This window comes from Chryseobacterium defluvii (assembly GCF_003634775.1).
Lineage (GTDB): Bacteria > Bacteroidota > Bacteroidia > Flavobacteriales > Weeksellaceae > Chryseobacterium > Chryseobacterium defluvii.
On the sequence record NZ_RBXB01000002.1, the window covers coordinates 922,742 to 1,111,720 of the forward strand.

At 37.1% G+C, this 188,979-nt stretch carries 187 protein-coding genes, 1 tRNA gene and 2 pseudogenes (1 of these 190 running past the window's edge); 110 read left to right on the forward strand and 80 right to left on the reverse strand.

From position 1 onward, the window contains the following. The 13 genes from ccsA to BCF58_RS11060 all read left to right on the forward strand — a co-directional run. Positions 1 to 1,546, forward strand: partial view of a cytochrome c biogenesis protein CcsA gene (gene ccsA / locus BCF58_RS10995; protein ID WP_121461823.1) — the end only. The gene continues 1,721 nt to the left of window position 1, outside the view; only the last 1,546 of its 3,267 coding nucleotides appear in the window; its start codon lies beyond the left edge, outside the window; its stop codon occupies positions 1,544 to 1,546. Between the two features lie 204 nt (positions 1,547 to 1,750). Continuing rightward, positions 1,751 to 2,617 (forward strand): SPFH domain-containing protein, encoded by an 867-nt coding sequence (locus BCF58_RS11000; RefSeq protein WP_121461824.1) that lies wholly within the window; start codon positions 1,751 to 1,753, stop codon positions 2,615 to 2,617. Positions 2,618 to 2,692: 75 nt separating this feature from the next. Further along, positions 2,693 to 2,887 (forward strand): Arc family DNA binding domain-containing protein, encoded by a 195-nt coding sequence (locus BCF58_RS11005; RefSeq protein ID WP_121461825.1) that lies wholly within the window; start codon positions 2,693 to 2,695, stop codon positions 2,885 to 2,887. Between the two features lie 359 nt (positions 2,888 to 3,246). Continuing rightward, entirely contained in the window at positions 3,247 to 4,797 is a 1,551-nt protein-coding gene (amaB, locus tag BCF58_RS11015; RefSeq protein WP_121461827.1) for an L-piperidine-6-carboxylate dehydrogenase, read from the forward strand. 82 nt (positions 4,798 to 4,879) lie between these two features. Further along, complete coding sequence (gene lat, locus BCF58_RS11020; RefSeq protein ID WP_121461828.1) at positions 4,880 to 6,205, forward strand: L-lysine 6-transaminase; 1,326 nt, start codon at positions 4,880 to 4,882, stop codon at positions 6,203 to 6,205. Positions 6,206 to 6,267: 62 nt separating this feature from the next. Next, complete coding sequence (locus tag BCF58_RS11025; protein ID WP_121461829.1) at positions 6,268 to 6,498, forward strand: DUF2007 domain-containing protein; 231 nt, start codon at positions 6,268 to 6,270, stop codon at positions 6,496 to 6,498. A gap of 181 nt (positions 6,499 to 6,679) precedes the next feature. Further along, the gene (locus BCF58_RS11030) at positions 6,680 to 7,192 is read left to right on the forward strand and encodes a GNAT family N-acetyltransferase (RefSeq protein ID WP_121461830.1); all 513 of its coding nucleotides are present in this window, start codon (positions 6,680 to 6,682) and stop codon (positions 7,190 to 7,192) included. Between the two features lie 122 nt (positions 7,193 to 7,314). Next, entirely contained in the window at positions 7,315 to 7,770 is a 456-nt protein-coding gene (locus BCF58_RS11035) for a transcriptional regulator (RefSeq protein ID WP_121461831.1), read from the forward strand. Between the two features lie 2 nt (positions 7,771 to 7,772). After that, positions 7,773 to 8,957: an efflux RND transporter periplasmic adaptor subunit gene (locus BCF58_RS11040; RefSeq protein ID WP_121461832.1), complete on the forward strand. Its 1,185-nt coding sequence runs from the start codon at positions 7,773 to 7,775 to the stop codon at positions 8,955 to 8,957. Then, complete coding sequence (locus tag BCF58_RS11045) at positions 8,957 to 12,103, forward strand: efflux RND transporter permease subunit (RefSeq protein ID WP_121461833.1); 3,147 nt, start codon at positions 8,957 to 8,959, stop codon at positions 12,101 to 12,103. Before BCF58_RS11040 ends, BCF58_RS11045 begins: the two co-directional genes overlap by 1 nt. A gap of 95 nt (positions 12,104 to 12,198) precedes the next feature. After that, positions 12,199 to 13,614, forward strand: coding sequence for an efflux transporter outer membrane subunit (locus BCF58_RS11050; protein WP_121461834.1), 1,416 nt, complete (start codon positions 12,199 to 12,201; stop codon positions 13,612 to 13,614). A gap of 162 nt (positions 13,615 to 13,776) precedes the next feature. Beyond that, complete coding sequence (locus BCF58_RS11055; protein ID WP_121461835.1) at positions 13,777 to 14,265, forward strand: GNAT family N-acetyltransferase; 489 nt, start codon at positions 13,777 to 13,779, stop codon at positions 14,263 to 14,265. Positions 14,266 to 14,271: 6 nt separating this feature from the next. Next, the gene (locus tag BCF58_RS11060; RefSeq protein ID WP_121461836.1) at positions 14,272 to 14,754 is read left to right on the forward strand and encodes a MarR family winged helix-turn-helix transcriptional regulator; all 483 of its coding nucleotides are present in this window, start codon (positions 14,272 to 14,274) and stop codon (positions 14,752 to 14,754) included. A gap of 68 nt (positions 14,755 to 14,822) precedes the next feature. Here the strand turns inward: BCF58_RS11060 and BCF58_RS11065 are convergent, their stop codons facing one another. From BCF58_RS11065 to BCF58_RS11075, 3 genes are all read right to left on the reverse strand, one after another. Continuing rightward, positions 14,823 to 15,200 (reverse strand): hypothetical protein, encoded by a 378-nt coding sequence (locus BCF58_RS11065; protein ID WP_121461837.1) that lies wholly within the window; start codon positions 15,198 to 15,200, stop codon positions 14,823 to 14,825. Positions 15,201 to 15,244: 44 nt separating this feature from the next. Next, positions 15,245 to 15,318 (reverse strand) — tRNA-Ala (locus BCF58_RS11070). A 164-nt stretch (positions 15,319 to 15,482) separates the two neighbouring features. After that, positions 15,483 to 16,127, reverse strand: a complete 645-nt coding sequence (locus tag BCF58_RS11075) for a hypothetical protein (RefSeq protein ID WP_121461838.1) — start codon at positions 16,125 to 16,127, stop codon at positions 15,483 to 15,485. A gap of 151 nt (positions 16,128 to 16,278) precedes the next feature. On the opposite strand from BCF58_RS11075, the gene BCF58_RS11080 reads away from it, so the two are divergent. From BCF58_RS11080 to BCF58_RS11165, 18 genes are all read left to right on the forward strand, one after another. After that, positions 16,279 to 16,851 (forward strand): C40 family peptidase, encoded by a 573-nt coding sequence (locus tag BCF58_RS11080; protein WP_185144836.1) that lies wholly within the window; start codon positions 16,279 to 16,281, stop codon positions 16,849 to 16,851. 144 nt (positions 16,852 to 16,995) lie between these two features. Further along, complete coding sequence (locus tag BCF58_RS11085; RefSeq protein WP_121461839.1) at positions 16,996 to 17,808, forward strand: 2,3,4,5-tetrahydropyridine-2,6-dicarboxylate N-succinyltransferase; 813 nt, start codon at positions 16,996 to 16,998, stop codon at positions 17,806 to 17,808. A gap of 29 nt (positions 17,809 to 17,837) precedes the next feature. Then, positions 17,838 to 19,007: a glycosyltransferase family 87 protein gene (locus BCF58_RS11090; RefSeq protein WP_121461840.1), complete on the forward strand. Its 1,170-nt coding sequence runs from the start codon at positions 17,838 to 17,840 to the stop codon at positions 19,005 to 19,007. 3 nt (positions 19,008 to 19,010) lie between these two features. Continuing rightward, the gene (locus tag BCF58_RS11095) at positions 19,011 to 19,940 is read left to right on the forward strand and encodes a glycosyltransferase family 2 protein (protein WP_121461841.1); all 930 of its coding nucleotides are present in this window, start codon (positions 19,011 to 19,013) and stop codon (positions 19,938 to 19,940) included. Position 19,941: 1 nt separating this feature from the next. Next, entirely contained in the window at positions 19,942 to 20,718 is a 777-nt protein-coding gene (locus BCF58_RS11100; protein WP_121461842.1) for a polysaccharide deacetylase family protein, read from the forward strand. Next, entirely contained in the window at positions 20,715 to 21,812 is a 1,098-nt protein-coding gene (locus tag BCF58_RS11105) for a glycosyltransferase family 4 protein (RefSeq protein ID WP_121461843.1), read from the forward strand. The genes BCF58_RS11100 and BCF58_RS11105 overlap by 4 nt, the downstream gene beginning before the upstream one ends. A gap of 251 nt (positions 21,813 to 22,063) precedes the next feature. Next, entirely contained in the window at positions 22,064 to 22,921 is an 858-nt protein-coding gene (gene hisG, locus BCF58_RS11110; RefSeq protein WP_121461844.1) for an ATP phosphoribosyltransferase, read from the forward strand. A 1-nt stretch (position 22,922) separates the two neighbouring features. Beyond that, positions 22,923 to 24,218 carry a histidinol dehydrogenase gene (gene hisD, locus BCF58_RS11115; protein WP_121461845.1) on the forward strand — a complete coding sequence of 432 codons (1,296 nt, stop codon included), beginning with the start codon at positions 22,923 to 22,925 and terminating at the stop codon, positions 24,216 to 24,218. Beyond that, entirely contained in the window at positions 24,205 to 25,236 is a 1,032-nt protein-coding gene (hisC, locus tag BCF58_RS11120) for a histidinol-phosphate transaminase (protein WP_121461846.1), read from the forward strand. The genes hisD and hisC overlap by 14 nt, the downstream gene beginning before the upstream one ends. Beyond that, positions 25,233 to 26,324 carry a bifunctional histidinol-phosphatase/imidazoleglycerol-phosphate dehydratase HisB gene (hisB, locus tag BCF58_RS11125; protein WP_121461847.1) on the forward strand — a complete coding sequence of 364 codons (1,092 nt, stop codon included), beginning with the start codon at positions 25,233 to 25,235 and terminating at the stop codon, positions 26,322 to 26,324. Before hisC ends, hisB begins: the two co-directional genes overlap by 4 nt. A gap of 8 nt (positions 26,325 to 26,332) precedes the next feature. After that, complete coding sequence (hisH, locus tag BCF58_RS11130; protein ID WP_121461848.1) at positions 26,333 to 26,908, forward strand: imidazole glycerol phosphate synthase subunit HisH; 576 nt, start codon at positions 26,333 to 26,335, stop codon at positions 26,906 to 26,908. Between the two features lie 4 nt (positions 26,909 to 26,912). Beyond that, positions 26,913 to 27,632 carry a 1-(5-phosphoribosyl)-5-[(5-phosphoribosylamino)methylideneamino]imidazole-4-carboxamide isomerase gene (gene hisA, locus BCF58_RS11135; RefSeq protein ID WP_121461849.1) on the forward strand — a complete coding sequence of 240 codons (720 nt, stop codon included), beginning with the start codon at positions 26,913 to 26,915 and terminating at the stop codon, positions 27,630 to 27,632. After that, positions 27,625 to 28,377 (forward strand): imidazole glycerol phosphate synthase subunit HisF, encoded by a 753-nt coding sequence (hisF, locus tag BCF58_RS11140; RefSeq protein ID WP_121461850.1) that lies wholly within the window; start codon positions 27,625 to 27,627, stop codon positions 28,375 to 28,377. Before hisA ends, hisF begins: the two co-directional genes overlap by 8 nt. Then, entirely contained in the window at positions 28,374 to 28,964 is a 591-nt protein-coding gene (gene hisIE / locus BCF58_RS11145; protein WP_121461851.1) for a bifunctional phosphoribosyl-AMP cyclohydrolase/phosphoribosyl-ATP diphosphatase HisIE, read from the forward strand. The genes hisF and hisIE overlap by 4 nt, the downstream gene beginning before the upstream one ends. 228 nt (positions 28,965 to 29,192) lie before the next feature. Continuing rightward, positions 29,193 to 30,818 carry a T9SS type A sorting domain-containing protein gene (locus BCF58_RS11150; protein ID WP_121461852.1) on the forward strand — a complete coding sequence of 542 codons (1,626 nt, stop codon included), beginning with the start codon at positions 29,193 to 29,195 and terminating at the stop codon, positions 30,816 to 30,818. Positions 30,819 to 30,824: 6 nt separating this feature from the next. Then, a complete protein-coding gene (locus tag BCF58_RS11155; RefSeq protein WP_121461853.1) occupies positions 30,825 to 34,109 on the forward strand; it encodes a hypothetical protein in 3,285 nt (1,094 codons plus the stop codon). 8 nt (positions 34,110 to 34,117) lie between these two features. Continuing rightward, the gene (locus BCF58_RS11160; RefSeq protein ID WP_121461854.1) at positions 34,118 to 37,579 is read left to right on the forward strand and encodes a DUF6443 domain-containing protein; all 3,462 of its coding nucleotides are present in this window, start codon (positions 34,118 to 34,120) and stop codon (positions 37,577 to 37,579) included. A 6-nt stretch (positions 37,580 to 37,585) separates the two neighbouring features. After that, positions 37,586 to 38,074 (forward strand): hypothetical protein, encoded by a 489-nt coding sequence (locus tag BCF58_RS11165; RefSeq protein ID WP_121461855.1) that lies wholly within the window; start codon positions 37,586 to 37,588, stop codon positions 38,072 to 38,074. A gap of 66 nt (positions 38,075 to 38,140) precedes the next feature. Here the strand turns inward: BCF58_RS11165 and BCF58_RS11170 are convergent, their stop codons facing one another. The 8 genes from BCF58_RS11170 to BCF58_RS11205 form a co-directional block, all read right to left on the reverse strand. Further along, positions 38,141 to 39,316, reverse strand: coding sequence for a M28 family peptidase (locus tag BCF58_RS11170; RefSeq protein WP_121461856.1), 1,176 nt, complete (start codon positions 39,314 to 39,316; stop codon positions 38,141 to 38,143). A gap of 116 nt (positions 39,317 to 39,432) precedes the next feature. Next, positions 39,433 to 39,777: a 50S ribosomal protein L20 gene (rplT, locus tag BCF58_RS11175; RefSeq protein ID WP_002979659.1), complete on the reverse strand. Its 345-nt coding sequence runs from the start codon at positions 39,775 to 39,777 to the stop codon at positions 39,433 to 39,435. A gap of 122 nt (positions 39,778 to 39,899) precedes the next feature. Then, positions 39,900 to 40,097 carry a 50S ribosomal protein L35 gene (gene rpmI / locus BCF58_RS11180; protein ID WP_121462052.1) on the reverse strand — a complete coding sequence of 66 codons (198 nt, stop codon included), beginning with the start codon at positions 40,095 to 40,097 and terminating at the stop codon, positions 39,900 to 39,902. Positions 40,098 to 40,283: 186 nt separating this feature from the next. Beyond that, positions 40,284 to 40,850, reverse strand: a complete 567-nt coding sequence (locus BCF58_RS11185) for a hypothetical protein (RefSeq protein WP_121461857.1) — start codon at positions 40,848 to 40,850, stop codon at positions 40,284 to 40,286. Positions 40,851 to 41,036: 186 nt separating this feature from the next. Beyond that, on the reverse strand, positions 41,037 to 41,858 hold the full coding sequence (locus BCF58_RS11190; RefSeq protein ID WP_121461858.1) for an alpha/beta fold hydrolase: 822 nt from the start codon (positions 41,856 to 41,858) through the stop codon (positions 41,037 to 41,039). A 162-nt stretch (positions 41,859 to 42,020) separates the two neighbouring features. Continuing rightward, positions 42,021 to 42,521: a translation initiation factor IF-3 gene (infC, locus tag BCF58_RS11195; protein ID WP_185144837.1), complete on the reverse strand. Its 501-nt coding sequence runs from the start codon at positions 42,519 to 42,521 to the stop codon at positions 42,021 to 42,023. 176 nt (positions 42,522 to 42,697) lie between these two features. Further along, positions 42,698 to 44,617, reverse strand: coding sequence for a threonine--tRNA ligase (gene thrS / locus BCF58_RS11200; RefSeq protein ID WP_121461860.1), 1,920 nt, complete (start codon positions 44,615 to 44,617; stop codon positions 42,698 to 42,700). A 122-nt stretch (positions 44,618 to 44,739) separates the two neighbouring features. Further along, the gene (locus BCF58_RS11205; RefSeq protein WP_121461861.1) at positions 44,740 to 46,284 is read right to left on the reverse strand and encodes a hypothetical protein; all 1,545 of its coding nucleotides are present in this window, start codon (positions 46,282 to 46,284) and stop codon (positions 44,740 to 44,742) included. A 147-nt stretch (positions 46,285 to 46,431) separates the two neighbouring features. On the opposite strand from BCF58_RS11205, the gene BCF58_RS11210 reads away from it, so the two are divergent. The 4 genes from BCF58_RS11210 (at position 46,432) to leuB (ending at position 50,812) form a co-directional block, all read left to right on the forward strand. Further along, positions 46,432 to 47,595 (forward strand): 2-isopropylmalate synthase, encoded by a 1,164-nt coding sequence (locus BCF58_RS11210; protein ID WP_121461862.1) that lies wholly within the window; start codon positions 46,432 to 46,434, stop codon positions 47,593 to 47,595. Between the two features lie 17 nt (positions 47,596 to 47,612). Continuing rightward, positions 47,613 to 48,995, forward strand: a complete 1,383-nt coding sequence (gene leuC, locus BCF58_RS11215; RefSeq protein WP_121461863.1) for a 3-isopropylmalate dehydratase large subunit — start codon at positions 47,613 to 47,615, stop codon at positions 48,993 to 48,995. Positions 48,996 to 49,098: 103 nt separating this feature from the next. Beyond that, positions 49,099 to 49,707, forward strand: coding sequence for a 3-isopropylmalate dehydratase small subunit (gene leuD / locus BCF58_RS11220; protein WP_121461864.1), 609 nt, complete (start codon positions 49,099 to 49,101; stop codon positions 49,705 to 49,707). Continuing rightward, positions 49,688 to 50,812, forward strand: a complete 1,125-nt coding sequence (gene leuB, locus BCF58_RS11225; protein ID WP_121461865.1) for a 3-isopropylmalate dehydrogenase — start codon at positions 49,688 to 49,690, stop codon at positions 50,810 to 50,812. The genes leuD and leuB overlap by 20 nt, the downstream gene beginning before the upstream one ends. 396 nt (positions 50,813 to 51,208) lie before the next feature. Here the strand turns inward: leuB and BCF58_RS11230 are convergent, their stop codons facing one another. From BCF58_RS11230 to BCF58_RS11260, 7 genes are all read right to left on the reverse strand, one after another. Continuing rightward, positions 51,209 to 51,394, reverse strand: a complete 186-nt coding sequence (locus tag BCF58_RS11230) for a hypothetical protein (RefSeq protein WP_121461866.1) — start codon at positions 51,392 to 51,394, stop codon at positions 51,209 to 51,211. Between the two features lie 13 nt (positions 51,395 to 51,407). Next, complete coding sequence (locus tag BCF58_RS11235; protein ID WP_121461867.1) at positions 51,408 to 52,013, reverse strand: DUF4230 domain-containing protein; 606 nt, start codon at positions 52,011 to 52,013, stop codon at positions 51,408 to 51,410. A 2-nt stretch (positions 52,014 to 52,015) separates the two neighbouring features. Further along, positions 52,016 to 52,582, reverse strand: a complete 567-nt coding sequence (locus BCF58_RS11240; protein ID WP_121461868.1) for a TlpA family protein disulfide reductase — start codon at positions 52,580 to 52,582, stop codon at positions 52,016 to 52,018. 1 nt (position 52,583) lies between these two features. Continuing rightward, complete coding sequence (locus BCF58_RS11245; RefSeq protein ID WP_121461869.1) at positions 52,584 to 53,051, reverse strand: pyrophosphohydrolase domain-containing protein; 468 nt, start codon at positions 53,049 to 53,051, stop codon at positions 52,584 to 52,586. A 188-nt stretch (positions 53,052 to 53,239) separates the two neighbouring features. Beyond that, complete coding sequence (locus tag BCF58_RS11250; protein ID WP_121461870.1) at positions 53,240 to 56,170, reverse strand: reprolysin-like metallopeptidase; 2,931 nt, start codon at positions 56,168 to 56,170, stop codon at positions 53,240 to 53,242. A 204-nt stretch (positions 56,171 to 56,374) separates the two neighbouring features. Further along, positions 56,375 to 56,872, reverse strand: coding sequence for a DinB family protein (locus BCF58_RS11255; RefSeq protein ID WP_121461871.1), 498 nt, complete (start codon positions 56,870 to 56,872; stop codon positions 56,375 to 56,377). A gap of 24 nt (positions 56,873 to 56,896) precedes the next feature. Further along, complete coding sequence (locus tag BCF58_RS11260; RefSeq protein WP_121462053.1) at positions 56,897 to 58,036, reverse strand: acyl-CoA dehydrogenase family protein; 1,140 nt, start codon at positions 58,034 to 58,036, stop codon at positions 56,897 to 56,899. A gap of 189 nt (positions 58,037 to 58,225) precedes the next feature. On the opposite strand from BCF58_RS11260, the gene BCF58_RS11265 reads away from it, so the two are divergent. The 6 genes from BCF58_RS11265 (at position 58,226) to BCF58_RS11290 (ending at position 64,981) form a co-directional block, all read left to right on the forward strand. Then, positions 58,226 to 60,091 carry an endonuclease gene (locus BCF58_RS11265; RefSeq protein WP_121461872.1) on the forward strand — a complete coding sequence of 622 codons (1,866 nt, stop codon included), beginning with the start codon at positions 58,226 to 58,228 and terminating at the stop codon, positions 60,089 to 60,091. Between the two features lie 128 nt (positions 60,092 to 60,219). Beyond that, positions 60,220 to 60,825, forward strand: a complete 606-nt coding sequence (locus tag BCF58_RS11270) for a SatD family protein (RefSeq protein WP_121461873.1) — start codon at positions 60,220 to 60,222, stop codon at positions 60,823 to 60,825. Positions 60,826 to 60,827: 2 nt separating this feature from the next. Further along, complete coding sequence (locus tag BCF58_RS11275) at positions 60,828 to 61,523, forward strand: DUF3307 domain-containing protein (protein ID WP_121461874.1); 696 nt, start codon at positions 60,828 to 60,830, stop codon at positions 61,521 to 61,523. Positions 61,524 to 61,559: 36 nt separating this feature from the next. Then, positions 61,560 to 62,282 carry a phosphoribosylaminoimidazolesuccinocarboxamide synthase gene (gene purC / locus BCF58_RS11280; protein WP_121461875.1) on the forward strand — a complete coding sequence of 241 codons (723 nt, stop codon included), beginning with the start codon at positions 61,560 to 61,562 and terminating at the stop codon, positions 62,280 to 62,282. A gap of 97 nt (positions 62,283 to 62,379) precedes the next feature. After that, positions 62,380 to 63,879, forward strand: a complete 1,500-nt coding sequence (gene purF, locus BCF58_RS11285; RefSeq protein ID WP_121461876.1) for an amidophosphoribosyltransferase — start codon at positions 62,380 to 62,382, stop codon at positions 63,877 to 63,879. Positions 63,880 to 64,033: 154 nt separating this feature from the next. Next, on the forward strand, positions 64,034 to 64,981 hold the full coding sequence (locus BCF58_RS11290; RefSeq protein WP_121461877.1) for a glycerophosphodiester phosphodiesterase family protein: 948 nt from the start codon (positions 64,034 to 64,036) through the stop codon (positions 64,979 to 64,981). A gap of 87 nt (positions 64,982 to 65,068) precedes the next feature. Here the strand turns inward: BCF58_RS11290 and BCF58_RS11295 are convergent, their stop codons facing one another. The 4 genes from BCF58_RS11295 to aroB all read right to left on the reverse strand — a co-directional run bounded on the left by BCF58_RS11295 (position 65,069) and on the right by aroB (position 68,714). Further along, positions 65,069 to 65,791, reverse strand: coding sequence for a porin family protein (locus tag BCF58_RS11295; protein ID WP_121461878.1), 723 nt, complete (start codon positions 65,789 to 65,791; stop codon positions 65,069 to 65,071). A 244-nt stretch (positions 65,792 to 66,035) separates the two neighbouring features. Continuing rightward, positions 66,036 to 66,617, reverse strand: coding sequence for a porin family protein (locus BCF58_RS11300; RefSeq protein WP_121461879.1), 582 nt, complete (start codon positions 66,615 to 66,617; stop codon positions 66,036 to 66,038). A gap of 150 nt (positions 66,618 to 66,767) precedes the next feature. Further along, positions 66,768 to 67,397: a porin family protein gene (locus BCF58_RS11305; RefSeq protein ID WP_121461880.1), complete on the reverse strand. Its 630-nt coding sequence runs from the start codon at positions 67,395 to 67,397 to the stop codon at positions 66,768 to 66,770. Positions 67,398 to 67,667: 270 nt separating this feature from the next. After that, complete coding sequence (aroB, locus tag BCF58_RS11310; RefSeq protein ID WP_121461881.1) at positions 67,668 to 68,714, reverse strand: 3-dehydroquinate synthase; 1,047 nt, start codon at positions 68,712 to 68,714, stop codon at positions 67,668 to 67,670. Positions 68,715 to 68,816: 102 nt separating this feature from the next. On the opposite strand from aroB, the gene BCF58_RS11315 reads away from it, so the two are divergent. Continuing rightward, entirely contained in the window at positions 68,817 to 69,932 is a 1,116-nt protein-coding gene (locus tag BCF58_RS11315) for a pseudouridine synthase (RefSeq protein WP_185144838.1), read from the forward strand. A gap of 136 nt (positions 69,933 to 70,068) precedes the next feature. Here BCF58_RS11315 and BCF58_RS11320 read toward each other — a convergent pair whose 3' ends face one another. Both BCF58_RS11320 and pncA read right to left on the reverse strand, forming a co-directional pair. Continuing rightward, positions 70,069 to 70,755 (reverse strand): hypothetical protein, encoded by a 687-nt coding sequence (locus BCF58_RS11320; protein ID WP_121461882.1) that lies wholly within the window; start codon positions 70,753 to 70,755, stop codon positions 70,069 to 70,071. Next, positions 70,755 to 71,360, reverse strand: coding sequence for a bifunctional nicotinamidase/pyrazinamidase (gene pncA / locus BCF58_RS11325; RefSeq protein WP_121461883.1), 606 nt, complete (start codon positions 71,358 to 71,360; stop codon positions 70,755 to 70,757). The genes BCF58_RS11320 and pncA overlap by 1 nt, the downstream gene beginning before the upstream one ends. A gap of 109 nt (positions 71,361 to 71,469) precedes the next feature. Here pncA and BCF58_RS11330 point away from each other — a divergent pair, with 109 nt between their 5' ends. Genes BCF58_RS11330 through BCF58_RS11345 form a run of 4 tightly spaced genes read left to right on the forward strand, consistent with a single transcriptional unit; the run spans position 71,470 to position 73,425 of the window. Further along, the gene (locus BCF58_RS11330; protein ID WP_121461884.1) at positions 71,470 to 72,006 is read left to right on the forward strand and encodes a YfiT family bacillithiol transferase; all 537 of its coding nucleotides are present in this window, start codon (positions 71,470 to 71,472) and stop codon (positions 72,004 to 72,006) included. Next, positions 72,000 to 72,461 carry a DUF1569 domain-containing protein gene (locus BCF58_RS11335; protein ID WP_228434782.1) on the forward strand — a complete coding sequence of 154 codons (462 nt, stop codon included), beginning with the start codon at positions 72,000 to 72,002 and terminating at the stop codon, positions 72,459 to 72,461. Before BCF58_RS11330 ends, BCF58_RS11335 begins: the two co-directional genes overlap by 7 nt. After that, the gene (gene ytxJ / locus BCF58_RS11340; RefSeq protein ID WP_121461885.1) at positions 72,458 to 72,832 is read left to right on the forward strand and encodes a bacillithiol system redox-active protein YtxJ; all 375 of its coding nucleotides are present in this window, start codon (positions 72,458 to 72,460) and stop codon (positions 72,830 to 72,832) included. The genes BCF58_RS11335 and ytxJ overlap by 4 nt, the downstream gene beginning before the upstream one ends. After that, positions 72,832 to 73,425 carry a Crp/Fnr family transcriptional regulator gene (locus BCF58_RS11345; RefSeq protein WP_121461886.1) on the forward strand — a complete coding sequence of 198 codons (594 nt, stop codon included), beginning with the start codon at positions 72,832 to 72,834 and terminating at the stop codon, positions 73,423 to 73,425. The genes ytxJ and BCF58_RS11345 overlap by 1 nt, the downstream gene beginning before the upstream one ends. 1 nt (position 73,426) lies before the next feature. On the opposite strand, the gene BCF58_RS11350 is transcribed toward BCF58_RS11345, so the two are convergent. After that, positions 73,427 to 74,839 (reverse strand): aminotransferase-like domain-containing protein, encoded by a 1,413-nt coding sequence (locus tag BCF58_RS11350; protein ID WP_121461887.1) that lies wholly within the window; start codon positions 74,837 to 74,839, stop codon positions 73,427 to 73,429. An 88-nt stretch (positions 74,840 to 74,927) separates the two neighbouring features. On the opposite strand from BCF58_RS11350, the gene BCF58_RS11355 reads away from it, so the two are divergent. After that, positions 74,928 to 75,812: a DMT family transporter gene (locus BCF58_RS11355; protein WP_121461888.1), complete on the forward strand. Its 885-nt coding sequence runs from the start codon at positions 74,928 to 74,930 to the stop codon at positions 75,810 to 75,812. 63 nt (positions 75,813 to 75,875) lie between these two features. Here the strand turns inward: BCF58_RS11355 and BCF58_RS17595 are convergent, their stop codons facing one another. Further along, positions 75,876 to 76,181 (reverse strand): hypothetical protein, encoded by a 306-nt coding sequence (locus BCF58_RS17595; protein WP_228434783.1) that lies wholly within the window; start codon positions 76,179 to 76,181, stop codon positions 75,876 to 75,878. A 486-nt stretch (positions 76,182 to 76,667) separates the two neighbouring features. On the opposite strand from BCF58_RS17595, the gene BCF58_RS11365 reads away from it, so the two are divergent. From BCF58_RS11365 to BCF58_RS11425, 14 genes are all read left to right on the forward strand, one after another. After that, positions 76,668 to 77,264, forward strand: coding sequence for a Crp/Fnr family transcriptional regulator (locus tag BCF58_RS11365; RefSeq protein ID WP_121461890.1), 597 nt, complete (start codon positions 76,668 to 76,670; stop codon positions 77,262 to 77,264). A gap of 56 nt (positions 77,265 to 77,320) precedes the next feature. Continuing rightward, complete coding sequence (locus BCF58_RS11370) at positions 77,321 to 77,935, forward strand: Crp/Fnr family transcriptional regulator (protein WP_228434784.1); 615 nt, start codon at positions 77,321 to 77,323, stop codon at positions 77,933 to 77,935. 222 nt (positions 77,936 to 78,157) lie between these two features. Continuing rightward, entirely contained in the window at positions 78,158 to 78,826 is a 669-nt protein-coding gene (locus BCF58_RS11375) for a KGG domain-containing protein (RefSeq protein WP_121461891.1), read from the forward strand. Between the two features lie 74 nt (positions 78,827 to 78,900). Beyond that, positions 78,901 to 79,488 carry a ferritin-like domain-containing protein gene (locus BCF58_RS11380; protein WP_228434785.1) on the forward strand — a complete coding sequence of 196 codons (588 nt, stop codon included), beginning with the start codon at positions 78,901 to 78,903 and terminating at the stop codon, positions 79,486 to 79,488. 71 nt (positions 79,489 to 79,559) lie between these two features. Continuing rightward, entirely contained in the window at positions 79,560 to 79,862 is a 303-nt protein-coding gene (locus tag BCF58_RS11385; RefSeq protein WP_121461892.1) for a hypothetical protein, read from the forward strand. 15 nt (positions 79,863 to 79,877) lie between these two features. Further along, a complete protein-coding gene (locus BCF58_RS11390; RefSeq protein WP_121461893.1) occupies positions 79,878 to 80,264 on the forward strand; it encodes a hypothetical protein in 387 nt (128 codons plus the stop codon). 68 nt (positions 80,265 to 80,332) lie between these two features. After that, on the forward strand, positions 80,333 to 82,471 hold the full coding sequence (locus tag BCF58_RS11395; RefSeq protein WP_121461894.1) for a catalase: 2,139 nt from the start codon (positions 80,333 to 80,335) through the stop codon (positions 82,469 to 82,471). 267 nt (positions 82,472 to 82,738) lie between these two features. Continuing rightward, the gene (locus BCF58_RS11400; protein WP_121461895.1) at positions 82,739 to 83,239 is read left to right on the forward strand and encodes a CinA family protein; all 501 of its coding nucleotides are present in this window, start codon (positions 82,739 to 82,741) and stop codon (positions 83,237 to 83,239) included. Between the two features lie 3 nt (positions 83,240 to 83,242). Further along, positions 83,243 to 84,043 (forward strand): SDR family NAD(P)-dependent oxidoreductase, encoded by an 801-nt coding sequence (locus BCF58_RS11405; protein ID WP_228434786.1) that lies wholly within the window; start codon positions 83,243 to 83,245, stop codon positions 84,041 to 84,043. A gap of 7 nt (positions 84,044 to 84,050) precedes the next feature. Continuing rightward, positions 84,051 to 84,803: an SDR family oxidoreductase gene (locus BCF58_RS11410; protein ID WP_121461896.1), complete on the forward strand. Its 753-nt coding sequence runs from the start codon at positions 84,051 to 84,053 to the stop codon at positions 84,801 to 84,803. A gap of 4 nt (positions 84,804 to 84,807) precedes the next feature. Then, a complete protein-coding gene (locus tag BCF58_RS11415; RefSeq protein ID WP_121462059.1) occupies positions 84,808 to 86,277 on the forward strand; it encodes an alpha-amylase in 1,470 nt (489 codons plus the stop codon). Positions 86,278 to 86,365: 88 nt separating this feature from the next. Further along, the gene (locus BCF58_RS17405) at positions 86,366 to 86,542 is read left to right on the forward strand and encodes a hypothetical protein (RefSeq protein ID WP_170149005.1); all 177 of its coding nucleotides are present in this window, start codon (positions 86,366 to 86,368) and stop codon (positions 86,540 to 86,542) included. Between the two features lie 58 nt (positions 86,543 to 86,600). Continuing rightward, positions 86,601 to 88,124, forward strand: a complete 1,524-nt coding sequence (locus BCF58_RS11420; protein WP_121461897.1) for an FAD-dependent oxidoreductase — start codon at positions 86,601 to 86,603, stop codon at positions 88,122 to 88,124. A gap of 17 nt (positions 88,125 to 88,141) precedes the next feature. Continuing rightward, positions 88,142 to 88,798, forward strand: a complete 657-nt coding sequence (locus BCF58_RS11425; RefSeq protein WP_121461898.1) for a DUF6766 family protein — start codon at positions 88,142 to 88,144, stop codon at positions 88,796 to 88,798. Positions 88,799 to 88,914: 116 nt separating this feature from the next. Here the strand turns inward: BCF58_RS11425 and BCF58_RS11430 are convergent, their stop codons facing one another. Beyond that, on the reverse strand, positions 88,915 to 89,421 hold the full coding sequence (locus tag BCF58_RS11430) for a pyridoxamine 5'-phosphate oxidase family protein (RefSeq protein ID WP_121461899.1): 507 nt from the start codon (positions 89,419 to 89,421) through the stop codon (positions 88,915 to 88,917). Between the two features lie 151 nt (positions 89,422 to 89,572). Beyond that, entirely contained in the window at positions 89,573 to 90,727 is a 1,155-nt protein-coding gene (locus BCF58_RS11435; protein ID WP_121461900.1) for a helix-turn-helix domain-containing protein, read from the reverse strand. Between the two features lie 257 nt (positions 90,728 to 90,984). Between BCF58_RS11435 and BCF58_RS11440 the strand changes: the two genes are divergently transcribed. Together BCF58_RS11440 and BCF58_RS11445 are read left to right on the forward strand one after the other, a co-directional pair. After that, on the forward strand, positions 90,985 to 93,897 hold the full coding sequence (locus BCF58_RS11440) for a TonB-dependent receptor (protein WP_121461901.1): 2,913 nt from the start codon (positions 90,985 to 90,987) through the stop codon (positions 93,895 to 93,897). Positions 93,898 to 93,908: 11 nt separating this feature from the next. Beyond that, entirely contained in the window at positions 93,909 to 94,733 is an 825-nt protein-coding gene (locus tag BCF58_RS11445; protein ID WP_121461902.1) for a tyrosine-protein phosphatase, read from the forward strand. Positions 94,734 to 94,854: 121 nt separating this feature from the next. Here BCF58_RS11445 and BCF58_RS11450 read toward each other — a convergent pair whose 3' ends face one another. After that, a complete protein-coding gene (locus BCF58_RS11450) occupies positions 94,855 to 96,360 on the reverse strand; it encodes an aminotransferase-like domain-containing protein (RefSeq protein WP_121461903.1) in 1,506 nt (501 codons plus the stop codon). Between the two features lie 65 nt (positions 96,361 to 96,425). On the opposite strand from BCF58_RS11450, the gene BCF58_RS11455 reads away from it, so the two are divergent. From BCF58_RS11455 to bioA, 5 genes are read left to right on the forward strand one after another with little or no spacing between them, the layout of a single operon-like run. Continuing rightward, on the forward strand, positions 96,426 to 97,031 hold the full coding sequence (locus BCF58_RS11455; RefSeq protein WP_121461904.1) for a hypothetical protein: 606 nt from the start codon (positions 96,426 to 96,428) through the stop codon (positions 97,029 to 97,031). An 8-nt stretch (positions 97,032 to 97,039) separates the two neighbouring features. Continuing rightward, entirely contained in the window at positions 97,040 to 98,146 is a 1,107-nt protein-coding gene (locus BCF58_RS11460; RefSeq protein ID WP_121461905.1) for an aminotransferase class I/II-fold pyridoxal phosphate-dependent enzyme, read from the forward strand. Further along, a complete protein-coding gene (bioD, locus tag BCF58_RS11465) occupies positions 98,146 to 98,763 on the forward strand; it encodes a dethiobiotin synthase (protein WP_121461906.1) in 618 nt (205 codons plus the stop codon). Before BCF58_RS11460 ends, bioD begins: the two co-directional genes overlap by 1 nt. Then, positions 98,760 to 99,758 carry a biotin synthase BioB gene (gene bioB, locus BCF58_RS11470; protein ID WP_121461907.1) on the forward strand — a complete coding sequence of 333 codons (999 nt, stop codon included), beginning with the start codon at positions 98,760 to 98,762 and terminating at the stop codon, positions 99,756 to 99,758. The genes bioD and bioB overlap by 4 nt, the downstream gene beginning before the upstream one ends. Further along, the gene (gene bioA, locus BCF58_RS11475) at positions 99,743 to 101,035 is read left to right on the forward strand and encodes an adenosylmethionine--8-amino-7-oxononanoate transaminase (protein ID WP_121461908.1); all 1,293 of its coding nucleotides are present in this window, start codon (positions 99,743 to 99,745) and stop codon (positions 101,033 to 101,035) included. Before bioB ends, bioA begins: the two co-directional genes overlap by 16 nt. Here the strand turns inward: bioA and BCF58_RS11480 are convergent. After that, entirely contained in the window at positions 100,998 to 101,441 is a 444-nt protein-coding gene (locus tag BCF58_RS11480; RefSeq protein WP_121461909.1) for a PCC domain-containing protein, read from the reverse strand. The two genes, bioA and BCF58_RS11480, sit on opposite strands and share 38 nt — an antisense overlap. A gap of 17 nt (positions 101,442 to 101,458) precedes the next feature. Beyond that, a complete protein-coding gene (locus tag BCF58_RS11485) occupies positions 101,459 to 102,052 on the reverse strand; it encodes a Crp/Fnr family transcriptional regulator (protein WP_121461910.1) in 594 nt (197 codons plus the stop codon). Positions 102,053 to 102,620: 568 nt separating this feature from the next. Between BCF58_RS11485 and BCF58_RS11490 the strand changes: the two genes are divergently transcribed. Continuing rightward, complete coding sequence (locus BCF58_RS11490) at positions 102,621 to 102,962, forward strand: helix-turn-helix transcriptional regulator (protein ID WP_147462055.1); 342 nt, start codon at positions 102,621 to 102,623, stop codon at positions 102,960 to 102,962. Here the strand turns inward: BCF58_RS11490 and BCF58_RS11495 are convergent. From BCF58_RS11495 to BCF58_RS11515, 5 genes are all read right to left on the reverse strand, one after another. Continuing rightward, a complete protein-coding gene (locus BCF58_RS11495; RefSeq protein ID WP_121461912.1) occupies positions 102,938 to 103,459 on the reverse strand; it encodes an MBL fold metallo-hydrolase in 522 nt (173 codons plus the stop codon). The genes BCF58_RS11490 and BCF58_RS11495 overlap by 25 nt on opposite strands. A 70-nt stretch (positions 103,460 to 103,529) precedes the next feature. Then, positions 103,530 to 104,174, reverse strand: a complete 645-nt coding sequence (gene pdeM, locus BCF58_RS11500; RefSeq protein ID WP_121461913.1) for a ligase-associated DNA damage response endonuclease PdeM — start codon at positions 104,172 to 104,174, stop codon at positions 103,530 to 103,532. Between the two features lie 60 nt (positions 104,175 to 104,234). After that, complete coding sequence (locus tag BCF58_RS11505) at positions 104,235 to 106,628, reverse strand: ligase-associated DNA damage response DEXH box helicase (protein ID WP_170149017.1); 2,394 nt, start codon at positions 106,626 to 106,628, stop codon at positions 104,235 to 104,237. 49 nt (positions 106,629 to 106,677) lie between these two features. Continuing rightward, entirely contained in the window at positions 106,678 to 108,258 is a 1,581-nt protein-coding gene (locus BCF58_RS11510) for an ATP-dependent DNA ligase (protein WP_121461915.1), read from the reverse strand. Positions 108,259 to 108,336: 78 nt separating this feature from the next. Continuing rightward, positions 108,337 to 109,359, reverse strand: coding sequence for a ligase-associated DNA damage response exonuclease (locus BCF58_RS11515; RefSeq protein ID WP_121461916.1), 1,023 nt, complete (start codon positions 109,357 to 109,359; stop codon positions 108,337 to 108,339). 253 nt (positions 109,360 to 109,612) lie between these two features. Between BCF58_RS11515 and BCF58_RS11520 the strand changes: the two genes are divergently transcribed. The 4 genes from BCF58_RS11520 (at position 109,613) to BCF58_RS11535 (ending at position 112,469) form a co-directional block, all read left to right on the forward strand. Beyond that, positions 109,613 to 110,311: a DsbA family oxidoreductase gene (locus BCF58_RS11520; RefSeq protein ID WP_121461917.1), complete on the forward strand. Its 699-nt coding sequence runs from the start codon at positions 109,613 to 109,615 to the stop codon at positions 110,309 to 110,311. Between the two features lie 11 nt (positions 110,312 to 110,322). After that, complete coding sequence (locus tag BCF58_RS11525) at positions 110,323 to 110,904, forward strand: 5'-methylthioadenosine/S-adenosylhomocysteine nucleosidase family protein (protein WP_121461918.1); 582 nt, start codon at positions 110,323 to 110,325, stop codon at positions 110,902 to 110,904. Between the two features lie 13 nt (positions 110,905 to 110,917). Then, entirely contained in the window at positions 110,918 to 111,436 is a 519-nt protein-coding gene (locus tag BCF58_RS11530; RefSeq protein ID WP_121461919.1) for a GNAT family N-acetyltransferase, read from the forward strand. A gap of 421 nt (positions 111,437 to 111,857) precedes the next feature. Next, complete coding sequence (locus tag BCF58_RS11535) at positions 111,858 to 112,469, forward strand: hypothetical protein (RefSeq protein WP_121461920.1); 612 nt, start codon at positions 111,858 to 111,860, stop codon at positions 112,467 to 112,469. Positions 112,470 to 112,486: 17 nt separating this feature from the next. Here the strand turns inward: BCF58_RS11535 and BCF58_RS11540 are convergent, their stop codons facing one another. After that, positions 112,487 to 113,755 (reverse strand): NAD(P)/FAD-dependent oxidoreductase, encoded by a 1,269-nt coding sequence (locus BCF58_RS11540; protein ID WP_121461921.1) that lies wholly within the window; start codon positions 113,753 to 113,755, stop codon positions 112,487 to 112,489. A 118-nt stretch (positions 113,756 to 113,873) separates the two neighbouring features. Here BCF58_RS11540 and BCF58_RS11545 point away from each other — a divergent pair, with 118 nt between their 5' ends. Beyond that, positions 113,874 to 114,863, forward strand: coding sequence for an aldo/keto reductase (locus BCF58_RS11545; protein ID WP_121462060.1), 990 nt, complete (start codon positions 113,874 to 113,876; stop codon positions 114,861 to 114,863). Positions 114,864 to 114,919: 56 nt separating this feature from the next. On the opposite strand, the gene BCF58_RS11550 is transcribed toward BCF58_RS11545, so the two are convergent. Beyond that, entirely contained in the window at positions 114,920 to 115,489 is a 570-nt protein-coding gene (locus BCF58_RS11550; RefSeq protein ID WP_121461922.1) for a YciE/YciF ferroxidase family protein, read from the reverse strand. A 168-nt stretch (positions 115,490 to 115,657) separates the two neighbouring features. Here BCF58_RS11550 and BCF58_RS11555 point away from each other — a divergent pair, with 168 nt between their 5' ends. The 11 genes from BCF58_RS11555 to BCF58_RS11605 all read left to right on the forward strand — a co-directional run bounded on the left by BCF58_RS11555 (position 115,658) and on the right by BCF58_RS11605 (position 129,701). Beyond that, entirely contained in the window at positions 115,658 to 116,074 is a 417-nt protein-coding gene (locus BCF58_RS11555) for an RrF2 family transcriptional regulator (protein ID WP_121461923.1), read from the forward strand. A gap of 84 nt (positions 116,075 to 116,158) precedes the next feature. Next, positions 116,159 to 116,872, forward strand: a complete 714-nt coding sequence (locus BCF58_RS11560; RefSeq protein ID WP_121461924.1) for a phosphoadenylyl-sulfate reductase — start codon at positions 116,159 to 116,161, stop codon at positions 116,870 to 116,872. A gap of 14 nt (positions 116,873 to 116,886) precedes the next feature. After that, on the forward strand, positions 116,887 to 117,795 hold the full coding sequence (gene cysD / locus BCF58_RS11565; RefSeq protein ID WP_121461925.1) for a sulfate adenylyltransferase subunit CysD: 909 nt from the start codon (positions 116,887 to 116,889) through the stop codon (positions 117,793 to 117,795). 95 nt (positions 117,796 to 117,890) lie between these two features. After that, positions 117,891 to 119,129, forward strand: a complete 1,239-nt coding sequence (locus BCF58_RS11570) for a sulfate adenylyltransferase subunit 1 (protein ID WP_121461926.1) — start codon at positions 117,891 to 117,893, stop codon at positions 119,127 to 119,129. 3 nt (positions 119,130 to 119,132) lie between these two features. Beyond that, a complete protein-coding gene (gene epsC, locus BCF58_RS11575; RefSeq protein WP_121461927.1) occupies positions 119,133 to 119,963 on the forward strand; it encodes a serine O-acetyltransferase EpsC in 831 nt (276 codons plus the stop codon). A 28-nt stretch (positions 119,964 to 119,991) separates the two neighbouring features. Next, entirely contained in the window at positions 119,992 to 120,903 is a 912-nt protein-coding gene (gene cysK, locus BCF58_RS11580; protein WP_121461928.1) for a cysteine synthase A, read from the forward strand. Between the two features lie 21 nt (positions 120,904 to 120,924). Continuing rightward, a complete protein-coding gene (gene cobA, locus BCF58_RS11585; RefSeq protein WP_121461929.1) occupies positions 120,925 to 121,767 on the forward strand; it encodes a uroporphyrinogen-III C-methyltransferase in 843 nt (280 codons plus the stop codon). Beyond that, a complete protein-coding gene (locus BCF58_RS11590; protein ID WP_228434787.1) occupies positions 121,718 to 123,460 on the forward strand; it encodes a diflavin oxidoreductase in 1,743 nt (580 codons plus the stop codon). Before cobA ends, BCF58_RS11590 begins: the two co-directional genes overlap by 50 nt. 30 nt (positions 123,461 to 123,490) lie before the next feature. Continuing rightward, complete coding sequence (gene cysI, locus BCF58_RS11595; protein WP_121461931.1) at positions 123,491 to 125,164, forward strand: assimilatory sulfite reductase (NADPH) hemoprotein subunit; 1,674 nt, start codon at positions 123,491 to 123,493, stop codon at positions 125,162 to 125,164. 135 nt (positions 125,165 to 125,299) lie between these two features. Beyond that, complete coding sequence (locus BCF58_RS11600) at positions 125,300 to 128,176, forward strand: TonB-dependent receptor (RefSeq protein WP_121461932.1); 2,877 nt, start codon at positions 125,300 to 125,302, stop codon at positions 128,174 to 128,176. Between the two features lie 7 nt (positions 128,177 to 128,183). Further along, a complete protein-coding gene (locus BCF58_RS11605) occupies positions 128,184 to 129,701 on the forward strand; it encodes a TSUP family transporter (RefSeq protein ID WP_121461933.1) in 1,518 nt (505 codons plus the stop codon). Positions 129,702 to 129,794: 93 nt separating this feature from the next. Here BCF58_RS11605 and BCF58_RS11610 read toward each other — a convergent pair whose 3' ends face one another. Together BCF58_RS11610 and BCF58_RS11615 are read right to left on the reverse strand one after the other, a co-directional pair. Beyond that, positions 129,795 to 130,505, reverse strand: a complete 711-nt coding sequence (locus BCF58_RS11610) for a LytR/AlgR family response regulator transcription factor (protein ID WP_121461934.1) — start codon at positions 130,503 to 130,505, stop codon at positions 129,795 to 129,797. After that, positions 130,480 to 131,568, reverse strand: coding sequence for a sensor histidine kinase (locus BCF58_RS11615; RefSeq protein ID WP_121461935.1), 1,089 nt, complete (start codon positions 131,566 to 131,568; stop codon positions 130,480 to 130,482). Before BCF58_RS11615 ends, BCF58_RS11610 begins: the two co-directional genes overlap by 26 nt. 203 nt (positions 131,569 to 131,771) lie before the next feature. Here BCF58_RS11615 and BCF58_RS11620 point away from each other — a divergent pair, with 203 nt between their 5' ends. Both BCF58_RS11620 and BCF58_RS17410 read left to right on the forward strand, forming a co-directional pair. After that, positions 131,772 to 134,138, forward strand: a complete 2,367-nt coding sequence (locus BCF58_RS11620) for a TonB-dependent receptor domain-containing protein (protein WP_170149006.1) — start codon at positions 131,772 to 131,774, stop codon at positions 134,136 to 134,138. A gap of 317 nt (positions 134,139 to 134,455) precedes the next feature. Next, the gene (locus BCF58_RS17410; protein ID WP_449384893.1) at positions 134,456 to 134,740 is read left to right on the forward strand and encodes a bacteriocin-like protein; all 285 of its coding nucleotides are present in this window, start codon (positions 134,456 to 134,458) and stop codon (positions 134,738 to 134,740) included. 140 nt (positions 134,741 to 134,880) lie between these two features. On the opposite strand, the gene BCF58_RS11630 is transcribed toward BCF58_RS17410, so the two are convergent. Both BCF58_RS11630 and BCF58_RS11635 read right to left on the reverse strand, forming a co-directional pair. Beyond that, positions 134,881 to 135,204: a nuclear transport factor 2 family protein gene (locus BCF58_RS11630; RefSeq protein WP_121461938.1), complete on the reverse strand. Its 324-nt coding sequence runs from the start codon at positions 135,202 to 135,204 to the stop codon at positions 134,881 to 134,883. Between the two features lie 21 nt (positions 135,205 to 135,225). Next, positions 135,226 to 136,017: an SDR family oxidoreductase gene (locus tag BCF58_RS11635; RefSeq protein WP_121461939.1), complete on the reverse strand. Its 792-nt coding sequence runs from the start codon at positions 136,015 to 136,017 to the stop codon at positions 135,226 to 135,228. A gap of 185 nt (positions 136,018 to 136,202) precedes the next feature. On the opposite strand from BCF58_RS11635, the gene BCF58_RS11640 reads away from it, so the two are divergent. The 9 genes and pseudogenes from BCF58_RS11640 to BCF58_RS11670 all read left to right on the forward strand — a co-directional run bounded on the left by BCF58_RS11640 (position 136,203) and on the right by BCF58_RS11670 (position 140,864). After that, complete coding sequence (locus BCF58_RS11640; protein ID WP_228434788.1) at positions 136,203 to 136,529, forward strand: winged helix-turn-helix transcriptional regulator; 327 nt, start codon at positions 136,203 to 136,205, stop codon at positions 136,527 to 136,529. Beyond that, positions 136,522 to 136,593, forward strand: a pseudogene (locus BCF58_RS17695) (hypothetical protein); the annotation flags it as partial. The gene BCF58_RS11640 and the pseudogene BCF58_RS17695, both read left to right, overlap by 8 nt. Before the next feature lie 2 nt (positions 136,594 to 136,595). Continuing rightward, the gene (locus BCF58_RS11645) at positions 136,596 to 136,775 is read left to right on the forward strand and encodes a hypothetical protein (protein WP_228434789.1); all 180 of its coding nucleotides are present in this window, start codon (positions 136,596 to 136,598) and stop codon (positions 136,773 to 136,775) included. A 280-nt stretch (positions 136,776 to 137,055) separates the two neighbouring features. Next, complete coding sequence (locus tag BCF58_RS17600) at positions 137,056 to 137,256, forward strand: recombinase family protein (protein ID WP_449384894.1); 201 nt, start codon at positions 137,056 to 137,058, stop codon at positions 137,254 to 137,256. A 44-nt stretch (positions 137,257 to 137,300) separates the two neighbouring features. Next, positions 137,301 to 137,483: a hypothetical protein gene (locus tag BCF58_RS17605; RefSeq protein ID WP_228434790.1), complete on the forward strand. Its 183-nt coding sequence runs from the start codon at positions 137,301 to 137,303 to the stop codon at positions 137,481 to 137,483. Between the two features lie 52 nt (positions 137,484 to 137,535). Beyond that, positions 137,536 to 138,465, forward strand: a complete 930-nt coding sequence (locus BCF58_RS11655; RefSeq protein WP_121461941.1) for an ABC-three component system protein — start codon at positions 137,536 to 137,538, stop codon at positions 138,463 to 138,465. After that, on the forward strand, positions 138,458 to 138,694 hold the full coding sequence (locus BCF58_RS11660; protein ID WP_076596667.1) for an ABC-three component system middle component 8: 237 nt from the start codon (positions 138,458 to 138,460) through the stop codon (positions 138,692 to 138,694). Before BCF58_RS11655 ends, BCF58_RS11660 begins: the two co-directional genes overlap by 8 nt. After that, positions 138,694 to 140,451: a DUF2326 domain-containing protein gene (locus BCF58_RS11665; RefSeq protein ID WP_121461942.1), complete on the forward strand. Its 1,758-nt coding sequence runs from the start codon at positions 138,694 to 138,696 to the stop codon at positions 140,449 to 140,451. Before BCF58_RS11660 ends, BCF58_RS11665 begins: the two co-directional genes overlap by 1 nt. 41 nt (positions 140,452 to 140,492) lie before the next feature. Then, the gene (locus tag BCF58_RS11670) at positions 140,493 to 140,864 is read left to right on the forward strand and encodes a hypothetical protein (RefSeq protein ID WP_121461943.1); all 372 of its coding nucleotides are present in this window, start codon (positions 140,493 to 140,495) and stop codon (positions 140,862 to 140,864) included. Positions 140,865 to 141,490: 626 nt separating this feature from the next. Here the strand turns inward: BCF58_RS11670 and BCF58_RS11675 are convergent. Genes BCF58_RS11675 through BCF58_RS11690 form a run of 6 tightly spaced genes read right to left on the reverse strand, consistent with a single transcriptional unit; the run spans position 141,491 to position 144,556 of the window. After that, positions 141,491 to 141,745, reverse strand: coding sequence for a hypothetical protein (locus BCF58_RS11675; protein WP_121461944.1), 255 nt, complete (start codon positions 141,743 to 141,745; stop codon positions 141,491 to 141,493). A 5-nt stretch (positions 141,746 to 141,750) separates the two neighbouring features. Further along, entirely contained in the window at positions 141,751 to 143,322 is a 1,572-nt protein-coding gene (locus BCF58_RS11680) for a hypothetical protein (RefSeq protein WP_121461945.1), read from the reverse strand. Between the two features lie 5 nt (positions 143,323 to 143,327). Continuing rightward, entirely contained in the window at positions 143,328 to 143,765 is a 438-nt protein-coding gene (locus tag BCF58_RS11685; protein WP_121461946.1) for a type 1 periplasmic-binding domain-containing protein, read from the reverse strand. After that, on the reverse strand, positions 143,752 to 143,889 hold the full coding sequence (locus tag BCF58_RS17415; RefSeq protein ID WP_170149008.1) for a hypothetical protein: 138 nt from the start codon (positions 143,887 to 143,889) through the stop codon (positions 143,752 to 143,754). The genes BCF58_RS11685 and BCF58_RS17415 overlap by 14 nt, the downstream gene beginning before the upstream one ends. Positions 143,890 to 143,891: 2 nt before the next feature. After that, positions 143,892 to 144,032, reverse strand: a complete 141-nt coding sequence (locus BCF58_RS17420; RefSeq protein WP_170149009.1) for a hypothetical protein — start codon at positions 144,030 to 144,032, stop codon at positions 143,892 to 143,894. Between the two features lie 2 nt (positions 144,033 to 144,034). Beyond that, a complete protein-coding gene (locus BCF58_RS11690) occupies positions 144,035 to 144,556 on the reverse strand; it encodes a hypothetical protein (protein ID WP_121461947.1) in 522 nt (173 codons plus the stop codon). 54 nt (positions 144,557 to 144,610) lie between these two features. Between BCF58_RS11690 and BCF58_RS11695 the strand changes: the two genes are divergently transcribed. Beyond that, positions 144,611 to 144,970 carry a hypothetical protein gene (locus BCF58_RS11695; protein WP_121461948.1) on the forward strand — a complete coding sequence of 120 codons (360 nt, stop codon included), beginning with the start codon at positions 144,611 to 144,613 and terminating at the stop codon, positions 144,968 to 144,970. Here BCF58_RS11695 and BCF58_RS11700 read toward each other — a convergent pair. The 12 genes from BCF58_RS11700 to BCF58_RS11750 form a co-directional block, all read right to left on the reverse strand. Next, on the reverse strand, positions 144,957 to 145,640 hold the full coding sequence (locus tag BCF58_RS11700; protein WP_121461949.1) for a hypothetical protein: 684 nt from the start codon (positions 145,638 to 145,640) through the stop codon (positions 144,957 to 144,959). The two genes, BCF58_RS11695 and BCF58_RS11700, sit on opposite strands and share 14 nt — an antisense overlap. 88 nt (positions 145,641 to 145,728) lie before the next feature. Then, positions 145,729 to 145,866, reverse strand: a complete 138-nt coding sequence (locus tag BCF58_RS17425) for a hypothetical protein (RefSeq protein WP_170149010.1) — start codon at positions 145,864 to 145,866, stop codon at positions 145,729 to 145,731. A 22-nt stretch (positions 145,867 to 145,888) separates the two neighbouring features. Continuing rightward, the gene (locus BCF58_RS11705; RefSeq protein ID WP_121461950.1) at positions 145,889 to 146,347 is read right to left on the reverse strand and encodes a hypothetical protein; all 459 of its coding nucleotides are present in this window, start codon (positions 146,345 to 146,347) and stop codon (positions 145,889 to 145,891) included. An 11-nt stretch (positions 146,348 to 146,358) separates the two neighbouring features. Continuing rightward, the gene (locus BCF58_RS17430) at positions 146,359 to 146,514 is read right to left on the reverse strand and encodes a hypothetical protein (protein ID WP_170149011.1); all 156 of its coding nucleotides are present in this window, start codon (positions 146,512 to 146,514) and stop codon (positions 146,359 to 146,361) included. A 17-nt stretch (positions 146,515 to 146,531) separates the two neighbouring features. Further along, on the reverse strand, positions 146,532 to 147,380 hold the full coding sequence (locus BCF58_RS11710; RefSeq protein WP_121461951.1) for a hypothetical protein: 849 nt from the start codon (positions 147,378 to 147,380) through the stop codon (positions 146,532 to 146,534). A 15-nt stretch (positions 147,381 to 147,395) separates the two neighbouring features. After that, positions 147,396 to 148,064 (reverse strand): hypothetical protein, encoded by a 669-nt coding sequence (locus tag BCF58_RS11715; RefSeq protein WP_121461952.1) that lies wholly within the window; start codon positions 148,062 to 148,064, stop codon positions 147,396 to 147,398. Positions 148,065 to 148,393: 329 nt separating this feature from the next. Continuing rightward, a complete protein-coding gene (locus BCF58_RS11720) occupies positions 148,394 to 148,939 on the reverse strand; it encodes a hypothetical protein (RefSeq protein ID WP_121461953.1) in 546 nt (181 codons plus the stop codon). Positions 148,940 to 149,195: 256 nt separating this feature from the next. Then, positions 149,196 to 149,426, reverse strand: coding sequence for a hypothetical protein (locus BCF58_RS11730; RefSeq protein WP_121461955.1), 231 nt, complete (start codon positions 149,424 to 149,426; stop codon positions 149,196 to 149,198). Continuing rightward, the gene (locus BCF58_RS17720) at positions 149,401 to 150,564 is read right to left on the reverse strand and encodes a rolling circle replication-associated protein (protein ID WP_121461956.1); all 1,164 of its coding nucleotides are present in this window, start codon (positions 150,562 to 150,564) and stop codon (positions 149,401 to 149,403) included. The genes BCF58_RS11730 and BCF58_RS17720 overlap by 26 nt, the downstream gene beginning before the upstream one ends. A 275-nt stretch (positions 150,565 to 150,839) precedes the next feature. Next, on the reverse strand, positions 150,840 to 151,115 hold the full coding sequence (locus tag BCF58_RS11740; RefSeq protein WP_121461957.1) for a hypothetical protein: 276 nt from the start codon (positions 151,113 to 151,115) through the stop codon (positions 150,840 to 150,842). Next, positions 151,102 to 151,380, reverse strand: coding sequence for a hypothetical protein (locus BCF58_RS11745; RefSeq protein ID WP_147462058.1), 279 nt, complete (start codon positions 151,378 to 151,380; stop codon positions 151,102 to 151,104). Before BCF58_RS11745 ends, BCF58_RS11740 begins: the two co-directional genes overlap by 14 nt. Positions 151,381 to 151,596: 216 nt before the next feature. Continuing rightward, a complete protein-coding gene (locus BCF58_RS11750; protein ID WP_121461959.1) occupies positions 151,597 to 152,139 on the reverse strand; it encodes a hypothetical protein in 543 nt (180 codons plus the stop codon). 251 nt (positions 152,140 to 152,390) lie between these two features. On the opposite strand from BCF58_RS11750, the gene BCF58_RS11755 reads away from it, so the two are divergent. From BCF58_RS11755 to BCF58_RS11785, 7 genes are all read left to right on the forward strand, one after another. Then, entirely contained in the window at positions 152,391 to 154,091 is a 1,701-nt protein-coding gene (locus BCF58_RS11755) for an endo-beta-N-acetylglucosaminidase (RefSeq protein ID WP_121461960.1), read from the forward strand. A 71-nt stretch (positions 154,092 to 154,162) separates the two neighbouring features. Continuing rightward, positions 154,163 to 154,486 (forward strand): ArsR/SmtB family transcription factor, encoded by a 324-nt coding sequence (locus BCF58_RS11760; RefSeq protein WP_121461961.1) that lies wholly within the window; start codon positions 154,163 to 154,165, stop codon positions 154,484 to 154,486. 5 nt (positions 154,487 to 154,491) lie between these two features. Beyond that, complete coding sequence (locus tag BCF58_RS11765; protein WP_121461962.1) at positions 154,492 to 154,959, forward strand: SRPBCC family protein; 468 nt, start codon at positions 154,492 to 154,494, stop codon at positions 154,957 to 154,959. 5 nt (positions 154,960 to 154,964) lie between these two features. After that, positions 154,965 to 155,543: a YdeI/OmpD-associated family protein gene (locus tag BCF58_RS11770; protein ID WP_121461963.1), complete on the forward strand. Its 579-nt coding sequence runs from the start codon at positions 154,965 to 154,967 to the stop codon at positions 155,541 to 155,543. Between the two features lie 19 nt (positions 155,544 to 155,562). After that, a complete protein-coding gene (locus BCF58_RS11775) occupies positions 155,563 to 155,952 on the forward strand; it encodes a DoxX family protein (protein ID WP_121461964.1) in 390 nt (129 codons plus the stop codon). 54 nt (positions 155,953 to 156,006) lie between these two features. Continuing rightward, positions 156,007 to 156,564, forward strand: a complete 558-nt coding sequence (locus BCF58_RS11780; protein WP_121461965.1) for a DUF4256 domain-containing protein — start codon at positions 156,007 to 156,009, stop codon at positions 156,562 to 156,564. Between the two features lie 67 nt (positions 156,565 to 156,631). Next, positions 156,632 to 157,132 carry a hypothetical protein gene (locus tag BCF58_RS11785; RefSeq protein ID WP_121461966.1) on the forward strand — a complete coding sequence of 167 codons (501 nt, stop codon included), beginning with the start codon at positions 156,632 to 156,634 and terminating at the stop codon, positions 157,130 to 157,132. A 60-nt stretch (positions 157,133 to 157,192) separates the two neighbouring features. Here the strand turns inward: BCF58_RS11785 and chrA are convergent, their stop codons facing one another. Together chrA and BCF58_RS11795 are read right to left on the reverse strand one after the other, a co-directional pair. Beyond that, a complete protein-coding gene (gene chrA / locus BCF58_RS11790) occupies positions 157,193 to 158,314 on the reverse strand; it encodes a chromate efflux transporter (protein WP_121461967.1) in 1,122 nt (373 codons plus the stop codon). 54 nt (positions 158,315 to 158,368) lie between these two features. After that, entirely contained in the window at positions 158,369 to 159,412 is a 1,044-nt protein-coding gene (locus tag BCF58_RS11795; RefSeq protein WP_121461968.1) for a threonine aldolase family protein, read from the reverse strand. A gap of 85 nt (positions 159,413 to 159,497) precedes the next feature. On the opposite strand from BCF58_RS11795, the gene BCF58_RS11800 reads away from it, so the two are divergent. Next, positions 159,498 to 160,151, forward strand: coding sequence for a metal-dependent transcriptional regulator (locus BCF58_RS11800; protein WP_121461969.1), 654 nt, complete (start codon positions 159,498 to 159,500; stop codon positions 160,149 to 160,151). 53 nt (positions 160,152 to 160,204) lie between these two features. On the opposite strand, the gene BCF58_RS11805 is transcribed toward BCF58_RS11800, so the two are convergent. From BCF58_RS11805 to BCF58_RS11815, 3 genes are read right to left on the reverse strand one after another with little or no spacing between them, the layout of a single operon-like run. Beyond that, positions 160,205 to 161,344, reverse strand: coding sequence for a hypothetical protein (locus BCF58_RS11805; protein ID WP_121461970.1), 1,140 nt, complete (start codon positions 161,342 to 161,344; stop codon positions 160,205 to 160,207). 24 nt (positions 161,345 to 161,368) lie between these two features. Beyond that, on the reverse strand, positions 161,369 to 162,271 hold the full coding sequence (locus BCF58_RS11810) for a TssN family type VI secretion system protein (RefSeq protein WP_121461971.1): 903 nt from the start codon (positions 162,269 to 162,271) through the stop codon (positions 161,369 to 161,371). A gap of 54 nt (positions 162,272 to 162,325) precedes the next feature. Next, positions 162,326 to 163,267 (reverse strand): type VI secretion system baseplate subunit TssG, encoded by a 942-nt coding sequence (locus BCF58_RS11815; RefSeq protein ID WP_121461972.1) that lies wholly within the window; start codon positions 163,265 to 163,267, stop codon positions 162,326 to 162,328. 257 nt (positions 163,268 to 163,524) lie between these two features. Between BCF58_RS11815 and BCF58_RS11820 the strand changes: the two genes are divergently transcribed. The 3 genes from BCF58_RS11820 (at position 163,525) to BCF58_RS11830 (ending at position 166,110) form a co-directional block, all read left to right on the forward strand. Next, a complete protein-coding gene (locus tag BCF58_RS11820; protein ID WP_121461973.1) occupies positions 163,525 to 164,316 on the forward strand; it encodes a S1/P1 nuclease in 792 nt (263 codons plus the stop codon). A 184-nt stretch (positions 164,317 to 164,500) separates the two neighbouring features. Further along, positions 164,501 to 165,367, forward strand: a complete 867-nt coding sequence (locus tag BCF58_RS11825) for a sigma-70 family RNA polymerase sigma factor (protein ID WP_002979276.1) — start codon at positions 164,501 to 164,503, stop codon at positions 165,365 to 165,367. 146 nt (positions 165,368 to 165,513) lie between these two features. Continuing rightward, positions 165,514 to 166,110, forward strand: coding sequence for a hypothetical protein (locus BCF58_RS11830; RefSeq protein WP_121462061.1), 597 nt, complete (start codon positions 165,514 to 165,516; stop codon positions 166,108 to 166,110). Between the two features lie 29 nt (positions 166,111 to 166,139). On the opposite strand, the gene BCF58_RS11835 is transcribed toward BCF58_RS11830, so the two are convergent. From BCF58_RS11835 to BCF58_RS11880, 10 genes are all read right to left on the reverse strand, one after another. Beyond that, positions 166,140 to 168,932 (reverse strand): multicopper oxidase domain-containing protein, encoded by a 2,793-nt coding sequence (locus BCF58_RS11835; protein ID WP_228434791.1) that lies wholly within the window; start codon positions 168,930 to 168,932, stop codon positions 166,140 to 166,142. A 100-nt stretch (positions 168,933 to 169,032) separates the two neighbouring features. Next, positions 169,033 to 169,506 (reverse strand): DUF3347 domain-containing protein, encoded by a 474-nt coding sequence (locus BCF58_RS11840; protein WP_121461974.1) that lies wholly within the window; start codon positions 169,504 to 169,506, stop codon positions 169,033 to 169,035. Between the two features lie 110 nt (positions 169,507 to 169,616). Further along, positions 169,617 to 169,994, reverse strand: a complete 378-nt coding sequence (locus tag BCF58_RS11845) for an HYC_CC_PP family protein (protein WP_121461975.1) — start codon at positions 169,992 to 169,994, stop codon at positions 169,617 to 169,619. Positions 169,995 to 170,089: 95 nt separating this feature from the next. Next, positions 170,090 to 170,674 carry a hypothetical protein gene (locus BCF58_RS11850; protein ID WP_121461976.1) on the reverse strand — a complete coding sequence of 195 codons (585 nt, stop codon included), beginning with the start codon at positions 170,672 to 170,674 and terminating at the stop codon, positions 170,090 to 170,092. 132 nt (positions 170,675 to 170,806) lie between these two features. Continuing rightward, positions 170,807 to 173,014: a TonB-dependent receptor plug domain-containing protein gene (locus BCF58_RS11855; RefSeq protein WP_121461977.1), complete on the reverse strand. Its 2,208-nt coding sequence runs from the start codon at positions 173,012 to 173,014 to the stop codon at positions 170,807 to 170,809. A gap of 45 nt (positions 173,015 to 173,059) precedes the next feature. After that, entirely contained in the window at positions 173,060 to 173,869 is an 810-nt protein-coding gene (kdsA, locus tag BCF58_RS11860; protein ID WP_121461978.1) for a 3-deoxy-8-phosphooctulonate synthase, read from the reverse strand. Then, a complete protein-coding gene (locus BCF58_RS11865; protein ID WP_121461979.1) occupies positions 173,869 to 174,729 on the reverse strand; it encodes a hypothetical protein in 861 nt (286 codons plus the stop codon). Before BCF58_RS11865 ends, kdsA begins: the two co-directional genes overlap by 1 nt. After that, positions 174,726 to 175,256, reverse strand: coding sequence for a DUF1697 domain-containing protein (locus BCF58_RS11870; protein WP_121461980.1), 531 nt, complete (start codon positions 175,254 to 175,256; stop codon positions 174,726 to 174,728). Before BCF58_RS11870 ends, BCF58_RS11865 begins: the two co-directional genes overlap by 4 nt. 137 nt (positions 175,257 to 175,393) lie before the next feature. Then, positions 175,394 to 176,884, reverse strand: a complete 1,491-nt coding sequence (locus BCF58_RS11875; RefSeq protein ID WP_121461981.1) for a hypothetical protein — start codon at positions 176,882 to 176,884, stop codon at positions 175,394 to 175,396. 90 nt (positions 176,885 to 176,974) lie between these two features. Then, on the reverse strand, positions 176,975 to 180,460 hold the full coding sequence (locus tag BCF58_RS11880) for a glycosyltransferase family 117 protein (RefSeq protein WP_121461982.1): 3,486 nt from the start codon (positions 180,458 to 180,460) through the stop codon (positions 176,975 to 176,977). A 223-nt stretch (positions 180,461 to 180,683) separates the two neighbouring features. Between BCF58_RS11880 and BCF58_RS11885 the strand changes: the two genes are divergently transcribed. Continuing rightward, entirely contained in the window at positions 180,684 to 181,721 is a 1,038-nt protein-coding gene (locus tag BCF58_RS11885; protein ID WP_121461983.1) for a PLP-dependent cysteine synthase family protein, read from the forward strand. Positions 181,722 to 181,799: 78 nt separating this feature from the next. Next, complete coding sequence (locus BCF58_RS11890; RefSeq protein ID WP_185144842.1) at positions 181,800 to 183,071, forward strand: aminotransferase class I/II-fold pyridoxal phosphate-dependent enzyme; 1,272 nt, start codon at positions 181,800 to 181,802, stop codon at positions 183,069 to 183,071. A 135-nt stretch (positions 183,072 to 183,206) separates the two neighbouring features. Here BCF58_RS11890 and BCF58_RS11895 read toward each other — a convergent pair whose 3' ends face one another. The 5 genes and pseudogenes from BCF58_RS11895 to BCF58_RS17435 all read right to left on the reverse strand — a co-directional run. Beyond that, entirely contained in the window at positions 183,207 to 183,518 is a 312-nt protein-coding gene (locus BCF58_RS11895) for a helix-turn-helix domain-containing protein (protein ID WP_121461985.1), read from the reverse strand. An 11-nt stretch (positions 183,519 to 183,529) separates the two neighbouring features. Continuing rightward, entirely contained in the window at positions 183,530 to 183,961 is a 432-nt protein-coding gene (locus BCF58_RS11900) for a transposase (protein WP_228434792.1), read from the reverse strand. Between the two features lie 59 nt (positions 183,962 to 184,020). Next, positions 184,021 to 184,542 (reverse strand): hypothetical protein, encoded by a 522-nt coding sequence (locus BCF58_RS11905; protein ID WP_121461986.1) that lies wholly within the window; start codon positions 184,540 to 184,542, stop codon positions 184,021 to 184,023. A gap of 27 nt (positions 184,543 to 184,569) precedes the next feature. After that, entirely contained in the window at positions 184,570 to 187,908 is a 3,339-nt protein-coding gene (locus tag BCF58_RS11910) for a glycosyl hydrolase family 2 protein (RefSeq protein ID WP_121461987.1), read from the reverse strand. A gap of 39 nt (positions 187,909 to 187,947) precedes the next feature. Next, positions 187,948 to 188,979, reverse strand: a pseudogene (locus BCF58_RS17435) (hypothetical protein); the annotation flags it as partial.

The following is a 188,979-nucleotide window of genomic DNA, read 5'->3' on the forward strand; positions in this document are numbered from 1 at the left end:
AAAACTATACAAGAAAGACGAATTTAAAGGAACCGACGGGAAATCCCTTACGGCTAACCAATGGTTCCTTTCCATTAATACCGATACGCCAAGTTGGACGATGGTTCCTATCATTAAAGTGGGAACTAAAGGCGGCGATGAATTAAAAAACAAAACAAAGGCTAATGATGAAGGATACACTTCATTAATGAATCTTTTCCCGGCAGATGCGAATGGAAATCTTACTTATATTCTGGAACACGATTATAATATCGCTTTCCGTAAAAAACCGGCGGAACAGACGAATTATGATAAGGAAGTTATTTCCGTGAACGAGAGGGTTCAGATTTTCAATGAATTTTTCAGCGGGCAGTTTATGAGAATTGTTCCGGTGAAGAATGATGCGAATCATACTTGGCACTCATGGCTGGATCAGAAATTCGAGCCGGATATGGAATCTCAGCAGGTCATGGGACCTTACTTCGCCGAAGTTTTAGCAGCACAGCAGTCCGGGAACTGGAGTAAGGCCGATACGGAATTGTCAAAGCTTTCAGATTATCAACAGAAATGGGGAAAAGCTGTAGTTCCTGCCAAATCCAAGGTGGATCTGGAAGTATTCATGAATAAAGTAAACATCAATTTCAAATTATTGATTTTCTATACTTTAATCGGGGGATTATTGCTTATCTTAGGATTTGTTGAATTATTCAAACCTAATAAAATTTTAAATAAGGTTATTAAGGGAATCATTGCGTTAGGTTTACTGGGCTACCTGTTACATTTCCTGGGACTGGTTGCAAGATGGTATATTTCCGGGCATGCGCCTTGGAGTAACGGATATGAAGCCATTATCTTCATTTCATGGGTGGGGATTACTGCAGGATTATTGTTATACAGAAATTCAAATGCCCTGATTCCGGCAGCCGGGTTTATGGTAGCGGTAATTATGATGGGGTTTGCACACGGAGGCTCAGCGCTTGATCCTCAGATTACGCCTCTTGTACCTGTTTTAAAGTCTTACTGGTTAATTGTTCACGTGGCTATTATTACGTCGAGTTACGGTTTCTTTGCCCTTTCTATGATTATTGCTGTAATTTCCCTGGTATTCTATATTATTTCAAATAAGAGTACATATAAATTACATCACGATACGACGTTAAAAGAATTAGCCATTGTTTCTGAAATGTCATTAACAATTGGTCTTTTTGCTCTTACCGTAGGGAACTTTTTAGGAGGAATATGGGCCAATGAATCCTGGGGAAGATACTGGAGCTGGGATCCTAAGGAAACCTGGGCATTCATTTCCATTATGGTATATGCTTTTGTATTGCACATGAGATTGGTTCCCGGATTAAGAAGCAGATGGGCTTTCCATGTAGCGGCAATGTTCGCATTCTGCTCAATGGTAATGACGTATTTTGGAGTTAATTATTACTTAAGCGGGCTTCACTCTTATGCTGCGGGAGATCCTGTTCCGGTGCCGGCCTGGGTGTATATAGGGGTATCAACGATGATTCTTTTATCTGCAGTATCTTACTTTAAATTTAAAGTACTGACCAAAAAATAAATGATTTAAAATATAATATAAATCCCGGAAGTAATTCCGGGATTTTTTTATTCAAATTTTAAGATTGACATCAGACCAAATACTTTGTCATCTTCGTATCGCAAGACCCCGGATCCGGACCCTCAAAAAAAACATCATTTATAACTCATAATTCAAAACTTATATATATCTTTATGATATCAAAATAATATCAAAATTAAAATCATGGAAAAAATTTTAAAACCCATGTCGGGTTACTTAACATTGGTTATTTGCCTAGTGCTGTTGATCGCTTCTGTTTACTTATTTATTAAGGGTGTGGATGAGAATATTACTTATGTTATCATAGCATTATTATGTTTTATCCTTTCATGCTTTTTCCTGAAAGGCTTAATGATCATTCAGCCCAACCATTCGAGAGTTTTGAATTTCTTTGGAAAATATGTAGGAACAGTAAAAGATAACGGATTGTTTTTCATTAATCCTTTATACTCATCTCAGAAAATAAGTCTTCGTTCTGAAAACTTACAGGGGCAAACTTTGAAGGTAAATGATAAAATGGGGAACCCGATCGAAATTGCCGTTGTGATTGTGTGGAAAGTAGGAGATACTTATAAAGCGGCTTTTGATGTGGAGCGTTATTCAGACTTTGTAAAAATGCAGAGTGAAGCTGCGGTACGTCATTTAGCCATGAGCTTTCCGTATGATAATTTGGAAGATGATCATGCACCTATTACTTTGAGGGAAGGGGGTGACAAGATCAATTCTATTTTGGAACAGGAACTTACTGACCGGCTTTCCAAGGCGGGTATTACAATCCAGGAAGCGAGAATCTCACATTTAGCTTATGCTTCAGAAATTGCCGGAGCTATGCTTCAGAGACAACAGGCAACCGCTATTGTTGCCGCCAGAACCAAGATCGTAGAAGGAGCTGTAGGGATGGTAGATTTGGCATTGAAAAAGCTATCGGAGGAAAACATTGTTGAACTTGATGATGAAAGAAAAGCTGCTATGGTAAGCAATTTAATGGTAGTTCTTTGTGGTGAAAAAGCCGCACAACCTATCTTAAACGCCGGGACATTATATAACTAATTGATTATTAGGATCAAGACTAAAGAATATACTAAGTAAACTTAATATTCTTGTATTTAAAAAATAGAAAGAAAAATGAAACCCCAAAAAGCTCAAAACTCTTCCGAAAGCACTCAGAAAGGTAAAAAGTCTTTTGTGATCAGGATAGATGAGTCTACTTATAAGCTCCTGGAAAAATGGGCCAACGATGAATTCAGAAGCGTAAACGGACAGATTGAGTATTTGCTTCATCAAAGTCTGATCAGTTCGGGACGAAAGAAGAAAGAATAATTAAGACCGGGTAACAACAAAAATCATTCAATTTAACCGATAAACAAAAGAAAAGCAGAGAAATTTCTCTGCTTTTTTATTTCATGCAACTCTGAAGCGTGTCCGCCCCAAAGTAGAATATTACAAGCCATATTAAACCTTTAATGGTAAAAAAAGCAAATCCTGCCCATCCCACACGTTTAAACCATTTTTTGAACTTTGAATTATTTTCCTGCGGATTTTCCATTGATATTAAGAGTATTACTTTACAAAGATAAACATGTTTAGAATTATTCCAAATAACAAAGCTGTTAAAAAAAATAAAATTTTGCGTTTCGTATAATATTTTTATCTTTAGAGGAAACGAAAAGTATCATTGTATGTCTAAAAAAGTCAAAGATTTCGGGATAGAAAAAACTCTCAAAAATCTAGGTATTAAAGAAGAAAATAAAGGAACATCAGTAGGCGGAAAATATTTTGCATCAGGAAAAACAATAGAAAGTTTTTCTCCGGTTGATGGCAAATTAATTGCTAAAATAAAGACTTCAGGTGAGAGCGATTATGACAAAGTAATTGAATCTGCTCAAAAAGCATTTCAAGAATTCAGAATGATCCCTGCCCCTAAAAGAGGAGAAATTGTAAGACAATTAGGACAAAAACTAAGAGAATATAAGGACGACCTTGGAAAACTCGTTTCTTATGAGATGGGTAAATCTCTACAGGAAGGGCTGGGAGAAGTACAGGAAATGATTGATATCTGCGATTTTGCAGTTGGGGTTTCAAGGCAGCTTCACGGCTACACCATGCACTCTGAAAGACCCGGACACAGAATGTATGAGCAATACCATCCGCTGGGAATTGTTGGAATTATCACGGCTTTTAATTTTCCGGTTGCGGTTTGGTCCTGGAACACTGCTTTGGCGTGGATCTGTGGAAATGTCACCATTTGGAAACCTTCTGAAAAAACACCGCTTTGTGCACTTGCATGCCAGAATATTATGTCAGAAGTTCTGAAGGAAAATAATCTTCCCGAAGGAATTTCAAGTGTATTGGTGGCAGATCACGAGATCGGTCAGAAACTGGTGGATGACAAACGTGTTTCTTTGATTTCTTTTACAGGTTCTACAAGGGTAGGAAGAATGGTTTCTTCCAGAGTAGCCGAAAGATTCGGAAAATCAATCCTTGAATTGGGCGGAAATAATGCCATTATTATCTCAAAAGAGGCAGACCTTGATATGGCAATTATCGGAGCCGTTTTCGGAGCCGTAGGAACAGCAGGACAGAGATGTACCTCTACGAGAAGACTGATCATTCATGAAAGCGTTTATGATGATATGAAGAAAAGACTGGTAAAAGCTTATGGTCAGCTTAAAATAGGAAATCCGTTAGATGAAACTAATCACGTAGGACCGTTAATTGACACAGATGCGGTAAACCAATACGAAGAATCCATCAAAAAGTGTAAAAAAGAAGGTGGTAAATTCATTGTAGAAGGTGAAGTTTTAAAAGGAAAAGGATATGAATCCGGCTGCTACGTAAAGCCGTGTATCGCTGAAGTGAAGAACTCTTATGAGATTGTTCAGCACGAAACGTTTGCACCGATTCTGTATTTAATCAAATATAAAACATTAGAAGAAGCTATTGCTATTCAGAATGATGTTCCTCAAGGCTTATCTTCGTCTATCATGACCCAGAATCTTAGAGAAGCAGAATTATTCCTTTCCCATTCCGGATCTGATTGCGGAATTGCTAACGTGAATATTGGAACCTCCGGTGCTGAAATTGGCGGTGCTTTCGGTGGTGAAAAAGAAACCGGAGGTGGAAGAGAATCAGGATCAGACGTATGGAAATACTACATGAGAAGACAGACCAATACCATCAATTATACCACACAGCTTCCTTTAGCACAAGGAATTAAATTCGATTTATAAAAGTTAAAATTAAATAATGAAAAGACTGGACATCATGTGCCCCTAACACACGTTCCAAGTCTTCCTCCCTAATCACAAAAGTATGGACCAAACAATTGAAGTAAAAGTAAACAGAGTAAAAGAAACAGTAGGTAAGCATGTTCTGGCAGATGGATTTGATCTGGTGATGGATCTCGAAAGATCTCATGGGTCATGGTTATACGACAAACTTTCAGATAGAGAATATCTGGATATGTTTTCTATGTTTGCTTCGGCATCTATAGGATACAATCATCCTTATCTTGTTGAAAAATCAGCCTGGCTGGGAAAAATGGCCGTAAACAAGCCCACGTTGGCAGACGTTTATTCTGAGGAATATGCTCATTTTTTAGAAGTTTTCGAAAGAGTAGTGCTTCCTGAAGAACTACAATATGCCTTCTTTATCGAAGGTGGAACTTTAGGTGTTGAAAATGCTATGAAGGCATGTTTCGACTGGAAAACACGCAAAAATTTTGAGAAAGGTCTTCAAACCGAAGCCGGAATTTGTATCCATTTCAGGCAGGCATTCCACGGTAGAAGTGGATATACGTTAAGTCTGACCAATACCTCTGACCCAAGAAAATATCAGTATTTCCCGATGTTTGACTGGCCAAGAATCCTTAATCCAAAATTAACTTTTCCTATTACAGAAGAAAATTTAGAGGAAACAATCAAAAATGAAAGACTGGCACTCCTGCATATTGAAGAAGCGATTCTTTCCAACCCGGATAAAGTAGCCTGTGTAATCATTGAGCCTATTCAGGCAGAAGGCGGAGACAATCACTTCAGAGATGAATTCTTTGTAGAATTAAGAAAGCTTTGTGATGAAAATGAAGTGTTGCTGATCTTCGATGAAGTACAGACTGGTATCGGAATTACTGGCAAAATGTGGGCTTTCCAGCATTTTACTGCTAAACCGGATATTATTTCTTTCGGTAAAAAAGCGCAGGTTTGTGGAGTATTGGCCAATAAAGAAAAATTTGATGAAATTCCGAACAATGTTTTCAGAGAAAGTTCAAGAATCAATTCTACTTTCGGTGGAAATTTTATAGATATGCTGCGCTTCCAATTAGTAATGGAGGTGATCGAAAAAGAAAACCTTGTAGAAAACGCAAGAGTCGTTGGGGAATACCTGCTAGAAGGATTGCAAGCCCTGGCTCAGAAATATCCGGACAAAATTTCAAATGCCAGAGGAAGAGGACTGATGTGCGCCATCGATCTACCGACTCATGAACAAAGAAACGTTTTAAGAGACGAACTTTTCAATGATGGACTGATCATTTTGGCATGCGGTGATCAATCCCTTCGTTTCAGGCCACATTTAAATGTTTCCAAGGAAGAAATTCAATTGGCATTGGATAAAATTGAAAATAATATTAACAAAATTTAAAACCAAAGATTTGTAATTCTGAAAAAAAGATTGTACATTTAAATACTCAAATGGAATAAAATATGGAAAGAAGTACGAGAGTATCAGTTTTTGAAAGTGACAATTCTTCAGAAATTCAGTTAATAAAATCTAAATTAGATGACGCGCAAATCGCCAATGCTGTAGAAAATAATTATTTGACTTTTACCACCACACCAACAGCAACTTCACTTAAGGTTATGGTGGATCTGGAAGATGAAAAGAAAGCATTCGAAATTATAGATGCATTTCTTCAGCAAAGCGAAAATCAATAAAAACAATTTCATAATTTTAAATTTTACTACTTCGAACCGAAAATTAATCTTAATTAGTTTTCGGTTTTTTCTTTCGCTCTTTAGTGAAACTCAATTATAAATTTTACTAAACTTGAGCGTAATGAGAATTAAAACATATAATCATAAATCAATTGGCCTGGCCCAACTTTAGAAATAATATATGACAACAGAAATTGCATTAAGAAAAGCGGAAATAGAAGACAGGAACATTATCTGGGAAATCTTGCAACAGGCTATTGAGAGGAGGAGAAAGGATGGGAGCACCCAATGGCAGAATGGTTATCCTAACCTCGGGACTGTTGAAAGCGATATTGCAAAAGGTTTCGGATATGTTCTTACAGTGGATGGAAATATAGCAGTATATGCAGCCTTGATATTGAATGATGAGCCGGCTTACAGCACTATCGACGGAGCCTGGTTAAGTAATGGTGAATTCGTAGTGGTTCATAGGGTGGCAGTTGATGAAAAATTTGCCGGACAAGGTCTTGTTAAACAACTTTTCGACCATATTGAAGATTTTGCCAGGTCTCATGATATTCAAAGTATAAAAGTAGATACGAACTTCGATAATTTGGCAATGCTTAAAATTCTGGAAAACAAAGGTTACTCTTATTGTGGTGAAGTATACCTGAGTGGGGGCATCAGAAAAGCCTTTGAAAAGATAGTGATTTAAAAAAAGAGCAAAAGTTAAATCAACTTTCATTGAATTTTTAAAAAACTATGTATCGAGAAACTCTATTGAGTTTGTTCGTTTAGTTCTGAACTAATTTCTACTTTTGTTCAAATTTTTATATTATGCAACAAAGTATAGAAATTGATGAAAAAATTTTCCAGGATGCCGTGAAATTCTATGGCACCGTGTTCAACATACCCCCATTGGCTTCAAAAATTTATGCTTACCTTAATTTCGATTTCGATAAGGTAGGAATTACTTTTGATGAATTTGTAGAAGTATTTTCAGCAAGTAAAAGTTCGGTTTCTACAAGCATTTCATTGTTATTAAATGCCCAACTTATTGTGGATCACAACAAAATGGATGTCAGGAAACGATATTTTTTCATCAATGATGAATACAGGAAGATAAGATTTGAAAAAATAGTTCAGAAAATGCAGGACGAATTGAGATTAATAGATGATTTAAGCAAATTCAAAAAAGGAAAGGAAAATGATTACGATGAAAAAATGGAGGTTTACATATCTCTTCTAAACAAGAGCATTACAAATATTCAGGAATCACTTAATAAACTATAAAAATGACGAACAAACTAATTATATTTTCTATTGCGGCATTCTCTTTAACTGCCTGCAAAAAGGAAGCTCCCAAGCAGGATGGCCCGAAACCTTATCCTGTGGTCTCTGTAGAAGTTAAAAATGTGGTGGGATACCAGACGTTTCCGGCTACGATTCAGGGGAGGATCAATAATGATGTACGGGCTAAAATCCAGGGATATATCACCCAGGTTTTGGTAGATGAGGGACAGTATGTTACAAAAGGACAACCGTTATTCCGTCTTGAAACGAATATTCTTAATGAAAATGCTGCCGCTGCGCAAGCAGGAATCGGTGCTGCGGAATCTAATATTGCTGCCGCACAGGCTGCCGTTAATGCGGCTCAGGTGGAGGTAAACAAGTTGAAGCCACTGGTTGCTAAAAATATTATCAGCAATGTCCAGCTTCAGACCGCACAGGCAGATCTGGCAAAAGCACAGGCACAGCTTCAGCAGGCCGTTGCTTCCAAACGACAGGCAACAGCAAACTATAAAGGGGTAGAAGCCAATATCGAGTATTCCGTTATTCGTGCGCCTATTTCAGGAGTAGTAGGAAAACTTCCATTGAAAGCGGGAAGCTTGGTAGGCCCTACAGATCAGACTCCATTAACGACTATTTCCGATACCTCAGAGATCTATGCCTACTTTTCAATGAATGAAAAAGAATATTTCGATTTTCTTGAAAAATCCGTAGGAGCCAGCGTACCTGAAAAAATTAAAAATCTTCCGATGGTAGAATTACAGCTAGCCAACGGAAGTCTTTATCCTGAAAAAGGAAGAATTGAAGCTATTACAGGGCAAATTGACCCTACAACAGGAACGATTCAGTTTAGAGTACAATTTCCTAATGCCCAGAAATTATTGAGTAACGGAAACAGTGGTACCATCAGATTCCCTCAAAGATATGATAATGTACTGGTGGTTCCGGAAAGTGCTACTTATGAGCAACAGGGTATCGTATATGTATACAAAGTAGAAAAAGATACCGCCAAAAATGTGGTAATAGATGTGATAGAAAGAATTGATAATATGGCTTTGATCAAATCAGGTGTTAACAAAGGAGAAACCGTAATTGCAGCAGGTATCGGAGGCTTAAAGCCCGGAACAGCAGTTATCAAGAAGCCTGTGAAAATGGATAGCCTTGTTCAATCTATAAAACCGAAATTCTAATGATAAAGAACTTTATTAACAGGCCGGTTTTATCTACGGTTATATCAATCCTGATTGTTATACTCGGTGTGTTAGGGCTTATCTCCCTACCAGTTACGCAATATCCCGATATTGCGCCGCCTACAGTAAGTGTTTCCGCCAATTATACGGGTGCCAATGCGGAAACCGTAATGAAAAGTGTAGTGGTTCCGCTGGAAGAACAAATCAACGGGGTGGAAGGAATGGATTACATTACTTCTTCTGCAGGAAATGACGGTTCTGCCAATATCCAGATTTTCTTTAAACAAGGAATAGATCCGGATATTGCGGCTGTAAACGTTCAGAACCGTGTAACAAGAGCTACGCCTTTGCTTCCGAGCGAGGTAACACGTTCAGGGGTGGTAACGCAGAAACAGCAGACAAGTGCCTTGATGTATATGTCTTTCTATTCTGAAAATAAAGACCTGGACGACGTATATCTTCAAAACTTCCTGAATATTAATGTTATTCCAAACCTGAAAAGAATTAACGGGGTAGGTGATGCCAACGTTTTCGGGGGTAAGAACTACTCCATGAGAATCTGGTTGGATCCTGCTAAAATGGCAGCCTATGGTATAACGCCTACAGATGTTACCAATGCCATCAATGAGCAGAGTAGAGAAGCGGCAGCCGGTTCTATCGGACAAAACAGCGGCAGTTCTTTTGAATACATCATCAAATATGTAGGTAAATTCAATGATAAAGAACAGTATGATAATATCATCATCAAATCCCTTAGCGATGGCCAAAGCCTGATGTTGAAAGATGTAGCCAAAGTAGAATTGGCCGGACAGTCTTACTCGGGAATAGGTGAGAATGGGAACTATCCTTCCATCAGTATGGGGATTTTCCAGACACCGGGCTCCAATGCTCAGGAGATCATTCAAAATATTAAAACCTATTTAAAATCAGCTGAAGGAAGCTTTCCTGAAGGAATAAAATATACTTTTAACTTTGACACCAATGAATTCCTTGAGGCATCCATTGAAAAAGTGGTTCATACGCTTATTGAGGCGTTTATCCTGGTGTTCATTGTCGTATATATTTTCTTGCAGGATTTCAGATCCACTCTGATTCCGGCCATTGCGGTTCCGGTATCTATTGTAGGAGCCTTTTTCTTCCTGAATTTATTTGGGTACTCTCTCAACCTTTTAACTTTATTCGCTTTGGTTCTTGCGATCGGTATTGTGGTAGATGACGCCATTGTCGTTGTCGAGGCCGTACATGCCAAGATGGAGCACGGTATTACAGATGCAAAAAAAGCTACCGTAGAAGCTATGGACGAAATTACAGGGGCTATCATTTCAATTACTTTGGTAATGGCGTCTGTATTTATTCCGGTAACCTTCATTACAGGTCCTACAGGAGTGTTCTATCAGCAGTTTGGTATTACTCTGATCGTAGCTATCATTATTTCAGCGATAAACGCATTGACATTGAGTCCCGTTCTATGTTCATTGTTCTTAAAACCTCATGCGGAACACCATGAAAAATATCAAAGCTTAAACTTTATTCAGAAGTTTTTCTATAAGTTTAATATTGCCTTTAAAACGGCTACAGAGCGCTATGGAAGAGGATTTGTATTCCTGCTGAGACATAAATGGGTTACTTTAGTCATTTTTGCGGTTACAGGTGGAATTTTATTCTGGGCAAGCTCATCCATGAAAAAAGGGTTCGTACCTACGGAAGACAGAGGGATTATCTTTACCGATGTTCAGCTTCCTCCGGGATCTTCTATGGAAAGGACATATAACGCTCTGAAAACGCTTCAGAAAAATGCATTGCAGGTTCCGGGAGTACAAAACGTTACCATATCAACGGGAAGAGGTTTTTTATCCGGAAACGGGAGCAACAATGGTTTGGCATTTGTGAAGCTGAAACCATTTGAAGAAAGAAAAAAAGACGGATTAACCTCTGAAGATATTACTAAAAAACTATTCGGGATCTCCGGTAAGGTTCCGGATGCCAAAATAGTGTTTTTCCAGCCGCCAAGTGTTCCGGGATTCGGAAGTAGTGCCGGTTTTGAAATGGTACTGCTGGACAAGTCAGGTGGCGAATATGCCGATCTTGATGTTAAAACCAATGAATTCCTCGGTAAATTAATGGACAGACCTGAAATTGAATTTGCCCAGACTTCATTTAATACAAAATATCCTCAGTATCAGATGGAAATCAATGTTCCGCTGGCCAAACAAATGGGAGTTTCAGTGAATGACATTCTGAGTACCATGCAGGGGTATATCGGTGGAGTGTATACGGCTGACTTTACGAAATACGGGAAACAATTCAGGGTAATGGTTCAGGCTCTTCCTGAGAACAGAAAAAGCATTGATAACCTGAATGAGCTATATGTAAGAACAGGTTCAGGAGTAATGTCGCCCATCTCACAGTTTGTGACTTTATCAAAAGCATACGGACCTCAATCTGTTAGCCGGTATAATTTGTTTACCTCGGTAAAAATTACGGGAGCCAACTCTCAGGGATTCAGTACCGGTGATGCTATTGGTGCGGTACAGCAGGTTGCAAAAGAATCTTTAGGCCCCAATTACGATGTTGAATTTACCGGATTATCAAGGGAAGAATTAGCTTCAGGTTCACAAACCTTATTGATTTTCGCTTTGAGTTTGATTTTTGTTTATTTCATCCTTTCTGCCCAATATGAAAGTTATATTCTTCCTCTAGTGGTAGTGATCTCACTCCCTTTGGGGGTAATGGGAGCTTATTTCGGACAAAAAATCATGGGCCTGGAAAACAATATTTATTTCCAGATCGCCCTGATCATGTTGGTAGGATTGCTGGCTAAAAATGCCATTTTGATTGTAGAATTTGCCGTTCAGAGAAGACATCATGGAGAAACCATTGTAATGTCTGCAATCAATGCGGCTAAGGCAAGATTAAGACCTATCCTGATGACCTCATTTGCATTTATCTTCGGACTTTTACCGTTGGTTTTGGCCAGTGGAATCGGTGCGGTAGGAAACAGGTCCATTGCAACAGGAGCTGCGATCGGATTGCTAATTGGTACTATTTTAGGCCTTTTTGTAATCCCTGTTTTATATGTGATCTTTGAAACATTGCAGGAGAAAATCAAACCTCTCAAAAAAGAAGAAATCAATTTAGCTGAATAAAAATAATTAGAGAAGTCAGATAATAAGGATTGGTAATTATTCTAAATCTGAAATCTGGCTTTTAATCTCTGGTTACTAACTTCTAATTTTTTATAATGAAGAGTTTATTAAATATCATAAAAGGAATCACGTTTTCAGCAGTCATTTTGGGTGCCATTTCCTCTTGTGCGGTAAGAAAAGAATATGAAAGACCTAAAAGTGTAGTAGATGAAAAGCTTTTCCGTACAGATATGCTTCCTAAAGACAGTGCTAATATTGCCAATGTTTCCTGGAAAGAAATTTTCACGGATCCGATTCTTCAGGGACATATTTCTAAGGCCCTGGATAACAATCTGGACATAAGGATAGCCCTGCAGAGCATTTCATCTGCTGAAGCGTATTTAAAACAAAGTAAAGCCGCCTATCAGCCAACCCTGTCCGTAGGTCCGAATTATACATTTCAAACCCAGTCATTAAATACCCAGTTCGGGCAAATTATCGGGGAAAGAAGATATGTCAACCAGTTTGATATCACGGCAAGTTTAGGATGGGAAGCTGATCTTTGGGGTAAATTAAAATCCCAGGAGAAAGCACAATTAGCAACCTATTTAGGAACTGTTGCAGCCCATAAAGCGGTGAAGAGTGATCTTGTTGCTTCTATTGCTTCAGCGTACTATCAATTATTGACTTTAGATTCTCAAAAAAGAATCATTCAGGAGACCATTGGAGTTCGTGAAAAAAATCTGGAAACAACCAAAGCGCTAAAGGAAGCCGGAACCGTTACGGAAGTTGCCGTTCAGCAAAGTGAGGCACTTGTTTATAACGCTAAATCTTTATTGATTGACATCGATACCCAGATTCAATTACTGGAAAATACAATAAGTCTGCTGATGGGCGAGCCTTCTCATACAATTGAAAGAACAACCTTAGAGAGCCAGAAACTGCCTTTAAATGTGGATTTAGGATATCCGGCCCAACTACTGGCAAATCGCCCGGATGTGATGAGAGCGGAATATAATCTGATGAATGCTTTTGAATTGACCAATGCGGCAAAAGCACAGTTTTATCCAACGCTGAAAATTACTGGAAGTGGAGGAGTTCAATCTGTGGATATTGATCACTTATTCAGTGTAAATTCATTGTTTGCAAGCGTTGTCGGCGGATTGGCACAGCCTATCCTGAACAGAAGACAGATCAAAACAAATTATGAAGTGAGTTTAGCCAATCAGGAAACGGCTTATCTGAATTTCAGAAAAACTGTTCTTACAGCCGGAAAAGAGGTTTCTGATGCCATACGGGTATTTTCCGTTCAGGATTCTTTCATTGAATTGAAAAGAAAAGAGTTGGAATCATATAAAAAATCAGTGAACTACTCTCAGGAACTGGTTAACTATGGTATGGCCAATTATCTCGAAGTATTGAATGCAAGCGTAAATTCTTTAAATGCGGAACTGAATATTTCAAATGCTGAATATAATAAAATGAAAGCTGCCGTTGAGCTGTATCAGGCTTTAGGGGGTGGCTGGAAATAATCTTGTTATATGTTATATTAATCTTGTAAGTGTGTATTAAATATTTTAATGCACACTTTTTAATTTTATTTTACTGTATTTTAGTGTTTTATATATTTTAAAATAAAAATAATTTGTATTTATGTATTTAACTACGTAGTTTTGTACTTAAAATAAATTCAGATGGAATTACAAATTAAAAATATCAGCAGCGAGTATGCGGAACAGGTGATCGATTTGATTCTGACTATTCAGCAAAAGGAATTCAATATTCCTATAACCATTAATGATCAGCCAGACCTTCAGCAGATCGAAGATTTTTACATCAAAGCAGGAGGGAATTTCTGGGGAGCTTTTAAGAATGATGAGCTTGTGGGAACTATCGCCCTGGTAAAGTTTGATGAGAGTCATGGAGCCATAAGAAAAATGTTTGTGAAAAAAGAATTCAGGGGAAAAGAGCTGGGGATCGCCCAGAAACTTTTGGAAGTCCTCATTTCTTATTGTTGCACCAGCGGAATAAAAGAAATATTTTTAGGCACTGTATCAGTACTGGAAGCTGCTCAAAGATTTTATGAACGAAATGGTTTCAGAAAAATTGAAAAAGAAAAACTGCCAGCCACATTTCCTTTAATGAGCGCTGATAATATTTTCTATGCTCTGGATTTAAAATAATACACTATGAATATAATTAATGAATCAGGTATTCTCGCACTATCCACAAGACTGCAACGCCTGAGTGAGCAGCTTCGTAAGGACGGAGCATTACTTTATAAAGCATTTGGAATTGATTTTGAGCCCAAATGGTTTCCCGTAATATTCACCTTATACCATAAAAAGAAACTGGGTGTGGTAGAAATAGCCAATGAGATAGGATATACTCATCCGTCTACCATAAGCCTTCTTAAAGAACTGGAAAAACAGCATCTCATCAAATCTGAAAAAGATAAACTGGATGAACGCAAGCGCCTGATTCAGCTAAGCCCAAAAGGAGCGGCACTGGTGGAGCAAATGAAGCCTGTTTGGGAGCTTATATCGAATGTGCTGGGAGAGATTACCGATAATCAAAATAATTTGCTGGCTGCCATTAACGAAGCGGAAGAAAAACTAGCTAACCAGTCTTTTTTACAAAGAGCTTTACAGATGAAAAAGTCGCAGGAATAATAAGCCATCTGCAAAAGAAAAAAGCCTGTAACTCAAGTTTACAGGCTTTATATATTTTTTATAGGAATTTACTCTTTTACACCAGTCCAAGATCCGGATCTGTCAGGAGTAGGTACCGAATTTCTCCAGGTTCCGCTTCCTTTTTCATCATCTTCTTCAACCGTTAAAGTTCCTGTGAATTCTCCATCAGACGGAAGCCCGATAACAGCATTTAAACTTCCTGAAGTATCCAGATGACCTGAAATGTTATAATTTTCATTGGTATCATCAGAATGCATGGTTCCGGTTACCTTACCATCGCTTGCTACCACAATATACCAAGTCCCTTTTTCGCTTCCTTCATATTTCCCAGACCAGGTTCCGATATAGTCATAAATATTTTCGTCTTCTGAGCTGCACCCAATGAACAAAAATGCAGTTAATAAAAGTAAAAAAAGTTTCTTCATAGTTTTATAGTCATTGATGAAATAAATTCTAATAATCAAATTTGTGGAGAATACGGGGATCGAACCCGTCACCTTTAGACTGCCAGTCTAACGCTCTAGCCAGATGAGCTAATTCCCCATTTTTTCGTTCAGCATTTTCCAAAGCGCTACAAAAGTAAGTATTTAAACGAGATGTGCAAACATTTTGTTGAATTTTATTTAATGAGAGGACGAATTGTTTGTATAATAATTACTTTTTTAAGAATACTATATAAGAAATATTAAAGCCGATCCAATCATTATCTAAACAAATCCCATATTTGTTATTTTTCCATCTTTCGTCAAAACTACAAAGTGCAAAAGAAAATCATCATAGGAAAAATGTTGCTCAAAAGCTATTTCCTGCTGATTACCGATAAAGACTTTTTCTTCGAAACTTTCGACCAGATAGTTTTCAAAATCAATTTTTACACTCAGAATACAGGCTTCATGAGCATTGAATTGCTTTCCCAGATGAAGATTTTTATTCCACAATCCTAAAGAAATACTGACATTTTCTACATTAGGCATATTTCCGAACTGAAATTTTTTCAACAACAGTTTCCCATCCTCTGTGGCAAGTCCATTCTGTACCGTTCTTTTTCCTCTTTCTGAAACCATATCCAGATCTTTTATTTCCGTCATGAGTTTAGCGAATTTCTGATAGAGTAATGGATCATTGTTTTGTGTAAGACAGGAACCGAGAGCGTGCCTGATCGTTTTTCCGATTTTAGAACAATGCCCGAATTCCGAACTGTTCTGCCTCACTTTTTCATACGCCGGATTTTTTTTAAAGGCCGTTTTATTGAATCCGCTTTTTTTCCGAACCACATTTTTGCCATTCAGGGTATAAAAAACAAGATCTCCGACAGACCCTTTGAGCTTTATAAGACTTTCGTAAGTTGCCATATTATAAAATAGGAGTCAAATATACTGATAATTAATTACATTCAAAATTTTAACATATATTTATAGTATAGTTGTAGTATAGTCTATATATAATTAAAATATAATGTTTATTTTTGTCAAAATAAATTACTTTATTAAACATCAGATCAATATGAAAGGCTGTTTCTTCCAAAAAGCTATAGGAATACGACAATTATCCGTTGTCCTGATTACTTCATCTATCATCATTTCATGTGGAAGCTCCAAAAGTGTTTCTGCTAAGAAAAGCACGGGAAATAAAACAGTGGCCAAATCTGAGAATCTAAGAAAACTGGATTCCAACTTTGACGGCAAGATTCCGGGCTCTATTAAAGATATTCTTAGAGATGCGGAAAAATATATCGGAACTCCATATAAATTCGGAGGTAACACTTCTTCAGGATTTGATTGTTCCGGTTTTACCCTAAAGGTTTTTGAAGAAAACGATTTAAAGCTGCCCCGCAGATCATCCGATCAGGCAGAAGCAGGTAAAAAGATCGATATCCGTGATGTAAAGCCGGGAGATCTTTTATTTTTTGCTACAGGGGGCGGAAGCCGGGTATCTCATGTGGGAATTGTTCATGATATCGGAAATGATGGAGAGGTGAAATTTATTCATGCCTCTACTTCAAAAGGAGTCATTATTTCTTCCTTAAACGAAAAGTACTGGAATAAAGCCTATCTTCATGCACAGAGAGTGCTGTAATTTTTACTTTACCATTTTCTTGAATCTTAATAATACTTGGTAAAGACTTATTCGATTGCAATTAATATTCTGTGGACATCAAGTTTAAAAAGGTTTTGCTGAAGTTTTTTGTATCTTTGGCGCGTATAATTTTAAACTAGAAACATGTCGTTACAGCAAACTATTGAAAACATTTGGGATAACAGGGATTTATTACAAAATGAAGACAGCCAGAAAGCCATCAGGGAAGTAATTTCTTTACTGGACTCAGGTGAACTTCGTGTAGCTGAGCCTACCGAAAACGGATGGCAGGTGAATGAGTGGGTGAAAAAGGCTGTGGTAATGTATTTCCCTATTCAAAAGATGGAAACTATTGAAGTGGGCCCGTTTGAATTTCATGATAAAATTCCTTTGAAAAGAAATTATGCAGAAAAAGGAGTAAGAGTTGTACCCCATGCGATTGCCAGAGAAGGATCTTTTGTTGCTTCTGGAGTGATCATGATGCCATCATATGTAAATATCGGTGCTTATGTAGATTCAGGAACCATGGTAGATACCTGGGCAACTGTAGGAAGCTGTGCACAGATCGGTAAAAACGTTCACTTAAGTGGCGGTGTTGGAATCGGTGGTGTTTTAGAGCCGTTACAGGCAGCTCCGGTAATTATTGAAGACGATTGTTTTATCGGTTCAAGATGTATCGTTGTGGAAGGGGTACATGTGGAAAAAGAAGCTGTTTTGGGAGCGAATGTGGTATTGACAGCCTCTACAAAAATTATTGATGTTACAGGAAACGAGCCTATTGAGATCAAAGGAAGAGTACCTGCCCGTTCCGTAGTAATCCCCGGAAGTTATACGAAGCAATATCCTGCAGGGGAATATCAGGTTCCATGTGCTTTAATCATTGGTAAAAGAAAGGAATCTACAGACAAGAAAACATCTCTTAACGACGCTTTGAGAGAAAATAATGTAGCTGTTTAAGCTGATATCAAACTAATACCCGTACAGTCTTGAAAGAAAAATTTTTAAAACTGATAGTAAACCCTAAATACATATTTGGGGTTTATCTTATTATATCCGTTGTGACGGCAATATCCAAGTATTTCAGAGGAGATTATGCCATTAATAATTATCTGATCTTTAAAAATGTATTCTTCAATACGATCCATCAGAAGAATTTATTCATCCATTATCCGGATTTATATTTTGACCTGAACCACTACGGGATATTTTTCAGTTCACTGATTGCTTTTTTTGCTCTAATGCCGGATTGGTTAGGTATTTCTCTATGGAATTTATCCAATACTTTTCTTTTCGTATATGCCATTTATAAATTACCCTTTTCCGATAGCAAGAAAGCCCTTTTTGCCTTGTTTTGCCTTCAGGAGTACATTACAGCTGCTTTAAGTTTGCAGTTCAATGTGGCTTTAACCGGGCTTTTACTGTTGTCTGCAGTATACATTTATGAAAGGAAAGAGGTAAAATCAGTTACGGCGATATTGGTGGGGATTTTTGTGAAGATCTATGGAATTGTAGGGCTCTCACAGTTTTTTTTCATTCAGAATAAAAAGAAATTTATTCTTTCAGGAATAGCTATTGCGGTATTATTTTTCATTCTCCCTATGGCATATTCCAGTCCGCAATTTGTTGTACAGAGCTATACAGACTGGTATCATTCGATTATTGAAAAGAATAATGAAAATCAGGTATTGGGAAATATGCAGGATATTTCATTAATGGGCTTTTTCAGAAGGATTTTAGGGGATGCAACCATTTCCAACCTGGTATTTTTAGCGGTGGGATTACCTTTATTCGCATTGCCGTATATCAGGATTAAGCAGTATAAGAATTATGCGTTCCAATTGATGATTCTTGCTTCCACCTTATTGTTTTTAGTATTATTCAGCTCAAGTTCAGAATCTCCAACGTATATTATTGCAGTAGTGGGAGTTATGCTTTGGTTTTTCTTACAGAAAAAAAGAACGCGGTTGAATATCGGATTGTTGGTTTTGGTTATTATTTTCACATGTTTTTCCACCTCGGATCTATTTCCGAAATCAGTAAAACATGATTATATCATTAAATATTCTTTAAAAGCTGTACCTTGCATTATTGTCTGGCTAAGAGTGGTGTATGAACTTTTAACCAAAAATTTTGAAACAGATTACAGTCTGAAATAATATATGAAGAAAATTTCCATCGTCATTCCTGCCCATAACGAAGAAGGAAACGTTGCTTTGGTACATGAAAAAATAAAAGAAGTTTTTTCACGGTTAAACAATTATGATTTTGAAATCATCTTCGTGAACGACGGAAGCAGGGATAATACCCAACAAAAACTGGAAGAACTGTCCCAACAGTTTGATAAAATAAAATATATTGAATTCTCACGGAATTTTGGGCATCAACCTGCAGTAAAAGCAGGGATGGATCATGCTCATGGAAATGCAGTAATCTCTATGGACGGGGACCTGCAGCACCCACCGGAACTCATTCCGGAAATGATACAGAAATGGGAAGAAGGGTACGATGTAGTATATACCATAAGAACTTATCCTAAAGAAATTTCCTATTTCAAAAGAAAAACTTCAGACTTCTTTTATCAATTATTATCAAGTCTTTCCGACGTCAATCTTACGAAAGGGGGCGGTTCCGATTTCAGACTTTTAGATGCCAATGCGGTAGAGGTTATGAGAACCTTTAATGAGGATGATCTTTTTCTGAGAGGATTAACCAGCTGGATGGGTTTCAAGCAAACCGGCATAGAATTTACGGCAGCTGAAAGAATAGCAGGGGAAAGCAGCTATAACCTGAAAAAAATGATCAAATTTGCCTTTACGGGGATAACGGCTTTCAGTGTAAAACCATTGTATATTGCCGCTTATTTAGGGTTTCTATTTTCAGGAATTTCAGTAGTCGGATATGCATTATATGTCATTTATGCCTTTGTTGCCAAAACAGAAATTTCAGGTTGGGCCTCATTAATTATGACCATTGTATTCTTTGGTGGACTGCAGCTGATTATTCTTGGAATTATCGGGATGTATCTGGGTAAAATTTTTAAACAGGTAAAAGAAAGGCCGAATTATATTATTAAAAATAAAAACTTTTAAAATGGTATTACTGAGTTTTGATATTGAAGAATTTGATATGCCATTGGAATATAAAGGAGAAATACCTTTTGATCAACAGATTTCCATTTCACAGCACGGACTGGAAAATATTTTAGATATCTTAAAAAAATACCAGGTAAAAGCTACTTTTTTTTCGACCGTGGTCTTTGCAGAAAATAGTAAATCTTTAATCGAAAGATTACTCAATGAAGGCCATGAATTGGCTTCGCACACCTGGTTTCACTCCGAATTTGAAGTAGGACATTTAAAAGAATCCAGGGAAAAGCTGGAAGAGCTTTTTTCTGCCAAGGTAACGGGATTACGAATGCCTAGAATGATGCCTGTCAACGAAAAAGAAGTCGAAAAAGCGGGATATTCTTATAATTCATCTATCAATCCGACCTTTCTTCCGGGAAGGTATAATAATTTAAAAATTTCAAGAACATATTATAAAGAAGGAAATGTAATGCAGGTTCCGGCTTCGGTATCCCCTAATTTCAGGGTGCCACTGTTTTGGTTAAGCTTTCATAATTTTCCTCTATCTCTATACAAAAAACTGGCTTCTGACGTTTTAAAAAAGGATAATTATCTTAATATATATTTTCATCCGTGGGAGTTTTCCGATATTAAGAATGAAGCATTCAAACTTCCGGGCTTTACAACAAAGAATACAGGCAAAGAAATGGTGGAAAGATTTGATGAGTTTGTCGGCTGGCTTAAAAGTAAAAATCATACCTTCGGAACATTCCAGGAATTTCAAAAACAAATTGAATCATGAAGATTGCTTTTGACGCAAAACGCTTTTTTCACAATGCATCGGGATTAGGCAATTATTCACGGGACCTGGTGAGAATGTTGGCCCGTTATTTTCCGGAAAACGAATACCTGCTTCTGAACAAAAACAAATCTGAAAAAGGGAATGACATACTGGAAAATTCTAATGTTCATTTTATTGAAACTTCAAAAGGAAGGATGTCCCGCCAGTTTAAAATGGGAATAGATGCACAAAAAGAAAAGGCAGATATTTTTCATGGCTTATCTGGGGAATTACCCTTAAAATGGGATACAACGCCCATTAAAAAAGTAGTTACCATTCATGATCTGATTTTTGTAAGGTACCCGCAATATTATTCTTTTTTTGACAGGAAAATACATCTATGGAAGTTTAAAAGAGCCGCCCGGATTGCTGATAATATCATTGCTATCTCAGAGCAGACCAAAGAAGATATCATTCATTTTCTAAACGTTCCTGAAAGCAAGATTGAAGTAATTTACCAGGGATGCCATCATGCTTTTAAAGAACAGCAATCCGAAGAATTGATGCAACAGGTAAAGCAAAAATTCAGTCTTCCGGAAAGATTTATATTAAATGTGGGAACTATAGAAGACCGCAAAAATCTTCTGAATATCGTAAAAGCCGTTAAAGGCACAGATATTCCGTTGGTTGTCATCGGGAAGAAAACCAAATATTATCATAAAGTGGCTGCATTCATCAGTAAAAACAACTTGAAAAAACAGGTTTATTTTCTTGAAGGAGTATCCATGGATGAGCTTGCCGCTATTTATAAATTGGCAGATATTTTTGTTTATCCAAGCTTTTTTGAAGGCTTTGGAATTCCCGTGATTGAAGCTCTATTCTCGAAAACAGTAGTCATTACAAGCAATAGAAGCTGCCTACCTGAAGCGGGAGGAAAAGATTCAGTCTATATCAATCCTGAGAACGATCTTGATATTCAGTCTAAAATCCAATTTCTCTGGGACAATGAGGCGGAAAGGAAACGCCGTTCAGATAAGGGTTTCGAGTTTGCTCAAAAGTTCAGTGACCAGGCTATTGCAACAGATCTTATGAATTTTTATCAAAAAATTCTTTAGAAAATATATTGTTTTTAAAAATAAATCCTACATTTGTACCACAAATTTCAACAATGAAACCGAATTTTTTAACCATGCATCATTACTATCATCATCTCTGCTAAGACGGAATTGATTGATATGTGTATATGTTAAAAATCAAAATAATTAAAAACCGTCTGAGTAAACAGGCGGTTTTTTGTTTCTAAATTTTCCCCGGAATTTATTTTCAATAATCAGTTTTTATTTACTCAGGCCCAAAACAAACCAAAATGAGTAAATTAAAAATTGCGATCCAGAAAAGCGGCCGGCTTTACGAAGATTCATTACAGCTTCTCAAAGACTGCGGCATTTTCATCAATAACGGGAAAGACCAGCTAAAAGTTTCAGTCGACAATTTCCCGATGGAAATTATGTATTTAAGAAACTCCGATATTCCGCAATACCTTGAAGACGGAGTCGTAGATGTAGCGATTGTTGGCAAAAATCTTTTAGTGGAAAAACAGAAAGATATTGATATTATCCAGAAGCTTGGCTTTTCAAAATGCAGAGTTTCCCTTGCCGTTTCCAAAGAAGTGGAAACAGATGACATTAATTATTTTCAAGGCAGAAAAATTGCAACTTCTTATCCGAATACCCTTAAAAAATTTCTTAGCGATCATCATATATCAGCTGAAATCCATATAATTTCAGGATCAGTGGAAATTGCACCGAATATCGGATTAGCAGATGGGATTTGCGATATTGTGAGTTCAGGAAGCACCTTATTCAAAAATGGTTTAAGAGAAACCGTAACATTACTGAAATCCGAAGCCGTCCTTGCTAAAACTTCCAATCTGGATCAGGAAAAAGAAAAAATCCTTGACCGGTTCTTATTCCGCATCAAAGCAGTTTTGAAAGCTAAAAATTCCAAATACATCCTGATGAATGTTCCGGACGAAAAAATATCAGATGTTTCCCGTGTGCTTCCCGTGTTGAAAAGCCCGACCGTACTTCCCCTGGCCCAAAAGGGATGGAGTAGCATTCACTCTGTGATTGATGAAGAGCGATTCTGGGAAGTCATTGATGAGCTTAAAGAAAATGGAGCCCAGGATATTTTAATAATTCCAATCGATAAAATGGTGATTTAATATGAAGATTTATCAATACCCCGCCAAAGAAAAATGGACCGGTTTGATCAAGCGTCCGGTTCTGCAAAAAGACGAAATTTCAGAAACGATAGAGAATATTTTTTCTCTTGTTGAAAAAAACGGTGATAAAGCCCTTGCAGAGTTGAGCAAAAAATTTGATTCTGCAGAAGTAAGTAACCTTTCCATTTCCAATGAAGAAATTGAAGCGGTCTGCAAAACGGTTAGTCCCGACCTGAAGAAAGCCATTCAGCTGGCTAAAGACAATATTTCCAGATTTCATGCTTCACAGAGAGAGGAAATTCAAAAAATTGAAACAACAAAAGAAGTCATCTGCTGGAGAGAAAGTAGAGCCGTTGAAAAAGTGGGCATTTATATTCCGGGAGGAACCGCTCCGTTATTTTCTACGGTTCTCATGCTTGCTGTTCCCGCCCAACTGGCAGGCTGCAAAGAAATCGTCCTTTGTACCCCTCCTGATAAAGATGGAAATATAAATCCGGCCATTGCATATGCTGCCCAACTTTGTGGAGTGACTCAACTTTTTAAAGTAGGCGGGGCACAGGCTATTGCAGCGATGACTTTGGGAACGGAAAGCATCCCTGGAGTCTATAAAATTTTCGGTCCGGGAAACCAATACGTGGTGGCTGCCAAGGAATACGCCCAACAATACGGAGTTTCTATAGATATGCCCGCAGGTCCCAGTGAAGTATTAGTGATTGCCGATGAAAAGGCTGTTCCTGCGTTCTGTGCGGCAGACCTGCTTTCACAGGCGGAGCACGGAAGTGACAGCCAGGTGATCTTTATTTCTACCGATCTTAGTATCCTCAAGCAGACCGTGAAGGAAATTGATGAACAAATTAAGCTTCTTCCAAGAAATGAATTGGCTCAGCAATCGTTGGACAATAGTCATTTTATATTATTGAATACGGTAGAAGAAGCTATTGAATTCAGTAATCTGTATGCACCGGAACACCTCATTTTGGCAGTAGAAAATTTTGAAAAACATATTCCTCAGATTCAAAATGCAGGCTCCGTTTTTCTCGGGAATTATTCCTGCGAAAGTGCCGGAGACTATGCAAGCGGAACCAATCATACCTTGCCTACCAATGGATTTGCCAAAAATTACAGTGGTGTTTCCCTGGATAGCTTTGTGAAGAAAATTACATTCCAGCATATCTCAGAAAAAGGATTAAGGAATCTAGGAAAAACAATAGAAATCATGGCGCAATCGGAGGGATTGGCTGCCCATAAAAATGCCGTTACCATAAGACTTAAAAGAAGAAATAATGAAACAATTTAATATCAATACGTTCGTACGGAACAACATTTTAGAATTACAACCTTATATCAGCTTCAGGGACCACAATGAATTTACAGCACCGGTTTTACTGGACACCAATGAAAATCCGTTCGGAGCGTTTAACCGGTATCCGGATTCCACCCAAAAGAAGCTCAAAAATAAACTTGCGGCCCTTAAAGAGATCGCTCCGGATCAAATAGCTATAGGAAACGGCAGCGATGAATTGATTGATCTGATCATTAAAATTTTCTGCGAACCCAAAAAAGATTCCATTTTAATGATGAACCCTTCTTTTGCAATGTATGGATTTTATGCAGCCATAAATGAAAACAGTGTTGTTAGGCTGGATCTGGATGAGAATTTTGAAATCGTAAAGGATGATTTTATAAAAATCACAGACGAGCTTCAGTTAAAGGTATTCTTCCTTTGTTCACCCAACAATCCTACGGGAAACAGTGTTGAAGATATTGAGTTTTATATCCGGAATTTTAAAGGAATAGTAGTGGTGGATGAAGCTTATATAGAATTTTCAGACCAAAAATCCTGTATAGGGCTCCTTGAAAAATATCCCAACCTCATTGTGTTGCAAACATTCTCCAAGGCATGGGGCATGGCGGGAGCAAGGGTAGGAACAGCCTATGCGTCAAAAGAAATCATTACCCTTATCAATACGGTTAAAGCACCTTATAATATCAATTCTTTAAGCCAGGAGCTTATCATAAAAGCTCTTGATGAACAAGGTGAATTCGATAAAAATGTAAAAGAAATCCTTAATGAAAGAAACAGATTAAAGGAAGAGTTTGAGAAAATTGAATGCATTGTAAAAGTATATTCCACAGATGCGAATTTCTTTTTAGTTGAATTTAATGATGTTGAAAAAGTATATGACAGCCTTTTAAAACAAGAGATTCTAACAAGTAAAAGAGCACCTTCAATTCTCAATTGCATAAGAATCAATATCGGAAATAAGGAAGAAAACAATACACTTATTGCCACATTAAAAAGCATCACCTCATGAAAAAAGTATTATTTATCGATCGTGACGGGACGCTGATCATAGAACCGGCAGATTATCAGATAGACTCTCTGGAGAAATTGGAATTTTATCCGGGAGTATTTCAAAATATTTCAAGAATTGCCAGAGAACTCGATTATGAGCTGGTAATGGTGACCAACCAGGATGGGTTGGGGACAGATAGCTTTCCTTATGAAAATTTCATCGGCCCCCATGAAAAAATGTTAAAGGCATTTGAAAAAGAAGGAATTATTTTCAGTAATATCCTGATTGATAAAAGCTTCGAATATGAAAACCTCCCGACCAGAAAACCGGGAACAGCCTTACTGGAAAAATACATTCATGGGAACTATGACCTGGAAAATTCTTATGTGATCGGCGATCGGGTGACGGATATTCAGCTGGCTCAAAATCTGGGTTCCAAAGCAATTTTCATCAGTGATGTACCCCATGAAAATGCCGTGCTTACTACCAGAAATTGGTCTGAAATTTACCAGTTCTTAAAGAAAATTCCCAGAACAGCCAGAATAGTGAGGAAAACCAATGAAACGGATATTAAATTGGAAATCAATCTGGATGGCAATGGAAATTCTGAAATTTCGACCGGTTTACCCTTTTTTGATCACATGTTAGAACAAATTGCAAAGCACGGAAATATGGATTTGAAAATTAAGGTGAAAGGTGATCTTCAGGTAGATGAACACCACACGGTTGAAGATGTCGGAATTGTTTTGGGAGATGCTGTTCTGAAAGCTTTAGGCCAGAAAAAAGGAATTGAAAGATATGGCTTTCTTCTTCCGATGGATGACAGCCTTGCCTGGTCCGCCATAGATTTTGGGGGAAGGCCATGGCTGGTTTGGGAGGCTGACTTTCGGAGAGAAAAAATAGGTGATGTCCCTACTGAAATGTTTTCCCATTTTTTCAAATCCTTCACAGATTCCTCAAAATCGAATCTGAATATAAGGGCAAAAGGAAATAATGAGCACCATAAGATAGAAGCTATTTTCAAGGCATTTGCCAAATCGATAAAAATGGCCGTGAACCAGTCTGATCAAAATTTCAGTATCCCCTCTACCAAAGGAAGCTTATAATAAAATATATGATTGCAATTATAAAATATAATGGCGGAAATGTAAATTCCGTTCAGAACGCTTTAAACCGACTGAATACAAATTCCATCGTTACCGATGATCCTGAACTTATACGGAAAGCGGACAAAGTAATTTTTCCCGGAGTAGGTGAAGCTTCATCCACCATGAAATCGCTTCAAGAAAAAAGGCTGGACCAACTCATTCCGACATTGCTTCAGCCTGTTTTAGGAATTTGCCTGGGAATGCAGCTCATGTGTAAAAATACAGAAGAAGGGGATACGGATGGCTTAGGAATTTTCGACATTCATGTAAAAAGATTTCCGGCGGGAAATATTGTTCCTCATATGGGCTGGAATACGGTTTCCGGGCTACAATCCGGATTGTTTTCAGAGTTGGTAGAAGATGATTTATATTTTGTACACAGCTATTATTGTGAAATATCAGAATATACGACGTCAGTGTGTGATTATATACTTCCTTTCAGCGCATCCCTGCAAAAAGATAATTTTTTCGCTACACAATTTCACCCGGAAAAATCGGGCAGAGCCGGGAATGATGTATTAAAAAACTTTTTAAAACTTTAAAAAAATGAAGATTATTCCGGCTATTGATATTATCGACGGTAAATGTGTCCGTCTTTCAAAAGGAGATTATGAGACCAAGAAAATATATAATGAAAATCCTGTAGAGGTTGCCAAGGAATTCGAAAGCTATGGAATCCGGTTTCTTCACCTGGTAGATCTGGATGGGGCGAAATCGAAACATATAGTGAATCAAAAAGTGATTGAAAGGATTGCCAAAGAAACTTCATTGCAAATTGACTTTGGAGGAGGGCTTAAAAGTGCAGAAGACATTGAAATAGCCTTTAATTCCGGGGCTGCGCAGATTACCATCGGAAGTATGGCTGTTCAAAATCCCGAATGGTGTTATGACCTGATTAAAAAGTATCATGAAAAGATCATTCTGGGAGCTGATTGTGAAAACAGAAAAATAAAAACATCCGGCTGGCTGAAAGAAAGTAACAAAGATGTTATTGAATTGATTATTGACTATCAGCAGAAAGGCATTCAACAGGTGATCTGTACGGATATCGCAAAGGATGGGATGCTGGAAGGACCTTCCATTGATCTGTATGAGGATATCCTCATCAGGACTTCTGTTCAGCTGGTGGCAAGTGGCGGGATTTCGCGTATGGAAGATGTTTTAAAAATGAAAGAAATCGGGTGTTCAGGGGCTATTATCGGCAAGGCTATTTATGAAGGAAGAATATCGCTGCAACAGCTTAAAAATTTTATAGAAAATGCTTAAAAAAAGAATAATCCCCTGTTTAGATATTAAAGACGGAACAACGGTAAAAGGAATTAATTTCCAAGGGCTTAAAAATGCCGGAAATCCGGTTGAGCTGGCCAAAAAATATGAACAGGAAGGTGCGGATGAACTCGTTTTCCTTGATATTACAGCCACCACTGAAGAGCGGAAAACGTTTGCAGGGCTTGTGAAAAAAATTGCCGTACAATTGAGCATTCCCTTTACGGTAGGGGGCGGAATTTCAACCGTTGAAGATGTAAGAAAACTTCTGGAAGCCGGAGCAGATAAGATAAGCATCAATTCTTCTGCTGTGAAGAACCCTCAATTGATTTCCGATCTGGCTAAAGAATTTGGCAGTCAGTGTGTCGTAGTGGCTATTGATACGAAACATGTTGACCAATCAGATTGGGTACATATTAAAGGAGGAAGGGAAATTACCGGGCTTCAGACTATAGAATGGGCAAAGAAAGCAGAACTTCTGGGTGCCGGAGAAATACTTTTAACATCCATGGACGGCGACGGAACAAAAAAAGGATTTGATATAAGAATTACCCGTTTGGTTTCGGAACATGTTAATATTCCTGTGATTGCTTCAGGAGGAGCCGGAAGGATAGAAGACTTTGAAGATGTATTTCAAAAAACAAAAGCAACCGGAGCATTGGCTGCAAGCGTATTTCATTTCGGGGAAATAGACATCAGAGAATTAAAAAATGAATTAAAAATTAAAAACATACCCATACGATGACAATAGATTTTAATAAATCAGGAGGACTTGTTCCTGTAATTATTCAGGATAACAGGACTCTTCAGGTACTTATGTTAGGATATATGAATGAAGAAGCTCTTGCAAAAACCAAACAAGAAGGGCGGGTGACTTTTTTCAGTCGTTCGAAAAACAGGCTTTGGACAAAAGGAGAGGAGTCTGGGAATTTTCTTATCGTAAAAAGTATTGATCCGGATTGTGATCAAGATACGATTCTTATAAAGGTTGTTCCCCAAAATGTAGTGTGTCATACAGGAAGTTTCAGTTGTTTTGGTAAAAAGTATTCTAAAGGTTTTGTATATGAACTGCAAGAGAAAATATCAAAACGAATTGATGAGAAAACAGAGAATTCCTACACGTATTCGCTTTACCAAAGAGGTATTAATAAGATGGCTCAGAAAGTAGGAGAGGAAGCAGTAGAATTGATAATTGAAGCTAAAGACAATAATGAGGAGTTATTGAAGAATGAAGCGGCGGATCTTCTTTACCATTTTTTGATTTTGCTGAAATCGAAAAGGGTTTTGCTTGAGGATATTGAAGAAGTTTTGAAGAAGAGAGATCAGTTATAAAATTAAAACTAGTCAAATGAAGGAAACATTAGCAACCCAACCATAAAATTGCATCTTAAATTATAATACGACATCATTTGTCGCTTTGTTGAAATAGTTTTGAATGAGAAGAATAAATACGATTTATCATATTTATTCTTTTTAATGTGAATTGGATTGCTAAAATTTGTTAAGTTTACAAATTATTAATAATAAACACTAGTATTAATTTTTAAATACACAAGATAGATGAAAAAAATCTACATGAGTGCATTCTTCTTATGTACTACGACTGTGCTGTATTCTCAAAACGTGTTGTGGCAGAAAGACATCAAATCCAATACCCAGGATTTCCTTTCACAAGTAACCACTACGATTGACGGACAGTATTTGATCACAGGAAGCTCCATTCAAAGCTCTAAGTCTCAGGCTTCAGGCAGTAAGCAAAATAACGGCTACGATTTCCATTTAGTCAAGCTCAACCAGCAAGGCGAAGAAGTCTGGGAAAAATACTTCTCAGGACAGAACCATGATTTCCTGTCTGCCACAGTGAACACCCAGGAAGGAGGCTTTCTTCTCTCTGGAACATCTTATAGTGGGAAATCTTTGGATAAGAAAGAAGATTCCAAAGGAGGCTCAGATTTATGGTTGATTAAAATCAATGAATTCGGGGAAGAGCAGTGGCAGAAAACATTAGGCACAGCTTCTGATGAAGAAGCCAGAGCTGTGATTCAAACCACAGACTTAGGCTATTTTGTGGCAGGAAATGTTCAGAACTCAGCTAAAGGATTTGGTTCTAAAGATATCTGGATCATAAGACTTGATAAAACAGGAAAACAAACTTCAGAACTGATCTTAGGAGGAAAAGGACTCGATGAAGTGGAGAAAATGATTCCGACCAAAGATGGAGGTGTTTTGCTAGGGATCTATTCAAGGAGTTCCGAGGTTCGTGGTACGGGTTCCGTGTCTAGCTCATCCAACTCGAAACCCGAGAACACGCATTCCGTATCCCGCTTCGCGAAAACAACCACTAACGAAGGTGAAGGCGATTACTGGATCATCAAGCTTTCTAAAGACGGAAAAGTGGAATGGGAAAAGAATTATGGCGGAAAGGCAGATGATCATCTGAGAACCCTTGCTTTAACTTCCACGGGATATATCATTGGTGGAGAATCAAGATCAGAAAGATCAGGAAATAAAACCACAGGCATAGAAGAAGGAACCGACTTATGGCTGATTTCCTTAAATGAAAGAGGCGAAGAATTATGGCAGAAATCCTACAACTTTAAGAACAGGGATGTTTTGATGGGAATGAGTGTGATTCAGAGTCAAGATGAAAGAGAAAAGAATAAAGACATTACCAAAGGAATACTATTAGGAGGTTATACCCAGGCAGAAGGAAGAATAGAAAGTGATGATGAAACGTTCTGGATGCTGTATCTGGATCAGGAAGGGAAGGAACAGTGGAGAAAGCATGTGAAGGGAGAATCAAGAAAGAAGGAGGAAAGATTATCAGATATCAGATTAAACAGGGATGGTTCGATCATTTTAGCAGGAACCAGCGCAGAGGAATTAGGAAAAGAGAACTGGAAGATCGTGAAATTAGGTAACGGACAGATCGATCAGCTGATTGAAAAGCAGGACATCAAAGTCTATCCGAATCCTGTATCGGATTATACCTATGTTGAGATCGGATATGAATTTAAGGAAGCGGATATTTTGTTATATGATATGAGTGGTAAGCTTCTGCAACAAACCAAGACTAAGAATAAGGTAACGAAGATCAATACTCAGGCTCTGATCCAGGGAGCTTACCTGATCACAATAAAAACAGATACCAATAAAAACGCAAGTGCGAAAATCATTAAGAAATAAACTAAGATGAAAAAAATATTAATTCCATTGGCATCACTGATGATTGTCAATATTTTTGCTCAGCAACAATCTGATCTTGCTGCACTACCCAATATAATCCCTCCTTCACCTACAGCGTATGCATTGGGGAATTATGGAAATGTTCCTGTGGGATTATTTACAGGATCTCCTAACGTCTCAATTCCCTTATTGACTTATAAAACCAACAACATTACACTACCCATCAGTCTTTTTTATGGATCTAATGGGATTAAAGTAGATGATGTTTCAACCAATGTGGGTTTAGGCTGGAGTTTAAATTTTGGAGGTGTTATTACCAGAACAGTAAGAGACAGAGCAGATGAATCTTCAACCCATATCAGTACTCCTGAAAATGTTTCGGGAGCTTATGCTAATGCTATCACCAATAAATTTCTGTCTACTATAGGAAACGGATCAACATCTTTAGATACTGAAGCTGATTTATATTCATTTAATTTTAATGGTAATTCAGGTAAGTTTTTCTTTGATCAAAATGATGTTCCCCATATCGTAGACCAGCAAGCCATTAAAATTGAGAAAAGCACAGAAGGTTTTGTATTAACCCTTCCCAATGGAGAAAAGCATTATTTTAATGAAACTGAGCAGACTATGTACACTTCAAGTGGCAATGGTCATTCTGTTCCTTCAGGAGCCATTACAGCATGGTATCTCACCAAAATAGTACATCCCAACGGAGATGAAGTTTATTTCACATACAGTACAGCAAATATTACGGAATATGTAGGTTCTCAATCCCAATACTTAAAAATGTCTGTTGGGTACCCTGCACAGCAGGCTTCTTGTCAGGGAGGAAGTGGCTATGTACTCCCTCCAACAATGGGAATGATTGCGGATAACAATATTGAAATTCTTGGAAAAAAAGTAATTTCAATAAGCAGTAATAATCTGAATGCAGGAACCATTACTTTCGAGTATGAAACGGACACCACCACATTGGATGTAGATGGAAACAAAAAAATAAAGGTAATCCGCCAGCTTGACAGAAACGGGAACATTCTTGAGAGTACTACATTCAATTATTTAAATACCAGTAATAAAAGAAACTTTTTAAGTAGTCTTGTTTTTAAAGACCCTTTTAAAAACTATAGTTTTGAATATGAAAGTCCTTCTCTATTTCCTGCAAGATTATCATTCAGTCAGGATCAGTGGGGATATTATAATGGTAAGGCTAACGCTAATCTGATTCCAGCTAACATTTCAGATTATAACCTGAAAAATTTCAACTATAACGGAGCCAATAAAGAACCAGATCCCAACTTTGCTAAAATAGGAATGCTCAAAAGGGTAACCTATCCTACAAAAGGATACACTGATTTAGAGTATGAAGGCAATACCTATTGGGGAGAAAAAACGATTTATCCCGCCATTACCACTCAAAATATTTCGATAAGAAACACCATATCGGTAGATGATTTTGTAAGTACCTCGTACACTTTCACTTCTCCGATCAATCAGACTGTAAAAGTAACAGGAAGTGCTGTCTTTAACACACAATGCACTGATCAGACTCATACCCCAATAGGGATTGTACACGGAGCTAGTTTTTATAAGATAATTCAAGGTGCTCCTACACAAGTTGGCAGTGACTATCAATTCTTAGGTAATGATGAAGTGCTTTTTGAAGCTGTGGCAGGACAAACCTATACTATTACCATTGATGCGGGAAGATGCACCTATACAAGAGCAGGCATCAACTATTATGCAACAGCTCCACAAGTGATCAATACCAATTTAGATACAGGAGGAGTAAGAATAAAATCAACGAAAGATGTGGATGCTCCAACTTCTCAGAACATCTATAAAAGATATTACTATGCCCATAAAGACGATCTCACTCATTCTTCAGGTCAGAAAGGAAATAAGCCATATTATGTTGATGTTGCAAAATGGCAAACTTCCTGTGGTGTAGGGGTGTGCACCTATGTCGAAAACTCTAATGTTATCTTATCATCAAGCAGCATGATTCCTTTATATAATACCGAGACAAGTTCTTGCTTATATCCTTTTGTTACCATTAGTGAAGGGGGAGATCAGTTTGAAAGAGGGGGAGAAATGAAGGAATTTAAAATCCGAAGAGATAATGCAGGAAGCAATATCTGGGGTTCAGGAGGTTTAAGCAGTGCTCCTTGGACTAATAGAGGTTGGGACAATGGTTCTGAATTAAAATCAACGATATTAAGAAAGAATTCATCCACGTTAGAAGTTGTTCAGGAAAAAGAAAATATCTATGAAAAGAATGACAACAATACTTTTGAACTTAAAAGTTTTGCTGGAAGAAAACTATATGATATGATATGTCCTGCCAATTATTCATATACCTGTACAGCTACAGATGTTGCTGCTGCTGGCAATGAATGTTCAGGAAAAGCAGTGGGAACTCAGGTTTATTTAACTAATGTTGATAATATCAGCGTTACAGAATATCGAAATATTTCCTACTTGCATTACTTAAAATCCCAGAAAACAACTGATTTTTTAAATGGGCTTCCTGTAGTAACACAGACCGAATATTTTTACAATAATCCTTCGAATTATCAATTAAGCAAGCAAAAAGTTACCTTCCCTGATGCAATAATGAATGAAACAACTTATAGCTATGCTCATGAAAAAGGAAATCAGCTGATGATTGGGAAAAATATGGTTGGGATTCCTTTGGAAACAGTTTCTACCCAAACCATTGGGAGCACAACCAAAACATTATCAAAAACAGAAACAATATACCCTACTTCAGTTCCAACAACTGAAACGGGAAATTTAGTATTGCCAGTCTCAGTATTAACCCACGATATTCCTAATAACAGTACTACCACCGAAGTAAAATTTGACAAGTATGATGCTAATGGGAATCTGTTGCAGTATACCTCAAAATCAGGTATTCCTGTTGCGATCATCTGGGGCTATAACAATACACAACCAATTGCTAAAGTAGAAGGAGCTACGTATGATCAATTGGTGAATTCAGGACTTATTTCTGCTATTGTTTCAGCATCTGACAATGACGCTTCTGATCCAAATACGGAAGGCACCCTGCGTAATGCCCTGGATAGTTTCAGAAATAATTCCAGCCTGTCCGGATACCAGATTACGACCATCACTTATAATCCTTTGATCGGAGTAACCAGCATGACACCTCCTTCGGGAATCAGGGAAGTATACATCTATGATTCTTTTAACAGGCTAAAAGAAATCAGGGAAAATGATGCAGCAGGAAATATCCTGAAAGAATTTAAATATAACTATAAAAACTAAACACAGATATGAAAAAAATAATCATCCCGATAGGTGCTTTATTGGTAGCTGGCTTAGCTCATGCCCAGACCACTCCAAGCAGTACCGAAAATTATGTATACACGAAAACCTATTTATCAGATCCGACAGCAGGAACTCCAAAAACCTCAGAAACCATCCAATATTTTGACGGATTGGGAAGACCTAAGCAAATAGTGAACGTTAAAGCTTCTCCTCAAGGAAAGGATGTAGTGTCTCATGTTGAATATGACGGATTCGGAAGACAGGTCAAAGACTACCTTCCCGTTCCACAATCAGGAACGCAAAATGGAGCTATTTATACTTCACCACTGGGAAATGCTTCAACAATTTATGGAGGTGAAAAAATCTATGCTGAGAAAATATTGGAAAACTCACCATTAGACAGGCCTTTACAACAGATTCAGGTAGGAAACGAGTGGACTAATAAACCTGTCAATTTTGAGTATGGGACCAATATTGAAAATGATAATATAAAACGGTATGAGACGGTAACCACCTGGAATGCTACGGATAAGGTTTATATTTCCACTATTCAACAATCGGAAAACTTCCCCATAGGACAATTGTATAAAAATAGCATAACAGATGAAGACGGTAATAAAACGATTGAATTTAAAAACGGCGGAGGACAAACACTTTTAGTAAGAAAGGTGATCAGTGCAACAGAGAATGCCGATACGTATTATGTTTACAATGAATATAGCCAGCTAGCCTATGTTATTCCGCCATTAGCTTCTATTGGAACTATTGATCAAACTGTTTTGGATAATTTTTGTTATCGTTATAAATATGATAGTAAAAACCGATTGGTAGAAAAGAAGCTTCCCGGAAAAGGATGGGAATATCTACTGTATGATAAACAAGACCGCCTGGTAGCTACTCAGGATGCAAAACTAAGAGAAAATGGGCTATGGCTATATACCAAATATGATCAATTTGGCAGGGTAGCTATCACGGGTATTTCTATAGGCTCATCAAGAATTTCGGAACAGAATGAAGTAGATGGGCTAGGTTCCAATAATCTGAACAGGATCAATTATGTATTCTTCAACAGACAGGGAATGGATGTGTACTACGACAATCCTGATATTACCTATCCCAATTCTACCAAATGGGTGACTTTATTATCGTTAAATTACTATGACACTTATCCTGCCTACAGCTTCAACCCAAGTTTCCCGGCAACCATTTACGGAAAGCAGACTTTAACGGATAATCCGGCCTCAACAGGAAAAAGCACCAAGAGTCTTCCTGTGATGACTTTTGTAAAGAACATCGAAGATAATAACTGGACCAAGAATTATAATTATTATGATACCAAAGGAAGAACCATTGGAACGCATTCCATTAATTATTTAGGAGGCTATACCAAAACAGAATCTGATTTGGATTTGGCAGGAGCTGTACAGCAAACCAAAACCTACCACAAAAGGTTAAGTACCGATGCTGAAAAAGTCATTACCGAAACATTTGAGTATGACAGCCAAAACAGGCTTAAAAAACATTACCATCAGGTAGACAGCCTGCCTCAGGAATTATTGGCAGATAATACATACAATGAATTGTCTCAACTAATCAATAAACAAGTAGGAAACAATCTTCAGAGTATAGATTATGCTTACAACATCAGAGGCTGGATGACTAAGATCAATGATCCAGGTAATTTAAACGGGGCGTTGTTTGGATATGAAATAAAATATAATAATCCTGAGAATACTTCTCTTGCTTCTCCCAGATATAATGGAAATATTTCAGAGGTAAGCTGGAGGGTTTCTAATACGGATGTTTTTAAACGGTATTCATACAATTACGATTCTTTGAACAGGCTTAAAGAAGCTATCTTTTCAAACCCAGATGCTTCTGTTCCTGAAACTCATTTTAATGATGAGAAAATAGACTATGACCTTAATGGTAATATTGTTCATTTAGAAAGAAAAGCAAAAAGTTTAAACGGGAGTTCCACAGAGCTTATAGATTATCTGAATTATGAGTATCATGCTAATAAACTGAATTTAATAATAGATGAATCTCAGAATCCTACAGGATATGAGGGAGGCGGAAATTTCATAGACTATGATGTTAATGGTAATATGACCAGTATGATGGATAAAAATATTAGTGCTATTGGGTATAATTATCAAAACCTGCCGAATGTTATCACTACTGCTGACAATAATAAAAAAATATATCATACATACAGAGCAGACGGTACTAAGCTTAGAAAGATATACAATATTTCTTATCCGCAGGACGGGACCTATTTTGCCACTGTGACGGAATATTTGGACGGTTTCCATTATCTGACCACTCAGGGAGTGTATAAAAGTGATTTTAATGCGCTGGATTATGCTTATGAGCAGGAAGCTTTTATGAAAGAAATAAATCTCAGCCCGGATACAGAACTACAGTTTGTTCCCACAGCAGAAGGGTTTTATGATTTTGCAAAAAATGAGTATATTTACCAGTATAAGGACCATTTAGGAAATGTGAGGGTAAGTTTTCGTAATAAGGATGGAGATCCTATAATTACAGATCAAAATGATTATTATCCTTTTGGAATGAATATTCCTAGAGAAGAACAAGCGGTTTTTGGAACGGCTAGTTTGTACAACTATAAATATAACGGAAAAGAGCTTCAGGAGACGGGGATGTATGATTATGGAGCGAGGATGTATATGCCAGATATCGGGAGATGGGGAGTGTTAGATCCATTGGCAGAACTACAATCTCGATTTAGTCCTTATCATTATAGTTATAACAATCCTATTTTTTATAATGACCCTACAGGAATGATTGGAGATTGTCCTACTTGTCCAAAAGGTATAACAAACATTAACTTACTTCCTAATGGAGAAAAAGAAATGCAGATAGAAGAGGTATTACTAACTGGAACTAAAAAGTCTTCTTTCAATTATTCGGCGGCTTTTCAATTAATGTTACCAAGCTCTTCTTTAACTGGAGTCTTGCCTGCAGTAAATTCGCCATCTATATTAAGTTATTTTCCTTCTATAACGTGGCCTTCAAATGCAGTAGTTCTAGAAACAGCTACTGCGGCTGAAGCCACCTTATTAGCAGATGATGTAACAGGTGTTGGAGTTGCAGATGATATATTGATTCCTGTAATTTTTGCTGGAAGTGTAATTTATGTAATTATTAATTCTGATCTAGATAAAGGAAATGTTTCTATTGATTCACAAGAATCATTTGATACATATAAACCTGATGATAGTGGAATTGTAAGACCTCTTGACGCAACTATTCCATTGGAAAAGCGAATGGATAACTTTGCAAGGAAAAGAAAAGGATCTCAAAAATGGGGTGAAGAGGCAGAGCATAAAAAAGGAGCAAGACCTAGCAAAAAAGGAACACATCAAAAGGGACAAACTAGGAAAGGCCGAGATAAAGGAGGTGAAAAAGGTGATGACAGAAGACCATATAGAAGAAAATAAATTATTATGGAAATATTAAATATAAAAATTAGTCGTTTTACCGACATAATTAGTGGTGTAAAACTCTATGAAAATGATGATTTGTTAATCATAATTCAAAATCCTGTTGACTATGTGTTAGATGGAGTATGCTTTATTAATAAAAAGTATATTCAAAATATGAAACTAGATGAAGATCATATGATGAAAAAGATATTAGAACATAAAATAAGTAAGTATAATATAAATAATTATTATAGAAATTTTAAAAATATTAAGGATACTATAGATTACTTTAAAGATAATCAGTCTAAGCTAATTGAATTAACTTTAGATAGTCCTACATATTCCATAATAGGTAAAATTCAAAATGTCAATATAAAATCTTTTAAACTTAATATGCTGAGTGTTAAAGCTCAATATCTTAACGAAGAAAAATTTGAATATGATAAAATAAGAATACTTACAATAGATAGTGATTATTTAAACTCTTTAGAATATTTTATGAGTTTATAATCATTCTGGGATAATTAAAAAGCCACTATAAACTATAGTGGCTTTTTAATGAATATTCTAAATTGTTTATTTCTCAATCAAAATTTTTCTCACAGCTTTCTGTTCGCCAGACTTCAAAGTAACCAGATAAGCTCCTCTTGACAATCCGGAAACATTCAGCTTGGTTTCGTTTTCTTTATTTATGATCAGACGGCCATTCATATCCGTTACTTCTACTTTGAAATTTTTCACATCATTAGGAAACTCGATGTGTAATATATCTTTTGCAGGATTTGGATAAACTTTTACAGATTCTATTTTATCCAATGTTTTTTCATCAGTAGCTAAAATAGAAGTAGAAGCCACGGCAAAATGCTGAAGTGCGCCTACAGCTGCTTTTCCTACATTGAATACATATACCGGATCAATATTGGCAAAAGTATCATTAGCAGTATGCTCATTATAGCTTCTTGTATATTCATAGAAACCTGTAATAACTTCTCCTTTATCTTCAAATGGCATATAATCTGAGGCATAAGCAGGGTCAATAGCTGTCTGAAGCGGTGAATATAGCGTAGTACAGGTTGCAAGCTGTTGGGTTACCGCTTGGGAGGCCGCATTATTGCTTGTTGGGCTTCCTTGGTCCTCATCACAATAAATAGTATTGTTAGTATTTCCCAACGCTCCACCAACCTGGTCAATATTAAAAACCAATTTGATGTCCAGCTGACGAACCCCATTGATATATGCTACATTATTTACATAGTGGCTGCTTCCATATAGACCTTGTTCTTCTCCGGAAAAGTGAATAAACTTGATGGAATATTCTGTAGGGATATCCTTTAAAATTCTGGCTGCTTCCAAAAGAATAGCTGTTCCACTTCCGTTATCACTTACTCCAGGTCCGTTAATGGTATCATAATGTCCACAAATAATAACATACTTATCGGGATATACAGTTCCTGTTTTGGTAATGATAAGATTTTTAGAGTTGGTACTGCTCCCGATGGTAAAAGGATCTTCCACCATCTGGCTTGCGGTATAGCCATAAGAAATATATTTATTTTTAAGCCAGTTCAATGCAGCCGTATTATTGGCTGAACCCGTTGTTTTAATCCCCAAATATCCAAACTCCTGCAATAGCGTTGTAATATTCGTCTGAGTTACCTTGTTGGATCTGTTTTGATACGCCTGAATAAAAGTTTGGGCCTGTAAACTATAAGCCCCGAAAGAAAAGAGTAGAAGAGCGGCAATTTTTTTCACTTGATATAATATTTAGTAATTCTTTATGTTTTTGACAATAATTTAGGGCAAATGTAGTAATAAAAAAATCCCGGGCAAAGAAACCCGGGATTATATTGATAACAAAAAATTCTACATTATTTTACTTGATCTACAACTGCTTTGAAAGCTTCAGGGTGATTCATTGCTAAATCTGCTAAAACTTTTCTGTTAAGCTCAATGTTGTTCTTTTTAAGAGCCCCCATAAACTGAGAGTAAGACATTCCGTGCTCTCTGGTTCCCGCGTTGATACGAGTGATCCAAAGTGCTCTGAAGTTTCTCTTTTTCTCTTTTCTACCACGGTAAGCATATTGCATTGCTTTTTCTACCGCGTTTTTAGCTACTGTCCAAACGTTCTTTCTTCTTCCGAAATAACCTTTAGCGTGCTTAAAAATTTTCTTTCTGCGAGCTCTTGAAGCTACGGCATTTACTGATCTTGGCATAATTTAAATTGTTTTTTTGAAATGTGCGGCAAACTGTTTCATTGCACTTAGGTGCTCCATTTCAGGGTTAAAATTTTGAATTTGTTTGAATTCTTATAAACCGAATTATAGATTTATAAAAACTACTTAATGGTTAATTGACGTTGAACACTTTTCTCGTCCACTTTAGCTACGTAAGAAGTAGTAGTAAGATTTCTCTTCTGCTTAGTTTCTTTCTTAGTTAAGATGTGGCTTTTGTAAGCATTTTTTCTTTTGATCTTACCAGATCCGGTAAGAGCAAAACGCTTTTTAGCACCTGATTTCGTTTTTAATTTTGGCATTGTTTTGCTTTTTATTGTTTTGTTATCAATATCTGTCTTGGTTACTCCTAAAGACATTTAGGAATAATAGTGTGCAAAGATACAAAAAAAATCAATCCGAATTTTTATTGTCTGCTATTTTTATTGAATGTATACTATTAAAAAAGCCGCCTCTGGTAAGAGGCGGCTGTATATTAAAAATCTTTTTTATAAGAAGTCTTCAACAATGATATCGTTTCTTTCTTCATTATTTCCACCTAAAATAACTTTAATTCTGAATCCTGTAGGAATAGCTGCACCTGATCTTGAGAAAAGCTGCAGCTTGACATGCGGGTTGGCTACATAATAATTAACAGCAGTATTAGAGCTCCAAAGAGGGTTTCCATCGCTATAGATAACCATATTTCCATCGTTTTGTACAATAAGTGATGGGGTACCTGTGCTTCTGTAGGTATTGGAATGCCACAATACATTCGTAAGTCCCGGTCTTTCTCTGTATAGAACCAGGTTGTTGTCCGCCTGCATGATAAACCGGTAAGTACTTCCGTTGTATTCCATGCTGATTGACTGTCCTGCACTTAATGTCTGAGGGTGATTAGTGGTTTCCTTTAAAAGCGTATAGCGTGTGAGATCTAAAAAACGGGATGTATTATTTCCATCAGCAGTTGTCTGCATTTTTTCATTTTCTACCCTTACATTGTCAAGAGTATCATCCTGAGCACAAGATGCTAGAAGCACCGAAAGACTTAAAAAAGTCAATCTTTTTATTTTCATATTATTTTTTTAACAGCACAAAAATAATAATTATTTACAATAAAATCACTAATATGAGATTTATCAAGTATATAAAAATTCAGTGATAATAGCTTATTAAAGCAAATATTAATACACTGTATGGTGTATTAAAAATACAAAGCCATAGTTTAAACTATGGCTTTAATATGATATTGAAAAATGTATTTATGATTGAAAAAATGCCAAAAGGTCTTTATTGATCGTCTCAGCTTCCGTAGTGGGCATTCCATGTGGGAAACCTGGATAAGAAATTAATTTTCCGTTTTTGAGTAGGGTAGCAGCTACTTTTCCTGTAGTCTCAAACGGGACGATCTGATCATCCTCACCATGCATCACTAATACCGGAATATCTACACTTTTAAGGTCTTCCGTGAAATCTGTTTCAGAGAAAGCTTTGATACAATCATAATGAGCTTTAATAGCACCCATCATGCCCTGTCTCCACCAGTTTCTTCGGATTCCTTCCGACTCTTGGGATCCTTCTCTGTTATATCCGTAAAACGGAATAGTGAAATCTATAAAGTATTGCTGCCTTTGGGTTGCGGTATAATGTCGGATTTCGTCAAAAACAGACATTGGAATACCATCAGGATTGCTATCATTCTTAATCATAATGGGTGTTACGGCACTTACCAGAACAGCTTTAGAAACCCTTCCTTTACCATGTTGGGCAACATATCGGATCACTTCACCTCCTCCTGTAGAATGGCCCACGTGAATAACATCTTTCAAATCTAATGCTTCTACTATTTCAGCAACATCGGAAGCATACGTATCCATATTATGACCTTCTGCTGTTTGGGCAGATCTCCCGTGTCCTCTTCTGTCATGAGCAATCACCCTATACCCCTGTTCTAAAAAGAATACCATCTGGGCATCCCAATCATCACTGGATAAAGGCCATCCGTGATGGAAAAATACAGGTTGTCCTTTTCCCCAGTCTTTGTAATAGATTTCTGTTCCGTCTTTTAATTGTAGTGTACTCATAGCTAATATTTTTAATGATTAATTATATAACAAATGTAGGACTAAACCTTATTCTGAATCTTACCATAGGTTATATTTTAATAATTATTTAATCCTTAACTATAAAATAAAACCTCAAATTACTTTGAGGTTTATATTATAAAGTTTAAATAGAAATTTAAACTATTTTACAGCTTTTTTAGGGCTCATCATCATGATCATTCTTTTACCTTCCAGTTTAGGCAACTGATCCACTTTTCCAACATGCTCCAGCTCCTGAGCCAATTTTAAAAGTAAAATCTCACCTTGATCTTTGAAGATGATTGAACGTCCTTTGAAAAATACGTAGGTTTTCAGTTTTGAACCTTCTTCAAGGAATTTTTCAGCATGCTTCTTTTTAAACTCATAATCGTGATCATCTGTCTGAGGTCCGAAACGGATCTCTTTTACAACCACCTTTACCTGTTTAGCTTTAAGCTCCTTCTGCTTTTTCTTTTGCTCGTATAAGAACTTTTTATAGTCCAATATCCTAGCAATAAACGGTTCAGCCTTGTCGGAAATTACTACAAGATCCAATTCCTGTTCTGTAGCAAGTTGTCTTGCCTTATCAATCGGATAAATTCCCGGCTCTACGTTATCGCCCACTAAACGAAGTTCTCTCACACGAATTTTATCGTTGATCAAGTGTGCGTCCTCTTGTACCGGACGTCTTTGTGGGCCCCTGTTGTTAAATCTTTGTGCTATTGTATTATATTTTATTGGTTAATTCTAATTTATTAAATATTCAAAAATTAAATGATTAAAAGGATTTTTACATGGAGTAATTTTTTAATTTTTTAAATCCTTTAATCTTTTAATAATTAAATGGCTGCCTCTTTCTTGAAATAAGAAACGAAATCCTCCATATTCATTACTCCAAGATCTCCTTCACCACGTCTTCTTACAGAAATCGTACCATCTTTTTCTTCATTTTCTCCTACAACTAACATGAATGGAATCTTATTTAATTCCGCATCACGGATCTTTTTCCCTGTTTTCTCGTTTCTGTCATCAATCTGACCGCTAATATCGTGATTTTCTAAAAATTGTGAAACTTTTTTAGCATAATCTACATATTTTTCACTGATTGGGAGAATGATAAACTGATCAGGGCTCAACCACAATGGGAAATCACCTGCAGTATTCTCCAGCAAAATGGCGATAAAACGCTCCATAGAACCGAATGGTGCTCTGTGAATCATTACCGGTCTGTGCTTCTCATTATCATTTCCGATATAGTGAAGATCAAATCTTTCCGGCAGGTTGTAGTCTACCTGAATGGTTCCAAGCTGCCACTTTCTTCCCAAGGCATCTTTCACCATAAAATCTAACTTAGGACCGTAGAATGCAGCCTCACCATATTCAATAACAGTAGTCAAATTTTTGTTTTTAGCTGCTGTAATGATCGCGTTTTCTGCTTTTTCCCAGTTCTCATCAGAACCGATATATTTTTCCCTGTTATCAGGATCTCTCAATGAAACCTGGGTCACAAAATCTTCAAAACCTAAAGATCTGAAAACGTATAATACAAGATCGATTACCGCTTCAAATTCTCCTAAAAGCTGGTCCGGGGTACAGAATAAATGCGCATCATCCTGAGTAAATCCACGAACTCTTGTTAATCCGTGAAGCTCACCGCTTTGCTCATATCTGTATACAGTTCCGAATTCCGCATATCTTTTTGGTAAATCTCTGTAGCTCCATTGTGACGTTTTATAGATTTCACAGTGGTGAGGACAGTTCATCGGCTTCAGCATGAATTCTTCTCCTTCATTCGGAGTTTTGATCGGCTGGAAGCTGTCTGCTCCATATTTGTCCCAGTGTCCTGAAGTCACATATAGTTCTTTGGCGCCAATATGTGGTGACATGACGAATTCATAACCTCCTTTTTTCTGAGCTGCAGAAAGGAAGTTCTCTAATTTCCTTCTTAAAGCTGTACCTTTTGGTAACCAAAGCGGTAAACCGGCACCTACTTTTTCAGAGAATGCAAAGATTCCTAATTCTTTACCTAGCTTCCTGTGATCTCTTCTTTTGGCTTCTTCCAATCTTTCAAGATATTCAGTAAGGTCTTTCTGTTTAGGGAAAGAAATACCATACACTCTTGTTAATTGCGGATTTTTTTCATTTCCTCTCCAATAGGCTCCGGCTGCATTTAAAATCTTAACAGCTTTTACAATACTGGTGTTCGGAATGTGTCCACCACGACAAAGATCGGTGAAATCATCGTGGGTTACAAAAGTGATTTCTCCGTCATTAAGATTAGAGATCAGCTCAACTTTGTAAGGGTTATCGGCATATACTTTCAATGCTTCTTCTTTAGAAACAGGGTACAGAGAGAAAGTGGAGCCTTTTTTAGCATTTTCCAATACTTTCTTTTCAATTTTCTCGAAGTCCTTTTCAGACAAGCTTTCGTCTCCAAAGTCTACATCATAATAGAATCCGCTTTCAATGGCCGGACCGATTGTCAACTTAGCATTAGGATAAAATTCAAGGATAGCCTGCGCCAACAAGTGGGCAGAAGAATGCCAGAAGGCTTTCTTTCCAAGATCATCATTCCATGTCAACAACTGTACCGTAGAATCCGTGGTTATAGGCGTGGTCGTCTCAACTTGTTTGTCGTTTACAACTGCGGAAATGGTATTTCTAGCCAATCCCTCGCTTATAGATTTTGCCACATCTAGCGGAGTAACTCCTGCTTCGAATTCTCGGACACTACTGTCTGGAAGTGTAATTTTTATCATTGTTTACTAAGAAATTTTAAGAGGCAAAAATACGTATTTTTTAGTTAAAAAACTATATCAATGCGTTGTATAAATAAGATTAATCCTCAAATGTAAATAATTAAGCTGCTTTGAAGAAGATATTACGCCTTCCTTTTGTACTTTACTTTTTCTTTGATGATTTCAATAACGTCTACACTCTTCACCTTAGATTGTACCCAGCCATGAATATCTATATACAATAATGAACGTCTGTAATACTCATTTCCGGAAAAGACCTCCAGCTTTTTATCAAATTCCTTAAATAATTTCATTTGTTTATCCGGGGTCATATCATTCAGCTTTTTGAAAAATGCTATGCTTTCAAAATGGAAGTCATCAGGCTTTTTCATCTTTTTGGCAAACTTCAGGGTGGCTTTGATAAAATCATCATAATCTTCATCAATTCCTGATTCATATTGGGCCATAAGGATCAGAATCCTTGTATGAAAGAGTAAATCTTCCTGCACATTTCCTTTGGATTCTATCACTTTCATGGAATATCTGATAGACTCATGGAATTTTTTACTTCCAAAAAGCATGGCTGCCATTTTCAGGTAAAGAATCATGAAATGGTGTTCATCAATTTTATCCCTGAACCTTTCCATTTTAAGCTCAATTTCAGGAATGAGCTTTGTCCCGGGAAAGAATTCACCTTTTACGAAGTGAATATTCATTAAAGTATTGTAATAGGTCAGAAAAACAAGTGATTGTGCATTCTCATTTTGAGCAAAGCTTGATGCACTGACGGTTTGGTTAAACTTCTCAAAACTCTCCTCCAGAATATCAATATTTCCGTATAGAAAAAGGATTTTCAGCAGATATGTATTGCCTTTAATATACCATACCGGGTGACTGATGATCATATCCGGATTTTTATAGAATAAATCCACCCACTGATAGGCATATTTAAGAGTATATTTATATTCCTGCAAAAGCTGATTTTTCCATACATGTGCTTTAAAATACCACAGCTTTTCCGTAAAATTCAGTTTCTCAAACTGAATGTTTTTGATCTGTGCATTGAAAATACCCATCACTTCCGACCGGTCTTCATTATTTTTTACATAGCCGTGAGTCAGCATTTCACTGTATAATTTCAATGAAAGATTGGAAAGCTCCGTGGCGTAATGATTTTGCTTACTGATTTCCCTGGATTGTTTGATCAGTTCTTCGGCACGTCCTTCAATACTTCTTGTGATAAACTGCGATTCAATCACTTTTTCCAGATTAATGATTTCTGAAGCAATACTTTTTTCGTCTAATTCCAAAGCTGTTTGTTTGGTCTTATCCAAAATTTTCAGTGCTTGTTTGTAAAGTCCTTTCTGATATAGAATATTGGCAAAATCCAGTTGTTCCCTTAATTGAATCCGGTAATTCTGATGAATAGGGTTCAGTCTTAAGCTCACCAGGATCTGTTTGTAAAGGTGGGCTTTAAGATTAGATAACTGCTGTTTGGTTGAAATTTTCTTATCCAGAATAATACTTTCATCGTATTCCTTCATCTTATCCATTTCTGAAAAAAGAAGGAGAAATTTAGCATCCGCATTAATTCCGAGCCGATTTACATAGAGCTTGAATTGCCGCTTTTCGGAAGTCGTTAATGATTTGATCAATACAAATAAAAAATCTTTCTGCAATTCTGCCATTGTAAATTTTTAAAATTTAAAAAACTGATTATCAATTAAATAAAATAAATTCCCAATATATTGAATATTGTAATTTTTAGAGAAAATGAAAATTGAAAAAGAATTCAACTCTCTAGTTTTGAATCAAAATTAAGTAAAAACTTTATTATGAATTCCGAAAAGATTGAAATTTTTGATACTACATTGAGAGATGGAGAGCAGGTCCCGGGTTGTAAGTTGGATACGGAACAAAAACTGATTATTGCTGAAAAACTTGATGAACTGGGTGTAGATGTTATTGAAGCAGGTTTCCCGATTTCAAGTCCGGGAGATTTTCATTCCGTTTCGGAAATTTCAAAATTAATAAGAAATGCTAAAGTTTGTGGTCTGACAAGGGCTAATCAAAAAGATATTGATGTTGCTGCAGAAGCCTTACGATTTGCAAAAAGGCCAAGAATCCATACAGGAATCGGAACTTCTGATTCTCATATTAAATATAAATTCAATTCCAATAGGGAAGACATTATTGAACGGGCTGTTCAGGCGGTAAAATATGCGAAAACTTTTGTAGATGATGTGGAATTTTATGCTGAGGATGCAGGAAGAACCGATAATGATTATCTGGCAAAAGTTTGCGAAGCGGTTATTAAAGCCGGGGCAACAGTTCTAAATATTCCTGATACCACAGGCTATTGCCTTCCTGAAGAATATGGTGAAAAAATCAGTTATTTAAAGGAAAATGTTACCGGGATAGATAAAGCCGTCTTATCATGTCACTGCCATAATGATCTTGGATTAGCTACTGCAAACTCTATTTCCGGTGTGATGAATGGAGCCAGACAAATTGAATGCACGATTAACGGGCTTGGAGAAAGGGCGGGGAACACCGCTTTGGAAGAAGTTGTAATGGTTATCAAACAGCACAATCACTTGCAATTATATACTGATATCAACTCCAAAATGCTCAATTCCATGAGTGTTTTGGTTTCTGATCTCATGGGAATGCCTGTTCAGCCCAATAAAGCCATTGTCGGAGCCAATGCTTTTGCTCATAGTTCGGGAATTCATCAGGATGGAGTAATCAAAAACAGGGAAACTTATGAAATCATAGATCCTGAAGAAGTAGGCGTGAACGCTTCAACTATTGTTCTTACGGCAAGAAGCGGCCGTTCTGCATTGGCCTATAGATTCAAGCATATAGGTTTTGATGTCACCAAAAATGAACTGGACTTTTTGTACCGGGAATTTCTAAAGGTTGCCGATATGAAGAAGGAAGTTAATAATGATGATTTAAGTGCAATCATTGAAAAAGTAACCAGAAAAATAGGATAGATTTAATATACATCTAAATGAGCAACGATAAAAAGACACTTTTTGATAAAGTCTGGGACGCCCATGTTGTGGAGGACATTCCGGACGGCCCGCAAATTATATACATAGATAAACACCTGATCCATGAGGTAACCAGCCCACAAGCTTTTGCCGAACTGGAATCCAGAAATCTTGAAATTTTCAGACCCAAACAGATTGTTGCAACGGCAGATCATAATGTTCCTACTTGGGATCAGGACCAACCTATTCGCGATATATCTTCCAGAAATCAAGTAGAACAGCTAACAGAGAACTGCAGGAAAAACAATATTGAACTTTTCGGATTGGGGCATCAATACCAGGGAATAGTTCATATCATTGCTCCGGAACTAGGATTTACACAACCGGGAATGAGTATAGTTTGCGGAGACAGTCATACTTCCACACATGGTGCTTTCGGAGCCATTGCTTTCGGAATCGGAACAAGTCAGGTAGCACAGGTTTTTGCAAGTCAATGCCTGCTGTTGAATAAGCCAAAATCAATGCGGATTACCGTCAATGGTACTCTGAACAGAAATGTTCAGCCTAAAGATGTCATTCTCTATATCATTTCCAAAATAGGAACAGATGGCGGAACGGGGTATTTCTGTGAATATGCAGGAAATGTTTTCGAAGAAATGTCAATGGAAGGAAGGATGACGGTCTGCAATATGAGCATTGAAATGGGAGCGAGAGGAGGCATGATTGCTCCGGATGAAACCACATTCAATTACGTTAAGGGAAGGGCTTTTGCTCCGAAAGGAAAGGAATGGGAAGAAAAGGTGGAATATTGGAAAACCCTGAGAACTGATGAAGAAGCCGTTTTTGATAAGGAATTTTCTTTTGATGCTTACGAAATTTCCCCAATGATTACCTACGGAACCAATCCCGGGATGGGGATTTCAATTCATGAAAATATTCCGGAGCCACAAAGCGATTCTGAAAAAAAAGCCTTACAATATATGGGATTAAAAGCAGGCCAGGCGCTTTCTGATATCCCTGTCAATTATGTTTTCATAGGAAGTTGTACGAATGCCAGAATTGAAGATTTTCGTTCTGCCGCTCAGTATATTAAAGGAAAAAGCAAATCGGAACATGTCCATGCTTTGATTGTTCCAGGTTCTCAACAGGTAGTAAAGCAGATATATGAAGAGGGCCTGGATAAAATTTTCCATGAAGCGGGCTTCCAGATCAGGCAGCCGGGATGTTCAGCCTGTTTAGCCATGAATGATGATAAAATCCCTGAAGGAGAATATTGCGTCTCCACTTCCAACAGGAATTTTGAAGGGAGACAAGGGCAGGGTGCAAGAACTATTCTGGCTAGTCCTTTAACGGCTGCAAAAGTTGCTATTGAAGGCCGGATTTCAGTTTTTGAAAATTAAAACGATGAATAGTCAATGGTCAAATGTCAATTTTTACAATTCCATAATTCAGCATTGACTTACGAAGTAAAATTCACCATTCACATTAATAATATTCTAAAGAATGCAAAAATTAATCATTATAAAATCCCGAGCCATCCCTTTGCCCGTTGAAAATATAGATACGGACCAAATTATTCCGGCCAGATTTCTAAAAAGTATTGATAAAAAGGGATTTGGAAATAATCTTTTCAGGGATTGGAGATACCATGTCCACACCAATGAGCCTAACCCTGATTTTGTTTTGAATAATCCGAAATACAGCGGTGAAATTCTGGTTGCAGGCAATAACTTCGGATGTGGCAGCAGCCGTGAACATGCGGCATGGTCTTTGACGGATTATGGTTTTAAAGTAGTAGTTTCAAGTTTTTTCGCCGATATATTTAAAGGGAATGCTTTGAATAACGGATTATTGCCGGTAAAAGTTTCTGAAGGATTTTTAAAAGAAATCCTAGAGGGTGTTACCAACAGTCCTGAAAGTGAAATTGTAGTGGATGTGGAACAGCAAAGCATCAGTTTCAATGGAAAATCCGAAAATTTTGAACTCGATTCTTATAAAAAAATATGCCTGATGAATGGATATGATGATATCGATTTTTTAATCAGTAAAAAGCAGGCAATACAAAATTTTGAACTAAAAACACAAAAAGAGTATGAACAAAAATTATTTTAAACTAGCCGTTCTTCCCGGGGATGGAATTGGTCCGGAAGTCATTAATGAAAGCATTAAAATCCTGGATGCCATATCAGAATCTTTTGGATATCAATTCGAGTACAGCTACGGATTGATGGGTGCTGAAGCTATTTATAAAACAGGAAACCCTTTACCCGATGAAACATTGAAGATTTGCAAAGAATCGGATGCGGTGCTTTTTGGAGCCATTGGAGATCCTGCTTTTGATAATAATCCTGATGCCAAAGTAAGGCCTGAGCAGGGATTGTTGAGGCTTCGTAAAGAGCTTGGCCTTTTTGCCAATATCAGACCTCTTAAAACATATCCATCTTTAATTGAAAAAAGTCCATTAAAAAGAGAAATTATTGAAGGAACTGATATCCAGATTTTCAGGGAATTGGTGAGCGGAATATATTTTGGGGAAAAATATACTGATGAAGAAGGGCAATATGCTTATGATAACTGCAAATATAGCAGGGAAGAGATTATCCCCATTGTTCATATGGCATTTCGCGAAGCTCAAAAACGCAGAAAAAAATTAACGTTAGTTGATAAGGCAAACGTTCTTGACACTTCAAGATTATGGAGAAAAATATGTCAGGAAATTTCAGCAGAATACCCGGATGTTACCCTAGATTTTATGTTTGTGGATAATGCAGCGATGCAACTGATCCTTAATCCAAAACAATTTGATGTTATTGTCACTGAAAATATGTTTGGAGACATTATTTCTGATGAAGCAAGTGTAATAGGCGGCTCCATAGGCCTGTTGCCTTCCGCTTCCATTGGTGAAAGCAATGCTTTATTCGAACCCATTCACGGGTCTTACCCTCAGGCAAAAGGGAAGGGAATTGCAAATCCGATTGCTTCTATCCTAAGTACAGCAATGATGCTTGATTATCTTCATTTGGAGCATGCTGCCCATAAATTAAAAGAATCCGTAGAACATGCAATTGAAAATAAATATGTAACGGTTGATCTTAATGCAGACCTGCACTATTCTACAAGTGAAGTAGGTAGTTTTATTGCTGATTATATCAGATATTCTGAAAAGTCGTATTACAATTTTGAAAATGTAAAGCTTGGGAAATCTACAATCGTATAAGAACTAATAATAAGTTTTGTTTCGCAATTCAATGTTAATTTTTAAAGTCCATAAAAATTTACCCGCAAGGCAAAATTCATTTCTGTTAAGTAATATACATTTTATTATATTTTTTAAGGGTTCTGTCTCATCAGAACCTTTTTTTATCTCATCTTTAAAGATTGATCGGGTTAAGACAAAAACATTCAGAACCAGATTATTCGTTCTGCAGAATTATAGTTAACAGAATAAGAAAACTGTTGATTTATAGTCTGCTAAACTTAGATTTAAAATACTAATAACATTAGATGGATTAAATTGAAAATTAAGATCCAACGGAGATGCAAATGCAATATTATTATAGTCGAAATGAATAGTAATTAAAAATTTCCGTTTCATGAAACGGAAATTTATTTTTTACTCTTTAGTATTATCTGTTTTTCCGGATTTGTTTTTGGAAGGTTTCTGAACATCTTCCTTATCAATATCAGGTGGATTTGTCTTTTTGGAGGAAGCAGGAATGTTGGGAAAATCCTGATTTTGTTTTCTGGTTTCTGCGCTATTGGCAGATTCTTTCTTTTTTTGATTTCCTTTTGAGTCCATTGCTTTACAATTTTTAGAGTCCTAAAATACCGAGTTGTCCGGTCTTATCTTCTATGGTATAATTCAAAGCCTTTGCCAAAACGAAAATAGTATTAAGATTTTCCATTAATTGTTTTCGTCCTTCATTTCTCAGCTTATTCTGATCAATGGATTTTATCGCAGTTTCTTTCGCTTTCTGGGTTACGTTTTTGATATCCTTTTCAGAAACTCTGTTGAAAAAAGAATCATCCAGAGACTGGATCTCCACGCTTGGAGTAATTCTTATATCAGCATCAGGAAGCTCTGTAATGATCAGTTTTTTGTTAACGGAATCAACATCCATTTTCATTTTATTAAGATCATAGGAAACCTGCGCATTAGTTTTGGTATAGGTGATGATGCTATTGCTGGTCATTTCACTTCCAAAAAGCTCATAGCTCATTTTTGTCTTCTGCATGCTGGAAATATTTTGCTCCAATACCACCATTTTGTTCATCTTGGAAATCTGATTGGTCAGGATATAATAATCCGATTTCTCTGTTTTCCCTCCAAGATTGAAACATGATTTAAGACCGAAAAACAGGAGCAGCATAACGAGAACCCCTGCTATAAATGATATGATTACCTTATAATTTCTCAAATCTATTTGTTAAATATTTCTTTGATTACAGACTTGTCATCTTTTTTTAAAATTTCAACAAGATCTCTTTCAATATACCCTGTTGTGGGCATTTCAATAATTCTTCCAATTTCTTTACCGTATTTTTCAACGATAATGGTAGGAACTTTCTGGATGTTATAGCGGCCTTCATCACCCGTAGGAGATTCCTTCTTACGGTTAACCGCTATAATGGTTAATTTATTATCCGGATATTTTAATTCTTCCAGGATCTTCATCAGTCTCGGGAAATCCCTGTGGCTGTCTTCACACCAGGTTCCCATGAATACAATAAGATTATAAGAATTGATTTTATTTTTTTTAAGCTGCTCCACGGCTTTTTGGTCTAAAGCATATTCATCATGCTCTTTTACATACCAATCGGCATAGGGTGCTTTTAGAAATTGCTCTTTCAATTGGTGGCCCAACAGCATTTTACCGTCATTTTGGGTTTCAACCTCTCGGTTGACCACCACCTTTTGTGCATTGAATTGCTGAGCCGTTAAAGCCAGCCCGGAAATGATCACAATATTTGTAATAAACTTTTTCATACTATTTTTCAATAATTGCTTTTAGATCAGCAGGAGAGTAGTATTTGTTTTTCAGAACCTTGTGATCGGCCTGTCTGTAAACATTATACTTTTCTCCGGATTTCTCATAAAACGATTCTACTTCTTTTTCTTTATAAAATTCAACCGTTTCTTTTGCCTGTTCCTCATTATCGCAGGCTTTAGACATATTGGAACGCTGAACTTCGTTGAATAGCTCTACAAATTTGTTGCCAAGTCCGAATTCCAGAACCGCACCGCTCAATACATACTGAAGGTCACAAAGAGCATCCGCAATCTCTACAATATCCTTATCTTCGATGGCTTTTTTCAGCTCATTTAATTCTTCCTGCAAAAGTTCTACTCTCAGGTTGCATCTTTCTTGTGAAGGAATTTGTGGAGTTTCTAAAATAGGGGCTTTAAAAGTAGTATGGAATTCTGCTACTTGGTTCAGACTATCAATTTTATCCATGAATATTTTTATTTAAGGCAAATATAATGATTGATCATAAATTTTGTACAATGTAGCAGTAAAATGTACAATGATTTTAAGTTCGGATTGCTGATTGCAATATCATTATTCATTACAGATTATTTATTATTCATAAAAAAGACTGCCTTGTTACAGGCAGCCTTCACATAGTTTGATTTTAAAGATGATTAATTTTTAATGAATCGTTTTGTGCTTTCACCTATTTTGATCATATATACTCCTTTGATAAGGTTGTTTACGTTTACGGAACCTCTTTCCAGTTTTCCAGAGCTGATTAGTTTTCCACCCATATCAAAAATTTTGTATTCTTCAGAAGTTGTATTCGAAATATGAAGAATATCTTTTGCCGGGTTTGGATATACTTTTATATCAGCAATTAAATCTCCGGTATCCGGCATATCTGTTCCTTTTCCTGCTGAAACAATATTCAGTGTATAATCCTCAACCTGGCCATAGGTATAAGTTCCACAAGATGAAGTAGGAGCGCTGCTGTATTTCATCATCACTCTCATTCTTGTTGTACCTACTGTTGCTGTTGCCGGGATCGTAATGCTTCCTGTTGCAGGTGTAGTGGTAGATCCTGCTTTAGTCCAGGCCAATTCTCCGCTGTCGGTAAAGTCTCCGTCTTTGTTATAATCAATATAAACTGAATACGCCTCACTATAAGTAGTAGAAGTCCATACAGGAGTTACGGAAATGGTATAAGCACTTCCTCTTGTCACATTCGTGGAAACTGAAGTAAAGTCTTCATATCCTGCTGTTCCAGTAGAGGTATTATTGATTGTTCCGAATTTCACGTTGCCGATTCTCTCATCGGATGTATTGGTTGCTGCTGCAGAGCAATAAGTAACCGTAGTTCCCGCAAGTGTGGTAACACTCACCGAATTGCTTGCTGCAGAAACATTTCCTGCCGCATCTTTTGCCTTAACAGTGAATGTATACGTGGTTGAAGGAGTCAGGCTCGTTACCGTATAAGAGGTAGAAGCCGTAGAACCGATTAATGAAGCACCTTGGAAAACATCATACCCGGTAACACCTACATTGTCTGTAGCTCCGCTCCATGAAAGATTTGTGCTGGTTGAAGTGGTTCCTGAAGCCGTAAGGGTAGGCGCTGTAGGCGCAACCGTATCTGTACCTGAAGAAGCGTTTACTGTAATATTCGCATTGTTTACATCAAAGAAAATATGATTAGAACCTTTTACCATGATTCTTCCGGTTGTAGTAGAAGCATTTGGAATAGTAACTGTTTGGGTTCCGTCATTAGGTGTTGCGGCAAGGATAGTCGTCCATGTATTTCCGCTGTCTGTAGACCAAAGAATATCTACATTGGCTGCATTCACGCCGTTTGCTGTGGTTCCTGCAACATTCCAGGTAACTGTTTGTGAGCTTCCGCCTGTATAGCTGGTTGCAGAATTTTGTGAACTTACACTGAAAGGTCCTGCTGTTCCGTTTACAGTGATTACCGCATCATCTGAATTGTTTCCGGAACCTCCGGCTCTGTTATCACGAACGGTAAATCTGAAATTTAAAGTTCTGGCAACATTTGATAGGGCTTCCACCGTAATTTCTGATCCTGCTGTTGTTGTAGCCCCTGCTAAAACCGAAGCCATTCTTGGGAAATACCTCGTTGGAGATGTTGTAGGTGTCCATGATCTGAAAGTAGGTCCGGAAGCTTTGGTAGCACTTGCTGCAGAACTGGCTCCTGTTTGAGAAGAGGAAGCATTATCCATTTGTTCCCAAATATAAGTCAAAGAATCCCCGTTGGCGTCTGTTCCTGTGCCCGTCAGCATAAACGGTGTTCCTTTAGGAATCGTATAATCTGATCCTGCATTTGCTGTTGGAATTGAATTCCCTGTAGCTGTATTTACGGAACATGTTTTCGCTTTAATATTATTGGTAATTTGCTGAATACTTACCGCATGGAAAAATGCATCTGAGTGAGGCTGGATATCCTGGCTTGTAATTCCTGCATATCCCATAATTGTTGATCCTGAGCCCGGCTCCATATTAACTCCCGTTCCTTCATTGTTCATGGAGAATGTGTGGTTTCCTCCAAACTGGTGACCCAATTCGTGAGCTACATAGTCTATATCAAAATTATCTCCTGAAGGAATAGCATCTGCTGGTGAAGTGTACCCGCTTCCTTTAGATCCGTTTGTACAGATACATCCGATACATCCGGCGTTTCCTCCGCCTCCTGAAGCTCCGAATAAGTGACCTACATCATAATTAGCTTCTCCAATTACGGAAGTAAGAGTAGATTGAAGCTGAGAATTCCAGTTGCTCATACTAGAAGCTGCAGAATACGGGTCTGTAGAGGCATTGGTATAGATTACAGCATCATTATTGGCAATAAGTACCATTCTGGAAGCAAAATCTTTTTCAAACACACCGTTTACACGGGTCATGGTGTTGTTCATGGCGGCTAATGCCTGTGCTTTGGTACCCCCGAAATAAGTTGCATATTCACCTGTACAGGACAGGGCCAACCTGAAGGTTCTCAGTAAAGCATCATCAGCATTGGGTCTTGCTGTAACATTGCTATTAGCAACTCCTTTTTGGGCTACATCAATAACTGTACACTCAAATTTGTTAAGATTATCTTTTTTGTCAGATTTTTTATACACAACATACGTTGATAAATCTTTAGTATACGGCTCAATAAAAACAGCCGATTTATCTCCATAGATTTCCATGGAAGAAAGCCCTAAAGAAGAAATACTGAAATAGATTGTAGAATTAGGATTTTCCAGACCTTCTCCTACGTAGGATTTGATATCCGGGTATTTGGCAGCAAGTTCAGGCTCGAAGTTGGAATTTTCTCTTACCTTAAAGTTTTCCATTCTTCCTTCTGAATTCGGGAAAGAAATAATAATTTCTGATTTTTCCCCTGCAGCTAACCTTTTTGGGGCTCTGGCCAGAGCATTTTTTAATCCGTTAAAATCCAGTTTGTAGATTTTGGGATCATTGATATTGGTTTTGTTTTCAAAAATTTCTGAAGATGTTTTTTGAGTACCTTCAGACCAAAGACGATCTGTCTGCGCGAATGAAATGCCTGTAATCAACAGCATTCCAATCATAGATAATTGTTTTTTCATATAAATAATGGTTTGATTATGGAATTCCAAATCTAATGAAAATTATATAATGAAAAACAAAATTTTTTAAGAAAAATTTGGAATATTTATCTAAAATATTATGCAATACATTAAATTGTCAACATTTTCTAATGTATCAAAAAAAGAAAATAGCATACGCAAAATACGTATGCTATTATTTATTCAGAAAATAATTCCAATAATTTACATATTGTCATCCGCAGTCGGTCCATAAAGTCCCGGGACTTTATTTCCTGTTGCTCTTAAATAAACAACAAGTTCACCTCTGTGATGATATAAGTGGTTATAGAGAAATCCGCGAACTACTTGGATTCTCGGCATAGGAGGGAATAAAATATTTCCATCCATTTCCATCTTCCATTCATTAAAATAGGTGCTTTCATCTGAGTTTTCCAAAACCTGTTGGGCTTTAGTCACGTTTTCTTCAAATTTGGCAACAATATGATCGATATTGGAAATGTCACCCTTATCGTATTGATAAGCTCCCATATTGAAAACATCCATATTAAAAGTGGCATCATACCAATTGTAAACTTCTGCAATGTGAGAGGCCAATTGGGCAGTAGTCCAGTTTTTTTCAGACGGTCTCCAGTCTAAGGCACTGTTTGGGATTGCTTTTAAAATTTTTCTGGTGTTTTCCGCTTCATGCAGAAATTCACCTAAAAGTCCTTGTTTAATCATTTGTGTTGAATTTTAAAATGTAATTTATTTTGTAATATCTCTTCCGATTACTAATCGCTGGATTTCAGAAGTACCTTCACCAATCGTACAAAGCTTGGAATCTCTATAGTATTTTTCTGCCGGGAAGTCTTTGGTATATCCATATCCCCCGAAGATCTGAACGGCATTATTGGCAATTCTTACACAAGCCTCGGAAGCATATAATTTTGCCATAGCACCTTCTCTTGTCATTTTTTGTTTTGCATTTTTCAAAGTTGCCGCTCTCTGAATAAGAAGCTCAGCTGCATCTATTTCGGTTGCCATATCTGCAAGCATGAAGTTTACTGCCTGGAAATCTGAGATAGGTCTTCCGAACTGTTGTCTTTCCTTGGCATATTTTAAGGCCGCTTTATAAGCGCCTCTTGCTGTACCTAAACTTAATGCCGCGATAGAAATCCTTCCTCCGTCAAGGATTTTCATAGCCTGTTTGAAACCTTCTCCAACTTCACCAAGACGATGAGAATCCGGTATTCTTACATTATCAAAAATCAGCTCAGCGGTCTCAGAGGCACGCATTCCTAATTTATTCTCTTTTTTACCCGAAGTGAAACCAGGCATTCCTTTTTCTAAAACAAAAGCTGTTGAATTATTTTTTGCTCCTTTTTCACCTGTTCTTGTCATTACCACGGCAATATCTCCTGAAATGGCATGTGTAATGAAGTTTTTAGCTCCGCTAATGATCCATTCATCTCCATCTTTCACAGCTGTAGTAGACATTCCTCCTGAATCTGAACCCGTATTATGCTCTGTTAACCCCCAAGCTCCGATTACCTTTCCGGAAGCCAGCTGAGGAAGCCATTTGTTTCTCTGCTCTTCATTCCCGAACTCATAAATGTGATTGGTGCAAAGTGAGTTATGCGCCGCAACAGAAAGCCCGATAGAAGGATCTACCTGTGAAATTTCATCCAGAATAGCAACATATTCATGATACCCAAGACCAGAACCACCATATTCTTCAGGAATAACGATACCCATAAAACCCATTTCTCCTAGCTGATGAAACAAATCTTTAGGAAAGGTCTGGCTTTCGTCCCATTCCATAATATGAGGTCTAATATTCTTCTCGGCAAATTCTCTGGCCGTTTCCGCTATCATTTTAATGTTGTCAATAGTCTCTGTATTCATATAGATATAGTTAATTCCCAAAGATACTCAAATTGCTGAAATGCAAAAAAAATTATTTCAGCCACAAGATATTATTCACAAAAAACTAAATATCAAATTTTTACATAATGAAAATTAATCATTTTTTAATAATTTTTTCAGAACTTTGAGTATATTAATTTACTATTTTAGCCATCCAAATTTTAAGGCATGAAAAAAATTCTATTTCCTATTATTTTATTTTCATTTTACATATCTGCGCAGATTCCTGCGGGATATTATGATGGAACAGCAGGACTCTCCGGATACGCCCTCAAAGCTAAGCTTCATGATATTATTGCGGGGAAAAATATCAGCTGGCATTATAGCGATCTTCCGAACTATTATAATCAGACCGACCTGGATAAATATTATGATCATGATACGACTAATACAACCATTCTCTTAGATATTTATTCTGAAATCCCGACCGGCCCGGATGCATACGAGTATACTTCCGCTAATATACCAACCAGCGCTCCGGCCGAAGGAGCTGGCTACAACAGAGAGCATATGATGCCTCAAAGTACTTTTTACAGCAATTACCCTATGTATTCTGATTTATTTTTTATAGTCCCTACGGACGCATATATAAATCAGCGCAGAAGTAACTATCCTTATGGAATTGTCGGCTCTACAATATATTATACATTTACAAATTCTTCAAAAATTGGAAATTGTGCCATTCCGGGTGTAACGTATACAGGTCGTGTTTATGAGCCTATCAATGAATTCAAAGGAGATGTGGCAAGAAGCTTATTGTACTTTGCCGTACGGTATGAAGGAAAATTAGGTTCTTTTAATTTTAATAATAATGTCAATCCGGTTTCAGATACTAATCCACTGGATGGCACGGAAGAAAGAGCTTTTGATCCGGCCTATATAACTATGCTTCTTCAGTGGCACGCTCAGGACCCGGTATCCCAGAAAGAAATCGACAGAAATAATTCCGTTTATAATCTTCAGAAAAACAGAAATCCATTTATAGACAATCCGGCCTGGGTAAATGTTATTTGGGGGCAGACACCCGATGCGGTTGCGCCACAGGCACCTTCTAATTTAGCTGTAACCCAAACCAGTGCATATTTTACCACTTTAAGTTGGAATCCAAGCACAAGTACGGATTTGATCGGGTATAAAATTTATCAAAATGGAATTCAGGTTGCAACTACCACCAATACTTCCATAAGTATCGATCACCTTATGCCGTCTACTGCTTATAATTTCACTGTGAAAGCTTATGATAACGGCTATTTACTCTCCCCGGACAGTAATACCGTTCCTGTTACGACTTTAGCTTCTGATATATATCCTAAAGATATTATGGTTACTAAATATTTAGAAGGGACTTCTAATAATAAAGCTATTGAAATCACCAACAGGACAGGTCACCCGGTAAACCTTAATGATTACAGATTATCTATTCAGTTCAACAGTGGTTCAGGCTATTACTTCGTAGATCCTTATGAACTGGAAGGAACTATTCAAAACAATGAAACAGCAGTTATATTAAATCCCAATGCTAATTTCTCTTGTTATACAGTTAATCAGGCAAGATTTGTAACGGCTGCGCCTCAGATGACTTTTGGTGGAAGCAATTACCTGGAACTGAGATACAAATCCACTACTGTAGATGCCATAGGTGTAAGCGGCCAAAATAATTCCACGGTTTTAGGAAATGTTTCTTTATACAGGAAAAATACGGTCAATCAGCCCAATACTACATTTACCATTACGGAATGGGATTCCTACACAAGTAATTATTGTCAAAATCTGGGTGTATTGTCGACTTCAGATATTATTTGGGCAGGAAATAAAGAAATTCATGTATTCCCTAATCCCGTTCAGGAAGATCTATTTGTAAAAGGAGAGGTGTCTCACATAAAAACAGCCTGGATATTGGACTTTTCAGGAAGAATAATTTATACTGAGAAAAACCCTTTTATAAACAAGAAAAATATTTCTGTTCAACATTTACAACCCGGAACTTATTTATTGAAGCTGGACGAAAGAACCTATCAGTTTATAAAAAAATAACTTGAATATCAGCTCTATAGGCTGATGTAAGACAATAATCGATATAAGCAGATTCACTAATAATCAATATCTATAAGTGTTTCCGCTTATATCTTTTATTTATAAGGATTTATGCTTATATTTGCAAAATGATAGCGGTTATTACCGGTGATATTATAAATTCACAACATGCGGACACAGAAGTCTGGATTACCAGGCTAAAGAATCTTCTGGAGAATTGGGGAAGCTCACCGCTCGCATGGGAAATCTACAGAGGAGACGAATTTCAGTTGAAATGTACTATTGATGAAGTCTTCTGGCATTTTCTAGCCATAAAATCCCTCATAAAGAGTCAGGAAAATTTAGATGTAAGAATTGCTATTGGAATAGGAGAGGAAAGCTTTTCCTCCGAAAAAATTACAGAGTCTAATGGGACAGCCTACGTTAATTCCGGAAGATTACTGAATGACCTGAAAAATGACGGACACACGGTGGCTATCAAAACAACCAGCGATACCGTAGACAGAGACCTGAACATTCTTTTGAAGTGGTCTTCCAAAGATTTTGATAACTGGACCATGGCTACCGCCGAGATTATTCATGAAATGATCATGAATAAAGACAATACACAGGAAGACCTGGCCAAGAAATTTGCCATTTCACAGTCATCTGTAAGCCAGAGGCTGAAACGGGCAAATTATGACCTTATTGTAGAAACCAATCAATATTTTAAAAAGAAGATTTCAGAACTGTAGGCATGATTTTCATTAAACTCATATTGGCACACTTACTCGGAGATTTCATACTTCAGCCAAATTCATGGGTTGCAGATAAGGAGAATCGTAAGCTGAAAAGCAAATATTTATATTTTCATGTTCTGATTCATACTTTGTTGAGCTTTATTTTGCTTTGGAATATTCAATTGTGGTGGGTTGCTGTTTTGGCAGGCATCACTCATTATATTATTGATGCATTGAAATTAAGCTTTCAAAATATAAAAACTAAAAAAAGATGGTTCTTTATCGATCAGCTTCTGCATATCCTGGTCATTGCAGGAATTTCATTCTATTTTAATGAGTTTAACCTGGATTTTATTGAAGATCAAGGTTTTTTGAAAATTTTCATAGCAGCCTTATTTTTAACGACACCGGCGTCTGTTTTCATTAAGATACTATTATCCTCATGGACACCTGTATCTGAAGAACTTAATAAACTGCAAACCGAATCTTTAACAAGTGCCGGAAAATATATAGGAATTTTAGAACGTTTACTGGTATTCACTTTTATATTGGTGAATCACTGGGAAGGGGTAGGTTTCATGGTGGCTGCCAAATCTGTTTTCAGATTCAGCGACCTTGCACAGGCCAAGCAAAGAAAACTTACGGAATATGTGCTTATTGGTACGCTTCTGAGTTTCGGGATGGCCGTTTTAACAGGGATTTTAATTAAATAATATAAATCTAACTATAAATTTAGAAAAGTAAAAGTTATGAGTCAAAAGAAAGAAATGTTGTACGAAGGTAAAGCGAAACAAGTATTTGCTACCGATAATCCTGATGAAGTAGTAGTACGTTTCAAAGACGATGCTACAGCATTTAATGCTCAGAAAAAGGGCCAGGTAGATCTGAAAGGCGAAATGAACAACGCCATCACTACTCTGATTTTTGAATATTTAAATGAAAAAGGGATTAAAACTCATTTCATCAAGAAATTAGACGAAAGAGAACAACTGGTAAGAAAAGTATCCATTATTCCTTTGGAGATGGTTGTAAGAAACTATTCTGCAGGAAGTATGGCTCAAAGGCTGGGAGTAGAAGAAGGAATCAAATCTCCGGTTACTATATTTGATATCTGCTATAAAAAAGATGAATTGGGAGATCCGCTTATCAATGATCACCATGCTGTTTTCTTAGGAGCAGCTACTTATGAAGAGCTTGATGAAATGTATGAGCTAACCTCTGATATCAATGAAATTCTGATTGATTTATTCGACAAGATCAATATCATCCTGGTAGATTTTAAAATTGAACTAGGAAAAACATCAAATGGGGAGATCATCCTTGCTGATGAAATTTCTCCGGATACTTGCAGACTGTGGGATAAAGATACCATGAAGAAGCTGGATAAAGACCGTTTCCGTAGAGATTTAGGTGAAGTAACTGAGGCTTACGTTGAAATCTACAACCGTCTTAAAACCCTTCTACAGAAATAAAATTTAATTTATTTAAAGATTCAAAAATTTAAAAAGTAAACGATTAGTAATTTTTAATCATTAAATTTTTTAATCTTTTAATTTTAGAAAAATAGAAATGAAAAGTTTAGACATTCATAAAAGTGAATATTTAAAACAGTTTAATAACCAACCGTACGGAAGAAATCTTTTCAGAACCCAGGAAGAAGAAAGACTGGATGCTCCGAATGAGGAGTGTGGAATCTTCGGAATGTACTCTGATAATGATGTGGATACGTTTTCTCTTTCACAGTTCGGTCTTTTCGCTTTACAGCACAGGGGCCAGGAAGCTTGTGGTATTTCCGTTTTAAAAGATGGAAGGATCACCAATATGAAAGATGAGGGATTGGTTTTAGACGTTTATAAGGAGATCCATGATCCCGAAGCTTTTATGGGAAATTCTGCAATCGGGCACACACGCTACACGACTGCAGGAGATAAAAAGAAATATAATTTCCAGCCATTTTTCGCCAAAAACGAATATGACCAGATTATACTTTCCATAGCGCATAATGGTAACCTTACCAATGCAAGAGAATTAAAAGCAGAGTTGGAAGCAGAAGGGGTAGTATTCCGTGCAACTTCCGATTCTGAGGTTATTTTAAGATTAATCCAAAAAAATCTCGATTTAGGACTTCGTGGTGCGATTAAAGCAACAATGGAAAAAATCCAGGGTGCTTATTCTGTGGTGGGAATGACAAGAAATAAATTTTTCGCGTTCAGGGATTTTAACGGCATCCGTCCACTGGTTTTAGGAGCTATTGATGAGAAAACTTATGTGGTAGCTTCCGAATCTGTAGCGTTGGACGCTGTAGGAGCTCAATATGTTCGTGATATTTTACCGGGAGAAATCATTTATACCAATGAGAACGAACCGGGGAAACTGCATTCTTATATGGTAGATGAGGCCAGAGGAAAACAGAGAATCTGTTCTTTTGAATATATTTACTTTGCAAGACCCGACTCTACACTGGAAAATATCAATGTGTATGAAATCAGAGAAAAGTCCGGGGAAAAAATCTGGCATCAGGCCCCTGTAGAAGCAGATGTTGTTATTGGAGTTCCGGATTCAGGAGTTCCGGCTGCCATTGGTTTTTCAAAGGCTTCAGGAATACCTTTCCGTCCGGTTCTGATCAAGAACAGGTATATCGGAAGAAGCTTCATCGTTCCTACGCAGGAAATGAGAGAAAGAGTGGTAAACCTGAAATTAAACCCGATTATTTCTGAGATCAAAGATAAAAGAGTAGTAATCATTGATGATTCTATTGTTCGTGGAACTACCTCAAAAAGGCTTGTAAAAATCTTAAAAGATGCAGGAGTAAAAGAAATTCACTTCAGAAGTGTTTCTCCGCCCATCATTGCCCCTTGCTATTTAGGCATCGATACTCCTTCAAAAGACGATCTTATTTCAGCCAATATGTCTACAGAAGAGCTAAGAAAATATCTTGGTGTAGACTCTCTTGAATTCCTAAGCACAGATAACCTGAAAGAAATTTTAGGATCGTCCAATCACTGCTTCGGATGTTTCACAGAGAAATACCCTGTGGAAAAAGGAGAAGAGATAGAATTATTCAATTAATAATTATATTGATATAAAAAATGAAAGGTCAGACTTATGAGTCTGGCCTTTTCTATTGTGGGTTTCCAACTTATAAATGTATCAAAAGCTTAATATTCCTGTATTATAAAGAACATCTATAAGTTTTAGTTTTGTGAAATTAAAATCCCAAGGTATGAAAAACGTACTTTTTACAAGTCTTCTTGTCATATTATCCCAGCTATATTTTGCTCAGTCTTTCGATAAACAGGCTCACCGCGGAGGAAAATCCTTATATCCTGAAAATACTATTCCGGCTATGAAGAATGCTTTACAAATGAATGTCACCACATTGGAAATGGACTTAGCCATCACCAAGGACAAAAAAGTAATCCTTTCCCATGATGCTTTTCTTTCCCCTGAATTAGTGACAAAGCCTGACGGTACATATATCCCCAAAGATTCCGGTTTTTATTATAAGATTTACGAAATGCCTTATGCAAAGATTCAAACATTTGATGTAGGGTTAAAAACACTGAGCAATTCTCCTGATCAAAAAAAGATGAAGGTTCAGAAACCTCTTTTTTCAGAAGTAATAGATGTTTGTGAAAGTTATGCACGTGAGTTGAAAAGACCGTTACCTTTTTATAATATAGAAACCAAAACACGGCCTTTCTCTGATCATATCCTTCATCCAGAACCTGAGGAATTTGTAGATCTGATGATGAAGATTATTTTGGAAAAAGGAATTCAAGACCGGGTCATTATCCAGTCTTTTGACCCCAGAACACTTGAAATTATTCATAAAGAACACCCAAAAATAATGACAGCATTGCTGGTAGAAAAAGTGGATGACAAAAAAATGGCACAACAACAGGCTCACTTCAAAAATATACCTGTTGAAAAGTTCAGGCTATATCCTAATCATCTTAGCGGGGTGGCAGGAGATATGAAATTTCTAAGCTTCATTCCTACGATTTACAGCCCGGAACATAATCTTGTAACTCCTGAACTTATACAGCAATGTCACGCATTAGGGATGAAAGTAATTCCATGGACCGTCAATACTAAAGAAAGGTTACAGGAACTGAAAAGCATGGGAATAGATGGTATCATCAGCGATGATCCACGAATATTTGAGTAGCTTTTTGCATATTAACTAAAATAAAATGACCGGAATAAATTTTCCGGTCAATAATGCATAAAAATGCATTTCAGTTAAAAATTGGTTTTAAAATTTGTAATTCAATCCTAGTTGGAAAACCCTGTTGGTATTGATATTTTTAGCTTCTTCAGATATCCCTGAATTATTGGCAATATGGGTCAGGCTATTTACATACCTTGCATTAATACCAAAATTCGGAGTAAAATCATATCCTAAACCAAGGCCTAAACCTACATTGAACTTCTTAATGTCATCCTTGTTGATATCTTCCGAATAAGAAGCTGTCTGGGTAGTGGTAACCCCTCCTGTAGTAGTTGCCACAGTACTTTCTCCCTTATTCTTTCCATTGAGAAAATAACTGAATTCCGGCCCAGCTTCAATATAGAAATTTTTAGCAGGTTTCATCTGAAGCATCAACGGGACTGAAATGTAATGTAAAGATGAAGTATATTCATCCTGGGTTTTCACTGTTGTTGAACCCGTTGTTACCTCTGAAAAGGAATTTACGCTTCTCGCTCCCAATTCATTATACAATACTTCGGGTTGAAGGCTGAATTTTTGAGAAAGTGGAATATTAACAAGAACCCCGGCATGAAATCCAATTTTCTGGTTCTTAGTGCTCAATACCTGCTCGCTGAATGAAGCAGCATTACCACCAGCTTTAATCCCGAATTTCACCGGGTCTTTTCCGTTGTTGCTAACCGGAGTAGTGGTTACTGTGTTTTTTGTTTCCTGAGCAAAGGCCATACTGCCAGCGACTATTGCTAGTCCTAGAAATAACTTCTTCATAATTTCGTTTTTTTATTTTACTACTTAAACTTCAAGTCTTATTTTTCAACAAGACTTGAATTATTTTGCAAAATGCTTGCCAAAATTATAATTACCTGATATTCAATTAATTATTATTGATATATATACTTCCCATATGAAAGTAAAAAAGCAAAAACGGAATTAAAAAGCATACCAAACAGCTGTAAAATGAAAAGGTCAGATTTAAAAATAAACCTGACCTTTTCTATTGAAATAAAATTTGTTACTTGAACTTATACGCTAATCCTACCTGGAAAACATTATTTTTTCCTTCAGCCTGGATACCGTTAGTTTCCTTAGCAATATCGGTAACACCAGCTACATATCTTGCTGTAAGACCAATATTAGGAGTGAAATAATATCCTGCACCAATTCCGATTCCAAAATCGAAACCTTTCACAAAATCATTCCCATCTACAGATACGTTCTGATATTTGAATTTAGAATCGATCAGGAAGCTGAACTGAGGCCCTGCTTCCAGATAAAAGTTTGGAAGTGCATTATACTGGAACATTACCGGTACGGAAATATAGCTTAAATTTATTTTTAAATCTTCCATTCCATCCGCTTTTGCTCCCACACCGTTATATAAAACTTCCGGTTGTACACTGAATGAACTAGCAACAGGAATATTAGCGAAAGCACCTCCGTAAAATCCGGCTTTTGCTTTGGAATCATCTCCGGAAATGGTAGAAATGTTTAAACCTGCTTTCAATCCGAAAGATACCGGAGAAGAAGACGATGTGTTTTGTGCAAATGTCAATGAGCCTGCTACTAAGGCTGCCCCTAATAATACTTTTTTCATGGTTAAAAATTTTTATATTATTACTTGAATTATTTAATAACATACACGTCTACGCAAATTTCTTGCCAAACCATTTAAAAAAGGCAAAAAAATAAAGCCGGACTATAAATCCGGCTTTATAATTATTTAATTTACTTTTACTAATTCTTTTTAGAATTTAAATGCTAATCCAACCTGGAATACGTTGTTTTTTACCGCATCTGAACCGCTTGGTCTGTCTTTAGCAATATCTGTAAGACCTGCCACATATCTTGCCGTAAGACCGATGTTCGGAGTGAAATAATATCCTGCTCCTAAACCGATACCAAAGTTAAAAGTATTTAAATCATCTTTGAAATCATCTGTAGTAGATGAATTACCAGTAGATTCATTTTTAACTTTATTTTTTGCACTTAACATGAATCCGAATTCCGGACCAGCCTCTAAATAAAGGTTAGGAAGCGCATTATATTGGAACATTACAGGTACTGTAAGATAATCCAAATTGGTTGAAGACGAATATTTATCTCCTAATACTGTGTACTCAGCTTTGCTACCATATTGAGAATACAATAACTCAGGCTGAACACTGAATGAGCTAGCAACCGGGATATTAGCAAAAACACCACCGTTAAATCCGATTTTTGATTTTTGATCATCTAATCCTTCATCTTTAGATAAAGAAGAAACGTTCATTCCCGCTTTGATACCAAATGCTACCGGAGAAGAAGATGTTGATGTAGTTTGTGCAAATGCTAATGAGCTTGCAGTCACTGCTAATCCTAAAATTAACTTTTTCATAACTTAATTTTTTAATATTTACTATTTCTAATTTTAAATTTTACTACCGTCAATTTTCATTTTGACGAAGACTATATTTCAAATTGTTTGCCAAAGTAGGAATTGACACGAAAAAACAGTAATGATATTTATCAACTCTGAAATAATTAAAAATTTAATTACTTGTAAATCAATGCTTTAAAAATCTATTAAACGTTTGTTTAGAAATACTCTAAATTGACAAATTTGTCAAAATTTAAAAAAATAAGATGAAAAAAATGAGGGTAAGGGTTAGAAATCATTCAATTTTCTATAAAATTCAAGTGATTGCAGTATTTTATTCTGATCGCTTTGATGATCATATACGCATGAACCGATCGCGGAAAGCAATGAAAAATTGATTTTACTATCCGTATTTTTCTTATCATTTAATAATAAAGAGCAGATATCATCATTACTAAAATCAGTTATATCTAAATAAGGATAATATCTTCTGATGTTTTCAGTAATAATTTCTGCATCTTCTTCCGAAAGAATACCTTCGAGATAAGACAAATGAGCTTCACAGATCATTCCTGCCGCAACCGCTTCACCATGCAAAACAGGATTTCCCTGTTCCAAACACAGACTTTCTATGGCATGACCTATTGTATGCCCGAAATTCAGCGTTTTTCTGATATCTTTTTCATGAAAATCCTTTTCCACGACATCCTGCTTAATATCCATAGATGTCTGTATATGAGGAACCACCCCTTCCACATCCAGTTTATAGATCTGAATAAGATTATTCCAGTGTTTCTCATCTGCAATTAGCCCATGCTTCAACATTTCTGCAAAACCGCTTCTCAGTTCTTTGAAAGGCAGTGTCTGCAAGAATTCAGGATATACAAAAATCTGCTCAGGAAACGTAAAAGTTCCCACCATATTCTTATAGTGCATCAGATCAATCCCTGTTTTACCCCCGATGGAGGCGTCACACATAGATAATAAGGTTGTAGGAATATTAATAAACGAAATTCCTCTTTTATAGGTGGAAGCCACAAAACCTCCCATATCTGTAATAACGCCCCCTCCAAGATTGATCATCAACGCTTTTCTGTCCGCTTTCATTTCTGTGAGAATTTCCCATAGCTGATTTGCGGTCTGTATATTTTTCATTTCCTCACCGGCTTCAATCTCCAGAATTTCAAAGTTTAAATCGGTTTCCATATTGCCCAATAGTGTAGGAAGGCAGTATTCATGTGTATTTTCATCAACAAGGATAAAAATTTTGCTGAATGTTCTTTCATGAAGAAAATCGTTTAACTGAGAAAAATTATCGTTTAAGAATGTTATCATTTTTTGAATTTCTATAAGATTAATAGTAAAACTATCATGCAAAGTTATGATTCTTAATTTTTAACTCGTAACTAAATTAGTATCTTTGCAGAAATTTTTAGAATGAGCAGAGATAATAATAATTCAGAGAGACCCAAAAGACCAAGAATTTCAACCAGGAAAAGTTCTGATAATTCTCGTGCCTCTAAATCTGGAAATTCTTCAGAATCAAAATCTTTTAAGAAACCTTTTTCTAAATCCGGCGAAAGAAATTCCGAATATAAAGGAACGAATTCAAAGTTTGAAAAAAAGCCTTTTAAGAGAAGTGAAAATGATGGCGAGGAAAAAAGGCCGTTTGGAAAGCCAGCTTCCAAAAGAGGAGGCAGGGATTTTGACAGCAGGGAAAAATATGAAAAAGGTAATCTTAAGTTTGGTAAAAAACCTTTCAACAGAAACGACAGGGACGATGACAGAGCCAAATCTTTTGTTCAGAAAAGAAGGCTGACCAAGATTGATAAAGATCTTCATAAAGATACCATCCGTCTCAATAAATATATTGCCAATTCCGGAATTTGCAGCAGGAGGGAGGCCGACGAACTGATTACTCAGGGGTTGGTGGAAGTAAACGGAAAAGTAGTAACCGAAATGGGATATCAGGTTCAGAAAACAGACCGTGTTGTATTTGACGGGCAAAATATCACGCCTGAAAAACCGGTGTATGTGCTTCTCAATAAACCTAAAGGTTATATTTCCACCACCAAGGATGATAAAGCCAGAAAAACGGTAATGGACCTGGTGGCCAACGCTTCCCCATACAGGGTTTTTCCTGTAGGAAGACTGGACCGTTCTACAACAGGGGTTATTTTATTAACGAATGACGGTCATATGACAAAGAAGCTAACGCACCCGTCGTTCAACGTTAAGAAAATCTATCATGTAACTTTAGATAGAAAGCTATCTCCTGAAGATATGAAAGCTATTGCTGACGGAGTCCGTCTGGAAGAAGGAGTAGCTGCTGTGGATCAGATCTCTTACATTGAAGGTAAGCCTAAAAATGAAGTGGGTATCGAAATCCATATCGGATGGAACCGGGTGATCAGAAGAATTTTCCAGCGATTAGGATATGAAGTGGAAGCACTGGACAGAGTGATGTTTGCGGGATTAACGAAGAAGAACATTAAGCGAGGTCACTGGAGAATCCTTACAGATTTAGAAGTCAATAACTTAAAAATGCTTTAAGAGCTATAAGTTAAAAATTATAAGTGATAAGCTTGCTTGTCCTTACCTAAAAAGCGCGGTAAATTTACCGCGCTTTGTTTTTTTAACTGTTCTGAAACAGGTTTCAATTTGTTCAGAATGACCATTATAATCAATACTAAAAATACGTTCTGAGAATAAAGAAAAGTATCCAAAAAGCTGTAAATAGCAAACTTAGCTTTAATATTCTTTTCCCGTGGTTTCTGTCTTTTTCATTGAAATAATAGACTCTCTCACCGTTGGGAAGTTGTTTTTTCAGTTTAATAAATACTAAGGCAATGGCGTAGCTCACAAAGATTAATATTCCCCAAAACAGGGAAACCACACATCCGATAATAGCAAAAATATATCCGAAAAGAATATAGTTTTTAACCTGTTCAGGCTTTTCATAATCATTTTTTAAAGACTGAAGACGTTTTTCATTCAGGGAACTCAGTTCCTCATCGGTCAAATCTTTGCCTCTACTTTTTAATATTTTCCTTGCGGCTTCATAGTCGAATTCATTCCATTCATCTTTTTTGAAGAGAATGTCTTTCAGGTCTTCATTGGAATATTCCAGCAGGTAATAGTCTTCCGGAATGCTGATTTCATGAGCATAAAAGTCCGAAATGACTTGACTTGCCATTTCAAAATCATTTCTGGAAACTAAGAGCTGATATTCTATTTTGCCGGGATTAGACACAAAACTGGGATCAAAATCTTTTTCATTATCCACAATCTCATATCCGATGGAATGGTTATCTAAAACAGAAGCAATTTCTTCGATAATGAATTTATTACTGCTTTTTCTGAAAATGCTTTCCATTATCCAAGAATAGTTACTCCTTTCTGAAGCATTTCATAGATGGCGTCTCTTCCGTTATCCGGCTTTACATTCACTGCTCTTGTTCCGTTAAAATGAAGGCAGGTGATATATCCGTTAGCAACCGCGTCGAGACACGTGAATTTTACGCAATAGTCTAAGGCCAGACCTACGATTTCCAGTAACTGGATGTCGTGATATTTTAAGAAGTCATCAAGACCGGTTTTCATAAAATGATTATTGTCCTGAAAGCCGCTGTAGCTGTCTATTTCTGGGTTTTTGCCTTTTTGAACGATATGGGTTACCTTATCCTTGTTCAGGTCTTTATGAAATTCCGCACCGAAGGTTCCCTGTACACAATGATCCGGCCACATAAACTGTGGAACACTATTCAGGATAATACTTTCTCCTACTTTTCTTCCATTGTTGCTGGCAAAGCTTTTATGATTTTCAGGATGCCAATCCTGGGTCAAAACAATCTGATCATATTCATTTTCTTCCATCAGAAGATTGATATACGGGATCACTTCATTGGCTCCCGGAACAGCTAATGCACCTCCTTCACAAAAATCATTCTGTACATCTACTATTATTAACGCTTTTTTCATATTTAGATTTCTCGAATTTTTGATAAATTTACAAAAACTAATACTCAAATATCTGTCCAAACTGAATTATCGGACAAAACGACAATATTTATATTTAATAATTAATGCAATGAGTGATTTAGAACACAAGAAATTTCCGATCGGACCTTTTGAATGGCCGGCTCATATTTCAGATATTGAATTGGACGAACATATTAAAGTGATCAAAAGCTTTCCCGGAAGGCTTAAAAACCTGATCGAAGATTTTAACGATGATCAGCTGGACACCCAATACAGGGAAGGAGGATGGACTGTAAGGCAGCTCATTAACCACATTGCAGATAGCCACATCAACAGTTTTATTCGTTTTAAACTGGCTCTTACGGAAGATAATCCTACTATAAAGCCATATGATGAAGCTAAATGGGCAGAGCTTCAGGACAGCCGTAATATGCCTGTGAAACCGGCTATGAGAATGATAAAAGGGACCCACCAAAGATGGGCGATCCTTCTTAAAAGTCTTACCAATAAACAGTTTGAAAGGACGTTCCATCATCCGGAACAGCAGAAGGATTATGACCTGAGAAATTATCTGGCGTTCTATGTATGGCATTGTCATCATCATTTTGCTCATATTGAAAATCTGAAGAAGGAAAAAGGTTGGTAAAAAAGACGCTTCACCATCGGCTTTATTTTGAAGAGATCCTTGAAAGGATTTCCGGATTGTCTGAAAATTCCCAGGGAAAATGGGGGAAAATGAACGTATCCCAAATGCTGAAGCATTGTGATCTTGTTCTTCAGATTCCGTTGAATAAGATAGAACTTTCTGAAATTAACTTCTTATTGAAATGGATCGGGATCTGTACAAAAAGAGAAATGTATGTTTTTAATAATGGTATTCCCCGCAATATGCCCACTTTTCAAAAACTAATCGTTAATTTTGACTGCGACTTTAATGAAGCCCGGAGCGGCCTTTTACAAACGATGGAGGATTATTGGAGTGCATTTATAAATAAAAGCTTACCGGAACATCACATGTTATTTGGAAAAATGAATGAGAACGACTGGGGCTTTTTAGAATTCAAACATCTTGATCACCATCTCAAACAATTTAATGTATGAGTATTTTTGGAAAACTATTTGGCGAGAATGAAGCGCCGAAACAATCATCCCTTTGGAAAATCATTGCTTCTGAAAAGGACCTTAATGAAGCTGTAGAAAATTCCTATCATCAAAAAACCGTAATCTTCAAGCATTCAACTAGCTGCTTTATCAGCAAAACAGTATTGAAAAATTTTGAAAAAGAAATAGAAGATATAGATCAAAAGATAAGTTTTTATTACTTAGATTTGTTAGCGCATAGATCGGTTTCAAATAAGATCGCCGAAGATTTCGGGATCAGACATGAAAGCCCTCAATTGATAGTATTAGAGGACGGTAAGGCCATTAACAACGCTTCACACCAAGATATATCTATAAGCCAAATTATCTAATGAAGAATATTAACAGTTATTTAGCTCAAGTTTTAAATGTTCCCCTTGAAAAAGTGAACACCTGCAGCCTCCATTATGAAGTGAAAAAGATTCCTAAGAATCAATTTTTATTACAATATGGGGAAATATGCAGACATATATTCTTTGTTGAAAAAGGGCTTTTAAAAATGTATTCTATTGATAAAAACGGCAAGGAGCACATTATCCAGTTTGCTCCTGAAAGCTGGTTGATTTCAGACAGAAGCAGTCTTTATTTCAACGAAAAGTCAGTCTATTATATAGAAGCCGTTGAGGATTCCGAAGTTTTGTTTTTACATCCGGATTTCTTCAATAAGCTTGTTGAGCAATTTCCCAACAGTATCGAAAGAAGTGATTTTTTACTTCAAAAACATATCAGGAGTCTGCAGAACAGGATTAATTCTTTATTAGGCGAAACTGCAGAAGAAAGATATATGAAATTCATCAAAATGTATCCTGATTTACTGTTAAGAGTCCCTCAATGGATGATCGCTTCTTACCTGGGCATTACTCCTGAAAGTTTAAGCCGGGTAAGAAAAGAGCTGGCCAGGAAAAATTTTGTTCCGGACAGGTAATTTACATCATTTTGGCCAGTTTTCCAATCTGTTCCAGTTTGGATCTGGTGTTATCCGACCAGGGAAGCCCAAAACAGAGACGCATACAGTTTTCAAACTGATCCTGGAGAGAGAACATTCTTCCGGGAGCAATGCTGATATTTTGTTTAATGGCCCTGTCATATAATTCTCTTGTCTGAATGGCCTTATCAAATTCCACCCATAAAGAAAGCCCGCCCTGAGGACGGCTGGTTCTTGTTCCTTCAGGAAAAGATGCTGCAATAGTCTGAACATAATTCTGATAATTGCTTTGCAGTGTACGGCGCAATTGGTATAAATGTTTTTCATATCTTCCGCTTTTCAGAAAATTAGCGACTGCCTCATTCACGATGGTAATGGAAGAGGTTGAATGAAGAAGTTTAAGCTTGAGAATTTTATCTTTATATTTTCCCGGAGCAATCCATCCCACCCGATAACCCGGAGCCAGGGTTTTTGAAATGGAACTGCAATACAGAACATTCCCTTCCTTATCAAAAGATTTACAGCATTTAGGACGATGAGAACCAAAGTAAAGATCACCATACACATCATCTTCTATCAGCGGAATATTATGGTCTGACAGCAGCTTTACAATTTCTTTTTTATTTTCATCAGGCATATAGCTCCCCAGTGGTGAATTGAAATTGGGGATGAGTAAGCAGATATCAATTTTGGGAAGGTTTTTTTTCAATGCCTCAATTTCAATTCCGGTAGTGGGATGAGTGGGTAATTCCAGAACTTTCATTCCTAATCCGTTGGCCAGCTGAAGAATCCCCGGATAACACGGGCTTTCAATAGCTACCGTATCTCCTGGTTTTCCTAAAGCCATTAAACAAAAAGATAAAGCCTGCATTCCTCCATTAGTGGTAACCAGGTCGCTTTCGTCAAAGTTTCCGCCCCATAGTCCTGATCTCAGGGCTATCATTCTCCGGAGTTTTAAATTTCCCTGAAGCTCTTCATATTCCGTTCCCCCTCCATTCAATTCCCGGGTTGCGTTGATAATTTCTTTTTTCAGCTTGTTCTGGGGAAGCAGATCGCCGGAGGGAATACCGATGGAAAACAGGGTAATATCTTTCTTTCCTAGGTTTTCATATACTTTACTGATCAGTTCATCGGGCTCTTCATGATCAGCTATTAATGAAGGACGGCTGGTTTGTGCCAGCGGAAGTTTTACATCAAGCAGTTTGCTTACAAAAAAACCGGATTGCGGTTTGGATTCTATAAGCGATTGTGATTCCAGCTCCAGAAAAACACGTTTTGCTGTATTCATGCTGATCCTGTGTTCCTGACATAATGTTCTTACTGAAGGTAATTTATCTCCTGCTTTCAGAATTCCTTTTCTGATTTGGGTTGCTATTCCATTGGAAATCTCCGTGTATAAAAATTCTTTTTGCATATTTCAAACTGTATCCATACAAATATACAAAACTGATACTGTGCTTATCTATTTTTCCTTTATAATTTTGAGGTATACATAAAATCAGATGATAGCAAATCAATTATCAAAGGATCAGACCGTAAGCGGATGGATCAACGGTTTCATAGGAGTTGTTCTTTTCGGAGGGTCACTACCTGCCACTAAACTGGCTGTAATGGAAATGGATCCTATTTTTGTAACTACGGCGCGTGCGACTATTGCAGGTATTCTTGCCCTTTCGGCACTTGTATTATATAAAGAAAAAAGACCGGAGAGAAATCAGGGATTTTCATTAATTATAGTTTCAATAGGCTGTGTAATAGGTTTTCCGTTATTATCTTCCTTAGCGCTGCAATATATAACCTCTGCTCATTCTATTGTTTTTTTAGGTTTGCTTCCTCTTACGACAGCGATATTCGGTGTCATTCGTGGCGGTGAACGTCCCCGTCCTGTATTCTGGCTTTTTTCAGGTATCGGAAGCCTGTTGGTGATCGGTTATGCTATAGCACAAGGTATTTCGGCTTCTCCTATAGGGGATGTTCTTATGCTAATTGGTGTTGTTGTGTGCGGACTTGGTTATGCAGAAGGAGCAAAACTCTCCAAAACATTGGGCGGATGGCAGGTTATTTCCTGGGCCCTTGTATTGTCTTTACCTGTTATGCTGCCTTTATGCATTATTTATTTTCCTTTGTCTGCTATTGATATTCGTGTACAAGCATGGGCTGGGTTAGCCTATATCTCTCTTTTCAGCATGTTCATCGGCTTTATTTTCTGGTACCGGGGATTAGCTCAGGGCGGAATAGCTTCAGTAGGGCAGTTACAGTTATTACAACCCTTTTTCGGGTTAGCCTTAGCTGCTTATCTTTTAAATGAACAAATAAGTATTGGAATGGTGGGAGTTACATTAGGAGTAATTCTTTGCGTTGCCGGTACTAAAAGATTTCAGAAGTAAAATATCCCTTTTTTAAGTCAATCGCTTATGACTCCAGTCATAAGGATTAAGCATACTATTGAATTAATTTTGAAAAATACCCCTCAAAAATTTAATAGTATGAAAAACGAATGTATCAATAATCTTAGGTTCAGGATTACTGGTCCTGAGCTGTAAGAAAGAGCCGCAGGCCCAACCAACCCATCTAGACAGCCTGAATACTGGCGACAGTATGGTCTCCGGAAATGCACAGGTAACTCTTGATTCTTGTGACATTACATTTCCGTTGAAGTACATTGTATGATTAGATTCCATTAAAAACAGCAAATAATTTATTTCAACGGCTAGTACATATTTATTTTGATAAGAAGAGAATTGATATGTGCTCATACATCAATAATCATTCTTTTCAGGAAGGCTTAAACGATCTGTTTAATTCGGAAATTTTTTTAACTTATAAATAGATTTTATGGTTGACTTGGCATTATTTAATGAAACTGGAATCCAGATAAAATAGAAGGACTAAAAACAAGGATGTGACGGATGGTACATTGTCTTAATGATCAATGCCTATGATAAAGGAAATCAAAAAAAATTTCTGATCAACGGGAGTGAAACCTCACAAACAGTACCATTCCGGATTTGGATTATTATAATATTATCTACAGGATGGGCTATTTATTATGAAATCACAATCTATACTATTCACTAATCAAAAATAAAGCACACATAAATAAAAAATAATACAATATTTCAATTTTAACCTTTTTTAACTATGTAAAAAGGGGAAGGGGTGTGATTTTTGCAGTTTTTTGTAAGCTTCCCAATTATATTTTACTAAGCTAGTAAAAGAAAGAACATTAAAAAAAGGTTATTATGGTTATTAAAGAAGATATTTTGTATTCAGCAGGTGCAAGTATCAAAAATTATGAACCTTCAGAATTTATATTCACCGAAGGGGAAATGCCTAATTACTATTATCAGATTGTAACAGGGGAAGTGAAACTGAATAATTATAATGAAGACGGAAAAGAATTCATCCAAAATATTCTGTCGGATGGACAAAGTTGCGGAGAATCCCTCTTATTTATACAGAAACCCTACCCCGTAAATGCTGAAACTCTCACTGAATGTAGTATTCTGAGACTTCTGAAATCAAAGTTTTTGGCATTGCTGGAACAGTCTCCGAGATTGTATCTTGAGATCAGCAGCTTTATGTCCCAGCGCCTGTATTATAAATTTATTATGATGCAGAACATCTCTTCCCAGAATCCTGCCGCAAGACTTAAAGGACTCCTCGATTATCTTAAGAGCTTTCAGGAGGATATCAGACCGTATTCTTTTCTGGTGCCTTTAACAAGACAGCAGATGGCGAGTTTAACCGGTCTTTGTGTAGAGACTGCTATAAGGACTATTAAGGGAATGGAAAGAGATAAAATCGTAAAAATCCAGGATCGTAAAATTCTATATTAAGCATGCTTTAATCTAGAGTTTCACAATTCGTTTTATTAACCACACAAGCACAAATTATGAAAACGGTAAGCTGCATGAACATCAATGAGGCAATTTTGTACTCAGCCGGTGCAGAAAAAAAACAGTATAAGAAAGGTGATATTATTTTCCGCGAAAATGATTATGCACTTTACTATTTTCAGATCGCAGAAGGAAAAGTTAAACTGAATAATTATAACGATGAAGGGAAAGAATTCATCCATAATATATTGGGAAAGTACCAGAGTTTTGGAGATTCCCTGATATTTTTGAATGAACAGTATCCCATGAATGCCATCGCGTTAACCCCCGTTGAAATTATCCGCCTTTCTAAAAATAATTTCATGGAATTGTTGAAGGAACGTCCTGAAATTTCACTGGAAATGAATAAATGCCTTGCGCAGAAATTGTATTATAAGTCATTAATGATCCATAATCTTGCCTCTCAAAATCCTGTTTCCAGGATTAAAGGTTTATTGGATTATTTAAAAAGCTACCACAAGGAGGATGCGCCTTATTCCTATCTTGTGGAAATAACAAGACAACAATTGGCCAATCTTACCGGATTACGGGTAGAAACTGTCATACGTTTCCTGAAAAAGATGGAAAAAGAGGGTATTTTGAAGATAGAAAACAAAAAAATTCTTTATTAATACTTCTGTTTATGACCCAAGTCATAAAAAAGTAAGTTATTCGGTTGTACATTTGATGTATAAAATTTACAAAATATACTTAAGACCTCACATGAGAGGCAACATTTAAAGCTCTTTGGCTTTTCATATTCACGCATTTTAACCACACACATTTGTTGTTGTCCTGATGCTAGTTAGGGGACGACAGTACATCACTTAATATTAATTATAAAAAATTTAGTTATGAACACTAGAAATTCAAGAAATCGTAGCTCAAGAAACAATTCTTCTCACAGTGATTCCCGGTCAACTCTTGAAGAAGTATATCAATTAGGGTATGACCATGGTTATAATGATGCATCGCAGGATGAAGATTATGATGATGACTTCTCAGATTTTGAGGATTATTATGAAGATTATGAAAACGAAAATGATGATGAGTATGATGAAGACCAAGACTACGATGGTGAAGATTACAGTGATGATACCAGAGGAAACCAGCAGAGAGACAACCAGGGAAGATTTACTTCCGGTGTAGGCAGAGGCGGTTCCCGTGGCAGTTTAGGCTCCGGTAGAGACGGAAATGGAGGAAGAGGAAGATCTTCATCAGGAAACGGCACCTCAAGAAGAGGCTTTGCTTCCATGAGTAAAGCCGAACGTACCAGAATTGCACGTATGGGAGGGCAAGCCTCTCATGGCGGCGGAAGAACCAGGGGTTCGAATTCCGGATCAGGAAATAGCAGCGGTTCAGGTCAAGGTTCCAACTCAGGATCACAGGCATCCGGAAGAGGTTTTGCTTCCATGAGTAAAGCCGGACGTACGAGATTTGCTCGTATGGGCGGACAAACATCTCATGGCGGCGGAAGGTCCTCCGGAAGATCCGGATTTGGAGGCAGACGTAACAATTCATAATTCTTTTTCCATGATTGCCTCTTTATGGTAAAGTAAAGAGGTAATCTTTTCAACATTAAACACCACATTACATTATGGCAACTAAAACAGCAGAAAACAACATGATAACAGCTGCAGAGAAAAAAAGCTCGGTAGACAATGCAACTGTGAAATCGAATGAAATGAAAAACTCTCCCCTGCATAAGTTTTTTGTAGATGCCCTCAAAGACATTTACTATGCAGAAAATGCAATCATTGACGCATTGGAAAAAATACACGATGCAGCCACTACGGAAGAATTAAAAGAAGCTTTTGAAGACCATCAGCTTCAGACCAAAAAGCATATAAGCCGTTTGGAAAAAGTCTTCAAGCTGATCGATGAAAAACCTGAGAAAAAAGAATGTGAAGCTATAAAAGGGCTCATAAAAGAAGGCGAAGAAGTTATAAAATCCACTCCGGAAGGTTCTATGACCCGTGATGCAGCCCTGATTATTGCAGCACAGAAAGTAGAACATTATGAAATTGCAACCTATGGCGGACTTGCTCAACTGGCAATTACCATGGGCCATGACAAAGCCGCTGATTTATTGGAAAAGACATTACAGGAAGAAGAAGACACCGATTATAACCTTACTGAAATTGCTGAAACCTTCATCAATTTCGATGCAGAACAGGAAGGTTAATCCTAAAAACATATTGAGCCATGTAGGGTAAAAACTCTATGTGGCTTATTTAACCAAGAATACTCAAATCAATGAACAAACAGAAGATCTTAAAAACACTAAGGACTGAACATTTTATTAAAGTGGCAAATAAAGGGGATTGGTTTGAAGATGGAGCCGTAATCTATGCAAGAGAGATAAGAGAAAATATTTTCCTGCTCTTTGTGATTGTAAAAGATGTAAACATTGAAAATATCCAGGCACTCATTGCCCATTTTGATAGTTTCCAGAGTATCGGAAGAAAGGAGCCCATACAAGTCATGTTTTATCTGTCCATTAAAGAAAAAGAAGACCTCCATTATTTTGAAAAGTATTTGAAAGTCGCTAATAATTAAAAAACTGAGTAAGCTATGATTTTTGAAACCGACGCTTTAAAGTATTCTGATCTGAATAATAAAAACAATGTAATTGAAAACGAATCCTTGTTTCCCAGTGTGATCAATTCTTACGGAGTAACGGCATTCCTGATAAAATCCCTGGAAAAAGTAAAGAACAATGCAAAATGTGAAATTTTAAAAAAGGTTATAGACACTTACATTCAGGAATATATTGTACATATCAGCCAATATCATAATGAAAATTCGGGGAACATTGTTTATACCGGTTCCGAAATAAAAATGGATGACCCTTATTTTACCATTTATGCCAAAACCGCCTATTATAAGGTTTTAAAAGAAGAAGAATACCTAAATAAACTTTTAAACACCCTTGATATAGAAAGGAATTATACAGAATAGCAGGAATAAAGCGCGCTTTTCAGCAGCTTTTTGAATCTTGAAACACCAACCATAAAAAATATTACGATATGAAAAATGATGGCCACAACAAAAAAACAGAACAGTTAGATTCATTAAGCACATCCAATGAGAACGAACAACTAACTACCAATCAAGGTCTTAAAATCAACAATAATCAGGATTCCTTAAAGTCAGGGGACAGAGGGCCCACTTTATTGGAAGATTTTATTTTAAGGGAAAAAATCACCCATTTCGATCATGAAAGGATTCCTGAAAGAATAGTTCATGCCCGTGGTTCAGGCGCCCATGGAGTCTTTAAACTCACTAAAAGTCTTGAAAAATATACCAAGGCAGGTTTTTTAAGAGAACTAGGCAAAGAAACTCCTGTATTTGTAAGATTTTCAACCGTTGCAGGAAGCAGGGGAAGTACAGATTTAGCCCGGGATGTCAGAGGATTTGCCATAAAGTTTTATACGGAAGAAGGCAATTATGACCTCGTAGGCAATAATATGCCTGTATTTTTCATTCAGGATGCCATTAAATTCCCCGATTTGGTACATGCTGTAAAACCTGAGCCGGACAATGAAATCCCCCAGGCCGCTTCTGCCCACGATACATTTTGGGATTTTATCTCCCTGATGCCAGAAAGCATGCATATGATCATGTGGCTGATGAGTGACAGGGCTATTCCGCGAAGCTTCAGAATGATGGAAGGCTTCGGAGTACATTCTTTTAAATTTATTAATGATGAAGGGGATGCTCATTTCGTGAAATTCCACCTTAAACCTAAATTAGGAATTCATTCCGTGGCATGGGATGAAGCTCAGAAGATTTCCGGAGTAGATCCGGACTTTCACAGACGGGATCTGTGGGAAGCCATCGAAAACGGGGCATTCCCAGAGTGGGATCTTGGAGTACAGCTCGTTCCTGAAGCTGATGAACACAAGTTTGATTTTGACCTTCTGGATCCTACTAAAATCATTCCTGAAGAAGAGGTTCCTGTAGAACTGATAGGTACTTTAACACTAAATAAAAATCCTGATAACTTTTTTGCAGAAACCGAACAGATTGCTTTTCATCCCGGTCATTTGGTTCCCGGCATAGATTTCAGCAATGATCCTTTACTGCAGGGAAGATTATTTTCATATACAGACACTCAGTTATCCAGACTGGGATCACCTAATTTCCATGAAATCCCTATCAACAGATCCCTCAATACCGTTCACAATAATCAGCGGGACGGGCACATGAGGCAGCAGATCGTGAAAGGTAAGGTAAGTTATGAGCCTAATTCAATCGGAGGCGGGTGCCCATTCCAGGCGATGATGAAAGAAGGAGGGTTTGCGTCTCATCAGGAAAGAATTTCTGGAAGTAAGGTAAGAGAACGAAGCAAAAGCTTTGTAGATCATTATTCCCAGGCCAAATTATTTTACAACAGCCAGTCAACCCCGGAAAAAATGCATCTTCAGAACGCCCTCATTTTTGAGCTATCAAAAGTTACAATTCCGGAGATAAGAGAAAGAATGGTAGGTCAGCTCGCTTTTATTGATATGTTTTTAGCATGGAGAGTCGCTGAAAAGCTAGGCTTGGAAGTTAAAAAACTGGACTGGCCCAATCAAAGTTTACCTGCTGACAGCAATCTCATAGAGCTGCAAAGTGAGGAAAGAGAGCCCAATACTAAAATCTCTGAAGCACTAAGTATGAAGAATACGGTCAAGGATACCATTAAGAGCCGGAAAATAGGTTTCATTATGGGGAACGGAGCAGATACGGAAGTAATCAATGTACTGAAAAATAAGCTTGAAGAAGCCGGAGCTGTTGTTGAAATCATTGCTCCTAGTTTAGCCCCGGTGAAAACCGGTGACGGAACCGTATTCATCCCAAAACATTCCCTTACCAGCACTGCAAGTGTATGTTTTGATGCCTTATATATTGCTGCCGGGGAAAATTCCACAAAAGAACTTTTAATTCCGGAAAACAAACATCTCGTGCTGCACTTTATCAATGAAGCGTATAAACATTGCAAGGCCATTTATTTCGGTGCGGAAACGGATGCATTATATAAAAACAGCAATGTAAGTTTGAGAAAACATGAAGATCCCGCTATCATCACACCGCAGGAGAAAGACCCTGAAGAAAAATTCATAGAGGCCATTGCCCGGCACAGGGTATGGGATCTTGAACTGGAACGAAACACCCATGCTTAAATAATCAAAACACCCTTCACACCACCACTTTACATATGAATTATGAAAGCATGACAGTGCCATAGTATAGATCAGCTGACAGATCTTGTATAACCCGGACGGGGCATACTGGGTGATGATGACCCTAATGATCTACCGATAGATGATCTTGCAAAGGTTAGGAAATCTTCGATAAAAAGAAGACGGATGTGTAAAAGCAGTGCTTGATCCATGGAACAGGCAATGTTCTGAAAATAATGTAAACCAATCACTTTAAATAGAAGTATTATGGAATTTCAAAAAAATCTTTTAGAATATATAAGCGAGTCATTAATGACTACAGATGAGACTATTTCCGTTGCTGAAAGTGTAACTTCAGGCTTACTACAGCTTGCTTTTTCACAAATGCCCAATGCATCCCTGTTTTATATGGGGGGAATTACAGCATATTCATTACCGGAAAAAGTAAGACTCTTAAAAGTCGACAGAGCAGAGGCAGAAGAATGTGACTGTGTTTCGGAAAACATTGTGGAAACCATGGCATTAAATGTCGCCGAAATGTTTAAAACCGACTGGTCTATTGCCACTACCGGATATTGTACACCCATACGAAGTTCTTCATATAAAATTTTTGCTTACTTCTCCTTTTCCTATAAAGGAGAAATCGTTCTTACGAAAAAACTTGAACTGCACCCCAAAACTCAGGCCCTGAATGCTCAGTTATATTATACAGAATTCATTTTGGGGTGCTTTAAAAGTGAAATGAACAGGCTATTAATATTAAAATAAAGGATGATGGAACGTAAAAATCAATATGTCCTTATTACAGGAGCTACCAGCGGAATCGGATATGAACTGGCTAAATTATTTGCTAAAAGCGGATATGATCTTGTTATTGTTGCCCGAAATCATGAAGACCTGAATAATAAAGCGGAAGAATTCAGAAAATACGGAGTCAATGTCATCTGTATTTCGAAAAATTTATTCCTGCCGGATGAAGTTTATTCCCTGTATTCAGAACTTCAGCAGAACGGAATAAGTCCGGAAATCCTTGTTAATGATGCCGGACAGGGAGTATTTGGAAAATTTCAGGATACCGATATTCACCGGGAAGTAGATATCGTTAACCTCAATATTGTTTCAGTCATCATATTAACCAAATTATTTATTAAAGACCGTCTTCCAAAAGGATCCGGAAAAGTCTTAAATCTGGCATCCATTGCCAGCAAAGCACCGGGTCCATGGCATTCGGTGTATCATGGTACCAAAGCTTTTGTACTATCCTGGTCCGAAGCCATACGGGAAGAGTTGAAAGAAACAGGAATTACCGTAACAGCGCTTCTACCGGGGCCAACAGATACGGATTTCTTCAATAAAGCCGATATGAACGACAGCAAAATCCTTCAGGATAAAGATAACCTTGCCTCTCCTGAAGAAGTAGCTATAGATGGCTTCAATGCATTGATGAATGGAGATGATAAAGTAATCTCAGGAATAAAAAACAAGCTGAATGCCGCTATGATCAATCTTACGACAGACAGCATGGCTGCCCATAGAATGGGAGAAATGCAAAAACCGGTAACTGAAAAATAGGATAAATATGGGGAACTTAAAATTATTGGATAAAGTAGTCCTTATTACGGGAGCGGATAGTGGAATAGGTAAAGCAACAGCCTTACTTTTCGCTAAGGAAGGCGCAGACATCGCCATCATCTATTATGAAGATCATGAAAGTGCTGAAAAAGCCAAGGATGAAATTACTGCATTAGGACGGAAATGTATTCTTTTTTCCGGAGATATCAATGATTATGAATTCTGCGAACAGACTGTTGAAAAAGTAATTGCAGAATTGGGTAAAATTGATATCCTGATCAACAATGCAGGGGTACAGTTTCCTTCCGATAAGATTGAAGAACTTGAAGAAGAAAACATCAGAAAAACTTTTGATTCCAATATTGTAGGAATGATCCTGCTGACAAAAGTTGTGTTTCCGTATTTAAAAGAAGGGGGAAGCATTGTCAATACAACTTCTGCCGTAGCATATCAGGGACATCCTGAATTACTTGATTATTCCGCAACCAAAGGGGCTATTGTTTCTTTTACCCGTTCTCTTGCATTACAGGCAAAGCAGAAAGGAATCCGTGTCAATGCGGTTGCACCAGGACCGGTTGCCACACCATTAACAAAAGAAACATTCGGAGAGGAAGAAGAAGATTATAGCAAACCGCCTTTACAACGAAATGCTTCCACGGAAGAAATTGCACCAAGCTTTTTATTCCTGGTTTCAGATGAAGCCGCTCAAATCACGGGGCAGGTGATTCATCCAAACGGAGGTTTAATAGTTAATGGTTAAAAAAATGAATGGAATCATTATTCAGTTTTTTCACTGGTACCATCCGGGAAACCTTTGGAAAGAATTTACGGAAAAAGCGGATTATTTGAAAGACCTTGGCTTTACGGCTGTATGGTTCCCTCCGGCTACTAAATGTGATTTGGGAAAAGAGGGCAGAGGCTACGATGTGTACGACCCGTATGATCTGGGAGAGTTTGACCAGAAAGGTGGCATCCCTACAAGATATGGCACTAAGGAGGAATACCTGAATGCCATACAAAAGGCCCGGGAATCCGGGATGTCTATATACGCCGATATCGTATTGAATCACAGAATGGGGGGAGATGAAGCAGAAGAGATTACCGTACATCGTGTCAATGAAGAAAACCGTAATGAAAGACTAGGAGAGCCATTCACGGCAAATGCTTTTACAAAATTTACCTTCCCCGGCAGAAACGGTAAATACTCCGGGTTTATATGGGATCATCAATGCTTCAGCGGGATAGATATCATCCACAAAGACCAGGAAGAAATAAAAGGAGTTTTCAAGATTCATAATGAATATGGTACAGAATGGAATAACCCGGTAAGCCATCAGTTCGGCAACTATGATTATCTCATGGGTGCCGATATTGAATACCGTAATCCATATGTAGTCGAGGAAATGAAAAACTGGATCAAATGGTATATTAGTCTCACCAAAGTAAATGGAATACGCCTGGATGCTTTAAAGCATATTTCTGCGGATTTTTTAAAAGACTGGATCTCTTATATCAAAACGGAAATAGATCCGAATTGTTTCATATTAGGCGAGTTCTGGAAAGACGATGCAGGTAAAATATCCGATTTTTTTGATAGGATGGACAATCTTTTATCCTGCTTTGATGCCCCGCTTCACTATAATTTTTTCACGGCATCCAAAGAAGGCAAAGAATATGACCTGACGAAGATTCTGGATAATACTTTTTTAAAAGAAAATCCTTTATTCTCCGTTTCTTTTGTAGAAAACCATGATACCCAGAAATTCCAGGCCTTGGAATCTGCTGTTTCAGACTGGTTCAAACCCATAGCTTATGCCATTATTTTACTCTCAAAAGAAGCTTATCCATGTGTTTTCTATCCGGACCTGTTTGGGGCGGAATACACTGAAATCCAGAATGATCAGGAAGTAAATATAGTCATACCCAAGGTAGAGGTTTTAACAGGCCTATTGCAAGTAAGACAACAATTTGCATATGGTGAGCAGATCAATTATTTCGATCATCCCAATTGTATTGCCTGGGTAAGAACAGGAGATAACGAACATCCGGGCTGTGTGGTCATCCTATCCAACAGTGAAGAAGGGTATAAGGAAATAGAACTGGGAGCCGAACATGCCAACGCTCAATACATTGATTTCTTACAACAGAGAAGTGATACGGTAACACTCGATGAGGAAGGTAAAGGCATTTTCAGAGTGAACTCCGAATCCGTAAGTGTATGGATTAAAAAATAATAATCATTTATTATATTATATTTTAAAATAAAAATACAATTGTTTTGAAAAATTTGTATTTTAAAATATTCAAATTATCATAAGAGTTATGAAAACAACCGCTTTAATTATGTTAGGATTTTTATGTCTTTCTTTTTCTACAGCTTGCAAATGTGAGCCTGAAGATGAAGAAACTACAGATCCTAAAGAAAGTTCAGCACGGAATAACATCAATGATAAAAGTTCCGGAAAAACAGAAAATGACACGGTCTTCATTAAACGTTAAAGCCAGAAAATAAGTTTCCCGGCTGTAAATTACATTCTGATATTTTAAAAATAAGATTATGTACAGAGACGGCGCCAGAAAAAGTATGTGGCAGGAAGAGATCAAAAGATTTTCTTCAGATACGGACTTAAACCAACTATTCGACGTGGCAGTCATCGGTGGAGGAATTACAGGTGTATCTACTGCTTTGAAACTGCAGCAATCCGGGAAAAAATGCATCCTCATTGAAGCTGCCAACATCGGTTTTGGAGCTACAGGAGGAACTACAGCCCACCTCAATGATTTTTTTGATACCACCTTTGCCCAGGCGATAAATGATTTCGGGCTGGATAATGCAAAATTGCTCGCAGAAGCGGGAAAAAATGCTATGAATATTATTGAATCCAACATTTCGGAATTTAGTATTCAATGTGATTTTGAAAAGAAAAAAGCCTATCTCTTTGCATTGGATGAAAAGCAGGCCAAACAGTTGGACGATATGGTAGAAGCCAGCTTAAAAGTAGGGCACACAATGGAATATTGTAATCAGATTCCTTTTCCGATTCCTTTTGAAAAAGCTGTAATAATACCGCATCAGGGCCAGTTTCATCCTATAAAATACATTAAAGGTCTATGCGAAGCCTTCCTCAGCGCGGGTGGAAACATAGTGGAAGACTGCCTGTGTGAAAGTCATGAAGAAGAAGAGGGTGAAGTGATAGTAAATACATCAAAAGGAGTAATCCGGGTACATGAACTGGTGTATGCTACCCATATTCCTCCCGGTGTCAACAAACTGCATTTTACCAATGCTCCTTACAGAAGCTATGCTATTGCTTTCGAATTAAAGGATACCGATTATACACAACAATTGGGTTATGATCTTTCAGATCCTTATCATTATTACAGGGTTCATGAAATCAATGGTGAAAAGCTTCTGATAGCAGGAGGTGAAGATCATAAGACGGGACATATGGAAGATACCGGCGAATGTTTTACTCGGCTTGAAAATTATGTCCGGCAGTATTTTGATCTTGATGTTCCTTATTACACTTGGTCAAGCCAATATTACGAACCTGTTGACGGGCTTCCGTATATTGGGAAAATGCCCGGAAGCAATGGTCGGATTTATGTGGCAACCGGCTTCCGTGGAAACGGGATGATGTTCGGAAGTCTGTCTTCAGAAATACTGAATGACCTGATCGTAAAAGGAAGCAGTAAGTACGAAAAGCTGTTTGATCCGGGAAGGGTAAAAGTAGGAGCAGGGTTTTCCAGTTTTGTAAAAGAAAATGCCACAGTTGTATTTGACCTGGTAAAAGACAAACTGACAAGGGAATACATCCGTTCACTTGAAGAAATAAAAGAAGGAGAGGCCAAAATCATTTGGTATGACGGAAATTCCTATGCACTATATAAGGAAATCGGCGGAAAATTGCATGCCCTCAAAAGTACCTGTCCACACGCGTACTGTGAAGTCCGTTGGAACAGCGCGGAAATGACATGGGACTGCCCATGCCACGGCTCCCGTTTTAACGTTAACGGCAGACTACTGACTGGACCAACTGTAGAAGGTTTACAAAAAATTGACCTGGAATCGGATATTTAATTATTAAAAAGATTAATATGTCAAAAAAAAGTTTTTTATACCGCAATAGCCTCAGTATTGTTCTAATTGCATTCATGCTTATCTGTTTGCTGGGCCAGTTTTTTACAGGCTGGAAGACCGAAAACAAAGAACTGGCTGAAAATGGCGAAGCGTTATTAAGCTTAGGAGAATATATTCATAGCGGACACTTTATCCAGGCCACTTTTGAAAATTGGGAAAGTGAATTCCTGCAGATGATGGTGTATGTTCTCCTCACGGTTTCCTTACGGCAGGCAGGCTCCAGTGAATCCAAATCTATAGAAGGCGAAGAAGACGTAGATAAAGAACCCGAATCTCATCCCAAGGCCCCGTGGGCAGTTAAAAAAGGAGGGTTTTGGCTGAAAATCTATAAACATTCATTATCATTGGCTTTTGCGATATTATTTATTGTAACTTTTATTCTCCATTTTTACGGAAGTCTTAAAGATTTCAATACCGAACAGATGGCCAAAAATAAATCCGTTATCAGCGCACAAGAATATATTATGGAATCCCGCTTCTGGTTTGAATCTTTCCAGAACTGGCAAAGTGAATTTTTAGCGGTAGCCTCCATTGTTATCCTGTCTATATGGCTTCGGGAAAAAGGATCGCCGGAATCCAAACCGGTTGATATGGCCCACGATGAGAACCCATAATCTGGTACCTTTTATTACCGTAACAAGAAAATCACGGATTATACCGAAGCTTCTTCCAATATCAAATAAAAAAAGCTTCCCGATCCAGGAAAGCTTTTATGTTATATCATCGCTTTTTATATTACGGCATTTCCTTCTATACCGTCGGCATTATTAGTTTTTATGCCGGTAATCGCTGAAGTAACAAAGCTTAATAAGCTTACCAGTTTTCCGGCTTTGGTATCCCAATAATAACTTTCCTTAGGCTCCACACGGATAATCGAAACATTGGGGTCGTCTTTTCCGTCAAACCACGGTTTTGCCATAACAGACCATTTCTCTTCAATAGTTGCCTTATCTGTATACACAGAGGCGGTTCCATATACGGAAAGATACTGAGAGTCATCATTATTCATAAAGAAAAGCTGTACTCTGCGGTCTTCTTTGATTTCAAAATTTTTATTACTGGCTTCACTGCTGATAAACCATAAATTTCCACTGTCATCAGCTTCCTTTAAAGTCATCGGACGCGAGTTTATCGGTACTTTTTCCAATTCCGTACAGAACATGCATATTCTTGCTTTCGTAGAAAGTTCCTGAATTTTTTTAATGGCCTCAAGATGGGTAAGATTTTGTGTTGACATAATATTATTATTTTAAGTGATTGGTTTAAAGAAAAATCAACATTATACAGGATAATGGATTGATAATAATACTTCAAAAACCTGACCAAATAGGTATGGTCCGGAGACGGAAAAGAATAGAGGAGTCTTTTTTATTCCGGAAAAGGGTACTTTATGCACTTATTTCGAAACATTGCTGTTTATGACTGTTGATCAGACTTTTATAATATTCCGATGGTGTTTTCCCTATGATTTCTTTGAAATAACGGTTAAAAGATGATTTCGATTTAAATCCAGCCTCATAAGCAAAAGATAGAAAATTAATGTTTTCATTTTTTTCTATGGCTCTTTCCACCATATTTTTAAAATATTCTATGCGATATTCATTAATATATCGGTAAAAAGGCTTATGCTTGTAACCATTCAGCATTTCACTGATCTGATATTTATTGATTTCCGTTTTTAAGGCCAAATAATCCAAGGTAAGATCACAATTCCTGAACAGCTGCTGCTGCTGTACGGATTCATCAAGCTTTTGCCATAATTCGCCAAATTTCATGTCATAATCAATAGTGTTGAGAGCCTGCTCGGTATTAGATTTACTATTCACATCTATTTTCAGATGATCCTGAGAAATTTCCTGGTGAATATTTCTCAATTCTGTTGTAAGGGTTTTTCTGATTATCAACAGGGATATAACCAACAGAAGCAAGTAGGCAATACTCCTTAGGGTAATACTGATCACCGGCAAATTTTCAGGATAGAAGTGAAGCAATACTTTGGAGACAATCACTCCCAATTCCATCAGAAGAATACATCCTGAAATCCGCACAACTACATCATATTCAATTTTATCAAGGATCTTGTTTTTATTTTTATACGTAAACGAAATAGCTTTCAGAGGGTAGTACAGATTGATTACAAAAATTAGGGAAAGACTGAAATTATTATACAGATCAAGAAGCTGCTGATCTACCCGGTTAAGGATAACAAAAACGCAGGAGATCGTAAAATAAGCAATCATCAGTATAAAAAAAGGAATGAAAATATACCATTTGGTGGCTATTGAAAATCCTTTTTTAATCTTGCTTAAGGAGTAAAGATAAATCAAAGGGCCGTAACAGACCGAAATAAAGGTATTCATTTGTTGCCTGATACTTTCATCAGGAATAAATCTGAAGATAACAAACTTGATAATCAAATGCACAGCAATTGCAGAAAGCAGAAAAGCAAACAGAAAATTGGAAAGCGCCTTTTTCTCTCTGGCCTGTAATAACCAAAGTGCTACAAGTGCTTGAAAAGCCCCGATAATAACTATATATTGCATTTTTCCTTAGGTTTGTACAAAGTAAATGCAAATACATTACTTTATGCTTTCTCTATTATTATTTATCTATTAAAAATTTCTCTCACCTATTTAAGATTCGGTTCATACATAAATAACAAATAATTAACTAACAATAAAACACTGGAAATCAAAACATTAATAGTCTCAATCCAACGAATGACACGTTCATCTTGATGATTTTTTCCTAGGGACGAAATCTAAGTCCCATCTGCGCAATTTTGTCCTAAAAAAAATCTATGAACAATTCTATTGGTTTTCCAAAACAAAAGTCGAGGATCATTCAGATATCTGCTTTTTTCTTAATGGCTTCTTTTGGGACCATTCATGCACAAACCATTAAAGGAACTGTAGTTGGCAAAACAAACGGAGCACTGCCCGGAGCAAATATTTCCATTGTAGATGCCGAACAAAAAGCAGTATCGTCTTTAGACGGGGATTTCAGCTTACTTTCACCAAGATTAGGAGATGTAAACATCAAAGTAGAATACATCGGGTATGAAACAAAGATCTTTCCGGTCACCATAAAAGAAGGTGTAAATGATATGGGATACATCAGCATAGATCCTGAAGATAAAAAGAATAAAGAGAACATAAACAATATTCAGGAGATCGTTATTGCAAGGCCTAATGCATTGACTCAGGCTAAAGCTTACGAAATTAAAAAGAACAATAATGCCATCATGGAAGTGATTGCTGCCGACGCCATTGGAAAGTTACCGGACAGAAATGCAGCTGAGGCAGTACAAAGAGTTCAGGGAGTGGCTGTGGCAAGGTACCACGGAGAAGCAGATCAGGCCACGGTAAGAGGAACTCCTTTTGCATGGACTTCAGCCTTATTCAACGGAAACCGCCTTCCCAGTGCGAATGTTTTAGGAAACAGATCTTTTGTTCTGGATGTGGTTCCTTCGGAATTGATCCAGTTTGTACAGGTCTCCAAAGCTGTAACTCCCGATATGGATGGCGATGCTATCGGAGGAAGTATCAATTTCATTACAAGAACGGCACCGGCCAAGAAAACGCTAAGCGTAAGTGGAGCAGGAGGCTACAATACTTTCTCTCAGAATGCTACCTATAATGGCTCTATTGTATATGGAGACCGTTTCTTCAACAATAAATTAGGAGTGATCTTATCCGGAGCGATCTGGGACAGACAATGGGGAGCAGACTCATTTGATGTCACCTATAATACTGGAGCAACGAACGAAACCCAGAAAAAATCCATCAATACCATTATGATGAAACGATATATGGGAACAAGAAGAACGATAGGACTAAATGGAGGATTGGAGTATAAATTCAACGCCAGCAATAAAATCTATTTCAGGGGAATGTTCAATAAGTTTGATGATATCCGTCCAGTGTATGAATCTTATGTAGATTATACCAACAACCGATATCAGTATAATTTCAGATATTCTCATTATCAGACAGAATTGTACGGAATGGAATTGGGAGGAGAACATAATATTACCCCTAAACTAAGTTTGGATTGGATGTTGAGCGATTATCAGGCTAAATACTTCCTGGAAACACCGCCCACCAATGAAATCAAGGGACTTCCGATCGCTACTTTCAGACAGAAAATCACAGGAGGATTTGTAAACCTTTCAAATGATAAAAAAAGGTATTGGGGATTTGATTCTCCGGATGGAACGGGAGGTGAATATATGGATTATAGCTCAGACCTTGCGAGCCCGGGTGAAATAATGAGTGCCGATAAATTATTGCTTTCCCAGTTGGTAATCGCCAAACTGGATAACAATGAGAGAGATAAAATAGCTCGTGTAAACCTGAAGTATGACATAAATCCAAATATTATCCTGAAAGTAGGAGCGAAATATAGAGATAAGGACCGTACAAGTACCTATGGTTATAATGCAGTTTTCCTTCCGGGTGCAGCTGTTGGGATTCCGAATTCTCCCGCGCTATTAGCTCTTTCTCAATTGTCAACCAGTGAGCCGCCAAAAGGAACAGAATTCCTGAACGGAATGAATGGAGACTTTAGTTCATACATCATGAATCCTCCAACAAAAGATCAGCTTTTCCAGATGTATTCATCGGAATTTTTGCAGCAGTATGGCTTCAGGGATTTCTCTAATGCAGAAACCAATGCAACAAGTATTTATACGGGGGAAGAGTCTGTTTTTGCAGCCTATGCCATGGCAGAAATAAAAGCCAGTGAAAAGTTCAAAATCGTAGGAGGTTTCAGAAATGAAACAACAAGATTAACATTGTATGGTGCTACAGCAACAAAACAGGGAACTCCCACAACAACAGTGATTACTCCTTCTATTGTAGAAAGTAATTACAACGCTTTTCTTCCTATGCTCCATTTAAAATACAGTTTTTCACCGAAATCAAGTCTAAGGTTTGCCTATACAAGATCCTTTATCAGGCCGAATTTCGGGGATATGTCACCGGGATCAAGTGTTGACAATACGTCCAACCCTTTCAGAATTACAAGAGGAAACCCTGATTTAAAACCTACTTTCAGTCATAATATCGATGTAATGGGGGAATACTATTTCAATAATATCGGTATTCTTTCGGGAGGAGTATTCTATAAGAAGATTTCAGATATTGTATTCTCTGATACCTCCATGATGAACATCGCTGGAACAGATTATATGGTAACCCAGGCCAAAAATCTTCAGGACTCTCATCTTATCGGATTTGAAGCCGGAATCAATAAACGTCTTGATTTTTTACCCGGCTTCTGGAAGGATTTCGGAGTTGAATTCAACTATACATTTATAAATTCTTCGGTTAAAGTTCCGAGAATGGCAAATGGAATTCAATATTCTGATGAAACCATGTTGCCGAATCAATCTAAAAACCTTTTCAATGCCATTTTATATTACGAAAACAACAAAGTAATGATACGTCTGGCAGGAAATTACAGAGGAAAATCAGTTGAAACAATCAATCAGAACCTGGGTCCTGATTATTATATCTGGTCTGATAAAAACTTCACTATCGACTTCTCTGCAAGCTATGATATCAACAAAAAAATCAAATTATTCATTGAGCTGAACAACCTGAGTAATGAAAGTCTTAGGCTGTATATGGGAGATAATAAGAAGAGAATTACTTCTCATGAATGGTATGGTAGCAGGGGACAATTGGGAATCCGTTGGCAAATATTTTAATATATATATACATGAAAAAAATAGTAGTAATAGCAGCGGTGATTGCTTTTGGAGCCACCACAAACGCACAGATCAGCGACAGCCTTCGCCGGGTAGTAAAAATGGAAGGAGCCTATAATTTCAGAGATACGGGAGGCTATATGACAACTGATGGGAAAGAAGTGATATTGGGAAAAGTATACAGAAGTGATGCTATTGATAAACTATCTGATAAAGATCTCAAAACATTCGAAAGTAAAAAGATTGCATCGGTGGTTGATTTCAGAGGAGTGGAAGAGGCTAAAAAAGCTCCGGACAGGCTTCCTAAAAATGCGGATTATGTATTATGTCCGGCAGGTAGCAATAATCTTCCCACCGTTCAGGATATGGCAAAAATGTTTAAAGACAAAAATTTTTTGTTTGATATGTATGGGGAAGGAGGGCTACCTTATTTTGGAGAAAGGTACAGATCATTATTTGTGAAACTATTGACTTTGCAACCTGATGAAGCTTTGCTTTTCCATTGTACGGGAGGACGGGACAGAACGGGAATGGCTTCTGCCTTATTTTTGAAAATCCTTGATGTTCCACAGGAAGTTATTGAACAGGATTATATAGCCTCTAATTATTATCTGGCTAAAAATCCAACGATGAAACAAATGTATTCCGGACTGTCCAAAATGACAGGGATGACTGAAAGTGAAATCAAACAGCAAATGGAACTCAGACCTGAGCTGATCAAAAATTTCTTTGGAGCCATCAATAAAAAGTATGGAAGCATTGAAAATTTTTTCCAGGTAGAAATGGGAATCGGACCGAATGAAATAGAAATACTGAAACAAAAGTATACAAGATAATTATTTACTTAGATTAGATTTAAATGGAATAAGCTGCTTTTGAAATGAGGCAGCTTATTTGTTTAAACAAGACTAATCAATAAAGTTGTTGAATAAATTAATGCAACGGAACTTTATATCTTTATAGTTTATCGATAGGAATTAAAATCTTGGCATTCTTAGCAAGTATCTTTATACTGCTTTCCATTTCCTCAAAGCTGAGGTGCCCATACCCTAAACGCATCGCTGTAAGGCCTCTGTTCTGGTAAAGTATCGTTTTCGGCAGGAAAAGATTGTCATAAGAACATTTACGGCTGAGCTGCATCAGATTGATGGGTACTTTCCATTCAACCCAGACAGCAAGTCCCCCGGAAGGTTTCCGGAATTTGATATATTCTCCCAAATGCACATTCAATAACTCTGTAAAACGGTCTCTTCTTTCCTGATAAACTTTTAATGATTTTTTTAAATACCTGTGAATCTCACCTTCTGCAATCATTTCTCCAAGAACCTGCTCCATGAGAATGTCTCCCTGACGGTCTATAATGCCCAGGTATTTACGCATTTCCTTCATAAGATTTTCAGGAGCCACAATGAAGCCTGTTCTGAATCCGGGAGCAAGGGATTTACCGAAAGAACCTATATAAATAACCATCCCATTTGTATCCGCACTGGCCAGAGGAAGAATAGGGCTTTTATCATAGTGAAAATCATAATCGTAATCATCTTCAAGAATAATGAATCCGTATTCATTAGCCAGACTGAGCAACTCTAATCTTCTTTGCGCACTTAATGTTACAGTCGTAGGGTAATGATGGTGCGGGGTAAGATAAAGCATACGGATTTTCTGCGTTTTACAAATTTCGCGGACACCTTCTACACTGAGTCCTTCATCATCGATAGGAACCGAAAGTATTTTTACCCCCATCTTCTGAAAGATCATGTTCACTGAAAAATAACTCAAATCACCTACCAATACGACGTCTCCTTCTGAGAGGAGGATTTCAGAAGCTATATAAATGCTCATCTCCGTGCTCCTGGTGATCAGAAGGTTATTTTTTGAAACGGATAGCCCTCTCGATAGATTGAGGTAGTTGGCCAGGTTTTTCTTAAAAAATTCACTTCCGTCATGATTGTAATGCCCAAGCATCTTGTATTGCCCTTTTTTACGCTTCAGAATCGAGCTATAGATTCTGGAATGCTGGTCAATCTGGGTCAGTCGGATATCAGGGACTCCATCATTAAACATATATTCACAATCGGAATGCTCAAAAGGGTTGTCTAAAATATTGGTGGTTTTAAAAGAAAATCCGGTCGATTGAGGATAAAGTCTAAGGCTGTTTTTATTGAAAATTCCAATTTTCATTGGCTTTTCTTCATTTTTTCCGATAATGAAAGTCCCTTTATTAGGTACACTTTCCACCCAGCCCTGTGCAAATAGTTCATCATACACTGCCACAATCGTATTTCTGTGAACGTCCAGTATTGTACTTAGCGCTCTCGTTCCGGGAAGCTTTGTTCCTAATGGAAGAGAGCCTCTTTGGATGGCATTGATGAGCTGATGGGCCACCTGCATATAAATAGCAGTATCAGATTTTCTGTCAATTTTAATAAAACTTCGATAAGGAATTTCAACCGGACTATCCATAAAACAAAAACTGGCACCATACAACCATCCGGCAATATACTATTTTTGACCAAAATAAAAAAACAATGACATTTTCTCATCTATTGCAAAAAATAGTACTGGATCACAGGACTCATGCCAAATGGCTGAACACACTTTCATTTATGGAAAATGCGGGAGCACGAAAGATATCCGCTTGTGAGCATCATTCCAAAGTAAGCCTGATACAGTTAAAACATGCTGCAGAAGAACACCGTCATGCTTATTATCTCAAAAAACAAATCGCAAAAATTGATCCTGAACTTTGCAGCACTTATGAAAGCAGTGAGCTGCTTGCTTCCCGTGCGACCAGACAATATCTGCACACACTGGACATTCAGACCTGTCGGTATCTTCAGCATACTTTTCAGCTTACCAAAGAAGAATTGAAATATGCGGCGTATTTATTTGTAACCTATGCTATAGAAGTCCGTGCTGATGAATTGTATCCGGTCTATCAGGATATACTCACTAAAGAATCTTCAAAAATCATGGTGAAATCTATTATTCTGGAAGAAGAAGGGCATTTGGAAGAAATGATCAGTCAGCTGGATGATTTTTCTGCTGATTGGAAAGCACATGCCGAAAATATTCTGAAAATTGAGAAAAAACTTCATGATCAGTGGATCAGCGCAATTGCACAGGAAGTATAACAGAAACAATGGATAGTATCTATTATCATTTTCGGGAAGCATTAGAGAAAAGAAAAGAAGAGGGAATATTAAGGTCTTTGCCGAAACCAACTCAAGGAATAGATTTTTATTCCAATGATTATCTCGGGCTGGCAAGAAATGCCGGGCTACACGATACCTTATTGCAGCAAATAATGAAAGAGCCTCAATTGTTATTTGGAAGTACCGGCTCAAGGCTGATTAGCGGAAATTCTTCTGAAATTACCACGGCCGAAACATGTATTGCGGAAGAGCATCAATATCCTTCTGCTTTACTTTTTCAGTCCGGATACAATGCCAATTTAGCCCTGTTTTCAACATTGCCAAACCGGCATGACACCATTATTGTAGATGAGTGCATTCACCGCTCCGTACATGATGCCTGCAATATGTCTCATGCTGCCAAACTAAAATTCAGGCACAATGATGTGGGTCATTTGGAAAGCAAATTAAAAAAACAGAAAGGGCATTGCTATATTGCTGTTGAAAGCCTTTATTCTATGGATGGAGACCTCGCTCCGCTTTACGAAATCGCAGAATTAGCTGAAAGATATTCTGCTTCCCTATTGGTAGATGAGGCGCATGCTTTCGGGGTCTTTGGAAATGGATTGGTCGCTCAGTATGGATTACAAAATAAGGTCCTGGCTACGGTAATCACTTATGGAAAAGCACTGGGAGCCCATGGAGCTGCTATATTGACAAATGATTTAATCAAGGATTACCTGATCAATTTTGCATCGCCTTTTATTTACAGCACTTCTCCACAGAATTGGCAATGGAGAGTCATAAAAAACAACTATACCTATCTTAAAAATCAGAATTTATCATCTCAACTCATGGAAAATATCAGAATTTTCCGGCAATATGGTCTATCAGCAACTTCCTTCGAAAACAGCCCTATACAGGCTGTTATGATCCCTGATCATTTCCGGCTGAAAAAGGTACAGGAAACATTATCTGAAAATGGATTCCTCACCTATGCGGTATATAGCCCCACCGTGAAATCCGGGACAGAAAGGCTTCGAATCTGCCTGCACACCTTCAATACGGAGGAAGAGATTACAGAATTAGCCCGGATTATTAAATATATGATCTGATGAAAGAAAAACTTTTCATAACAGGAATTGGAACCGGCGTAGGTAAAACGATATGTTCAGCTGCCCTTGTCCGGTATTTTGATGCCGATTACTGGAAACCGGTACAATCCGGAGACCTGCATTGTACAGATAGCATGACTGTAAAAAGTCTGGCAGGAAATCATGTTATTTGTCATCCCGAAACCTACCGTTTACAATTAGCGGCATCTCCACATCAGTCTGCAGCAGAAGAGGGTATAGCGATCAGCATTCATGATTTCAGCTTACCTGAAACGCAAAAATATCTTATTGTAGAAGGAGCCGGAGGGCTGATGGTGCCTCTCTCTGACACGGAATTTATGATTGACCTTATCGTAAAACTCAATATACCTGTTGCACTTGTCATAAAAAATTATCTGGGATGCATCAATCATAGTTTACTTTCTATCATGATGATCCGGCAAAGAGAATTAGTGTTAAAATATGTCATTCTTAACGGAACATTTCCTTCTGATACAGAGCGGGTGATATGCCGTTATATAAAAAATGAAACCACCATTATCAGAATACCGGATCTTGATCCTCCCACCAAAGAAAATATGGAAACAGCATTAGAAAATTTAGAATTTATACAATGAACAAAAAAACAGAACTTAGGAATGATTGGACTAAAGAAGAGGTAGAAGCCATTTATCATTTACCACTGATGGAACTTATATATAAAGCGGCAAGTGTACATCGTGAATGGCATGATCCTTCGGAAGTACAGATCTGCACTTTATTATCTATTAAGACGGGAGGCTGCCCGGAAGACTGCTCTTATTGCGGACAGGCTGCCCGTTATCATACCAACATCAAAGTACAGGCTCTTTTGCCTACAGAAACCGTTATAGAACACGCAAGGAAGGCTAAAGAAAGTGGCTCCTCCCGTTTTTGCATGGCGGCAGCATGGAGGGAAGTGAGAGACAACAGGGATTTTGATAGAGTAATTGATATGGTAAAAGGTGTCAACGAGCTGGGACTGGAAGTGTGTTGTACACTTGGAATGTTAACGGAGGAACAAGCTGAACGCCTTCAGGAAGCCGGCCTGCATGCCTACAATCATAATCTTGATACCTCGGAGCAGTATTATGAAGAAATTATTTCGACCCGTACTTTTGATAACCGGATCAATACAATAAATAATGTAAGAAAGGCCGGAATTACCGTTTGCTCAGGAGGTATTATCGGATTAGGAGAAACTCACAGAGACAGAATATCCATGATTCTTACCCTTGCCACTATGCCTAAACATCCCGATTCCGTTCCTGTAAACGCTTTGGCCAGAGTGGCGGGAACTCCACTGGAAAACAATCCTAAAGTAGATACCTGGGAAATGGTAAGAATGATTGCCACCGCAAGAATTGTAATGCCTGCTTCCGTTATCCGTCTGAGTGCAGGACGTATAGAAATGGACGAAACCGAGCAAGCCTGGTGCTTTATGGCCGGAGCCAACTCTATATTTACGGGCGAGAGGGAAACATTATTGGTTACCCCTAATCCGGGAGTTTCGGAGGATATGCAAATGCTCACAAACCTGGGCCTGAAGCCAATGATCAAAGAAAGCGCAAAAACAACATGCACAACACACTAAAAGAAAGAGACAGGGCGGTCAACTGGCATCCTTATACTCAGATGCAAACCGCAAAAGATGCCATTCCTATTGTCCGGGGAAAAGGAGTTCACCTGTATGATGATAAAGGAAAGGAATATATTGATGCAGTTTCCTCATGGTGGGTTACCCTCCACGGGCACGCACATCCGTATATTGCCCAACGTGTCAGTGAACAGCTCAATACATTGGAACAGGTTATTTTCGCCGGCTTTACCCATGAGCCGGCTATCCTGCTTTCGGAAAATCTTTTACAACTGCTTCCCGGTAATCAGCATAAGGTTTTTTATTCCGATAATGGTTCTACGGCTGTTGAAGTAGCATTAAAAATGTGTATTCAGTATGCCCATAATTACGGAAAGGCAAAAACAAAAATACTGGCTTTCAAAAATGCTTATCATGGAGATACATTTGGAGCTATGTCGGTGAGCGGAAGAAGTATCTGGACACAACCTTTTAAAGATTTACTTTTTGATGTTCTGTTTATTGATGTTCCCACTTCTGAAAACCTGGAACATATAAAGCATATTATTTATCAGCATAAAGATGAGATTGTCTGTTTTATCTATGAGCCCTTAGTACAGGGAGCTGCAGGGATGCTCATGCATAAAGCGGAGGATCTTGATGAACTTATGAAGTTTTGCAGAAATCAGGGAATCCTGATGATACAGGATGAAGTTTTCACCGGGTTCGGACGAACCGGAAGATTATTTGCTGCTAATTATTTATCTGAAGAGCCTGATATTATGTGTTTTTCAAAAGGTCTGACGGGTGGAACAATGCCCATGGGAATTACCACTTGTTCTGACGATATCTACAATGCTTTTCTATCCGATGATCAGTATAAAACTCTTTTTCACGGTCATTCGTTCACGGCTAATCCTTTGGCCTGTTCAGCTGCATTGGCAAGCATGGAATTGTTATTGCAGGAATCCACACAATCTGATATTCAGCGTATAGCCAGGCAACACCGTGGGTTTGCATCAGTTCTCAGTGCCCAAAATCAGGTTGAAAATGTACGCCAGACAGGGACTATTCTTGCCTGGGAATATAAAACAGGGAAGCAAACTTCTTATTTTAATGAGATAGGGAAGCTGTTGTATGAAAAATTTCTGCAAAGAGGAATTCTTATCCGTCCGTTAGGAAATACCCTGTATCTGGTTCCGCCTTATTGCATTACTGAAGAAGAGCTTGATTTTGTGTATGCCCAGATTATCAACATCAGTTCCAGTTTTGAATATCCAAAAATTGATTCTTAAATGGAACCTGCCTGCCTGCAGGAAAAATAAAGAAATTATTCATACCATTAATTCTGGCTTCCAGGAGTGAGCATGAAAGCGTGGTATGCTTTTCTTTTTTCAGAACCATATCGAGAGATAACTTCAATTCTTCGCGGATCATAAAAAAACTGCCCAGAATATTGATGATTTCACTTTGATCAGAAAATTCTCCATACTCATTGCACTTTTTATGAGGATTGAAAAAATGCATCATCATATGGTTCGCAATAGCGGCACCTGAAATATTGCCCGTTACAATTTTCTGGTCCATAATAAAATGAGTCAGTCCCGTTATAACACTTACTCCCTCGTTGATGGTTACAATATATACATTTTCTATTTTCTTAGCATTCCAGTAACGGCCCTGCAAAATTTGTACATTCATATAGACAATTGGAATCCTTAGTAATAGATTTTCCTGTTTTGAATTTTCAATGCTTTATTTTTTTCCATATTCTTGATTACCCTGATAACGGTTTCTACCCGCAAACCGGTCAGTGAAGCCAATTGCTGCCGGGTTAAAGGAATCTGGAAAGAATAGGGGGTTTTATCATCCTGGTAACTTTTGAGGTAATCCATGAATAATTTTAATTTGGCCTCCGGGTTCTGAAAAGAAAGGCTATACAGCATAATATACTTATAGTACATTCTGTCCGCAAGACATTGGTAGATATTGAAGGATATTTCCGGATTCTGCTGTATGAGTTTCAGAAAATGAGAGCTGGGTAATCTGATGATTTTGGAAGCACTAATCGCCACAGCATTCATAGGATAGGGCCTGTCTATAAAAAGAAGAGATTCTCCAAAGCTTTGCCCGTCTGAAAAAATATTCTGAATAAATTCTTTACCATCTTCATTGTAATTATTCAGTTTCACCTTTCCATCCATGATCTGGAAATAATAGAGCGGAAATTCCCCTTCCCGGAAAATAATTTCATTTGGTTCATAAATTTTCACATCAGCTCCCGATGAAAAAAGCAAATCTTCAGTTATCATTTTATTGATTATTAATTTTTAGTTTAATGAAGTTCTCTGCACTACTTAATACTAATATTCATCAATTTATAAAATAATAAAGAACGGATTTTTTTCACGAAACTCCATCAAATAACATACCACACATATACCACAAATAAACATCTATTTTTGAAAATTTTTCAAAGAAAAATACTAATTTTATTGATCTTAATCATAAAAACGGATTAATAGTTCCATTATTTTTGATCCCTAATATTAAAGAAATTGGTGACCCGTCAAAATAATGCAAGCTCATATATGAAATATCGCGTGGTATGTATGTGGTATTTCAATTCAAGAAAATTTTAATCATTTTTTCTTTCTTTGTCTTTATTTTAATTTTTATTCTATTCTGATTAATTTTAAAATCTAAAAACTAGAAAACCGTGTATATTTTGAAACCAGTCTTTAAAATGAATTTATATTGTAAGTAGTGTGCACTTATTGCAGCTGCGAAGGAGTAGAGAAAAAAAGCAATTCTTCTGTTACAATTCTCATATAATTAAACAACAACAGAAGGATGAGTAGTAGAGATGAGACAAACATTATGGACAACAAAAAAACTGAATTCAATTTAGAAGATTTAAATCAAAGATTTTTCGCTCAGGACGAAATCTTAGCATTAGCAAAAGAAAATTCACCCCGTCTGTTAAATAAATTCAGATTAGCATATCCTGATTTTTTTGAAAAAATATCTGCCATACAACCCAATTTAAAAAATTCGGAGTTGCTTTTTTGCATTTATCTGAAACTGAATCTTACCACTAAAGAAATTGCCACCTATACCTATGTAACTCCAAAGGCCATTCAGAACCGTAAAAACAGGCTAAGGAAAAAACTGAATATTCCTTCGGAAATCGATATTTATAAATGGTTCAATGATTTATAAATCTTAAAATTGTATAGCGGTTTTTTCGAGATTTTTCCTTTATCATCATCCATCCAAACGATATTGGGAAGTTGAATAATTTTTTCCAGAGTAGGATGATCGAATTGCGGATTATCTTTATTTTCCCTGGCAAAGTCCAACTCCCGTTTCTGCATATAGATTTCAGCATGGGGAAAAACAGGCTCAAAGCCGTTTTCCGTCAACTTTATTGTGCCGTTAATATGGTCTTTATGGAGATGGGAGAATACAATTTTGGTAATCTGCTCAGGGAGGATATTTTCACTTTTTAAAATCTCGGAAACTACTGTTGACCCATTTTCATTTTTCCATCCGGTTCCCGTATCCAAAAGAATATAATCATTTCCTGTAATAATGAGGAAGGGCTGTACAGACATTTTGATTCCGCCGGCTTCATTAAAATTTTTCTCTGTTAAAAGGCTAAACTCCTTGGTTTTGCTGACGGAGAAATTTCCTTCTTTTAAGGGGATGATTTTCATGCTGCAAATTTCCCTATTATTTCTTAAAAAGAGAAATGTTTCTGTCTATAAAAATGATCAGTAAAAGTGATTATAGCTCATGAATTTCTGAATCCGTAAACACAAAATATTTTCCTTTCTTGGGTATATTCTTAGTATCCAGGCCCGTGAACTCACTAAAGGCAGGAAGGAGCAGCTGCCGTTCAGTTTGTATAAAACAAGGAAGCTTAATATTTTTCACGGAAGACTGGAGAATAATTCCCGGATGGATGTGTCCGGTAATCTGAAATTTAGGATTCGAGGGCGCAAAATCATGAAGAAAGATAAAGCCGTCGATCTCCAGATGATCCGCTTTGAAATTAAAACAAAGCTTTTCTTCCAAAGCTTTCGAGATCCTGTCATGGTTTCCTTCAACAAGATAAAAATCTAAATGGGAATATTGCTTTTTCCAGCTGCAGAATTCATCCACATCCGAATTGTCTCCCGCATGGAGCAGATCACCGACGACAATGAATTTTTCAGGTAAAAAATATTCTATCAATACAGATAATCTTTCCAGATCACTTTTCATAATATGATTGGCCACAGCAATTCCGTTTTTCCGGAAATGAGCCGTTTTTCCGATATGGAGATCAGAAAGGATCAATGCTTTTTCTTTCACCCAAAATATCGCCCGCTGGTTAGTCAGCGTGAAAGTTTGATTTTGAATGATTATATTTTTAGTGGCTAGATTCATTGATGAAGTTAGAATACAAAATTACTCATAACTAATAACTCATAATTAATAACTCATAACTTATTTATTCGACTGTTTTATGAGCTGTTGAATCCTCGCATCTAAACCTTCACTTGAAAGTGTTTGCCGTAAACTGTCAATTTTAATCGGGAAACTCAGCGGGGTAAAAGTATGGGAATATTTTAAAATGATTTTTGAACTTTCAATTCTTTTAAAGCCTTCCACCAGACGCTGTTCCTGTAGCTGCGTATTGAAAACTTCCGTATAGGCCTGTCTTACAAGGAAATGATTCGGATCATGATCTTCCAGAACTTTAAAGATCAAACCCGCTGAACTTTGCAATGATTTGTTGGATCGTTGCTGTCCGGGAAAATTCTGGATCACCATTCCGGAAATAATGGCGATATCCCTGAATTTCCTACGCGCCATTTCCGCTGAATTGATACTCGAAATCACATCTTTCATCAGATCATCACGGCTTAAAATTAGAGATAGGTTTTCTTCATTCAAAGGGATTTCCTTATCACTGAAGAGTTCAAAACCATAATCATTCATCGCCATAGAAAAGGAGATAGGTGCCAATTTAGAAATCCTGTAAGCAATCAGCGCTGCCATAACCTCATGTACGAGGCGTCCTTCAAACGGATACATAAATAAATGATATCCTTCCCGTGTTTTGATCAGTTCTACCAGAAACTCGTCATCTTTTGGAATATGAGATCTCTTTTCCTGATTCGCCAATAGCGGATGTAAAAACCGGAGCTCCTTTTCAGATGCTTTAGGATTTAAAGCATGGGATAATTTTTCTCTTAAAAAATGGCTTAAATTGGAGCTTAATGGCAATCTCCCACCCAAATAACTGGGGACTAAGGCTTTCCCCTTCGCAGAACGCACATACACCGTCATTTCTTTGATCATAGCGACTTCTAAAACTCTTCCTGCCAGAATAAATTTCTCTTCTTTTTTCAGTTTTGAAATAAAATATTCCTCAATCATTCCTACATACCCCCCGGAAATGAATTTCACCTTCATCATCGCATCACTTACGATAACGCCCATATTCATCCGGTGAAGCATGGCTATTCTACGGGAAGTCACTTTAAAAAGGCCATCTTCCATAACCGTCACTTTATGATATTCTTCATAGCTTTTCAGGGCACTTCCGCCAATCGTCAGAAAATCAAGAATGCTTTTCCATTCCTCATCCATGATCTCCCGGAATGTATAGATCTTTCTGATCCGTTCATATACTTCCTCCGGATAAAATCCGTCTCCGACGGCCAATGTCATGAGAAACTGAACCAGCACATCAAAACATAATACCTGTGGCTCGCGTGGTTCTATGACCTTTTGTTTTACCGCCTCTTTTAACGCGGCCACCTCGATCAGTTCCAGCGAATGGGTCGGGACGCAATAAATCCTGGATGTTTCAAAAGGGGAGTGTCCGCTTCTTCCGGCACGCTGAAGAAATCTTGCCACTCCCTTTGAAGAGCCTATTTGTATCACAGTATCAACAGGTTTAAAGTCTATACCTAAATCTAAAGATGAAGTGGAAACTACGGCCTTTAATTTTCCGCTGCTTAAATTTTCTTCGATCCAGATTCTCAAATGAGCGTCAATAGAACTGTGATGAATCGCAATCTGCCCGGCAAAATCAGGATACGCATCAAGCAATAACTGATACCACATTTCGCTTTGGCTCCGGGTATTGGTGAAAACGATCGTTGATTTAGAGTTGAGGATAATCGGGACGATTTTATCTGCCAGCTTGCTTCCGAGATGTCCTGCCCAGGGCAATATTTCAACTTCATCCGGAAAGACAGGAATGATATCAATCTTTTTGTGTTCTCTGGCCGTAACCGTTGTCTTTTTAATATCGTACGGGATCAATACTTCCTGGGCTTCAGCCAGATTACCGATGGTTGCGGTGATTCCCCATATTTTAAGTTGGGGATTGTATTTTCTTAACTGAGAAATGGCCAATTCGATCATTACTCCACGTTTTGAGCCCAATAGCTCGTGCCATTCGTCTACGGTAATACAACGGAGGTTCTGAAAGAATGAAGCATGATTTTTCTGACCGAGAAGCAGATGAATACTTTCAGGAGTAACGACCAGAATTTCCGGCATGTTTTTAACCTGCTGCTGCCTTACTTTGGGATCGGTATCTCCGTTTCTGACTCCCACCACCCAATCCAGGCCCATTTCATCAATGGCTTCCTGCATGGCTTTAGCAATATCTTTGGAAAGGGAGCGTAGGGGAGTAATCCATAGCATTTTCAGGCCTTTTCTATATTTTTCAGGATGAGTCAAAAAATCTGAAATTAAAGCCAGAAAAACCGAAAATGTTTTTCCGAAACCTGTGGGAGCTATGACCATTCCACTGTATCCGTTTCCGAACTTACGCCATGTTTCGGTCTGGAATTTAAAAGGGTACATATCTTTATCTTCCATCCATTGACGGATGATTCTGAATCCTTCGGTATGTTCAAAAGCAGCCAATTTATTGGATCAGTTTTTTAATTTCTTCGAGCTCATCGATCTCGTCTACTGTTTTATCTTTTCTCCATCTTACAATTCTTGGAAACCTTAGCGCTACACCGCTTTTATGACGATTACTGAAACCTATTCCCTCGAAAGCAATTTCAAAGACAAGCTCGGCTTTTACTGTTCTTACGGGGCCAAATTTTTCTATGGCGTTCTTTGTCACAAAACGGCTGACTTCCATGATCTCTTTATCTGTAAGCCCTGAATAGGCTTTGGCAATAGTAACCAGGGAGTCCCCGTTTTTCACGGCAAAAGTATAATCCGTATAGTAAGCGCTTCGCCTTCCGCTTCCTTTTTGAGCATAAATCAATACGGCCTCAATGGTTAAAGGGTTTACTTTCCATTTCCACCAGTCTCCTTTTTTACGGCCGGAATGATACAGTGAATTCTTTTGTTTCAGCATTAAGCCTTCACTATTGAGTTCCCTTGAATTTTCTCTTATAAGGTCAAGCTGTTCCCATTTTTCAAAATCAATAGCTTTGGAAATGCTAATGTTCGGAGGTTGCTGATCCAGAAGTAGTTCTTCCAACATCGCTCTTCGGGCGGAAACAGGCTTTTCACGAAGGTCATTTCCCTCCAGCTCAATCAGATCATAAGCAAAGACTTCAATAGGAATGTCTGTCATCATCTTTTTGGTGATGTTTTTCCTGTTTAAACGCTTTTGAAGTTCATTGAAATTTAAAACATTCCCTTCTTTTACCGCCAATATTTCTCCGTCAATAACGAAATTGCCTTTCATTGCCTGTATGGTTTCTGCAATTTCAGGAAATTGTTCCGTAATCATTTCCTCACCCCTGGACCAGATGAATACTTCATCGTTTCTACGGATGATCTGCCCCCGGATGCCGTCCCATTTATATTCAATTAACCATTCATCAGGATTCCCGAGCTCCGGTAATTCTTTTTCCAACGCATAGGCCAGACAAAACGGATAGGGCTTCGAATTGTCCGGATTTATTTTTTCCGCAGAAATAAGTTCTTCGAATGAAATTTCATCCGGTTGCCATTTTCCCATAATGCTGTGCATCAAAATATTGGTTTCCTGTCCGGAGTATTTGGTAAGCCCATTGATCAGTGTTTTATAGGAAACCCCAATTCTAAAGCTTCCGCCTAATAATTTATTAAAGATCAGTCTCTCGGTATAATCCAGACCGTTCCATGATTGTAATACGAATTCTTTTTTCTCAGCTTCGGCTTTATCTTTTAAATTGAGAATATCTGTCATCCATTGGGATAGGGACAATTCTATTTTTTCTGATGGCGGAGGTAAAATCAAAGAAAGTGTTTCTCCCAAGTCTCCTACGGAAGAATAGCTTTCCTGAAACAACCAGAAAGGGAGTTGTGTAATTTCCAGTGCCCAATCCTTCATTAAATTGGTGTTTACATTACGTTTAGGTCTTTTTCCTGTAAACAAAGCAATGAACCAGACTTTATCTTCATCCGGAGCCCGTTCCAGATAATCGACAATAGCATCAATTTTAGCATTGGTTTTATTTGTGCTTTCCAGTGCATTGATAAGGTCTGCAAAATGTTTCATCAGTATATTTTCATTTTTTCAGGGGTCAGATGCAAAGTCCAACTATTTTTTGTAACAAAGATATTTTTCCATAGCCGCTCAAGGTTCTGTGTTTTCAATGATTTCTTTTTCTGCTTCTTCTTCGTCTTCTCCGAACAATGTTTCCACCACATCCGATTTGATTCCGATTTCGTTTAAATATTTTGAAAATACTTCGGTTTGTCCGTGGGTAACGTGTACAATTTCGGCTTCGGTAGCTTTTACGGCCTGAAGCAAACCGTTCCAGTCGGCATGATCGCTCATGGCAAATCCTGCATCAGCACTTCGCCAACGTCTCGCTCCCCGTACCTGCATCCAGCCGGAGCAAATAGCGGTTGCCGCATTGGGAACTTTTTTAATGATATTGCTATCGAGCAATGCAGGCGGAACAATCACAATTTCGTTTTGCAATTGTTTAACATTTTCCCTGAAATCAGCAATTTCGTATTCGGGAAGTGATATTCCTACTGTTTCAAAGGCTTCATTTAATTTTCCGATAGAATAATGGGTATAGATTTTTCCCAGTCCTTCTACAGCTTTCATGATTCGTTGGGCTTTACCCAGTGAATAGCCGATAAAGACCGAAGTCCTTCCGTTTTCCTGATTTCTCAGCACCCAGCTTTGAAGTTTCCTGTTCAGGTCTCCTATCTCCAGCCAGTTATAGATGGGGAGTCCAAATGTACTTTCGGTCACAAATTCATTGCACCGGACCAATTCAAAAGGTGTGCTCAATCCGTCATCCTGAACTTTATAATCCCCGGAAATCACACTTACATATCCTTTATATTCCAATCTGATCTGAGCCGAACCGATAATATGTCCTGCAGGATGCATGGAAAGTTTTACGCCATTAATATTGATTTCTTCTCCATATTCCACACTCTGACACTCAATATCCGTCCCTATTCTCTGGTGTAAAATAGGTTTTGTGTAGTGATGGCAAAGATATTTTTTCATTCCCCACCGAGCATGATCTCCATGGCCGTGGGTAATTACCGCCATATCAACTGGTCTCCACGGATCTATATAGAATTTCCCTTGTGGACAGTAGATGCCTTTTGATGTGAATGTGATTAGCTTCAATGGTGTGAGTGGTTTAGATGTATTATTCAAAAATCTAACCAAATTACCTTAAAATCGGGTATAAATCAAGTAAATTTTAGAATTTAATTTTAAAAAAATGCTTAATATAAAATGTTTTTTCAGTATTTATCCGTCTAAGGAATATTTTTTTGTTTTGAACAAATTTTTATTCTGACCTGAAAGATATTTACAACAGATATCCTAACTTTGATCAACTTTAATAATATATAATACTTTCAACATAGTTAAAACAATGAAAATAGAAATCTGGTCGGACGTTATGTGTCCGTTTTGTTATATAGGCAAGCGTCATTTTGAAACAGCTCTTGAAAAATTACCTTTTAAAAATGAAGTGGAAGTAGAGTGGAAGAGCTTTCAGCTTGATCCTACGTTAAGCACTTCGGAAACAAAGAATACAGTCAGTTATTTAATGGATCGAAAAGGATTCTCTGAGAATCAGTCTGCCCAAATGGTGAATCAGGTTTCTAAAATGGGCAAAATGACCGGACTTGACTTTAATTTTGATCAGGCTTTGGTAACCAATACATTTCCGGCTCACAAATTACTTCAATTATCAAAAAAATACCATCAATCATCTGAAATCGGAGAAGCTTTATTCAAGGCTCATTTTGTTCATGGTGAGAATGTAGCCGATACGGAATTCCTGATATCCCTTGCGGATGAATGGGGAATCGATGCGGATAAAGCCCGTCAGGCTTTAACTTCAGACCAATTCGATCATGAAGTGATACAAGACATTTCCGAAGCACAACATAACGGTATCAGAAGTGTTCCTTTTTTTATTCTGAATGGCAAATATGCTGTTTCAGGAGCACAGCCTGTTGAAATTTTCGAAAATGCCCTGCAGCAAGCTTATGAAGAAACGGTTTCTTCACTTAAGGACTTTTCAGACGATGGAAATGCATGTGATGCGGATGGATGTACTAATTAATTTTAATTTCAATGATAAAAGTAAACGAAGACCTTTATTTCCCTGTTTCAGATACCCTTTTTGTTTTTGCACTGGAATCGGAAGCCGGGAAAGTATTTGATGAGAAAAACAAACTGATTACCGGTATCGGAAAAGTGAATGCCGCTATAGAATTAACCAAGGAAATTCACAACAAAAAGCCTAAACTGATTATCAATCTAGGCTCAGCTGGAAGCAAAAATTTCACCAAAGGAGAAATCGTTTGCTGCACTAAATTCATTCAGCGTGATATGGACGTAAGAGGGCTTGGCTTCAATCTTTATGAAACTCCGCTATCCGGAATTCCGCCGGTTTTAGAATATGGACTGAAAATGGATCATCTGAAAGAAGGAATCTGCGGAAGCGGGGATAGTTTTGAGATGAACTATGCTGAAACGGATTACAATATTGTAGATATGGAAGCATATCCCTTAGCACTGATAGCCAAAAAGGAAAACATTCCGTTTTTATGTCTGAAATATATTTCGGATGATGCGGGGAGTGATGCTGCAGACGACTGGAGTGTACAGGTGCATTTAGCCGCTGAAGCTTTTAAAACCATATTATTTAGTTAAATTTTTTAGTATTATGACACCAATCATCATCAATCAGGCTACTCTTGAGGACCTGGAAACCATACAGAATATCGGAAGACAAACTTTCACGGAGACATTCGCCGCCAGCAATTCAGAAGAGGAAATGGAAAAATATCTTACAGAAAGTTTTAACACAGAACAAGTAAGGTCGGAATTAACGAATCCTGATTCTCTTTTCTATATTGCGTGGGAAGAAGATGATCCTGTGGGTTATTTGAAAGTAAATTCCGGAAGTGCACAGACCGAGTTACAGGATGAAACGTCGCTGGAAATAGAGCGTATTTACGTAAAAAGCAGCCATCACGGTAAAAAAGTAGGGCAGCTTCTGTATCAGCAGGCTTTGGAAACGGCTCAGGCTTTAAAGAAAATTTACATCTGGCTGGGCGTATGGGAAGAGAACCTGAGAGCCATACAGTTTTATAAGAAAAACGGATTTGTAGAATTTGATAAGCATATTTTCAAGCTTGGAGATGAGGAGCAGACGGATATTATGATGAAAAAAGTCTTATAATCATGTGGTAATAGTATATTTTTAAAATAAAAGGCCACCGGAAAGGTGACCTCCAAAAAAACACAAATGATGAAAAAAAATTATTCGTGGCAAAGATACAAAATAAATTATGCTTAGCATAATTTGTTCAAAAACTTTAATACTTTTTAACTCTTAGCTTTATAGTTCTCTTAAAACCTGTATAGTCGTCAAAACAGTTTACACCCCTGCAGTAAGTTTTATCCTATAAGGCATTATCAATATATCTCTGCACTTCCCATATTTACTTTGATTGCTTTCATATACTTCCATTTATTTGTATGATGATCTCGCACTTAGCTTTATCCCTGTTATCATTCAGGACTATAAGAGAGTGATCTCACTCATAAAAAATATACAGGATAAGAACTATTTTTGTTATTCACCCACAAAATATTCAATTATGAAGATTAAACAAATTCCTGGTGTTCCTATCCAGAAAAGTGGAGGCTTTCACGATACTGAGAGTCGGAAAGATTATGATACGCCATCAGTTGCTTCGGAAAAATTTGATATTTTAAAAGAAAGATTTTTTTCCATTAATCAATGGAAAAGTTTTAGCGGAGCTGTTTTTGCAGACTTTACACTGTATAACTCCAATGGCAATCCTATTAAACAACTGCCGGAAGTAGGGGATTTTATAAGAATCGATATTCCAGGTCCGGGAGAAACCGAAGCAAAGGGTTACGACTGGGTTGAGATCATCAATATCTCTCATCAGCAGGCAGATGAGTCCGAATCTTATATAATGACCTGCCGGCCTTCACAAATTCCCGGTATTACTAATAATTCACATATTGCTCATTTTTATTCCCAGGCATCGACGTCTACATTTATGATCCAAAGAGAAGGGTCACTTATCAAAGCCGGAATTTACGGAAGGAATGAAAAGCCTAATTTCAATGCCCGTTTTATTGATAAAATAAGAAATCTTCTGATTGCTCTGGGAGGCATGTGCGGATTTTCAAAAATTCAATGGAAAAGCCTCACAGATGGGCTGCTGGATTTTACCTGAACAGTTTACTTTCCCGGTTATTTACTGGTGTTATTACGCTTCGGATAGAGAATCAAGCGGATGGAAGGGTTATTGGTGATGAATAGCCGTAACCACTCCAAGGCAAGCCGGATCTTATTTCTGAACCCAACCAGCGGGAGAATATGGATAAACAACCATGTTAACCATGCAATAAATCCTTTGAATGAAAATTTAGGAAGATCAACCACTGCGTTAAACTTCGATATAATTGCCATGCTTCCCTTATTATTATACCGGAAAGGATTCAATACTTTTTCGTCCTCAATTCGCTTAAAATTATTTCCAAGGTTTTTGGCCTGCTGGATGGCAACCTGTGCAAGTTGCGGATGACCTTTCGGGTATTCTTTTTCTGTGAGCTGAAGACAAATATCCCCTAAAGCATAAATGTTTTCTGTACCCAGTACTTTGTTATAGCCATCCACAAGTATTCTTCTGCCCCGGTCTATACTTTTTTCCGGTAATCCGGGAACTTCCCGTCCTATCACCCCGGATGTCCATATTAACGTTTCTGTGGGAATCGTTTTTCCGTCGGATAATATTACTTTTCCATCCGCATAATCTTTAACGGATACATTGAGAAGGATTTTAACTCCCAGCTTTTCCAATGTTTGATAAGCAGTTTCCTGTGCCATCTCACTCATCGAAGAAAGTAAATTCGGAAGGGTATCAATAAGGTACAAATTAGAAAGTCCTAGCTTGATTTCCGGATATTCCTTTTCGGCAATATATCTTCCCATTTCGGCCAGCATTCCCGCTAATTCCACACCGGTAGGACCTCCGCCGGCAATCACTACATTCTGAAGCTTTTCAGCTGCTTTCACATCTTTGTTACGGGCGGCTTCCTCAAGATTTAAAAGCATATAGTTCCTTAAATAAAGAGCTTCTTCTATATTTTTCATCGGAAGGGCGTAGCGTTTTACATTTTCCATTCCAAAAAAATTGGGTTCTGTGCCTAAAGCCAAAACCAAATAGTCATATTTTAAATTTCCCGTATCGGTTTCAATGGTTTTGCTTTCCGAATGAACCTTCAGCAGGTTTCCCATATGGAAGTGTATATTATCATACTTGGAAATAAGTTTACGGAACGGATAACTGATGTTAGATGCTTCTATAAAAGAAGTCGCAACCTGATAAATAAGGGGTGGAAAAAAGTGATAATTATTTTTATCTACCAGAGTAACCCTGAATCGGCTGTCGTTCCTTAAAGATTTAATCAGGTTGATTCCTGCAAATCCTCCGCCTACGATGATCACGTGCTTTTTCATAGTATGTATATTGAAATGGTAGTAAGTAATACTTCAATAATAAGACCAAATCATTCTCAATTACATTAAGTCTGCATGATGTTTGCTGATTATTCATCAACCCAATCTAAATATGAATATGAAAACAGACATTTTAACAGAAAAGCACAGACTAGGATTAGGAGGAGTGGCTATAGGAACCGCCTTCGAGAATATTACGGATGAACAGGCTCATGAAGTTCTGCAAAAAGCCTGGGATCTTGGAATAAGATATTACGATACCTCTCCATGGTACGGCCTCACAAAAAGTGAAAGGAGATTCGGAGAATTTCTTAAGACCCAAAGCAGGAAAGATTTTGTTTTCTCAACAAAAATAGGAAGGTTATTCGCAGAAGTACCAGAATCTGAAGTTCCGCCAACGATGTGGAAAAACCCTTTACATTTTGATTTTGAACATAACTATACTGCCGATGCGGTCATAAAATCTATTGAAGACAGCCTGCAAAGAACCGGCCTGGATTATATAGATATTGTATACGTTCATGATCTATCCGAAGACCAGGTAGGGGACAGGTATCCTTATTTTCTGGACCAGGCTAAAAAAGGAGCATTTAAAATTCTTTCCGAACTTCGCAGCCAGGGTGTCATCAAAGCATGGGGGATGGGTGTGAACAAAATTGATCCTATTCTGGACTGTCTGGAAGCTGCTGATCCGGATGTATGCCTTTCTGCAACACAGTATTCTATTTTAGAGCATGAGGAAGCGGTCGACAGATTGCTTCCCGCTGTACGGAAAGCAGGAGTGAAGCTTGTTTCCGGTGCCGGATATAATTCAGGATTTATAGGTGGAAAAGAACGGTATAATTACAAAGAAATTATTCCAAAAGGAATGACTGAAAAGCGTGAAAGGATACAGGAAATTGCCCAAAAATATAATATTGATATTATAGATGCGGCCGTTCATTTTGTATTAGCTGCAGATGAGTTTGCTTCCATTATCCCCGGAGCAAGCAAACCGGAACAGGTGGAGGATAACGTGAATGCTCTTGAAACAGTAATTCCTGCCGATTTCTGGAAAGAACTAAAAACAGAAAGCCTTATTTACGAAAAGGCACAGGTTCCACTGTAAAAAGCAAAGAAGAGATCTGAACATTCAGATCTCTTCTTTTACATTTTATATTACTATTACATTGCTTTACTGTTGAGCGCAGTGTCTGCTATTTTTGTTAACAGCTCATCACATTTTTTCTCTTCATTCAGAGTATCGAGTAAATTCTTCAGGCATTCATCCTCTTTCAGAACTTTAGCATAGGCTGCAAGAGTGCCATAGGTAGCAATTTCATAATGTTCTACTTTCTGGGCTGCTCCAATAATTCCCACATCTCTCACTGCACCGGGCTCGGTTTCTTCCATAATACTTTTACCTTCATCCAATAGTCCCTGCATAGCGTCACATTTCTTAGCCTGCGCTTTTTTTCCTAGCGCTGTAAAACAGGCTTCCAGTCTTTCCACGTGCATTTCCGTTTCGGTAATGTGCTTTTCAATACCCGCTTTAAGCTTTTCGTCTGTAGCGTTTTTATGCATCTTGGGTAATGCCTTCAGTAAAGCTTTTTCAGCCCAATAGATATCTTTCAGGGAATCTTCAAACAGATCTTTTAATTGTTTTGAAGCATTCTTTTTAGCAGGAGTCTTCGCTGCTGTTTTAGCCGTTGTTTTTTGTACACTTGCCTTTTTTGTCGCAGTTTTCGTTTCCATATTAATATAATTTTGTGGTTAATGCCATATAAACTGCAATTATAAGACCAACCCTCTATTTCCGGATACCACTTTTTTCAGATTGTTTTTATTTTTATATCAATTCTCCGTAAACCCATTCGTAAAACATTTCGTTAATCGGATAAATTATTATAACTTGCAATGATTATGATGTCTAAACGTTGCAAATATGCTTTAAAAGCAATGGTCAGATTAGCCAGAAACTACAATCAAGGCTTTCTGCCCACCTCAGTTATTGCACAAGATGAAAATATTCCGAAAAAATTTTTAGAACAAATTCTCCTTGAATTAAAAAGAGCAAAACTTGTCAACAGTAAACAGGGAACCGCTGGAGGATATTACTTATTAAAATCTCCGGATGATGTCTCATTAGCTGATCTTTACCGCATTTTCGATGGCCCTATTGCTTTAACACCCTGTGTTTCCTTAAATTTCTACGAACCCTGTACCGATTGTGTAGATGAAGAGTCCTGCTACCTCAGAAATGAGCTCATTAATGTACGTGAAAAAACCAGAAAAAGCATGATGGAAGCTACTTTGACCGCATTTATGAAAAAAAAATGATTTTTTTTATTTCTAAATTCTACTAATTTGATAGGATATATAGAATTAATATTTATATTTGCATCAATAAAATTTCAATACTAAATGGAAAACAGTTTGAAAATAGAGTTTGAAACCTTACTGAAAGATTGGGCCGAGCTATCTTTTCAAGGCGATTTTTTACCTAAACTAATAAACAAATTTCCCAATAAAATAGTCTTTTCCACAAGCTTCAGCTATGAGGACCAGGTGGTCACACATTTAATTAAAGATCTGGAAGTAGACATTTTCACGCTGGATACCGGAAGGCTTTTCGAACAGACTTATGAAACCTGGACTTCCACAAAAGCATTTTTCAAAAAAAATATAAAAGCTTATTATCCGGACACGGAAGAGTTGCAAAAATTCGTCACAGAAAACGGACCTGATTCTTTTTATCAATCTGTAGAACAAAGAAAAGCATGTTGCAGTATCCGTAAAGTTCACCCACTAAAAAAAGCACTTCAGGGTTATCATGTATGGATTACCGGATTAAGATCGGAACATTCCCTGAACAGGCAAAATATGCCGCAATTGGAGTGGGATGAGGACAACCAGATCATCAAGTATCATCCGATCCTTCACTGGACAACGCAAGAAGTGACCGATTATATTCAAAAGCATCAGTTACCCTATAACTATCTTCATAAAAAAGGATTTGCCAGTATTGGCTGCGCTCCCTGTACGAGAGCTATTCAGGAGGGGGAGGATTTCAGGGCCGGACGCTGGTGGTGGGAAGATGCCACTAAGAAAGAATGCGGTTTACATATTCATCAATAAAATAAACTAAAAAAATGTCAACATATCAGTTCAATTATTTAGATCAATTAGAATCCGAATCTATTTATATACTAAGGGAAGTAGCGGGTCAATTTGAACGTCCGGCCTTGCTGTTCAGTGGAGGGAAAGACAGCATTGTATTGGCACATCTGGCTTCAAAGGCATTCCGCTATGGAAAAATCCCTTTCAAGTTTGTACATATAGATACCGGTCACAACTTCCCGGAAGTCTTACACTTCCGGGATAAGTTGGTGGCTCAGATAGAAGTGGATTTAATCGTCAGAAAAGTAGAAGATACCATCAGCAAAAGAAAGCTGACAGAGCCTAAAGGAAAATTTCCAAGCAGAAATTGGCTGCAAACATTTACATTACTGGATACCATTGAGGAATTTGAATTGGATGCCTGCATCGGTGGGGCCCGAAGAGATGAAGAAAAAGCCCGCGCCAAAGAAAGGATTTTTTCGGTCAGGGATGAATTCGGACAATGGGACCCTAAGCTTCAGCGTCCTGAATTATGGAATATTTTCAACGGAAGAATCCATAAAGGGGAAAACGTAAGGGTTTTTCCCATAAGTAACTGGACAGAACTTGATATATGGAATTATATCCGCAGAGAGAGCATAGAACTTCCTTCCATTTATTTTTCTCACGAAAGAGAGGTGATAGATCTCAACGGACAATGGATTGCCAATTCTCCATACGCAGACTTAGACTCTGATGATATCATTACAACAAAAAAGATCCGCTACCGTACCGTGGGAGATATGACGTGTACTGCAGCGGTGGAATCTGATGCCGCTACAATTGACAGGGTAATTGAAGAAATTTTAGCCACCCGGATTTCAGAACGGGGCGAAACAAGAATAGATGACAGAGTTACGGAAGCTGCCATGGAAGACCGTAAAAAAGGAGGCTATTTTTAAATATAATTAATACAATATAATTGATAAATGATTTTAAAATACACAAAAAAGCATGTATCATCTATCATTGATCAATTATCATTAATGAATAACATATGGATATTTTAAGATTTATAACTGCAGGAAGTGTCGATGACGGGAAAAGCACCCTTATCGGAAGGCTGCTTTATGATAGCAAAAGTATATTGCAGGACCAGCTGGAAGTCCTGGAAAAACATTCAAAGAATAAAAATGAAGACGGAGTGGATCTTGCCCTTTTAACAGACGGATTACGTGCAGAAAGAGAGCAGGGAATTACGATTGATGTTGCTTACAGATATTTTGCAACTTCAAAAAGAAAGTTCATTATCGCAGATGCCCCCGGACACGTTCAGTATACAAGGAATATGATTACCGGTGCTTCTAATTCCGACTTAATGGTTATTCTCATTGATGCCCGTAAAGGAGTTATTGAACAGACAAGAAGACATTCCATTATTGCATCTCTGCTGAAGCTGAAAAAGGTGGTTGTAGCAATTAACAAAATGGATATGGTGGATTACTCGGAAGAAATTTTTGAAGATATAAGGTCAGATTATTCAAAAATTGCGGAAAATCTGGGTCTGAACAATGTGAGCTATTTTCCTATTTCAGCTCTTAAGGGGGATAATATTGTGTCCTTATCCTCACAGACAGATTGGTATCAGGGGCCTTCTCTGCTGGAATATTTGGAGAATGTGGAACTTAACGAAGATTCTGACAATGGAAACCGTTTCCAGGTTCAATATGTTATTCGTCCGCAAACCGAAGATCTGCACGATTATCGTGGATATGCAGGAAAGATTGTAAGCGGTCAGTTTCAGAAAGGAGATACGGTACACGTTCTTCCGGCAGGCATTACCACTCAGATATCCCGTATTGAAATCAATGGAATTGAAACGGATGAAGCTTTTGAAGGCCAGCCCGTTGTATTGCATATATCGGATGATCTCGATATCAGCAGGGGTGACTTCTTTACCACTTCTGAACAGCTTCCTTATGTAGAAAAAGACATAGATGTATTATTATGCTGGCTTGATCAAAAGTCACTGCAGCCAGGCAATAAATATTTGCTGCAACATCACAGCAGATTATTAAAAGCAGTTGTCAAAGATATTGACTATAAGATTAATGTTAATACCCTAGTTCAGGAAAAGGCAGAGGGAGAAATAAAGCTTAATGAAATCGTAAAGGTCACCCTCAGAACTGCTCAACCTTTGGTTTTTGACAGTTTTATCAATAATAAAAGGACAGGATCGGCTATTCTGGTGGATGAAACATCTAATTCAACAGTTGCAGCATGTATAATTCAGTAAGCGATGGAAAAATCAGACTATTTTATTGAACGAATTTTCAGGAATAAGAAAAGCAACTCTATTGGATTTTTTGATAAGAATACCACGGAAGTGTTTGTCAAAGAGCTATACAAAGTGCTTTTCCTCCCACAGCATATCAATACTGAAGATAAACTGAAAAAAGATTTTGCAAGGCTGCACAATACGCTTTTTAATCTGATCAACAGTATCATCGGTGAGAAAAACCGTGCTGATAAACTGGCTGATCAGTTTTTTGAGGCCTTACCCGAAATATATGATCAGCTGATCTTAGATGCGGAAGCGATTCTGGAATTTGATCCTGCTACAGAATCACCGGAAGAAATTCTTCTGGCTTACCCGGGATATTTTGCAACCTATGTATACCGGATCTCTCATCAGCTTTGGAATCAGGGAATAAGGATACTGCCACGTGTCATATCAGAATATGCCCACAGCAAAACAGGAATAGATATTCATCCGGGAGCACAGATAGGAGAATATTTTTTCATTGATCACGGAACCGGAATTGTGATTGGAGAAACAACCATCATCGGTAATCATGTAAAACTCTATCAAGGAGTAACCCTGGGTGCTTTGCATGTATCCAAAGAAAAAGCCAACCAAAAAAGACATCCGAATATTGAGGACCACGTCATTATTTATTCCGGGGCAACCATTTTGGGAGGAGATACCACCATAGGGAGGGAAAGTATTATCGGGGGCAATGTATGGATTACTCAAAATGTTCCTTCTTATTCTCTGGTTTATCATAAAAGTGAAATAAAAATCAAGGATAACAGCTCACTGCCTGAGTCGTTACACTTTGTTATATAAAATAAAGACAACATAAAATTGAATCGGCATGAAATTCCAAAACACACTAGAAGCAATAGGGAATACACCAGTAGTAAAAATTAATACGCTTTTTAATTCAGATCATGAAATCTGGATCAAACTGGAAAAAAGTAATCCGGGAGGAAGCATCAAAGACAGGATTGCATTAGCCATGATAGAAGATGCGGAAGCCAGGGGATTACTGAACAAAGACAGCGTAATTATAGAGCCTACAAGCGGCAACACAGGAATCGGACTTTCTTTGGTAGCAGCAGTAAAAGGATATAAGCTTATTTTGGTGATGCCTGAAAGCATGAGTGTGGAACGCCGCAAAATTATGGAAGCCTACGGTGCTGAATTTGTGCTTACTCCAAGGGAAAAAGGAATGAAAGGAGCCATTGAAAAAGCCAATGAAGTGGCCCGGGAAACTCCCAACTCATGGATTCCTAAACAGTTTGATAACCCCGCTAACGTACAGGTTCATGTGGAAACAACTGCCCAGGAAATCCTGAATGATTTTCCTGACGGATTGGATTATGTGATTACCGGAGTAGGCACAGGAGGACACATTACGGGAATTGCAAAAGTATTGAAACAAAAATACCCGCACATTAAAGTGTTTGCTGTAGAGCCTGAATTATCTCCAGTTTTAAGTGGGGGAGAGCCGGCGCCTCATCCTCTGCAGGGATTAGGAGCAGGATTTATTCCATCCATTCTGGATACATCTATTCTGGATGGCATCATCAAAGTGGGAAAAGAAGAAGCTTTTGAATATACTCTTAAAGCAGCAAAAAAAGAAGGCCTTTTTGTCGGAATTTCCACCGGTGCTGCCTTGGCCGCAATAGCAAAGCAGCTTCCCGAAATACCATCAGGATCGAAAATAATAACGATTAACTATGATACGGGCGAAAGATATCTGTCCATTGAAGGACTTTTCTAAACTCTAATACACAGATTTACAATGAACAATAGTATTACACCAAAGGTTTACCTTATCGGTGCAGGACCCGGCGACCCTGATCTCATCACTGTAAAAGCAATAAAAGCTATTGCTACAGCAGATGTTATTCTGTCTGACCGTTTGGTTAGCCCCGAAATTCTGGAACAGTATGCTCATAAAAAAGCAGAAATTATATACGTGGGTAAAGAATGCAGCAAAAAGGCATCTACCCCTCAGTCTCTCATTAATCAACTGATGATTGATTATGCCTTTCAGAATAAAACGGTTGCCAGGCTTAAGGGAGGTGATGTATCCATATTCTCCAATATCCTGGATGAACTGCAAGCCTTAAAGCAAAACCACATCCCTTATGAGATCATTCCGGGAATTACAGCAGCATTAGGCGCTGCAGCTTATGCAGGAATGCCTTTAACCGCCAGAAATTATGCTACATCAGTAAGATTTCTTACGTATTATAAATCTGAAATCCTTGATGAAAGCTATTGGAATGAATTAGCAGCTACCGAAGACACCCTCGTATTTTACATGTCTAAAGGAAATCTCTCAAACCTTGTAGAAAAGTTCATAGAACTCAATATTTCAAAAGAGAAAAAAATCGCTGTTATTGAACAGGCAACAACGCCATATCAAAAAGTATATACCTCATCCTTTGAAGATTTCAGTAAAAATTTTGCTGATAAAAACTTTGCATCTCCTTCATTGGTGGTCATAGGCAAGATCGTTGGTTTGCATGAAGAATTCTCGTGGCTGGATAACACAGAACAGGAAGGTCTTTATTTCAAATCGGTATCTAATGGAAGTCTCATCCCTGCAACTCAAAACTTATTTCAATATGCTGTCTGAAGCCAAATTCAATATTTTAAAACAAATATCCGGTGAATTTTCAAGAGATGAAACCATCTGGGCGAGCGGCTATTTAGCTGGATTGGCCGGAGCACCCGTAGGAATTGCCTCTTCACCACAGGTTCCTCATTCTCAAAGTGAAACTTCCAGGAAAATAACACTCGCATATGGCACCGAAACCGGAAACAGCAAAAAGCTGGCCACCGAGCTCGCCGGAATCATCAAGAAAAAAGGAATTCAGGTTAAATTGGCAGATCTCTCCCAATACAAGCCTAAAGACCTCATCAAAGAAGAATTTTTCTTTGTGATCATCAGTACGCAGGGAGAAGGCGAACCACCGATACTTGCCAAAAAATTCTATGATCACATTCATGAGAACGAATTGATTCTTAATCATCTGAAATTCGGAGTTCTGGCTTTAGGAGACAGCAGCTACCCGCAGTTTTGCAAAACAGGAGAGGATATTGATTCCCGTTTTGAAATCCTGGGAGCAGAACGCATCATTCCATTAAAAAAATGTGATATTGATTATGAAGAGGAAGCCCGTCACTGGATCGAGCATGTGTTTGAGGTGACTGCAAAAGCTTCATCAAAACCTCAGCTGAGTTCCGCTTCAAAAGTTGCAACAGGAAGGAAAAAATATCAGGGAAAAGTTTCCGGCATTATCAACCTCAATGACATTACTTCTGATAAGGAGACCTATCATATTGAAATAGAAACGGATGAATCTATCAGTTATCAACCTGGTGATGCTTTGGGAATATTACCTTTCAATCCAAGAAATGTAGTGGATGAAATCATTTCCTTAACAGGGATTGATCCGGAAAAGCAGATTGAAACCCCAAAAGTGACTGCCAGTGCCGACGAACTCCTGTATAAGCACCTTAACATCAGCTACCTGCTGAAAACAACCGTAGCACATTATGCGCAGATGACAGGGCATCATATTCCGGAAACCCGTTTAGGTCTTCTTGATTTGCTCAGGATATATCCCATAAAAAATGCGGAACAATTTGAAGAGATTATTACCATTTTAACCTATCAGGCACCACGCTTATATTCGATTTCCTCCTCTCCTGAAGCTCATGGTGATACCGAAATCCATATTACGGTGGCTAAGTCTGAATACTATATCGATGATCAAAAACAAAATGGAGTATGCAGCGGATTTCTGAGTCAATTCCGGGAAGGAGATCATCTTGAGTTTTATATACAACAAGCCAAGCATTTTAAACTTCCGCAACCGGACAAGGATATGATTATGATAGGGCCGGGAACGGGAATCGCACCTTTCAGGTCTTTTCTTTGGGAACGGGATGCCACAGGAGCAGAAGGAAGGAACTGGCTGTTCTTCGGAGACCGCAATTTCATCTCGGATTTCCTTTACCAATCGGAAATTCAGGATTTCCTGAAAACAGAGACCCTGACTCATCTGGATGTTGCTTTTTCAAGGGATACCACTCAAAAAATATATGTGCAGCATAAGCTGGAACAGAAAGCCCAGGAAGTATTTCAGTGGCTGGAAGCGGGAGCTTCTTTATACCTATGCGGGACCAAAGACCCGATGAGTAAGGATGTGGAAGAAACCCTTCTGAATATTATCCAAAACCAGGGGAAACGAAACAAGGAAGAAGCCCGCATTTATCTTGAAGAAATGGAACTTAACGGGCGATATGCCAAAGATGTGTATTAACTGTATTCTGTAATAACATAAAAAACAACAATGAGCAATAAAGATAATCTTTCCCACGTGGAAAAAATAAAAACAAGCAGTAATGGACTCAGAGGAACATTAAAGGACAGTCTCTCGGATGAGTTCACCGGAGCGATACGGGAAGATGATCAAACCGTTATTAAGTTTCACGGAATGTATCAGCAGGACGACAGGGACAGACGGGAGGAGCGTGTGGCTAAAAAACTGGAATGGCTGTATTCATACATGATCAGATTGAGGCTTCCCGGAGGTTTTTTAACTCCCGAACAATGGATAGGATTGAATGAAGTTGCCGGGAAGCATTCCACGGGAACCATCAAGATCACCACCAGGCAAACCATTCAGTTACACGGTATTCTGAAATCCCATTTGAGGCCTACCATTCAGCAGTTCAATCTGCAGCATCTGGATTCTATTGCGGCGTGTGGGGATGTCAACAGAAACGTTACCTGTACTTCCAATCCTTCCGAATCACCGTTGCATCAGGAAGTGTATGAATTGGCAGGCAAAATCAGTGAAATGTGTTTGCCTAAAACCAAAGCCTATTATGATATCTGGATTGATGATGAATTGCTGATAGACAGAAAAGCAGAGGAAGATCCGTTATATCAGGACAGATATTTACCCCGAAAATTAAAGATCGGAATTGCTATTCCGCCTAACAATGATGTGGATGTATTCATCAATGATATCGGGCTTATCGCCATTATTGAAAACAACAGGGTCATAGGGTATAATATTGCTGCAGGAGGCGGATTAGGAGCCACTCACGGAAATGAAGCCACGTATCCGAGACTTGCTTCCATTCTGGGATTTGTAGATACTGAGGAAAAAGCTTTAAAAGCCGTGTATGAAATTATTACGGTTCAACGCGATTTTGGAAACAGAAGCGACAGAAAATTATCAAGATTAAAATATACCATTGACAAGCTTGGAATAGATGGATACAGAGCAGAAGTGGAAAAAAGAACCGGCTTTGCTTTCGAGCCTGCTAAAGATTTTAAGTTTGAACAAAGAAAAGACCGTTACGGCTGGGTACAGAATCATGAAGGAAAATGGTTCTACACCTTGTTTGTGGAGCACGGAAGAGTTTTAGATATCCAGGAATATCCACTAAAATCCGGGTTATTAAAGATTGCAGAAACAGGAAAAGTCAATTTCCGTTTTACCTGCAACCAGAACCTGATTCTTTCGGATATTAAGGAAGAAGATAAAAGAGACATTGAACTTCTCCTGAAAGAATATGGAATTTCGGACCATACTGAAACTGCAAGTGCTCTCCGCAAAAATTCAGTGGCCTGTGTTGCTTTGAATACCTGTTCTCTGGCTTTGGCAGAAGCACAGCGTTATTTGCCTTCTCTGGTCACGAAAATTGAACCTGTCCTTGAAAAATACGGACTTTTGGAGGAAGATATCACTATCCGGATGACAGGCTGTCCGAACGGTTGCGGCAGGTCTCCCAATGCTGAAATAGGATTTGTAGGAACTGCCTATGGCAAATATAATCTTCATATCGGTGGAGACCGGCTCGGATTGCGCCTCAACACAAAATTTAAAGACAATATCGGGGAAGAGGAAATCCTTGAAGCCCTGGATCAGCTTTTCGGGCTTTATGTACAGGAAAAGCATGCCGGGGAAACATTTGGTGACTTTTCATATCGCTATTTGCAAACCGTAAAATAAATATATGATCAATATTCTTTACCATCAGACAAAATCAAAGAAACACGATCCTCAGCTTTTAGGAATACGAATGTGTATGTGCTGTTTATCATAAATATCGCATCACATTCCTGTTAACCTAAAAAATGATCATCAATGAAACCTAGAAGACAGAATTATTTTCTGCCCAAAACAACTATTTTATTATTTATATTTTTATCCTTTAATGTCTTACAGGCACAGCAACAGCTCATAGAAGTAAGCGGAATTATCAAGCATGTTGATACCCATAAAGGAATTGCCGGAGTGCAGGTACAGATCGAAAACACTCAGGATACGGCCTTGACAGACCAGGAAGGACATTTTATCCTGAGAACAAGGGTTAAAATACCTTTCAGAGTAAGTATCCATAAAGAAGGCTACACAAGCCAGACTGTTGAAATTCTTTCCTTATCGAATAAAATCACCATAGAGCTGAATCCCCAGAACACCATCATTAATGAAGTGGTCATTTCCGCATCCCATGTTCCTGAGAAAGTATTAAGATCGCCCATCGCTATTGAAAAAATAGATATCAAAGCCATCCGCGAAAGTCCGGCTTCGTCATTCTATGAGACACTGGAAAATGTAAAAGGCTTACAGCTTTTAACTTCAAGTCTTACTTTAAAAGTCCCTAATTCCAGAGGATTCAATTCTCCTAATAATTTCCGTTTTATGCAATTGGTAGATGGTGTTGACGTTCAGTCGGCCACATTGGGAGTTCCCCTGGGAAATGCTATTGGACCAACTGAGCTGGATATCCAGTCTATGGAAGTGACTCCCGGTGCGGCTTCCGCCTTGTATGGAATGAATGCTATTAACGGATTAGCCAGTCTTCAGACGAAAGATCCGTTTACTTCTGAAGGTTTAAGCGTTTATTTTCGGGGTGGTGTAAACCATGTAGACAATATTCACCATCAAACTGCCCCTCTCGGTGAAAGTGCCATTAGATTTGCCAAGGCACTTAATCAAAACCTGGCCATAAAGATGAATGCCTCTTACTTCAATGGTGTAGACTGGATCTCGGATAATCATACAGACCAAAATCCCAATTCTCTGATTACGGCCAATCCTAATTTTTCCCTTGCCAACAATCCGGCAGAAGACTTATGGAATAAATATGGAGATGAAAGAAACAACAGGGTAGCGGTAAAGGTAAATTATAATGGGAAGCCGACCACTTTTAATGTTTCAAGGACGGGATATCTTGAAAAGGATCTGGTAAGCCCTGAAGTGAAAAATATAAAATTCGATGCAGGATTGTATTACCGTTTTGGAGACCAGTGGAGAACTTCCTATGTATATCGTTACGGACTTTTAGACGGAACCTTTCAGAGGGGAAACAAGATCCGTCTGCAAAATGCAACGGTTCAGAATCATAAAGTGGAGCTTACCGGCAGGGAACTTACATTCAGAGCTTATGTCTCCATAGAAAATACCGGAGATTCTTATAACCTTAAGCCTTTAGCCGATAATCTTGACCTTACCAACCTCTCTAATAGCAATTGGAGAAACATATTCCAGTCTACTTTACAAAATACCCTGAATGCAGGAGTAAGTCTTAATGATGCTTTCATTCTGGCAAGACAGGAAGCCGATAAAAACAGGGCAGTTCCCGGTACAATTGCCTTTGAGCAGTTAAAGAACACCATTACCAGGATCAACAACTGGGATTCAGCTAATGCAGGAATTGTGGGAGCACCGGAAACAGGAGGCGCAAAACTGGAGCAGAAATCCCGTTTTTATCATGGAGAAATAACGTATGACCTGAGCAGATTCGTAAAAATATTCAGTCTTTTGGCAGGAATAGATTACCGTTTATACAGCATAACTCCCGATGGAAATAATTTTGTCGACTTCAACAGACCTGTAAGCGAAAGAAATATCCCTTTGTCTGACGGTACATTCGGTCAGGATGTGATTTATCAGAAATATGGTGCCTTTGCGCAGCTGACCAAGCTTTTCTTCGATGATCGATTAAAGGTCAATCTGGCATTGCGTGTTGATAGAAATCCTGAATTTGATACTAAATTTAATCCAAGGGTAAGTATAGTATACTCTCCCGTGAACCAGCATAACTTCAGAGCATCCTTTCAGAACGGATTCCGTTTTCCTTCCTTATTTGAAGCTCTTTCCTTTGTGAATAACGGCAATGTAAGAAGAGTAGGAGGACTTACGAAAGTTAATGAAGGATTAGGCTACCTTGACAATTCATATACGCTTGCTTCCATTGACCAATTCACCTCTGCTGTTAATGCCGCCGTAGATGGAGGTGCCACACAGAACCAGGCTGCTCTGGACAACAGAAATCTTTTAGTGGTAGCCAATCTGCAAAAATTGCAGCCGGAAAAAATCAATTCCTTTGAAATGGGATACAAATCTGTATTCTTCAATAATAAACTGGTGATGGACTGGGATTTTTATTACAACATCTATGAAGGCTTTCTGGGACAGGTAGAAGTCGCTGTCCCTAAAAACGGGAAAGTAGGGACAGATCAAGCCGTTCTTGATATGCTTGACCGCAGCAAACAGGACAGATACAGAGTCTATACCAACAGCAATAAAACGTACAAAAGTTATGGTACCTCATTAGGAATCCGTTATAATCTGATTAAGAATTATAATATTAATGCCAATGTATCTTACAATGACCTCATATCTTCCAATAGATCGGATCTTTTTATTACCTCCTTCAACACTCCTAAATGGACAGTAAATGTAAGTGTGGGAAACAGGGAGATTATTAAGAATATAGGCTTCACTGTCGTGGCAAGATGGCAGGACGGTTTCTTATGGGAAAGTCCATTGGCTTCCGGAGAAATTCCGGCCTATTATACCATTGACGCACAGGCTACCTGGAGAATTCCTGAAATTAAAGCTCAGGTTAAAATAGGAGCGACCAACCTATTGAACCGCCGTTATTTTCAATATGCTGCAGGTCCTGAAGTCGGTGGACTATACTATGTGGCTTTTACCTATGATTTAAAACTGTAATATCAAGATGAGTAATACGTTGTATCCTGTATTTTTAAAGCTTGAAAAGCTATCCTTGCTTATCATCGGAGGCGGAAAAGTTGCCCTGGAAAAGCTTCAATCGGTTCTTTCCAATTCTCCTGAAACTCCTATTACATTAGTTGCTAAGGAAATCATACCTGAGATTAAAGCTTTACAAGAAACCTATCCGAATCTGATCATACATGAAAGAGCTTATCACAACGAAGATTTCAATAAGGCAGATCTTGTAATTGCAGCGGTAAATGATATTGACCTGGCTACACAGATCCGAATAACAGCTAATTCCTGTAATTTACTTGTCAATATTGCTGATAAACCTGAATTATGTGATTTTTACCTGGGATCGATTGTCAGAAAAGGAGACCTCAAAATTGCTGTTTCCACCAATGGAAAATCTCCCACTATAGCCAAAAGAGTGCGCGAAACCTTAGCAGAGGCTATTCCGGATGAAATAGACCATGTATTAGACAATATGCAGGATATACGCAATCAGCTGAAAGGAGATTTCGATTACAAAGTGAAGGAGCTTAACAGACTAACGACCGAATATCTGAATGAAGAGAAAGAGAGTAATTCTCAATCGGATCTCGAAATGGAAAAGCTGATCCGGATTACCAAAACAGTACAGAAAAGAGCTAATATTTATCTCGGAATCATCGGGGTTTTGATCCTTTTCGGATTGTTGGGTATTATAATTTACCAGTTTGATCTTTCAGGAGATATACAGACTTTTCTTAATAAAGACGGGCATATTTTTTACTGGATGCTATTGGCGGGCTTTCTGGCGGAAATTGTCGCAGGATCAATGGGAATGGGATACGGAGTGATTTGTACCACCATCTTACTGATATTGAATGTTCCGCCACCGGTCATCAGTGCGAGTATTCATTCTGCAGAATCTTTTACAACTGCGGCTGGAAGCGTCAGTCACTACAAACTGGGGAATGTCAATAAAAAGTTGGTTTGGGTATTGTTTCCTTTAGCTATTGCAGGTTCAATAGCAGGAGCATTAATGCTGTCTCATTACGGTGAATCTTATGCTCACATCGTAAAACCTCTCATTGCATGTTATACATTCTACTTAGGTTTGAATATTCTAAAGAATGCTTTTAAAGAAAAAAAGGAAGGTACCGTAAAAACCGAAAGAAAAACCAATCTCAGAATACTGGGATTTATCGGGGGATTTATTGATTCTTTTGCCGGCGGTGGATGGGGGCCGTTGGTTACCGGAACACTGATCAAAGAAGGAAGAACACCCAGATATGTTGTTGGAAGCTCCACGGTAGCTAAATTTCTTCTTACCATAACGAGTGCCATAACCTTTATTTTTACCATAGGTATTCATCACTGGAATATTGTATTGGGGCTTTTACTGGGTGGTGTTTTTACCGCTCCCTTTTCCGCGATGCTCACTTCCAGGTTGCCCACTAAGAAAATGTTTGTAACGGTAGGGGTCGTTGTCATTATTATGAGTATTATATCTATCGTAAAAGCATTATTATAGTATTAATTAGAGCCGGAATGGTGTTGTTGCCAATTAAAATCTACTTAGTTATATTATCATAAAGAGTTATACTGATACAGTATAGCCCTTTTATTAGCCAGAATAGTTATTGGTAAGCGTCTGAAAAACATATTCTTTATAATTAGTCCCGATAGGAATTTCCTTTTGTCCGATTTCCACGTCATGAACAGTAAAAGCCGTTATTTTTTGAGGATTAACAATAAAAGACCTGTGAATACGCAAAAACCGGAATGGTTTCAGTTCAGATTCCATATCACTGATTTTGTATTTAGCCACTATTTTTTGGTGGCTGCAATGAATGGTTATATAATCTTTCAAGCTTTCTACATACAGAATATCCTCAATCTGTAACTTGTAAAATTTCCCTCCGGATTTAATATGAATATACTGATCGGCAACCGGGATCGCCGGAACAGCAGGCTGTATCTGAACCGTTCTGAGATAGCGGTCTATAGCTTTGAAAAAGCGGTCAAATGTAATAGGTTTCAAGAGATAATCTATAATATCCAGATCATACCCATCCAATGCGTATTCCCTATACGCTGTGGTAACAATCACTGCAGGAGGGTTTTTGAGTGTTTTCAGAAAATCTATTCCCGAAATCTGAGGCATTTTGATATCCAGAAAAATAAGATCTATAGTTTCCGTTCTCAACATTTCCAACGCTTTGATAGCATTGTTGCAGCTTGCCATTACTTCAAACATATCAAGCTTTTCCAGATGCGTCTCAAGCAGCCGGATCGCTAAAGGCTCGTCATCAACTAAAAGACATTTTATTTTCATGCTTGGATTTTAGATCTGTTATAATCAATAAAGTTACAAAAGTACTGTCTTTGATGTAAGTTTTAAATTCATGATTCTGAGGATACACCAAACTCAGCTGCTTTCGAATATTTTCCAGTCCGATTTTTTCTCCCGGCTCATGATGCTCCCGGGCAATACATGTATTGGAAACTTTAAAACAGAAATTCCCGTCTTTCAGTTTAAGATCTATATCAATACCCGGAAAGCCTATATCTTCACCGGCCCCATGTTTAAAAGCATTTTCTACGATCGACAAAAGAATTAAAGGGACAATATCCAGATCTTCATCTATGGAATATCTGAAATTTACCCTTAACCGTTCATCATACCTCAATTTTTCAAGATCAATATAGTTCTTCAGCAATTTAATCTCCGTTGAGACCGGTACATAATGACTATTACAACGATAAAGAACATGGTCTAAAATCTCAGATAAACCCGCTATAGACGGAGAAGTAATGGGAGAATTGACTAACGACAGTGAATAGATGTTATTAAGGGTGTTAAACAAAAAATGGGGATTAAGCTGAGCTTTCAATGCATTTAATTCAGTTTCTGTTTTTTCTTTCTCTAGCAGCAATGTCCGTTGCTTTATTACGTACTGGTCTTTAACCAATTTGATGAAGCCAAAAATCCATGCAAGGGAAAAGTTTTGCAAAAAATAAACAACGACAAGCTTTCTTATATCCGTAAGAATTTCTATAATGGACTCCTTCTCGAAAGGAGGCTCCCGGATGATCGGCTCCAAAACATGCACAACCATTATTCTTGAAAATGCACTTATTAAGTAGCTGCCGGTAACGAAATACAGGATAACAACGGGATAATTATCTCCCCTTAACAGCTTTGGAATAATAAAGTAAGCAACAAAGTAGCAAGCCATCATATAAAAAGATACATAAAAAATATTTTCAATCAATGTATCACGGAAACTCATATCCTGCTGATATTGAGGAACAATAAATACGACCAGCCAGAATAAAACATGGCTGGAAACACGGTAAATCGTACTATAACGAATTGCTTTTTCTAAAATCGACATTGCACATCAAATATACCATTTCATAGAAACAATATTCCAAGTAAAGATAAATACCCTGAATTATGAGATGAATAGAGTAAAATGGCAGATGAAATGGATTGAGGGGTTATTAGGCTTTATAAAGGTACATTTATATTATATAGAGCTATCTGATGCATTTTGAATGCATCAATATCACATCTTCGCACCAAGAAATTAAAAATATGAATACTACAAAAATTATTTTCCTGGTGCTTATGTTCTGTACGTTGCAGCCAATGATAGCTCAGGACATTAAAAAGGTTCAGTTAAAAGGCCGGATATTGAGTGAACAAACCCGATTACCGCTGGAAAATGCAACAATCACTATAACTTCCGTTTCAGATACAAAAAACGGAGCTTCTGTTGCCAGTGATATAAATGGAGAATTCGAAATACAGACAGAGGCGGGAATATATGCTATACAGATTGATCTTACATCTTTCAAGTCCGTTTTGCTGGACAACAGGCAAATCAATCAGGATTTTAACCTGGGCGATTTATTCTTAGAGGACGATTTTCAACTTTTAAAGGCGGTCAATATTGCAGGAGAAAAAACCGGCACCTCACTTAATCTCGATACAAGAACTTTTTATGTAGGGAAAGATATCATGTCAAAAGGTGGAAACGCCAATGACATATTAAGCAACGTGCCGTCTGTAAGTGTTGATAACAACGGCACTGTAAGTTTAAGAGGAAATGCAGGAGTAAGAGTGGTCATTAATGGGAAACCCTCCGTAATGTCAATGAATAACGGTTTGGAGCAAATACCTGCGAGCCAGATCGAAAAAGTAGAAGTCATCACCAACCCTTCTGCAAAATACGAATCACAGGGAGCGGCAGGAATAATCAACATCGTATTGAAGAAAAACACACTATACGGTTTAAATGGCTCCGTACAAGCCGGTGCAGGAGATCCCGCAAACTATAACGGCAATATTAATCTTAGTTATAAAAAGGAAAGATTTAACCTGTTTACTAATGTTGGAGTCCGTTTCAGGAAGCTGGATATTAAAGAGGATAAAGTACAAACTACTTTTAATAACGGCGAGAAAAATACCCTGCTGCAAAGTAATACAACAGACAGGCGCGATCGGAATTATAACTTCTATATTGGCGGTGACTATTATTTCAATACCGGGAACACTTTAACAGGAAGCTTCTATCATAGTACATTGATTCTTAATAATCATATTGACTACAATTATGATTATTATAATGCCGATCATACGATAGATACTTCAATCTATCGTTTTGAACATTATAAAGAACCCAAAAAATACAATCAGCTAGAACTTAATTACGTCAAAACTTCTGAAGAAAAAGATAAAAGCTGGACAACAAGCCTGCAATACGATTTCTGGAACGATGATGAAAACCAGAATATCACACAACGGACCGTATTTCCGAATGAAAGCCCTGATGATAACCTGATTACCCGAAATATAGAAAGCAGCAATGATATCTTTATTCAAAGTGATTATGTGAAAACAAAAAATAATAGCAAATTGGAAACAGGAGTAAGGGGTAACTTTCGCGCTATAAGAAGTGATTACCTGGCCCAATCGAACGGATTATCACTTCCCGAATATAATAATAAGCTGAATTATGATGAAAACCTAATCGGAGCTTACCTGCAATGGGGTGACAAGATAAATAAATGGAGCTACCTGCTAGGAATAAGGGCAGAAATGTCCCTGATCGGAATTTCCGATCGGGTAGGTACTTTCACCCAGGATAAACATTATACAGATTTTTTTCCTACTCTACACTTAGGATATAAGCTACAGGAAAGCATAGACCTGCAATTAAGCTACAGCAGAAGGATCAACAGACCCGAATTCTGGCAATTAAATCCTTTTGGCGGACTTTCCGATTTACGCAATCTTACGATCGGTAATCCGGATTTAGACCCTACATATACCCATTCAATAGAGTTTTCCTTTTTAAAGAAAGCAAATAAATTCACCATTACTCCGGCTATTTATTATAAGCATACCACCAATTATTTTCAATATGTTTTGAAACAGACCCAGGATGGAAACTTCCTGCGCACCCCAATCAACCTGGATTATGAAGAAAGATACGGCCTTGAAGTTTCAGGGACATACAAACCCCTGAATTGGTGGAATCTCACCTTCAATTTCAATTATTACGGTTTTAAACAAAAGGGAAATTTTGAAGGAAAAGAATATAAATCCCAAAATAAAATGTGGAACACCCAAATTAACTCCAGAATGAAACTCCCTGAAAACCTGACCATAGAATCCATGTTTAGCTATAGGGGAAAATATCATGATATCCAATCTTTAAACAAGCCCGTGTACAGGCTCAATATAGCAGTAAGCAAAGATATATTAAAAGAAAAAATGACTATTGCCGTTGCCTTTAACAATATTCTCAACTCTCTTATTGAAAGGCAAGAGCTACATACAAACGATTACCAGCTCCAATCTACAAATTATGGAGTAGGCCGGATGATTAATCTTACCATAGCCTATCGCTTCAATAGAAAAAAAGGAGAAAAAGACCGTTTACCCGATGAAAATTAAAAGTTTTGAAGTAAATAAAACATCAAATTATTAATAACAGGATAAAAGGATTTGAAAAAAAGGGTAGTATGACCACATGCCAAAATTTATTTTTTCAATGAAAATTTTACTAGAAAAAATAATATTCAATGTAAAGTTTTTGAATCTAAAACGTACCAATCCATTAATTTTCTTTATTTTCAAATAATCATTAAATAACGTTTATATTAACGAGATATTAAACAATAAAATAATTTAATTATTTTATTCAAAATTAGATTGACATATTGTTATTATTCATATCTTAGTGATGTAATAATCAAATAAAATATTTACACATGAAAAACTTAAAAAAATTGAACAGAAACGAATTGAGAACTATTTCAGGAAACGGATTACTTGACAACATTACCGGGGCAGTAGGTGGCCTTGGTGCTGCTGTTGGAGGGGCCGTTGGAGGTGCAGGCAGTGTTGTTGGGGGCGCTATAGGTGGCGTTGTTGGTGTAGTTGGCGGCGTGGTCAGCGGTACAGGCGCTGTTGCAGCCAATACATTATGTGAGGTACAATGCGTAATTAATGGTATTGTAACCATTAAATTACTGGCATGTGGATCTACTTGCTAAGATAAAAATATTCATGTTACTAATAACCGCTCCAAAAGAGCGGTTTTTAATTAGCATATATAGAATTTTCATCTATTTAAAATACCATATTTTTATGATATTTCTCCACTAAAATAATTGTGGTACCAGTAATGCTCATCTTAATCTGTTACTTTTAAATGCTGTATTTGCCCGTTAGCAATTTCAAAATGAAATTTTAATACAATTGGGCTTCCGGGAAAATTTCCCGAAACTTCTGCTTTTAAAATGCTTTTCGTTTCATTTTCTTCATAACTGACAGGTTTCATAACCGATTTGTAATGCTCGTTGGAATCTGCGATCCAATGCTGTATTTCTTTTCTTCCGTTGTACATTTTTCCTTCATCAAAAACAACAGCTGTATCAGAAAAACAATTGGCGTAGGAAACGCTATCAAAATCGTTCTGGGCTTTTACTAAATCTGTGATTACTTTAGGTAAATTCATTTTTTATTTTTTTTAAAATTATTAAACTGTTGGTACGGTACCACCGTCGATTACAAATTCAGTTCCTGTTAAATAATTGGCTCTTGGCGAAATAAGAAAACCAACTAATTCAGCTACTTCTTCAGGTTCAGCAGGTCTTCCGAAAGGTATTCCTCCCAATGCATCCATCACACTTTGTTGCGCTTCTTCTACAGTACTACTCGCGTTTCTCGCAATTTCACCCAGCCAGGCTTCCGATGCTGTTGTATTGATCCACCCTGGCGAAACAGTCAGTACCCGAACACCTTTGGGGGTAACTTCGTTCGATAGACTTTTACTATAGTTTCTCAATCCTGCTTTTGAAGCTGCATAAGGTAAAGTTGAATCATAAAGTGGTAATTTACCTTGAATTGAAGCGATATGAATAATAACACCGGTTTTGCGTTCGATCATTTGTGGTAAGAATCCTCTGTCCAACCGAACCGGGGCAAGCAAATTAGCTTGTAGGGTTGATTCCCAATCTTCATCTGTTAATACGGCAAAGCCTCCAGCGGGTGTTGAGGAAGAACCCAGATTGTTCACAAGAATATCCAGCTTCCCATAAGTTGACAACACTTCGCTGATTACTTTTTGTGCTCCTTCCTCCTTACTCAAATCAGAAGAAATAAAATGCAAATTGGTATTCTCTTTTTCAGGTGCGTTTCTTGCTGTAATAATAACCGTTGCTCCAGCTTGCAGCAGCCTTTCCGCAATTGCTTTTCCGGCACCTTTTGTACCTCCAGTTACCAATGCAATCTTGCCTGATAACTCATTGTTGAAATTAAATTGTTCCATTTTTAAGAATTGTTTATAGGACAAAATTGGGGTATAAAAACAGTTTGCACAAGTACGGAATTACGATTCATATAGGGATAAATTATTCCCCTATTGTACAAACCGGAACATACGTTTAATTTTGCAATATGTATGAGAGAAAAATAATACCAAATCTGAATTGTGGCCTTGATCTGATAGGTGAAGTGCTTTACGGTAAATGGAAAATACGCCTACTTTGGTTTATTCATCAGGGACATAAAAGACCTAGTGAATTGCAGCGTAAAATACCGGATGCATCACGAAGGGTTCTCAATATCCAGTTGAAGGAACTGGAAGAACATGAACTTGTTTCAAAGACTATTTATCCGGTTGTTCCGCCAAAAGTAGAATATGCACTTACTGAGTTTGGTGAAAGTTTAATCCCTATTATAAGTGCTTTAGGACAATGGGGGGATCAACATGAGGATCGATTAAGAATGTTGATTATTAAGAAAATTCAGGGATCTACTAATGTAGAAGAAAATATATAGGAAATTCCATTCAAATAATAACAGCAATAATGTAAAAGCCCATGCAGACCAATCAGAATTAATGGAATGGATCAAAAATATGAAAATTCTCCCCAACAGGTTATGCTTGTTCATAGAGAACTTTCAGCGCTGGAAGCTTTACGGGTGAAAATTCAGACTGAACTTGAAATTCCGGTTACAACTATGATAAAAGATCAGGAGGTGGTTTTAAGTGAAACGTATATTCCAAGCGACTTTCTTAAATGAATTACCAAATTGATAAAAGACCGTTTCAAATGAAACAGTCGGTTTCATGTACGTTTTTTAAAATTATTTTTCGATTCCTTTTCGGTACATTTTCGTTGTACACGAAAACAAATTACATTATATTTGACACCATTGAGTAAAATGAACTTATGCTAATTGGATATGCATGAGTAAGTAAATTTGAGCAAAACCTAGATTTATAAACTGATTCTTTAAAGAGTTTGGGAATCGATAAGATTTTTGTCGATAAAGTAAGTGGTGTAAAATCAGAAAAACCAAAATTAAACGAATTATTAAATTTTATCGGAAAGGAGATACTTTAACCGTTTGGAGATTAGATAGGATAGGGAGAACTACAGTTGGGCTAATTCACTTTGTAACAGAGTTGAATGAAAAAGGAATACATTTTAAGTCTATATCAGAGAACATTGATACTAGCTCTGCCAGTGGAAAATTAATCTTCCAGATTTTTGCGTGTTAGCTGAACACAAAAGAAACGTGTTAATAGAGAGAACAAATGCTGGATTGAAAGCAGCTAGAGCAAGAGGGAAAAATGGAGGGAGACCTAAAGGCATGACAGAAAAATATAAAAAAATTGCGCCTCTAGTAAAGACTTCCTACGAAAGTAAGAACATTCCTATTGAGGAAATTATGAAAGCTTTTAATATCGGAAATAAAACCACCTTTTATAAAATAATCAAATCTTAAATTGATTAAATAATCTTCTATCTATGATTTCTTTCTATAAATTTAAAACTATATGAGAAAATATCCCCTACATTATTTAAATGATGCAGAATTTGAAAATTTAGCAACACTAATTTGCAGAAAAATTCTGGGAGAAGCTGTTATTCCTTTTGCAAAAGGGTCTGATGGGGGAAGAGATGGAAGGTTTCACGGAAAAGCAAATTCCTTTCCAAGTACAGTAGAACCTTGGGACGGAAAAATAGTTATTCAAGCAAAGCACACAACGAAAGAAAATACAAGTTGTTCAGATCATGATTTTCAAAAAATCCTTACGACTGAGGTTGTTCCTGCAATCGAAAGATTGAAGGGGAAAAATAAAGTTGATTATTATATGCTCTTTACTAATCGTAAGCTAACAGGTAAACAAGATGAAAAAATTGAAAATTTAATCGATGAAAATACAGGTGTTATAAATATTGTTCTTGCTGATGAAAAAATACAGCAGTGGCTGCAAGCTTATCCTGATATAGTTAAAGAAGCAAAATTACAGAGCTTATTAACACCACTGCAGTTTGATGAACAAGATTTGAAAAACCTCATAATTGAGTTTCATAAGACCATTCCTGATACTAGTGTAATAGGTAAAACTGAAGAAGATCTTATCTATGTAAAAATAGAACGTAAAAATGAGATAAATAATTTAAGTCAAGATTATTTTGATGAAATAATAAAAAAGAATTATACATATTTTGATTTTATTAGAAATTTTTTGAAAGATCCAATTAATCAGTCTCTTAAAGAAATTTATGATGATACAGCAGATGAGTTAAATGCAAAAATTATAATCAATAGAAGTGCTTACAATGCTTTTGAACACTTACTGGAAGAATTATATGACTATGTAATTTCTAATAATTCTGAATTGGCGGGAAAAAAAAGATTAATTCGTTTATTTTTGCATTACATGTATTGTAATTGCGATATAGGTAAAAAGAATGCTTAAACCAGACAAACATACAGATATAAAGTATTCTGTAGTATATCTTTCTGCTGTTATGATGAAAGAAATACAGCAGAGTGGTATTATTAAATATGATGAGCTCAAGAATATTTTGATACAAAAGATAGGAAACAAAGTGAATGAAAATTTTGAGAAAGCTCTTTCATTTTTATATCTTTTAGATAAAGTCGTTTATTTGAATGAACTTGATTCTATTAAACAAAGTAAGTAATGAAATTAGTGAAAATATATGCTAACAAAAATTTCAAAAACATTGAATTTAACCCAAACTTCAATGTTGTGTTGGCTATTATTAATGATAAACTGAATAAAAAAGACACACATAATCTAGGAAAAACATCTTTGATTCACGTAATCAATTTTATTCTTTTAGGATCTTTTAATAAAAAAATATTTGGAAATACAATTTTCAATGGTGTAATATTCTATGGAGAGGTAAAATTAAACAGTGGACAGTACCTCACAATTAGAAGGGGGATAGATACTAATACAAAGATATCATTTAAATTAAGTGAAGATAAAAGTAAGAGTTTTAATGCTCCAAGTATTTGGGACGAAGAAAATATTCCGTTCGAAAAATCTCGAAAAAAATTAAATGAATATCTGGGATTTGATGTTGTTACAAATTATGATTATCGAAAATCAATTACTTATTTTTTGCGAACCCAACAAGATTTTCTTGATGTATATAAGTTAGATAAGTTTAAAGGAAAACATATTGATTGGAAACCTTTTGTTTTTGAGCTTTTAGGATATGACAGTAATTTAATAGTCAATAAGCTATCATTAGAAGATGATATTGAGAAGAAAAAAGGGATTATTAAAGTACTGAAAGAAGAAGCCAGGATTAACATTGAAGATAGAGATAAATTGGCTGGGTTACTTGATATTAAAAAGCAGGATTTAGAAATAGCATTACAAACTATAGATAAATTTAATTTTTTTGAACAAGACAAGACACTTAATAAGGAATTGATTGATCAAATAGATAGTAATATACAACTCTTAAGCACAGAGCGCTATCGTTTAGATTATGAAATTAATAAGATTGAAGAATCTTTATCACATTTAAATCTAGATATTAAAATTGAGGATTTAGAAGCATTATATAAGGAAGCTGAACTTTATTTTCCTGAGGTTTTAAAAAAGGACTTTTCGGAATTAATAAAATTTAATGAAGCTATATCTAAAGATAGAAGGAAATATCTAAATGAAAATTTAGAAGAGTTAAAGACACAAAACAATACTGTAAATAAAGAACTTAAAGCTCTTGAACTTGATAAAAGTGAAAAACTTGCATTTCTGACAGAGAAAGATAGTTATGAAAAATTTAAATCTTATCAGAAACAACTATCTAAATTAGAAGCTGAAATTACACGAATTAATGACAAAATACAAGCGGTGGACCAATCTGTAGAAATTGAAGAACAGATACAGGGAATTCATTTGCAAGTAGAAAATGCTGTAACTGCAATTAGGGAGGCGGTTAACAAAAGAAAGCATGCAGAAATAAATAAAATTTTCAATAATATTATTTATGATATTTTAGGAACCAATGCTTTGATATCAATACAGCAAAACAAACAGGGAAATGTGGAATATAGCGCAGATTATCAAAATCCATCTGATTTATTAACTACTTCGGAATCACAAGGAACAACGTATAAAAAGTTACTTTGTATGGCTTTTGACTTAGCATTATTAATACATTATAGAAAAAATTCTTTTTTCAGATTTGCTTATCACGATGGAATTTTAGAGGGGCTTGATGATCGTATAAAAATTAGATTACTAAATAAAATAAAAAGTCTTTGTGAAGAATATGATTTACAATACATTTTATCTTTGATTGATTCGGATATTCCTACTGATGAAAAGGGAGAAAAGTATAAGTTTACCTCTGATGAAATTTGTCTAGAACTAAATGATAAGGATGATTTAGGAAAAATTTTCCTTAATAGTTTTTAGTTTATCATTATTGTAATGTCAAGTTATTTTAATAATTATAAATGATGAAAAAAGAAGTTATACATATATCTACGATTCCAGTTACAATAAAGGTAATTCAAGTCGGTGAAAAAAAACTATCTGTTTCTGTATTTAATCAAATTCCTATCGATGATGCATTCTTTACTAAATTAAGTAGTGATGAGAGAATCAGTTGCTTTATCGGTTGGGTTGAGAGGGAAACAAAATATATACTTTATTCTTTAGACGGCATTTTATTGAGATTTCAAATTAATAATGAATTATTAACTTCCTCTGATTGGGATTATAAACGCAAGCAATATCAAAAGAAATATAAGTTAAAGCATAAAGATTTCTTGCTTGAAATAGGTAACTTTTTAAATAATAAAAACCAAATTTACATAGCAATTTAGTATCAAAAAAACAATACGGAGTAAAATAAGTTTTGATTGACAATTGAGTGAGCGGCGGAAAGTTATCGTAAACCAAAAAAACTTAAAAAATCAGTTTATCCGTAACAAGCAATTTATTAAAATCAACACAATTTAACATAATATAAATTATAGGACATTTTTAAAGCGGATTGCTCCGCTCGTTGTAGGACTATTTAACAATGTAAATTTAACTATCTCACACAGGTTAAATACTATTTTAATGAACTCATTTTGTGCTACTTGAACACAGGTGTAAATATAAAAAAAAATTTGAACCGTCAAAACATTGGGTTCAAATTTTTAATTTCGGGCTGTTAATTCCTTTGTCAAAAAGATAAAAAAAAAAAATCTTTGTGGATTCAAAAAGATACAGCCCGAAAAATTTTATCTGGGAAATCTTTGTATAAACTGACCTTTATAATGACGTTTTAAAAATTGTCCAGATCTACGCACATAAATATTGACATAATACCAATGACTATAATTTTTTGATTGGTCCAGCCACTGGCACGACTTAAAACAGTCGTGTACAAATTCTACTTTGCATAACTGGTTATTTTCCTTATCAAAGACAATAAACGTATAATCATTCTTATTCTTAAACATCACTTCATATTTTCTTTTTGAGTCGTTTTTTCAGCCATTTCCGTCACTTCCTTACGAGTTTCATTCAAATCTTTTTGCCTTTCTTTTTTAATGTATTTCTGACGGACAATATCAATGATTAACACACAGATTTGAAAAAATAAAAGTTCCCACAAATGCCAGTTTATTGAAGCCAAAAAAGACGTTGTAGTAGAGATTGGATACTTTAAAGCAACCGTATCTGTAATACTATTAAATAAATCGGATATTTTCATATATTTTACTTTATAACTCCTGAATTTTGTAATGATGTTTTTAATTGCCTCAACTCAGTAATAATAGAATTAACCTGATCAGCATTATAGGAAGATGTTGCACTGACAGCAGTATCGGGAACTATTTCCGCCTGTGTCGGAATCATTGACCAGAATCCTGAAAAACCTCCCCCCTCTTTTTTTATCCATAATGTAGATTTAGAATTCGAAACAAGATCTAGATAAATAGAACCTGTACCGCCTTTAACATTATTAGTATTTGGATTTCCATTACCCATATAAATACCTCGCCAACCATCTCTGTTATCACTATAGGCTTTAAAATAAATCCCCTCATTTACAATAAATTCACCTTTTGAACGTATAGACCCCAAAGCATCAATATTAAGGACATCCGTCGGGTTTACTTTGTCTTTAGAGAGTACACGAAATATATTATTATTAGTTCCGTCAACGGTTTGCAAGGTCATTACAGGCACATCATGATTATTAGCGGTTTGAACCCTCAAACCGTCTATAGTCTCGTAGATATTATAATTCCCCAAATCGGTAATACACTGATGCGTTAAGCCGTAACCCCTACCGATAATATTATTATAAGCGGACGTAGAAACAAACTCTATAGGGTAATCCAAAACCTTTTTAACATTTTCCAATCTTGGAGTATAGACAACGTTAAAGTTACCGTCAATACGCATTGCCTTAGCCGTCAAGGAATTATCTTCAAAAGAAGGACTAAAAAAACGGTTATTGTTAGGTAAATAAGTACCAGTTTGCATATCAACATGATAAGTATTTGGAGCGCTATTAACAGGATAAGCAGACGAATGGTTAAAAGAGCCTCCATAAAAGTTATTTTCATTGATATATCCAGGGACTGTAGTAGCAAACTTAACTCCTATACGATTATCCCAAATTGTCATAAAATTAAATTGATTATATGATATACCACCGTTGCCAAGAGTTGAATTAAGAAGCAATCCAATATCAAAACCCATAGTCATTTTAATATTAATAGTAGAATTGATCAGGTCTTTAATCGTAATCCCAACAGAACCAGAAAGAATCCCACCGTAATAATCTTTTTTAATAATACTAAGCCCATTTATATGAATCTCTTTATTTTCAACATCGGAACCGACAATAATAGATTCATTAAGAGAATTGCTTATAAAATGATTTTTAAAATAAACGTTTGTACCGTTGTCAACATCTACCCTAACTGTTTTAGATATATACGTTTTACCTTCGGGGATTATCAAATTTTTAAGTTTCAACTTTTTAGCCACTGCAAAAAAATTATTTAAAACATCTGACATATCGGAAACACCATCATTTTTTAACCCAAACCAAGAGGCAGAAACGTTACCATCAAATTGACGCTTGTAATAGTAACCATCTTTTTTACGGTATATCACATGATCAGTTTTAGAATCATTCATCAAACTACCATCATAATAATTACTAACCCTTTCATAATTTACCAATTCTTTAGTATAGGTATCTATCAAAGTGACAACCTGTGCATTAAAAGCACAGGTTATCAATAAAACCAAAAACAAATAAACCCTTTTCATAACATCTAAGAATTGAAAAATTGATTAGTATATACAACGGGAGTCTCAACCAAAGCATTAGAATTATCAGATGATGTATTTATAGTAGAACCCGTTAAATTAAGTTCCCTATTATTGGCATATACTGGAACCTCTTCACCATTGGCAATTTTTACCGTACCCATAACATCCGTAGTAGAATGGGATTCAACAGGATTAAACAAAGTATCATCATACCCTACCGCAACATTTTTCGTTGTAATTGCTAAGGCATCCTTAACAGTTTCTACAGTTTCCACAGGTTTTGTGTCTTCTGAAGAAGCCACCACACTGGCAGGTTCCGCAAGAGAATCATTTGTTTTGCTAACTATGGCAACCTTAGTATTCAAAATTTTTCTTAACACCAAAGCACCTGCAATAAAGCCGAAAACCTGCAACATACTTATATTTTCAAATATTTTCATTTTTATAATTTTTTACAATTGTTATTACTTTTCTAACACTGGCATAAACACCGATCAGGGCGAAGCCGAAAACCAAGACAACGGCACGTTTCTGGCATCCGTTGCACTCACTAAAACTTTTCATAATTACTTTTTATTATTTGTTAAAACCGTATCAGTTGATTCTATATATTTAGATATCGGGAAACCCAATAAACCTAAAACAACAGTCCCCGCAATAGTCAACAGAACCGTTTTTATTACTAAAGATTTTTCTTTCTTATTCATAACTACATTTCTATAAAAATCTGTTTTGAATCCATCTGGTAAAGCTTTTTAACGGATATATTCCCCAAGTTCAGCAGACTTTTACAAACAGAAAATAAATGATCGTAATCATTATTCTGTGGGTAAATCTGTACAGCAGAACACATGTTAAAAGAATTGAGAATTACCCCGTTATATACAGGCTCATAGCCTTTCGTAATAATAACAGCAGAGCCAAAAGCAATGCGTATTTTATCCAAGATCATGGAAAGAGCCTTCCAAGAATTATAATATTTTTCAGGAGCTTTATTTTTTCCAAAATATTCGGAATCCTTAAAATACTTCGCTTGATAAGAAGTAACCACAGGAGTAACAGTTGAACCGTTGCCAGTGGAAGGATTTGTATTTTCTGAACCTGTATTTGAAGGTTCAGTTACTACGGTTTGAGTTACAGAACCCTGCATTTTTTTAATGACATAATAAATAGAAGCACTCAAACAAACTCCTATTAAAATCTCATTTTTTAAATTTTTATCTATTTTCATTTTATGACAAATTTTTTGTTATTTTTGAGATTAATATTTAACATTTTTTAACACATGAAAATCGCTTTATCAATTGTATTACTTTCAACATCAATAATATGTTACAGCCAATCAAAAAAAGATTTCAAGGAATCTGAATTATCTAATAGATTCGAAAATTCAATATCAAAAAAAGAGGACGGAAATATTTTAAATGTTTGGACAAAAGATCAAATAATAAAAACAGCAATTTGTTTAAAAAAGAATTATAAAATCCCGTTTAAATCACATCCTGAATTTTTAAAAGAAAACGAATTCTATAAAAATAAAAACGACAGAGAAAACAAAGAAGTAAATACTAATTCAAAAATGTGGCAAACATATTATCTAAGTGAAGGAGAAAAACAATTTCCAAAATGCTTTAAAGAAAGCTAGGAATTTTCAATTTTCCGCTTCTATAATATTGAACAACTCCGGAACCCGATAACTTAGAATATGGAGATATAAAGGCATCACATTCTTTAAAAGTTTTAACAGTACCATAGGCATAATTAGCTTGCCAGTATCTTCTTTTAATAGTACCCAACAAAAATTTAGTATCCCCACCAATAAAAAAATTTGGTCCAATACCCTGTTCAGATAAAAGCCAATTACAAAATGCCTGTTTTGAAGCATTAAAAGCAGATATTAGCCCCTTTCTTCTAGACTCTACTAGACCTTGATAATAGAGATCAACGAAAACATCAGCCTCTTGTTGGGTAACAGGTCTCAACAAATGAGGAAAAATATTTTTAATAGCTAATTGGGTTTTCTTCTGTAACATAATTTTCTTTTCATTATTCAAAAATTCAACAGAATAGGTTTTTCCTAAAATAGGTTTTGTACCATTCGAAAAAATAGTAAGACCAGAACCAACAGTAACAGGATCACTCTTATATTTATATGCAGTTGCTTTAAAACCTTCAATATATTTCATAAATTCAACTAAAGAATCAGAAACTTTAAAGCTTTCAGCAGTAACAAAACTAGAAGAAAACGAAGATTTTAAACTCAATTTAGATAAACCAAACAAAGTACCTAATCCAGTTAATAACGTTATAAGCATAATTTTACATTTTAAAAGTTAATATTTTGTAAAAATCGCCCCATCTTACGGGACAGAGCGATTTACATACACATGAGTTAGAAAAATGTCATTTAACCTTCGGTGGTGGATTGTCTTTTCTCCAATTTTGCACCCCGTCCAGCATATCGATAGCATGAATGATCAGGTTTGCATAGTGTTTGACCAAAGGAGCATTTTTCGCAATGAATTCAAAAATGTTTTTCATGATGTTATTTTAATATTAAATTTTATTTTTGAATGAACGTTCCGCAGTAACCGCCGTTTTTAACCTTAGGATTTAAAACAAGTCCTAGTTCCTGAATTACCACCTTTCCCGTTTTAGCTTCCATACAACCCCAATAAAAGGACTTTTGCATATTACTCTTGTTCAATACAGAACAAGCAATAGAACCCAACCAGCCTTTCCCAGCATCCGCGCTTTTATCAGTCGTAACACATTTAAAAGTGATTAATTCCTTAGTCTTTGAAAGCTTCCAACCTGTAGTTAAATAGCGTTCCGTACCGCCATCATTTTTATATCTGGTAAATTTTGCCCCCGATCTTTTTTTGGGAGCTCCAGAATAAGAACTTGAACGAGAATTGCGAGAATAAGAACGTCCAGAATCTGAACCGCCGTTTAAAGCTCTTTTTCGCCAGTATTCCGCCTTTTCGGCATCTGAATACTGTTTTCTATTATAATTAGCCATAATCCAATATTTTACTTAAATAAGTTTCTTCTTTTTCTTTCAGGGACCATAAAATATAATCCGACTGCACCAACACCCAAAGCAACTAGGTGCATTACGGTAATATCAACCGTACCTGTGGCATTTTTATAAACACTTTTGTTTAAAGTTGTCATTAATTCGTTCATGAGATATTTTTTATAAATTATTTTTTAAGAATTTTGTAAGCCAATAAACCAATACCACCCAAAATTATAAGAGGCATCATATTATTAGGTTGATTGCCGAAATTGATCGTACCACCAATATTACCGCCATCATCTGTACCTATTGAAACATCCCACGGCCAAGTACCATTTTTAGAAACCTGATCTTGATATACTTGTTTAAGCAAGTCATCAGTATAAGGAATACCCGCCTGTGTGGCTTCTGATTTGATCTGATCTATATATTGAGTAATAAATCCCTGTGGAACTTCGGTTTGAAGCTGTGAAGAAGTTGGAACGGTTACCGCAGGGGTCGCCCCCACTTTACCCGAAATAATATATCTTGTATAGGTTATATCTCCCTCCCACTGATCTTGTGCCGATTTACTTTCAGTTGTAAAGTCATAAGCTTCCGTAATTTTTGTGAGCGCATTTTGTTGAGCTTCCATAAGCTTCTCACGGAGAGACTTCGAACAAGCACTTTTATATTTTCCTACAGCCTTTGTACTGACCGCAATGGCATACGTACAATAATCTGCTAGAGATTGAACACTGGAAATATTATCCCAGTTTACACCATTGACAGCCGTTTGCAATGCATTCAAATTCTCATCTAGGGTTGATTTTGTAAATGCCTGTGAACCCAAGCAAGAAAACTTAAACCCTGATTTAATAAAACCACTGATAGATTCTATCATCCCTTTCCCTGCTAAAGAGCCTATAAACTTCGTTACACCTCCTAAAAGACCGCCTTTTTGATTTGCGTTAGAACCGTTAGCATCCTTTTTACCACCCAATACAGAGCCCAAAATAGATACACCCGCCTTCGCTAAAAATGCCCAAGCCATAATTTTTAATTTTAATTAAGAAACATTTACTAAATACAGCTTAGCCGTAACACCATCGGCAACCCTTACCGTAACATTTTGATTTTTGGAAAGTCCGACAGGAAGAAAATCCTGATCAGCATCACGAACAGACTGGATATATGAAGAATTGTAAAAAACTTTCTTCGGAATCATGGGACTGTCAGGGGTATCCTGTGCCATTACAACCGTTTCGAATTCCCTGATGTCTTCCTTAACAAACATTACAGGATAAAATTCAGAATCAATTTTTGTTTCTTCTGTGATGATCTTTTCTTTGATAATCAACGGCGATTGTGTAAGCCCAACAGTAGAATTAATTGAGTACTCAAATAGCGTTACAGGTTCCGCATGAGTCCATGATAAAGTGATTAAGAAATAATTATCATCATTCAAAACCAAACTTTCTTGAACCGTGAAGGGAACAAAATTTTTAAAATTCGGAAAGAAAGCCTTTAGAATACTTTTCAACTCACCGAAAGTCTGAGAAAATACAACCTGATTAGGTTTACCTTTTGAAACTAACTCAACCTGGCATTTAGTGCCATCAACCATTGCTCCAGTTATCTCAGCATTGAAGTTTAACGAAAGTGAATTTGCATTTTCCCTTACCTCAAATTGTACTGTTTTATTGACGTTGTCCGCCGCTCTTTTAATCCAAGACATAATAATTATTTTTATTGATTAATAATATTTACAGTACAAAAATGTAACAGAATAAAAGAGACTGAACCGTTTTGACCTATTTTGACCTATTTTGACACTTTTAAAAACAAAAAAAAAGCGCTCTAAAAGAGCGCTGTTAACAATAAGTTGAGAAAATAAAAAACTCAATATGAGTTAATTATGCTTTTTAGCGTACTCACTTGGAGTAAGATATTTTGTATCTAATACCCTATTAACTTTAATCGAAATTAATAAAGTAATTAAGAAAATTGCAAGACCATAAAAAAAGAGAAATGCAAATTTTTTATAATTCAATGTTTTATTCATAATTAACAAGTTTTACAGATTCTTTCCTGAACACAATCATAATAATCATTCATATCTTCTATCGAACTACTAGAAGGGCTTTGACAAATAATAGCCGATGAAATAACAACTATTACCTCCTCCCAGAAACTGCATTGATCCCAATACGTTGTACCATTCAAATTTCTAGTACAATTATTATTATCATGAGTTCCAAAAAATCTAGATTCACCATTATTAACAGACAATTCAGTTAAATACGCATTAACTTCTTCCTCACCATAAGTATTAACCAAAGCATTAGAATTTACAACAATAGCATCCAAAGAACTTTTAATTACTTCATAATCATCTGTAGCCATTGCATTTTTATAAGCAGTAATATTATCAATTACAGCAATTAAATTTTCATTTTCCTGAAAATCACTTAACTGCTGAGCAGTTTTTGAAGCTATACCAGAAGAAGGATTTTCTTTTGCATAATTCTGATTTTCGATTGTATCACCAGAATTAGTACAAGATATTAAAAAGACGGATAAAAATCCAAAAGTCAAAAAGATTTTTTTCATATTAATTTGTTTTAATGGTTTACTACCCAAATATATAAAAATAATTCAAACAAATATGAAATATTTAAACAATATCACAATAGTACATTTTATAATGAATATACAAAAGCGATTTTTTAATATTAAACTCTTTAATGATATTCTTTTTTATCCTTTTTGCAGTACTTTCTGAACATTCACTTAAAAACATAATATCCTTAATTGATAATTTGCGAAAATCTTGAAAGATAGTTTCATGTTTATTATTCATAAGATATTATTTTACATAAATTTCAATTTTACCGCACTTTCTGAATTTTAATATCTTCTTATCCGTTTTCATATTTTGAGCGGATTTTAAGACCGTTTCTGCGTTTTTGTCACCTACATAATTTTGAATAGCACCCGCACCAATTAAAAAACGTTTCCAACCTGTCAAATCAGAAATATCTGATTTAGGAGTATATACAAACCTGAAATTTTTATTGTACCACGTTATAGCTTCCATACTCGAATAATGTTAATTGTTGATATAATTGTTTTTTCTTTGGAATTACTTCCTGTACAGATTCCTGTACCTCTTCAATGAAATTATAAAGGCGGTCATACGTTAACTCATAATATCCCCTTACCCATTTTTGAAGCTTGTATGAACACTTTTTCAGAATGCTTCGTACATTTCCTGTAAAAACCTTTACATATTCGGGGAGATTCTCTACAACAACTTCCCTCATCTGATCAACAATTTCATTCATTTGCGCAATCTCATAATCATAACAAGTTAAATACGAAAGCTTCAATAATTTTTTAGAACATCCCCACATTTTGCCAATGATCGGGCGTCTATACTTTTCATCGTTCGGAACTTTGTCGAGTTCCTTTTGCGTTATCTGTCTATTTTCAAGCATTTTTTTGTACTTATCTTTTAAAGGCTCTTTCGTCATGTATTTCGTAACATACGCCCCTACATCATTAAGGTTCTTAATAGCATGAATACTTGCAGCCCTTTCGCCTCCCATATAGCCCATATCTTTCAAGTAATGATTCCAGACCCTTTTTAATGTATTATGATTGAAATACGTATCAAAAAGCAGATGAAAATGAATGTTACCGTTTTCCTGTGTTTCAGCCCTCCAAACATAATTTTCAATTTTCATGGCTTCCTTTTTTGTTTCCCGACCACCTTCAATAATGTAATTTTTAACCTTTTTTAGATGATCAATAAACTTTACAAAATTTTTAATGATTTCTTTGTCTGTGTGCATTTGCGACGTTGGTAGAGTGATTGTAACAAAGGAAACTGATCGTTGGTCAAAACGACGGCTTGAGCTATAGCGAGATAATAATGACTGTATAAAAACATTCGTGATCTCACAAATTTTATTCGTTTGTTGCTTCGAGTAAAATTGTTTAACCTCTTTTTGCGTTGCAGATTGAAAGGCGGTTTTGTAGTTGACCACGTAAGTGTTGATACAATCAACTTCTTTTTGCTTTTTAAGTCGCTTGAGGAATGAATTTTTGTTTTCATCTTTCTGAGTATTTTGTTTGAGATTGTTAAGGGATTTTTTATTGTATTTTCTACCAATAAACCTCTTGTAAAAAACAAGAGAATTTTTTTTAAGTTTTGCGCAGTCTATTACTTCCATTGATTCCGTTTATTTGTGAGCGTTTTTAAAAACTTTCGATAGCACCGATTCTTTTGACAAGTCCATATAAAGGTTAATCCCGGGAACAAAGTCCGTGATTACGGACTATACTAATTTCAGTTCCTATTAGTCTGACGTCTTCTGCAGTAGACTTTATTATAATAAATCTGTTAAAACAAGAAGTACAAAACCAATGATTGGAATGAGTAAGGGGGATATAAACAAAAACCATTTTTGTTTCTACACGCTTGGACCCACAATACGTACAATAATGTCTATTTGCCATGTTCAAGGAGTTTACCGTTAGAATCAAATTGAAGTTCAGAGAGTTTCTGGATGCGGATTTTAGTATTACATGGATTCCAATAATAAAACTGATCATATCTACGATGAGGCTCTATAAAAGCAACAATTTCATCAAGCCTTTTTCTTTCTGAATTACTGATCTTATCGAAAGATTTTAAAAGTGCTACAGCATTACACAAACCACCGAAAACCGTACTACTACGTTCATTTATTAATAATTGAACTAAATTTTTATCTGTTCTCATAACACAAAAGTTTACCGTTAGAATTAAATTGAAGTTCAGAGAGTTTCTGGATGCGGATTTCAAAATCATTGTAATGCCAATAAAATCCAGAATTGTGATATGTTGGGGGAGCGATTGACCGAATAATTTTTCTCATTCGCTGATGCTCTTCATAAGTGATATGATCATCCAGAAACAAAGAGGTAGCACAGCCACACATACCATGATAAAGGCGAAGTTTTAAAACATCTATCAAAATGTTTACAAGTTCCTGATCTGTTTTCATGGATTTAGTCGATTTGAAAGTTTGTATTAAAGGTTGGTTCACACACATAGCAATAGCCCATAAATGACGAGTGCCCCTGATAAATGACTGTAAAAACATATAATTCGGTTTCGTTAAGTTTTAAAATAATTTGATCGTTTTTGTATAGGATTCTATCAGAATGATAGAGATGAGTTAAAACAACAGAATTCAACTCCCTACGGGTTGAATTCGTTATTAACATGACAGAAATTTTAAAGCTTGTTTTTGATGGAGTTGATAAGCCGAACGATACGTATTGATAAAATAATCTTCCAATTTTTGTAAGTAGATGAACATAGAATTGGCAGAATCCTTAAAACATTGACAGATCGTAAAGCAATGAAGCTTTAAGGCATTGAGATAAGATTTTATATTATCAATGTGCTGATAACAAAACAAAACCTTTTTTGATTCCTTCAATAAATGGAATCTGCAATCAGCAACTTTTTGTTGTGAAGAGTACGGAAATAATTCGGTGTTCCCCGATAGTTCAAATTGACGTAATCTTAATTCTACTAAGTCAAGTGTTAAATAAATATCTGAAAGAAATTCAGAGAGAGCATTGCAGAAACATTCTGCTTTCTTTTTGTCGGAAAAATAAGATTCATGGAATTTTCTATTCCATACCCCTTTTGACACATCTGGGAGTTGTTCGTACTGAACGACATAACGGGAACGCTTGTCTTTGTCTTTCCAACTAACATTTGTAAATTGGTCAAGAAACTTGATTTTAAACATTTTCTCATGGTTTTTGTGTATGAGAAAAGTTAAAAAAATAAAGAAATAACCGACAACAAACGTTTGCTTAAATAATGTTAAACTGCTATACTCTAGCAATTAACATCTGTATAACTTACTGATTATCAATTAAATTATATTTAACAATTTATAAATTATAGGACTTTTAATTTCCGATATCAGAATATACCTTCCAGCCATAATTTTCTACAGGAAAAAGTTTAAATTTGTTTATACAAACCAATAACTATATGAAAAAGCTAGCGATACTTATTCTTTTAATTGCTTTTTCTGGCAATAAGATCATCGCACAGACTGTAGAAAATAAACTTCAACTGGAATTCAGTGAACTCAATTCATGGACATCCTCAGGTTCTTCCTTACCTGGAAATGTTTCTAAGATGCCATTGGCTACACGTACTAAAACGCTGGCTTCACAACTTAATCCTTCACAAAGCTTTGATATGAAAATAAGCTACGCTCCGGATGGTATGGACACCTGGGGAGCCTGGTATATAGAACAAAATACATTCAACACCTTTAATTTTACCAATTGGCAGTATGTAGACATTTTTATCTGGTTTGCAGGAAAAATATCTGTTCCCTCCAAATTATGGATAGATACTGCTCACAAAAACGGAGTTAAAATTATTGGAACTGTATTTCCCAATGACAAGGAAATGAATATTCTCATCCAAAAAGATATTAAAGGAAAATTTGTTGCTGCCCAAAAGCTGATTGAAATTGCTAAATACTATGGTTTTGATGGTTGGTTTTTCAATGTAGAATCGTCTGTTTCTCCCTCCGTTGCTTCAGAGTTTACGAAAATGTTGGCCCAATTAGAAACTACAAAGCCCGATGGTATGGAAATCCACTGGTATGATGCGATGACACCAAACGGCGAAATTTCTTATCAAAATGCCCTGAATAATGCCAATGCTCTCCTCCTGCAAAATGGCAAAATCCGGGTTTCAGATGCCTTTTTTACTAATTATTGGTGGGGATCTGATCAGATTACTTCCTCTGTAACTACAGCCGGAAATATCAAAAGAAGCCCATTCGATGTATATACCGGTGCCGATGTATGGCCTAAAAGAACCGGTGCACAGGCTTTATTCACTAAGTCTCCCGACTATACGTGGATTACACAGCTATTCAATAATTATGGTCCGGCAGGAAATGCAGGCCCCGTAAACAGTCCGAAAACTTCACTAGGCTTATTTGCCATGAATCTGACCTACAACAGCGGGCTGACCAATTTCAATACAGATCCTGATGATTATACCAATTTTTATAAGACGGAATCCCGTATTTTTTCCGGAGATGATAACAATGTTGCGGTAACGGATCCCAATGGAACCCATATCTGGAAAGGAATTGGGTACTATGTTCCTGTTCGTACGGTCATTAACAAGCTTCCCTTTAAGACTAATTTCAATGTAGGACAAGGAAAAATTGTAGCGACTAATGGAAACGTAGTTGCCAAAAACTGGTCCGATATGGGAAAACAGGATATTTTGCCATCATGGCAATGGGCTGTTTCCTCAACTGATCTGAACACCAATACCCTTCGGCCTTCCTATCATTTTGATGACGCCTATGATGGCGGAAGCTCCATCCAATTTGCCGGGAATCTTGCGGATGATGTTACGGTGAAATTATTCCAGACAAAACTTACAGCCACTCCTAAAACAAAATTTTCTTTAACCTATAAATATCCGGCTGCCGGAAATACCAATGCCAGATTAGCGCTTTATTTCAGTGATAACCTGACTAAACCTGTTTATCTTAACATAGGAGCAGCTCCTGACCCTGCATGGAATACCACTACATTTGATCTATCCTCCTATGCAGGAAGAGAAATAGCCGTGATTGCCTTAAATTTTCACACCGGAAAGGCTGTAAATAATTATATATTCAGCTTAGGTCAATTCTACATTTATAATAATTAATTTAAATTTTTATCCTAAAAATTTGCGTAGTTAAATAACTACACATATATTTGTAGTCAAATAACTACACAATGAATCTGAGAAGAGATGTATTTCAAGCCATTGCAGATCCTACGAGAAGATCAATACTGATGCTCGTAGCCACACAGTCTATGACTGCAGGCGCTATTGCGTCAAATTTTGATACCGCAAGACCTACCGTTTCAAAGCATCTGCAGATCCTTACCGAATGTGAATTGCTTCGACAGGAACAAAACGGCAGGGAGATCATTTACCACTTAAATCCTAGCAAAATGAAAGAAATTGCCGATTTTATTGAACCTTTCCGCAAAATGTGGGATGACAGGTTCAACAAACTGGAAAGCATCATGAAAAATTACCAATCCAAAAAATAGCAAGTATGGAACTAAAAACCAAAATACACGCAGAAGACGGCAAACAGGAAATTTTCATCACAAGGGAATTCGATCTCCCTCTGGAACTCCTTTTTAAAGCGTATTCCGAAGCAGAGCTTATAGAGCAATGGATGGGAAACAAAGTACTGAAACTTGAAAACAAGCAGCACGGCGGCTATGAATTCCAAATTACCAATCCTCAAGGTGACGTAGTTTTCAAGGCTCATGGAGCCATTCATGAATTTATCCCCAACCAGAAGATTATTAGGACCTTTCAAATGGAGAACACTCCTTTTCCTGCTCAGCTGGAATATATTCAATTTGAAAAACTGACCGATGAAACCAGTAAAATTACGATCCATACCATTTATCAATCTGTGGATTACAGGGATCAGATGTTAAAATTACCATTTGCACAGGGCATTAATATGGCCCATAACCGTCTTCAGGAAATTGTGAATCCATTAAAATAAAGATCATGAACCCAAAAGCTGATTTTTTCTTTGATAAAGCCGGACAATGGCAAAAAGAATTTGAAAAATTGAGAACCATCCTTCTGGATACGGGCCTGGAAGAAGAAATAAAATGGGGCTGCTCGTGCTATACCTATCATGGGAAAAACATTATCCTGATCCACGGCTTTAAGGAATATTGCGCTCTCCTGCTGTTCAAAGGAGCTTTATTGAATGATTCCGAAAATATTCTTATCCAGCAGACAGAAAATGTTCAGGCGGCACGACAAATCCGTTTTACCGGTCTTCAAGAAATTATTGATCTGGAGAAGATAATAAAAACATACGTTTATGAAGCTGTTGAAGTTGAAAAATCCGGTGTGAAGGTAAAAATGAAAAAAAACAGGGAATTCGAAACGCCGGAAGAATTTCAAAACAAGCTCAACGAAAGTCCTGAATTGAAAGCCGCCTTTGAAGCATTAACCCCGGGCAGGCAAAGGGCATACCTCCTCCACTTCTCCTCTGCCAGACAATCTAAAACCCGCGAATCCAGAATCGAAAAATATATACCTGAAATCCTGAAAGGAAAAGGCTTAAATGATTAATAACTAAATAAACATCAACATGGAAACACAAAAATCACAGAAAAGAAACAAGATCATCTATTGGATCTTTACCCTTTGGGTATCATTGGGAATGGTTTCAACAGCCATTGTACAACTTATGAAACATCAGGATGAAGTACAAAACTTCACCAAATTAGGCTATCCGCTTTATCTCATGACGATTATTGGTATCTGGAAAATATTGGGCGTGATTGCCATACTTATTCCTAAAACCCCATTACTAAAAGAATGGGCTTATGCAGGTTTTACCTTTGTGATGTCGGGTGCTGTAATCTCTCATCTTATTGTCGGAGACCCGTTCGGAACAACCTTTCCTGCCCTATTATTGCTGATTTTAGTGCTTATCTCATGGTACTTCAGACCGGCTGATCGAAAAATCATTTCATAAATCGCTAAATTTGATTGAAAAAACTTACTATTACACCACCTAAATCAACTTAATATGAGCCCAAAAAAACTTTCACCCGAACAAACTGAGCAGCTGCTAAAAGTTTTACAAACCCGCTTTGAGAAAAATATGACCCGCCATAAAGGCATGGAATGGAATAAAATACAGTCAAAACTGGAAAAAAATCCTGAAAAGCTTTGGTCCCTGAACGAAATGGAAATAACTGAAGGAGAACCGGATATTGTTGATTATGACAAAAAAAATGACGAATATATTTTCTTTGATTGCTCTCCGGAAAGCCCGAAACGAAGAAGCCTTTGCTACGACTACCCTGCATGGGAAGCCAGAAAAGCCAATAAACCCGAAAATAATGTTATTGATAAAGCTTCAGAAATGGGAATTGACCTTCTTACAGAAGAACAGTACCGCGAATTGCAGAAACTTGGAAAATTCGATCTGAAAACATCAAGCTGGGTAAAAACCCCAACTGAAATCAGGGAACTTGGCGGCGCTATTTTCTGTGACCGCCGCTACAATACGGTCTTTATGTACCACAACGGAGCCGATTCTTATTATGCAGCAAGAGGATTCAGAGGTTTATTAAGAGTTTGATTGATATAAACAATTATAATTCCTATTTTAGCATTTGAAATTTAATTTAACATAATAAAAATTGATTATGAAAAAATTGATCTTACTGGGTTCGTTGTCTGCCTTTCTGATAAACTGTAACAAAAAAACAGAAAAAGTAATTCCTCAGGTGGAACCTGATTCTACGGCAGTAACAGAATCTGTAATCGATACCTTAGGTCCGAAATCATTCTGCTATATGAGCGTCGTAGGAAAAGACACGGTTTTTGCCAGCATTGATGACAATTTAGGGACCATTACAGGAAAAATGTCCTACAAAAACCATGAAAAGGATAGCTCCAAAGGAGATGTTACCGGTTTCAAATCCGGTGATACCCTAAAACTTACCTATGAATTTGAATCGGAAGGAACAAGAAGCAAAAGAGACATTTTCTTCATCCAAAAAGACAATACACTGATTGAAGGAATTGGCGAGCAAAAAGATGATAACGGTCAAATGAAGTATGCTAACGAAAATAAAATCAACTATAATGCAGGTCATAAACTGAAGACTGCTGATTGCAAAACCGTTACAGAAGCTCTGAAATAAAAAACTTAAAAAATAAAAGCAGTCACACCGGCTGCTTTTTTTATCTGTTTATCCGGATGATTATATATTTTGCAGAACATATCCTGATACAGCTCCCAACAAGACAATCCAGACACTATTAATCTTTCTGTTACTCATCATAATGATAATGCATACAACAGCAATCAGCACGGTTTTCCAATCGGCAATGCTCACTCTTGCCATTACATAGCATACATATGTAATGATCGCTATTGATGCTACATTCACGGCATCCAAAAATGAGGAAAACAATTTTGAGTTTCGCATCATTTTTACAATAGGGTTAAGTAAAGCCACAAAAACAAACGCCGGAAGAAAAATCCCGATGGTAGCCACCAAAGCTCCTGACCAATTATCAATTTGATATCCAATAAAAGTAACTGATGAAAAAACAGGACCGGGAGTGAATTGTCCTACTGCTATGGCATCCAATAACTGTTGCCTGGTCAAAAGGCCTCTGTCCACCAATTCCGAATCCAGAAAAGCAAACAAGACATATCCGCTTCCATATAATATAGCGCCTATTTTGAGGAAAATAAGAAACAGCTTTACATGACCGGAGGATAAAACCAAATCCTGGGATTGTAATAAGGTTAAAGGAAAAAATGAACCTGCGATATTTTTCTGCCGAATGAGATACAATATAATGGCTGCTATACCGGCACCGAATAAAAGGATTATTTCATTGATGTTCATAAAGCAAAGCAACAGGACAGCAATACCAATAATCCATAATTCCAATGTTTTTAAGGATTTCCTGGCCAGAGGAAAAATAGCGCTCAAGATGATGGAAATAATGGCAGGCTGTATCCCGTATATAAAAGGCTGAACTTCGGGAAGCTGCCCGTACTGCTTATACAGCCATGCAAAAAACAGTGTAATAAAAACGGCTGGGCATATAAAACACAATCCCGCAACAATTAATCCCTTCCACCCTGCTCTATCCTTCCCTATATGAATAGCCATCTCAGTACTGTTGGGGCCTGGAATAAGATTAGTGGCTCCCATCAGATCCAGGAAATGCTGTTCCGTCATCCATGCTCTTTTGGTTACCACTTCCTGCTGCATCATCGCAATATGAGCGGCCGGGCCTCCAAATGCAGTTACACCCAATTTAAAAAAAACAATGGAAAGCTCCTTCAGATCATTTTTTGTATTCACTTTTCGAAATATTAGGAATTATTATTAAAAAATCTAAAGTTATCTTCATTTGATTTATTGTATGGCAGGCAATTGATCATTAATTATCTCAATAAAATTGTTTATCGCTTCATCGCTTGTATTCCAGGAAGTGATCAAACGTATAGCGGAAAAATCTTCGTCCATCTTTTTCCATACATAGAATTCAAACTTTTCGGATAAACGTTCAATCAATTCATTGCTTATTACCGGGAAAATCTGATTGGTATAAGTATCTGAAAGAAAATGCACTCCCCTTTCTTTCAAAGCGTTTTTAATTTTCATTGCCTGCCGGTTCGCATGCCTGGCCAAATCAAAGTACAAATCATCCTTCATCAATACCAAAAACTGAATTCCCAACAATCTTCCCTTTGCCAATAATGCTCCTTTTTGCTTGATATTAAAAGCGAAATCTTCCTGAAGGCTTTGATTATTAATGATAATGGCCTCTCCTATCAGAGCTCCGTTTTTAGTGCCACCCAAATAAAAAACATCTGTAAGGGCAGCAACCTGTTCCAGGGTCAGATCACTGATTTCCGATGTTAAGCCGTGTCCCATTCTTGCTCCGTCCATGAACAGGTATAAGTTATTTTCCTTACAAAAATCGGAAAGCTCTTTCAGCTCTTTTGCAGTATAAATGGTTCCCAACTCCGTAGAATTCGAGATATACACCATTTTAGGCATTACCTGATGCGGAATATTTCTATGACCTTCCAGTACAGGAATAATATCTGAAGCCCTTAGCTTTCCATCTGCCGTTTCAATACTCAGGATTTTATGGCCGGTTGCTTCTATCGCTCCCGTTTCATTATTCAAAATATGTCCGGTAGAAGCGGAAATAACACATTGATAAGGTTTTAAGATAGATGAAATCACAATCAGATTAGCCTGTGTTCCCCCGGAAACAAAATAAATATCCGCATAGGCATTATTTATTTTCTCTTTAATATATTCTTTAGCTTGTAAAGAATATGCATCTTCACCGTAACCGGCCTGCTGATCTAAATTATACGTTGAAAGAGCCTGCAAAATAAGGGGATGACATCCCTCTGAATAATCGTTTTTGAATGAAAATTTCATGAAGTAAAATTAAAAAAAGTTAAACCAACAAGAGCAGAAATTTCATAATATTTTGTTAGATTTGTATTGACAATCACCTAACATTTTGAGAACAACATTAACAGAAGAAAACTATCTGAAAGCTTTGTTTCATTTGGTTGATAATGAAGGAAAGGTAACGATTAATGAGCTTAGCAAATTTTTAAACGTAAAAATGCCGAGTGTAAACAATATGATGAAGAAATTTGCGGAAAAAAGCTGGGTGATTTACGAAACCTATAAGCCACTCATCGTCACTGAAAAAGGAAAAAGAGAAGCTTCTCTCGTAGTCCGTAAACACAGGCTTACCGAAATGTTTTTGGTAAAAACGATGAATTTCGGATGGGAAAATGTTCATGAAATTGCAGAACAGCTGGAACACGTTCATTCCCAGATTTTCTTTGATAAAATGGATGAAATTCTGGATTATCCAAAATTTGACCCTCACGGGGAGCCTATTCCTGATAAAGACGGGAACATCATTGCACAAGATTTACAGAAACTAAGTGACTGCCACATCGGTGAAACAGTGGTTTTTGCATCCGTTACCCTTTCTGATGACGCTTTTTTAAGCTACCTGAACGAAAGGCAATTATTACTGAATACCAAAATCAAGATCATCAAAATTGAGGATTTCGACAAATCTTTAACCATCGAGATTGAGGGTAAAAAAGAAGTATTGAGCAGGAAAGCCACTGAAAAAATACTGGTCAAAAAATAACTATAAAAAAAATCCTGAAAATTCAGGATTTTTTATTTATAATTCTTCTTTTGTTAATCTAAAACACTCCAGCCTCTCTTCGGATTGGCATTGTTGGAAACCTCCTGCTCGTTAACAATAATATTTTCTTTTCTCTGTCCGATATAGTCCAGCTCGCTTAATTTAGAGAAAATAGTTTCTAAGCTTCTCAGCATCTGCTGGATATAGAGCAAAGGTTCTCCACAGTTGTGGTGGTCATAATTGGTTTCCGCCACAATGGAAAGCTGATTCAGTAAAGTATGTGGTGCTATTTCACTCCATTCCAGACTGTAATTCAGCATTTCTTCCAGTTCTGCCGGAACCAGCACCTGCGTGGAATTATACAGACGGAGAGCCAGTTTAGCAAAAGATTCAATCAAAAATACGGGTGGTTGCCAAGGAATAATATTTCTGAACTGGAAATACATATCCCCGAATGTATTCACCATGGTATTACACAGGAGCTTAACATTCTGCGCCAAAGCCGTATTCTGGTTTTTATGGGATGCTTTCTGAATAATCTTGAAGGCATATTGCTGTAAATTCCCGATAGATTTGGCAAAACCGTTGTAATAATCCAATAAAGCAGGATGGCTCTGAATAGAAGTACACGGTGGAATAAAATTAGAATCCACCTGAGCTATATTGCCTTTGAGATCTACCTTTCCAATCACCAGATAATTACCTCCGGAATAACTGCTGTTCAAAGAACTTACCGGAAGCAGTTCTATATGGTAGTTCGGTTGTGCATTAGGATGGCGAGGGGGAATTTCCTCCGGGTCTATATCTCCGAAAGGTACTTTGTCAAACGGATTTACAGAGATCAGAATATAATATTCACCATCCGCCTGATCCTCATTCATCGATTTAGCCAGTGATTTTACACTTACTCTCCTGTCATTCAGTTCTATTCTGTAACCAGCCATCGTCACTGCACTGCAGTGCTTGATCACTAATTGCACATCATTGGTTGCCGTATTGTGAACATCAAAAATAGTTCTGTCCGTAAATTCGTTGGAAATGGGTAAAAGCCCGTAATTATAGGTATTGATCACAAGAGAATTGGCGTCTCTGATGGTATCAATTAAAAAATTGTCCTGATCATTAAGGTGTCTTTGGGAAACTTTCATCCCGTCCACCCAATTGATTGCAAAATGTTTAATAGGTTGTATCATATTCAATACTTTTAAAATTTGGGATTATGATTTTCTTGTCATTCCTTCCTCTTCATGCTGGATCACCCTTTTACAGATCACCACATCATTTTCTGCAATATGATTGGTAGAAATATCCTGGTCAAAATCAATATATTTTCTGAAGCTGAAGAACGATTTTTTGGTATAAAATATCCAGTAATACGGTTCTTTCTCACGATCCGTAAGGTGTATGATTGAATTTGGATTCTTATGGTTATAATCATCTACAACCCTGTAAAACCAATCTCCGAATGTAACCCCCGTAGGAAGTGTCTTTGCTTTAATTCTAAATCTGTTGGCGTCTTCAAGGTTTTTACTCAATTCAACATTCAGTACCATCAGGCGGTCAAAATCCGCACCGTCAAAATCAGGAAGTTTCTGTTCCGGTGAATACCTCCATGTTTTATAAATATCAAAGGGAATACTGATAAACTGGATGTAACAATAATAAAATATTCTCGGTACAATGAATATCAGCATACTTGTGGCTGCCATTACAGGATATCCCGTTCCTTTGCTCATCCATTTAAAAAGCAGGACAAAAAGAAATCCTCCGAAGGCGATACAGGTTAAAGAAAGAATAGATTCAAAGAGAATGCTTAGTGACAAAGAATCAATATGTTTTTTGAAATACTTATCCAGTAAATTCACATGAATAATTCCGAAAAGAAGATAAATGATCTGTGCAATAAGATACCAATAAGGATTAAATAAATTACCTGCAAAGCCAAAAAAGCCGGGCAAGGCCAGACATAACCCGCACAGAAGAACATATATGATAATAACCTTAATTTTGATAGCAGGCTTATTTCTTCTGATCACTCCTAAAATGATCATCATAATGACTGCTATTAAAGGCATCAAAATATATCTCAAAAAGATCCCTTTTACTGAAGAAACTTCCATCTTATAAATTTCAAATTAATATTTTATTGGTGATTGTAAATATAGCAAAATATTTTACAGGAAAGTAGAATATCCGAGACGGTTGGCGTTTCTTACTCCGTCTTCCAGCACAAATGAATATTCCTTTTTCTCCGTGATAAAATTCTCCTCAACATCTACCGTGACCGGAAGAAAATAATCATATAAAGCTTGCAATATTTTTCTGAACGGACTTCCCGGAATATATTGCTTAACATCTTCATATGGGATCGGGCCTATATTCACGACCCAGTTTCTTTGTCCGTCCATATGCCTTCCACTCGGTATAAATGTAACGCCCAGTCTTGAATTCCCCAGTAGCATGGAATCATCGCTTTCTTCAATATCATCAATAATATTAGGGGTGAATGTTACCTTTACCGGAACCTGGAGGAAAGCCGACAAGCATCTCTCAAACCATTGCTTATCTCCTCTGATCTGATGAAAAAACGGCAAAATGTATATGAAAATGTAAGCGCTCTGCTTATCGAGCATGTTGATCAACGGCCAAAGCTCACTAACCGTTTCCAGTAAGGTGTCCGTATCACTGGAAATATCAAAATCGAATTCTTTTAGCAGGCCGCTTATTTCCGTGAAGAATATTTCTAACTCAAAAGGACGAAAAAATTTTCGGGCATCCTCCTCTACTTTCTTTTGCTTACGGATTTCCCGTACCACATTTTCCACATTCTTTCTGGAGGTACTAAGAGACGGCGGATGAAACAGCCCTTCCGGTAAATAATCATAAATGCCTTCCCTGTACGTTTCTATGGTAAAGACTTCTTCGTCAAAGCCCATATAATGGCTGGAGATACTCTTGATATCTTTTAAATAAGCCCTGTCGTTGATTCCGACCCTTTCTATGAAGATATTGCTTACTGCTCTATGGTATTTCAAAAGATTCACCGCTACGGCTTCAGCCTTGAAATCTGTCTGCAGCTTATTGTAATGCATGTCTACAATATTATTCTCATACATAGTGTTCTTTGATTTGGTGTTTCCTGTGATTATAGACTTGTAAAGATAATATATCTCGTATAGTTGAAAAAATATTTTTTATGTTAATTTTTCATTAAAACAGTAATTAATTGAAATTATAAAGAATAAAATACAATTAAGTCATAAAATTATAAAAAAATATGAAGTTCAGTAAGACCAGAAACAAGAATTTATTTTTAATTTAATAATAGTTCAGAAACTCTACCCTATCTTTGCAGCCTGAAAATGTTATGTAAATGAAAAGTATGTATTCTAAAATTCTGATGTTGCTGTTTGTATCTTCTTCTCTTTATTCATATGCATGGGGACTAACGGGACATCGGATTATCGCAGAAATTGCAGAAAACCATCTTTGCGGAAAAGCCCGGAGAGAGATCAAAAAAATGATGGGGAAAGAACGTCTGGCGTATTGGGCCAACTGGCCGGATTTCATTAAATCTGATACCACAGGGGTCTGGAAACAGGCTTCATCATGGCATTATGTAAATATAGACCCACAAGTTGATTTCAAAGCTTTCGAACAGAACTTAAAAATGCAGGCAGGACCTAGTTTATATACCCAGATCAACACTTTATCTGCCCAAATAAAAGATAAAAAGACATCTGAAAAAGACAGGAAAATTGCTTTGATATTCTTAATCCACATCATGGGTGATCTGGCGCAACCTTTACATGTGGGAAGAGCTGAAGATTTGGGCGGAAATAAAATTGACGTTACCTATTTCGGTGAGAAAACCAATTTACATTCCGTATGGGACGGAAAACTGGTTGACTCTCAAAAATACAGCTATACGGAATATGCCACACTTCTGGATATCAGAACCAAAGAAGAAGTAAAACAGATCCAATCCGGAACCCTGGAAGACTGGTTATACGACTCTCATAAGATAGCCAACAAAATTTACGCTCAAACACCTAATGAATCCAAGCTTTCTTACGATTATCAGTATAAATTCAATGAAACCATGGAAAGACAGCTTCTTTACGGAGGTTTGAGACTGGCAAAAGTATTGAACGATTTGTTTTAATGGTTGACTGTAGATAGTTGATGGTCATTAATCATTGCTCATTATTTATTACTCATAAAAAAGCGGAACCTGAATGTTCCGCTTTTTGTTGACCTATTGTTTAAAAAAAATTAAAACTGGTGTAACCTTTTTATATTCTCCAACGTATAATATATAGTAAACTCTTTTTTTGAGGATAAAATAAATGAGACAATTAAAAATCACTAAGCAGGTTACCAACAGGGAAACTGCTTCATTAGACAAGTATTTGCAGGAAATTGGTAAAGTAGAATTGATTACTGCAGATGAAGAAGTAGAATTGGCACAAAGAATCCGTGCTGGCGACAGAGCGGCATTAGAGAAGTTGATCAAAGCCAACCTTCGTTTCGTAGTTTCAGTATCCAAACAATACCAAAACCAGGGTCTTTCTTTACCCGATCTAATCAATGAAGGTAATTTAGGACTTATGAAAGCTGCAAAAAGATATGATGAAACAAGAGGTTTCAAATTTATCTCTTATGCAGTTTGGTGGATTCGTCAATCAATCTTGCAGGCATTGGCGGAACAGTCGAGAATTGTAAGATTACCGTTAAATAAAATTGGTTCAATCAATAAAATTAACAAAGCATACGCTCACCTAGAACAGGAAAACGAAAGACCACCTTCTCCGGAAGAATTGGCGGAAGTTCTTGATATGAGTGAAGAAGACATCAAAGAATCGATGAAAAACTCCGGTAGACACTTGTCTATGGATGCCCCTTTAGTAGAGGGTGAAGATTCTAACCTTTATGATGTATTACGTTCAGGAGAATCTCCAAGTCCTGATAAAGATTTGATGTTGGAATCTCTTCAGATTGAGATCGAAAGAGCATTGAATACGCTGACTCCAAGGGAGGCAGACCTTGTGAGATTGTACTTCGGATTGAACGGAAAACACCCGATGACCTTAGAGGAAATTGGAGAGACTTTCGATCTTACAAGAGAGAGAGTTCGTCAGATCAAAGAAAAAGCAATTAAAAGACTAAAACACAACACCAGAAGCAAGATCTTAAAATCTTATTTAGGTAAATAATTTTAGTGTAAATAATGTATAACGGAGCTTGATTTTTCAAGCTCCGTTTTTTTTGTAACATCTGTCTCATAATTTTAACTAATACAATATTGCTCCTTCGTAAGAAGGTCAAGAAATTGATTACTTAAACATCATAAATGAAAACTATGAAAAAAATATTTTTGGCTTCTACTCTAATTCTATTGTTACTTTCATGTAAAGAAAATAAATCTGAAAATCCACCTGTTATAGCTAATGCCGTTGACAATGCAGAAAAATCCGATGTATCAAGTTATATCACAAAACGTGGTGAAAGTAATATGGTCTACGAAATCTACCATGAACTCATGGAGAATGATAAAAATCTTCAAAATCTGGATGAAAAGATTAGGAATACCAATAAGGAAACGGAAAAAATAACATCACAATACACTACTATTATTAATAAATCTGAAACTTATTACACAGATGCTGCAAATTTGGCAAAATCCGTTAGTGATTCTATAATGAACCATGAAATCAGAAAAGAAATTAAAGCAAATTCAGAAAAGTATAATCTAAAAATAAAACATATAAAGGATCTACTCAGTAAAATTGCTGAAAACAGGGTAAAGCTTCAGGACCAATATGTTGTTTTTCAAATCAAAAAGACCCTTCCCGAAATTGAAAAATACCAAAATGCTCATCCTTTAAAAACAGACAGTTTAGATAACTTTATCAAAAAACAGAATGCTTTATTGAGTGAATTAAAAAGCTTAAAATAAAAAAGGAACTCCAATTGAGTTCCTTTTATTTAATAAGTGAAAGTAAGTCCGGCTCCCCATCCCATTTCATTATCATAATTTCCGGAAACCGACAGCCATTTTTGCAGGATATACCTCAGTCCGGTTGAGAATTCCCCATCAGAATTTAAGCTAAAATTTCCCCTTATCCTTCTGGAAATAGGAATATCTTCCCTGCTCAGCTCCAATAGGACTTTTCCATTCTGGTCAACACTCGCATCGGCAATCACTAACATCGGTAAGACATACTGAATACCTGCAATAAAGGTATTTTTATTTCTTGGCGTTCTGTTTTGCCCAAACCAGGTTTTCTTATTACCTTCTTCCCTATGCATGTCCCCCATCATTTCATTTTCTGCCATTTCACTGGCATTCTGGATTCTGAAACCCACATAAGGCAATGCCCATTGAAATTTCCCTAAGAATCTCCCCACTTTAAAATTTCCGTCAAAATGATTGAAATCCCAGTTGGAGTGAAATTCATTTAGATTCGCCCATCTCGGGCCGAACATCGTCATGGTTTCTGCATGGATCTTATTGCTTGCTACATCCAGCATAGCCATTGTGCTGATCATCCTGTTGTCGCTCAGGAAATTTTTCCAGGCTAATTTTCTATTGGGTAATTGAGGGTTTGGTTTTGAATTTTCATAGCTGAACACTCTTCCCATTCCTGCCATCATATGATACAAAATATGACAATGGAAAAACCAGTCTCCATCCTGATTGGCGGCGAACTCAATCGTATTGGTTTCCATCGGCATGATATCCACTACGTTTTTCAATGGAGAATATTCCCCTTTTGAATTGATGAGCCTGAAATCGTGGCCGTGAAGGTGCATCGGGTGACGCATCATGGAATTATTGTACATCGTAATTCTCAGAATTTCTCCCTTTTTAACCAGAATCTTATCTGTTTCGGTTACCGTTTTGTTATCCAGCGTCCAAAGATAATGGTTCATGTTCCCTTCCAAAGTAAATTTCAGTTCACGTACATTATCTCCCGGAAGAATTGTTTTTTCAGGGGATTTTAAAATATTATATGACAATCTTTTAATTGATTTTTCCTCCTTCATATCCATTCCTGCATGCTGAGAATGATCTTCTTCCTTTTCATCATCCTTGGTTTTAATGCCCATCATTTCATTCATATGCTTCATCGTCATTTTTCGCTGGCTTTCCGGAAGTTCGGGATACATCACTTCATTCATATCCATCATCTGGTTGCCCATCGTCATATTCATAGGCTTCATATTCCCACTCATTTCCATCATTCCGTTCATCATTTTCATCCCTTCAAACAACATTAATCTCGGTAAATTCGGAGCCTCTATTTTTTCACCGGAGCCCAGCCACAGGGAAGCATGCCCTATCCTGTCCTCCGATGTAGCCCTGAATTCAAAACTTTTATTTTCCGGAATGGTAACTTCAATATCATAGGTTTCGGAAACACCAACTATCAATCGGTCCACTTCTACAGGAACCACATCATTCCCGTCGTTGGCAATCACTTTTATTTTTCCGCCTCCATAGTTCAGCCAGAAATAAGTGGACGAACCTCCGTTGGCAATTCTCAACCTCACTTTATCTCCGGCTTTGAGATTAGAGTAATCCGAGCTTGGTAAACCGTTAATAAGAAATTTATCGTAATACACATCGCTCACATCCATGGCTTCCATCCTCTTCCATTCATTTAATACTTTAGTACCGAAATTTCCGGATTTTATCGCTTCCCAGTAGCTTTGAACGGCATTTTTCTTAATGGCATACCAGTCTGTATTCGCCATGTGGAGCCTTCTGGCAATCTGAGTAGGGTTTTCATCACTCCAGTCTCCCAAAAGAACAGGGATCTCCGCTGTATAATTTATTTTAGGTTCACCTTCTCTTTTTTTGAAGACCAATACTCCGTTCATTCCAAGCTGCTCTTGTAAAGCTTCATGAGAATGATACCAATACGTTCCGTTTTGTGAAACTTTAAATTTATATAAGTGGGTTTCACCCGGTTTTACGGGTTTTGTGGTTAGATAAGGAACTCCATCGTGTTCATTGGGTAAAATCACCCCATGCCAATGAAATCCTGTGTTTTCTTTCAGCATGTTATGAAGATAAATTTCAGCAGTATCTCCTTCTGTAAAATATAAGGTCGGAGCCTGTAATTTACCGTTCACAGCAATAGCTCTACGGTTTTTTCCTGTAAAATTGACGATGGTATCTTTTACATACAGATCATAGCGAACTGTTCTGCCTTTAAAAGTCACTCTTCCATTTTCATCATTTCTTTTCAGTTCTGAACTTTTCTCGTCATGATTTTCAACCTGATGTTGGGAATGATCCTCTTTTTCAACCAGATCCATTCCACATTTCGGACATTTACCGGGCTTGGAAGAAACTACTTCCGGATGCATCGGACAGGTATAAGTGGGTTGAGTCTGCTGCTTAGGCTGAGCTTTAGGTTGAGAATTAGTTTTCTCAATCTTATTGGTTTTTGGAACTGTCTGAACTTTCGGCTTTGGCTTGGTTACAGGCTTAGATTTCTCTTCGACCTTCACCTTAGCTTTTACTACCGGTTTTTTTATTTTTTGTTCCGGAGCTTTTGTTGCCTGTATCGGTTTTACTTGTGGTTTCTGAACTATTTTAGGTTTTATAACAACTGTTTTTTTCACCAATGTCATTCCGCATTTTGGGCAATCTCCCGGCTTTGAAGAGACTACTTCGGGATGCATCGGACAGGTATAGTACGTCTTTGTAGTTTGAGCAAAGCTGAAAACAGAGAATAAAAGCATCAGAAACATGATCAGTTTTTTCATAATTTTCTAATCTTTATTAAGTTATATCGTCAAAAAAATCACCTAAAGTAATTTATATTTTAAATGATATAACGAATTGTTTTAAAACGAGATACTATAATTATTTTATCTCTGACTTTACGGTACCACAAGAAAGCATTGAGCTTCCGTAATAAGGATTTACAATTTTTTTCTCATCGCTTAACCAGCTTCCGTCCGCCATTGGACAATACTGAACAAACACAGGGTTTGCAGAAAGCTTAAATTCCTTAGTTAATGCGATCATGTTATCTGAAAGGTTATAGAAAGTCTCTCTTTGAGTAGCGATATTTCTTGCTTCGGAAATTAATGTAGCATCTTTTCTGAGGATATTCAGGTTTCCCTCTGAAACTAGCTTATAATCCACCGTTGAGGCTGTTTTAATGAATTCTGATGCTGCTTTTGAAGCTTTATCCGCATCATCGGAAGCTAATGCTGATTTTATCGCAATATAGTTCTGATATAGTTTGGAAACCTGAGCATCAGATTTTGATTGTGCTGAAACAGAGATTATTGAAAATAAAGCAAATACTGCTGTGATGATATATTTTTTCATTGTTTTACAATTTAGAATGAATGATTTTTTAATAATAATGTTTTGAAAACCGCATCATTACGGTAAGCCATGTCGCTCGTAACGATATACTATCTAACGACTGACGGATTCTAAATTCTGAAATTACAATGATGAATAAAAATGGGCTCTGACGGAATGTCAGGTGGTGCATTAATCTGAATTGAGGTCTGCTTCGAAGCTGCAAAAGATTTATCTATAAAGAAAAACTGTTGTTTTTGCGGTTCATGAAGCTGCTTTACAAGGTCTATTTTAAGTAAATCTGATTTTTGAGAATCATCTACTTTTACTACTTTAATTTCTGTCTTGCAGCAGTCTTTTTTGGTTTTAACACCGCATTTACCACAAATGTCATCCACTTTTTGACTTACAGAAACAAATTCCTGCATACAATAATGAATGCTGAAAACGGCTCCGGAAGAAAATCCGAAGTAGAAAACAGAGAACAATATGGCAAGAATCTTTTTCATAGCTCTGTAGCAAAGGTAAAAATTTCTATGAAAGCGTTGTTATAAAATTTGGTATTGTTGTTATAAAATTCTGGAAAATACTTTACTTCTGATCTTCATTTAAAATAAAAAGCAACGGTCATTATCAATAATTCATAAGAAAAAATCTGCATTTCATAAGAATTTAAGTTCATATTTTGGATTTGATTGTTTTCATTCTTGTATGTGAAAACAATATCATCAATATTATTTCTGCCTTTGGACATTCTTTTATATTTCCATGAAACTACATTTTTCCATTGTAAAGATTTTCCTTTATAAGATAAACCACTTTCAGAAAATTCCAAATAATAGACATCTTTGAAAGTATGAATGTCAATTGTGGTGTTTAATTCATTATCTTTTAAAAAAGTTTCAATGACAAAAGGAATTTTTTGAAGATTACTATCTTTATGGAAGTAGGAAATTTTTTCAAAGCATTTTGAAAGAATGACCGGATATTTTGAAAAAGATATCAATAGCTTAATCAGCAAAAAACCGAATAATTCTGATAAAATGTAACTGGCACCCAAAATAAAAACAATTTTAATGATTGTATTGAATGTGAGTGGAGAGGTAAAATCTATTCCTTTAATTATAAGTAAAATTAAAGAGACCATTTTAACATATCGATATACTAAAATAGAATTTCTTACTGTCATTTTTTCTAATTATAAAAACTCATGAAAATTCATGAGTTTTTGTTTTATTGTCTCGCAGATTATGCAGATTGAGCAGATTTTTTTGATAATTGATGTTGAATATAATTTATCAACCAATCTAACATCTGATATCTATTTAATTTTAAATTCCAGTTTCACATTGAAGAAACGTCCTGTAAGACGTACCGGAACAGGATACATCAGATTGGTTGTTGAATCTGTGATCCATTGGTTGGCCACAGTATTGTTGATGTTAAATGCGTTGAAAACCTGTACTCCCAACGTAAGTTCCTCAAAATTACCCCAGAAACCGTAAGGTCTGTTTTTGCTTTTAGGATCTATAAACACTTTTGAAAGTCCGATATCTACTCTTTTATAAGAAGGCAATGTTTTTTGATAATTGTACGGATTGGTAAAGACCGGAGCTCCCGTTGGCAATCCCATTGCATATACCAAAGTAAGGTTGACACGCATGGATGGGAATTTAGGCATATAATCCTGATAAAACATGGCAAACCTGAATCTTTGATCTGTAGGTCTCGGAATATTCCCTTGTCCGTCTATATTTTCATATACCCTCGCATAACTTGCAGATAACCAGGAATCAACTCCCGGAACAAATTCCCCGAATAACCTGGTATCAATTCCATACGCATACCCGGAAGCATTATTTTTACCTGAATAACGGATTCTTACATTATCCATATAGTACGGAATAAGGTTATCCATCTTTTTGTAATACGCTTCTGTTGTTAATTTGAATGGTCTGTCATACATATAAAATTCATAATCGTTGGCCAGGATCGCCTGGATAGAACGCTGTGATTTTATATCTGAATTGAAGTTTCCGTTTAGATCTTTAATTTCTTTATAGAACGGCGACTGGTAATACACTCCTCCTGAAAGCCTGAACAACATATCCGATTCCCAATCCGGTTTTATGGCAAACTGTACTCTCGGAGAGAAAATAGTTTCTTTATTAAAACTCCAGTGGGAAACCCTGGCTCCGGCATTGATGAATACTTTATTGCTTCCCCAGAAAAATTTCTGAGAATATTGGGCATAAGCCGAAAGTCTTGTAGGCTCAATACTGTTGTTTCCGGATATTCTGTAGAATAAATCTAAATCAGACGGATCACCAAATCTTGGATCATCCGGTGGTCTTGGGGTACTATAACCTGCAGAATCTACCAGTTTCCACTCATTGGTAAGATCTTTCAGATTTTCTTTTTCAAATTTGAATCCGACTTCAATATCTGTATTTACATTGGGGGAAAACCGTGTTCTGAACTGGCTTCCATAAGTTCTTACAAATAAATCATTTCTGGCATGTTCTATTTGTCCGCCTATATCATACGTTGTCACAGGAGCTCCTGTAATAGGATCAAATGTTTGCAATATATAAGCTGAAGAAATGGTATAATATTCTCTTTCCCTGTTCTGATAGGCAAAGCTGTCTAAAGTGAATCTCCATTTATCCGATGGTTTATAGTTCATGGAAACCGTTCCCATCATATTTTTATACTTATCATCTTCCCTTCCGTCATAGAAAACTGTAAGGTTAAGCGGCATCTGAACGGTTCCGAAATCCACACTTCTTTCTTTAGGGATCATCTCATAATCATTCTTGGAATAATACCCTATGAACGATAAGGAGAACTTCGGACTGAAATGATAATTGATGTACGATTGAAAATCCCAGTATTTAGGGTTAAAATCCGTATCTTCTTTTAAAGTATTAAGAACCAGGTTGGTATTTCTGTATCTCCCCGAAAATAAAGCCGTTAGCTTCTGATTTTTTGAAGCCAGGCCTGTAGTCAGCCTTCCTCCTATCAAACTGGCTTCTCCTGAAAGCTCAAATTTTTCCGGTTCGCGGTAATAAATATTCAACGCTGAAGACATTTTATCTCCATATCTGGGTTCAAAGCCTCCCGCTGAAAAATTGACCGTTGAGACCATATCGGGATTAATGATACTCAGTCCTTCCTGCTGTGAATTTCTGATCAGAAAAGGCCTGTAAATTTCGATATCATTAATGTAGATAAGGTTCTCATCGTAGTTACCGCCACGCACCATATACTGTGAAGAAAGTTCAGTATTGGAGTTTACGGAAGGTAATGTTTTGATAATCCCTTCTATACCTCCGGAAATACTTGCTACTTGCTGAGCATCTTTGGCTGAAATTTTTACAGTAGTAAGGTCATTTGTTTTTCCTGTTGTCTTTTTCTGGAAAATGACTTCCTCAATCTCGGTTACTTTCGTAGAGGTATCCCTCTTTTTCGCCTGAGAGAAAGCCAGCAAAGGAACCATAAGGCTTAGTGGTAAAACTAGTTTTTTCAAAAGAAATATTTTAAAGAATTCCTAAAATTAATTATTTTTTAACAATTACAAAATTGATTCTCTGATTCTTGTTAATTTTTGCAACAAATCTTCCAATAAATCCAGTCTTAACATATTGGCTCCGTCGGATAATGCTGTTTCCGGGGTCGGATGGGTTTCAATGAAGATTCCGTCTGCTCCCACCGCAATTCCTGCTTTGGCAACAGTCTCTATAAGATCCGGTCTTCCGCCTGTAACGCCTGAACTCTGGTTAGGTTGTTGCAGGGAATGGGTAACATCCAAAATCACCGGCGCATATTCTCTCATAGTCGGAATTCCGCGGTAATCCACAATCAGGTCGGTATATCCGAAAGAATTTCCTCTTTCAATAATGGCAACTTTTGGGTTGTCTGAATCCGTAACCTTCTGAACCGCAAATTTCATGGCTTCCGGAGAAAGGAATTGTCCTTTCTTTAAGGTAACACATTTTCCTGTTTTTGCCGCCGCCACCAGCAAATCCGTTTGTCTTACAAGAAAAGCCGGGATCTGCAGAACATCCACATATTGCGCTGCCAAAGCGGCATGTTCATTTTCATGAATATCCGTTGTCGTGGGAATATTGAAGGTCTCACCTACTTTTTTAAGAATTTCAAGGGATTTTTCCTCTCCGATCGTTGTAAATGAATCTACCCTGCTTCGGTTAGCCTTTTTAAAGCTCCCTTTGAAAATATAAGGAATATTATATTTATTGGTAAGTTCTATCACTTTTTCGGCAATTCTTAACGCCATATCTTCCCCTTCAATAATACATGGTCCTGCAATAAGGAAGAAATTTTTGGAATCTTTGTGATGAATATTATCTAAATACTGAATCATTAATTCTGGGTTTTATTAATTATATTTTCTAAATTTTGAACATTCTTCTTATATCTTTCATCATTCTCTTTTTTAAGAACATTCAGCCATTTTTTAGCTAAATCCAAATTTTTATAATGAGCTGCATAGGCTCCCAAGTTAAGCATTGATTCTGCCCTGTAATCTTTATTTTCAAAGCTATCCAGTTTTTGAATCAGAAAAGAATCTGCCTCCGCAAGTTTATTCTGGTTTAATAACGCATAGATGTATTCTTTATTGATCAGGTCATCAGAAATTTTATTTTGGAATGCTTCCAGGCATATTTTTTCTGCATTCACATAATCTTTCAGAGCATTATAGGAAAAAGAAAGTTCAAAATACAGCTTATCGGTCTTAAAATTATTCTGATATAGTTTTTGCAGCCTGGGCAATGCCAATTGAGGGAAATTAGCGCCATTCATGATACTGGCTCTTCTTAATATTTTTTCATTTTCAGAACCTTTGCTTGCGTAATGTTTCAGCCAATCCGGCTGAGCCGGTAAATTGAATTGCTTTAACAGCTCAGGAGACAGTATAGCAGTCTTGAATTCCATGTTTCCTACCCGAACCGTGTATGACGCTGTTGTATTGGTTTCATCTTCAATATACTCCAGTTTACCATTTTTCTCATTCAAACTGCCCTGCATCCTGTAACTGTATCCTGCTGTATCATCAAAATAGATCACTCCCACATTATATTTCGTTTCGCCTTCTTTTTTAGGCATCACGACCCAACTGTTCTCCGCATCCGGAACATTGGTCTCAAATTTCAGTTGGGAAACCGTTTGGGAAGATAAAGAAAGGCTTGCCGTTAAAAGCGAAATGAGAACTATTTTTTTCATTGCAGCATCTTTTTAATTACTTTCTCAAAAGTATTAATATTTCTGCTTGTAAACTGATCTTTCAGGCTTTTTTTACCTAAAACTTTTCCAAAAGTGGAATCCAGGGTATTTCCTTTCGGAACTTGCCAATAAAAAATATTATTCACAATTTCTGCCTTTTCATTTTCTGTTTTAGCAGCATTTTCAAATTCCTGCATCAGTATATTTTCCACTCCGGGATTTCCCACAAAGGTATAAGTATGCAGGTCTTCATTTTTGGTAAAAGGATTTCCATTCCAGAAGGCTTCCGTTTCTTTTTGAGATCTTATAAATAAAAACGCTTCATAGGAAAAGTGGTCCGACATTGCTTTTTCAAGGATTTTCTTTAATTCATCTGCTTTCTTATCGGATGAAAACACAATATTTCCGGAAGCTAAAACAGAAAAGACATCTTTCATTCCCGCCTCTTTGAAAACCTGGCAAACATCTGCCATTTTCATGTTTGTTCCTTTTACATTCACACCTCGAAGAAAAGCACAATAGTTCATAGGGATGGAGTTAGAAGTTATGAGTTAGAAGTTATGAGTTATGGGTTATGGGTTATGGGTTATGGGTTATGGGTTATGAGTTATTAAATATAATCTTTTAATCTTTTAATCTTTTAATCTTTTAATCTTTTAATCTTTTAATCTTTCAATCTTTCATACAAATTATAATCTGTTCCGGAAGGCTTCAGCTTATAAATTTTTTCCAGAATTTTATTATCACTTTTGATATAATCTTTCACCCTGAATTCTTTTAATATTTTATAATGAGCTTTATAATATTCAGCATTTTCTCCTTCAAATAAATCCTGATAAGAAAGCAGGTACTTCGGCTTCCTATTTTTTACCGTATTGATCCAGTAATTCTTTTTGTCTTTTTTAATTTCTTCCTGGATCTGTTTATCAACAAGACCTACTTCATCAATGGTTTTCAACCCTGAAAAATATGGGATATATCCTGCAGGCTCAAGGAAAATCCATTGGTTTTTGTCTTTTTCATAATTCCCTAGAAACAGTCCCATTTTTCTCCTGTAATTCCATTCTCCGTTTCCTGTAGCAATAGAATGTATGGTTTGAAAAGCGAGCATAGGAAGGATATAGAATAGGATCAGTAAAGAGAGCCACCAGTTTCTTTTTACTTTCTGTTCCAGCACAAAAATAAGAACCGGCACAAAAAGTAAGAGTTGCGGTACCCAATAATACCAGTCGAATAAACTTTTCTGGGAAATGAAAATGATTTGTTTCGTCCATCCGAAAAGGAATATCATCCATAAGAAATAATTCCTTTTTTCCTTTTGCCTGATCAGGTAGATGAAACACAACAGCTCAAACAGTAAGATAACAATCGTCAGAGGATTAAAGTTTCCGGGTAATTTCAGCATTCCCCAGAAATTACCATAATTTGAAGTAAAATATTCTATGTTCTGTTGGGTCGTAAAATTGTGGTCATATAAAAGTTTTTTGGCAACAATCGTGTTATTGATCAATTCTCCAAAATACAACCAGTTGAACGCCAATGCCACGGAAATACCTAAAATTCCGCCCAGAATATATTTTACCCTTAATCTTCTGTTGAAATAAGTATCCACTAAAAATACTATTCCCAGGAAGATCGCCGTATCAATTCTCGTAAATAATATCAGAACAGGCAATACAATCAGTGCCCATGTTTTATGTTTCCTGAATCCGTAATACAATAAGGCCATTTCCAGAAAGAAGAGTAACCCGTACTCCATTCCTAAGATAGAAATCTTTATAGAAGGAGGCAAAACTCCTAACAGGAATATGAAAACAGCTTTATGCCAGGGATTTTTTAAAACCAAATGAGATAAAAATAAGCTTCCTATTGTAAAAAGCAAGGAATTGAATATCAGAATGGGAACAATAAAGTTTTCTTTCCCAAAAATCAAATTGAATAAATAGGATACAAAAACATACAAATGTGTGGTGGATGCAGAGATTTTTGTATTTCCGTTAAAGCCTATTACGCCGTAATCCAGTAAATTCTGGGCTACTCTCCAGGTGATAAAAGAATCTTCCTGGATGTAACGGGTAAGCAAAAAAAGAAGCTTGAATACTACTGTAAATATTACAGCATATATTGGAATTTTACTGTTTTTTGATTCAGTCATTGTGCTCATTTATGTAGTACAAAGATAATCTTAAAATTCATGAAACCCAATAAAAAAACGGAACCGAAGTTCCGTTTTAAAGTATGCTTTTTATTGTGTTGCTTTAATAATCGCAGTGGTAATCTGATTTTCCTTTTCTTTTGAATATGTGGAATCAAATGGTTGCATAATATCAAATAAATATTGGTAGAATGGTGTGATCTTCTGTACATTTTCCGATTCGCTCATTGCTTTTTCTTTTCCTAACTGCTGCAAATCCTTGATAAAAGCATTGAACTTCTTGTCGATCGGCTCAATAGATTGAACCAGATAATCATAAGCTTTATCTTTCTGACCAATTTTTGTATAAGCATCCGTAACGGCTGAAACAACAAGAGAGTATTCCATTGGTTTTGCTCTCATCTGTTTTCTCAGGTACACCTGATCCGATTTACTTAAGCTTAGATAATAATCGTATTCTTCAAAGATTCCTTTTTTAAGGATTTCTGCCAATTTCAAGCCTTTCTGCTCCTGTCCTGCTACAATGTAACCATATACCATAGAGCTTAATGAACGGGGATCATTATATTTTTCAGCCGGAATTTCTTTAGCCGCTAAATCTAATAATTCAAGCGCCTTAGCTTTCTGTCCGCTCAATGAAAGCGCTGCTGCCGCTCTACTTGCCGCACCTCTATAGCTGATAATATTAGAAGTTGCCGTTTCATCAAAATGAGCGTTCAGATCTTTGAAATTACCCCATCTGAAGTTCTTTACTACATTGTATAGCGAATTGGCATCTACTCTACCCATATCTCCGTCGGCGTTTGCCTGAGTATGGATAGGAACCAGCCTGTAGCTGAATCCGTCGAACTGAAGATATTCGTCAAGGAAGAAAATATTCTCGCTGTCATAAATCCCTCCAGAAGAGAAATTGATCGGACGTTTCCAGTCGAAATTAGCTAACAGATCAAGCATAATCAGATTGTTTTTATAAAGAGTATTGCCTTTATAGTCAATCATGATCTGATTCACTGTATTCGGAAGATCTGCCTGACTGATAATTCCAGCTTTCAAAGCATTTGCCTTATTAACAGGTAAAATGAATTTAGTTACCGGAAGAATATTATACTTTTCATATTTTTCTTCTCCAAAGTACATTTTCAGCAGCTCATCTTTTTGAGGAGACTTCATTTTGATGAAGTTCATTGCTTCTTTCAACGTCATTGAGTCCTGGGTCAGGTACTTTCTGAACTGTTGGAATTCTGTTTCAGGAGCTCCCTGCTCTTTTAGCATAGAGAATAAACCTTCCCAATCATCTTTTTTCATCAGATAGATCTGATCGTTCACACCGTCTCTGTAATCCTCATGAGTCAACTGGCTCGGAATAGCAGAAGCGTTGTATGTTTTTCTCTTGATCTGATCGATATTCCATGGAGTTGATGCCAACGTAAAGTTCACCACTTTTACATCATCCCTGAATCTTTCAGTTTCTTGGATTGCCCAAACCGGATAGGTATCATTATCCCCATACACGAATAAAATATCATCTTTCGGCAATGATTTCAATACTGAATAGGCATAATCATACGCTGTGTACCTGTTACTTCTGTCGTGTACATTGTAATTCTGGAAGCCCATCATTAATGGAACGCCTAATAATACTACACCCGCTACAATATTTGCAACGTTGGATTTCACTTTTGATTGTAGGAACCATAAAATAGCTCCAGCCCCCAATCCTATCCATATCGCAAATGCATAGAATGAGCCTACTAATGCGTAATCTCTTTCCCGCGGTTCAAAAGGCTTCATTCCGGTATAGAAAACAATTCCGACACTCGTTAAAATGAATAATGATAACAAAGCGTAGAATCTTCCAAAATCTCTGTTTAATTGGAAGAAGAAACCGATCAATCCTAAAATTAAAGGTAAAAAGAAGAACTTCACCGTGCTTTCATTCTTGAATTTTGCCGGCATTTTATCCTGGCTTCCCCATAAAGCATCATCAATAAATGAAATCCCTGAAATCCAGTTTCCATTGGTAATTTCCATATGCCCTTCCAAGTCATTTTGACGGCCTACGAAGTTCCACATCAGATATCTTACAAAATAGTACCCGTTCTGGAATGTAATGAAGTAATCCATATTCTGGCCAAAAGAAGGTCTCTGAACATTGATCAGGTCATAAGGTCTTACTTTCAGGTAATCTGAAGCAGTAATGGACCCGTCTTCATATTTTTGTCTCAGTTCATCAAAGATCTGTTTAGCTTCCGGGTTGTCCGCAATTTCCTCATTTCCATAATTGAACGTAAAATCCGGAGCTCCATACATGGAAACATAATTGGACATCACGTCTTTATCCTCATTGAACATTCTCGGCATTAAGCTTACATGGGACTTATTGAATACATAATTGAATCGGTCTCCTGTTTTTCTATAGGTACCGGTTTTCTCATCTTTTTCATAGATATCCCCGGTTTTTACGGTTTTATAGCTTCCGTCTTCATTCTTTTCAATTCCTTTTGCATCAAGGAAAGCGGTGTAGTTCTGTCCGTAAATGGTAGGCCAGTCTCCATATTGCTCCCTGTTATAATAATCCAGCATCCCGATAGCCGTATCCGGATCATTAAGGTTCATCGGTGGATTGGCATTTGCTCTTATCGGAATTACCATCCAGCAAGAAAAACCGATGATCATATACACCACAGATAATGCAACTGTCTGGTAAATATTTCTTTTGGCCTTTCTGGCATATTTAATCAAGAAATAACAGATAACGACCATTAAAATGAAAGCTGCAATAGTTCCGGAATGGAAAGGAAGCCCTAATCCGTTCACAAAGAATATTTCCAGTTTTCCGAACAACGTCATGATAACCGGGAAAATAATCTTGAAAACAAAAGCTAAAACAACCAGTGTAATAGCATTGGCCCAGATAAAGCTCTTCCATGTAAATTTGTAATTTCTTGCATAATATATTAAACACACTGCAGGGATTGCCAGCATACACATCATGTGCACCCCAACAGAAAGCCCTAAAATAAAGAAGATCAAAATAATCCATCTTTCATTATCCGGAGCCGTGTACTCGTTTTCCCATTTGGTGATCAACCAGACTAATAATGCGATAAACATGGAAGCCATCGAGTATACTTCTCCCTCTACTGCAGAGAACCAAAAAGTATCGGAAAATGTAAAGCATAAAGCCCCGATTACCCCGGCAAACAGAATAGAAATTTCCTGATGTTTTGTTACTTCTTCGAAATCTTTGTTCAAAAGCCTTCTCACCAGATGGGTAATCGTCCAGAACAAAAATAAAATAGTAAACGCACTGAACAATGCTGACATTGCATTGATCACAATGGAATAATTTTCGCCTTTGCCTAATGCAAAGATTGCAGCCACAGCACCCACTATCTGGAACAAAGCTGCTCCGGGAGCATGCGTTACTTCCAACTTCACTGCTGAAGAGATATACTCTCCACAGTCCCAAAAACTAAAATTAGGTTCTATAGTGGACAAGTACGTGAAAAATGCAATAACGAAAACAACCCATCCCAAAATGGTGTTCCATTGCCTAAAAGTCCAATTTTTCATAGTATTAAATCAATTACGCGAAAATAAGGTTTTTAGTTCATTCTATAGTGATTTTAACAAAATTTAAAAAATTTGGCGCAGTTTTTGAGACCATTCAAAGGCTGGATTGCAAAAGAAAAAATGAATATTTATTTATTGAGTACTTACTAATTCAACAAAAGTTTAAAAATTATTTATTTTTTTGTATTTTTGCGGTCAGATTTTTATTGAAAAATAACAAATAATGAGTAATGTTTACGATAATATCCTTGGCCTTATAGGAAACACTCCTATGGTGAAGCTAAATACTGTAACGAAAGATATTCCTGCAACCGTTTATGCCAAGTTAGAATCATATAATCCTGGACATTCCACTAAAGACAGAATTGCTCTTCATATTATAGAAAACGCTGAGAAAAAAGGTTTATTAAATAAGGACTCCGTAGTGGTGGAAACTACGTCTGGAAACACAGGATTTTCTCTTGCCATGGTTTGTATTATCAAAGGGTATAAATGTATTCTTGCTGTGAGCGACAAAACAAAACCTGAGAAGATTTCTTATCTGAAAGCACTCGGTGCTACAGTATATGTTTGTCCGGCCAATGTTCCCGCAGATGATCCGAGATCTTATTATGAAGTTGCTAAAAGAATTGCTTCAGAAACACCTAATTCGGTATACATCAATCAGTACTTCAATGAACTGAATATTGATGCCCATTATCAGACTACGGGTCCTGAAATCTGGGAGCAGACAGAAGGTAAGATTACCCATCTTTTTGCCTGTACCGGAACCGGAGGAACTTTATCCGGCTCAGCCAAATTCCTGAAAGAAAAAAATCCTGATATTAAAATCATTGGTGTAGATGCTGACGGCTCTATTCTTAAGTCTTATCACGAAACAGGCAAAATCCATAAGGAGGATGTTCACCCTTACCAGATTGAAGGAATGGGGAAAAACTTAATCCCCACTGCCCTTTTATTTGATAAGGTGGATGAATTTGTAAGGGTAAATGATGAAATGTCAGCGTACAGAACCCGTGAGGTGGCTTTAAAGGAAGCAATCATGGGGGGTTATACCACAGGAGCTGTTACTCAGGCATTGCTACAGTATGCACAATCTCATGAATTTTCAAAAGATGATGTGATTGTTTTGATCTATCCTGACCACGGTTCCAGATACATCACCAAGGTGTATAGTGATAAGTGGATGGCAGAGCAAGGTTTTATCAACAATTGTGTTCACAATTATGATGAAGTTTTCAAAACAGAATTCATTAAATAAAAAATAATAAATCACGATACAAATCAAGCCTTTTTGTAGATCATAAAGGCTTTTTTACTTAAAAATTACTTAATAATGTTGGATATTTTTGAAAGAATAAAAGAAAATCCAGGACCTCTTGGACAGTTTGCAGATTACGGTGAAGGTTATTTTATTTTCCCAAGGCTGGAAGGCCCTATCGGACCAAGGATGCAGTTTCAGGGAAAGGAAGTAATTTTCTGGAGCGCTAATGACTATCTGGGAATGTGTAATCACCCTGAAGTGCTGGAAGCAGATGCGAAAGCTGCTGCAGAATTCGGAATGTTCTACCCGATGGGAGCGAGAGCGATGTCCGGGGAGACAGAACAACATTTACAATTGGAAAGAGAATTGGCAGATTTCGTTCAGAAAGAATCCGCCTATTTATTGAATTTCGGTTATCAGGGAATGGTTTCCACGATTGATGCTTTAGTAAGCAGAAATGATGTAATCGTTTATGATGTAGATTCTCACGCTTGCATCGTTGACGGTGTAAGGTTGCACTCCGGAAAAAGATTTACCTACAGACATAATGATATTGCAAGTCTTGAAAAGAACCTTCAGAGAGCCACGAAAGTAGCGGAAGAAACAGGAGGAGGAATCTTAGTGATTACTGAAGGGGTTTTCGGAATGAGAGGGCAGCAAGGTAAATTGAAAGAAATTTGCGAGCTGAAATCAAAATATCAATTCAGATTATTGGTAGATGATGCACACGGATTCGGTACGCTGGGTAAAACGGGAGCCGGAGCAGGTGAAGAGCAAGGCTGCCAGGATCAGATTGATGTGTACTTCTCTACATTTGCCAAATCTATGGCTGGTTTCGGAGCTTTTATTGCAGGAGACAAAGAAATCATCAGATATTTGAAATTTAACTTAAGATCTCAGATCTTTGCGAAGTCTTTAACAATGCCAATGGTCATCGGAGCATTGAAAAGGTTGGAATTGTTAAGAACAAGACCTGAAATCAAAGCTAAACTTTGGGAGAATACAAACAAATTACAGAATGGCCTTAAAGAAAGAGGCTTCAACATTGGAGACACCAATACTTGTGTAACTCCGGTAATGATGCAGGGGACTCCTGTAGAAGCTACGCTTTTGGTAAAGGATTTAAGAGAAAACTACAGAATATTTACATCTGTTGTAGTATACCCTGTAATTCCTAAAGGGATGATCTTATTAAGGCTAATTCCTACTGCATCTCATACAGATGCTGAAATCAATGAAACACTTGCAGCCTTTGAAGCAATCCATGATAAACTGGTAAGTGGATATTACAAGGAACAGGAGCAAAGATTATTACAGGAGCAAGGTTTAAGTTTTAAACCGATTTAATGAAATGATCTGATAAAAATAAAAGAGACTGTTTTTCACAGTCTCTTTTTTATTGCTCATCTGTTGATTCCTATTTTTTAGTTTACCTAATTAGTATGAAATCCAATTCCTGATTTGAGACAGGCTCTTTTACCATTATATTTTATATTGATAAACTTTTCTCCATCTGGCTACCGTATTTCGGCTTAACTTAAATTCTAACGCCAGTTGAGTATTATTGATATTACACTTTTTCTGATACCTGAGCATTTCAAGAATGGAATCTTCATCATAAGATTTTGACTGTTGGGTAATGTGAGAATCTTTCAGTATTTGCTTTTGGGCTATTAAATTATTAAATTTTATAATTTCTATGCTTTTGTTAAGCTTAGGAACCGAAATAGCCCCGTCTAAACCTTTACATTTTAAAAGGTCCTGATAAATTTTCTGATAATTAGGTGTTTTCATTATATAAGTATTTAGTGTTTTCTTAACCATTTATAAATAGTGGTTCTGGGAATATTATATTCTTCCATGACTTGTGATACTGTTTTTTGGTTGGAGGTAACCAGGCCCACCAGAAATTCTTTAATTTCCCGGGTATAAATATTCTTTCTGAAAAGAATTTTATCTCCGGTTTCTCTTACCTTTTTGTTATTTTTGGTATGAGAAATCCCATCATACAACAAAAGATGGGTCACATACAGCCGGAAGAAATCATACTCCACCAACTTGCTCCATTTCAGAAGCAGATCCGTATCTATGTTTTTTTCTTCATACATTCTGATAATCTCCTGTTCTCCTACTTTGAAGAAATTACAAATCCTTTCCATGGAAATATCTTTTTGTATGACCTGCTCTTTGATACAGCTTCCTATATGTATCTTTTTAAAATCTATACCCATAATCATTGAATATTGGTTTTTTTAACGCTTTTTCCCGTCATCCATAATAGATTGTGGATCATTTGTTAGGGTTTCCAGAAAGACCACACTGTTCCATTGAAAACAGCTAGTTGGTGCTTTACATTATCATAGACGATCATCCCCGCAGCAGGATTGATGATATTCAAATGCGGGCTGTCTGTTTTGGGAAGGATCATGGCCTTATTGGTATCCGTTAATACCAGAATCCCGGGTGTAACATTGGTATTAGCATTCACTCCTATGGCTGTTTTTGCGGCAGCCTGCTCCGAGAGCGGGTCCTGTAATGTAGTATTCACAACTCCGGTAGTATCTACACTCAGGTCAAACCAACTTCCGTTTTTTCGGTATTTTATTTTCTTATCGGTAGTATCATAGATCATAGTCCCATCTACAGCTCCTGTTACAGCTGCTGCAGAAGTTACCCAAGGCAAAAGCAGTCCTCTTGACTCTGTGCTTGCGAATTCTAAAGAAACAGAGGAGTTTGTTACTGAGCTTTTGCCTATGGCCACCTGTGAATAGACACAGGCGGAAATAATGACCAATATTGATATGAATGTTTTTTTCATTTTAGTATGATTAGAAGATTAGCTTTATTAATAATCCGGACACGTTTGTGTAGTAAAGCACTGCCAACCGAAAGTGGCTCCGTTGTCTGTGGTGGTATAGATCTTCAGGCAGTCAGCTTCTTCATCATATACCATCATCCCTTCCACAGGATTGGCAATAGCATTTACCTGGGCGGTGGTTGGAATCCTGTTCACCACAAATCCTTTGGTTTTAGCTTCCAAGGCTGTCCATGCTCCTTTTCTTACCATCGGCCAGTTCCCCATATTTGCACCTGCTCTTCCCAGTGCGGTTATCCCCTGTTTGGTATCCAACGTGGTTCCCACTGTTGCTGCCGGCTTATAGCAGAAACATCCTGAACTTATGGAAGCATTTTGAGAATCACCTATTCCCTGTCCTGCACTTCCCACAATGGTAGGAATCCCATTTACATCCACACATGAAGAACCTGCACATAAATTCTGATTAGAAGCCGTAGATCCTGTTCCTACAGAAAGACTGCTTGCCGCAGTTACTAATTGTGAGGTTACAATATTAGCCGCTCCTTCCAAGGCATCTATGCACCCATCATTATCTGAGTCCAGATCAAGTTGATTGGGGATACTATCTGCATCAGTGTCTTGTGTAGTACATGTTTCCTGCCCATCTAAAAATACGTCAAAACCATACGCCCATACATCCGCTGCTATTCTTAATTCAGCGTTCGTGATTGCGGAAGTTGTCTGATAAGTATTAAAAACTGTTGCATCCGGAAGAAATACAATCTTCCTGCCTAAATCCCGGGCAAAAACAGCTTTACCGTTAGCATCAATCATTGCGGTTTCATAGGTTCTCGTTAAGGAAGCAATGGTCATCTGCACAATACCTGATTGGTCAAAAGTAGATTCCGGCCAATACCCATTGGTAAAAACAGCATCACCGATAAGCCCGTAAGGAACATCTGTATTTAAATTATTATTGGTGATCTGATAGCCATAATCAGTAGCATTATTCTGTAATACGATCACTCCTTTGTTATTATTATCCGACCATGATAATATTCTGGTATTCACCGCTGTTGAAAGCTTGTCTGCAGAAGTCTGAGCATCATCTACTGAAGATCCTACATAGAAAATATCTATATTATCTGCTAATAACTGTGCCTCAGTGATAGCTGCTTCGGTAGCATAAGGTACAAATGTAATCCCGGGAATTTTATCATAAGTGCCTGTAGGGCCGAAATTAGCTGTATTGCTGAGCATATTGATCATTAATCCGGTTCTTCCAAGAGCTGTATTCAGATACCCTATTCTAAGGTTTCTGGTCAATCCACTGCAGGTATTCCCCTCATTCGTATCCAAAATACCATCATTATCATCATCCAAATCTGCAGCATCCGGTAAAATATCTCCGTCACTGTCCAGACATTTCCTGATCGTTGCATCAAGTGCCTGAGGATCATAGGTACTCAGGTAATTCGGGATTCCGTTGGTATTGGTATCTACAATATCTGCTAACCCATCACTGTTGGTATCCGTTGCCGTACCCGCCAGTGAGGTAAAGGCAAAGTTAGGAGTTAAGGAAGCTGTTGCTCCGGCTTCTAAAGCATCACTACAGGTATCCCCATCCGAATTTAAATCCAGATGATTGGGAGTACCGTCTCCATCCGTATCCAGTGTGCTGCATTGAGGCGCAACAAACCTGTCAAAGAAATAGGTCCAGGTGTCTGCAATGGCCTTTTGATCATTAGTAGTCGGAGTAATCATACCGGATTCAGCATTATAGATCGTGGCATCGGGGAAAATTAATAAATTATACTCCCGGTCTGTAATCACCACAGGTCTCAGATTCGCATCAGTCATCAGAATGTCGAACTGCCTTGTACTGGACTGGATCGTCATTTGAACACTTCCTGACTGATTCAAAGCTGGTGTTGGCCAATATCCGTTTGTATAGGTATTCGTTCCTATTGTTCCCGCGGGAGTGTTTGGGTTTACGTTGTTATTTGTAATTGTATAGCCATAATCTATGGCATTATTCTGAAGAGCGAATATAGATTTATTATTATTCTTTGCCCAATTGATCAGGATGGTATTAAGTGCTGTAGAAACCTTATCTGTACTAACATATGGAGGTGGGTTAGCCGAAGACCCTACAAAAAACACATCGATATTATTAGCCAATAAGCTAGCCTCTGTTATACTGGCTTCTGTGGCAAAAGGAACTAAAGTAATCCCTGTGGTCTTATTATAGGTTCCATAGGGACCAAAATTGTTCAGGTTTAATAGCATATTGGAAGCCAGACCATCATCTCCTGCACCACTGGCTAAATATCCTACCCTTATATTCCTGTTAATTCTTCCGCAGAAGTCTCCCTCGGTGGTATCCAATACTCCATCGTTATCATCATCTATATCAATAGGGTTGGGAACACCATCATTATCTGTATCGCTACATAGGTTTTGGTTACTGTTACTAGCATATTTTGCATAGGTGGAAACATAAGAAACCTGTCCGCTGTCTGCACTCGTTTCTACCGCATTCGCCAAACCATTGGTTCCATAAGGTGCAGGTAAAATACTAATCGTCTTATTGGAAGTCGCTCCTCCTTCATAGGCATCCGGACAAGTATCTCCGTCACTGTCGGTATCCAAATGGTTAGGGATTCCGTCTATATCTGTATCCACACTGCAAATTCCGGGTTTCGGATGTGCTGAAGGGACATAAACCGTTGTTGTTGAAAGCAGGGATGCGATCTCGTGTATTGCAGCAGTACCCGCTGCTACGGAGGTTGCATTACCTGCGGAAACAGTTCCTATATACCTGATCTGATAGTATAGGTAAGCTGTTGCAGAAGTATTGGTAAAGGTAGGATTTGTACCGGATATGCTTATTCCGGCGCCTGTGGTAAGAAGTGTATAGGCAACACCATCGTTGGAACCATATAATTTAGCAAAGCCACTGGCTGCCATTCCACTGGCTGCCTGGGTAACTGTCAATGATTTCAGAACGACCGGAGTTGGGTACTGAACCGTAAAGATAGCCGACCCTGAAGTGATCGTCTGCAATGCTGCAAAATTATATGCTGTAACGGTAGTTCCATCATTAGGGTTATCATTATACAGCAACGGGATAGTACTTCCAGCAGCAGGATCTCCGACTCCTCCATTTAATGTGGAAATTACAGAAGCAATCCTGTTGGCTTCGTATACTGTATAGAAGCAGTCCGGGGATTCTTCCGCATCCGGAATACCGTCATTATCGTCATCCAGATCACTGACATCTGTAATACCGTCACTATCTGAATCCTGTGCTTTTACTATATGTGTTCCTATTGACAGAAATAAACATATAGCAAAAAATTTAATTAAAAAACTTAAATTTTTCATTATTATTGTTATATCTTTAGTAAAATATTGGTTAACTTACTAATTTTTATTTACACGCTTTTCCAATTGTTCATTTTTTTCCTTCAATGTTTTTACTTCTTTCCTTAATTCAAAAACATAGAGATATAATTCTTCAATTTTTTCCAGGTTTATTTCTGCAGCCCTATTGAGTACAATTCCTCCTTGTGCTTCTATTTCAGAGGCAGAAGGAACACCTGGTAAATGTTTATTAAGACGTGTAAATTCTTCCACTTCATCCAAGCTCATCATTGTATATGAAGGATTTAGCTTTGATACTCCCTCAAAATGCTTTTCGAAGACATAATCCGGGGTAATTGTTCCCGAAGCCAGAATATTTCCTATCACATGCAGCTTTTGAGAAGGAGAGGTTGTTCCGATCCCAAAATTCCCGTTTGTTGCCAGTATCGCCCTGTTTGTTCCCACACCAAAAACCAAAGGCCCGGAAGAAGTATTAGTTCCTACAAATAACTCTGTACTACCGGTGGAAAAGAGCCTGGATGATCCGTTGCTCAGAAGTTCTATATCCAGCATACGGCTTGAATTAACCAAAGCTCTGATCAGGGAACCAGAACTTCCTCTTGTGATAAGTCTCGTACTTCCCGGAACAGCAACATTAATATCAAATGCAATATGATTATTATCATTAGTAACCCCATTCTGAAACCATAACATTTTATTATTGGTTGATACCATCCTGTCACTATTGAGCGTTCCGTCGGAGTTATAAATATTGATTCCCTGCGGAAGGGTAACAGCGCTGGAAGGTATCCCGTTTACGGTAGTGGTCAGGGTATTTCCTGAAACCGTGTTCGTTACACTATTGATAATAGGTGCCGTATCTGTTACTCCGTTGACCGTTGAGGTCATTGTGTTTCCGGAGCTGTTCAGTACATTGGTTGTAGCGGCCGTAATAGCCGGAGCCAGATTCACCGCAGTGCTTGAAATTCCATTCACTGTACTGGTCAGACTGCTTCCTGATAACGTTAATGTATTGCTGTTGATAATAGGAACAGTAGTACCTGTTATTCCGTTAACAGTAGTGGACAAGGT

Bases quoted from the DNA above. Each gene is read 5' to 3' on its own strand.
- BCF58_RS11655 (WP_121461941.1), top strand. From the start codon at position 137,536: ATGAGAAAATATCCCCTACATTATTTAAATGATGCAGAATTTGAAAAT.
- BCF58_RS11210 (WP_121461862.1), top strand. From the start codon at position 46,432: ATGAATTCCGAAAAGATTGAAATTTTTGATACTACATTGAGAGATGGA.
- BCF58_RS17410 (WP_449384893.1), top strand. From the start codon at position 134,456: ATGAAAAACTTAAAAAAATTGAACAGAAACGAATTGAGAACTATTTCA.
- BCF58_RS11600 (WP_121461932.1), top strand. From the start codon at position 125,300: ATGAAACCTAGAAGACAGAATTATTTTCTGCCCAAAACAACTATTTTA.
- BCF58_RS11610 (WP_121461934.1), bottom strand. From the start codon at position 130,505: ATGAAAATAAAATGTCTTTTAGTTGATGACGAGCCTTTAGCGATCCGG.
- BCF58_RS11555 (WP_121461923.1), top strand. From the start codon at position 115,658: ATGATGTCTAAACGTTGCAAATATGCTTTAAAAGCAATGGTCAGATTA.
- BCF58_RS17425 (WP_170149010.1), bottom strand. From the start codon at position 145,866: ATGAAAAACATTTTTGAATTCATTGCGAAAAATGCTCCTTTGGTCAAA.
- BCF58_RS11345 (WP_121461886.1), top strand. From the start codon at position 72,832: ATGAAGAATATTAACAGTTATTTAGCTCAAGTTTTAAATGTTCCCCTT.
- bioB (WP_121461907.1), top strand. From the start codon at position 98,760: ATGAACAAAAAAACAGAACTTAGGAATGATTGGACTAAAGAAGAGGTA.
- BCF58_RS11190 (WP_121461858.1), bottom strand. From the start codon at position 41,858: ATGAGTACACTACAATTAAAAGACGGAACAGAAATCTATTACAAAGAC.
- BCF58_RS11480 (WP_121461909.1), bottom strand. From the start codon at position 101,441: ATGAATGTACAAATTTTGCAGGGCCGTTACTGGAATGCTAAGAAAATA.
- BCF58_RS11065 (WP_121461837.1), bottom strand. From the start codon at position 15,200: ATGAAGAAACTTTTTTTACTTTTATTAACTGCATTTTTGTTCATTGGG.
- cobA (WP_121461929.1), top strand. From the start codon at position 120,925: ATGAACAATAGTATTACACCAAAGGTTTACCTTATCGGTGCAGGACCC.
- BCF58_RS11550 (WP_121461922.1), bottom strand. From the start codon at position 115,489: ATGGAAACGAAAACTGCGACAAAAAAGGCAAGTGTACAAAAAACAACG.
- hisD (WP_121461845.1), top strand. From the start codon at position 22,923: ATGAAGATTTATCAATACCCCGCCAAAGAAAAATGGACCGGTTTGATC.
- BCF58_RS11420 (WP_121461897.1), top strand. From the start codon at position 86,601: ATGTACAGAGACGGCGCCAGAAAAAGTATGTGGCAGGAAGAGATCAAA.
- BCF58_RS11720 (WP_121461953.1), bottom strand. From the start codon at position 148,939: ATGAAAAAAATCTTTTTGACTTTTGGATTTTTATCCGTCTTTTTAATA.
- BCF58_RS11630 (WP_121461938.1), bottom strand. From the start codon at position 135,204: ATGAATTTACCTAAAGTAATCACAGATTTAGTAAAAGCCCAGAACGAT.
- BCF58_RS11375 (WP_121461891.1), top strand. From the start codon at position 78,158: ATGAACACTAGAAATTCAAGAAATCGTAGCTCAAGAAACAATTCTTCT.
- BCF58_RS11495 (WP_121461912.1), bottom strand. From the start codon at position 103,459: ATGAAAATCATCCCCTTAAAAGAAGGAAATTTCTCCGTCAGCAAAACC.
- BCF58_RS11765 (WP_121461962.1), top strand. From the start codon at position 154,492: ATGGAACTAAAAACCAAAATACACGCAGAAGACGGCAAACAGGAAATT.
- BCF58_RS11530 (WP_121461919.1), top strand. From the start codon at position 110,918: ATGACACCAATCATCATCAATCAGGCTACTCTTGAGGACCTGGAAACC.
- BCF58_RS11780 (WP_121461965.1), top strand. From the start codon at position 156,007: ATGAGCCCAAAAAAACTTTCACCCGAACAAACTGAGCAGCTGCTAAAA.
- BCF58_RS11430 (WP_121461899.1), bottom strand. From the start codon at position 89,421: ATGTCAACACAAAATCTTACCCATCTTGAGGCCATTAAAAAAATTCAG.
- BCF58_RS11075 (WP_121461838.1), bottom strand. From the start codon at position 16,127: ATGGCAACTTACGAAAGTCTTATAAAGCTCAAAGGGTCTGTCGGAGAT.
- BCF58_RS11545 (WP_121462060.1), top strand. From the start codon at position 113,874: ATGAAAACAGACATTTTAACAGAAAAGCACAGACTAGGATTAGGAGGA.
- purC (WP_121461875.1), top strand. From the start codon at position 61,560: ATGAGTCAAAAGAAAGAAATGTTGTACGAAGGTAAAGCGAAACAAGTA.
- BCF58_RS11840 (WP_121461974.1), bottom strand. From the start codon at position 169,506: ATGAAAAAATATATCATCACAGCAGTATTTGCTTTATTTTCAATAATC.
- BCF58_RS17415 (WP_170149008.1), bottom strand. From the start codon at position 143,889: ATGAAAAGTTTTAGTGAGTGCAACGGATGCCAGAAACGTGCCGTTGTC.
- BCF58_RS11770 (WP_121461963.1), top strand. From the start codon at position 154,965: ATGAACCCAAAAGCTGATTTTTTCTTTGATAAAGCCGGACAATGGCAA.
- BCF58_RS11665 (WP_121461942.1), top strand. From the start codon at position 138,694: ATGAAATTAGTGAAAATATATGCTAACAAAAATTTCAAAAACATTGAA.
- BCF58_RS11590 (WP_228434787.1), top strand. From the start codon at position 121,718: ATGGAAGTCTCATCCCTGCAACTCAAAACTTATTTCAATATGCTGTCT.
- BCF58_RS11705 (WP_121461950.1), bottom strand. From the start codon at position 146,347: ATGGCTAATTATAATAGAAAACAGTATTCAGATGCCGAAAAGGCGGAA.
- BCF58_RS11030 (WP_121461830.1), top strand. From the start codon at position 6,680: ATGACAACAGAAATTGCATTAAGAAAAGCGGAAATAGAAGACAGGAAC.
- BCF58_RS11895 (WP_121461985.1), bottom strand. From the start codon at position 183,518: ATGAAAACACCTAATTATCAGAAAATTTATCAGGACCTTTTAAAATGT.
- BCF58_RS11775 (WP_121461964.1), top strand. From the start codon at position 155,563: ATGGAAACACAAAAATCACAGAAAAGAAACAAGATCATCTATTGGATC.
- purF (WP_121461876.1), top strand. From the start codon at position 62,380: ATGAAAAGTTTAGACATTCATAAAAGTGAATATTTAAAACAGTTTAAT.
- pncA (WP_121461883.1), bottom strand. From the start codon at position 71,360: ATGAAAAAAGCGTTAATAATAGTAGATGTACAGAATGATTTTTGTGAA.
- BCF58_RS11265 (WP_121461872.1), top strand. From the start codon at position 58,226: ATGAAAAAAATTCTATTTCCTATTATTTTATTTTCATTTTACATATCT.
- BCF58_RS11745 (WP_147462058.1), bottom strand. From the start codon at position 151,380: ATGAAAACAGATCAGGAACTTGTAAACATTTTGATAGATGTTTTAAAA.
- bioD (WP_121461906.1), top strand. From the start codon at position 98,146: ATGAAAGAAAAACTTTTCATAACAGGAATTGGAACCGGCGTAGGTAAA.
- BCF58_RS11880 (WP_121461982.1), bottom strand. From the start codon at position 180,460: ATGAAAAATTGGACTTTTAGGCAATGGAACACCATTTTGGGATGGGTT.
- BCF58_RS11165 (WP_121461855.1), top strand. From the start codon at position 37,586: ATGGAAATATTAAATATAAAAATTAGTCGTTTTACCGACATAATTAGT.
- BCF58_RS11785 (WP_121461966.1), top strand. From the start codon at position 156,632: ATGAAAAAATTGATCTTACTGGGTTCGTTGTCTGCCTTTCTGATAAAC.
- leuB (WP_121461865.1), top strand. From the start codon at position 49,688: ATGAACAAAAATTATTTTAAACTAGCCGTTCTTCCCGGGGATGGAATT.
- BCF58_RS11270 (WP_121461873.1), top strand. From the start codon at position 60,220: ATGATAGCGGTTATTACCGGTGATATTATAAATTCACAACATGCGGAC.
- BCF58_RS11445 (WP_121461902.1), top strand. From the start codon at position 93,909: ATGAAAAAAATAGTAGTAATAGCAGCGGTGATTGCTTTTGGAGCCACC.
- BCF58_RS11275 (WP_121461874.1), top strand. From the start codon at position 60,828: ATGATTTTCATTAAACTCATATTGGCACACTTACTCGGAGATTTCATA.
- BCF58_RS11730 (WP_121461955.1), bottom strand. From the start codon at position 149,426: ATGGAAGCTATAACGTGGTACAATAAAAATTTCAGGTTTGTATATACT.
- BCF58_RS11455 (WP_121461904.1), top strand. From the start codon at position 96,426: ATGACATTTTCTCATCTATTGCAAAAAATAGTACTGGATCACAGGACT.
- BCF58_RS11700 (WP_121461949.1), bottom strand. From the start codon at position 145,640: ATGCTTATAACGTTATTAACTGGATTAGGTACTTTGTTTGGTTTATCT.
- BCF58_RS11845 (WP_121461975.1), bottom strand. From the start codon at position 169,994: ATGAAAAAGATTCTTGCCATATTGTTCTCTGTTTTCTACTTCGGATTT.
- cysI (WP_121461931.1), top strand. From the start codon at position 123,491: ATGAGCAATAAAGATAATCTTTCCCACGTGGAAAAAATAAAAACAAGC.
- BCF58_RS11690 (WP_121461947.1), bottom strand. From the start codon at position 144,556: ATGAAAATAGATAAAAATTTAAAAAATGAGATTTTAATAGGAGTTTGT.
- BCF58_RS11255 (WP_121461871.1), bottom strand. From the start codon at position 56,872: ATGATTAAACAAGGACTTTTAGGTGAATTTCTGCATGAAGCGGAAAAC.
- BCF58_RS11105 (WP_121461843.1), top strand. From the start codon at position 20,715: ATGAAGATTGCTTTTGACGCAAAACGCTTTTTTCACAATGCATCGGGA.
- BCF58_RS11060 (WP_121461836.1), top strand. From the start codon at position 14,272: ATGAATATAATTAATGAATCAGGTATTCTCGCACTATCCACAAGACTG.
- cysK (WP_121461928.1), top strand. From the start codon at position 119,992: ATGAAATTCCAAAACACACTAGAAGCAATAGGGAATACACCAGTAGTA.
- aroB (WP_121461881.1), bottom strand. From the start codon at position 68,714: ATGATAACATTCTTAAACGATAATTTTTCTCAGTTAAACGATTTTCTT.
- BCF58_RS11350 (WP_121461887.1), bottom strand. From the start codon at position 74,839: ATGCAAAAAGAATTTTTATACACGGAGATTTCCAATGGAATAGCAACC.
- BCF58_RS11160 (WP_121461854.1), top strand. From the start codon at position 34,118: ATGAAAAAAATAATCATCCCGATAGGTGCTTTATTGGTAGCTGGCTTA.
- BCF58_RS11635 (WP_121461939.1), bottom strand. From the start codon at position 136,017: ATGGAACAATTTAATTTCAACAATGAGTTATCAGGCAAGATTGCATTG.
- hisH (WP_121461848.1), top strand. From the start codon at position 26,333: ATGATTGCAATTATAAAATATAATGGCGGAAATGTAAATTCCGTTCAG.
- BCF58_RS11835 (WP_228434791.1), bottom strand. From the start codon at position 168,932: ATGAAAAAACTGATCATGTTTCTGATGCTTTTATTCTCTGTTTTCAGC.
- BCF58_RS17720 (WP_121461956.1), bottom strand. From the start codon at position 150,564: ATGGAAGTAATAGACTGCGCAAAACTTAAAAAAAATTCTCTTGTTTTT.
- BCF58_RS11460 (WP_121461905.1), top strand. From the start codon at position 97,040: ATGGATAGTATCTATTATCATTTTCGGGAAGCATTAGAGAAAAGAAAA.
- BCF58_RS11740 (WP_121461957.1), bottom strand. From the start codon at position 151,115: ATGAGAACAGATAAAAATTTAGTTCAATTATTAATAAATGAACGTAGT.
- BCF58_RS11615 (WP_121461935.1), bottom strand. From the start codon at position 131,568: ATGTCGATTTTAGAAAAAGCAATTCGTTATAGTACGATTTACCGTGTT.
- BCF58_RS11080 (WP_185144836.1), top strand. From the start codon at position 16,279: ATGAAAGGCTGTTTCTTCCAAAAAGCTATAGGAATACGACAATTATCC.
- BCF58_RS11540 (WP_121461921.1), bottom strand. From the start codon at position 113,755: ATGAAAAAGCACGTGATCATCGTAGGCGGAGGATTTGCAGGAATCAAC.
- BCF58_RS11695 (WP_121461948.1), top strand. From the start codon at position 144,611: ATGAAAATCGCTTTATCAATTGTATTACTTTCAACATCAATAATATGT.
- BCF58_RS11875 (WP_121461981.1), bottom strand. From the start codon at position 176,884: ATGACTGAATCAAAAAACAGTAAAATTCCAATATATGCTGTAATATTT.
- BCF58_RS11410 (WP_121461896.1), top strand. From the start codon at position 84,051: ATGGGGAACTTAAAATTATTGGATAAAGTAGTCCTTATTACGGGAGCG.
- BCF58_RS11505 (WP_170149017.1), bottom strand. From the start codon at position 106,628: ATGGAAGATAAAGATATGTACCCTTTTAAATTCCAGACCGAAACATGG.
- BCF58_RS11005 (WP_121461825.1), top strand. From the start codon at position 2,693: ATGAAACCCCAAAAAGCTCAAAACTCTTCCGAAAGCACTCAGAAAGGT.
- BCF58_RS11750 (WP_121461959.1), bottom strand. From the start codon at position 152,139: ATGTTTAAAATCAAGTTTCTTGACCAATTTACAAATGTTAGTTGGAAA.
- BCF58_RS11150 (WP_121461852.1), top strand. From the start codon at position 29,193: ATGAAAAAAATCTACATGAGTGCATTCTTCTTATGTACTACGACTGTG.
- BCF58_RS11910 (WP_121461987.1), bottom strand. From the start codon at position 187,908: ATGAAAAATTTAAGTTTTTTAATTAAATTTTTTGCTATATGTTTATTT.
- BCF58_RS11245 (WP_121461869.1), bottom strand. From the start codon at position 53,051: ATGGATAAAATTGATAGTCTGAACCAAGTAGCAGAATTCCATACTACT.
- BCF58_RS11620 (WP_170149006.1), top strand. From the start codon at position 131,772: ATGAATACTACAAAAATTATTTTCCTGGTGCTTATGTTCTGTACGTTG.
- BCF58_RS11305 (WP_121461880.1), bottom strand. From the start codon at position 67,397: ATGAAAAAGTTAATTTTAGGATTAGCAGTGACTGCAAGCTCATTAGCA.
- BCF58_RS11425 (WP_121461898.1), top strand. From the start codon at position 88,142: ATGTCAAAAAAAAGTTTTTTATACCGCAATAGCCTCAGTATTGTTCTA.
- BCF58_RS17595 (WP_228434783.1), bottom strand. From the start codon at position 76,181: ATGAGCACATATCAATTCTCTTCTTATCAAAATAAATATGTACTAGCC.
- BCF58_RS11415 (WP_121462059.1), top strand. From the start codon at position 84,808: ATGAATGGAATCATTATTCAGTTTTTTCACTGGTACCATCCGGGAAAC.
- BCF58_RS11370 (WP_228434784.1), top strand. From the start codon at position 77,321: ATGAAAACGGTAAGCTGCATGAACATCAATGAGGCAATTTTGTACTCA.
- BCF58_RS11035 (WP_121461831.1), top strand. From the start codon at position 7,315: ATGCAACAAAGTATAGAAATTGATGAAAAAATTTTCCAGGATGCCGTG.
- BCF58_RS11900 (WP_228434792.1), bottom strand. From the start codon at position 183,961: ATGATTATGGGTATAGATTTTAAAAAGATACATATAGGAAGCTGTATC.
- rpmI (WP_121462052.1), bottom strand. From the start codon at position 40,097: ATGCCAAAATTAAAAACGAAATCAGGTGCTAAAAAGCGTTTTGCTCTT.
- BCF58_RS11685 (WP_121461946.1), bottom strand. From the start codon at position 143,765: ATGAAAATATTTGAAAATATAAGTATGTTGCAGGTTTTCGGCTTTATT.
- BCF58_RS11490 (WP_147462055.1), top strand. From the start codon at position 102,621: ATGGACAACAAAAAAACTGAATTCAATTTAGAAGATTTAAATCAAAGA.
- BCF58_RS11330 (WP_121461884.1), top strand. From the start codon at position 71,470: ATGAGTGATTTAGAACACAAGAAATTTCCGATCGGACCTTTTGAATGG.
- BCF58_RS11885 (WP_121461983.1), top strand. From the start codon at position 180,684: ATGAGTAATGTTTACGATAATATCCTTGGCCTTATAGGAAACACTCCT.
- pdeM (WP_121461913.1), bottom strand. From the start codon at position 104,174: ATGAATCTAGCCACTAAAAATATAATCATTCAAAATCAAACTTTCACG.
- BCF58_RS11870 (WP_121461980.1), bottom strand. From the start codon at position 175,256: ATGAACTATTGTGCTTTTCTTCGAGGTGTGAATGTAAAAGGAACAAAC.
- BCF58_RS11570 (WP_121461926.1), top strand. From the start codon at position 117,891: ATGGATATTTTAAGATTTATAACTGCAGGAAGTGTCGATGACGGGAAA.
- BCF58_RS11260 (WP_121462053.1), bottom strand. From the start codon at position 58,036: ATGAATACAGAGACTATTGACAACATTAAAATGATAGCGGAAACGGCC.
- BCF58_RS11605 (WP_121461933.1), top strand. From the start codon at position 128,184: ATGAGTAATACGTTGTATCCTGTATTTTTAAAGCTTGAAAAGCTATCC.
- hisA (WP_121461849.1), top strand. From the start codon at position 26,913: ATGAAGATTATTCCGGCTATTGATATTATCGACGGTAAATGTGTCCGT.
- BCF58_RS11365 (WP_121461890.1), top strand. From the start codon at position 76,668: ATGGTTATTAAAGAAGATATTTTGTATTCAGCAGGTGCAAGTATCAAA.
- BCF58_RS11715 (WP_121461952.1), bottom strand. From the start codon at position 148,064: ATGTCTTGGATTAAAAGAGCGGCGGACAACGTCAATAAAACAGTACAA.
- BCF58_RS11825 (WP_002979276.1), top strand. From the start codon at position 164,501: ATGAGACAATTAAAAATCACTAAGCAGGTTACCAACAGGGAAACTGCT.
- lat (WP_121461828.1), top strand. From the start codon at position 4,880: ATGGACCAAACAATTGAAGTAAAAGTAAACAGAGTAAAAGAAACAGTA.
- rplT (WP_002979659.1), bottom strand. From the start codon at position 39,777: ATGCCAAGATCAGTAAATGCCGTAGCTTCAAGAGCTCGCAGAAAGAAA.
- thrS (WP_121461860.1), bottom strand. From the start codon at position 44,617: ATGATAAAAATTACACTTCCAGACAGTAGTGTCCGAGAATTCGAAGCA.
- BCF58_RS11865 (WP_121461979.1), bottom strand. From the start codon at position 174,729: ATGAAAAAAATAGTTCTCATTTCGCTTTTAACGGCAAGCCTTTCTTTA.
- BCF58_RS17405 (WP_170149005.1), top strand. From the start codon at position 86,366: ATGAAAACAACCGCTTTAATTATGTTAGGATTTTTATGTCTTTCTTTT.
- BCF58_RS11760 (WP_121461961.1), top strand. From the start codon at position 154,163: ATGAATCTGAGAAGAGATGTATTTCAAGCCATTGCAGATCCTACGAGA.
- BCF58_RS11290 (WP_121461877.1), top strand. From the start codon at position 64,034: ATGAAAAACGTACTTTTTACAAGTCTTCTTGTCATATTATCCCAGCTA.
- BCF58_RS11395 (WP_121461894.1), top strand. From the start codon at position 80,333: ATGAAAAATGATGGCCACAACAAAAAAACAGAACAGTTAGATTCATTA.
- BCF58_RS11095 (WP_121461841.1), top strand. From the start codon at position 19,011: ATGAAGAAAATTTCCATCGTCATTCCTGCCCATAACGAAGAAGGAAAC.
- BCF58_RS11830 (WP_121462061.1), top strand. From the start codon at position 165,514: ATGAAAAAAATATTTTTGGCTTCTACTCTAATTCTATTGTTACTTTCA.
- BCF58_RS11450 (WP_121461903.1), bottom strand. From the start codon at position 96,360: ATGGATAGTCCGGTTGAAATTCCTTATCGAAGTTTTATTAAAATTGAC.
- BCF58_RS11055 (WP_121461835.1), top strand. From the start codon at position 13,777: ATGGAATTACAAATTAAAAATATCAGCAGCGAGTATGCGGAACAGGTG.
- hisB (WP_121461847.1), top strand. From the start codon at position 25,233: ATGAAAAAAGTATTATTTATCGATCGTGACGGGACGCTGATCATAGAA.
- BCF58_RS11320 (WP_121461882.1), bottom strand. From the start codon at position 70,755: ATGGAAAGCATTTTCAGAAAAAGCAGTAATAAATTCATTATCGAAGAA.
- BCF58_RS11185 (WP_121461857.1), bottom strand. From the start codon at position 40,850: ATGAAAATAAAAAGATTGACTTTTTTAAGTCTTTCGGTGCTTCTAGCA.
- BCF58_RS11390 (WP_121461893.1), top strand. From the start codon at position 79,878: ATGATTTTTGAAACCGACGCTTTAAAGTATTCTGATCTGAATAATAAA.
- BCF58_RS11205 (WP_121461861.1), bottom strand. From the start codon at position 46,284: ATGGCAGAATTGCAGAAAGATTTTTTATTTGTATTGATCAAATCATTA.
- amaB (WP_121461827.1), top strand. From the start codon at position 3,247: ATGTCTAAAAAAGTCAAAGATTTCGGGATAGAAAAAACTCTCAAAAAT.
- BCF58_RS11085 (WP_121461839.1), top strand. From the start codon at position 16,996: ATGTCGTTACAGCAAACTATTGAAAACATTTGGGATAACAGGGATTTA.
- BCF58_RS11300 (WP_121461879.1), bottom strand. From the start codon at position 66,617: ATGAAAAAAGTATTATTAGGGGCAGCCTTAGTAGCAGGCTCATTGACA.
- BCF58_RS11560 (WP_121461924.1), top strand. From the start codon at position 116,159: ATGGAAAACAGTTTGAAAATAGAGTTTGAAACCTTACTGAAAGATTGG.
- BCF58_RS11905 (WP_121461986.1), bottom strand. From the start codon at position 184,542: ATGAAAAAAACATTCATATCAATATTGGTCATTATTTCCGCCTGTGTC.
- BCF58_RS11525 (WP_121461918.1), top strand. From the start codon at position 110,323: ATGATAAAAGTAAACGAAGACCTTTATTTCCCTGTTTCAGATACCCTT.
- BCF58_RS11510 (WP_121461915.1), bottom strand. From the start codon at position 108,258: ATGAAACATTTTGCAGACCTTATCAATGCACTGGAAAGCACAAATAAA.
- BCF58_RS11850 (WP_121461976.1), bottom strand. From the start codon at position 170,674: ATGACAGTAAGAAATTCTATTTTAGTATATCGATATGTTAAAATGGTC.
- BCF58_RS11795 (WP_121461968.1), bottom strand. From the start codon at position 159,412: ATGAAATTTTCATTCAAAAACGATTATTCAGAGGGATGTCATCCCCTT.
- BCF58_RS11815 (WP_121461972.1), bottom strand. From the start codon at position 163,267: ATGTATGAGAATAATATTGTAGACATGCATTACAATAAGCTGCAGACA.
- BCF58_RS11435 (WP_121461900.1), bottom strand. From the start codon at position 90,727: ATGCAATATATAGTTATTATCGGGGCTTTTCAAGCACTTGTAGCACTT.
- hisC (WP_121461846.1), top strand. From the start codon at position 24,205: ATGAAACAATTTAATATCAATACGTTCGTACGGAACAACATTTTAGAA.
- BCF58_RS11380 (WP_228434785.1), top strand. From the start codon at position 78,901: ATGGCAACTAAAACAGCAGAAAACAACATGATAACAGCTGCAGAGAAA.
- BCF58_RS17420 (WP_170149009.1), bottom strand. From the start codon at position 144,032: ATGAATAAGAAAGAAAAATCTTTAGTAATAAAAACGGTTCTGTTGACT.
- BCF58_RS11755 (WP_121461960.1), top strand. From the start codon at position 152,391: ATGAAAAAGCTAGCGATACTTATTCTTTTAATTGCTTTTTCTGGCAAT.
- BCF58_RS11050 (WP_121461834.1), top strand. From the start codon at position 12,199: ATGAAGAGTTTATTAAATATCATAAAAGGAATCACGTTTTCAGCAGTC.
- bioA (WP_121461908.1), top strand. From the start codon at position 99,743: ATGCACAACACACTAAAAGAAAGAGACAGGGCGGTCAACTGGCATCCT.
- BCF58_RS11805 (WP_121461970.1), bottom strand. From the start codon at position 161,344: ATGATACAACCTATTAAACATTTTGCAATCAATTGGGTGGACGGGATG.
- BCF58_RS11535 (WP_121461920.1), top strand. From the start codon at position 111,858: ATGAAGATTAAACAAATTCCTGGTGTTCCTATCCAGAAAAGTGGAGGC.
- BCF58_RS11820 (WP_121461973.1), top strand. From the start codon at position 163,525: ATGAAAAGTATGTATTCTAAAATTCTGATGTTGCTGTTTGTATCTTCT.
- BCF58_RS11405 (WP_228434786.1), top strand. From the start codon at position 83,243: ATGATGGAACGTAAAAATCAATATGTCCTTATTACAGGAGCTACCAGC.
- BCF58_RS11040 (WP_121461832.1), top strand. From the start codon at position 7,773: ATGACGAACAAACTAATTATATTTTCTATTGCGGCATTCTCTTTAACT.
- BCF58_RS11440 (WP_121461901.1), top strand. From the start codon at position 90,985: ATGAACAATTCTATTGGTTTTCCAAAACAAAAGTCGAGGATCATTCAG.
- BCF58_RS17430 (WP_170149011.1), bottom strand. From the start codon at position 146,514: ATGAACGAATTAATGACAACTTTAAACAAAAGTGTTTATAAAAATGCC.
- leuD (WP_121461864.1), top strand. From the start codon at position 49,099: ATGCAAAAATTAATCATTATAAAATCCCGAGCCATCCCTTTGCCCGTT.
- BCF58_RS11155 (WP_121461853.1), top strand. From the start codon at position 30,825: ATGAAAAAAATATTAATTCCATTGGCATCACTGATGATTGTCAATATT.
- BCF58_RS11355 (WP_121461888.1), top strand. From the start codon at position 74,928: ATGATAGCAAATCAATTATCAAAGGATCAGACCGTAAGCGGATGGATC.
- BCF58_RS11675 (WP_121461944.1), bottom strand. From the start codon at position 141,745: ATGAAAATATCCGATTTATTTAATAGTATTACAGATACGGTTGCTTTA.
- BCF58_RS11230 (WP_121461866.1), bottom strand. From the start codon at position 51,394: ATGGACTCAAAAGGAAATCAAAAAAAGAAAGAATCTGCCAATAGCGCA.
- BCF58_RS11710 (WP_121461951.1), bottom strand. From the start codon at position 147,380: ATGGCTTGGGCATTTTTAGCGAAGGCGGGTGTATCTATTTTGGGCTCT.
- hisIE (WP_121461851.1), top strand. From the start codon at position 28,374: ATGACAATAGATTTTAATAAATCAGGAGGACTTGTTCCTGTAATTATT.
- BCF58_RS11295 (WP_121461878.1), bottom strand. From the start codon at position 65,791: ATGAAGAAGTTATTTCTAGGACTAGCAATAGTCGCTGGCAGTATGGCC.
- BCF58_RS11810 (WP_121461971.1), bottom strand. From the start codon at position 162,271: ATGGAAGTTTCTTCAGTAAAAGGGATCTTTTTGAGATATATTTTGATG.
- BCF58_RS11645 (WP_228434789.1), top strand. From the start codon at position 136,596: ATGGATCAAAAATATGAAAATTCTCCCCAACAGGTTATGCTTGTTCAT.
- BCF58_RS11400 (WP_121461895.1), top strand. From the start codon at position 82,739: ATGGAATTTCAAAAAAATCTTTTAGAATATATAAGCGAGTCATTAATG.
- BCF58_RS11680 (WP_121461945.1), bottom strand. From the start codon at position 143,322: ATGAAAAGGGTTTATTTGTTTTTGGTTTTATTGATAACCTGTGCTTTT.
- BCF58_RS11045 (WP_121461833.1), top strand. From the start codon at position 8,957: ATGATAAAGAACTTTATTAACAGGCCGGTTTTATCTACGGTTATATCA.
- BCF58_RS11670 (WP_121461943.1), top strand. From the start codon at position 140,493: ATGATGAAAAAAGAAGTTATACATATATCTACGATTCCAGTTACAATA.
- epsC (WP_121461927.1), top strand. From the start codon at position 119,133: ATGGAAAAATCAGACTATTTTATTGAACGAATTTTCAGGAATAAGAAA.
- hisF (WP_121461850.1), top strand. From the start codon at position 27,625: ATGCTTAAAAAAAGAATAATCCCCTGTTTAGATATTAAAGACGGAACA.
- ytxJ (WP_121461885.1), top strand. From the start codon at position 72,458: ATGAGTATTTTTGGAAAACTATTTGGCGAGAATGAAGCGCCGAAACAA.
- cysD (WP_121461925.1), top strand. From the start codon at position 116,887: ATGTCAACATATCAGTTCAATTATTTAGATCAATTAGAATCCGAATCT.
- BCF58_RS11315 (WP_185144838.1), top strand. From the start codon at position 68,817: ATGAGCAGAGATAATAATAATTCAGAGAGACCCAAAAGACCAAGAATT.
- kdsA (WP_121461978.1), bottom strand. From the start codon at position 173,869: ATGATTCAGTATTTAGATAATATTCATCACAAAGATTCCAAAAATTTC.
- leuC (WP_121461863.1), top strand. From the start codon at position 47,613: ATGAGCAACGATAAAAAGACACTTTTTGATAAAGTCTGGGACGCCCAT.
- BCF58_RS11520 (WP_121461917.1), top strand. From the start codon at position 109,613: ATGAAAATAGAAATCTGGTCGGACGTTATGTGTCCGTTTTGTTATATA.
- BCF58_RS11660 (WP_076596667.1), top strand. From the start codon at position 138,458: ATGCTTAAACCAGACAAACATACAGATATAAAGTATTCTGTAGTATAT.
- BCF58_RS11025 (WP_121461829.1), top strand. From the start codon at position 6,268: ATGGAAAGAAGTACGAGAGTATCAGTTTTTGAAAGTGACAATTCTTCA.
- BCF58_RS11485 (WP_121461910.1), bottom strand. From the start codon at position 102,052: ATGATAACTGAAGATTTGCTTTTTTCATCGGGAGCTGATGTGAAAATT.
- hisG (WP_121461844.1), top strand. From the start codon at position 22,064: ATGAGTAAATTAAAAATTGCGATCCAGAAAAGCGGCCGGCTTTACGAA.
- BCF58_RS11240 (WP_121461868.1), bottom strand. From the start codon at position 52,582: ATGAAAAAGTTTATTACAAATATTGTGATCATTTCCGGGCTGGCTTTA.
- BCF58_RS11000 (WP_121461824.1), top strand. From the start codon at position 1,751: ATGGAAAAAATTTTAAAACCCATGTCGGGTTACTTAACATTGGTTATT.
- BCF58_RS11250 (WP_121461870.1), bottom strand. From the start codon at position 56,170: ATGAAAAAACAATTATCTATGATTGGAATGCTGTTGATTACAGGCATT.
- BCF58_RS11100 (WP_121461842.1), top strand. From the start codon at position 19,942: ATGGTATTACTGAGTTTTGATATTGAAGAATTTGATATGCCATTGGAA.
- BCF58_RS11385 (WP_121461892.1), top strand. From the start codon at position 79,560: ATGAACAAACAGAAGATCTTAAAAACACTAAGGACTGAACATTTTATT.